The organism is Streptomyces sp. NPDC088794 (genome assembly GCF_044750545.1).
GTDB lineage: Bacteria > Actinomycetota > Actinomycetes > Streptomycetales > Streptomycetaceae > Streptomyces.
Genome location: NZ_JBIVKB010000009.1, coordinates 1 through 228433, shown reverse-complemented (window position 1 = coordinate 228433; position 228433 = coordinate 1). Strand labels below are relative to the sequence as shown.

Below are 228433 nucleotides of genomic sequence, written 5' to 3'. Positions count from 1 at the left end.
AGGCAGTTCCCGGGCCTCGGCCCCGAGGAGCTCGCCGACAAACTCGTCGCCGGCGCGGCGAGCGCCACGGCGACGGTCGGAGCCGGGATCGGCGCGGCGGCGATGCTGCCGGTGCCGCCCGCGATGCCGACCGAACTGGCGGCCGAGATCACCGGCGTGGCCGCGATCGAGCTGAAGCTCATCGCCGAGCTGTACGAGGTGTACGGCGTGCGCCCGCCCGGCAATCTCAAAGAGCGCACGACCACATATCTGAACTCGTGGTCCGGAGAGCGCGGGATCCAGGTGACCAAACCGTCGACGGTGACGTCGGCGCTGAACGGTCACATGAAGCGCGAGCTGCGCCAGCAGATCATGAAGCGCATGGTCCGCGATCTGCCGAACCTGATGCCCTTCATGGTGGGGGCCGCCGTCGGAGCGGTGATGAACCGCAAGGACACCAGAAAGCTCGCGGGGCGCATCCGCACCGACCTCCGCAAGGTCCAGGTGCCCTGGGACGCGCTGCCCGCGCTGCCGCCCCTGGAGGCTCCGGCCGAGCCGTTGGAGCTGGGGGACGGCCGCAAGGCGCTCGGGCCTTAGCGGGCCCCGCAGGCGCCTCCCCGAGCCCTGTACGGGGCAGCCCTACGCCACGGTCTCCCGGGCCGTCCGCAGAGCCTCGGCCAACCGCTCCGGCTCACGCGTCGACAGGTACAGGTACGGAGTCGGGTCCGCCGGGTCGGTGACCTCCACGCGCAGCGCCCCGGGGATGTACGAGCGCAGCAGCAGGAACGCGCGCGTGTCCGCCTTGTACGTGCGCCAGGCGCGGGCCTCCTCCGCGTCCAGGACCTCGGCCTCGCCCAGCGCCGCCACCGGGATCCGTGCCTCGCCCGCGATCAGCGAGTCGCCGACCACGCGGATGCGGACCGAGCCGTAGGCGCTCGCGCAGACCGCGGCCGCCGCCGTGCCGCCGACCAGACCGCCGAGCAACGGCAGCGTGCCGAACGGCAGCAGGATCAGGGCGAAGGAGACCCCGACCAGGAAGGAGATCAGCCACCAGGTGCGGGGGGCGGTGAGGCGTTCTTCGTAAGGGGCGGCGGAGAGCTGCATGGAGCCAAGCTTGGCACGGTGTCCTGATATGGCCGACGCGCGGGTAAGGTCTGCGGCTGTGAGTGGTACTTCCGCGGCTCTTCAGCCTCCCGCCTACGCGGTGAAACCTGTGCGGCACCCAGATGCTCCCGCACCCGGTGAGCTGCTCGGTTCGCACTACGAACAGTGTTTCGGGTGCGGCGGCGGACAGGCCCACGGGCTGCACCTGGCGGCGCGGGCCGGCGAGGGCGTCACCATCACCGCCGAGTTCACCGTGCAGCCCGCCCACCAGGGGGCGCCCGGGCTCGCGCACGGCGGGGTGCTGGCCACCGCGCTGGACGAGACGCTGGGCTCGCTGAACTGGCTGCTGCGGACGATCGCCGTGACCGGACGGCTGGAGACGGACTTCGTGCGGCCGGTCCCGGTGGGGACCGTGCTGTACCTGGAGGCCGAGGTGACGGCCGTGGCCCGGCGGAAGATCTACTCGACCGCCACCGGCCGGATCGGCGGCCCCGACGGGCCCGTCGCCGTCCGCGCCGACGCGCTCTTCGTCGAGGTGCTGGTCGACCACTTCATCGACAACGGCCGCCCGGAGGAGATCCGCGCCGCCATGAACGACCCGGACCAGGCCCGGCGTGCCCGTGCCTTCGAGGTGAACCCGTGACCCCCGTGAGCCGAGAACCCCTGAACGTGCTGATCCGCCGCGTCGACGCGGACGTACCGCTTCCGACGTACGCGCAACCCGGCGACGCCGGAGCGGATCTGCGGACGACCGAGAGCCGTGAACTCAAGCCCGGGGAACGGGCTGTTCTGCCCACGGGGGTGTCTATCGCCCTCCCGGACGGGTACGCGGCCTTCGTGCACCCCAGATCCGGCCTCGCCGCCCGCTGCGGTGTCGCCCTGGTGAATGCCCCGGGGACGGTTGATGCCGGGTACCGTGGGGAGATCAAGGTGATCGTGGTGAATCTCGACCCGCACGAGTCCGTGCGGTTCGAGCGCTTCGACCGGATCGCCCAACTGGTCGTCCAGCAGGTCGAGAAGGTCCGCTTCCAGGAGGTCGCGGAGCTTCCCGACTCGGCGCGGGCCGAGGGGGGCTTCGGGTCCACCGGTGGCCATGCCGCCGTGGGCGACGCGAGCGGCACAAGCGGTCAGGTCGCCCCGGGCGGCCTGGCGGGTGGGAATCGATACGCTTCGGTCGTATCCGACCGGGAAGGACAGTGACGTGTTCGGACGTCGCAAGAAGAGGGATGCCGCCGAGGACGCGGCCGGCGAGGCCGAGCAGGTCGTCGACAGTGTCGACACTGAGGCGGACGACGAAGAGGGCCGGCGCACGCGCGTGCGGCTCGAGCCGGAGCCGCGCCCCGATGGGCCCTGGGACGACACCGAGGTGAGCGATCCGGCCGAGGGCCGGGTCGACCTGGGCGGTCTGTTCGTGCCGGGTGTCGACGGCATGGAGCTGCGGGTCGAGGTCGCGGGCGACGCGATCGTCGCGGCCACCGTGGTGCTGCGCGACAGCGCCGTCCAGTTGCAGGCCTTCGCCGCACCCAAGCGCGAGGGCATCTGGGGCGAGGTGCGCGAGGAGATCGCCACCGGCATCACCCAGCAGGGTGGCATCGTCGACGAGGTCGAGGGCCCGCTGGGCTGGGAGCTGCGTGCCCAGGTTCCGGTGCAACTGCCGGACGGCACGGGTGGTTTCCAGGTCGTGCGGTTCATCGGCGTGGACGGACCCCGCTGGTTCCTGCGCGGGGTGATCTCCGGGCAGGGCGCGGTGCAGCCGCAGGCGGCCGGTCTGCTGGAGCAGATCTTCCGGGACACGGTCGTGGTCCGCGGCGAGGGCCCGATGGCGCCCCGCGACCCGATCGTCCTGAAGCTGCCCAACGACGCCCAGATGGTGCCCGAGGGCGTCCAGCAGCAGGAGGAGGGCTCGCGCTTCTCCGGCGGCATGGGCCAGCTCCAGCGCGGACCGGAGATCACCGAGGTCCGCTAGCCGGGACGCTCCGCGAGGAGACCGGTTCGAGAACCGAGCGAAGAGCCGCACCCTTCGGGGCGCGGCTCTTCGGCGTGCGTGACCTCTTGACGGCGTATTGGTCTGTACCTATGGTCTCCGCTCAACGCGTCCGTTCATAAAGGCGCTTCACGTTCACATAGGAGAACGGAAGACTCCCACATGCGCAGAACCGCCTTGATCACGACCGTTGCCGCCCTGCTGCTCGGTGCCCTCTCGGCTCCCGCCGCCCACTCCGCCCCCGCCACCTTCGTCCACCCCGGAGTCACCGTCTCCGCGGCCCAGCTGGAGTTCGCCCGCACCAAGGTCAACGCCGGCGCCCAGCCCTGGAAGGGCGCCTACGACCAGATGATGGCGAGCAAGTACGCCAGCCTGACCCGCACGCCCGCGCCCCGGGCGACCGTCGAGTGCGGCTCGTACTCCAACCCCAACTACGGCTGCACCGACGAGCGCGAGGACGCGATAGCCGCGTACACCGACGCGCTCGCCTGGTACATCACCAAGGACGCGCGCTACGCCCAGAAGGCGATCCAGCTCATGGACGCCTGGTCGGGCACGATCACCAGTCACACCAACAGCAACGCGCCCCTGCAGACCGGCTGGGCCGGCTCCTCCTGGCCCAAGGCCGCCGAGATCATCAAGTACACGTACACCGGCACCTGGGCCAACTCCGCCCGCTTCTCCACCATGCTGCGCAACGTCTACCTCCCCGTCGTCATCAAGGGCTCCAACTCCAACGGCAACTGGGAGCTGTCGATGATGGAGGCCGCCGTCGGCATCTCCGTCTTCCTGGAGGACAAGGCGTCCTACGACACCGCCATGGCGAAGTTCCGCACCCGCACCGCCGCCTACGTGTACCTCGCCTCCGACGGCTCGGTGCCCAAGACCGTGCCCAGCCAGAACCTGAACACCACCGCCAAGATCGTCTCCTACTGGCAGGGCCAGTCCACCTTCGTCACCGGGCTCACCCAGGAGACCTGCCGGGACTTCGTGCACACCGGATACGGCATCTCCGCGATCTCGCACGTCGCCGAGACCAGCCGCATCCAGGGCGCCGACCTCTACGGCACCGACGTCGGCGAACGGCTGCGCCAGGCACTCGGCTTCCAGTCCAAGTACCAGCTGGGCGAGGCCGCCCCGAGCTGGCTGTGCGGCGGCACCCTCACCCGGGGCCTCGGCCCGATCACCGAGGTCGGCTACAACGCCCTGCACAACCGCCTCGGCATCGCCATGGCCAACACCCAGACGCTGACCCAGAACCAGCGCCCGGCCGGCAGCAACAACCTCTTCGTGGCCTGGGAGACCCTCACCCACGGCGACAACCCGAACTGAACCGTTGAACGGCCGGGCGCCCGACCGCGATACTGGCGCCCGGTCTTCGGGGGAGACGAGACGGGGGAGTCGACATGAACAGCCAGGTGGTCACCGAGACCATGGTGCGGGTCGAGGACGTCCACAAGTCCTACGGCCACGGAGCCGCCGCCGTGCACGCGCTGCGCGGTGTCTCCTTCGAGGTCCCGCGCGGCGAACTCGTCGCCCTCAAGGGGCGCTCGGGATCCGGCAAGACCACCCTGCTCAACATCGTCGGCGGACTCGACCTGCCGGACCGGGGACGGGTCACCGTAGACGGCCTCGACCTCTCCGAACTCGGCGAGGACGGGCTGCTGGGGCTGCGCCGGGACCGTATCGGCTTCGTCTTCCAGTCCTTCGGGCTCGTCCCGATCCTGACCGCCGCCGAGAACGTCGGGGTGCCGATGCGGCTGCGCCGGGCGCCCGTGCGCGAGCGCGAGGAGCGCGTCGAACTGCTGCTGGCCCTGGTGGGCCTCGCCGACCACGCCAAGCAGCGGCCCGGCGAGCTCTCCGGCGGCCAGCAGCAGCGCGTCGCCATCGCCCGCGCCCTCGCCAACAGCCCCTCGCTGCTCGTCGCCGACGAGCCGACGGGCCAGCTGGACGTGGAGACCGGGCACGCCGTCATGGAGCTGCTGCGCGCCGTCGTGCACAGCGAGCGGGTCACCGCCCTGGTCGCCACCCACGACGCGACCCTGCTCGATCTGGCCGACCGGGTGCTGGAACTGGGCGACGGGGAGATCGTCGAGCACTGAGGCGGCACTCCTGAGCGCCCCGCGTCAGAGTTCCGTCAAAGAGCGCCGCTCGGCCCCTGGCCGCCCCTTTTGTCGCGATGGCCCGCCGTACTCTCGACGCTGCGCAGTCAGCGGTGAGCGGAAGACAATGGGGCCATGGGACGCGGCAAGCTTCGGATCTACCTCGGTGCGGCACCGGGCGTCGGCAAGACGTACGCGATGCTCTCCGAGGCGCACCGGCGGGTGGAGCGCGGTACCGACGTCGTCGTCGCCTTCGTGGAGCACCACGACCGGCCGCGCACCGAGGTGATGCTGCACGGCCTGGAGCAGGTGCCCCGCAAGGAGCTGGAGCACCGCGGGGCCGTCTTCTCCGAGATGGACGTCGACGCCGTGCTCGCCCGGCACCCCCAGGTCGCCCTGGTGGACGAACTCGCGCACACCAACATCCCCGGCTCGCGCAACACCAAGCGCTGGCAGGACGTCGAGGAACTGCTCGCCGCCGGCATCGACGTCGTCTCCACCGTGAACATCCAGCACCTGGAGTCGCTCGGCGACGTCGTCGAGTCGATCACCGGCGTACGACAGCGGGAGACCGTGCCGGACGAGATGGTGCGGCGGGCCGACCAGATCGAGCTGGTCGACATGTCGCCCCAGGCCCTGCGCCGCCGCATGGCACACGGCAACGTCTACAAGCCCGACAAGGTCGACGCGGCCCTGTCCAACTACTTCCGGCCCGGCAACCTCACCGCGCTGCGCGAACTGGCGCTGCTGTGGGTGGCCGACCGGGTCGACGAGTACCTGAAGCAGTACCGCAGCGAGCACCGGGTGTCGAAGATCTGGGGCTCGCGGGAGCGGATCGTGGTCGGCCTCACCGGCGGACCCGAGGGCCGCACCCTCATCCGGCGGGCCGCGCGGCTCGCCGAGAAGGGCGCGGGCGGCGAGGTGATGGCCGTCTACATAGCCAGCAGCGACGGCCTGACCGCGGCCTCGCCCAAGGAACTCGCCGTGCAGCGCACCCTCGTCGAGGACCTCGGCGGCACCTTCCACCACGTCGTCGGCGACGACATACCGGCCGCCCTGCTCGCCTTCGCGCGCGGGGTCAACGCCACCCAGATCGTGCTCGGCGTCTCCCGCCGCAAGACCTGGCAGTACGTCTTCGGACCGGGCGTCGGCGCCACCGTCGCCCGTGAGTCGGGACCCGACCTCGACGTCCACCTGATCACCCACGGCGAGGCCGGCAAGGGGCGCGGCCTCCCGGTGGCCCGCAGCGCGCGGCTCGGCCGGTCCCGGATCATCGCCGGCTGGATCGTCGGGGTGCTCGGGCCGGTGGTCCTGGCGCTGCTGCTCAACGCCGTCGACCTCGGTCTCGCCAACGACATGCTGCTGTTCCTGGCGCTGACCGTGGCGGCCGCCCTGCTCGGCGGGCTGCTGCCCTCGCTGGCCTCGGCCGCGGTGGGCTCGCTCCTGCTGAACTACTACTACACGCCGCCGCTGCACAGGTTCACCATCGCCGACCCCAAGAACATCGTCGCCATCGTGATCTTCGTCGGCGTCGGCATCTCGGTCGCCTCCGTCGTCGACCTCGCCGCCCGGCGCACCCACCAGGCGGCCCGGCTGCGCGCCGAGTCCGAGATCCTGTCGTTCCTCGCGGGCAACGTGCTGCGCGGCGAGACCGGCCTCGAAGACCTCCTGGAGCGGGTCCGCGAGACCTTCGGGATGGAGTCGGCGGCCCTGCTGGAGCGCACCGGCGAGCACGACCCGTGGACCTGCGCCGGCCGTGTGGGCACCGGCCCGCCCGTCGCCCGGCCCGACGAGGCGGACGTGGACGTGCCGGTCGGCGACCACATGGCGCTCGCCCTGACCGGCCGCGTGCTGCCCGCCGAGGACCGCCGGGTGCTGGCCGCGTTCGCCGCGCAGGCCGCCGTCGTCCTGGACCGCCGCCGCCTCCAGGAACAGGCCGACCGGGCCCGCGCCCTCGCCGAGGGCAACCGCATCCGCACGGCCCTGCTGGCCGCCGTCAGCCACGACCTGCGTACCCCGCTGGCCGGCATCAAGGCGGCCGTCTCCTCGCTGCGCTCCCACGACGTGGCCTGGTCGGAGGAGGACCAGGCAGAGCTCCTGGAGGGCATCGAGGAGGGCGCCGACCGCCTCGACCACCTCGTCGGCAACCTCCTGGACATGTCCCGCCTGCAGACCGGCACGGTCACCCCGCTGATCCGCGAGATCGACCTCGACGAAGTGGTGCCGATGGCGCTGGTCGGGGTCCCCGAGGGCAGCGTCGACCTGGACGTCCCGGAGACGCTGCCCATGGTCGCCGTCGACCCCGGGCTCCTGGAGCGGTCGGTGGCCAACCTGGTCGAGAACGCCGTCAAGTACAACCCGCACGGCAAGCAGGTCCTGGTGGCCGCCAGCGCCATCGCCGACCGGGTCGAGGTCCGGGTGGTCGACCGCGGGCCCGGTGTCCCCGACGACGCCAAGGACCGTATCTTCGAGCCCTTCCAGCGCTACGGTGACGCCCCGCGCGGGGCGGGCGTGGGCCTGGGGCTCGCGGTGGCGCGCGGCTTCGCCGAGGCCATGGGCGGCACCCTCAACGCCGAGGACACGCCCGGCGGCGGCCTCACCATGGTCCTCTCCCTGCGCGCGGCAGGATCGCCCCCGCAGGAGCTTCGACAGCAGGCACAACCCGAGAGGCAGGCCCAATGACCCGGGTGCTCGTGATCGACGACGAGCCGCAGATCGTGCGCGCCCTCGTGATCAACCTCAGGGCGCGCAAGTACGAGGTCGACGCGGCGCACGACGGCGCCACCGCCCTCCAGCTCGCCGCCGCCCGCCACCCCGACGTGGTCGTCCTGGACCTGGGCCTGCCCGACATGGACGGCGTCGAGGTGATCCGGGGCCTGCGCGGCTGGACCCGGGTGCCGATCCTCGTACTGTCCGCCCGGCACTCCTCCGACGAGAAGGTCCAGGTCCTGGACGCCGGCGCCGACGACTACGTCACCAAGCCCTTCGGCATGGACGAACTCCTCGCCCGGCTGCGGGCCGCCGTCCGCCGGGCCGAGCCGGTCGGGGTCGGCGAGGACGAGGTGACGGCGGTGGAGACCGAGGAGTTCACCGTCGACCTGGCCGCCAAGAAGGTCCACCGCGACGGCAGGGACGTACGGCTCACGCCCACCGAGTGGCATCTGCTGGAGGTGCTGGTCCGCAACACGGGCCGGCTGGTGAGCCAGCGGCAGCTGCTCCAGGAGGTGTGGGGTCCGTCGTACGGGACGGAGACCAACTACCTGCGCGTGTACATGGCCCAGCTGCGCCGGAAGCTGGAGGCGGACCCCTCGCATCCCAAGCACTTCATCACGGAGCCGGGGATGGGATATCGCTTCGAGAAGTGAGGCGAGGTGACGACAAGTGACCGGGGACGGGGTACCCGTTCGAACGCCGGGGTCCGCGGGTACGTACGTGTCAGTGCACCCCGGTACGCTTCAGATATGAGTGCTGTTCCTCGTTCCGAAAAGGCGGTGGGCCGCTTCCGGCGCATGCTCGACCGGCTCTCCTCGTCCCAGGAGGACCTGGAGTCGGAGGAGCTGCGTGAGGACGCGGAGACCGCGGGCTGCGTGCGGATCGGTGACTGCCACGACCGACAGATCGTCACGGTTACTGGTACCTTGCGCACGGTCACCCTGCGCCCGCGCGCGGGGGTCCCGGCCTTGGAGGCCGAACTGTTCGACGGCTCCGCCGCGCTGGACGTGGTGTGGCTCGGCAGGCGCTCCATCGTGGGGATAGAGCCGGGACGCAGACTGATCGCATCGGGCCGGATCTCGATGAGCCGAGGCCGCCGGGTGCTGTTCAATCCGAAATACGAACTGAGACCCCTCGGACGGGAGTAGCCGGTGACGTCGCTCGACAAGCCGACCGAAGACACTCAAGCCGACGATGCGCGGGCGGTGACCGAGGCCGCCCTGTTCGAGGCGTTCGGTGGAGTGCGGGGCATGGTCGAGACCGTCCTGCCCGGCCTGCTGTTCGTCACCATCTTCACGATCAACAAGGACCTGCACTGGTCGGCCATCGCCGCCCTCGCGGTCTCCCTGGCGCTCGTGGTGGTCCGGCTGGCCATGCGGGACACCGTCAAGCACGCCTTCAGCGGTGTCTTCGGCGTCGCCTTCGGTGTCGTCTTCGCGATGATGACCGGCAACGCCAAGGACTTCTACCTCCCCGGCATGCTCTACACGCTGGGTCTGGCGCTGGCGTACATCATCACGACCCTGTGCGGGGTCCCGCTGATCGGCCTCATCCTCGGCCCGGTCTTCAAGGAGAACCTCTCCTGGCGCACCCGCAACCCGGGCCGCAAGAAGGCCTACGCGAAGGCCAGTTGGGCCTGGGGCCTGATCCTCCTGGCCAAGTGCGCGGTCCTCTTCCCCCTCTACTGGTGGGCCAACACCGCGCAGCTGGGCTGGGTCCTGATCGCCCTCAAGATCCCGCCCTTCCTGCTCGCGGTCTGGCTGACCTGGGTCTTCCTCGCGAAGGCGCCCGCACCGATCGACGTCTTCGCCGAGATGGAGGCGGAGGAGCAGGCCGAGAAGGAACGGAAGGCGGCCCTGGCCGAGGAGCGCGCGGAACAGGGCGAGATCGCGGGCCGACACCGCCGCGAGGCGTAGTTCCCGGCACGCGAAGAAGCAGAGTTTCCGGTACGTGGATGAGGGGCCCTGGGAATCCCAGGGCCCCTCATCCACGTACCGGATCAAACGGAACCGTCGGCTAGCCCGCCGCGTCCTCCCGGCGGACCGACAGCAGGTCCTCCAGCTGCTCTTCCCTTGCCTGGGCCGCCACGAACAGGAGTTCGTCGCCGGCCTCCAGGGAGTCCTCGCGGGACGGAGTGAGGACCCGGGTGCCGCGGATGATGGTGACCAGGGACGTGTCCTCGGGCCACTCCACGTCGCCGACCTGGGTGCCGGCCAGGGCCGACTCCTCGGGGAGGGTCAGTTCGACGAGGTTGGCGTCGCCGTGGCTGAAGCGGAGCAGCCGGACCAGGTCGCCGACCGACACCGCCTCCTCGACCAGGGCCGACATCAGGCGCGGGGTGGAGACGGCGACGTCGACGCCCCAGGACTCGTTGAAGAGCCACTCGTTCTTCGGGTTGTTCACGCGGGCGACCACGCGCGGGACGCCGTACTCCGTCTTCGCGAGCAGGGAGACGACGAGGTTGACCTTGTCGTCGCCGGTCGCGGCGATCACGACGTTGCAGCGCTGGAGCGCGGCCTCGTCCAGGGACGTGATCTCGCAGGCGTCGGCGAGCAGCCACTCCGCCTGCGGGACGCGCTCGACCGAGATGGCGGTCGGCGCCTTGTCGATGAGCAGGATCTCGTGGCCGTTCTCCAGCAGTTCGCCCGCGATCGAGCGGCCCACGGCGCCGGCGCCGGCAATGGCGACCCTCATCAGTGACCGCTCTCCTCTTCGGGACCCTTGGCGAAGGACGCCTCGACCTTGTCGACCTCGTCGGTGCGCATCATCACGTGCACCAGGTCGCCCTCCTGCAGCACCGTCTGGGAGCTGGGCAGGACGGCCTCGCCGAGCCGGGTCAGGAACGCCACGCGGACGCCCGTCTCCTCCTGCAGCGTGCTGATCTTGTGGCCGACCCAGGCCGCGGAGGCGTGCACCTCGGCGAGCTGGACACCTCCGGTGGGGTCCCGCCACAGCGGCTCCGCGCCCGAGGGCAGCAGCCGGCGCAGCATCTGGTCGGCGGTCCAGCGGACCGTGGCCACGGTGGGGATGCCCAGGCGCTGGTAGACCTCGGCGCGACGGGGGTCGTAGATACGGGCCGCGACGTTCTCCACGCCGAACATCTCGCGGGCCACCCGGGCCGAGATGATGTTCGAGTTGTCGCCGCTGGAGACGGCGGCGAAGGCGCCGGCCTCCTCGATGCCGGCCTCGCGCAGGGTGTCCTGGTCGAAGCCGACTCCGGTGACCCGGCGGCCGCCGAATCCGGGACCGAGACGACGGAAGGCGGTGGGGTCCTGGTCGATCACGGCGACCGTGTGCCCCTGTTGCTCCAGGGTCTGGGCAAGAGCGGAACCCACTCTTCCGCAGCCCATGATGACGATGTGCACGACCGTCCTTCCGGTGTCCTAAAACTACTGCTCAGCCAAGGGTCTCAGACCGACGCCCAAGCTACACACGCGCGGTAGGACGTCGGCACCCCTGTGCACGGTTGCCGTTGCGCGTCCGGGAGATCAGCGACGGCTGATGCTGCGGACGCTGGCGAGCGTCAGGAGTCCGAGACCGACGAGAGTCACCGCGGCGCCGATCAACTCCGCTGTGGCGTGCATGGAACCTCCGGGGTGCGACGAGAGGGCGGCAACGGCCGGGGAATGGGGCGGTGTTAGTCATATAGACATGGGGAGCGGGCGAGCTGCGGAATCCGTCGCCGGACCGGCTCAGAGTTCACCCGGAGGGCAGATGTGGGGATGGGGGTCCCCCCGCTCGAGCGTGTCGAGAGTGGGGGAGGGTGGTTGTGCACCCGTTCGAACGCCTACGATGCTCAGTTGTGTCCAAACTGACCGACGTGCCCAAGCGGATTCTGATCGGGCGCGCACTGCGCAGTGACCGGCTGGGCGAAACGCTCCTGCCGAAGCGCATCGCCCTCCCCGTCTTCGCCTCCGACCCGCTCTCCTCCGTGGCCTACGCCCCCGGCGAGGTGCTGCTGGTCCTGTCCATCGCGGGTGTGTCGGCCTACCACTTCAGCCCCTGGATCGCCCTCGCGGTCGTCGTGCTGATGTTCACCGTGGTCGCCTCCTACCGGCAGAACGTGCACGCCTACCCCAGCGGCGGTGGCGACTACGAGGTGGCGACCACCAACCTGGGCCCCAAGGCCGGACTGACCGTCGCGAGCGCCCTGCTCGTCGACTACGTCCTCACCGTCGCCGTCTCGATCGCCTCCGGCATCGAGAACCTCGGCTCCGCCATCCCCTTCGTGGTCGAGCACAAGGTCGCCTGCGCGGTCGGCGTGATCGTGCTGCTGACCCTGATGAACCTGCGCGGGGTGAAGGAGTCCGGGAAGCTCTTCGCCATCCCGACGTACGTCTTCGTCGCGGGCGTCTTCATCATGATCGCGTGGGGCGCGTTCCGCGGCCTGGTGCTCGGCGACACCATGCGCGCGCCGACGGCCCACTACACGATCAAGGCCGAGCACCAGGGCCTGGCCGGATTCGCCCTCGTCTTCCTGCTGCTGCGCGCCTTCTCCTCCGGCTGCGCCGCGCTCACCGGCGTCGAGGCGATCTCCAACGGCGTACCGGCCTTCCGCAAGCCCAAGTCGAAGAACGCGGCGACCACGCTCCTCGCGATGGGCCTGCTCGCGGTCACCATGTTCTGCGGGATCATCGTCCTGGCCCTGACCACCAAGGTCCGGATGGCCGAGAACCCGGCCACCGACCTGCTCAGGAACGGCGCCGAGGTCGGCTCCGGCTATGTGCAGAACCCGGTCATCACCCAGGTCGCCGAGGCCGTCTTCGGCAAGGGCAGCTTCCTCTTCGTCATCCTCGCCGCGGCCACCGCGCTGGTCCTCTTCCTGGCCGCCAACACCGCCTACAACGGCTTCCCGGTGCTCGGCTCGATCCTCGCCCAGGACCGCTATCTGCCCCGCCAGCTGCACACCCGCGGCGACCGGCTCGCCTTCTCCAACGGCATCGTGCTGCTGGCCGGAACGGCGATGCTGCTCGTCGTCATCTACGGCGCCGACTCGACCCGGCTGATCCAGCTCTACATCGTCGGCGTGTTCGTCTCCTTCACGCTCAGCCAGACCGGCATGGTCCGGCACTGGAACCGTCACCTGGCCACCGAGAAGGACCCGGCCAAACGCCGCCACATGGTCCGCTCGCGCGCCATCAACACCTTCGGCGCCTTCTTCACCGGCCTGGTCCTGGTCGTCGTCCTCGGCACCAAGTTCACCCACGGCGCCTGGGTCGCCCTGCTCGGCATGGTCATCTTCTACGCGACGATGACGGCGATCCGTAAGCACTACGACCGGGTCTCCACGGAGATCGCGGCCCCCGAGGGCCCGAGCGACGACAGTGTGCGGCCCTCCCGCGTGCACTCCGTCGTCCTGATCTCCAAGATCCACCGCCCCACCCTGCGCGCTCTCGCCTACGCCAAGCTGATGCGCTCGGACACCCTGGAGGCGCTCAGCGTCAACGTCGACCCGGCCGAGACCAAGGCGCTGCGCGAGGAGTGGGAACGGCGCGGGATCGACGTACCGCTGAAGGTCCTCGACTCGCCCTACCGCGAGATCACGCGGCCGATCATCGAGTACGTGAAGGGGCTGCGGAAGGAGTCGCCGCGCGACGCGGTGTCCGTGATCATCCCCGAGTACGTGGTGGGCCACTGGTACGAGCATCTGCTGCACAACCAGAGCGCGCTGCGGCTCAAGGGCCGGCTGCTGTTCGTGCCGGGCATCATGGTGACGTCCGTGCCGTACCAGCTGCAGTCCTCGGAGGCGGCCCGCGACCGCGCCCGCAAGCGGCAGGACTGGAACGCGCCGGGTGCGGTGCGGCGGGGTCCGGCGCAGGTGCGGCCGAAGGAGCCGACGGGGTCGGGCACGGGCTCGGGGACGGGCGGCAAGGCCTGAGCGAGCCCTTGGCCTCGGGCGGCAAGGGCCGACGTTCGTTGGTCGGCGGCCGGACGGCACCCACGTAGACTGGTGGGCTGTTGTCCGGCCGTATTTTCTTTCGATGTTGTGGAGTCACCCCGCCATGCAGGCAGAACCGAAGAAGTCGCTGGTCGGGGAGGCGTACGAGGTCGAGGTCGGGCCCGTCGCGCACGGCGGGCACTGTATCGCCCGTACCTCCGAGGGCCAGGTGCTGTTCGTCCGGCACGCGCTGCCCGGCGAGCGGGTCGTGGCCCGGGTGACCGACGGCGAGGAGGGCGCCCGCTTCCTGCGCGCGGACGCGGTCGAGATCCTCTCGGCGTCCAAGGACCGCATCGAGGCGCCCTGCCCCTACGCCGGTCCCGGCCGCTGCGGCGGCTGCGACTGGCAGCACGCCAAGCCGGGGGCGCAGCGCCGGCTCAAGGGCGAGGTGATCGCCGAGCAACTCCAGCGGCTCGCGGGCCTCACCCCGGAGGAGGCCGGCTGGGACGGCACGGTGGTGCCGGCCGAGGGCGACAAGCTGCCGGCCGGGCAGGTGCCGCAGTGGCGCACGCGCGTGCAGTACGCGGTGGACGTGGACGGCAACGCCGGTCTGCGCCGGCACCGTTCGCACGAGGTCGAGCCGGTCGAGCACTGCATGATCGCGGCGCCGGGCGTCAGTGAACTCGGCATCGAGGAGCGGGACTGGGCCGGCATGGCGTCGGTCGACGCGATCGCGGCGACGGGCTCCCAGGACCGCATGGTGATCCTGGAGCCGAAACCGGGCGCGCGCCTGCCCCTGGTCGAGCTGGACCGCCCCGTCTCCGTCATGCGCGTCGAGGAGCACGACGGCGGCATCCACCGTGTCCACGGTCGCGGATTCGTGCGCGAGCGGGCCGACGGTCGTACGTACCGGGTCGGCAGCGGCGGTTTCTGGCAGGTCCACCCGATGGCCGCCGACACCCTCGTCAAGGCGGTCATGCAGGGCCTGATGCCGCGCAAGGGCGAGATGGCGCTCGACCTCTACTGCGGCGTCGGCCTCTTCGCCGGCGCCCTCGCGGATCGCCTCGGCGAGAAGGGCGCGGTCCTCGGCATCGAGTCCGGCAAGCGGGCGGTCGAGGACGCGCGGCACAACCTCGCGGGCTTCGAGCGCGTACGGATCGAACAGGGCAAGGTCGAGGCGGTCCTCCCGCGCACCGGCATCACCGAGGCCGACCTGATCGTCCTGGACCCGCCTCGGGCGGGGGCGGGGAAGCGGACGGTCGAGCACCTGGTGTCGCTGGGGGCGCGGCGGATCGCTTATGTGGCGTGCGACCCGGCTGCGCTGGCTCGGGACTTGGGGTATTTCCGGGACGGGGGGTACAAGGTGCGGACGCTGCGGGCGTTCGATCTGTTCCCGATGACCCATCACGTGGAGTGCGTGGCGATTCTGGAGCCGGTGGCCAAGTAGGCCTGATCGGTCCGGCGACGGTGCCCGTCTGGCCGGGAGCCGGACCGGCAAAGGCTCCTGACCTTGACGAAGGTCCGTACCGGTCGCGTCAAGTGATGGAGGGACAAGCCCCGTTGGGATCCGGCCCGCGGTCGGGTCCTGAACGGATCGGCGGTATCGCGCGCCCTCATCGACCAACTGCTGCGGATTCGGCTTCAGTTGTTGACGTCGGGCAAGGGTGGGGCTACAACCCGGGGAGAGCGCTCTCACATCTGCTGTTGCTCCTACCCCCGCACGCCGAACCGGCTTGAGGAGACTCCCCATGCAGACTTCCGCCGGCGTACCCGGCACACCCGGCAGACCTTCGGCCCGTGTCGTACGCCCCCGTACCGCTCTCGGACTCGTCGTCATCCTGATCGTCGCCTGTTTCGTCACCCTCACGTCCTCGCCTGCCCGGGCCGCCGAGCAGTTGCTGTCACAGGGCAAGCCCGCCACCGCGTCCTCGACCGAGAGCGGGGCCTTTCCCGCCAGTGCGGCCGTCGACGGGAACACCGGCACCCGGTGGTCCTCGGCCTTCGCCGATCCGCAGTGGGTGCGGGTGGACCTCGGGTCCGTGCAGCAACTGACCCGGGTCGCGCTGAACTGGGAGGCCGCCTACGGCACCGCCTACCAGATCCAGATCTCCAACGACGCCAACAGCTGGACCACCGTCTACTCCACCACCACCTCCACCGGCGGCAACCAGAGCATCAACATCTCCGGCAGCGGGCGCTATGTGCGGGTGAACGGCACCGCACGGGCCACCCAATGGGGCTACTCACTCTGGGAGTTCCAGGTTTATGGGCCCGGAAGTACTACCCCGCCGGACGCCTTCTGGGGGAGCACCACCGACATTCCCCCGGCCGCCAACGCCGTCGAGGTGAAGATCCTCAACCGGACCAACGGCAAGTACCCGGACAGCCAGGTGTACTGGAGCTTCAACGGGCAGACGCACTCCATCGCCGAGCAGCCCTACCTGGACATGCCGGCCAACTCCGCGGGCCGGATGTACTTCTATCTGGGTTCGCCCACCAGCTCGTACTACGACTTCATCGAGTTCACGGTCGGCAACAACGTCTTCAACGGCAACACCACCCGCGTCGACGCCTTCGGGCTCAAGCTCGCCATGCGCCTCCACAGCAAGGACGGTTACGACGTCGAGGTCGGCGAGAACCGGCAGACCTTCGCCGAGGATCGCGCCACCACATTCCAGCGGTTCACCGACGCCGTGCCTTCGCAGTTCAAGGTGCTGGCCCAGACCCAGGGTCCGTACCGGATCATCGCGCCCGGCAGCGACCCGAGTTTCCGTGCGGGTGGGGTCAACGCCAACTACTTCACGTCGTACGCCCAGTCGGTCGGCGTGAACGCGGCCACCTCCGACATCTTCGGGTGCGCCGCCTCGCTCGCCGCCAACCCGGACATGTGTGCCGCGCTCAATCGCCATGTGGCCACGCTGCCGGCCTCGCAGCAGTCCGACCCCGCGCAGTTCTACAAGGCCGCGCCCGCCAACTACTACGCCAAGTTCTGGCACGACAACGCCATCAACCAACTCGCCTACGGCTTCCCCTACGACGACGTGGCGGGTCAGTCCTCCTTCGTCTCCCACGCCAACCCGCAGTGGCTTCTGGTCGCCGTCGGTTGGTAGGCGGTCCGGGATTCCGACGAACAGCGCGAAACGGGGCCGCCCTTGTCAGGAAGGGCGGCCCCGCCTCATGCGGTGCTGGTCTGCGCTACTCGACGTTGATCGTGAAGGTGGACGTGGTGTTGCGGATGTCCTGGAAGTTGCCGCTCATCCGCAGGTTGCGGAAGGTGGCCGAGCCGACGGCGGGTCCCTGACCCGGTTCCGGCAGCTCGTTGGCCCAGATGCCCCAGCCGGACTTGGCGTCGAACGCGTCTCCGCTCTTCTTGGAGTTGGTGATGGAGATGTCGGTGAAGATCGTGTCCTTCACCGGGAACTGCGGCTGGCCGCCGACGTAGTTGGTCTGGAACATCACGCCTCCGTAGGTGGAGTCGTCGATGTCGACGTCGTTGACCCGGATGCCCTGGAAGACCTTGGAGGCCGAGAACGCCCAGATCGCGGGGAAGACCTGGGAGCCCCAGAAGTGGCCGCCCGTTCTGTCCAGGGAGACGTTCTCGATCGTCGTCGGATCGGTCCCGAAGCCGTTCATCGGGTAGCCGAAGTCCAGCGAGGAGATCGTGATGCCGGAGTAGACCAGGGTGTCGGCGACCCTGATGTTGCGGAAGGTGTTGTTGAAGCCGCCGTAGACGGCGATACCGGCCGCACGCCAGGTGAGCGTCGACGTCAGGTTCTCGTACAGGTTGTTCTTCTCGTCGGCGCCGCCCGCGTCGATCGCCGAGAAGAGCGCGAAGCTGTCGTCGCCCGTGGCCCTGGCGTCGTTGTTGACCACGTGGTTGTCCGTGGAGCCGTTCGTCATGTTGACGCCGTCGGCGAACGTGTCACGGATGCGGGAGTTCTTGATGGTCACGCTGTCGGTGTTGGCGCCCCAGTAGAGGCACACCATGTGCTCGACCCAGATGTCGTCGATGGTGATGTTGGCGACGTTGGAGAAGTCGAACACCTTGCCCGGACCGTCGATCCGGGACGTGTAGTTGCCGAAGTAGGAGAAGCCGGTGAACGAGGAGCCGTTCGCGGTCGCCTCGGCCCGGAAGCCGACGTCGGTGTTCTCCTGCGAGGAGGGCGCGTGGAAGCGGGTGAACCACGACCCGGCTCCCAGGACCTTGACCGCCTTGCCGTAGACCTGGAACTTGCTGGCGGTCTCGTAGTCACCGGCGGGTAGGTAGACGCCGATGAGCTTGCCCGTGGTGTCCATGCGGACCTTGTCGAGCGCGTTCTGCACGTCCTGGTGCGAGAAGCCGGCCGGGACCGTGTAGGCGGCCGGGTCCGGGTTCGGGACCGCCGTCGCCTGTTCGAGGTTGATGAAGTCGACCGCGTACGTGGAGGTGTTGGCCGCGTCCTTCTGGAGCCGGATCTTCGAGCCGGCGGGCACGGTCTTCCCGAGCTGGACGTTCGCCTCGTCGTAGATGTGGCGCGGGGCCCCGGAGCCGGGCGAGTTGCCGGGCGCGGTCTCGTTGCCGTACAGCCACGCGTACTTGGAGGTGAGGTCGATGGCCTTCAGGAACTGGCCGTCGACGTAGATGTTGAGTGTGGTGTCGGTGCCGTCGGGGATCTCGAAGCGGGTGACCAGGGTGTTGGTCGCCGCCCGGGTGGTCCACTCGACGTACTGACCGGTCGCGGAGAGGGTGACCGCCTTGCGGCCGCTGGCCTCGCCGGCGATGTCGCCGATCGTGCGGTTCGGTCCTACGACCTTGGCGCCGCCGCCGACCGTGCCGTCCTCGGCCTCGTACATGTCGTACGGCATGTCCGCGCCGCGGCCGACGAACAGGTTCTGCGTGGTGGTGTTGTTGGTGCGCTTGACCGGCAGTTCGTTGGCGTCGTCGGCGATGACCGTGGTGACGGTGAACTTGCCGTTGGCCGCCGTCCAGGAGCCGAGGGCGACCGGTGCGGTCGTCTGGCCCGACGCGATGGTGCCGTTGTAGGTGCCGGTGAGTGTCTTGACGGTGACGCCGTTCGCGTCCTTGACCGTCAGCGTGACGCCGTGGGCACCGGAGGCCGAGGCCACCGAACCCTGGTTCTTGATCGCCACGGTGAAGGAGACGTTGTCACCCGCCGAGGCGCTGGTCGGGGTCCAGGCGACCGGTGCGGCGACCAGGTCGGAGCTGGCGACCGGCTTGACGACGAGCGCGTCGGAGCGGGTGAAGACGTTGTTCGCCTCGTTCTGCTCGATGACCTTGTTCGTCGGGTCCACCTCGGCGCCGACCGGGTAACTGCCCGCGTCCCGGGTGCCGATGCTCGCGGTGACCGTCGCCGACGCGCCGGCCGCGAGAGCCGGGACGTTCGCCGTGGCCGCCTTCGTGCCGCCCAGCGTGAAGTTCAGGTCGGTGGCCTTGGCCGCCTTGCTGCCGCTGTTGGTGACCGTCGCCGTCAGGCTGATGGCGTCCGACTCGACAGGCGCCGCAGGGGAGTTGGTGATGCCGGTGACCCTGAGGTCCGGGTTGGCCGCCGGGGTGCCGATCACCTGGAACTCGGCGACCTGCGCGCCGGGGGCGCCGGTGTTGGAGGCGAACTTGAGCTGGATGTCGGCCGCGGCGCCGGAGACCGGGATGGTCACCGTGTTGCCGCTCGACGGGTTGAACGTGTAGTCCTTCGCCGCGGCGAGACTCGTGAACGCGGTCGCGTCCTGGTCGCGGCCGAGCACCTGGATGTTCTGGGTACGAGTGGACCAGGCGGCGTCCGGGTTGAGCTTGACGACGACCTGGCTGAGGTCGGCGTTGGCGCCCAGCTTGGTGGTGAGGGTGGCCGGGTAGGCGCCGCCCCCGCTCTCCCAATAGGTCGCGACCTGGCCGTCGTTGGCGTTCGCGGCGACATAGGTGAAGGTGTACGAGGAGGCCTCGATGGGCTTGCCCTGGGCGAGGTCGGAACCGGTGCCGTTACCGGCCCGGGTGACGCTGTTGCTCGCCACCGACACGTTCCCGGCCGCGTCCTTGGCCTTCACGGTGTAGACGACGGTGGCCGTCGGCGACGGGGTGTCGGTGTAGGTCAGGGCGGTGCCTGCCACGGAACCGACGACCGTGCCGTTGGCGTAGACGTCGTAGCCGGTGACCGCGACGTTGTCGCTCGACGCCTGCCAGGTGAGCTTCACGTCGTTGCCGGTCTGCGTGTAGGCGAGGTTGCCCGGCGCGGTGGGCGCCTGGGTGTCGCCGCCCGATCCCGTACGGGTGACGCTGTTGCTGTTGGCGGAGACGTTGCCCGCCGCGTCCTTGGCCCGCACGAAGTACGTGAGGGTGGTGCCGGCCGGCTGGGTGTCGGTGTACGTGAGGACGTTCCCGGCGACGCTCGCCCTCAACTGCCCGTTGGCGTAGACGTCGTAGCCGGTCACGGCCGTGTCGTCGGTCGCCGCGTTCCAGGTCAGCTTGATCTGCCCGGTGGCCGGCTCGGTGTAGGCCAGGCTCGTCGGCGCGGTGGGCGCCTGGGTGTCGCCGGTGGCCGGTCCGTAGACCTCCAGCTCGGACAACTGCCCTGCGGGCCAGCCGGTGTTGGCGGTGATCAGCACCCGGACGTACCGCGTGGTGGTGGTGTCCAGGGCGATGGTCGTCGACTGGTCGTTGGAGCTGTCGAAGGTGTACGCCTTCGAGGCCGTCAGGTCGGTGAAGTTCTGGTTGTCGGTCGAGCCCTGGACCTTGAGGGTCTGGCTGCGGCTCGGCCAGCCGCTGGGCAGCCGCAGGGTCACCTGGTTGATCTGGACCGACGAGCCGAGATCGACCTTGAGCCACTGCGGGAAGGCGTTGTTGGTGCTCTCCCAGTAGGTGGCGCGGTTGCCGTCACCGGCGTTGGCCGCGCCGTAGACGTCGGCGTGCCCGCTCTCGCTGAAGGGCTTGCCCTGGGCGAGGTTGGGGGTCGCGGCTGCGGCGGTCAGGACCTGAAGCTCCGCCAACTGGGCGGTGCCGGCGACCGAGTTGGCGCTGAAGTCGGCCCGTACGAACCGGGTGAGGGTCGCGGGGAAGGAGACCTTCACCGTGTTGCCGTTGCCGGGGCTGAAGACGTACTGCGCCGACGACTTGAGCGTCGCGAAGCTCTTTCCGTCGGCGCTCGCCTGGAGCGCCAGGGTCTGCTTGCGGGTCTGCCAGTCCTCGGGCAGCCGCAGCACGACCTGGCGGACGCGCTCGGTCTTCCCGAGGTCGGTCTGCACCCACTGGGCCGACTTCTTTCCGGCCTGCCAGTAGGTGTCGGTGTCGCCGTCGGTGATGTTGGTGGCCTTGTGCGCGCCGCGGGTGCTGCCCGCGGTGGTCTTGGCGTCCGCGGCGGCGTTGGGACCGCCGGCCGCGTGCGCGCCGACGGCGGGCAGGCCCAGCACCATGACGGCGGAGGCGAGCGCGGCGGTCGCTGCGCGCCGCCTTGTGGATCTCTGCTTGTGTCGAGTCATGCGGGGTCGCTTCCTGCGGAGGCTCGCGCGCCGGTGGGGGCGGCGAGGGCGGCTCATTCCTGGCGGAGTGGTGCAGAAAGGTGCAGGACGATCGGGGGGTGCGATGGGGGGTGGCTCAGGCGAGAATTTGCATTGTTTCATCGAAATATTGCAGAGCTGAGTGGATGGGTCTACAGCCCGAACAGCACAATTTTCACCAGAAGAACTCATCGCCCAGGTGTGGTGGGTGTGCAGGACCCGATCTGCGACGGGGGATCAGTAGGGAACTTGCGCTCCGCGGATGCAAGTGAACGCAAGAAGTGCAAATTCTTGCGCGATGTCTACGCCCGCACACTCCCCGGAAGCGGGGTCCGGGCGGGCCTGTCGGCCAGGACGTCGAGGATGTTGTCGACCGCCAGATCGACCATCGCGGCGCGGGTGGACTCGGTCGCCGAGCCGATGTGCGGGAGGGTGACGACGTACGGCTCCGCGACCAGCGGGGACAACTCCCGCCCCATCGGCTCGCGTTCGTGGACGTCGAGGCCCGCGGAGTGCAACCGGCCCTCGCGGACGGCGTGGAGCAGGGCGTCCTCGTCCACGACCCCGCCGCGGGAGGTGCTGACGAGGGTGGCGGTGGGCTTCATCACGGCCAGTTCACGGGCCGAGATCAGATGCCGGGTCTCCTCGGTGAGCGGCACGTGCAGCGACACGACATCGGACTCGGTCAGCAGCGTGGACAGGTCCACCGCGGTCGACAGGTCGTCGTCGGCGGCGTACGGGTCGTGGTGGAGTACGCGCATGCCGAAGCCGTGCGCCCGGCGGGCCACCGCGCGGCCGATCTGGCCGTAGCCGATCAGGCCGAGAGTGGCGCCGTGGATGTCATGGCCCAGGTAGTCGTGCATCCGGAACAGGTCCCAGGAGCCGTCCGCGAGGCTCGCGGACGCGGCGCCGAGCCGGCGGCGGGCGCTGAGGACCAGCGCGAAGGTGAGGTCGGCGGTGGTCTCGGCGAGCACGCCCGGGGTGTGGGTGACGACGATGCCCCGCTCGGCCGCCGCGGCCCGGTCGACGTTGTCGAAGCCCATGCTCGCCAGCGCGACGACCCGGAGCGAGGGGCCCGCCGCGTCCATCAGCGCGGCGTCCACGGGGTCGTTGCCGAGGGCCAGTACGCCGCTCACTCCGGGCGCGAGCGCGGCGAGGTCGCCGGGGCCGGGCTTTTCGGTGCCGGGCCAGGCCACCAGTTCCGCCGATTCGGACAGGCGGGCCAGGCCGTCGCCCGGCAGGTTTTCACGGGTGGTGAGGACGCGCCTTCTCATTTGCTTCTCCAGTGCCGAGCCATGCGTAACCGACCGGGTGAATTAATTCGATCGACGCTAGTCGGGGCGGTCACCGGAAACAAATAGCGGATTCTTCTGACGCTATCGGGGATCCTTATCCCCGGTCAGTTCGAGGAATCCTTGTCCTCGATCAGTTCGAGGAACAGGTCGTGCACGGCCAGTGCGGGCTCGGAGAGCGGCTGATTGTCGGACGTCACCAGCGACAGCTTGACCTGGATCACCGGCTCCACGATCCGCCGCACGGACAGCGAGCGGACATCCAGGATGGCGCGCGCCGCCGACCAGGGCAGGACCGTGGCCCCCAGGCCCGCGTCCACGGCGTTGACCAGGGTCAGCGCCGATTCGACCTCGCCGACCACGTTCAGCCGGAGGGACGCCTGCTGGAAGGCGGCGTCCACCACCTGCCGGATGGTGTGGATGCGGCTGGGCAGCAGCAGCGGCACGCTCGCGAGCTCCGCCAGCCGCACCTCGCCCTGTCCCGGCGGGGCCGTCTCGCCGGGCGCGCCGATCAGGAACAGGTCCTCCGTCCGTACGGGCTCGAACTGCACACCCCGCAGCGGCCCCGCCCCGTAGATGAACGCCATGTCCATCCGGCCCGTCATGATCGCCTCGCTGATCACGCCGCCGAAGTTCTCGTTGATGTGCAGCAGGATGTCCGGGTAGCGCTCGCGCACGCTCTTCAGGAGCGGCAGGGCGAGGGCCGCGCCCAGGCTGTACGGGGCGAGGCCGACCGACACGCTGCCGGCGGGGGCCCGGCCGGAGACCTCGACGGCGGCGTGGGCGAGGTCCACCTGCCGCAGGATCAGCTGCGCGTGCTGGTACAGCGCCCGGCCCGCCTCCGTCGGGGCGACCCCGCGCTTGCTCCGGATCAGCAGCTGTTGGCCGAACTGCGCCTCCAGCGCGGACAGTTGCTGGCTCAGCGCCGGCTGGGCGATGTGCAGGATGTCGGCCGCGCGCGTGATGCTCCCCGCGTCGATGATCTTGATGAAGGAGTAGAGACGCCTGGTGTCCATGCGCGGGGCCTTCCAGATGGAGCGAAGCCTCATCGTAGGGAGGGATCATCCCGAAGCACAGCCCCGCTGAGCGGAGGGTGTGAGGGGAGTCATAGCGGTTCGCGATAACGCCAGAACGAACGGATATTGGCGATCACGCGACGGGCGCAATAAGTTGAGCGGAACAAGTCGAGCGGAGCCTCCGCACCGGGCCGTTCCCCGTTCCCCGTTCACGGTTTCCGGTCTCACGAAGACGTGATGGTATCCGCTTCCCAGAATTCCGCTCCCCAGGATTCCCCTTTCTGGAACTCCCTTCCCGGCATTCCCTACCGGAGGACGTCATGACTCCCATGGTTGATCTCGTCGCCGATCTCGGCGAGGGATTCGGCGCGTACACGATGGGCGACGACGCGGCCCTTCTGGAGATGCTGACGTCCGCCAACGTGGCCTGCGGATTCCATGCCGGTGATCCGCGCATCATTGACGCCACCGTGCGGACGTGCGTGGCGAAGCAGGTGGCCGTGGGCGCGCACCCCAGCTTTCCCGACCTGGCCGGCTTCGGCCGCCGCGCGATGGACCTCACGCCGGAGGAGGTCCGCACGGACATGCTGTACCAGATCGGCGCCCTCCAGGCCTTCGCCGTCGCCCACGGCACCCGGGTGCGGCACATGGCCCCGCACGGCCGCCTCGGCAACCTGGTCGCCGTCCGCGCCGACTACGCCCGTGCGGTCGTGGACGCCGTGGCCGCCCTGGACGAGTCCATGGTCGTGCTGGCGCAGGACGGCGAACTGGCCGACGCGGCCCGCGCCCGCGGACTGCGCGTGGGCATCGTGGGCATCGCCGACCGCGCGTACCGCGCCGACGGGACGCTCGTGCCGCGCTCCGAGGCCGGAGCCGTGATCCACGACCCCGACGAGGTCGCCCGGCGCACCCTGCGGATGGTCGCCGAGGGCGTCATCCGCAGCGTCGACGGCACGGACGTCCAAGTCGCCTGCGACACCGTCCTGTTGCACGGGGACAGTCCCGGAGCGCTCGCACTGGCCGGCCGGATCCGCGGGCAACTCCTCGCCGCCGGGGTCGAGATCACCTCCCTCGACAAAGTCCTGACCGGCAAGGGAGCCTGACGTGACGGGTCTTGAGGTGAACGCCGGTGTCACGATCACCGACTGCGGCGACTCCGCGCTCGTGGCCAAGGCCGTGGGCCTGGACTCCGAAGCCGCCTGGCGACTGGTCCACGCCCTCGCCGACGCCCTGGACGCCGTCCGGCTCACCGGAGTCCACGACGTGGTGCCCACCTACGACGCCCTGCTCGTGGAGTTCGACTGCACGCACACCGACCACGCCACCGTACGGAGTGTCCTGGCGCACGAAGCTGCCCGCCTCGGACCGCATCCCGAGCCGACGACCCCGCCGCGGCGCTTCGTCGTCCCCGTCGTCTACGGCGGTGAGTACGGCCCCGATCTGCCCGAGGTGGCCGCCCGACTCGGCCTGACCGAGGGCGAGGTGGTCGATCTGCACTCCGGGTCCGACCTCACCGTCCGCTGCCTCGGCGCACCCGCCGGAGCCCCGATGACGGACGGCCCGCCCTTCCCGAAGCCGGTGCCGCGCCTCGCCTCGCCCCGCACCCGGGTCGACCCCGGCTCGGTCGCCGTCGCCGGCCGGCAGGCGGTCATCTGCCCGATGCCTTCCCCCGGCGGCTGGCCGCTCCTGGGCCGCACCCCGGTGCGCGTCCTGGACCCGCACAGCGACCCGATCACCGCGTACCGCCCCGGCGACACCTTCCGTTTCCGGCCCATCGAAGCCCAACAGTGGGACGCATACGCCGACTTGAGCCTCGCGGACCTGGTGGACGCGGCGGACACGGTGGGCGTGGCCGACCTGGTGGACGCGGCGGACCTGGCACCCGTGACAGACCTGGCGGTCCGCCATGGCTGACACCCTCACCATCCGCACCGCGGGCATCGTCACCGTGCAGGACCTGGGCCGCGTCGGCCGCTCCCGCTACGGGCTGCCCGCCAACGGGGCCGCCGACCAGCACTCGGCGCGCGTCGCCAACGTCCTGTGCGGCAACGACGAACGCGCCCCGCTGCTGGAGATCACGGCCCTCGACTTCGCGTGCGTGCCCTCCGCCGACATCCTCGTCGCCGTGACCGGCGCCCCCGCCGACGTCACGGTCGACGGCGGCGTACGGCCGCAGTGGGAACCCGTTCCCGTACGGGCCGGCGAGACCGTCAAGGTCAGCGGCATCCGGCAGGGACTGCGCGTCTACCTGGCCGTACTCGGCTCGTTCGAGGCGGACCGGTTGCAGGGCAGCTGCGCTCCCGACACCATCCTCGGCTTCGGGCCCGCCCTGAGCGCCGGAGACGAACTCGTCCTGCGCACCGCGTGCCCGCCCCTCGACCACCCGTTCTCCCGCATCCCCCTGTTCCGCCTGAAGGCACCCGTCCCCCCGTTCCCCGCCGGCTGGACCATCGACGTCACCGACGGCCCCGACCGGGCCGAGTTCGGCGACACCGGACAGCGCCTGTTCAACGGCCCGTTCACCGTCACCCCGCGCAGCAACCACATCGGCCTGCGCCTTCAGGGGGAGGTGCCCCGCCGTGTCACCAAGGGCGAGGTGCTCTCCCGCGGTGTCCCCATCGGCGCCGTCGAAGTACCCGCCGGGGACGAACTCCTCGTACTCCACCGCGGTCGCGGTGTCACGGCCGGCTACCCCGTCCTCGCCGTCGTCACCGCGACGGGCCTGTCCGCCCTGGGACAGGTCCGCCCAGGCCAGACCATCCGCTTCCGCCACCGCACCCTCGACCAGGCGGTCGCCGCCCACCGCGCCCAGCGCAACGCCGTCGACGCCCTGAGATCCAGGGTCCACACGGCTTTCGAGGCCCTGCGCATCCGCGCACCCGCGGGGGCCCGATCACGGGGCACTGGCTCAGCCGGCGCATGACGCCCCGCACCTCTTGAACACGGGCCCGCTGTGAAGGGGCGCGGGGAAACTGCGCGCCCGGCCCCCATCGACCCGCCCCAGACCCACGACCGCTCCCTCCCCACCCGCACACAGCCCACCCGCACACAAACCCACCTCCTCCCGCCAACCCGCAGGAAGCACCCCGCACGGAGCCGCAACACCCCTCATCCCACGCCTGCCGCTCAAGACAGGAGACGCCATGAGTACCGTGGCCGCTCAACCAGTCCCCAACACGGTCGATCCCAGAACCGCCCGCAAGGTCACCCTCGCCGGATGCGTCGGAATCTTCGCCGAGCTCTACGACAACGGCATCTTCGGCTTCATGGCCGGATCGCTCGCCGCGGTCTTCTTCCCCGGCTCGGACAACGCGATCCAGCTCGTCTTCCTCGGCTACGCCGTCTCCTTCTTCTTCCGCCCCCTCGGCGCCGTCATCTGCGGTCACCTCGGCGACCGCATCGGACGCCAGCGGATGCTGGTCTTCGTCATCATGCTGATCAGCATCGCCACCGCGGCCATCGGCATCCTGCCCACCTACGCGAGCATCGGCGTCGCCGCGCCCGCCCTGCTGATCCTGCTCCGCGTCGCCCAGGGCTTCTCCGTCGGCGGCGAGGCGTCCGGCGCCATGAGCTTCCTCGCCGAGCACGCCCCGGAGGGCAGGCGCGGCCTCTACACCAGCTACGCGCAGATCGCCTCGTTCCTCGCCCTGCTCACCGGCACCCTGGTGGCCGCCGCCATGACCAGCGGACTCGGCGACGACCGCATGCAGTCCTGGGGCTGGCGCATCCCGTTCCTGCTCGCCGTGCCGCTCGGCATCACCGGCATCTACATCCGCAAGCGCATCAGCGACACACCCAACTTCACCCGCCTCAAAGAAGAGGACGGGCTGTCCAAGAACCCCCTCAAGGAAGCGTTCAAGTCGCCCGAGCACCGCCGCGCCATGCTGCTCGCCCTGTTCATCCCCCTGATGAACGGCTCCGGTTACTACGTCCTGTTCAGCTACATGCCCACCTTCATGAGCAGCGAGCTGGGCTTCGGCAAGGTCCAGGGGCTGCTCGTCACCGCCTCCAGCCTGGTCGCGATCTGTATCGCCATCCCGTACATGGGCCGTCTCTCCGACCGCATCGGCCGCAAGAGGGTCATCGCCGGCGCCGCGATCGCCATGGCCGTCGTCGGCATCCCCTGTTACCTGCTGATCGGCACCGGCAACGTGGCCCTCGCCGTCATCGGCGCCTGTGTCATGGCCGTCGTGTTCGCCGGGCACACCGGAGTCATCCACATCCTGCTCGTCGAGCTCCTCCCGACCCGCGTGCGCTACTCCGCCTACGGCCTGGGCTACAACGTCTCCTCCGCCCTCTTCGGCGGCACCGCCCCGCTGCTCATGACCTACCTGATCGACCGCACGGGCAACGTCAACATGCCGGCCTTCTACGCCGTCATCACCGCACTCGGCACGCTCATCGCCGTCTCCCGAGTGACGGACCGGGCGCATCTGCCCCTGCGCGACGCCTGACGGCCCCGCGAACTCCCGGCACCCGCACGGCCCGCACACCCCCCACCCCGCACACCCCCCACCCCGCACAGCAAGGAGCCCTCAGCATGCCCATCTCCGACTACAGGACGGCCCTCGTCACCGGAGCGTCGACCGGCATCGGAGCCGTGGTCGTCGAACGCCTCGCCAAGCGCGGCCTCGAGGTCCACGCCGTGGCCCGCACCGCCGACCGGCTCAACACCCTTGCCGACGAGACCGGTTGCATCCCGCACGCCGTCGACATCACCGACACGGAGGCGCTCACCGCCGTCCTCGACGGCCTGGAGATCGACGTCCTCGTCAACAACGCGGGCGTCTCCCGGACCGGCAACATCCTGACCGCCGACGAGTTCGCCGTCGACGAGCAGGTCGCCGTCAACATCCAGTCCGTGCTGCACCTGGTACGGCTGCTCATGCCCGGCATGGTCGAGCGCGACCTCGGCCACATCGTCAACATCAGCTCCATCGCCGGTGTCTACAACTTCGGCGGCAACACGATCTACCACGCCACCAAGGCCGCCGTGCACACCCTCTCCCGCCAGCTGCGGGTCGACGGCTACGGCCGCCGGGTCCGCGTCAGCGAGATCTGCCCCGGCCGCGTGGAGACGGAGATCTTCGGCCGGCTGCTCGGCGACATGGAGGCCGCCCAGCGCGAGTTCTACGACGGCTACGAGTCCCTCAAGCCCGAGGACATCGCCGACGCCATCGAGTTCGCCGTCGACGCGCCCCGGCACGTCAACATCGGCCACATCGAGATCCTGCCCACCTTCCAGGTGCCGGGCGGCCTCAACTTCGAGCGCAGGGAGGGCTGATCACATGAAGACGGCACAGCGGCTGCACCGCATCAAGCCCTCCCCGAGTACGGCGGCGGCCCAGCGCGTCCGCGAGCTGAAGAGCCAGGGCCTCACCATCCTCGACCTCACCGTGGGCGAGCCCGACTTCGACACCCCCGACCACGTCAAGGCCGCCGCGATCAAGGCCATCGAGGCGGGCGAGACCAAGTACACGCCGGTGAACGGCACTTCGGCCCTGCGCGCCGCGATCGCCGGCAAACTCCGCGAGCGCCACGGACTCGACGTCACCGACGCGCACATCACCGTCGGCGGCGGAGCCAAGCAGGTCATCTTCCTCGCCCTGATGGCCACTCTGGACGAAGGGGACGAGGTCATCGTCCCCGCCCCGTACTGGGTGTCCTACCCGGACATGGTCCGCGCCAACGACGGCACGCCGGTCATCGTCGACTGCCCGGAGACGGACGGCTTCAAGCTGACGCCGGAGCGCCTGACGGCCGCGATCACCGGCCGCACGCGCTGGGTCGTCCTCAACACCCCCGGCAATCCCACCGGATCCGCCTACACCACCGCCGAACTGCACGCCCTCGCCCAGGTGTTGCTGGCCCACCCCCACGTCCGCGTCCTCACCGACGAGATCTACGACGAGATCTGGTACGGCGACGAGGACACCCCCTCCCTCGCGGCCGCCGAACCCCGCCTGGCCGACCGGGTGTTCCTCACCAACGGCGTCTCCAAGACGTACGCGATGACGGGCTGGCGCATCGGCTACGGGGTGGGTCCGGCGGACCTGGTGACCGCGATCAACACCCTCCAGTCCCAGACCTCCTCCTGCCCTTCCTCCATCAGCCAGGCCGCCGCTGCGGCCGCGCTCACGGGACCGCAGGACTTCGTACGGGACACCGTGCGCGTCTACCGCGAACGCCGCGACGCGACCGTGAAGCTCATCAACGATGTACCCCGGCTCAGCTGCACCGTCCCGGACGGAGGCTTCTACCTTCTGGTGAACTGCCGTGCGGCCATTGGGCTGTTGACACCGGAGGGCCGGCTGATCGAGGACGACGAGGACTTCGCCCGTCACCTGCTCGACAGCCGCCAGGTAGCGGTGATCCACGGAGCCGCGTACGGCGCGCCCGGCTACTTCCGTATCTCGTTCGCCACCTCCGCGGAGGTCCTCGCCGAAGCCTGCACCCGTATCGCGGCCGCCTGCGCGGCCCTCTCCGAAAGGTCCTCATGATCCGCGTCAGCACCAAGTTCGAGCGGCCGGAACCCTCCGTGGTCCGGCAACTGAGCGCCTTCTCCTCGGCCACCGTCCACGAGGCACAGGGCCGGCTCGGGGCGCTGGACTCGGCGATCAAGCCGGTCGACCATCGCATGTCCCTGTGCGGCCCCGCCTTCACCGTCCAGTGCGCGCCGCGCGACAACCTCATGCTCCAGACCGCCATCGCCTACGCCCGGCCCGGCGACGTCGTGGTCGTGTCCGCCGGCAACTACGAGGAGGCGGGCTCCTTCGGTGACGTCCTCGCCAACGCCTGCCAGTCCAAGGGCCTCGCCGGACTGATCACCGACACGGGCGTGCGGGACACCGAGGACCTGCGCGACCTGGGTTTCCCGGTCTTCTCCCGCAGCGTCTCCATCAAGGGCACGGTCAAGGAGACCGTCGGCCCGATGTGCGAGCCGGTCACCATCGGCGGCGTGCTCGTCCGCCCCGGCGACGTGATGCGGGCCGACGCCGACGGTGTAGTCGTCGTCCGCCAGGAGGACGCGGCCGAGGCGGTCGCCGCCTCGCAGCGGCGGGTCGACACGGAGGCGGAGTTCATCGCGGCGTACCGGGCGGGCCGCACGGTCGTCGAGATCTGCGGCCTCGAACCGCTGCTGGCGGCGAAAGGCCTGGTCATCGAGGAGTAGGGCGCCGCGAGGCCCTGGCCGGCGACCCCTCTCACACCGTCCGCCCCGCCCCTGTGCGTCCCGCGTAACCCCGGCCGACCGGCCCAGGAGACACCGGCGTAATGGGCATTTCGTACGGTCGCGGAAGCTCCACCCGCACGGGACGATCAGGAGAGGCAGGGGATGCCCGTGGCCGCGCCGCACTCGGGGAACGCCGGCACGAGGAAGGTGCGCACGGTCTGCTCGTACTGCGGAGTGGGCTGCGGCATGGTCCTCGACGTCGGCATGGGCCCGGACGGACGGCGTACGGTCCTGAAGGCGTCCGGCGACAAGGCGCACCCCGCGAACTTCGGCCGGCTGTGCACCAAGGGCGCGACCACCGCCGACATGCTGGCCGCGCCCGGCCGGCTGACCACCGCCCTGCGCCGGCCCGAGCGGGGCGCGCAGGAGGTGCCCGCCGCCCTGGCCCCGGCGATCACCGAGACGGCCCGACGGCTGCGCGCGATCATCGACGAGCACGGGCCCGACGCGGTCGCCTTCTACGTCTCCGGGCAGATGGGGCTCGAAGCCCAGTACCTGGCGAACAAGCTGGCCAAGGGGTTCGTGCGGACCAACCAGATCGAGTCGAACTCGCGGCTGTGCATGGCCAGCGCCGGCACCGGCTACAAGCTGTCCCTCGGGGCGGACGGGCCGCCCGGCTCGTACCAGGACCTCGACCGCGCCGACGTCTTCTTCGTCATCGGCTCGAACATGGCCGACTGCCACCCGATCCTCTTCCTGCGCATGATGGACCGGGTGAAGTCGGGCGGGGCGAAGCTGATCGTCGTCGACCCGCGCCGCACCACCACCGCCGAGAAGGCCGACCTGTTCCTCCAGGTCAAGCCGGGCACCGATCTGGCCCTGCTCAACGGACTGTTGCACCTCCTGTACGAGAACGGGCACACCGACCCCGACTTCATCGCCCGGTACACCGAGGGCTGGGACGCCATGCCCGCCTTCCTCGCCGACTACCCGCCCGCCGCCGTCGCCGAGATCACCGGCCTCGCCGAGGACGACCTGCGGGAGGCCGCCCGGCTGATCGGTGAGGCGGGGGAGTGGACCAGTTGCTGGACCATGGGCCTCAACCAGTCCACGCACGGCACCTGGAACACCAACGCCCTGGTCAACCTGCATCTCGCGACGGGCGCCATCTGCCGCCCCGGCAGCGGCCCCTTCTCCCTCACCGGTCAGCCCAACGCCATGGGTGGCCGGGAGATGGGGTACATGGGGCCGGGCCTGCCCGGCCAGCGGTCCGTGCTGGTCGACCAGGAGCGGGCGTTCATAGAGGAGTTGTGGGGGCTGCCGGCCGGCAGCGTCCGCGCCGACGGGGTCGGCAAGGGCACCGTCGAGATGTTCCGGAAGATGGCCGACGGCGAGATCAAGGCCTGCTGGATCATCTGCACCAACCCGGTCGCCTCCGTCGGCAACCGCAAGACGGTCATCGAGGGCCTGGAGGCGGCCGAGTTCGTCGTCACCCAGGACGCGTTCGCCGAGACCGAGACCAACGCGTACGCCGATGTCGTGCTGCCCGCCGCCCTGTGGACCGAGTCCGAGGGCGTCCTCATCAACAGCGAGCGCAACCTCACCCTCGCCGCCCCGGCCGCCGACCCGCCCGGCGAGGCGATGGCCGACTGGCGGATCATCGCGGCCGTCGCCCGGGAGATGGGCTACGAGGAGGCCTTCTCCTACGACAGTGCCGAAGACATCTTCGAGGAACTCAAGCGGGCCTGGAACCCGAAGACCGGCTGGGACCTGCGCGGAGTGACCTACGAACGGCTGCGCTCCACGCCCGTGCAGTGGCCGGCCCCGACCGAGGACGGACCCGACCGCAACCCGGTGCGGTACGTCAACGAGGACGGCTCGCTCACCTTCCCCACCGCGAGCGGCCGTGCCGTCTTCTTCGCCCGCCCGCACGTCCCGGCCGCCGAAATGCCCGACGACGACTACCCGTTCGTCCTCAACACCGGGCGCCTGCAACACCAGTGGCACACACTCACCAAGACCGCGAAGGTGCCCAAGCTGAACAGGCTCGACCCCGGGCCCTTCGTCGAACTGCATCCACAGGACGCCGCCCAACTCGGCGTAAGCGACGGCGACTCGGTGGAGGTGGCTTCCCGGCGCGGGCGTGCCGTGCTGCCCGCCGTGGTCACCGACCGCGTACAGCCGGGGAGTTGCTTCGCGCCCTTCCACTGGAACGACGTGTTCGGGGAGTACCTGAGCGTCAACGCGGTCACCAGTGACGCCGTCGATCCGCTGTCCTTCCAGCCCGAGTTGAAGGTCTGCGCGGTGTCGCTGACGAAGGTGTCGACGCCGGTGACGGTACGGATACCGGGGCCGGGCGTGGTGGGTTCGGGAACGGAGAGGTCGGGCACGGAGAGCTCGGATACGCAGAGGCTGGATACGGAGAAGCCCGGCGCGGCGATCGTGCCCTCCGGCGGACCCTTCGGTCTCGAACCCGGCCCGCCGCCCCAACTCACCGCCCTCGAACGGCAGTACCTCGTCGGCTTCCTGGCCGGCATCCCCTCCGGCGCCCCGGGCGTGCCCGTCCTCCCGCCCTCCGCGCCCTTCAGCGCCGAGCACGCCCTGTGGGTCAACGGCGTGCTGGCCGGCATGTACTCGCGGGCGACGCCGGGCACCGCCGACACCCTGCTGCCGGCGAGGTCGCCCGGCCGTGAGGTGGTGATCCTGTGGGCCTCGCAGACCGGCAACGCCGAGGAGTTCGCCGCCGCGATCGCCGAGCGGCTCAAGACGGACGGTCACGCGCCCTCCCTGCTCGGCATGGACGAGACCGACCCCGCCACCCTGCCGCCCGGCGCCGATCTGCTCCTCGTCACCAGCACGTTCGGCGACGGCGACGCCCCCGACAACGGCACCGGCTTCTGGGAGACCCTGGCCGCCCCCGACACCCCGCGCATGGAGGGCCGCCGCTACGCCGTCCTGGCCTTCGGTGACTCCTCCTACGACGATTTCTGCGGCCACGGCCGCCGCCTGGACCAACGCCTGCGGGAACTGGGCGCGTCGAGCCTGACGCCCCGCACGGACTGCGAGCCGGACTACGAGGACGCGGCGCACGCGTGGCTGGACGAGGTGCTCACGGCGCTCGCCGGAGCACCGGAACGGGAGCCCACGCCGACGGCCCCCGTGTCCACGACCCCCGTGCCGACGGCCCCCACCCCGACCGCGCCCGCAGGGGCACGTACACGAAAGCCCGTCCCCGTCACCGCCCGCCTCACCGGCAACCGCCTCCTCAGCCGCCCCGGTGCCGGCAAGGAGGTCCGCCGGTTCACCTTCGACACCCGTGACAGCGAGACCCCGCTCGTCTACGAGGCGGGCGACGCGCTCGGCGTCCGGCCGCTCAACTCCCGTGCCCTGGTGGGGGAGTGGCTGACCGTCACCGGTCTGGACGCGGCCGCGGCGGTCGACGTGAACGGCGTAGGAGAGGTCCCGCTCGGTGAGGCGCTGCTGCGGCACCTCGACATCACCCGGATCACCCCGGGACTGCTCCGCTTCCTGACCGAACGGGTCGGCGACCCGCGGGAGTTGAAGAAGCTTCAGCGCCCCGACAACAAGGACGGCCTGGCGAAGTGGTGTTGGGGCCGGCAGGCCGTCGACGTGGTCGCCGAGCACCCGGTCCGGGCCGGCGCCCAGGAGTGGACGGACGTCCTCGGGCGCCTCCAACCTCGCCTGTATTCCATATCGTCCAGCCCGCTGACCGACCCCCACCAGGTCTCCCTCACCGTCTCCGTCGTGCGCTACGAGAATCTGGCGGGCCGCCCGCGCCAGGGCGTCTGCTCCCCGTTCCTCGCCGACGCCGAACCGGACACCCCCGTACCGGTGCACGTCCAGCGCTCCCCGCACTTCCGCCCGCCCGTCGACCCCGCCACCCCGATGGTCATGATCGGCCCCGGCACCGGAGTCGCCCCCTTCGTCGGCTTCCTGGAGCAGCGCCGCGCCCTCGGCCACCGCGGCCCCAACTGGCTGTTCTTCGGCGAACAGCACCGGGCCACCGACTTCTACTACGAGGACGAGCTGACCGATCTCCTCGCCGACGGCACCCTCGACCGCCTCGACACCGCCTTCTCCCGCGACCAGCGCGCCAAGGTCTACGTCCAGGACCGCATGCGCGAACACGGCCCCCTCCTCTGGTCCCGCCTCCAGGAGGGCGCCCATCTCTACGTCTGCGGCGACGCCTCCCGCATGGCCAAGGACGTCGACCGGGCCCTGCGGGACATCGCCGCCCTGCACGGCGGTCTCGACGAGGCCGGGGCGGCGGCGTACGTGAAGCAGCTCGCGGCGGACAAGCGGTACGTCAGGGACGTGTACTGAGCGGCTCCGGCCGGAGGCGAGGAGCGGTTCCAGGGAGATGCGAGGAGCGGCCGGCTCCCGACAGAGGTGAGCGAGACGGCAGATGCGAGGGTGAATTCTTCTTTTGCCTCGCACAAGCTTGGCTGAATTGCTGTTCACATGCGCAGACGCGTTTGTCGAGCCCCGTCTCCCGGGTACCGTCTTGCGGGAGGTGGTGGCCCGTGAGCCAGTCCCTGATCCAGCCGGTCGCCGAGCTCGCCCTGACCGGGGACCTCGCCCGACCGGCCCGGCTGACCGTGCCGGACCTGCTCGGCTGGCCGCAGCACCGGGTCCGGGTGACCTTCGACTGCGCCACCAGCGGCCCCCAGCACCACCACTTCACGGGACCGCGGCTGTACGACGTCCTCACCGACGCCGGACCCGGCTTCGACCCCCGCCGCCGCAAGGACCGGCTGCGCTTCCTGATCGCCGTCACCGGCACCGACGGCCACCACGCGCTGCTGACCTGGGCCGAGATCGACCCCGACTTCGCGCACGCGCCCGTGCTGCTCGCGGCGAGCATCGACGACACCCCGCTCGACCTTGCGGGACCGCAACTCGTGCTGCCGCAGGACCGCTGCGGCGCCCGCTACATCAGCGGCATCAGCGCGATCCGTGTCGACGGGGGTTACCCGGGACCGTGAACCAGGACCGGTAACAGGGCACTCTGATCACATGCTGCTCCGCAGGCTCGAATACCTCGTCGCACTCGCCCGCGAACGCCACTTCGCGCGCGCCGCGGCCGCCTGCTACGTCTCCCAGCCGACCCTGTCCGCCGCGATCCGCCGCCTCGAACACGAACTGGACGTCCCGATCGTGCGCCGCGGCAGACGGTACGAGGGCCTCACCCCCGAGGGCGAGGTGGTCCTGGCATGGGCGCACCGCATCCTCGCCGAACGGGACGCCCTGCAACAGGAGTTGTCGGCCCTGCGCGACGGCCTCGCCGGCACCCTGCGGCTCGGTGTCGTGCCCACCGCGCTGCCCGCCGCCTCCCTGCTCACCACCCCGTTCTGCGACCGCCACCCGCGCGCCCGGGTCACCCTGGAGTCGCTGTCCTCCGTCGACATCACCCAAGGACTCACCGAGTTCGAGCTGGACGCGGCGATGACCTACCTCGACGACGACACCCTGCGGCACGTACGCCGCATCCCGCTCTACGAGGAGCGGTACGTCCTGCTCACCCCCGTCGGTGGCCCGTTCGCCGGAGTGGCCAAAGCCCGCTGGTCCCAGGCCGCCGCGCTGCCGCTGTGCCTGCTCAACCCCCGTATGCGCAACCGCCGCATCATGGACGAGTGCTTCGCCGCCGAGGGCGTCACGGCCACGCCCGCCATCGAGTCGGACAGCGTCGCCGGGCTCTACGCCCATCTGACCGGCGGCCGTTGGTCCAGCGTGATCTCGCACGCGTGGCTGTACATGTTCGGCGTCCCGGACGGCATGCGGGTCATCCCGCTGGAAGGGCCCGCGCACGGGCCGCGGGTCGGCCTGGTCGTCGCTCACAGCGAGCCCCAATCGGTGCTGGCCGAGGCGCTGTTGAAGGTCGCGCGGGAGGCGGGGGTGCGGGACGCGCTGGACGAACTGCTGCACACCTACCTGGGCAGCGCCGGGAGTTGATAGCCGTCGGCTATCCCGACATCACAAAGAACGCTTTGACCAGGGCGATCGTCCGCGAGCATCGTGAACAGCACCTTCCCGCAACGCCAGTTGAGGAGCCGCGACATGGCCAAGGTGCTCTGCGTGCTGTACGACGACCCCACCGACGGTTACCCGACCACGTACGCCCGCGACGACCTCCCCGCGATCGACCACTACCCCGGCGGCCAGACCACCCCGACCCCCGAGGCGGTCGACCTCACCCCGGGCCAGCTCCTCGGCAGCGTCTCCGGCGAACTCGGCCTGCGCGCCTTCCTGGAGAAGGCGGGCCACACCCTCGTCGTCACCTCCGACAAGGACGGCGCGGGCTCCGCCTTCGACCGTGAACTGGTCGACGCGGACGTCGTGATCTCGCAGCCCTTCTGGCCCGCGTACCTCACCCCGGAGCGCATCGCCGCCGCGAAGAACCTCAAGCTCGCCGTCACCGCCGGCATCGGCTCCGACCACGTCGACCTGGACGCCGCGATCGCGCACGGCGTGACGGTCGCCGAGGTGACGTACTGTAACAGCATCAGCGTCGCCGAGCACGTGGTGATGATGACCCTGTCGCTGGTGCGCAACTACCTGCCCTCGCACCAGGTCGTCCTCGACGGCGGCTGGAACATCGCGGACTGCGTGGAGCGTTCGTACGACCTCGAAGGCATGCAGGTCGGCACGGTCGCCGCCGGACGGATCGGGCTCGCGGTGCTGCGCCGGCTCGCGCCCTTCGACGTGAAGCTGCACTACACCGACCGGCACCGGCTGCCCGAGGACGTCGAGCGCGAGCTGGGTCTGACCTGGCACGAGAGCGCCGCCGCCATGGTGCCGCACTGCGACGTCGTCACCATCAACGCGCCGCTGCACCCCGAGACGGAGGGTCTGTTCGGCGACGAGCTGATCGGCTCGATGAAGCGGGGCGCCTATCTCATCAACACCGCGCGGGCGAAGATCGCCGACCGGGACGCCGTCGACCGGGCCCTGCGCAGCGGGCAGTTGGCGGGATACGCGGGTGACGTCTGGTACCCGCAGCCGGCCCCCGCCGACCACCCCTGGCGGACCATGCCGCACCACGGCATGACCCCGCACATCTCCGGTTCCTCCCTCTCCGCGCAGGCCCGTTATGCGGCCGGTACCCGGGAGATCCTGGAGTCCTTCTTCGCGGGGCGGCCCATCCGCGACGAGTATCTGATCGTGGAGGGCGGCCACTTGGCGGGCACGGGCGCCCACTCGTACTCCGTGTAGAGGGGTAGAGGGGGGCGGGAGGATGGGAGGGCCGGTGCCCGGCACCGGTCCTCCCACCCGCTCACTCAGCCCTTGCCGAGGAGCTTCTTCATCTCGGCGATCTCGGCGGTCTGGCCGGTGACGATGTCACCGGCCATGTCCTTGGCGGGACCGTAACCGCCCTTGCTCTTCTCGGTGTTGGCCATGGTCACAGCCCCCTGGTGGTGCTCGGTCATCATGGTCAGGAACATGGTGTCGAAGGCGGTACCGGACGCCTTCTTCAGCTCGGTCATGTCCTGGTCGGCCATCATCCCCGGCATCCTGGAGTGCTCCGAGTGGTTCATGCCGGGCTTCTCGCCCCAGGCCTTCAGCCAGCCGGACATCGTCCTGATCTCCGGGTCTTGAGCCTTCTCGATCCGCGAGGCCAGGCTCTTGACCTGGGCCGACGAAGCTCGGTCGGCGGCGAGCGAGGCCATCTCCAGGGCCTCCTGGTGATGCGGGATCATGCCCTGCGCGAAGGACACGTCCTGGGCGTTGTGGCTGCGGGCGCCGGTGCCCGTGCCGGTCGAGGACGCGGTGGCACCGTGGCCGCTGTCACCGTCCTCACTGCCGCAAGCGGCGAGGACGAGCGCGGTGGACACGGCGGCGGCCACCAGGGCGACGCGGCGGACGGGCGACGTACGCAGTGGTGACGTACGAATCCGGGACGTACGAACGGTGTTGCGCATGCGGGAACTCCTGCTGTGCGAAAGGGATCTGGCGTGTGAGGGCGTGCGCGAGCCCACCGCGTCGCCCCGACGACGGGGGCGCGGTGCTCGCAACGGCCTCTAGATCCGCAGGAGTTGGAGTTCGGCCAGGTCCGGTGGCGCACGGCCGCCGTCCGGCGCGGTGACGGCGTACGAGTGCGGCGATTCGGCCGGTACGGCGGCGGCCACCGGGTCGGGCACGAGCGCGGGCAGCGCGGGCCCGCCGCTCACCGCCCCGGACACGCAGGTGCGGTCGGCGTGGTGCATCTGCCCCGAGCCGCAGTCGTCGCCGGCACAGTCCCCGTGCGCGGCGGCCGCGACCGTCATGTGCCGGTCGGGGGAGTGCTCGTGCATATCGCCACCGGGAGCCAGCGCGTGCATGCCGAGGAGTCCGACCAGCAGCCCGAGCACGAGCAGCGCCCGCCACCGCACGGGGTGCGGCGGCGCGGTGCGTTGCTGTGCGCGGGCTGTCACGCGGCTCATGCTACGCACACCGTTCCGGCCCGCTCGCGGTCACCCTCGGCGACGGTCACTTCTGATCGGGGCTGTCGCTCTCCGCCGTCCAGACGATCCGCGGCGGCACCACGCGCGCGCAGAGCGGCCCGCCGCGGGCGTCCGTCAGCCCGAGCCGCCCGACCAGCAGCCCCTCGCGCACGGCGGCGTCGAGCACCTCGCCCGGCACTGCGTCCAGCATCAACTTGGCGCGGCGGAACATGGTGAAGGCGCCGGCCTCGTCGACCGACCCCCACGAGAGGTACACGAACCGGCCGCCGGGTCCGCCCTGCACATAGGGCCCCTTCACATCCGTACCGTCCCCGGAGACGACGGCGGTGCACTCCAGCGTCCACCTCGCGGACCCGGCGTCCCCGGGCGTGGCACCGAGCAGCTCGGCCGGACGGTTCCGGCGCTGCACGGCGACATGGATGTTCGAGTACGACGGGACGCCCTCGGCGGGTCCGCACGCGCGGCCCGGCAGGTCGACGGCGTCGATACGGATGCGCAGACCGGCCGTCATGCCGTCACCGCCTCGGTTCGTTGCCCTGTGGGACTCCAGTGTGCGGCTGTGGGCTTCGGTATCCGCGGGGCGGGGCCGCACCGGCGCGTGGCAGGATCAGGCGCCATGACGGCGTCTCCTACGGTACGCACGCTGCGCGCGGCGGTCTTCGCCGCGCTGTGCGTGCTGCTCGCCGCCGGCGGACACGCCCTGGCCACCGGTTCGGCACCGCCCGTGTGGGCGCAGGCCGTCGGATTCGCGCCGGTCTTCGGGGCCGCGTACCTGCTGGGCGGCCGGGAGCGCTCGCTGGCCGCCATCGGGGCCGCCACCCTCACCGCCCAGGGCGGACTGCACCTGACCTTCGACGCCGCCCGCGGCCACGGTTTGGGCTCTCTGCGCTCGATGACGTCCATGCAGGGCATGACCTCGATGCGGGGTATGTCGGGGATGCAGGGCATGGCGTCCGGGCACGGTATGCGGATGGCCGCGCACGTGCAGGTCCACAGCCACACCCATGCCCTGACCCCGCACGCCACCGCCGCCCACGTCACGGCCGCGGTCCTGCTCACCTGGTGGCTGCGGCGCGGCGAGGCCGCCCTGTGGTCGCTGCTGCGCCGGGCCGCCGCGCTGGTGCCGGGTCTCGCGGCGTGGTGGCAGGTGCGCGACGGCGCGCGGGACGTGCCGGCCGCACCGGACGCCGTGGCCCTCTGCGCGGTCCGGCCACGACCGCTCGGACAGCAACTCCTGCTGCGACACGCGGTGCAGCGGCGCGGGCCGCCGCTGGGGACTTCGTACGCGAACTGACCCCAACACACCTTTCCAGTACGGAGATCGGCCCACCCATGTCCTCAGTACGCGCCACCCTGCGCCGCGCCGGAATCGTCACCGGCCTCGCCGCCACCGCGATCATGACCGCCGCGGGCATCGCCTCCGCGCACGTCACCGTCCATCCCGAGAGCTACGCGAAGGGAGCCACGGACGGCGTTCTCACCTTCCGCGTGCCCAACGAGGAGGACACCGCGAGCACCACCAAGGTGCAGGTCTTCCTGCCCACCGACCACCCCGTCCTCGGCGTGCTCGTCTCCCCGCACGACGGCTGGACCGCCAAGGTCACCACCACCAAGCTCAAGACGCCGGTCAAGACCGACGACGGCACGATCACCGACGCGGTCTCCGCGGTCACCTGGACCGGCGGGAAGATCGGCGCCGGACAGTTCGAGGACTTCGACGTCGCCTTCGGCCAACTGCCCGACGACACCGACCAGTTGACCTTCAAGACCCTCCAGACGTACTCCGACGGCAAGACCGTCCGCTGGATCGAGGAGGCGCAGTCGGGCGACGAGGAGCCGGAGAACCCGGCGCCGGTCCTGAAGCTGACCGCCAAGGGCGCCGCGGAGGACGGCGATTCGGCGGCCGCGCCCTCCGCGTCGGCGACCACGCAGGCGTCCGCGTCCGACAGTTCGGGTACCTCCAGCAGTTCCGACGCCAGCGACTCCACCGCGCGCGGGCTCGGCATCGCCGGTCTCGTCGTGGGCGTACTGGGCCTGGCGGCGGCCGCGTTCGCCGTCGCGCGCGGTCGGTCGGCGGGGGCCGGCAAGGAGTAGGAACCCGGCCCCGGACCTGGCCGCTCCCGTCCTTGTGTCCCGGGTCACAGCCTGTGAGGTGAGTCTGGTCCCCTGTGCACTTCCGTACTCACCTCTACCGGCGACAACCCGGATGCAAGGATGAGGCGCATGAAGCCAGGGTGGTGTGCACGCACGACACGAGCCGCGGTGTTCGCGGCCGTGTGCGTGCTGCTCGCCGCCCTCGGCCACGTGCTGATGTCCGGCAGCGAGGTGCCCCTGTGGGCGCTCGCCGCCGGCGCGGCCGTGACCGGCGCCGCGGGGTGGTGCCTGGCGGGCCGTGAACGCGGGCTCCCGCTGATCGTGGCCGTCGTGGTCGCCGCCCAGACCCTGCTCCACTCGGCGTTCTCGCTGGCGCAGTCGGCGCACGTCGACGCGGGGCACGCCATGGACTCCATGGACATGGGCGGGATGCACATGTCCTCGACGGGCTCCATGGACATGGCCTCGATGGGCACGACGGCGTCCATGTCCGGGGGTTCGGGGAGCCCGACGGGTGTCGCGGACTCCATGGACATGGGCTTCTCCCTGCACGGCACCTCGTCCTCCCTCGGCATGCTCGCCGCCCACCTGCTGGCCGCGCTGCTGTGCGGTCTGTGGCTGTCGTACGGGGAACGCGCGGCCTTCCGCATCCTGCGGGCCGTCGCCGCGCGGCTGGCGGCCCCGCTCGAGCTGCTGCTCGCGCTGCCCGCCACCCCGGACCGCCCGCGGGTACGCCCGCGCCGCCGGCGCTCCGACCGGGCGCCGCGCCTGCTCCACCTCACCCACACGATCACCTCTCGGGGGCCGCCCACGGCCACGGCTGTCGTCCGATGACAGCCGGTTCCCGGGGCGGCCCCTGCGCACGCCCCGGTCACGGCCGTACGCGCGCGTCGACGCCGTAGGGCCGACCTCCCCTTGCACCGGACCGCCCGCGCCTGGGCCGTGTCCGCAAAGTCCCTCCCTCAGCGGGGGTTCCCCAGCCACGCGACGCCCGGCACGCACTCTCGCCGCACCGAGCGAAAGCCCGAGTACGCCCAGTACGAGGTCTTCCGCCCAGCACCCCCCAGCTTCCGTCCGGGGGACCCCGAGAGCACGCACCGGATGCCGCGCGGCCCGCCCTCCCGGCGGACGACGGGACTTTGCGGACACGACCTGACGCGCCCACGGTCCGGATCACGGATCCCGAGAAGGACCCCAGGTGATCACTCCTGCCCTGCCCGCGCCCCGCGCGGAAACCGACGTCAAGGCCGACGTCCTCGATGTCGCCGGCGCCCAATGCGACCCGGCCGACGTCCTCGACCCCTTCGACCCCTTCGACCCCTTCGACTCCCTCGACAGGTTCGACACCCTCGACGAGTCCATAACCGCGTGGGCCCTCGCCGCCCGGACCGGCGATCAGGTCGCCGTCGAGCGCTTCGTGCACGCCCTGCACCGCGACGTCCGGCGCTACGTCGCCCATCTGTGCGCCGATCCGCAGGCCGTGGACGACCTCGCGCAGGACACGTTCCTGCGGGCGCTCGGCAGCCTGCACCGGTTCGAGGGCCGCTCCTCGGCCCGCTCGTGGCTGCTGTCCATCGCCCGCCGCGCGGTGATCGACGGTTACCGGTACGCCGCGGCACGCCCCCGGCAGTGCGACGCGCCGGACTGGGAGCCGGCCGCCGAACGCGCTCAGCCGCGGGGTCTGCCGGGCTTCGACGACGGCGTGGTCCTGCTCGACCTGCTGTCCGCGCTGCCGGACGAGCGCCGGGAGGCCTTCATCCTCACCCAACTCCTCGGCCTGCCCTACGCGGAGGCCGCCGCGGTGAGCGACTGCCCAGTGGGGACCGTCCGTTCACGAGTGGCCAGGGCGCGCGCCACACTCGTGGACCAACTGACGGACGCGGACGCGGTGTTGATGGCGTGAGCCGGGTGCGGTGCCCGGTCTGTGGTGGCTGGGAGGGTTGGGCCATTCGCGGGCCGGGCGCGCGCTCACTGCGCGCAGGCTTGAGCGCGGCGTTCGCCGTGCGGCGGCCTGGGCAAGGGACGCGTTCGGGCCAACTGGTGGACGCGGAGTGGGTGTTGGTGGCCTGAGCCGGGTGCGGTGCCCGGTGCGCGGTGGCTGGGAGGGTGCGGCCATGCGCGGGCCGGGCGCGCGCTCACCGTGTGGCGGCTTGAGCGCGGCGTTCGCCGTGCGGCGGCCTGGGCAAGGGACGCGTTCGGGCCAACTGGTGGACGCGGAGTGGGTGTTGGTGGCCTGAGCCGAGCGCGGCGCCCGGTGGCTGAGAGGGTTGGGCCATTCGCGGGACGGGCGCGCGCTCACCGCGTGGCGGCTTGAGTGCGCGTCCGCTGTTCGGGTGCCTGAGGAAGGGGCGCGTTCGGGCCAACTGACGGGCGCGGGGCGGTGTTGATGGCGTGAGCCGGGTGCGGTGCCCGGTGTGCGGTGGCCTGCGCAAGGACCATGCTCGGGGCAACCGGTGGACGCGGAGTCGGTGTCCATGGCCCGGCCTGACCGCCGCACTCACCGTGTCGTGGCCCCAGCCGCTCGGTGGCCCGGGCGCGCGGAACGTGCCCTGCGGGACAACTGGTCACCGCGGGAGCCGTGTTGACCGCCTGACCCGAGCGACGGGCTCGCTGCGCGGTTGTCCGGCGCGGTGCCCATCGTCCGACGGCCACGCGGTGGCCCGAGCGCAACCCCACCACCCGGCGGGGCCCCGCTACTCCGCCGTCGGCGCCCCGCCGTCCGACCTCTCCGCGAGGTCGGGCAGCAGGCCGCACACCGCTTCCCGTTCGGCCGGTCCTACGAAGCGGGCGAGTGCCTTGCTGACGGTCTCGGTGAGGACGCCCGAGGCGCCCTCGAGGAGGTCGCGGCCCTTCTCGGTGAGGGCGACCTGGACGCCCCGCCGGTCGCCGGAGACCGACGTGCGGGTGACCAGGCCGGCGTGCTGGATGCAGGCGATCTGATAGGTGAGCCGGGTCTTCGGGCGGCCCAGGAGCTCCGCGATCTGCGTCATCCGCAACCCCGTCCTGGGCTGCTCGGCGAGCAGGCACAGGATCAGGAACTCGTCGTGGGAGACATCGAGCCGTTCCTTCACGACCGACCGCAGCTGCTGCTCCACCGCCCCCGTGGCCGCCAGCAGGACCATCCACGCCCGAAGCTCCGGGGGCAGCAGGCCCTCACCGCTCGCGGACGGGCATTGCGGCAGCTGGGCGGAGTGCTCCTCGGGGTCGGCCATGGCATCGAGTCTACCTGTTGTCCAATTTTGGACAGGCCTCGGCGCGGAGGGCGTCGCGGGGTTGTTCAGATTTGGATAATGGGCTAGCGTCACAGTCATCCAAATTTGAAGCAACCAAATTTGAACTACCCGGACTGGAGAACGATCATGACCGTCGCCGTGGAAACAGGCCTGTGGCAGCTCGACACCACCGCCTCCACCGTCGCCCTGCGGCACAAGACGATGTGGGGCATGGTCACCGTGAAGGGCACCCTCGACGCCGTCGAGGGCCAGGGCGAGGTGACCGCCGCCGGGTCGGCGACCGGCACCGTGACGCTGAGCGCGGCCTCCATCGACACCAAGAACCGCAAGCGTGACGAGCACCTGCGCGGCGCGGACTTCTTCGACGTCGAGAACCACCCCGAGATCACCTTCGCCGTCCGCACCGCGGAACTGCGTGCGGGCGAGACCGTCGAGGTCGCCGGTCAGCTGACCGTGCGCGGCATCAGCCGCCCGCAGTCCGTCACGGCGAAACTGACCGGCGCGAGCGCCGACGCGCTCACCCTGGACACGGAGTTCACCGTGGACCGCGCCGAATTCGGCCTGGGCTGGAACCAGATGGGCATGATCCGCGGCCTGACCACGGTCACCAGCACGCTCCGCTTCGTCCGCGCACAGGCCTGATGCTCGTCAACCACCCTTTGCCCGTACGAAACTGACGTCCCGTCGATCTCACTCGTGGGCCCGCGCGTCGGCACTCCGGTCCACCAGGTGCACGTACACGCTCGACAAGGTCTCCGGCCCCGCCGTGAACGCGCGCAGCCGTATCGGCGCACGCGGCTTGGTCGACAGCGCGAACTTCCCCGCGGCCGGTCTGATCTCGACCCGTTCGGTGCGGTGGGCGGGGATCGTGGCCGGGCCCGCCACCACGGACCAGTACGTGCTGGAGCCCTGACTCATGGTCAGCATGTAGTGCGGGGTGAGCGCGGTGCCGTCCCTGTTGGTGACCCGCAGGGTCAGCCGCGTCAGGACGTTCGCCCGGATCCCGTGCGCCGCCGCCCGGCCCACCGCCGCGACCCGCAGCTGCAACGGCGCCGAACCGCTCACCGCGAGAGCCGCGCTCAGCAGCGCCGGAGTGAGCGCCAGCACGGCCGCGGCACCCAGCGTCGTACGGCGGTGCGGACCGGACAGCAGGCGCGGGCGCGGCTGCCAGGCGCCTTCGAACTCCGCCGGTGGAGCGGTCACCGCCGCCGCGAGCCACAGCGGCGTCATCAGCAGGTAGTAGCCGTCCTGCGAGCGGGTCGCCAGATAGAAGGCGCACCAGGGCAGCACGGTCGCCGCGGGCCCGAGCCGGCGCATGAACAGCACCATCAGCACGAGCAGGCCCGCCGCGAGCAGCACGCTCGCGTGCCCGTACCAGTCGAGGCGGTCGCTGCCGTCGGTGAAGTAGAGCGAGATGTCCGCGAGGCCCTGGCCGTGCAGGGTCGCGCCCTGCGTCAGCGGCAGCGCGACGCCCCTGATCCAGGTGCCCGGTTCGCTCACGATGAAGTACGTGTTGATCAGCAGCCACACGGTGGCCGCGATGCCGGTGGTCCGCAGCACCAGCAGCCCCGCCACCCGGCCGCCCGACTCGCCCCGGCGCACCGCGTACACGCCCGCGAGCAGGAACGGCGCGAGGAACCACGGCAGTTGCTGCGCCGCGCACGCCGCGCCCAGACACGCGGCGCGGGCGATGTCGGCCGCGCCGAGCCGTCCGCCTTTGCCGATCCGGGGCCAGCGGACCACCACCGGGATCAGCAGGGCCAGCGCGGTGATCGCCGGGTAGCCGAGCCGGGCGTACATCGGCAGGAAGCCGAAGCCGAGGCAGGCCATCGTCGCCGCCGGGCGCCACGGCACGGGCAGCATCCGCCACAGCACGACCGTGCCGACGAGCAGCGCGCCCGTGCCCACCGCGGTCGCCGGAATGCCGCCGTGCCCCAGCCACAGCAGCGGCGCGGTCAGCAACGGGACCAGCGGGGGATAGCCGTACGTGAGGTCGTAGCCGCCGTTCATCGTCGGGGTGAGGGCGGCGCCGTGGCCGAAGAGCCAGGGCCAGGACTGTCCGTAGACGGGGTGCCCCGCGACCAGTGAGCGGGCGGCCTGGGTGGACAGCAAGGCCTCGTCGGAGCCGCCGTGGTTCATGAGCCAGGTGCACAGCGCGAGCGTGATCGCGGTCGCGAGGACGCACAGGTCCAGGCGCGCCAGCGAACGGGTCCGGCGGACCACCAGGGCCAGCACCCCGGAGACCAGGATCGAGACGTAACAGAGCGAGACCACCGCGGCCACGGGGAGGCGGTGGCTCGCGCCCTGGGTCCACACCGAGCGGGTGCCGATGAAGAGACTGACGTCGGCGAGCAGGGTCAGGACGCGGTGCCACTGCGCGGGGGAGTCCGGGACGGCGGACACCGCCGACCGGGTCCGCCGACCGGGTGCCACCAGCTGTGTGTCTGCCAAGTGCACGTCACGGGACGCTAGTCGCGCCCGGTGAGCGGGGCGTCGCCGGAGGTGAAGAGTCCGGTGTGAGGCCGGTAAGGCTTCGTCCGAGGCGCTCGTCCGGGGCCTTCGTTCGGTGCTTCCACGGGGTCGCGGACCGTGTCGCTGTTAGGCCGAACGGGTGACATGGCGTAAGAATGGCTGGTGCAGGAGTTGAGGACGAGTCAGTTCGGGGGGAGCCGGTGAACAGCCACGACGTCACCGATGCACAGTGGGAAGGGCTCGCCCAGGTCGTGCCACTGCGGGGCCGGGACGCCTGGCCGTCGGCCGTGGACCACCGTTCGCTGCCCGACGCGGAGACGGAGACCCGCCGTCGCTTCGTCGTCCTGCGGGTCAACATCTTCGCCGACGCCCGCGAGGTCGCCGAGACCCTCATGGCCGGCATCCCGGTCCTGCTCGACCTCAGCGGCGCGGAGACCGAGGTCGCCAAGCGCGTCCTCGACTTCAGCACCGGCGTCGTCTTCGGCCTCGCCGCCGGCATGCACCGCGTCGACCGCAACGTGTTCCTGCTGACACCCGCCGACACCGAGGTCACGGACCTGATCGAGGACGCGGGGGCGGCGGGCACCTGACCCCGCCCCCGGTGTTCGGTCCCTCGATCGTAGGAAGGTCGCCCGGGCGGAACGGTTCGCCTCCAGGCGGAGTCCTACGGTCCGGTCATGACCGTCCCTTCCGCGCGCCCCGAACCGGACGCAGCGCCTCCGCCCGCCGACCTCGCGAGCGACGCCGTGCCGTCGGCGCCCGCTTCGCCTGCTTCGCCCGCCTCGCCCGGCGACCGGGTGCACCACGTCCGCCCCTGCGTCACCGAACTCCGGCTCTCGGCGTTCGCCGGGCATCGGCAGGCCCGGCTCACCCTCGGGCCCGTCACGTTGTTCGCCGGGCCCAGCGGGGCCGGCAAGACGACGGCCCTGCGAGCGTACGAGGCGTTGGCGCGCCTCGGCGGGGGCGGTGCCGTCGGTGAGGTGTTCCCCGATGCCGCGGACTGCGTGCCCGAGCGGGCCCGGCCCGACGCGCAGCGGCGCCGGGGCTTCCGGATCGGCTGCACCGCCGACGGACCGGAGGGTCCGGTGCGGCTCGACGTCGCCGTGCAGGCCGAGCCCGAACTGCGCGTCGTGGGCGAGCGGTTGACGGCCGGCGGCCTCGTCCTGCTGGAGACCGCGCTGCGCGACCCGTCCCGTCCCTTCGTGCAGGCGGCCTGGCACACGGCGGGCTCGTCCCCGGTGACGCGGGCCCCGCTGCCCGACGACCGGCTCGGCACCGCGCTGCTGCCGTTACGCGTGGCCGGCAAGACCGACGGCCAGCGCCGCGTGCTCGCCGCCGCCGAGCAGATGGTGGTCGCCCTGCGCTCCGTCTTCGCCTGCGACCCGGACCCCGGCCGGATGCGGGCCCCCGTGCCGACCGGCTCCGGCCGGTTGCTCAGCGGCTGCGACAACCTCGCCGACGTCCTGTGGCGCACCCAGGCGGAGTGCGGCAGGCGGCACGCCCAGCTCGTCGCCGCGGTCCGCGGCGGCTGCGCCGGCGCCGTGACGGACGTACGCGCTGAACCCTTCGTCGACGGCACGGTCCGCGCGCTGCTCGACCGGGGCGACGGACACCGCACGGCCCTGCGCCGGCTCGGGGACGGCGAGTTGAGATACCTGGCCCTCGCCCTGGTCCTGCTGACCGGGCCCGGGGTGCTGGAGGTGGACGCGGCCGGCGAGGTGCCCGCGGCGATGCAGGCGCTCACCGTGCTCGCCGACGGCTTCGACCGCTGCCTGGACCCCGGCCAGCGGGGTGAACTGCTGCGGCTGGCCACGCGGATGGCCGCCCGCGGACACATCCGGTTCGTCGCCGCGGTGAGCGACGCGTCCTGGGCCGAGAAGACGGCGGGAGTCGCAGTGGTACACCTGGAGCCGTGACAGAACCACTCGACCCCGGGTCCCTCGACGTGCCGAAACTGCAGCGCAGGCTGGCCGACTTCGCCGCCGCCCGCGACTGGCGGCAGTACCACACCCCCAAGAACCTCGTCGCGGCCCTCAGTGTGGAGGCCTCCGAACTGGTCGAGATCTTCCAGTGGTTGACGCCGGAGGAGTCGACGCGGGTGATGGACGACCCCGGCACGGCGCACCGCGTCACCGACGAGGTCGCCGACGTCCTCGCGTATCTGCTCCAGCTGTGCGAGGTGCTCGGCGTCGATCCGCTGGCGGCGCTGGACGCGAAAATCGACCGCAACGAGTTCCGGTTCCCGGCCCCGTAAGGAGCCGTTCGATCCGTTTTCACTCTCCGCAGTCGACATCCCGCTCGAAATCGATTTGTTGTCCGCAGATTTCCGTCTTCCTCTGGCTTTTCGCCCCGCACGCGCTCACGCTGGGTAGTGAATGGCGGGGTTCGAGTGGACGTGCGGACAGCGCGTCGTGGCAGACGGGGACAGCGCATGGACGCGGTGCGGCTCATCGTGACGAGCAGACGTGCCCTGGCGGGATCCGGCGGTACGCCGGAGACCTTGACGGAGGTGTGGCAGGCGCAGGCCCTGGCCCAGGCGATAGGCAGTCGCCTCGCGGTCTACGGTCCGCCCGAACTGCGCGGCGAGGCACTGGGGTTGACCGAACTGGCGGGCCGGGGCTGCGGCGTCCTGGACGCGCCGCAGCTCGCCACGGAGGATTTACGAGCCGCCCAGCTCACCGAACTGGGCGACGCAGGACAGGCGCTGCGCTACCTCGGCGGCCTCCTCGGCGAGGTGGGCATCGCCCTCGTGGGCCTCGCCTGCGCCGCGGACGACGAGGGCACCTACTGGCAGTGCATGGAGGCCATCGACGCGGCGGACGAGTCCAGGGACCGGGTCCGGGAGATGCTGCGCAAACTCACGGACGCGGAGCAGCGGTTGACGGAGAAGGAGGCGGGTTAGCTTCTCGGGTGACCCGGTGTGAACCGGCCGGCAGGCGATCCGTTCAGCCGGTTTCGGGCTCCTCGCCCGTTCGGCCCGCCGACTGGAGGTCCGCGTCCAGTGCCGACAGGTCCGCGTTCAGCGCCGCCATGAGCTCCTCCATCTGCTGCAGCAACCCTTTGGGCTGGCCGGAGCTCCCGCCCTGCTGCGGCACGGATTCTTCGGACATGACGGCCTCCTAGGCCTGCCGGCCCCCGGGGAGGCCGATGCGGGTGACGCGCCGGTGACGACGACCGACCGGTGCGGGTGCCGGTCGGCCCGGCTCCGCTCCGGCCAACGATCACTGTCGGGCCGGGTCACTGGCACGAGCACCCCGCGTGCACGCCGTTGACGCAATTTCACCCGACCGGGGACGGCCGTGGCCAGGGGGACCGGTGGGGTTGACCGGCACCGGAGCGTGCAGGATGGAGGTATGGATCTTCGCATCTTCACAGAGCCCCAGCAGGGCGCCACCTACGACACGTTGCTCGCCGTGGCGAAGGCCACCGAGGACCTCGGCTTCGACGCGTTCTTCCGCTCGGACCACTACCTCCGCATGGGCTCGACGGACGGCCTCCCCGGCCCCACCGACGCCTGGATCACCCTCGCGGGACTGGCCCGCGAGACCAAGCGGATCCGCCTCGGCACGCTGATGACCGCCGGTACCTTCCGGCTGCCCGGCGTGCTCGCCATCCAGGTCGCCCAGGTCGACCAGATGTCCGGCGGACGCGTCGAACTCGGCCTGGGCGCGGGCTGGTTCGAGGAGGAGCACACGGCGTACGGCATCCCGTTCCCGAAGGAGAAGTTCGCCCGCCTGGAGGAGCAGCTGGCCATCGTCACCGGCCTGTGGGAGACGAAGCTCGGCGACACCTTCGACTTCCACGGCACGTACTACGACCTCAAGGACTCGCCCGCGCTGCCCAAACCCGCGCAGCAGAAGATCCCGGTCCTGATCGGCGGCCACGGCGCCGTCCGCACCCCGCGCCTGACCGCGCGCTACGCCGACGAGTTCAACATCCCCTTCGCCTCCGTCGAGGACAGCGAGCGCCAGTTCGGCCGGGTGAAGGCCGCCGCCGTCGAGGCCGGGCGGCCCGCGAACGACCTCACGTACTCCAACGCGCTGGTCGTCTGCGTCGGCAAGGACGACCAGGAGGTCGCCCGCCGCGCCGCCGCCATCGGCCGCGAGGTCGACGACCTCAGGACCAACGGCCTGGCCGGCTCCCCGGCCGAGGTCGTCGACCGGATCGGCAGGTTCGCCGAGATCGGCTCCCAGCGCGTCTACCTCCAGATCCTCGACCTCTCCGACCTCGACCACCTGGAGCTGATCTCCTCGCAGGTCCAGTCGCAGCTGTCGTAGCGACGATCCGGCGCGGCCTGGGACGGCGGCCTGGGGCGGCCGGAATAAACAAAGGCGCCGGTCGGTGCCGTGTGCCAAGGTGAGACGGTCGTCCTGACGGCCCCCAGGATCACCCCCTGGGGGCCGTCGCGCGTACGGCACCACACCAGTCCGTCGATCCGTCATCCACCCGGCCGGAGAGGCCCGCGCATGTTCCTGACCATCACCACCACCGGCACCCCCGAACGCCCCGCCACCGACCTCGGCTACCTGCTGCACAAGCATCCCGACAAGGCGCAGGCGTTCTCCACCTCCTACGGCACGGCGCACGTCCTCTACCCCGAGGCGGATGCCCAACGCTGCACGGCGGCGCTGCTGTTGGAGGTCGACGCGGTGGCGCTGGTGCGGCGGGGGAAGGGCAAGGGCCGCGGCGGCGCACCTGACGCGGCGCTCGCGCAGTACGTCAACGACCGCCCGTACGCGGCCTCCTCGCTGCTCGCGGTGGCGCTGAGCGCCGTCTTCTCCAGCGCGATGAAGGGCGCCTGTCAGGCGAAGCCCGAACTCCCTTCACAGGCACGCCCGTTGCGCGTCGAGGTGCCCGCGCTGCCCGCCCGCGGCGGCCCGGATCTCGTACGGCGGCTTTTCGAGCCGCTCGGCTGGACGGTCACCGTCGAACCGATCGCCCTGGACGCCGAGTTCCCGGAGTGGGGCGACTCGCGCTACGTACGGCTGCTCCTGGAGTCCGAGGCGCTGACCCTCGCCGCGGCCCTGCGCCACCTCTACGTGCTGCTGCCGGTGCTCGACGACGCCAAGCACTACTGGGTCGCGCCCGACGAGGTCGACAAGCTGCTGCGGGTCGGCGAGGGCTGGCTGCCGGAGCACCCCGAGCAGAAGCTGATCGTCGGCCGCTACCTCTCGCGCCGCTGGTCGCTGACGCGGGAGGCGATGGAGCGCCTGGAGCTGGTCCGGCTGGCCGAGGCCGACGACAGCGAGGTCGAGGACATCGACAACGCCGTCGAGGCGGAGACCGAGACGGAGCAGAAGCCGACCCCGCTCGCCGTGCAGCGCCGGGACGCGATCCTCGCCGCGCTGGGGGCGTCCGGCGCGGCCCGCGTGCTCGATCTCGGGTGCGGACAGGGCCAGTTGGTGCAGGCGCTGCTCAAGGACGTGCGGTTCACCGAGATCGTCGGCGTCGACGTGTCGATGCGCGCGCTCACCATCGCCTCCCGGCGGCTCAAGCTGGACCGCATGGGGGAGCGGCAGGCCTCGCGCGTCAAGCTCTTCCAGGGCTCGCTCGCGTACACCGACAACCGGCTCAAGGGGTACGACGCCGCCGTGCTCAGCGAGGTGATCGAGCACCTCGACCTGCCCCGGCTGCCGGCCCTGGAGTACGCGGTGTTCGGCGCGGCCCGCCCGCGCACGGTCCTGGTGACCACACCGAACGTCGAGTACAACGTGCGCTGGGAGACCCTCCCGGCCGGCCACGTCCGGCACGGCGACCACCGCTTCGAGTGGACCCGCGAGGAGTTCCGCGCCTGGGCGGCCGCGGTCGCCGAACGGCACGGCTACGGCGTGGAGTTCGTACCCGTCGGGCCGGACGACCCCGAGGTGGGCCCGCCCACCCAGATGGCCGTGTTCAAGGCCGAGAGCGCGAACGACAAGAACGCCAAGAGCGTGCAGAACGAAGAGAACGACAAGAGCGAGAAGGAGGCGAAGGCAGCATGAGCGAGTCAACCGAGACCCAGGTGTCCCAGAAGAGGGGGCGGGTCCTCCCCGTCACCGACCTCTCCCTCGTCGGTGCCTCCGGCTCCGGCAAGTCCACCTTCGCGCATCGGCACTTCAAGCCGACCGAGGTCATCTCCTCCGACTTCTGCCGCGGCCTGGTCTCCGACGACGAGAACGACCAGGGCGCGACCAAGGACGCCTTCGACGTCCTGCACTACATCGCGGGCAAGCGCCTGGCCGCGGGCCGCCGCACGGTCGTGGACAGCACTTCCCTGATGATTGGGCGTGTTCAAGCGTCAGGGGAGGCGTCAGTTGCACGACTGGTACGTGGTGTGGGTGCCCGATCCGGGGCACTGGGGATCGCTGCCGTCTGAGGGTGTCCTGGGGGTACAGGACCTGCCGGCCGAGGTTGCCCGGATCGGTCTGCGGCCGGGTGATCCGGTGTTCGTGGCACCGGACGGAACGGTGGACCGGGACCTGCTGGATTTCGTCCGGTCCGTCGAATTCCGGGATCTGGAGCGGGAAACCAAGCGGAATTACGCGACGGATATCCGGCCGTTGTTGACTTTCCTGTCCTCGCGCGGAGTTCTGTGGAGCCAGGCGACCAGACAGGACTTGGCGGACTACCGGCACTGGAGATGCCGGGCTCCGCAGAATCCGCGCCGGATCAGCGGGACGAAGTGGAACCGTGAGGCGGCCGCGTTCACCAAGCTGTTTCGGTGGGCGAAGGTGTCCCCGCTGCCGGTGGACATCGTGCGGCGCGGGGACCGGGCGGCGGACTCGGTGAGCTCGCGGGTGCTGTGGCTGACGCCGCGGACCTGGGGTTTGTGGTCGGACATCGGGCTCCGCGGCCACGGCCGTTCAGGAATGCCGGCGCCGGGGTGGGAGTCGCGGACGGAGTTGCGCAACACCAGCTTCGTGCAGTTGCTGCTCAGCTCTGGCCTGCGCCGGCAGGAGGGTGGTTCGCTGCTCACCTTCGAACTGCCCAGCCAGCGCTTGCGGTTCGGCCGCTACTGCCATGGCCGCGTCGCCGCGGCGGTCACCCGGTCGAAGCAGAGCCGGGTCTTCTACGTGTCGGTGGACGCGGTCGGCCAGGCCGAGGCATACGTCGAGTCGGAGCGCGCGTGGGCGGTGCAACGCGCCCACGCCGAAGGCCGCTACGAGCGGCTGCCCATGATGCGGCTGGTCACGAAGGTGACGCGGGGCCTGAGACCCAAGATCGAGTGGGTTGATGCGAACGGCGTCGCCGGTGAGCAAGAACTCAGCCGTCTGGGATGGCGTGAGCGGCAGGGGCTGTTCCTGGAGGGCCCGGACGGGCCGGAGCCGGCGTGGTTGTGGCTGACGGAGCAGGGCCTGCCGATGGCCCCGGACCGGTGGAACGGCGTGTTCAGGGCGGCGAACCTGCGCTGCGAGGAAGTCCTGCTCACCGTGGGAGAACGGGAGGTCGAGCGGGATTTCCGGCTGGCGGAGGTACGCGGCAAGAGCCCGTACGCCACGCCGCACGCCGCGCGTCATTCGATGGCCCTCTACATGCTGGTTTTGCTGAACCAGTTGGTGGAGACACGCTATGGGCTCTCGGCCGCGGACCGTCGGGACTTCGCGTTGCTGTTCGGCGATCCGTGGTGGCTGGTGAAGACCCTCCTCGGTCATGCGGACGTGGAGGTGACGAAACGGCACTACCTCGCGCCGGTCGCGCACCTGCAACTGGAGTCGATCCTGGCTGCGGCCGAACCCGTCGGTGAGGACGAACAGCAGGTCGAGGACCTGGAGGGTGTGTTCACCCGGCTCGCCCGGGAGTCGCAGGGCATCCAGGACATCGACGCTGTCCTTGAGGCGGCCCGGTGACCGGGCGGGGACGGCGAGCCGCCTTGCCGCTGGCCGATCACCGCACCGAGCCGCCGCTGGCTCCCGATGGGCTCGTGGTGGCGGTCGTCAACAAGGCCGGATACGAGATGCCGTTCGACTTCGCCGAGTTGCCGGTTGCCGAGCCGATGCAGCGGTCACTGGCCAGGGTCTTCGCGGCCCGGTCTGCGGGCTGGAACAGCCATGTGACCGCGCAGGCTTCCTGGATCACGGTGAAGGCGTTCGCGCGCTTCGTCTCCGAGCTGGAGCATCCCCCGGAAGACCTGGGGGATCTGACCACCGCCATGCTCAAGCGTTGGCGCGCGGCGCACATCGGCACCAACAGCGGGAAGAGTGTGCTGCGTCAGGTGAGGCCATTGCTGCGGGCGGATCCGAGGCTGGCCGGCGGGCCGGTGGGTGAGGAACTGGCTCGCCGCATTCCTAAGCAGGTGCCGGTCAAGCAGTCGTACGGAGAGGATGAGCGGGAGCGGGTGCTGCTGGCGGCACAGCGGCAGTTCCGAACCGCTCTGCTGCGGATCCGTGAGAACACACGCCTGTTGGAGAGCTGGCGGGCCGAGGACCTGACTGATGGCAGCCGGGAGGGGCGCCTCGGTGTAATTCTCGACCACCTTGCGCGGACCGGTTACGTCCCGCACACGGTCTCGCCGAGCGGAGCGGTGAACGTGAGAGAACGTCGACTTCTGGGCGGCACCGGCTCGGAGTGCACGTGGGGCAGGCTGTTTCTGTCTCGTTCCGAGCTCACGGCGCTGGCCGTGCTGTTGACCGGCCGGTTCGGCTGGAATCTGTCGGTCTATGACCGGTTGCCGGCCCCGACCACGGCCCCGTCGGCCGGAGGGACGGCCGCGGTGACCTACCAGATTCAGGTGGAGAAGCGCAGGCAAGGCGGAGGCTGGTGGTTTTCCACGGAGAACGCCACCGACTCCGGAGCCGACTCGGCTGGCAGGTTGATCACTCAGGCGCTGGAGGCCACCGCACACGGACGGACTCTTGCCGCCCGGCTGGAGCCCGGCACGGACTTTCTGATGGTCGCGCGCATGCACTATCCCAGCAAGCGACATCAGCACACGGAACGGCCCCGCCCAGTGGGCCCTCTGTCGTTCGGTATCGGAAACGGCGACGCACAGCACTGGGGGATCACGCATGGTCTGGGAGGGGCGCCGTTCCAGCGGACTCGCAGAACTGCGGTGACACGAGAGGGGCGTCCCCTTCAGCACGCGCAGGGTACTCACGAGAGCATCTACATGCTGCCAGATGAGCATGTTCAAAGGGCCTCGCGGAGCGTCTTCGAGGCCGGCGCCAAAGAGGCCCTCGCCCAGGCCCAGGCCGTGATGTTCGTCGGCGACATCGCCGACACCCCGGACCCGGGGCACGGACAGACCGTGGCCGCGGACTGCGCGGACGAGACGTCCAGCCCCTGGCCCGACGCGCAAGGCGGCTGCGGAGCGGACTTCATGCTCTGCCTGGCCTGCCCCAACGCCCGTGTCCATCCCGGCCATCACCCACGGCTCGCCCATCTGCACCGAGAGCTGAACAGTCTCCGCTCCGTCCTGCCCGACCGCTCGTGGCACGAGCGGTGGAGCGAACACGTGCTCCGTCTTGAGGACCTGCGCGACAAGGTCGGCCCGGTGGCCTGGAACGCGGCGCTCGCCCGCGTGAACGACGAGGACCGCACCCTGGTCCATCTTCTACTGAAGGGAGAGCTCGCCCCATGACCGCCGTCGGCACCGCTGCCGAGACCGATACGTACGTGCTCGCCATGCCCCGCCCGGACGGTCCCGTGGTGCTGCCTGAGTGGATCAGCCCCGGCAACACGCACCCGAACTCGCGTTACCAGGACGAGGTGTGGTCCATGGCGCCGCTCATCGACAATCCTGGCACCGGTCTGGTCAACCTCCACTGGAAGAACTGCCCGGGCCCCCTTCGGGACCAGGTGAAACTAGCCACCTGGACAATGATCAACGGCCAGTTGAGGCCCACCTACCTCCAGACCCGAGGCGTCCAGGCGCGATCTCGTTCGGGCGGCACCGACATGCTCGCCACCTGCCAGGAGTGGATGCGCCTCGCCCGCTGGCTGCACGAACGCCAGATCACCAGCCTGCACGCCTGCACCGACACACAGTGGCGAGCCTATGCAAGCGAGCGCATGGTCCGAGTGTCCCGTGACACCGCAGCGATCATCGCTGTCCGTTTGACGAACCTGTGGGCATTCGACCAGCTCAGCGCCCGCCCCACGGGTATCACCCGACCTCCATGGGAGACAGAGGGAGTCGACGACTTCCTGCCCCCAGCCATGACGGCCGCGGGCGGGGAGAACGCGACGGAGCCGTTGGACCCGCTTGTTCTCGGTCCGCTGTTGATCTGGGCCATCCGCTTCGTCGACGAGTTCGCCGACGACATCCTGGCGGCCTGGGCCGAGCGCCGCCGACTGATCGCCGTTGCCGCCGCCACGAAGGCCACGGCAGCCGGATGGGCTGGGCTTGAGGAGTGGTTGCTGCTCATGGCGCGGGCCGGTCACCCGCTGCCGGCGAGCTCTGGCAAACGCGAGATCCAGGTGGCCGCCACCTACATCGCCGCACTCACCGGCTCCAACCGCGGTCAGGTTTGGAGGTTCGTCAAGCAGCACGGGCTCGCGGAGATCGCCGCGTCGCGGCCAGGGCCCTGTCCGCTGCGGGTGCCGGTCACCGGGCAGATCAACGGCAAGCCATGGCGCGAGCATGTGGACTTCAACGAGGCCGCCGAACTGATGCGGAACCTGGGTACGGCCGCGACGATCATCCTGCTCTACCTGACCGGGATGCGTCCGCAGGAGGTGCAGGGACTGCGTTCCGGCTGCTGCCCCGACCCCGAACCAGGCGTTGACGGCGCCGGGGGACAGCACCTGATCCACAGCCACCACTACAAGACCGTCACAGACGACGACGGCAACCACATCTCCGCCGGTGAAGTACGCCAAGTGCCCTGGGTCGCGATCACGCCGGTGGTCCACGCCATCCGCGTGCTGGAGCGGATGGTTCCGGAAGGGGAACTCCTCCTCGGCACCGCCCACCACGAGTTCCACTCGCGCCACGGATATGGGGGCGCGCTGAAGAAGTCCACGCTGGCCTTGCGCATCGAAGCCTTCGTGACCTGGGTGAACCGCGAGGCCAGGGCGCAGGAGTTGTCCGACCAGGCCATCCCGAACGATCCCCACGGCGCGATCGGTCTGGGGCGGTTCAGAAGATCTCTTGCCTGGCACATTGCCCGACGTCCCGGAGGGTTGATCGCGCTCGCCATTCAGTACGGGCACATGCGGACCGTCCTCGATGCCCGCACCTCAAGTGGCTACGGCGCCCGCGGCCGCCGCGGCATCCACGCCATCCTCGACGTCGAAACCGCCCTCGCTTCCGCCGACACCGCAGCGCGGCTGCGTGACCGCGTTGCCGCTGGAGAGAAGGTCTCCGGGCCCGCAGCCCGCCGAGCCTTGACCGCCGCCGCCCATACCCCTCGCTTCGAGGGGCGTATTGTCCCCCGCACCTTCGCCAGGAAGGCCAGCACCTTTCTGGCCCGCGACGGCATCGTGCTCTATGACAACCCTGACGCGTTCCTGATCTGTGCCTTCAAGCACGACAACGCGCTCTGCGAGCCAGATCCCGGCGCGACCGCCCCACGGCAGTACGACTGCCGGCCCGGCTGCGGCAACACGGTCCGCACGGACACCCACGCCCGCCTTCTTCGTGAACGCGCCGACGAACTCGACCAGTTCGCCGCCCACACCCCCGGCCCGGTCAGCAGACGTCTGCGGGCCAACGCCCACCGGCTCCGCGAGACGGCCGCCACCCACGACAGCACCGCGCACCCCGCCGAGGCCCTCACATGAACCACCAGCACCAGAACGAGCGCGCCCGCATCCGCGAGGCCATGGACCGACTCCTGACCGGACAGGCCACCGCCTCCAACGGCAGCCTCACCGTCGTCGCCCTCGCCGCCGAGGCCGACGTCCACCGCATGGCCCTTCTCAAACGGCACGTCGACCTGAAGAACGAGTTTTACGAACGTGTCCGCACCGAATCCCGCCAAGTCCCGGAGACCGAGAAACGACTCCGGGAAACGGTCACCAAGCTGAAGAAGAACATTGCCAATCAGAGAGCCGAGATCGAGGAGCTCCGCCAACAGGTGATCAGACTCGCCCTCGCCAACGCTGTGCTCACTCACGAGGACGACAGGCAAGCAAGACACGCACCTGCACCGGACAATGTCCTTCCGTTCCGCCCGCCGAAGGCCTGAACAGTCCGGCTCCCTGGGCGGAGGTGTGCCCGCGTCGTGACTGTTATCTCGGGTGTCGAGCGGGCGACAGGCACGTTCGGCAAGTAGCCATTCCGGAACGTGCCTGACGGCGGCGCCCGGTGTGATGTCACTCCCGCCCGTCCCGGGCGGTGCCGACTTCGACGAGACAGTTCGCGTTCCGGATCATTCCAGGTCCCCCCACGCCCAGGGGGCAGCGACGCTCCCATCAGGTTCCCGACCGAACCGGAACCGCTCCCGGTAGTCACCGATCTCGATGAACTGATCGAAGCGCCCTGCAGCAGGAAGCCGCTCGGCCAGGGCGGTGACCTGTTCCTGCGCCTCGGCCCCCTGCAGCGCGTTCAGTAGCTGGGCCACGGCGGCCGGGTCGTCGAGGGAGGCGTGCGCGGCGACCCGCTCAATCAGGGCAGTGACCTGCTCGTCCGCCCCGGCCCACCCCAGCGCGTTCTGTAGCCAGGCCACGGTGTCCAGGTCGTTGCGGGAGACGTGCGCGGCGACCCGCTCGATCAGGGCAGCGACCTGCTCGTCCGCCCCGGCCCCCTGCAGCGCGTTCAGTAGCTGGGCGACGGCGTACGGGGGAGGGTCGAGGGAGGCGTGCGCGGCGGGGTCACGGGCCAGCAACACGGTGACCTGCTCGTCCGCCCCGGCCCCCCGCAGCGCGTTCAGTAGCCGGGCCACGGCGGCCGGGTCGTCGAGGGAGGCGTGCGCGGCGACCCGCTCGATCAGGGCAGTGACCTGCTCATCCGCCCCGGCCCACCCCAGCTCGGTCAGCAGCCAGGCCACGGCGGCCAGGTCGTCGAGGGAGGCGTGCGCGGCGGGATCACGGGCCAGCAACACGGTGACCTCGTCCGCCCCGGCCCCCCGCAGCTCGGTCAGTAGCCGGGCCACGGCGGCCGGCTCGTCGAGGGAGGCGTGCGCGGCGGCCCATTGGGCGGGGCGTGGGTCGGTGGCGTGCAGGGTGCGGAAGTGGTAGACGAGGAGGGATGCGGCGATGGGGTTGCCGTGGGTGGTGGCGTGTTTGTGGAGTTGGGTGGCGTCGCGGTACAGGCCGCGGTCCCGGGCGGCATCTCCGAGGGTGGCCAGGTCGGCGGGGTGGGCGCGGCTGGCGGCCGCGGTCCAGAAGCCGATGGGGGGGATCGTCTCGGCGCGGTGGTGGCGGCCGTGCTGGTCGAGGTAGTCGGCCAGCCGGTACAGCGGCCCCTGCCCGGCCCGGGTGCCATGCCCAGCAGCGGAGCCGGTGGGGGCACTGGTCCGGCGGTTGCGCTGGTTGCGAGGGGTGCCGGTCTTGACGGGGGTGAGGATGCCAGGGATGCCGTTGCAAGGTTTCGTGACGTAGTGAAGAGCCTGTTCAAGCCAGTTGTCACCGCTCTGGTTCCACTCGGCCTCGGTGAGGTAGCTGGGGGCGGCCTCCTTCAGCCATGTGAGAGGGATATGCGGGCCGGCGCCGAGACGGCGGGCGTCCATGGCCGCGTGGATGAGCGCCTTCGTGGCCGGTGGGGCGTCCTCGTAGCGGCTCATCAGGACTGGTACACCGGCCAGATACTGGGCGACCTGACCGTCCGCGGCGCGTGCGGCGGCCTCCGCGAGCCGGGGGTCAGCGTCGGCCGCTTCGGTCAGAGTGCCAAGGGCGGCGCCGGTGAAGGCATCCGGCACCCTGATCCTGCGGCCGTCCAGCAGCTCCCGGGCCTGGGCGTGCCGGTCCGTCTCGGTGCGGGTGGTCAGGGTGTCCCAGTGGTCCAGCCAGAGGGTGGCCAGCACCAGTACCGGGGCCCGCCGCGGGTCGCGCAGCAGGTCCCGCAGGCGCGCGGCGATCTGCTCCCCGAGTGGAGTGGGGAGCAGGTATTCCTGGGCCTCGTTCAGCCAGATCACCGTGTACGGGGCGACATCGGCGAGTTCAGCCAGGACGGCGTCGGGGCGGGTGGGGGCAATGGGATGCCACAGCCGCCAGGGCTCGTCCCGCTCGCGCAGCGGCTGGAGGGCTTCCCAGCAGGCGCGGGTCTTGCCAGTGGAGGATCCGCCCGCCAGCACCGCGATCCGGCTGGCCCCGGCGGCGGCCTGTGCCACCACCTCGGCCAGCCAGCGGTCGTGCTCGCGCGGCACATACGCCGGCAGCACCGGCAGACTGGCAACCGGAGAACCGATCGCACGGTGCACCTCCAGAGAAAACGGGTCGACCACCTTCGCCAGCGGCATGCCCGGCCGCATCCGCTCCAGCGCCGCCCGGCCCTGCCCGGCCTCGACCTCGGCACGTGTGCCGTCCGCACGCCGGCGGGCCTCGGCCTGGTAGGCGCGACGCCACTTCTGCACGTCCAGCACCGCGGCCGCCGCCGGATCACCGGCCAGCCCCGCACGCTCGGCCTGTGCCCGCACGGCCCGCACCATGTTCAACAGCTGATCGATCTGCTGGGGGAACCGGTCGGCGCGCAGCCAGTCCCCGATCGTGGTCGGGCTGACCCCGACGGCACCGGCCAGTACGCGGTCCGACGGCTGCTTCTGCAGACGCTCGTCGCGGAACGCGGCCAGCTCGGCGATCAGCTCGGCGTACTCCGGTTCCTGCGCTGCCGGTCCCGCCATCACGACGCCTTCCCCTCCCGCGCGGCCCGTGCGCGGGTGTCCACCCCGCCCCTGGACACCCTGGTGGACACACACCCCGGCCGTGCCGTGAACCCTAGCGCCCACCAGCCCGCTTCGCGGTGAGGTGTCCAATCCGTATCGGGACTCCTGTAGGACGGCCTCCTGGACAGTCAGCGTCGAACCCGTCCCGCACGGCCCGCCCCTGGGCCGTCACCACCACCACGGAGAGTTCACGCGATGAGCCCGCTGCAGATCCTGTCCCTGCTACTCGCTCTGTCCACCGCCCTCAACATCGCGATCACCGCAGCCCTGCTCGCCCGCCGGTCCGGCGCCGGCATCCCCCAGGCGATCCTCACCGGCGCGGGCACCGCAGCCACCGGCCTGGGCATCTACCTCGCCGCCGTCGCCGCCTACAAGTGATCACATCCGTACCGGCACCCCACGCACACGGACCAGCACTACCCGCCACTCCGCAACGGCGGCTCAGATCACGGCCTGTCAAAACTTCTGACAGCAACACCGGTTTCCTGGTCCATTCCTCCTCGGAGCCGTTCTCCGGCCCGTACCGGCCCTTTGCCTCGGGACTGATCGTCCCGTCACCTGATTACGGGACGCCCCCCGGTAGTTCGGAGAAGGCGTGTGAGGCATGTGCCCTCAATGCTCCGTGCCTGACTTATATCTACGGGTTCTTCAGGCACGTACGGCATCTTCGCGGTGGGAGCCTCCCCGATGCTGCCTGTCACCGTCGAGCCTGAACCGTTCCCGTCCGCAGGGCGTCCATACAGGCACCCTGACACCGTGGAGTCGCCGCACCATGAGCACAGCCGAACCGCCGCCTTGGCCGCACTGCGCACACGGTGCAGACCCTGCTGCCGACCCCGTTGGTTGCCGCGGCATCCACGTCCCCGGCCACACCGTATGCCTCGCCCACCTGGCCGACGACGACCGCGACTCCTACCTGGCCGTCCTGACTCCCGGCGCCGGCATCGACCATCGGGGCACCCACTTCACCGAATCTCTTCTCAATGCCCTCCTCAACGCTCTCCGCGGCCCTGAAGCCGGGCACCCCCGCGTCGGCCATGCCAAGTTCGAAATGGCCACCTTCGAGGGCGCTGCCTTGTTCGAGTCGGCGATCTTCGAGGACTGCGCCTTGTTCGAGTCGGCAATCTTCGAGGGCGACGCCTTGTTTGAGTCGGTGACCTTCAAGGGCGACCATGCCCTGTTCGACCAGGCGACTTTCAAGGGCGGCGCCAACTTCACATCGGCGACCTTCAAGAACCGAGCCGAGTTCAGCCAGGTGACCTTCGAGGACAGCGCCTTGTTCGGTGAGGCGACCTTCGAGGTGGGCAGCGCGAGGTTCGGCTCGGCGACCTTCGGTGAGGCGACCTTCGAGAGCCGCGCCGAGTTCGGCCTGACGACCTTCGAGGGCATCGCCCTGTTCGACTCTGCGACCTTCAAGGGCGACGCCGGATTCCTCATGGCGATCTTCGAAGATGTCGCCAGGTTCGGCTCGGCCAGCTTCCAGGGCGACGCCGTGTTCATCGATGTGACCTTCAAGGGCAAAACCTGGTTCGACTCGGCGACCTTCAAGGGCGACGCCTGTTTCGAGTCGGCGACCTTCGTAGCAGCTGACCAGCTCGGACCTTTGGCGTGTGCTGGACGGGTTGTGCTGTCCGGTGCGACGTTCGGTGGCCCGGTGACCCTCTCGCTCGCTGCGCGCCGTCTGGAGTGTCGTCGTACTCGCTGGTCATCGACAGCGGAGATCCGCCTGCGTTACGCCACGGTGGACTTCGCGCATGCGGTGTTCGAGTACCCCCTCACGATCGCCGCCGAGCCGGATCCGTTCGTGCTCACCAACGGCCGACAGCTCGCCGAAGATCCCTTTCCGATCCCCCGCGACCCCAGGGTGCGGGTGGCGTCGCTGCGTGGGGTGGACGCGGCCCATCTGGTCCTCTCAGACCTCGATCTGTCGGGGTGCCTGTTCGCCGGCACTGTGCACCTGGATCAACTCCGTCTGGAGGGGGCCTGCACTTTCGACATCGCCCCGCCCGCCGTGTGGTGGCGCTGGCCGCCCATGCCGTTCACCGAGCGCCGAGTCCTGGCCGAGGAACACCACTGGCGTGCCAGCCAGCCAGGAGCAGTGCGGGGCTGGAACGTGGCAGTCCTCGGCGCCGGACGCGCTGGCCCCTTGCAGATGGCTCCGGTGTACCGGGCTCTGCGCAAGGCTTTCGAGGACGGCAAGCATGAGCCGGGGGCTGCGGACTTCTATTACGGGGAGATGGAGATGCGCCGCCACGCCGACGACATCCCCCGCAGTGAACGGGGGCTGTTGACCGCGTACTGGGCGCTGTCCGGCTACGGACTGCGCGCATCCCGGGCCCTGGCGTGGCTCGGGGCGGCCATGCTCCTCACCATCGTCTTGCTGATGGTCTTCGGCCTCGCGAAGGACACCCCGAAGCAGACTGCGATCGGCACCGTCCCGACCGGCGGGGGCAAGGTCACCTTCGAGATCGACAAGGACGATCCGCAGAACCCCACCGGCAATCGGTTCACCGGCAAGCGCTTCGAAAAGGCTCTGAACGTCACCCTCAACTCGGTGGTGTTCCGCTCCTCCGGCCAGGACCTGACCACCGCCGGCACCTACATCGAGATGACCTCCCGCCTGACCGAACCCGTACTGTTGGGCCTCGCCGTCCTTGCCATCCGCAACCGCGTCAAACGCTGACGGCCCTGCCCCGGGCCGGCGAAGCCCTGTGAACGGTTCGACCGAACCGTTCCCGGCTGCGTGCCGTACTTGCCTGGAGCACGGATCATGCCTTTGAACTGCACAGAAGGCCTTCGACCCCTAGATAACGACAGCGGGCAGCTGGCACCCCACGCCGGGGACGGGTCCGTGCCGGCGTCACGCCAAGGTACGGCTGCTCAGCCAGCGGCCGCATCTGGTGCATCCGTCTGCTCCTGCGCTGGGTTTGGGAGCAACGCGAGCAGATCTGCGAAAACCCACTCGTCTACAAGGTCCGGGTAGGTGGCGATCCATTCAGTCGGCTGCGACGCGTGGGGTTCCTCCAGACCGTGGCACCACTGCGAGATCAGGTTGTCCCCTGCCGCCAGGTCGCCGACGGCGGTGCGCAGTTTGACGGTGTGCTGAAGGGTCGACTCCGGGCGGGCGTACCAGATGTAGCCGATCGAGGCGCCCTCGTGGGCGATGAAGTTTCGGGCTTCTCTGGCCTTGTGCAGGATGTCCATATCCATGGTCACGCCTATGGGGTGGTTGGCCAGGCTATGCAGGGTGCCGCCCAGCATCTGGTCCATGGGGGTTGAGGCGATCAGCTCGTCCAAAGTGAGGACGGGGTCCGCTTGGCCTGCGGTGACCATGTTGCCGACGCGCAGGACGTACTGGCATTTGTTCTCGTACGCGTTCGCCAGGTGGAGGGCACGCCCGACGGCCAGGAACAAGGCGTCCAGAAGTTCTGGGTGCGGTGGCGCAAAGCGACTCAATGACCAGCCCATGTCAGCGACTGTATCGCCTGCTGACGGTGCAGTGCTGCGACTTGTCGCGCTTCCTACTTGCCGCGAGCGAAGTCGATTTGAGACTGCACCTCGTAATCGACCTGGAGCACCGCATCCTTGATCTTCTCCTCCAGAGGCTCGAAGGAGTCCTGATTCGAAAATCCAACCTTCCCGCAGGTCACCCCGCGTCCGCTGATTGGAGGGACACTTGATAGCCGAGCATGTTGAGCTGGCTGACCAGACGTCGTGTCTGCCGCGTCCGGCCGGTTCGCTGGAGGAAGTAGTCCGCTCCGAGGTCGGTGTACTCGGCGTCGTTGGTGAGCATGTGCCAGATCGAGGCCAGGATCGTGTGGCCCACTGCGACCAGGGCGCGCTTCTTCCCGCGGCGGATCGCGATCCGTTTGTAGCGGGACGCGAGGTAGGTGTTCTTGCTGCGGGCTGCGGCCGTGGCGGCGAGGCCGAGCGCGCTCTTCAACCACGGGTCGCCGGGCCGGGACTTGCCGGAGGTGTGTTTGCCGGCGGACTCGTAGTTGCCCGGACACATCCCGGCCCACGAGGCCAGGTGGGCGGCCGAAGGGAAGCGGGTCATGTCCGCGCCGATCTCGGCCAGGATCATCTCCGCCGAGCGGGTGCTGACGCCGGGGATGGTGGCCAGCAGCTCGATCTGCCGCCGAAACGGGGCGAGTTGGCGGGTGATCTCCTCGCTGAGGCGGGCCTCGGTCGCCCTGACCGCGTCGATCCGGTCGAGCATGGTGCGCGCGAGGAAGGCATGGTGGTCGGTGAACTGGCCGGTCAACGCCTGGGCGAGGATCTGACGCTTGGTGCGCATGCTGGCGAGGGCCATCTCGGCGAGGATCGTCGGGTTGCGTTCCCCGGCGATCAGGGCCTCCAGCATCGCGCGGGCCGACTTGCCCAGCAGGTCCGAGACGACCGCGGACAGCTTGATCCCCGAGTCCTCCAGGAGCTTCTCCAGCCGCTGGGCCTCGCGGGTCCGTTCGCGGATGACCTCGGTGCGGTAGCGGGTCAGGTCCCGCAGCTGCCGGATGGCCGGCGGCGGCACGAACGAGGGCCGCACCAGGCCGTGTTCGACCATCTTGCAGATCCACTCGGAGTCGGCGACATCGGTCTTGCGGCCAGGCACGTTCTTCATGTGCCGGGCGTTGAGCAGCCAGCACTCGATGTCGTTCTCCAGCAGGTAGAACACGGGTTTCCAGTACGCCCCCGTGGCTTCCATGCCGACCACGGTGACCTGTTCGGCGAGCAGCCAGTCCCGCATCGCCAGCAGGTCTCGGGTCATGGTGGAAAACGTACGGATCTCCTTGCGGCGGCGTTTGCCAGGTCCCGGGACGCGGATGCAGACCTTCACGTCGGCCTTGCCGATGTCGATTCCGGCGCATCGTTCGTGGACCACGTCCATGCCCCGGCCCTCCCCTCGTGCGGTGTGCTGTTCAGCAGCAGCCGTCCGGCAGGGACCAAGCAGGCAGAAGAATCTGATTCACATGCTCGAAGCAACACTTCCGGGTGCCTGACGAAGGGTCCCCAGCGTCCTACTCAATGTCGGGCTCCGGTGGCGCCAAGACTCCGCGACGTCAGCCGGACGGCCGGAGCCAATTTTCTCCCCTTTGGGGTATCGCCGTCCGGAGATCGGATTACTCAATGGCTGCGTACTCGCTGACCAGGGCGTGCTTGTCGGCGATGGATTCCAAAGCGGCTATCCGGGTTCGCCACTGCTCCAGGTCTGACTTGGAGTACTGATACTTTCGTCCACGCACTTGTTCGAGCGTCGGGTTCGCGGCAAGGTTCGCCTGCACGAGCCGCAAGGCATCACCGCGCACGAGGGGCGGGCCGCCAAGGTTGTCCTCGATGAACTCCAGGCCGTCGACCATTTGGTCAAGCCGAGCATCAAGGTAGGCGGCGAGGGCGCTCCTCACCAGCGGGAGATCGAGCCCCACCTCTCGGCGTAGCTGTGCTGCGATCTTCTTCGGGAGGTCTGTCGCTTCACCGAAGCCCGGCCGCCTGCCTCCCGTGAAGCGACAGATCTCCTCACCGAGGTCGGACGGGTAGGTGATGATCATCTGCCTGTGCGACTCCAGTACTGTGCATGCGGAGTCGAGATAGATCAGGGTGGCCGGCCGGATGATCTCGGGCCTCAACTTGTCGCGGTGATACATCTCGTTGCGGTACTTGTGCAGCTTTTCCAGGACAGGGCCGAGTGCTTTGTCGAGCAAGTTGCGGCGGACCAGCAGACCGACTTTGGCGTCGAAGTTGCGGTCGATGTTCTTCAGGTCGGACTTGGATACGATCTTCGCCTTAATGGACGCGACCTCCTCCGCATCGACCGGAAATCCGTAGGACTCGTTCTGCTGGTAGGCCAACAGCAGTTTCTGAAGCATGCCTTGGTGCTGGAGTTCCGTCTGAACGGTTCGATGGAGGATTAGCTCCGTGACGCTGTCGATGAGTAGATAGGCCAACCTCAGGTTGGGCAGACGCCCCTTCTTGATCATCCCCTTGGCCTCTTCGAGCTGCACGACGATCAGCTCCAACCGCTCCATGTGGCCCCTCCGTCGAGTCAGCTGGTCTCCTGCTCCACATCATCTCTGGATGGTCGGCCGTGCACACCCGATATCTCGTTCGGCCCACGCGGTCCTGGCCCCTCCCCCCATCAGTGGTTCTGAACTTGAACAGAACGACTTGACAGGGAACGCGACCAGCGTGCAGCAGGACTCGCGCCGCCAACTGATCGACCTGGCCAGGCAGTACGACGTGCTGCCCATCGCCATCGTGCTGGACGTGCCGGAGGAGGTGTGCGCCGCGCGCAACGCGGGCCGCACCGACCGGGCCGACATGCCCCGCCGGGTCATCCAGCGGCACATCCGCGAACTGCGCCGCTCCGTACGCAGCTTGGAGCGCGAGGGCTTCCGCAAGGTGCACGTCCTGCGGGGTGTCGAGGACATCGAGGGCGCCACTGTCGTCACCGAGAAGCGCTTCAACGACCTGACCCACCTCACGGGCCCCTTCGACATCATCGGCGACATCCACGGCTGCGCCGCCGAACTGGAGTCGCTCCTTGCCAAGTTGGGCTACGCCGACGGCGCGCACCCGGAGGGCCGTACCGCCGTCTTCGTCGGCGATCTGGTCGACCGAGGCCCGGACTCGCCCGGCGTGCTGCGCCGAGTGATGTCCATGGTCGGCTCCGGCAACGCCCTGTGCGTACCCGGCAACCACGAGAACAAGTACGGCCGCCACCTCAAGGGCCGCAAGGTCCAGCACACCCACGGCCTCGCCGAGACCATCGAGCAGATGGCGGGGGAGAGCGAGGAATTCCACGCCCAGGTAAGGGAGTTCATCGACGGACTCGTCAGTCACTACGTCCTCGACGGCGGCAGGCTGGTCGTCTGCCACGCGGGCCTGCCCGAGAAGTACCACGGCCGCACCTCCGGCCGGGTCCGCTCGCACGCCCTCTACGGCGACACGACCGGCGAGACCGACGAGTTCGGGCTGCCCGTGCGCTACCCGTGGGCCGAGGACTACCGAGGCAGGGCGGCCGTCGTCTACGGCCACACCCCCGTCCCGGAGGCCACCTGGCTCAACAACACCATCTGCCTGGACACCGGCGCCGTCTTCGGCGGCAAGCTCACCGCGCTGCGCTGGCCGGAGCGGGAACTGGTCGACGTACCGGCCGAGCGGGTCTGGTACGAGCCGGCCCGTCCGCTGCGCACGGAGGCACCCGGCGGACACGACGGCCGCCCGCTCGACCTGGCGGACGTGCACGGCCGCCGGGCGGTGGAGACCCGGCACGCCGGCCGGGTCGCGGTCCGCGAGGAGAACGCGGCGGCGGCCCTGGAGGTCATGAGCCGCTTCGCGGTCGACCCGCGCCTGCTCCCGTACCTCCCGCCGACCATGGCACCGACCGCGACCACGCAGATCGAAGGCTTCCTGGAGCACCCGGCCGAGGCGTTCGCGCAGTTCGCGCAGGACGGGGTCGCGCGGGTCGTGTGCGAGGAGAAGCACATGGGCTCGCGAGCGGTGGCCCTGGTGTGCCGCGACGCGGAGGCGGCCGCGAAGCGCTTCGGCGTCGGGAGAGGTCCCACGGGCTCCCTCTACACCCGCACGGGCCGCCCCTTCTTCGACGACGGATCGGTGACGGAGGACATCCTGAACCGCCTCCGCACGGCCGCCGACGAGGCGGGCCTGTGGGCCGAACTCGACACGGACTGGCTCCTGTTGGACGCCGAACTGATGCCGTGGTCGCTGAAGGCGTCCGGTCTGCTGCGCTCGCAGTACGCGGCGGTCGGTGCCGCGTCGGGTGCGGTGTTCCCGGGCGCGCTCGCGGCACTGGAGGGTGCGGCGGCACGGGGAGTGGAGGTGACGGACCTCCTCTCCCGCCACCGCGAACGAGCCGCGGACGCGGCGGCGTTCACTGACGCATACCGCCGCTACTGCTGGCAGACGGACGGCCTGGACGGCGTACGCCTGGCGCCCTTCCAGCTCCTCGCGGTCCAGGGCCGCAGCCTCGCCGCGCTCCCGCACGACCAGCAACTGGCCCTGCTGGACCGCCTGGTGGAGCACGACGGCAGCGGCCTGCTCCAGACCACCCGCCGCCTCTATGTCGACACCGCCGACCCCGAGTCGGTCCGGGCCGGCGTCGACTGGTGGCTGGAGATGACCGGCCGCGGCGGCGAGGGCATGGTCGTCAAGCCCCTCGACGCGCTGACCCGTACCCCGGAGGGGCGCCTGGTCCAGCCCGGCATCAAGTGCCGGGGCCGCGAGTACCTCCGGATCATCTACGGTCCGGAGTACACCCGCCCCGACAACCTCACCCGCCTGCGCCGCCGCTTCCTCAACCACAAGCGCTCCCTGGCGATCCGCGAGTACGCCCTGGGCCTGGAGGCCCTGGACCGACTGGCGGAGGGGGAGCCGCTGTGGCGGGTGCACGAGGCGGTGTTCGGGGTGTTGGCTTTGGAGTCGGAGGCGGTGGACCCTCGGCTGTAGGCATCCGCCGACGGTGGGGAGGCAGCAGGCCGGCCTCCCCACCGGAATTACTGGTCCGCAGCCTCAAAGGCCCCTGGTTAACCGTGAGTTGCCATGCTATCTTCGCAGGTCGGTCCAGCAGGCATACCGACTCATGGGGGACAGTCGGTGGAGACAGGCGCGGGGCTCGGCGAGCCCGGGAGCGATTCCAGCCGTGCGCGGGGACTTGAGCTGCTCGCCCAGCTGACCGAAGCGCTGTGCGAACTGAGCTGTCTGGACGATCCGCAGACGCGCGTACAGTTCGGCAACCTCCTCGCGGAGCACCTGAACAAAGCGGTCGACGTGCGCGGTGTCAAACTGCGCGACGACGCGGCCCTCTTCGCTCGTTCCTCGTTGAGTGTGACGGGAGGGGAACGCGTACTGCTGTTGGTGGTGCGCGTATACGAAGGACCCATGGCCGCGGCCGAGTTGGAGCGGCTGTTCAGCCCTGTCGCCCGGCCGTCCGCCGACCAGGTGCTGTCCGGTCCGCTGTCCAAGTACGACGAGCGTGCCGCGCGCGGCCTGCTGGACGCCGCCAAGGGCGAGGTGCCGTCGGTGCGGCTGCGGGACGAACTCCTCGCCGAACTGGACGGCGTCGACCTGCCCATGGGTCTGTCGCCCGAACAACTCTTCACCTATGTCGTCGAGTTGAACGTCCAGCCGGACGGCCTGCCGCCCGCGGTCCTGCTCATGGAACAGGCGGCCCTGCTCGCCGCGACCCCTGATCACCGGACCGCGCTGGCCACCTGGGCCAAGGCCTGGGCCCAGCACGCGGACCTGTCCGAGGAGCTGGACTCGGGGCGGGTGTCCCGTCGGATGCTGGCCCGCCCGGAGCTGCTCCAGCCGCTGCGCAGCCGCTGAGCACCTCACCCCACCAACCGCAACCGCTCCCCACAAACCCCCACCCGCACCGTCTGCCCCCAGGTCAACTCCACCGCATCCCCCTCCATCCCGTCCCCGAACGCGATCAGCCGTTCCGACTCGACGGTGAGGGTGAGGCGGGACGTGGCCGAGAGGTGGCCGGCGACCCGGGAGGTGCCGGTGGCCGGGGAGGGCCAGGCCTCGCGGACGAACCACACCAGGTGGGGGTCGGTGGGGCGGGGGAGGGGCAGGTCGCTGCCCCGCTCCTGCCAGACCGAGCGGAGCCAGCCCGTCGAGCCGGTGCCCGTGCCCACCAGCACGCCGGAAGAAGCCTGGGCCTCGACGACACCCCCGTCGCCCTCCAGGCCCAGGCGGTATCTGGCCGTCTGATGTCCGACGGCTCCGACGTAGATCTCGTTGAGCGCGACCAACCGCTGGGTGTCGTCGGCGACGGCCTCGACCATGGTGAGTTCGTCCACGGCGGTGCCGGCCGCGTGGGCCGACGGGAGCAGGGCGGCGGCCGCCGACGGGCGGTGGCGGACCAGGACGCCCGGGTTGCGGCCGGGGTCCGTGTCGAAGCCCAACACCGGTTGTCCGGTGAGGTACTTGGCCACATTCGCCACCAGGCCGTCCTGGCCGACCACGACCACGACGTCCTCGGGGGCGAACAGGAACCGGTCCAAGTCGACCCGCTCCACCCGGGCCTGACGCCAGGTCAGCGGGATCGCCGAGGAGACCTCGGCCAGCGCCCGCCTCGTCGCGCGGTGCCGTTCGGCGATCTCCTCGATGTCCCGTCCCCGTGAGGCGAGGAAGAAGGCGGCCTGGCCGTGCGTGCCGTGATGGGCCACCAACTCCTCGTACTCCGTGGTGCGATGGACCAGGACGACCCGCGGTGCGAGACTCACGCCCGCTCTCCGGCACCGAGCCGCGCCAGCAGACCGGTCAGGACGTCCGGCGAGATCGTGACGCTGTCGATGTTCGGCAGGTTCTCCGCAAGACGCGTCCCCGTGAGCGCGTTCAGGGTCGCCACGTCCACGTCGCCGTGCACCCGCAGCCACGCCGCCTGGGCCTGCGCTCGCGCCTCGCCCACCTCGCGCGCGCTCTCCGCCTCCGCGCGGGCCAGCCGCACCGACCGGGCCGCCTCGGCGTCGGCCAGCTTCACCGTGCGCGTCGCCTCCGCCTCGGCGAGCTTGACCGAGCGCTCCGCCTCCGCCTCCGCGAGCTTCACCGACCGGGCCGCCTCCGCGCTCGCCCGTACCGCGTCCGCCGCCGCGTGCTCCTCCGCCTCGCGGCGGGCGTTGGTGCCGCGCTGGTCGACCAACTGCTCCTCGCGGCGGGCGAGTTCGATCTGGCTGGCCAGTTCGTTCTCGGCGATGGTGCGCTCCCGCTCGACGGCCACCGCCCGCCGCTCGTAGGTGGCCCGGTCGGCCTCCTGCTGGATCTGCTCCCGGGCTGGCGTACGCAGCGCCCGCTCCACCTCAGGCTCGGGGCGCAGCGCCACCACGCGCACCGCGACCACCTCGATACCGGTGGCGGGCAGGCGGGGCTCCGCCGCCAGTCCGGAGGCCACGCGCCCGCGCACCGACGCCACCCCGTCGACCAGCGCCGCCGACAGCGTCGTACGAGCCAGCACGTCGAGCGCGTGCTGCTGGGCCGTCTCCGTCATCAGCGTGCCCAGCTGCTCCAGCGGAGCGCCCCGCCACACCCCGGTGTCCGGGTCGATGGAGAAGTCGAGGCGGGCCGCGGCGAGCGCCGGGTCGCTGACCCGGTAGGTGACCGTCGCCTGCACCGCGACGTCCTGGAAGTCGGACGTACGGGCGTGGAAGGTCATCGCCAGCTCCCGGTCGTCGACCGGTACCTCGGAGAGCGCCGCGGTCAGCGCGCGGTACCAGAAGCTGAGCCCCGGCCCGTCGTGCAGCAGCTTTCCGTCCCGGTGGTGGCGGACGTGTGCCGTCGGCGCTCCGCGCAGATGGCGCCAGCCCAGGCGCCGGGTGATGTCGGCCATGTGTGTGCGACCCCCTCCGTGTTTCTCGTCATCGCGACGATAATCCGCGAAGCTGTTAATCGTCAAGGGGACGAGAACAAGGAATCGCGGAAACGGGCGAGTAGGGGGTGAAGTCGGTCATCGGTGGTCAGGATGGAGACATGGCATACCACGTCGACTCCGAAGCCGGGCGGCTGCGCCGCGTCATCCTGCACCGGCCGGATCTGGAGCTCAAAAGGCTCACCCCCAGCAACAAGGACGCCCTGCTCTTCGACGACCTGCTCTGGGTGCGCCGGGCGCGCGCCGAGCACGACGGCTTCGCGGACGTCCTGCGCGACCGAGGGGTCACCGTCCATCTCTTCGGCGACCTGCTCACCGAGGCCCTGGCGATCCCGGCGGCCAGAACGCTCGTCCTGGACCGGGTCTTCGACGAGAAGGAGTACGGGGTCCTGGCCACCGACCACCTCAGGGCCGCCTTCGAGAACCTGCCCTCGCCGGATCTCGCCGAGGTCCTGATCGGCGGGATGACCAAGCGCGAGTTCCTGGACGCGCACCCGGAGCCGACCTCCGTGCGCTTCCACGTGATGGACCTCGACGACTTCCTGCTCGGCCCGCTCCCCAACCACCTCTTCACCCGGGACACCTCCGCCTGGATCTACGACGGCGTCTCCATCAACGCCATGCGCTGGCCGGCCCGGCAGCGCGAGACGGTCCACTTCGAGGCGATCTACCGGCACCACCCGCTCTTCCGTGGGGAAACGTTCCGCGTCTGGTCCGAGGGGCAGGCCGACTACCCCTCCACCATCGAGGGCGGAGACGTCCTCGTCATCGGCAACGGAGCCGTCCTGATCGGCATGAGCGAGCGCACCACGCCCCAGGCCGTCGAGATGCTCGCGCACAAGCTGTTCGCCGCCGGCTCCGCGCAGACGATCGTCGCCCTGGACATGCCGAAGGCGCGCGCGTTCATGCACCTCGACACCGTGATGACGATGATCGACGGCGACACCTTCACCCAGTACGCGGGCCTCGGCATGCTCCGCTCGTACACGATCGAGCCGGGCGTCGGCGACAAGGAGCTGAAGGTCACCGACCACCCGCCGGAGCACATGCACCGCGCGATCGCCGCCGCCCTCGGCCTGAACGAGATCCGCGTGCTGACCGCCACCCAGGACGTGCACGCGGCCGAGCGCGAGCAGTGGGACGACGGCTGCAACGTCCTGGCCGTCGAGCCGGGCGTCGTCGTCGCCTACGAGCGCAACGCCACCACCAACACGCATCTGCGCAAGCAGGGCATCGAGGTCATCGAGATCCCGGGCAGCGAACTGGGCCGGGGCCGCGGTGGACCGCGCTGCATGAGCTGTCCGGTCGAACGTGAGGCCGTATAGCGGCCCTGTGACGCCCCTTACCTGCTGTATATAAATGCGAATCGTCGTATAGACTTCCAGGGTTCCTGTTCCCGCATTCCCTCGCACTCCTGGAGCGCCCCCATGGCGACAGTCCCGACCGCCCTCGCCGGCCGCCACTTCCTCAAGGAGCTCGACTTCACCGCGGCGGAGTTCGTCGGCCTGATCGAGCTGGCGGCGGAGCTGAAGGCGGCCAAGCGGGCCGGGACCGAGACGCGGCACCTGAGCGGCAAGAACATCGCGCTGATCTTCGAGAAGACCTCGACGCGCACCCGCTGCGCGTTCGAGGTCGCCGCCGCCGACCAGGGCGCCTCGACGACGTATCTCGACCCGTCGGGCTCGCAGATCGGGCACAAGGAGTCCGTGAAGGACACCGCACGGGTGCTGGGGCGGATGTACGACGGGATCGAGTACCGCGGGGACAGCCAGGCCAAGGTCGAGGAGCTGGGGGCGTACGCGGGCGTGCCCGTCTACAACGGGCTGACCGACGACTGGCACCCCACCCAGATGCTCGCCGATGTGCTCACGATGACGGAGCACACCACCAAGCCCCTGGCCGACGTTTCCTTCGCCTACCTCGGCGACGCCCGCTTCAACATGGGGAACTCGTACCTGATCACCGGCGCCCTGCTCGGCATGGACGTGCGGATCGTCGCCCCGAAGTCCTACTGGCCGGCCCAGGAGATCGTCGATCGCGCCCGCGAGCTGGCCGAGTCGAGCGGCGCCCGCGTGACTCTCACCGAATCCTTGACGGAGGGTGTCCAGGGGGCCGACTTCGTCGCCACCGACGTCTGGGTCTCGATGGGTGAGCCCAAGGAGGTCTGGGACGAGCGGATCACCGCTCTCGCCCCGTACGCCGTGACGATGGACGTCCTGCGGGCCACCGGCAACCCGGACGTCCGGTTCCTGCACTGCCTCCCGGCCTTCCACGACCTCGGCACCAAGGTCGGCCAGGAGATATACGAGACCCATGGCCTCGACTCGCTCGAAGTGACCGACGAGGTGTTCGAGTCGGCCTACTCGGTCGTCTTCGACGAGGCAGAGAACCGTTTGCACACGATCAAGGCCGTCCTGGTGGCGACCCTCGCCTGACCTGCGGTTTCGCTGTTACGCAGTCACCTTCAGGTCACGCGGAACGCCGCTGCGGCGGCACCACCGGCAGCCTGAACCAGACCGCCTTGCCCGACTCGGTCGGACGGTGTCCGCAGGACGAGCTGAGAGCGCGGATCAGGAGCAGTCCGCGCCCGTGTTCCTGCCACGGGTCGGGCTCCCCGCAGTCGGGCCGGGTCAGGTCCCCGGGCGGCGCCGGGTCCGGGTCGTGCACCTCGACCTGACACCCGGAGGGCATCAGCTCCACCACGAGTTCTATCGGGGAGTCGCCCGCGGTGTGCTCCACGGCGTTGGCGACCAGCTCGGCCGTGAGCAGCTCCGCGGTGTCACTGTCGGCCCCGTACTCCAGCTCGGTCAGCGCCGTGCGCACCAGCGCACGGGCGACGGGCACGGCCGCGGCGGAGTGCGGCAGCGCGATGCGCCAGGAGGCGGCCGAGGAGGAGGGGCGATCGTACAAGGCGGTTCCGTTCATGAGCAGGCTGTCCTGCTTTCAACCTTATGTATGGTACGGCGCCGCCCGGCAGAGTCGTCCGACGGGCACCGTACGGGACCTTCGACCCCGTACCGAGCGGCTTACCCAGTCCAACGCCCCGCCTCGCATGAGTGAGCCCGTTGTTACCGCGTTATTGACGAGCGGTGACAATGGCGCATCGCGAAGATTTGTATCGTCATCCTGACGACAGTCAGGAACAGACCCCGCCCCAGGGCCCTACAGACGACGGGTCCTACAGTTCCACCATGCCCGCCGTCAGCGTCGCCCCGTCCGCCGGGTCGATCACGAGGAACGCCCCGGTGCGCCGGGAGACCGCGTAGTCGTCGAGGGCCAGCGGCTCCGCCGTCCGCAGACCGATCCGCCCCAGATCGTTCGCGCCCAGCTCGCTCACCCCGCCCAGGTCCTTGACGATCGCCTTGACGGTCCTGGTCGTGTGCCGGACCAGCACCCGGTCGCCGACCCGCAACGGCCGATCGGCGAGATGGCAGACGGCTGCCCGGACCTCCTGCGTGAGCGCGGGGGCGCCGACGCCCGTCGTGAGCATGTCGCCGCGCGAGATGTCCAGCCGGTCGGCGAGACGCACCGCGATCGACTGCGGCGCGTACGCCACCTCCGCCTCGGCGCCGAGCACGTCGATGCCGGTGATCTCGGAGTTCGCGCCGGACGGGTGCACGGTGACCCGGTCGCCGACCCGCAGTGAGCCGGACGCCAACTGGCCGGCGTAGTAGCGGAGTTCGCCGTGCCGGATGACGTACTGCACCGGGAAACGGGCGGGCGCGTCGGCCGCCTCCGTGCCGACCGGGACGCTCTCCAGGAAGTCCAGCAGGGACGGACCCCGGTACCAGTCCATGTGCGCCGAACGCTCCACCACGTTGTCGCCGACCAGCGCCGAGACGGGGATCGGCGTGAAGTCGGGCAGGCCCAACTCGCCCGCGTGGCCCGCGAAGTCCTCGACGATCCGCCGGAAGTCCTTCTCCTCGTACCCGACCAGATCCATCTTGTTGACGGCCAGGACCACGTGCGGGACGCGCAGCAGGGCGGCCACGGCCGCGTGCCTACGGGTCTGTTCCACCACGCCGTTGCGCGCGTCGATCAGGACGACGGCCAGCTCGGCGGTGGAGGCGCCGGTGACCATGTTGCGGGTGTACTGCACGTGGCCGGGGGTGTCGGCGAGGATGAACCGCCGCGTGGGCGTGGCGAAGTAGCGGTAGGCGACGTCGATGGTGATGCCCTGTTCGCGCTCGGCGCGCAGGCCGTCGGTCAGCAGGGCGAGGTCGGGGCCTTCCTGGCCCCGGTTCAGGGAAGCCCGCTCGACGGCCTCCAGTTGGTCGGTGAGGATCGACTTGGAGTCGTGCAGCAGCCGTCCGACGAGCGTCGACTTGCCGTCGTCGACCGAACCCGCGGTGGCGAACCGAAGCGTGTCCACGGCCATGACTAGAAATACCCCTCGCGCTTGCGGTCTTCCATCGCGGCCTCGGACATCTTGTCGTCGGCCCGGGTCGCGCCGCGCTCGGTCAGCCGGGAGGCGGCGATCTCGGCGATCACCTTCTCGATGCCGTCGGCGTCGGAGTCGACGGCGCCGGTGCAGGACATGTCGCCGACCGTGCGGTAGCGGACCTGCCGTTTCTCCACGCTCTCCCCGGACTTGGGCCCGCCCCACGCGCCGGCGGTCAGCCACATGCCACCCCGGTCGAACACCTCGCGGTAGTGGGCGAAGTAGATGTCGGGCAGCTCGATCCGCTCACGGGCGATGTACTGCCAGACGTCCAGCTCGGTCCAGTTGGACAACGGGAACACGCGGACGTGCTCGCCGGGCGCGTGACGCCCGTTGTAGAGGTTCCACAGCTCGGGCCGCTGCCGGCGCGGGTCCCACTGGGAGAACTCGTCCCGCAGCGAGAACACCCGCTCCTTGGCGCGGGCCTTCTCCTCGTCCCGCCGCCCGCCGCCGAAGACCGCGTCGAACTTCTCGGCCTGGATCTTCTCCGTCAACGGCAGGGTCTGGAGCGGATTACGGGTCCCGTCCGGACGTTCGCGCAGCACGCCACGGTCGATGTAGTCCTGCACGGAGGCCACATGGAGTCGCAGCCCGTACCGCTCCACCGTGCGGTCCCGGTACTCAAGTACCTCCGGGAAGTTGTGGCCCGTGTCGACGTGCAGCAGGGAGAAGGGAATCGGCGCGGGCGCGAACGCCTTGAGCGCCAGGTGCAGCATGACGATGGAGTCCTTGCCGCCGGAGAAGAGGATCACCGGTCGCTCGAACTCGCCCGCCACCTCACGGAAGATGTGCACCGCCTCGGACTCCAGCGCGTCCAGATGGGAGAGGCTGAAGCCCGTCGCGGGCGGCGTCGCGCTCACACCAACCCCCGCTCCGCCAGCAGCGCGTGCACCGCGTCCGCCGACTCCTCGGGCGTCTGCACCTGCGTCGGCAGCACGAGGTCCGGGTCGAAGGGCGGCTCGTACGGGTCGTCGATCCCGGTCAGGCCGGTCAACTGCCCCGCCGCCTGGCGGGCGTAGAGGCCCTTCACGTCCCGTGCGCTGCACACCTCGATCGGAGTGGCGACATGCACCTCGATGTACGGCGTCGCGCTGGTCTGGTGCCGCTTGCGCACGGCCTCGCGGCTGTCGGCGTACGGGGCGATGACCGGGACGAGGGACAGGACGCCGTTGCGGGCCAGGACCTCCGAGACGAGGCCGATGCGCTGCACGTTGGTGTTGCGGTCCTCTCTGGAGAAGCCGAGTCCCGCGGAGAGGAAGCGGCGTATCTCGTCACCGTCCAGGACCTCCACGCGGTGCCCCTCGGCCTTCAGTCGATCCCCCAGATGGCGGGCGATCGTCGTCTTGCCCGCGCTCGGCAGCCCCGTCAGCCAGACCGTGGCTCCCTGAGTCCTTGGCGTGGTGGTCATGCGCAACAGTCCTCTTTCCTACCGGCGTGCGACGCGTGGAACGGTAGGTAAGAAGTCTGAGAGGAGGTGTTAAGGAGCCTGAGGTTTGGCTGAGTGACTCATGGGACGCCTCTCATGCGCCCGATGAGGAGGGGCCTGTCCGCATGCCCGTCATACGCCCGCGAAACCGGCCCCCGCGGCCCTGAGCCGCTCGTGCAGTCCCCGGAACACCGCCGCCGACCGTGCCCCCGGCCAGTCCTCGGGGAGCAGCCGGGCGGGCAGCCCGGGGTCGACGTAGGGGAGGTGGCGCCAGGAGTCCAGGGCGAGGAGGTAGTCGCGGTAGGCCTCCTCGGGCCGGGTGTCGGCGGCCGGGCGCTCCTGCCACTGCCGCAGCACGCGCGCGTGGCGGTCGAGGAACGCGTCGTGCTCCTTGGCGATGGCGGCCAGGTCCCACCAGCGGGCGACCGCCTCGACGGTGGGCGCGAAGCCCAGGTGCTCGCCGCGGAAGAGATCGACGTACGGGTCCAGTCGTAGTCGTACGAGGGTGTGCCGGGTCTCCTCGTACAGCCGGGCCGGGGCGATCCACACGCCCGGTGCGGCGCTGCCGAAGCCGAGGCCGGCCAGGCGGGAGCGCAGGACGTGCCGTTTCTGCCGCTCCGACTCCGGTACGGAGAACACGGCGAGGACCCAGCCCTCGTCCTCGTGCGGCACCTCCGCGTAGATGCGACGGTCGCCGTCGTCGAGCAACTGGCGTGCTTCGGCCGAGAGTTCGTACCCCGCGGTGCCCTGGGCCGCGCGGGCCGGCAGCAGCAGCCCGCGCCGTTTGAGACGGGACACCGAGGAGCGTACGGAGGGCGCGTCCACGCCGACCGCGGCGAGCAGCCGGATCAGTTCGGCGACGGGCACGGGGCCCGGCACGAAACGGCCGTACGCGCCGTAGAGCGTGACGATGAGAGACCGTGGGGCAGGCTGGTCGGACACGTTGATCATCTTAGGTCGTCGACATCACTGCTGGTCACCATCGGTGTCAACACCGGAGTGATCTTCGGCGTGATGTTCGGTTCGATCGTCGGCGCGCAGTCTGAACCGCTGGAGCTTGCCGGTGGCCGTGCGCGGCAGCGCGTCCAGGAAGACGATCTCGCGCGGGCATTTGTACGGCGCCAGCTCGGACTTGACGAAGGCGCGCAGGGCCTCGGCGTCCCGTTCGGCGCCCTCCTTGAGGACGGCGTAGGCCACCACCGCCTGACCACGGGCCTCGTCGGGCCGCCCCACGACCGCCGCCTCGACCACGTCCGGGTGACGCAGCAACGCGTCCTCGACCTCAGGTCCCGCGATGTTGTAGCCGGCCGAGATGATCATGTCGTCGGCGCGGGCGACGAAACGGAACCAGCCGTCGCTCTCGCGCACATAGGTGTCACCGGTGACGTTCCAGCCGCCGCGCACGTACACGCGCTGGCGCGGGTCGGCCAAGTACCGGCAGCCGACCGGCCCTTGCACGGCGAGCAGCCCAGGCTCCCCGTCGGGCACCGGAGTTCCGTCCGCGTCCTGCACGCGCGCGTGCCACCCCGGTACCGGTTTCCCGGTCGTGCCGGGCCTGATGTCCTCGTCGGCGGCGGAGATGAAGATGTGCAACAGCTCGGTGGCGCCTATGCCGTTGATGATCGGCAGCCCGGTCCGCTCCCGCCAGGCCTGCCAGGTGGCGGCGGGCAGGTTCTCCCCGGCGGAGACACAGCGACGCAGGGACGAGACGTCGTACGCGTCGACCTCGCCGAGCATCGCGCGGTAGGCGGTCGGCGCGGTGAACAGCACCGAGACCCGGTGGGCGGCGATCGCGGGCAACAGCTGCCTGGGGCCCGCCTGTTCGAGCAGCAGCGCACTCGCGCCGACGCGCATCGGGAAGATCACCAGACCGCCCAGGCCGAAGGTGAAACCGAGCGGCGGACTCCCCGCGAAGACATCGTCCCGCCGCGGCCGCAGCACATGCTTCGAGAAGGTGTCGGCTATGGCGAGCACGTCCCGGTGGAAGTGCATGCACCCCTTGGGCCGGCCCGTGGTGCCGGACGTGAACGCGATCATTGCGACGTCGTCGGCCGCGGTCCCGACCGCCGCATACGGGGTGTCGGGCGCCGGACGGTTCAGGAGGTCGCCGGGGGCGTCACCGCCGTACGTCGTGATGCGCAGCCCCGGTATCTCCGCCTTGGCGAGGTCGTCGACGGCCCGTATGTCGCACAGGGCGTGCCCTATGTCGGCGATCCCGCACATCGTGGCCAGCTCGTGCGGCCGCTGCTGCGCCAGCACCGTCACGGCGACCGCGCCCGCCTTCAGCACCGCCAGCCAGCAGGCCACGAGCCACGGTGTGGTCGGTCCGCGCAGCAGCACCCGGTTCCCGGGAACCACGCCGAGGTCGCCGGTCAGGACGTGCGCGAGCCGGTCGACGCGGGCGCGCAGTTCGCCGTACGTCCAGGAGGGTCCCGCGGGGGTGTGGAACGCGGGGCTTTCGGCGTCCGGGCCGGTCAGCAGCTCGGCGGCACAGTTCACCCGATCGGGGTACCTCAGCTCCGGCAGCTCGAAGCGCAGGTCCGGCCATTCCTCGCGCGGCGGGAGGTGGTCACGCGCGAAGGTGTCGACATGCGCCGAGTCGATCATGGCGGTACGCCCCCTTGCCTGGTGGGCGGGGTCCGGGCTCGCGCAACGAGCGTATCGCCTTGGTGACGACAGTCAACGGGGCGCGATACCGCCGGGGGCGGGGAGGTCGTACGTCCGCAGGGCGGAGGGGCGCGGGAGAAGCGGGAGGAGGGGTGCGGACGCAAGGGGGCCGGCGGTGTTCGCATTCTCGCTCGAACCGGCCGGGGCCGCTCGGTGGCGCCCGCTGGGGAGTCGTACGGGGGTGGGGTGGGCAGTGCTGTTACCGCGCCCGCGACCGCATCGGCGTGACTCAGGCCGCCATCGTCAGCGAAGCGACCCGGTGCGGCGCGACCGCGCGGCCGTCGGGGGTCAGTTCACCGGAGTCGTCGAACACGATCGCCCCGTCGCAGAGCAGGCTCCAGCCCTGCTCGGGGTGGGCGGCGACGACATGCGCGGCGGTGTTGTCGGAGGAAGAGCTCGAAGGCTGGTGGGAACACATGTCGCACCTCCAGGTCGGTGGGGTTGCGCCGGTCGGCGTCCCCATGGAAGAGACCATCCTCCCGCCGTGAACTCATCGGAACAGCGCATCGGGAAGCGTGACAACACGCGGACAACTCCCGGACGGTTCCACGACCGTCGGTGCGGACTCGCCACCGAAGGAGTGACGAGCGTGACCATCGGTGTGGACTCGCCACCGAAGGAGTGACGATCACGGCCGTGGGCCCGCGCGCCCGGTACCAGTGGAGGCCCCACACTCAGGAGGTTTCCCCGTGTCCCTGCGCCCCGCGATCCGCACCGCCGTCTGCGCCGCGCTGTTCCTGCTGGCCGCCGCCCCGGCCGCGCCCGCGTCCGCCGACCCCTTCGAGACCGTGACCGTCGACCCGACGGGGTCCATCGCCCCCGACGGCACCGTCACCCTCTCCGGCACCTACCGCTGTCTCGGCAACGGCAGCCCGGTCTTCGTCAGTTCCTCGGTCGCCCAGAGCTCCCCGAGCGTCCGCCACGGCATCGGCGGCACCCGCGCCGTGTGCGACGGCATCGAGCACCGCTGGCAGAACACCGGCAAGACCTCGTCCGACAGCCTCGAACCCGGTGCGGCGAACGTCGAGGCGACGCTGATGGAACTCAACGCCCAGGGCGGCCTGCCGCTGCCCCGCTTCCACGCGGCCCAGCGCGAGGACATCACGCTGACGGAGGGCTGACAGGGAGTTGACGGCCCTGGTGGGCGGTCGACCGTGCGGCTCCCGGTGGCGGAGGGCGGGTCCCTCGGCCGCCGGGGCTCGCGTACGACCCCTTGGCGAGGACAGAGACATGTGACATTGTACTGACGTGAGCAGCCCACTGACCTGCGACGTCGTAGTCATCGGGGCCGGCATGGTGGGCGCGGCCTGCGCTCTCCACGCGGCCCGGGCAGGCCTGCGGACCCTCCTCGTGGACCGCGGCCCCGTGGCCGGCGGCACCACCGGCTCCGGCGAGGGCAACCTGCTCGTCTCCGACAAGGAACCGGGCCCCGAACTCGACCTCGCCCTCCTGTCCCGACGTCTCTGGGCCGACCTCGCCGCCGAACCCGGACTGGGCGAAGCCGTGGAGTTCGAGCCGAAGGGCGGAGTCGTCGTCGCCTCCTCGCCCGAGGGCATGTCCGCACTGACCGACTTTGCCGCCGGACAGCGGGCGGCCGGAGTCGACGCGCAGGTCGTCGCCGCCGAGCAACTCACCGACCTGGAGCCGCACTTGGCCCCCGGGCTCGCAGGAGGCGTGCTCTACCCAGAGGACTGCCAGGTGATGCCGACCCTGGCCGCCGCCCATGTCGTACGAGCGGCCCGACGCGCCGGCGCCGACCTGCGCACCGGGACTGCCGTCACCGACATCCTGCGCGCGAAGGACGGCTCCGTGCGCGGAGTCCGGACCGCGCACGGTGACCTGCACGCCCCGGCCGTCATCAACGCGGCCGGCACCTGGGGCGGCGAGGTCGCCGCGCTGGCCGGAGTGCATCTGCCGGTGCTGCCGCGCCGCGGCTTCGTGCTGGTCACCGAGCCGCTGCCGCGCGGGGTGATCCGGCACAAGGTGTACGCCGCCGACTACGTGGCCGACGTCGCCAGCGGGGACGCGGGACTCCAGTCCTCGGCGGTCGTCGAAAGCACGGACGCGGGCCCGGTGTTGATCGGGGCCAGTCGCGAACGGGTGGGCTTCGACCGGACGTTCTCGCTCCCGGTCGTGCGCAGACTGGCCGCGCAGGCCACCGAGCTCTTCCCGATGCTCGGCAGGGCGCACGCGATGCGCGGCTATCTCGGCTTCCGGCCCTATCTGCCGGACCATCTGCCGGCCATCGGGCCCGACCCCCGGGTGCCGGGGCTCCACCACGCGTGCGGTCACGAGGGCGCGGGCATCGGACTCGCGGTCGGTACCGGGCACTTGATCGCCCAGACGCTGACCGACCGGACACCTGACCTCGACCTGACGCCGTTTCGCCCGGACCGTTTCGAGGAGGGGGAATGAGACGAAATCCAGGCGGAACCAAAGGTGTTGGCCGAGGTGAAGCCTCGCGCGGTACTCCGCTGGAGCTGGCCCGGGCCCACCCCGGACCGGCCTTCACCGTCACCGTCGACGGCCGTGAGATCGACGCCCTGCCTGGCCAGACCGTCGCCGCCGTGCTCTGGACGGCCGGCATCACCTCCTGGCGCGGAACCCGCGGGAGCGGCGCACCGCGCGGAGTCTTCTGCGGGATCGGCGTCTGCTTCGACTGCCTCGTCATCGTCAACGACCGCCCGAACCAACGGGCTTGCCTCGTCCCGGTCCACCCCGGCGACACGATCCGCACCCAGGAAGGCACCGGCCATGACGACCTCGCCCGGGACGACGGCGGCCATGACTAGCGCCGACCTCGCCGTGATCGGCTCGGGCCCCGCCGGGCTCGCCGCCGCGCTCACGGCCGCCGACCGGGGTGTACGGGTCACCCTCCTCGACGCGGGTGCGCAGGCGGGCGGGCAGTTCTACCGGCAGCCCGCGGCCGGGCTCCGCGCCCGCAGACCGCAGGCGCTGCATCACGCCTGGGGCACCTGGGAGGCGCTGCGGGACCGGTTGGCCACGCATGTGGCGGCGGGTCGGATCACGCACCTGGCGGACCGTCATGTCTGGTTCGTGGAGCGCGAGTTCAGGCCGGGTCGCGTCGGCGCCCACGCCCTGCTCGGCCCCGGCCAGCAGACCTCGGAGACGGTCGCCGCCGATGCCGTCCTCCTGGCCACCGGCGGCTACGAGAAGGTGCTGCCCTTCCCCGGCTGGACGCTTCCCGGAGTGGTCACCGCGGGCGGCGCCCAGGCCATGCTCAAGGGTGGGCTCGTCCTGCCGGGGCGCACGGTGGTCGTCGCGGGGACCGGCCCGCTGCTGATGCCGGTCGCGGCCGGGCTCGCCGCGGCGGGCGCCGAAGTCGTCGCGTACGTCGAGTCCGTACGCCCCGCCGGTTTCGTACGGCATGCGACCACCCTCGCCGCGCATCCGGGCAAGGTCGTCGAGGCGGCCGGGTACGCCTCCCAACTCCTGCGGCACAAAGTGCCGGTGATGGTCCGTCACACGGTCGTGGCGGCCCACGGCACCGATCGGGTCGAGGCCGTCACCGTCGCCGCGCTCGACTCCGCCGGCCGGGTCAGGCCCGGCACCGAGCGGCGGATCGACTGCGACACCTTGGCCGTCGGGCACGGCATGCTCGCGCACACCGACCTCGCGGAGTCCCTCGGCTGCGCGATCGATGACACCGGTGACCCGTTCGTGGTCACGGACGCCGAGCAGCGGACCGACGTCGACGGAGTCTGGGCGGCGGGTGAGGCCACCGGGATCGGGGGAGCGGTGCTGGCGCTCGCCGAGGGTGAGATCGCCGGGTACTCGATCGCCGCCCATATCAAGGGAGTTGAACCCCGGTCCGACGGCTGGGCGGCAGCCACCCGCACCCGGTCCCGGCTACGGCACTTCTCCGCCGCCCTCGCCACCGCCTACGCCCCGCCCGCCCACTGGGTGGACCAGGTCACCGACGACACCGTCGTCTGCCGCTGCGAGGAGGTCCCGGCGGGCGCGATCCGCACGGCCACCGCCGAACTCGGCGCCACCGACCTGCGTACCGTCAAACTCCTCACCCGCGCCGGAATGGGCTGGTGCCAGGGCCGGATCTGCGCGCCCGGAGTCGGCGGAGTCGCGGGCTGCTCGCCGGGACCGGCCAAGCGGCCCTTCGCCCGGCCGGTACCGCTGGAGGTGCTGGCCCGGGAACCGGAGGGGCCCTGAGCGGCGCCCATTGGCCGGCCAGGCCTCCCGATCACCCTCACCCAGGACATCCGTCAGCGAAACGTCACCCCCATCGGAAAGTTGAGGCTCCCATGACCGTCACGCCCCCTCACCCCGTCTGGCGCGGCGTCCTCGTCGCCACCGCGCTGCCGCTGCACGACGACCTGAGCGTCGACTTCGACGGGTTCGCGGACCACTGCCGATGGCTCGTCGAGAACGGCTGCGACGGGGTCGTCCCCAACGGCTCGCTCGGCGAGTACCAGGTGCTCACCGACGAGGAGCGCGCCCGGGTCGTCGAGACCGCCGTCGCGGCCATAGGCGGCGACAAGGTCATGCCGGGTGTCTCGGCCTACGGTTCCGCCGAGGCCGCCCGCTGGGCCCGGCAGGCGAAGGAGGCGGGGTGTGCCGCCGTCATGCTGCTGCCGCCCAACTCCTATCGGGCCGACGAGCGTTCGGTGCGCGCGCACTACGCCGCCGTCGCCGAGGTCGGCATCGACATCGTCGCCTACAACAACCCGCACGACACCAAGGTCGACCTCACCCCCGAACTCCTCGCCGAACTGCACGCGGCCGGGCTCATCAAGGGCGTGAAGGAGTTCTCGGGCGACCCTCGACGCATCTACCAGATCCAGGAACTCGCCCCCGAACTCGACGTGTTGATCGGCGCCGACGACGTCCTGCTGGAGCTGGCCGTGGCCGGCGCCAAGGGCTGGATCTCCGGCTACCCCAACGCCCTGCCGAAGTCGACGGTCGAGCTGTACCACGCGGCCGTCAAGGGCGACCTGGCCACCGCCGTACCCCTCTACCGCCACCTGCACGCGCTGCACCGCTGGGACTCCAAGGTGGAGTTCGTCCAGGCGATCAAGCTCTCCATGGACATCGTCGGGCGCCGCGGCGGTCCGGTCCGGCCGCCCCGGGTGCCGTTGCTGCCGGAGCAGGAGAAGGCCGTCCGCGAGGCCACCGAGAAGGTCGTCGCCCTCGGGCTCTCCTGACCCGTCCCGCGCCCCACCGAGGCCGCGCCACCGAGAGGAACTCCCATGCGCAGCAAGCTGGTTCTGCACGCCGTGGACTCGCACACCGAGGGCATGCCCACCCGCGTCGTCACCGGCGGTATCGGCACGATCCCCGGCGCCACGATGGACGAACGCCGGCTGTGGTTCCGCGAACACCGCGACGACGTACGGCACTTCCTCATGGACGAGCCCCGCGGGCACTCCGCGATGAGCGGGGCGATCCTCCAGCCGCCCACCCGCCCCGACTGCGACTACGGCGTCGTCTACATCGAGGTCTCCGGCTACCTCCCGATGTGCGGCCACGGCACGATCGGGGTGGCCACCGTCCTCGTCGAGACCGGCATGGTGCCGGTCGTCGAGCCGGTCACCACCGTCCGCCTGGACACCCCGGCCGGCCCGGTGGTCGCCGAAGTCGCCGTCGAGGACGGTGCCGCGAAGGCCGTCACCCTCCGCAACGTGCCCTCCTTCGTCGTCGGCCTGGACCGCAAGGCGACCCTCGCCGACGGCCGCACGGTGACCTACGACCTGGCCTTCGGCGGCAACTTCTACGCGATCCTGCCGCTCGACCAGTTCGCACTGCCCTTCACCCGCGACCGCAAGGACGACATCCTCGCCGCGGGACTCGCCCTGATGGACGCGATCAACTCCGAGGCCCCGCCCGTCCATCCGGAGAACCCGTCCATCAACGGCGTCCACCACGTCTACCTCGCCGCACCCGGCTCGACCGCCACGCACTCGCGGCACGCGATGGCCATCCACCCGGGCTGGTTCGACCGTTCCCCGTGCGGCACCGGCACCTCGGCCCGCATGGCCCAGCTGCACGCCCGCGGCGAACTCCCGCTGCACCAGGACTTCTTGAACGAGTCCTTCATCGGTACGTCCTTCACCGGCCGCCTCGTCGAGACCACCGAGGTCGCCGGCCGCCCAGCGGTCGTGCCCACCATCACCGGGCGGGCCTGGATCACCGGCACCGCGCAGTACCTTCTTGATCCGGCCGACCCGTTCCCGTCCGGCTTCGTCCTCTGACCCCGCTCCTCCTCCCGCAGCCGAGGAAAGGACCCCTCCCATGGCCAAGGCCGCCGCACGGTCCCGCCCCGCCCTGCCCCTCCTCGGCGGCTCCCGTCCCAGCTACCGCGAGAGCGTCGCCAACGCCCTGCGGGCCGCGCTCGTCGCCGGTGAACTGCGCCCCGGCGAGGTCCACTCCGCCCCCTCGCTCGCCGCCCGCTTCGGCGTCTCGGCCACCCCCGTGCGCGAGGCCATGCTCGACCTCGTCAAGGAGGGCCTGGTCGACACCGTGCCCAACAAGGGCTTCCGGGTCACCGCCGTCTCCGAGCAGCAGCTCGACGAGTACACCCACATCCGCTCGCTGATCGAGATCCCCACCACCACGGCGCTCGCCGCCACCGCCGACCCCGCCGCCCTCGAAGCGCTGCGCGCGGACGCCGAGGACATCGTCGGCGCGGCGGCCGACGGCGACCTCATCGCCTACGTCGAGGCCGACCGCCGCTTCCACCTGGGCCTGCTCGCGCTGGCCGGCAACCAGCACCTGGTCGAGGTCGTCGGCGACCTGCGCAAGCGGTCCCGCCTGTACGGCCTGACCGCGCTGGTCGAGCGGGGGCTGCTGACCTCCTCGGCCGAGGAGCACCTGGAGATCCTCGACGCGCTCCTCGCCCGGGACGAGGACCGGGTCCGTGCCGTCATGACCCGCCACCTCGGCCATGTGCGGGGCGACTGGGCCGCCCGCTGACGACTCCGACGCCGGCCGGTTCGCCGGGCGGCCGTGGACGGCGTGGCGCATCATGGGCACTGCACCCGCGGGGGAAAGTGGCGCGCTGCGCACCTGCGGGGAGATCGACGTCGCAGGGCCGCACCTGCGGCCATTTTCGTGCCATTGCCTGTGCATATGCGGTCATGGCGCGTGGTCGCTCGGGTACGGTCGTCCGGGAGGTGGTGGCCCGTGATCCAGGTCGTGGAGCACGCACAGGGCGAGGGGCCCTACGCCGTCGGCGCCGCGCTGGCGGCGGCCGGACTGCCGTACCGGATCTGCCGGACCTGGGCCGGGGAGCCGGTGCCCGACTCGGTCGAGGGGCTGGCGGGTCTGGTCGTGATGGGCGGGCCGATGGCGGCGTACGAGGACTTCCCGGGACGCTCCGCCGAACTGGCGCTGCTCGCCGCCGCGTTGGAGGCCGAGGTGCCGGTGCTCGGGGTGTGTCTGGGGGCGCAGCTGCTGGCCGTCGCCGCGGGCGGTACCGGCCGCCTCGGGTCGGGGACGCAGGTCGGCTGGAGCGACGTACGGACGGCGCCCGCCGCGGCCTCCGACCCGCTGTTCGCCGGCGTCCCCGAGCGGCTGCGGGTGCTGCACTGGCACGGCGACACCATGGACCTGCCGGCCGGGGCGACGCTGCTGGCCTCCTGCGAGCGGTATCCGGTGCAGGCGTTTCGGGTGGGCGGCTCGGCCTGGGGCATGCAGTTCCATCTGGAGGCGGACAAGGCGACGATCGACGCCTTCGTCGCGGCCTTCCCGGAGGAGGCGGCCACCGCCCCCGGGCTGCTGGAGTCCGCGCCCGCCGAACTGGCCGCCGTGGCCCCGCACCGGGACGGCGTGTTCGAGCGCTTCGCCGCGTTCGTGGCGGACCGCGCCGAACAGACCGCCACCCGGGCCTTCTTCACCCACCGGGCGGCCACCTGGGAGGAACGCTTCGCGGCCGACCAGCCCCGGTACACGGCCGCGGTCGAGCGGATGGGACTGCGCCCTGGACAGTCGGCCCTCGACGTCGGCTGCGGCACCGGCCGCGCCCTGCCCGCCCTCCGCGCACAGGTCGGTGACGCGGGCGTCGTCCTCGGCGCCGACCTCACGCCCGCGATGCTGACGGCGGCGCGGCGCGAAGGCCGCGCGGACCTCGCCCTGCTGCTGCTCGCCGACGCCACCCGGCTGCCGCTGGCGACCGCGACTCTGGACGGCGTCTTCAGCGCGGGCCTCGTCGACCACGTGCCCGACCCCGCGGCGGCGCTGCGCGAGTGGGCCAGGGTCACCGCGCCCGGCGGCGTCCTGCTGCTCTTCCACCCCTCCGGCCGCGCCGAACGCGCCGCCCGCCACGGCCGGCCCCTCGACCCCGCCGACCTGCTGGCCGAGGAGAACCTCCGCCCGGCCGTCCGCGCCGCCGACTGGGACCTGGTCCACTACGAGGACGCCACCCACCACTTCCTGGCCCGCGCGGTCCGCGTCCACCCCTGAGCGCGCGCGGACGGCGAAATCACATTGCCGGAAACGATCAGACGCCGTTACGTTCGGCCCATGGCGGACGACGAACCCACGCGCGCGGCGCGACTGCTGGACGCGCAGGCCAAGGCCGAACGACTCTTCGCGGAGATCGAGACACGGGGACTGGTGGCGCCCGGCGCGGGCGAGGGAGCGGTCAGCGACCGGATCCGCGACCTGGCGAACGACCTCTTCGGCACCACCCGCCACTGGCACAAGCGCATCGTCCGCTCCGGCCCCAACACCCTCAAGCCCTACCGGGAGAACCCGCCGGACCGGGTGATCGAGGCCGACGACATCGTGTTCGCCGACTTCGGCCCGATCTTCGAGGAGTACGAGGCCGACTTCGGCCGCACCTTCGTGCTCGGCGACGACCCGGTCAAGCGCCGCCTGCGCGACGACCTCCCCAAGGCCTTCGCGGCCGGCCGGGCCTTCTACGAGGCCGACCCCGACATCACCGGCGCCCGCCTCTACGCCGAGGTCGACCGCCTCGCCACCGAAGCCGGCTGGGAGCTGGGCGGCTGGCACGCCGGACACCTCGTCGGCGAGTTCCCGCACGAGACCATCGACGGCGCGGACACGGAGTCCTACATCACCCCCGCCAACGACACCCCGCTGCGCCGCACCGACAAGGCCGGCCGCGTCTGCCACTGGATCCTGGAGATCCACCTCATCGACCGCGAGCGAGGCTTCGGCGGCTTCTACGAGGAACTGCTCGACCTCTGATCAGCCGGGCCCGGGGGACGCGGAACCGGGGGACGACACCCGCACCGCCCGGCTCCCGCAGCGCGGGCAGACGGCCACCGCCAGCGGCGAGCTGAGGGGCTCGTCGTTCTCGTCGACGTACTCCTGGATGTCCGGACGGCCGGGATCGGTGAAGAACATGAGCTCGAAGGTCCGTTCCCAGGTGTGGCCGCAGTCGCCGCAGGTGAAGACGAACGTCTCGGTCACCGCGTCGGGCTCGGCTGTCATGGCGCAAGGCCATCATCCGACCGCGCCCCTCACCACCGTCCGGACCCGTCCGGGTGAGCGCCCGCCGATGGGGTGACGGCGGCGGTCCGCAGGCGCGCCGGGCCCGGGCGGCGGCCGTGCGTCGCGCAGGATCCGGACCATGGTGCCCGGACTGTGGACCAGGACGGTCGCGCTGCTGCTCGGCCGGCAGGGACGCTCGCTGCACTTCAAGGCTGCGGGCGGGGCGACCGCCGTCCTCGTGGTGGTGATGCTGGTCGGCTCGTACGTGGTCGTGGCCGCCGAGCGGGGTGCGCGCGGGGCGCAGATCACCTCGTACCCCAGGGCGTTGTGGTGGTCGATCGAGACGGCGACCACGGTCGGTTACGGGGACTTCTTCCCGGTGACCCCGTGGGGCCGCGTCATCGGCTCGGTGGTGATGGTCGTCGGGATCACCGCGTACGGGATGGTCACCGCGGCCCTCGCGACCTGGTTCGTGGGCCGGGACGACAAGCGCCGCCGTCACCTCGCGCGCGAGGCGGAGGACGCGGCGCGTGCGATGCGAGAGGAGGCGACCCGGGCCCTGCACGCGCGCTTCGACCGCCTTGAGCGGCTGCTGGAGGACCGGGGAGACCCGTAGGACGGCCGTGTGCGCGGACAGGGGGACACCCCGTAGGGCGGCCGTGCGCGAGGACAGGGGAACCCCGTAGAGCGGCCGTGTGTACGGCGCCGGGGGTACTGTCGCTCGTATGCGGAACGTGCCTGTCAACGCCCTCGGGGACTTCCTGCGGGCCGGCCGCTCCCGCCTGGAACCGGCCGATGTCGGGCTGCCGGTCGGTGGCGGCACCCGTCGGGTCAAGGGGCTGCGGCGGGAAGAGGTGGCCGTCCTCGCGGGGGTGAGCGCCGACTACTACATCCGGCTGGAACAGGGCCGCGAGACCAACCCCTCGCCGCAGGTCGTCGACGCGCTCGGCAGGGCGCTGCGCCTGGATACCGACGCGCGCGGTCACCTGTTCCGGCTGGCCGGCATCAATCCCCGCGCGCAGTCCGCCGGCCCGCGCGACCAGGTGCACCCCGATCTGCTGCGGCTGCTCGACGCCTTCCCGACGGCCGCGGCCTACGTCCTGGGCCCCGCGTTCGACATCCTCGCCACCAACGTCATCGCCGACGCCCTGCTGTCCCCCTTCGCGGGGGAGACCAGCATGCCGCGCATCCTGTTCACCCACCCGCTGGCCCAAGAGGTCTTTCCCGACCGGCAGTTGGTGACCTCGGCGACCGTGTACGCGCTGCGGCTGAACGCGGCCCGGTTCAGCGACACCCCCGAGATCGACGCCCTGGTCCGTGAACTGCTGGAGATCTCGGGGGAGTTCAGGACCCTGTGGAACGACCAGACGGTCCGGGCCCTCACCCGCGCCTACAAGGTGTTCGTCCACCCCGAGGTCGGCCGCGTCGAACTCACCTACCAGAGCTTCGACGTACGCGACGCCCCCGGCCAGGAGCTGCTCGTGGGCTCGGCGGAACCGGGAACCCGCAGCGCGGAGGCCCTGACGTACCTCGCGTCGATGGCGGCTCCGCGCCACTGAAGGGTCAGTTCTGGACCGTGGGGCGTACGACGATCTCGTTCACGTCGACGCCCGCGGGCTGGGCGATCGCGTAGCCGACGGCCTCGGCGACCGCCGCCGCGGGCAGCCCGATCAGCTCGGTGGCGGTGCGTGCCGCGCCCTGCGCCTCGGCGTCGCCACCCTTGTCGGTCAGCTCGGAACGTGTGAAACCGGGGCTGACGACGGTGACCCTGACGTCGGAGTTCTCCTGCCGCAGCCCCTCGGACAGGGCCCGCACCGCGTACTTGGTCGCGCAGTACACCGCGGCCGTCGGGTCAACCCGGTGGGCGGCGGTGGACGCGATGTTCACGACGTGCCCGGAACGCCGCTCCCGCATCGACGGCAGCACGGCCGCGATCCCGTACAGCACACCCCGCAGATTCACGTCGATCATCTGGTCCCACTCCTCCACACGCAGGGCGGCCAGCGGGGCGAGCGGCATCACCCCCGCGTTGTTGACCAGCACGTCGACGCGCCCGTGCCGAGCCAGCACGGCCTCGACGAAGGCACGGACGCCGGCCCGGTCGGTGACGTCCAACTCGGCGTGTTCGGCGCTGTGCCCGGCCTCCCTCAGCTCCTTGGTGAGCAGCGCGAGCCGGTCGGTGCGGCGGGCCCCGAGCACGACATGGTGACCGACCGCGGCGAGCCGACGGGCGGTCGCCGCGCCGATACCGCTGGACGCTCCCGTCACGATGACGATCTTGGGGGTGGTCGGGGTGGTCGGGGTGGCCGGGGTGGACGGGGTGGCCGGGGTGGAGGCGGTGTTCACGGGGGTCTCCTGGGGGATACGGGGAGCGGAACTGAGGGGGCGGGCGCGGAGTCGGCGACTGCGCTGAGGGGGTCGGGCTCGGAGGCGGCGACCGCTGACGATCCGCGTCCTCGCCCGACGATCCGAGTCTTCGCCCGCCCGCCTCGACGAGGAAGGCCGTACGGAGGTGGGTGCCGCGCACCCTCCCTCAGGCCCAGGCCCTCCCTCGGTCCCCCTCGGTCCGCACCTCGCGCCCATGGGCAATGGCTGTGCGCCGACGCACAAGCGGCACGGCCGGAGCCTTGGCGGAGTCGTCGGATCGGAACTGGTCGCCGCGTGGGGACGGCTCCACTAGAACTGCATCGCTATAGAAAACCATCGACCGAGTTGGCAACCGGAAGTCCTGCCGCTGATCGGTAGACGTCCAGCATCCGTGAAGATTTCACACTGGAATCAAATCTGGCCGCCATTTCGCCTGATGTTCGAGACAGCTTGGTGAGCAGTTCCCGGTCGGTGATGAGCGCTTCGATTTTCTGTACGAAAGTGTCTTCGTCGCCGTAGGCGCAATCTGACCCGAAAAGCTCTTCGTACGGCGAGATGTCGCGCAACAGGATCGGCAGCTCGACTGCTGCGGCTTCCAGGACGGCCATAGGGCAGTTCTCTTGTAGCGACGGCAAGAAAAACAGGTCCGCCGCAGCAAGTCGGCGAAGCACCTCGAAGCGGTTTATTGGCCCGGTGAAATGTGCATTGCTTGGCGCGTCTGCAACAAGTTGCCGCATCTCGGTTCGGCGATCGGCGAGCGGGCCGAAGATCATGCCTCCGATCCAACAGAAATCGGCTTGTGGCAACGCGCGGGCACATTCGATGAAAGTGGCAATACCTTTTCTCGGCTGTACCTGGCCGACTCCGACGATGAGGAACTGATCCGGCTTGATACCGAGCCGCTCACGATAATCATCCCGGAGACCACTCAGCTTGCGTACGGTGGCAACATCTATCGAGTTGGGAATGACGTGAATCGGCTTGTGCACCCCCATACTCTCAAGCTCGATCTTCACGCTCCGACTCACTGCCACAACTGCGTCGGCAGAATTATAGGATGCGCGTAGATGTCTCATGAATGCGGAGTGCCAGTACCGATCGCCACGAAGACTGCCACGCAGTGACCCCGCCGTCAGATGGGCGGTGATCACGCGAATCGGACCGGACCTCAGAAGACTCAAGGCGTACGGACCCACGGTGTGTGCGTGTTGAATATCGGCCCGCCGCAGGCTGTTCGTCAGGACATCGACCTCGGGCACATGGCGAAGCATGGCGACGTCTTCGACGTAGGCGGAGTGCACTCCGTGGCCGCCCACGGTGAATGCGGATTCCGACAGTACGTTTACTTTCATTTTCCGGGATGCGCCTTATTACGGGGGTGAGACAGGGCTTGTGTAGAGGGATCGGGCGCGCTTGTATGCCCGGTCGCTTGCCCTCCAATTCTCCAGTCCGGCCTGAATCAACATATAGGTAATAAGGCCGAGGCCGAGAATGTTGAAAGTGCTGAAATTTACGACGATGTTTCCCCAGTGCTTTCCGCTGGCGTATCTGTGAAATGTTTCAAGTCCGCTGAGGAAGGCCAGCGTTACGAATCCGAATCCATTGATCAATTGCATCAGAAAAACGCTTCGCCTATTTCGGTCCTCGTGTGAGTTGATTTGTGACTCGAGAAGCGCCTGCCTTCCCATTGTGTGGTTTATTTTAGACTCCAAGAACTTCTTGTACCCAGCCCGCTTTTCCACCTCGGTGTAGACCTGGATCAGGTAGCCGAAAGTCATGGCAAGTCCATAGGGTGCGAAAACCAGGACTAACCAGTTTTTTCCATGGTTGTGGTTGATTCCCCCGATGGTCAGAGCTCCGACGGCGATGATCCCTGAGAAGTTGACGAATCGATCGGCTGTCATCAGGAATTCACGCATCGCTTTTGTCAGATCTGCTACCTCGGCAAGCATGATCCGCAGATGTTGGTCGTCCAGAGATTCGCCGACGGTGGCATCCACCGCAAAACGGTCGGTTCCCGACTGTCCAAGCACAACTCTACGTGTCATGAGAATCCCTGAATCTAGTAGTCTTTGGGCCGCTCATTTGAAGAGCTTGATAGGTGGCGGCCACGTGGTCCGCGTACTGGATCGGGGTGTACTTTTCGGCAGCCAGCCGTGCGTTCGCTCCCAGGCGATGTCCGGTCTCTGGGGCGCGGATGATTTGGACCAACTCTGCACCGAACGCCGACTCCGACGTGGCGACACATCCGGTTACTCCATGCTGAACTGCGAGTTCTGGATCCAGAACAACGGCAGGGATTCCAGCCAGAGCCGCTTCGCCGATCACTAGGCCTTGAGTTTCGGACAAGGCAGGATGCGCCAAGACCGCGCAACGTTCGAGTGCATGCCCGACCAGCTCCCGTGGAAGAGGTCCGGAAAAGGCAACCGCGTGCGAAATGTGCAGCGAATCCGTAAGGCGTTGATAGTGGAGCCTGGCACGCCCACCGCCGATCACGTTCAGTCTTGCGTGCGGATGCGCGGGCAGGACATGGTGCGCCATCACCCGTAGCAGCGCCTCAAGGTTCTTTTCCTTCGAGAGTCGCCCCACAAAGCAAATAGCCGCATCTCCGCTGTGCAGCAGCTTGCGCAATGAATGCAGGTGAGTCTTCGACTTGGGGTCAAGTTCCTGAAGAGGGATGGGTGCGGTAGGAACAACGCGCATCAACCTTTTGGGCAGCAGATCCGCGATGTTTGAAGCCGCTTTGGTCGAAGGGGCGATGACGTAATCAAATAGCGTAAAGGTCTCGCGCAGCATCTGGCGATAGTGCTCAGTGGCCCTCTTCCGTGCCGCCAAAGCGATGACCGTACGCAGGAGCAACTTCACGGCATCGGCCGACATGCGCATGGGAACGCTCGCCAGATACATGATGGGGATGCAGAGATTCAGGATGGGATAGGCCTTGCGATAGGCCTCCAAGTCGGTGTGCCAGGTGAGGACGCATTTGATCCCGAGGTCTCGGCAGTGACTGGCCGCCAGTAGTCCGAGAGAGCCCAGAGTGTGTACATGGACAATATCGGGACTGAAATTCTTGATGATTCTCTTCACGGCGCCGATCGGCGGCCAGCTGAACCTGTAGTCCCCGTATCCGGTGAAAAAGGAGGCGACAAAGTAGGTCTTGTATGCGGCGGGCGGAATGGGTGCAGTCGGTCGTGGTGCGACCACGGCCACCTCATGCCCCAACTCGCACAATCCAGCAGCCAGGGAGATGACGGATGCGGCAATCCCGTCCCGATTCGGTGCAAAGTTGTCCGAGACAAGCAGAACGCGCATGCAATGCGACCCCCCTTCCGGCCCCCGATGCTACTGCCGAGAAGCGACATCGGTCCGGAGAAGGGCCAAATCCATCTATCCCGTGGCAGGTGCCGACCAAGTACCTGGTCTCAGCTCGACGCCGGCCAGTCCGCGTAGCGAATGCGGCGCAGGTCGAGAACCTCGCCCAGGGTGCTCCATTCGTCCTTGCCCAGGCGGGCCAGTGGGCGCATGCGGGTGACCTCGGGATGGCCGTCGGACAGGACGGTTTCGTCGATCGCGATGTGAACGACCCGGCCGAAGACCACAGTTGAGTCGCCCAGCCGGAGCGTGCTGTGCAGTTCGCACTCCAGCGCCACAGGGGAGCCGGCGACACGGGACGCCTTCACGCGGGCGCCGGGCTCGCGCGCCACTCCCACGGCGTCGAACTCGCTCACGCCGTGCGGGAAGTCCGTGGCTGTCCTGTTGACCTCCTCGACCAGCGATTCCGGGGCGAGGTTGACCACGAACTGCCCGGTGGCCTCGACATTGCGCAGGGAGTCCTTACGGCCGACCGAGGTGAACTGGACGATCGGCGGTGTGACCGACGAGACCGTGAAGAAGGAGTGCGGGGCCAGATTGTCGATGCCGTCCGCGGAGACGGTCGAGACCCAGGCGATGGGGCGCGGCAGGACGGACGCCGTGAGCAGCCGGTAGACGGCCGTCGGCTCAAGCCGGGACAGGTTGAATTCGGTGCGCATAGCAGGGGTGTATCAGATGCCCCCGAGGCTCCGGGACGCCGTTTCGGCGGTTGCGGTCGCAGAGCACGCCCACCCGAAAGCACTGTGCGCCGCCGTGAAAACGGCCCGCTAAGCTCTGCCGGGTGGTAGTGGCGGTGGAAGGGTACGAGTTCGGGCTGCTGGGGCCACTGAGGGGTCGCCATGGCGGGCGTGACCTGGATCCGGGCAGCCCGCTGCAGCGTGCGGTCCTCGTCCGGCTGCTGCTCGCGGAAGGCCGCCAGTGCGGGCTCGACCACCTCATCGACGCGCTGTGGGAGGAGCCGCCCACTAACGCGGTGCGCTCGCTCCAGACGTACGTCTACCGCATCCGCCTCTCGCTGGGCGAGGACCGTTCCCGACTGGAAACCACGTTGGGTGGCTACCGGCTCGACATCCCTGAACATGCCGTCGACGCCCTGCGTTTCGAGCAACTGGTCTGTGACGGCGAGGAGTTGGTGGCCGCGCGGCGGACCGGCCCCGCCCTGCGCGCGTTCGACGCCGCGCTGGCGCTGTGGTCGGGGGAGCCGCTGTCCGGCGTACCCGGCCCCTACGCCCAGCGGCAGCGCCGACGGTTCCTCGAACTGCGGCTGAACGCCCGGGTGGCACGGCTGGGGTGCGCCGACGAACTGGGTGAGCACGCCCGGGTGGCGACGGAACTGGTCTCGCTGATCGCCGACCATCCGCTGCGAGAGGACCTGTACGCGCTCCGCATGCGCGCGCTGTACCGGGCCGGCCGGCCGGCGGAGGCCCTCGCGGTGTACGCCGCGGCCCGCGAGACCATGGTGGCCGAACTCGGCATGGAACCGGGGCCGGAGCTGCGCGAGTTGCAGACCCGCGTCCTCAGCGGCGCCGAGCCCGAGCCTGTCGAGTCGCGTCCTGAAGGACCTCGGGCCGCTGAGGCCGCGCCGTCGATCGGTGCCGCGGGCTCGGACGCTGCCGGGACCGCCACCCATGTGACTACGTCGACCGTTGTCACGACGTCCGCCGGTGCCTCCGGCGACACCGCGGCGCGGTCCGACGGCGACCAGGGACAGCACATCGAATCGGCTGCCGACCGCTTGGCCGACCACTCGGCCGACCGGTCCGCGAGTACGCAGATCGACGAGGTCCCGACCGGCGTCCGTCCCCAGCAACTCCCCCCGGCGCCCGGCGACTTTGTAGGACGGGAGCGGCTGGGGGAGCGGCTCCGGCTCGCGTTGCGGCCCGGCGGGGAAGCGGTCTCGCTGGCCGTGCTCAGCGGTATCGGCGGCGTGGGGAAGACAGCGCTCGCGTTGCGCCTGGCCCACGGCATCCGCGGCGACTATCCGGACGGGCAGCTCTACGTCGACCTGCGGGGTGACGGTGGCCAACCCGCCGATCCCGCGGACGTGTTGGTCGACTTCCTCCTCGCGCTCGGCATGCCCGCCGCCCGGATCCCCGCGACGCCCAGCGCCCGCGCCGGCGCCTATCGGACCCTGACCGCCGACCGCCGGATTCTCGTGCTCCTGGACAACGCCTCCGACACCGCCCAGGTGACACCGCTGCTCCCGGGCACCCCCGGCAACGCCGCGCTGATCACGACCCGGCACCGGTCGCTCGTACCGCCGGGCGCGACGCGTTTCGAGGTGCCGGTGCCCGATCAGGCGGAGGCGGTGACCATGCTGGGCCGGTTCACCGGCGACGCGCAGATCGCCGCCGACCCGGAACTCGCGCTGGAACTGGTCGGCGCGTGCGGGCAGTTGCCGTTGGCGCTGCGCATCATCGGTGCCCGTGCGGCGGCTCGTCCCGGACGCGGGCTCGGTGCGCAGTTGCTGAGGCTGCGCGCCGAGGAGCACCAGCTCGACGAGTTGCGGGCCGGCGGGATGTCCGTGGAGGCCACCTTCCAGGTCGGCTACCGCGCCCTCGCCCCCGCGCAGGCCCGGGCGATGCGCGTGTGCGCGCTGCTCGACGCCGCCGACTTCCCGGTCGCGGTCGCGGCGGTCCTGCTCGACCAGCCGGCACCGGAGACCGAGGAGCAGCTGGAGCATCTGGTCGAGGCCGGTCTGCTCGAACCGCATTCGGCCGACCGTTACCGATTCCACGATCTGGTACGGGCGTTCGCCGCCCGGCGTGCCGCTCGCGAGGATCCCGTCGCGGAGCGCCAGGCGGCGCTGGTGCGGCTGGCGATGTTCCTGCATGCCACGCTGCTCCAGGCCATGAGCGCGACCGAACGGGCCGGATCGCTCAGCGTCCATCTCTTCTCCGTGCCCCTGACGGGACTGCGTTCGCCGACGCCGCCCAGGCGCGCACCTGGCTGCTGGCCGAACACACCCTGCTGGTCTCGGTGTTCTCCCGGGTGCTGCGCGACATCCCGGACGCCTCGCGGATCGTCGTCGCCGCGCTGTCGGTGATCGCGTCGAGCGGGCTCTTCGCCGGGCCCGCGCACCAGCGGGAGCTGGAACGTGTCACGGACCACGCGGTCGCGGCGGCCGACCTGGGCGACGACCCGGATCTGCCGTCCCAGACCCGGCACATCCGGGCCTGGCTCGCCTTCGTCCGCGGTGACCTGACGGCGGCGGAGACCGATCTGCGCGCGGGGATCGGGCGGTCCCGCGACGGGGACGACCCGTTGACGCTCCACATGTCCACCCGGCTGCTGTCGGTCGTGCTCGTGGACCAGGGGCGCAGTGCGGAGGCCGTCGAGTTCTTCGCCGAGTCGGAGGCCGTCGGCGGCGCGCCGGACGACCCGAACAGCCCGGCCTACTTCCTTGACGAGGTGGCCCGCCTGTTCACCGCACTGAGCTCGGACCGGGCCGAGGTGAACATCTCCGCGGCCGAGCATGTGTACGAGGTGAGCGACCGCCTGCGAAAGGCAGCGGCACAGCGCTGACCAGCGCTTTCACCCGCCGTCGATCAGACGTTGATCCGAGTTCGGCACGGTGGTCCGAGAACAGCTGAGCAAGGGCCAGGGAGCATCATGTCCGACGTCATCACCGAGAAGCCCGATGTGCACGACATGGTCGTGGTGCACCGCACGTTCCGGCGGTCGTGCGCCGAACTGCCGGATCTGGTGCGCGGGTTGCGGCCCGGCGACACCGCGCGGGCCGCGCTGGTCGTGGACGCGGTGCGGTTCCTGCTCATGGGTCTTGAGGCCCACCACGTGAGCGAGGACGAGTTCCTCTGGCCCCGGCTCGCGGCACGGGCCGCGGACCAGGCCGAGACGATCGCGCGCATGGAGGAACAGCACCACCGCCTCGACGAGTTGGTCACGCGGGTGACGGGCGCGCTGGACGGACTGGCGGCCGATCCCCGACAGCTCCTCTGCGCGCAGGTCGCGGACCAACTCGTCGACCTGGGCGCGGTGTTGACCTCCCACATGGACGAAGAGGAGCGCACCATCCTGCCGTTGGCCGCCGAGTGCCTGACCGTCGCCGCATGGGAGCGGCTCGGCGAGATCAGCCTGGCCCAGCTGGACAAGAAGCATCTGCTGCGTGCCTTCAGCGCGTTGATGGCGGTGGCGACTCCCGAGGAGCAACGGACGATCCTCACCAAGGCGCCCGTGCCCGCCCGCCTCCTGTGGCGCCTGACCGGCCGCCGCTCACACGCCCGCTGGGAGGCCCGCCTGTACGGGACCTGACCTACGCGCGCAGTCCCAACCGATCGACCACGTCCGCTACTTGAGCCCGGGCCTCGGCGCCGAGACCGCGCACCGGCAGCGGAAGGCTGCGTGGCGGGATGAGGCCGACGTGCTCGGCCGCCTCGGCGATCACGCGCAAGGAGCCGTGCCGGGCGAAGAGGTCCCACAGGGGTTGGAGCCGCTGCGCGGCCTGGCGGGCTCCGTCGGCGTCGCCGGACCGCGCGGCCCGGGTGATCGTCAGTGCCGGCTCCGGGAAGGTGCCGGCGATCACCGAGTACCAGGCGTCGCACCCGGCGTTGAGCCCGGTGGCCCCGTAGACGTCGCCGCTGACCCCCACGGTCACACGGTCGGGAAGGAGCCGGCGCAGCTCCTCGACACGCGCCCGGGCGGCTTCGGGGTCGGCGGGCACACCGGGGATCTTGATGGACGCCACGTGCGGCAGCTCGGTCACGCGTGCGTACAGCTCGTCGGTGAAGGTGAAGTGCGTGGTGCCCGGGTTGTCGTAGACGACCAGCGGGACCGAGAGGTTCGCCGTGACGTCCTCGAAGAGCCCGAACACCTCGTACTCGGTCAGCCGCTGGTACGACATCGGTGCGAGCAACACCCCGGCGACACCGGCGAGTTGGGCGTCCTCCGCCGCCTCCAGGGCGTGCCGGGTGCGCAACGCGCCGATGCCCGCGACGACCGGGGTCGAGCCGGCGTTCGCCACCGCGATCCGCAGCGCGCGGGCCCGTTCCTCGCGGCGCAGGTAGGCGTAGGACCCCGTGGAACCCAGAGCGCCGATCGAGTCGACGCCGGCGCCGGCGAGCCGGGCGACCAGCGCGGCGAACGAGTCCTCCTCGACGCCGTCCTCGGTGACCGGGGTGAGGGGAAAGGCACTCAGGCCGGTGAACATCGACTTCTCCTTAAAGGGAGTTGGCCCGCAGCCACGCGAGCACCTCGTCGGCGTGGTCGTTCGGCGGGAAGACGGGATAGAAGACGTGCTCGATCACGCCGTCGCGGACGACGAGCGTCAGCCGCTTGTAGAGCGTCAGCCCGTTGGTCTCGAAGAGGGGCAGGTCCAGCGCCCCGGCCAGGCTCCGCTCCGGGTCGGAGAGCATCTCGAAGGGCAGGTAGAGCCGCTCGACCACCTCACGCTGGTAGTCGGGTTCCTGGCTCGACAGGCCGAACACCCGGACCGCTCCGGCGGCCAGCAGTTCCTGGTAGTGGTCGCGGAAGCCGCACGCCTCGGGCGTACAGCCGCGCGCCCCGGGAATCGCGTCCCAGCCCTCGGGCAGGTCGGTGCCCGGCCGGCCGGTGAGCGGATACACGTACACCACCGTCCGCCCCTCACCGAGCGCGTCGAGCCGGACGAACGACCCGCCGCTGCTGCGCAGTTCCAGGGGCGGGACCGGCAGGCCGGGCAGGTGGGCGGCCGCGCCGTCGTCCTGGGGGACGGGCAGGTCGGCGGGCAGGCTCGTGTAGTCCATCAATGGCTCCTGACGTCCGTCGGCCGGTGCGGCACAGCTGTTGCGGTGGGCGGCCGTCAGCAAGTGCGCGACCAGCGTGGTCCGGCGGGCGGTGAGGCCCGCGATGCGTTGCGAGAGATCGTCGATCGCCTCCCGGTACCCGGCCAGCGAGGCGGGACAGTCGTCGCCGTGCTCATGGCCGACCGCCAGGCATTCCAGGAAGGGACGGGTGCGCTCCACGGGGATCCCGAGATCGCTCAGCGCCCGGATCTCCCGTACGAGCCGCAGGTCGTGCTCGTCGTAGTTCCGGTAGCCGTTGGGCAGCCGCTCAGGGGTCAGCAGCCCCAGCGCTTCGTAGTAGCGCACCGCTTTGGCCGTCACGCCCGCCCGGCCGGCCAGTTCACCGATCTGCATGTCTCTCACCTCGAAGAACGCTAAACCCTGCCCCCGGGGGCAAGGTCAAGCCGCTCCCGCCGGGCAGCACCGGCACCGGCCCGGCACACGGACGCCGCCGCACCCCACCCGATCCGCTGGACAGCAGGTCGGGTGGGGTGCGACGGCGGTCGCGGCGCACATCTCCGGGAAGATCGCATCTCCCGGAAGATCAGATGTCCTGGAAGGTCTAGATGTCCCGGAAGATCTCGATCTGCGCCCCGATGGAGTTCAGACGCTCGGCGAGGTCCTCGTACCCCCGGTTGATGACGTACACGTTGCGCAGCACGGACGTGCCGTCGGCCGCCATCATCGCCAGGAGGACGACCACGGCCGGGCGCAGGGCGGGCGGGCACATCATCTCGGCGGCCCGCCAGCGGGTCGGGCCCTCGACCAACACGCGGTGCGGGTCGAGGAGTTGGAGCCGGCCGCCGAGGCGGTTGAGGTCCGTGAGGTAGATCGCGCGGTTGTCGTAGACCCAGTCGTGGATGAGGGTCTTGCCCTGCGCGACCGCCGCGATGGCCGCGAAGAACGGCACGTTGTCGATGTTCAGGCCCGGGAACGGCATCGGGTGGATCTTGTCGATCGGCGCCTCCAGCTTGGAGGGCCGGACCGTGAGGTCCACCAGGCGCGTACGGCCGTTGTCCGCGAAGTACTCGGGCGTACGGTCGTGGTCGAGGCCCATCTCCTCCAGGACCGCGAGCTCGATCTCCAGGAACTCGATGGGGACGCGCCGGACCGTCAGCTCCGACTCCGTCACCACCGCCGCGGCCACCAGGCTCATCGCCTCGACCGGGTCCTCGGAGGGGGAGTAGTCGACGTCGACGTCGATGTTCGGTACGCCGTGCACGGTCAGGGTGGTGGTGCCGATGCCCTCGACCCGGACGCCGAGCGCCTCCAGGAAGAAGCACAGGTCCTGGACCATGTAGTTGGAGGACGCGTTGCGGATGACGGTGACACCGGAGTGCCGGGCGGCGGCCAGCAGCGCGTTCTCGGTGACCGTGTCCCCGCGCTCGGTCAGCACGATCGGGCGGTCGGGGCGCACGCTCCGGTCGACCTGCGCGTGGTACTGGTTCTCGGTCGCCGCGATGTCCAGGCCGAACCGGCGCAGCGCGATCATGTGCGGCTCGATGGTCCGCGTACCGAGGTCGCAGCCGCCGGCGTAGGGCAGCTTGAAGTGGTCCATGCGGTGCAGCAGCGGGCCCAGGAACATGATGATCGAGCGGGTGCGTACGGCCGCCTCGGCGTCGATCGCCGCCATGTTCAGCTCGGCCGGCGGCACGATCTCCAGGTCGACCCCGTCGTTGATCCACCGGGCGCGCACGCCGATCGAGCTGAGCACCTCGAGCAGGCGGTAGACCTCCTCGATCCGCGCCACCCGGCGCAGCACTGTGCGCCCCTGGTTGAGCAGGGAGGCGCACAGCAGTGCCACACACGCGTTCTTGCTGGTCTTGACGTCGATGGCGCCGGACAGACGACGACCACCGACGACTCGCAGATGCATCGGACCCGCATAGCCCAGCGAGACGATCTCACTCTCCAGCGCTTCACCGATTCGAGCGATCATCTCAAGGCTGATGTTTTGGTTACCGCGCTCGATGCGGTTGACCGCGCTCTGACTGGTGCCGAGCGCCTCCGCGAGCTGCGCCTGTGTCCAGCCACGGTGTTGCCGGGCGTCACGGATGAGCTTGCCGATGCGTACGAGGTAGTCGTCTGCCATGGGGTTGAGGCTATCTCGGATATGAGATGGCGCCTCCTGGGGGGTCCGTTCGGGTGACGGCCGGTCAGTCGTCCTTCTTGGTGCGCGTCTTGCGCCACCCGAAAGGTCCGGGCAAATCCATGGATGTCGTACGTCGTCCGGTCGTGCTGCGCGTGTGTCGCGGACCGTGCTTCCCGCCGGTGGTGATGGACATCGAGCGCTTGTTGATGTTCAACCGAAGCCAAGGAAGGATCCGGAAGCTCTTGCGGAACGTGAGCGGCATGCCCGCCCCCTTTCGTCCTGGAGCGGGTACCCCGAAGGTGCGCGGGTATGGCGGTCGGCACCCACCGGATGTCGGGCCGCGTGCCCCGTCAGCCGCAGCCCGCAAGGGAGTTGGCGTCGGGTCCGGCCACCGGTGTCAGGCCGTAGTAGACGCGCGGCGCGCCGTCGAGGGTGAGGGTGACGCGGCCGTGGGCGGGTGACAGCTGCCGGCTGCGGCCGACGGCGTCCAGCTCGCGTACGGCGGTGGCGGCGGTGGCCTTGAGGCGGGTCTTGGTCGGCCAGGGGTCCACCCAGACCTCGGGGGCGGGGAAGTGCCAGTCGGTGCGTGCGCCGGAGGTGTTCAGCAGGTAGCCGTCGGCCCGGTTCCACAGGACGACCGCCGGGCCGTCGGGTGTGTCGAACCACAGGCCGAAGGTCTTCGGGTCGGGGAAGGTCAGCCGGCCCCAGAAGACGGCCTCGTCGAGGACGCGGGCCGCGGTCGCGTACGCCAGCAGCGACGGCTGGGGGCTGAGGTCGCGGTTCACCAGCCCGTAGTGGTACTCGACGTTGTCCGGATCGGCGACCTGCGGCATGCCCAGCACGCTGTCGTGGAACTGGTACCAGCACACGCAGGAGACGCCCTCGGCCTTGGCCGGCGCCAGGGAGGGCAGCCCTGACCCGCTTCGCCGACTCCTACGGCGGCCCGATGTGGAACACGCAGCTCGCCGCCGCCACCATGACGGTCCTGCCGATGCTGATCGTCTTCGTCCTGGCCCAGCGCCACTTCATCGAGGGCCTGTCCCACTCCGGCCTCAAGTGAACGGTCAGGGTCTCTGTGGCTCCGAGACCGCCCCAGCCGGGCCACTGACGAAGTCCGCGTTCCTGGCTCGGCAGAGTACTGGCAGAGGTCGGACACGGCCCGGGCATGACCAGTCCGCCCCCATGTACTAGAGTTATCTCGACATCGAGATATCTGCACCAGGAGCACCGCAGCCGCACCCCATCGCCGACCCGGCGGTAAGGCTTGCCTAACTTAGCCTTACCTTAGCGGATCGGCCAAGTAGCCGTGGCGGCAGGATCGTGGTGAGTGAGTACGCGCACATCAATGAAGGAGACTGTCGTGTCGGCGAACAGCTTCGACGCCCGCAGCACGCTGCAGGTGGGCGACGAGTCGTACGAGATCTTCCGGCTGGACAAGGTGGAAGGCTCGGCTCGCCTTCCGTACAGCCTGAAGGTGCTGCTGGAGAACCTGCTCCGCACCGAGGACGGCGCGAACATCACCGCCGACCACATCCGTGCCCTCGGCGGCTGGGACTCGCAGGCCCAGCCCAGCCAGGAGATCCAGTTCACGCCGGCTCGCGTGATCATGCAGGACTTCACCGGCGTGCCCTGTGTCGTGGACCTCGCGACCATGCGTGAGGCCGTGAAGGAGCTGGGCGGTGACGCGGCGAAGATCAACCCGCTCGCCCCCGCCGAGCTGGTCATCGACCACTCCGTCATCGCCGACAAGTTCGGCACCCACGAGGCGTTCGCGCAGAACGTCGAGCTGGAGTACGGCCGTAACCGCGAGCGCTACCAGTTCCTGCGCTGGGGCCAGACCGCGTTCGACGAGTTCAAGGTCGTCCCGCCGGGCACCGGCATCGTCCACCAGGTGAACATCGAGCACCTGGCGCGCACGGTCATGGTCCGCAACGGCCAGGCGTACCCCGACACCCTCGTCGGCACCGACTCCCACACCACCATGGTCAACGGCCTCGGTGTGCTGGGCTGGGGCGTCGGCGGCATCGAGGCCGAGGCCGCGATGCTCGGCCAGCCGGTCTCGATGCTCATCCCGCGCGTCGTCGGCTTCAAGCTGACCGGCGAGCTGACCCCGGGCACCACCGCCACCGACCTCGTGCTGACCATCACTGAGATGCTGCGCAAGCACGGTGTCGTCGGCAAGTTCGTCGAGTTCTACGGTGAAGGCGTCGCCGCCACCTCGCTCGCCAACCGCGCCACCATCGGCAACATGTCGCCGGAGTTCGGCTCCACCGCCGCGATCTTCCCGATCGACGCCGAGACCATCAAGTACCTGAAGCTGACGGGCCGCGACGCCCAGCAGCTCGCGCTCGTCGAGGCGTACGCCAAGGAGCAGGGCCTCTGGCTCGACCCGGCCGCCGAGCCCGACTTCTCCGAGAAGCTGGAGCTCGACCTCGCCACGGTCGTCCCCTCGATCGCAGGCCCGAAGCGCCCGCAGGACCGCATCGTCCTCGCCAACGCCTCCGAGCAGTTCAAGAGCGACGTACGCAACTACGTCGCCGACGACGACGAGGCGGGCAAGGAGTCCTTCCCGGCCTCCGACTCCCCGGCCGCCAGCAACGGTGTGCCGAGCAACCCGGTCACCGTCACCGCCCCCGACGGCTCGACGTACGAGCTCGACCACGGCGCGGTGACGGTCGCGGCCATCACCTCCTGCACCAACACCTCGAACCCGTACGTCATGGTCGCCGCCGCGCTCGTCGCGAAGAAGGCCGTGGAGAAGGGCCTGACCCGCAAGCCGTGGGTCAAGACCACCCTCGCCCCGGGCTCCAAGGTCGTCACCGACTACTTCGACAAGGCGGGGCTCACCCCCTACCTCGACAAGGTCGGCTTCAACCTCGTCGGCTACGGCTGCACCACCTGCATCGGCAACTCCGGCCCGCTGCCGGAAGAGGTCTCCAAGGCCGTCAACGACCATGACCTGGCCGTCACTTCGGTGCTCTCCGGCAACCGCAACTTCGAGGGCCGGATCAACCCCGACGTCAAGATGAACTACCTGGCCTCCCCGCCGCTGGTCGTCGCGTACGCCCTCGCGGGCTCCATGAAGGTGGACATCACCCGCGACGCCCTGGGTACCGACCAGGACGGCAAGCCGGTCTTCCTCGAGGACATCTGGCCCTCCGAGGCCGAGGTCAACGACGTCGTGGCGAACGCCATCGGCGAGGACATGTTCAACAAGTCCTACGCCGACGTCTTCGCCGGTGACGCCCAGTGGCAGGCGCTGCCGATCCCGACCGGCAACACCTTCGAGTGGGACGCCGAGTCGACCTACGTCCGCAAGCCCCCCTACTTCGAGGGCATGACGATGGAGACCACCCCGGTCTCCGACATCGCCGGCGCGCGCGTGCTGGCCAAGCTCGGCGACTCGGTCACCACCGACCACATCTCGCCCGCCGGCGCCATCAAGGCCGACACTCCGGCCGGCAAGTACCTCACCGAGCACGGCATCGAGCGGCGTGACTTCAACTCCTACGGTTCCCGCCGAGGCAACCACGAGGTCATGATCCGCGGCACCTTCGCCAACATCCGCCTGCGCAACCAGGTCGCGCCGGGCACCGAGGGCGGCTTCACTCGTGACTTCACGCAGGCGGACGCCCCCGTCTCCTTCATCTACGACGCCTCGCGCAACTACATCGAGCAGGGCATCCCGCTGGTCATCCTGGCCGGCAAGGAGTACGGCTCCGGCTCGTCCCGCGACTGGGCCGCCAAGGGCACCGCGCTGCTCGGCGTCAAGGCCGTCATCGCCGAGTCCTACGAGCGGATCCACCGCTCGAACCTGATCGGCATGGGCGTCATCCCGCTGCAGTACCCGGCGGGCCAGTCCGCCGAGTCCCTCGGTCTGACCGGCGAGGAGGCCTTCTCCATCGCCGGTATCACCGAGCTGAACGACGGCACCACCCCGAGCACGGTCAAGGTCACCACCGACACCGGCGTGGAGTTCGACGCGGTCGTCCGCATCGACACCCCCGGCGAGGCCGACTACTACCGCAACGGCGGCATCCTGCAGTACGTGCTGCGCAACCTGATCCGCAACTAGCGGCTCCGGTACGGCGGTTGAGGGCCGCATCCCCGGCGACGGGGGTGCGGCCCTTCGCCGTTGTGCTACAGCCAGCCCCGCTGGGCCGCCCGCAGTCCGAGCTGGAAGCGGCTGGCCGCCCCGAGCCGTTCCTGGAGGTCGCTCACCCGCCGCCGCAGCGTGCGCAGACTGATCCCCAGATGACGGGCGACCGCCTCGTCCTTCAGGCCCGCCGCCAGCAGCCGCGTCAACGCCTGCTCGTCCTCGGAGAGTTCGGCGTTCCCGGCGGGCCGGCCGAGCGGAGTCGCCTGCTGCCAGGCCAGCTCGAAGAGCTTCTGCAGGGCTTCGGTCACCGCCGAGTGCCATACGACGACGGCGCAGTAGCCGCCCGCCGCCGACGAGGTCAGCGGGAGCAGGGCCCGACGCCCGTCGACCACCAGCAGTTTGAGCGGCACGGACGGCAACACCCGTGCCTGCTCGCCGAGTTCGACCATGTTCCAGGCGCGGGACAGGGCGTTCGGATCCTCCAGGGCGGTCGCCGCGTAGATGCCGCGCGAGACGATCCCGCGCTTGAGGAGATCGGCCTGAAGGTCCACCTGCGGTGCGGGCGGGGCGAGATAGGGCGGGGTGTCGAAGAGACACACCTCGTGCTCCGCGCGGGCGTACATCTCCTCCAGGCGGGCCGCGATGGCGCCCTCGCCGGAGGCGACCTCGATCAGCCGGGACGGCTCCTCGCGCAGCAGGCCCGCCTCGTACGCGGTCGCCATCTCCTCGGCGGTGGCGGCGACCAGTTCGGACTCCGTCTCGCGCCGCCGGATCAGCGCGCGGATCGCCACCCGCGGGTCGACCGCCCGTAACCCGCCCATGGAGTCCGGCGGTTGGAGCAGCCCCAGCGCGAGCAGCCGGTTGCAGGCCTCGCGCAGCCCGGCCGGGGTCGCCCCGCTCAGCAGCGCCCAGCCGACCGCGCCCGCGTCCGGCTGATGGAGGATCGACCGGTACACCAACTCGTCGGACGCGGAGACCCCCACCGCGGCCCAAGGGCTCGCGGCAGGGGTCCGTCGTGCATGATCTTGTGCCGTGTTCACCATGGCTCGCCACGGTAGGGGTTCTTTGTTAAGAATCCTTACCGTGGCTCGGCCCGTCCGCTCACTTCGGGATCACTTCGGGCTCGACCTCGGGCTCGACTTCGCGCTCACTTCAGGCCGAAGGCCCGCAGTACGGTCTGGTCGACCGCGTTGCCGTCCCGGTCGACGGCCCGCACGCGCAGCGACACGGACGCGGCGCCCTTCGCGGGCCTGAACCGTGCCTCACCCTTCTTGACGCTCACCGCCTTCCAGGACGCGCCGTCGTCGTAGGAGACCCAGGCCTTCAGACCGCTCGTCCGGACGCTCCCCGACTGGTTCGCGACCGGCAGTCCGACCGTCAACTCCCGCTTGGCGTCGGCCCGGTTGAGGAGGTCGAGGCCCTTCGGAGCGATGCCGACGGTGAGCAGGGGCAGGGCCGTCCCGGTGCCGGTGTGCGCCGAGGCGAAGGTCCACTCGGTGTGCGTGCTCGTGGAGTACTTCGCCCAGGCCGCCTTGCGCTGCACGTCCAGATCGAAGCGGTACGAGGCCTTCGCCGCCGGGACGTCGAAGACGCCGTACCCGCCCAGCGTCGAGTCGCCGACGAACTGCCCGTCCGCGTAGAGCCTGCCCTGCGCGGTGGTGTCGACGCCGTCGACATATCCGTAGTGGCCCGGCGTGGAGTCGCTCAACTCCGGTACCGAGAAGGTGAGTTCGTCACCGTCGCGCACGGAGAGGCCGTACTCCTCGCTGCTGCCCGGCCGGACGACCTGGCGCAGCCAGTTCTCGGTGGGCTCGGTGCCCGGCTCGGTGAAGGTGCGCAACGGACTCCACTGGCCGCGGCGCGCCTGCCAGTTCGGGTAGACGACATGCCAGGTGCGGGTGTCCGGGTCGACGTAGTAGTACTCGTCGCGTTCCGTGCCCAGCTGGGTGTCCACGCTGGTCTCGACGCCGAAGAGCTGCCAGGGGCGGAAGGTGTACAGGGTGTCCGCGCCCGTCTCGCCGGCCGTGGCGCCGTAGTAACGGGCTTTCCGCTTCACGGTGTTGGACTTGTCGAGGCGGTATTTCTGGTTCGCCGTGATGGTGCCGCTCTGTGCGGCGAGCAGGTTGTAGACGTAGGGACTGACCGGTGTGCCGCTCAGCTTCAGCGTGACCTTCTTGCCGGTCTTCAGCAGGGCGGCCAGCCTGGCGCCCTCCTCGCCGGTGGCGATCATCAGCGGGACGGTGGTCGCCCGGTCCACGGCCTCGATCCAGAAACCGGGCGTCTTGCGGTAGACGATGAGGTAACCCGCCCCGGCCTTGGTCGCGTTGTCCAGGGCGCTCTGTGCCCGCTCGGTGGCGACGACGCCGACCACCGCCACCTTGCCCTTGACGTCGAGCCCGGCGAAGTCGGCCGCGGTACCGCCGCCGGCGTCCACCGCCCGCACCGTGTGGTCACCGCTGATCTTCAACGGGAAGTCGTCGTACGTCTGGGAGTAGTAGAGCGAGGGCAGCGCGGTCTTCTCCGGGCCGGTGACGCTCGCCGTCAACTCCTTGGCGTACAGCCGGAACTTGGCGTAGAAGTTCAGGGTGCCCACGGTGACCGGCCGGGTCGGCGCCACATAGACGTGGTCGGTCCAGAAGCCCTGGCTGTAGGTGAGTCCCCAGGCGCTGCCCGGCCCCTCCCGGTGCCAACTGGTGCTGAAGCCCTGGAACTCGGAGTCCTCCTTCGTCCTCGGTCTGATCTCCACCGCCTTGCGGGCGTCGAGGACCACGGCGGTGTCGCCGTCGACCTTGATCTCCGGGTCGCCGACGACCGAGGTGCCCACCGCCAGACCGCCCGCGTCCCGGTCCGGGATCCAGGTCGCGATGGAGTAGGTGCCGGCCGGCACCTGCCAGGTCCAGCCGGTGCCGAGGAAGCCGTAGTCGTCGGGGTAGGCGCCGTTCAGCTCCTGGAGTGTGAAGAGCGAGGCCCCGGTCGACGGGTTGCCCTCGCGATCCACGAGCGAGACCTTGAGGTCGTACGTCTTCGGCGCCTTCTCGAAGCCGACGGCCGTGGTGACCTGGACGCCGCCGTCGGCGGTCGCCGTGACATGACCCGTGTACCGGCCCTCGGTCTCCCGCGCCGGGTCGACGCCGACGGAGACGGTCGTGCTGCCCCTCGCGGGCAGGGTCACCGAACCGGAGCTCAGAGCGAGGTAGGGCAGTGACGACGAGAGCTTCAACTCCACCGGACTGTCGGTGGTGTTGGTGTACGTGATGTCCTTGCCGACGACACCGTTGTCGCCGTCCTCGAACCTGCCGAAGCTCAGCGCCGAGGTCGCGAAGACGCCCTGCTCGACCGCACGTACGGCGTCGACCCGGCCGTCGCCCTGCTCGAACACGGAGTCGTCGGCGTTCGTCTTCGCGGTGCTGGCCAGCGCCTCCTTGATCTGCTCGCCGGTCCAGTCCGGATGGGCCTGCACCACCAACGCCGCCGCGCCCGCGACATGCGGGGTGGCCATCGAAGTGCCGCTCGCCGTCGTGTAGTTGTCGTCGACCGGCGTACCCATGGTGGTGCCGGCGGCGCGGGCCGCGGTGATGTTCACGCCCGGCGCGGTGATCTCCGGCTTGACCGCGGAGTCGCCGAGGCGCGGACCACGGCTGGAGAACGAGGCCAACTGGTCCGACTTGTCGACCGCGCCCACCGTCAGCGCCGAGTCGGCGATGCCCGGGGTGCCCAGGGTCTGCTCGCCCGGGCCCGCGTTTCCGGCCGCGATCACGAACAACGTGCCGGTGGACGCGGACAGTTGGTCGACGGTCTCACTGAGCACGTCGGAGGGACCGTACGCCGTGCCGCCCAAGGACATCGAGACGATCTTCGCGCCGGAGTGCGCCGCCCACTCCATGCCCGCGATGATCCAGGAGGCCTGACCGCTGCCCGTGTTGTCGAGCACCTTGCCGACCAGCAGCCGCGCGCCCGGCGCCACGCCCTTGTACCGGCCGCCCGAGGCCGCGCCCGAGCCGACGATCGTGGACGCCACATGGGTGCCGTGGCCGAAGCCGTCCTGGATCGTCTCGTCCGGTACGAAGCTCTCCGAGCCGGCGATCTTCCCGGTCAGGTCCGGGTGCCCGGTGTCCACGCCCGTGTCCAGGACCGCGACCTCGACGCCGGTGCCGTCGTAGCCCGCCTTCCACACCTCGGGCGCGCCGATCTGCGGCACGCTCACGTCGAGGGACGCCTGCACCTCGGCGTCCAGCCAGATCTTGTCGATGCCGTCACCGAGCCGCTTCGCGGCCTTCGCGGTGGGCGCCGTGCCGAGCGGCGGGGCGATGTCCGACCAGAAGGCCGGGGACTTCTTCGCGCTGAGCGCGGCGCCGTCGATCCCGGGCAGCGCCAGCGTCCGGCGCGTGCCCTCGGGGGTGTCGGTGCCCTTGCTGTACGTCGCGATGACCGGGGTGGAGCCCGTCCTCGCGTCCGTGTATCCCTGCTCGACCAGCTGGGTGACGTTGAACAGGGCCGGGTCGAGGCGGCCCGCCTTGATCAGCGGGACGGCGTCCGCCGGCAGGACACTGATCTCGCCGTTCTTCTCGCTGGACAGGAAGGTGGCGGCCTCGCGGCCCTTGCCGCGCCGTACGTCGACGGCGTTCTTGCCGTCCGGTCCGACGGTGAGGGTCACGGTGTCGCCGGTGATGAGGGTGACGGTCTGCGGTGGGGTGGTGCTCGGGCCCGTGCGGGACGCGGCGGGCGCGGCGGATGGGGTGGGTGCGGTGGGTGCGGTGGCCCGGGATCCGTGGGCGGGTGTGGTGACCTGGGATCCCAGGGCGGCTGTCGCGGGCGTGATCGCCCCCGCGAGCAGTCCGGCCGCTCCTGCCACGGCCCACAGGGCGTGGAGTCTTCGCATGGGTGGACGTCCTCCCCTGAACGCGGAACGCCTCCGCCCGGTAAGCGGAAGCCACGGATCACAGTGGGCGTCCGGCCGCGGGCCGCTCAAGGGAATCGAGTGGCCGGAGCGTGCCAATGCCCCCTTCGGCCAACGGAGTTGGCGCGAAACCGGCCAAGGGCGAGCGGTCACGAGCGGCCGCCCGCCCCGGTCCGCACCCCGGTCCACAACCGGACTCCGCAGGTCCGCCCACCTGTCGGCCGTCCGTTTTGCACGGCTGCGGCTCAGTCGGAACACAGCATTCCCTCAGCCAACCGGGACAGGATCAGGACATGGCTGGCATCTCCGGTACCCGAAGCGGACGGGTCCGCGTTCTCATCGTCGACGACGAACCCGCGCTCACCGAAGTGCTGTCCGTGGCCGTCACCGAGGCGGGCTGGCGGCCCTATCCGGCCGGCGACGGACAGAGCGCGCTCAGGATCGCCCGCGGCTGCGCCCCGCACGCCGTCGTGCTGGACGGGATGCTGCCCGACCTCGACGGCATCCAGGTGCTGCGCCGCCTGCGATACGAGAACCCGAAGCTGCCCGTGCTCATGCTCACCGCCCGCGACACCGTGGAGCACCGTCTCGACGGACTCGACAGCGGCGCCGACGACTACGTGACCAAGCCCTTCTCCCTGGAGGAGGTCGTGCTGCGGCTGCGCGGACTGCTGCGCCGGGCCGGCACCGAGCACAGCGCGGCCGACGACTCCGTACGCGTCCTCGGCGACCTCGTGCTGACCGGGGAGACCCGCGAGGTGCACCGCGCGGGACAGCAACTCCAGCTCACCGCAAAGGAGTTCGACCTGCTCCGCCTGTTGCTGAACCATCCCCGCCAGGTGCTGAGCAAGGCCCAGATCCTCGACCACGTGTGGAGCAGCTCCTTCGACGGCGGCGGCAACCTCGTCGAGGTCTACATCTCCAGCCTGCGCCGCAAGATCGACAAGGGCCGCGCGCCGATGATCCACACCGTGCGCGGCACGGGATACACCATCAGGCCCGTGGAGGAAGGGAGATGACCGCGCGACCGCGCGGGCGCACCCTGCGGACCCGTCTGCCTCTCTTCGGCGGACGCTCCCTGCGGACCCGTCTGCTCCTGTTCATCGGCGCGGTCCTCGTCGTCGTGTGCGCCGCGATGGCGGTCACCACCGTCTACGCCCAACGCGCCTATCTGCTCGGCAACTTGGACCAGCGCGTCAGCGACGCCGCCGACCGCAGCCTGGGCGGCGCCTCGCTCCACCCCGAGCTCGACCGGGACCTCACCTTCCTCCACGAGAGCGGCCACCCCGCCGGGATGCTCGCCGCCCGGCTCGACGACGACGGCGCCGTCCTCGCCGCCGCGGTCGTCAGCCAGGACGCCGCCCCGCAGGCGCTCGGCGACGACCAGCGCGCCGCCCTCGAAGGCCTCACGGCCGACGGCGCCGAGCACACCCGTACCGTGCCCGGCCTCGGCACCTACCGGCTCACCGTCCTGGACGACGACGGCGTCCGCGTCCTGGCCGGACTCCCGATGGGCGACGTACAGGACATGATCACCAAACTGATGGTGGTCGAGTCGGTCGTCGCCGCCGTCGGGCTCGGCGCCGCAGGGGTGGTCTGCGCGGTGGTCATACGACGTCAACTGCGGCCCCTGGGCCGGGTCGCCGCCACCGCCGTCGAGGTCTCCCGGGCCCCGCTGGACCGCGGCGAGGTCACCGGCCTCACCCGCGTCCCCGCCCGGGACACCGACCCCGGCAGCGAGGCAGGCCAGGTCGGCGCCGCGCTCAACCGGATGATCGAACACGTCGAGTCCTCGCTCGCCGAACGGCAGCGCGGCGAGGAGGAGATGCGGCGCAGCGAGGAGCGCATGCGGCGCTTCCTGGCCGACGCCAGCCATGAACTGCGGACTCCACTCGCCTCCATCGCGGGCTACGCGGAGCTGATGAACCGCGGCACCGACCGGATCGAGCCGGTGCTGGCCTGGCGCCGGGTGTCGGCGGAGTCGGCGCGGATGACCGGCCTGGTCGAGGATCTGCTCCTGCTCGCCCGGCTCGACGAGGGACGGCCCCTGCACACGGCCGAGGTCGACCTCGCGGCCGTCGTCGCCGAAGCGGTGTGGGACGCGCGGGCGGCGGGCGACGGCCACGACTGGCAGTTGTCGCTGCCCCTGGAGGCGCCCGCCCTGGTCGTCGGCGACGAGGCACGGCTGCACCAGGTGGTGGCCAACCTGCTGGCCAACGCGCGTGTGCACACGCCGGTGGGCACGGCGGTGGTGGCCGAGGTGGACGTGGTGGGGGAGCGCTGCGTGATCCGCGTACGGGACAACGGGCCGGGAATTCCGGCCGAGTTGCTGCCCAGGGCCTTCGAGCGCTTCACCCGCGCCGACTCGTCACGGGCCCGGGCGTCCGGGTCCGCGGGCGGCGCGGGACTCGGACTCGCCATCGCGGCGGCCATCGTGGGCGCGCACGGCGGCCGGATCGACGTGACCAGCGTGCCGGGCCGCACGGAGTTCACGATCGACCTCCCGGCGGACCGACTCCCGCCCGCCGAACCGCAGGTGCGCACCCGCCCGGCGCCGGTGCGGGAGAGCACCGTACGCCGGGCGGACGCCGTCGTCGAAGGTCGCGCCGGCGGAGTCCGTGCGGGACTGCCGGCCCGGACCGCTAGGGAGTGGTCGTGAAGGAGTCGAAGTCGGCCTCGCCGGTGGTGCCGGAGGCGTGCGAGGTCTGGGTGAGGCCGACGTCCTGGGTGGCCGCGGCGGTGGGGACGTCGATGGTGCCCACCAGGTTCCAGGTGGTGTTGTCGGTCGAGTAGTAGCCGCTGTACGAGGTGCCGGTGCGGACGAGCTTCAGCCACGAGGGGTAGGTGGCGGTACCGGTGGAGTCCTGCGAGTCCAGCTTTCCGTCGCCGTCGCTGTCCCAGTCGAGCAGATAGCCGTTGCCCGGGGTCGCGACCAGGGCCAAGTAGCCCGGGGACGCGTCGGGTTGGGTGATGTCGTTGCGGACCATGATCCCGGCCTTGGCCCAGACGTCCGTGTCGGACTGCGAGTCGAGCTTCACCGTGGTCACGGAACCGTCGCGTTCGGCGCCGGGCAGATAGATCGTGCCGTACTCGTTGGTGCCGTTGTAGAGGTCGGCGCCCTGCGCCCGGATGCCGAGTTGGGTGCCGGACCGGCTGAAGCTCGCCGTGGTGGAGGCGAACGTCTTGTACGGGGCCGTCACTTGGTGGTTGACGGTGATCGTGTCTCCGGCGGCGAGCCGGGTCTTCCCGTCCGACCGGAAGCGGTAACTCGCTCTCCCCTGGAAGTCGTTGGCGGCGAAGAGCTTCGAGGAGGGCGGGATGGACACGGAGTAGGTGGCCTTCAGAGCGTGACCGCCACGGACCGTCCGGGCCCGGGTCACGTCACGCGTGGTGATCTTCGTGCCGGCCGGCCCGGTGAGGGTCAGGGCGGCGTCGGTGATCGGCCGCGACCCGTTGTCGGACAGGACCGCGGTCACCGTACGCGTGGTGCTGTCGCTCGACGCGGGGGCCCAGTCGAGACCGAAGGAGACGTCCGGCGCCGCACCGGACACCGTGCGGTGGGTGCCGTGGACCCGGTACAGGACCACGCCGTGCGGCGGCACATTGGCGGCGATCCGGCCCGTGGACTCGGTCAGCCGCTTGCTCCACAGATCCCGCAGGGAGTAGTCGCGCGCCTTGGCCAGACCCAGCGCGGACGCGGTCGTGGCGACTTCCCGGGGCGCCGACCCGGTGTTGAACAGCCCGACGATCGCATCGCCGTCGGGCTCGGTCTTGGCGAACACCTGCGCGTTCGCGTCCGAGGAGATCCGCTTGGCGTCGATGCCGTCCTGGTCGACCGCGAGCACGTCGGTGTTCTTCAGCAGCGCGAGGTCGGCGGGGTCGAGATGGGTCAGGTCGGTGCCGAGGATGAGCGGGGAGGCGGCCAGCGACCACAGGCTCATCTGGGTCCTGCGTTCGTCCGGGGTGAGGCCGTTGTTCGCGCCGTTCCCGATCTCCAGCGAGTCGTAGTCGTTGTACCCGCCGGGACCGCCGTACCCGGCCCACTTGGCGACCTGGTCGAAGCGCGAGGCGATGGAGGCCCAGGTGGTCAGGGGGTAACTGCTGCCGTCCGGACCGCAGTAGCACTCGATGTCGCCGCCGGTGCGCCAGCCGTTGGAGAGCTTCTTCCAGAGGGCCGCGTTGTTGATGTCCAGGTTGTTGGACAGCTCCAGATGGATCGGCCGACCCGTCTTCCGCAGCGCGTCCGACCAGGCCTGGACGTCCTGTTGGTCGGGTGTGCCGACACCGTCGATCTTGAGGTAGTCGATGCCCCAGCCGGCGAACTGACCGGCCCACGAGTCCACGAACGTCTGCGCGCCGGGCTTGGTGTAGTCGATGCCCACCATGCCGCCGCAGTTGTAGTTGCTCTCCGTCGCCGTGGTGGCGATGTCCCGTGCGTGGTACGGCGTTCCCTTGATCCCGGTGTTCTTGGCGACCGCCTGCTGGGAGATGCCGGGCGTGACGTACAGGCCGAACTTCAGCCCCAGGGAGTGGACATAGTCGGCCACGACCTGGATGCCGTTCTCACCACCGCGCGGCGGGAACCTGACGGGGTCGGTGACCCAGCGGCCGTACTGGTCGACGTCCGGTCCCTGACTGCCCGGGCACTGGTACCAGAAGTCGTCGATGTTCGCGTAGACGAAACCATTCTTCGCGAGGCCGCTGGTCTTGAGCGCCTTGGCCTGCGCCTCGATGGTCCGTGCGGTCGGATCGCGGCGGACGAAGCTCCAACTGCTCCACCCCAGCACGGGTTTGAGCCCGACACCGTTGTCAGAGGCCTGCGCGGGCTGGCTGCCGGTCGCGGTGATTCCCGTGGTGAGCAGCAGCGCTCCCACGCAGGCGGCCAGTGCACCGCGGATGTGTCTTCCCATGAGCTGTTCCTCCGTCGCAACGCTCACTTGCCTCAGAAAGCGTCAAGAATCAACCCCCCGGACGCGACAAGTGAACATGACCGAACTCCAGTCACCACATAGCGCGCTTGGCCAAGAATGAGTCAAGTCTGTGGGGCCACTGTGGCGGGACCGCTCGGCGTTTACAGCCGCCCCACTTCGCGCTAGCTTCCCCATAGGTGGGGTGGGAGCGCTCCCATGTCGGCGGACCGGAACCCGCCGTCCAGTGGGCGTCGTCCACCCCACCCTCTCCGCACGGACGCATCCACCTGGCCGTACCCGAAGGAAACCGACTGTCATGATCCTGACAAGAATGGACACGGCGTCACGTCGATTAACCCTCTCCACCTGGACCCGCACCCGCATCCGCAGCCTCTCCACCCGTACCCGGGCCCTTCTCCTCGTCCTCGTCTCCGTCCTCGCCACCCTCCCGGCCCTCGCCCTGGTCATGGCGGCCGGCGGTCCGGCGCAGGCCCACGGCACCCCCATGAAGCCCGCCAGCCGTACGTTCCTGTGCTGGCAGGACGGTCTGACCGACACCGGGGAGATCAAGCCGGTCAATCCGGCGTGCAAGGCGGCCCAACAGGTCAGCGGCACCACGCCGTTCTACAACTGGTTCTCCGTGCTGCGCTCCGACGGTGCGGGGCGCACCCGCGGATTCGTGCCCGACGGTGAGCTGTGCAGCGGCGGCAACTCCAACTTCACCGGCTTCAACCTCCCGCGCGACGACTGGCCGTTGACCCATCTGACCTCCGGCGCGACCGTCGACTTCTCCTACAACGCCTGGGCCGCGCACCCGGGTTGGTTCTACGTCTACATCACCAAGGACGGCTTCGACCCGACGCGGACCCTCACCTGGAACGACATGGAGGCCACGCCCTTCCTCACCGTCGACCACCCGCCGCTCAACGGCACCCCGGGCACGGTCGAGGCCAACTACTCCTGGTCCGGGCAGCTTCCGGCGAACAAGTCGGGGCGGCACATCGTCTACATGGTGTGGCAGCGCTCGGACAGCGCGGAGACCTTCTACTCCTGCTCGGACGTCGTCTTCGACGGCGGCAACGGTGAGGTCACCGGCATCCACGACCCGGGCAACCCGACCGATCCGGTACCGGGTGAATGCGCGGCCACCCGTCGTACGACCGGGAGTTGGAACGGCGGCTACCAGTCCGAGGTGACCGTCACCAACACTGGAGACGTCCCGATGCTGGGCTGGATGGTCGACTGGACGCTGCCCGGCGGGCAGAAGGTCGAGAGCCTGTGGAACGGCAGTCCCACGTACACGGGACAGGACGTGATGGTCCACAACGCCGACTGGAACGGCTCGTTGAGTCCGGGACAGAGCACCACCTTCGGCTACGTCGTCTCCGGCGGCGGAGGTGACACGGCGACGACTCTGCCCTGTCAGGTCGGCTGAGGCGGCCGGGCCGGCACGAACAGCTCTGGGCGGACCCCGGTGGTGGTCGGTGTACCACCGGGGTCCGCGAGCCGACCGGTACCAATGGGGGAGCGATACCGGGCGGGGTGAGAGCCCCCTGTGCCCGACCTGACCGGGCACTGAGGGAGAAGGCCGAGAACGGGCATCGGGCTGAGAAGGGAAGCGGGTCGAGAAGGGGAAGCAGGCTGAGCAGGTGGCGCGGCTTGTGGCGACGCTGTAGGTGCGACAACGTTGTCTAGTGGTGTGTACATGACTGTACTCCTCCAACCGACAACGATGTCAAGACAGTTGCGGAAGTGGCCGTAAGTGGTCCGTACGGGTGGCTCGCACGTGGGCCGTCCGCTTCCCAGGCGCTCTTCCGTGGTACGGGTGGCGCACGTTACTGTCCCTGCGGCTTGTGCGACCTGTGGTGCGCGACCCGTCCGAAGGAGGAGGGGCCGCGTCATGCGTTTCCGTCCTACGTCCCTGCTGTTGGCCGCCGCCCTGGCGATCGGCGGAGCCACCCCTGCCCTCGCGGCAACCGCCGCGCCGCCCCAGCTCGTCGACGACCCGACCGCGTACGTCGATCCGCTCATCGGCACCACGAACGGCGGCAACGTCTTCCCCGGCGCCGTGGTGCCCTTCGGCATGCTCTCCTGGAGCCCGGAGAACACCAGAGGCAACGCCACCAGCACCGCCGCGCCGGGTGGTTACCAGTACGACGCCACCCGCATCCGCGGTTTCAGCCTCACCCACATGTCCGGCACCGGCTGTGCGGGCGGCAGCGGCGACATCCCGTTCTTCCCGTACGCCGGTGAGGTCACGTCCTCCCCGGCGAGCGACACCAAGGACGCCGTCTACGCCTCCGACTTCAGCCATGCCGACGAGACCGCCGAGCCCGGCCACTACAAGGTCGGCCTCGCCTCCGGGGTCACCGCCGACCTGACGGCGACCGCCCGCACGGGCTCGGCGCAGTTCACCTACCCCGCAGGCAAGGCGGCCTCGCTGCTGATCCGTACCGCCAACTCCGAGGTGGGCTCGACCGATTCGACGGTCACCATCGACCCCGAGACGCGCACGGTCTCCGGCTCGGTCACCTCCGGCGACTTCTGCGGGTACCTGGACCCGGAGGGCCAACGGGCCTACTACACGCTCTACTTCACGGCGAAGTTCGACCGTGACTTCAAGACCACCGGCACCTGGCAGGACGACAAGCTGACGCCGGGTTCGACCTCGGCGAGCGGCGGCACCGGCGGCTTCTCCAACGGCGGCCGTCCGGTCGCGGGCAAGGGCGCGGGCGGCTACGTCGAGTTCGAGCCGGGCGACGGGCCGGTCAACGCCAAGGTCGGCATCTCCTACGTCAGTCAGGCCGGCGCCACCGCCAACCTGGCCGAGGAGAACCCGCCGCGCCGCTCCTTCGACGCGGTGCAGAGGGCCGCCCAGCGCGCCTGGCGGGACCGCCTCGACGCGATCCGGGTCGGCGGCGGCACCGACGACGAGCGCACCACCTTCTACACCGCGCTCTACCACGCCCTCATCCACCCGAACGTGATCAGCGACGCCGACCGCAGATACCGTGGCAGCGACGGCGAGGTGCACCGGGTCTCCCGGGGCCACGAGGCCCAGTACGGCACCTTCTCCGGCTGGGACGTCTACCGCGACCAGGTGCAGCTGCTCACCCTGCTCAGTCCGCGCACCGGCTCGGACATCGCGCAGTCGCTGTACGAACTCGCCCAGCAGAACGGCGGGATCTGGGACCGCTGGCTGCACGGCGCGAGCGGCACGCACGTCATGAACGGCGACCCCTCGCCGACCGCCCTGGCCGGCATCCGCGCCTTCGGCGGCACGGACTTCGACCTGCGCGGCGCGCTGAACTCGCTGGTGAAGGCGGCGACCGTGCCGACCCCGCAGGACCTGTCCTCGTCGGGTAAGCCGGTCCTCTCGGTGGGCCAACGGCCCTCCCTCGACAAGTACTTGGACCTGCACTACATGCCCTCGGTCTCCAACGCCTGGGGCGGCGCGGCCGAGACGCTGGAGATGTCCACCGCCGACTTCTCGCTCTCCCAACTCGCCGCGGCGGCGGGGAAGAAGGACACGGCGGCCACCTTCGCCAAGCGCTCCCAGTGGTGGCAGAACAACTTCAACATCGCGGCCGACCCGACCGGCGGCTACATCGCCAACCGCAAGGCGGACGGCAGTTGGGTCACCGGCTTCACCCCGGCCACCGGCAACGGCTTCGTCGAGGGCACGGCGGCCCAGTACACCTGGATGGTCCAGCACAACCCGGCCGGGCTGTTCGCGGCCATGGGCGGCAAGGACGAGGCCCTCAAGCGCCTAGACACCTTCTTCCACGAGGACGACGGCAGCTGGGCGTTCACCGGCAGCGGCGGCGCCAAGTCCGAGCTGGACAACGAACCCTCGATCAACGTGCCCTACCTGTACGACTACGCGGGCGCGCCCTACAAGACGCAGGAGACCGTCCGCGCCGCGATGACCCAGCTGTGGTCCACCAAGACCAACGGCATCCCCGGCAACGACGACCTCGGCGCCATGTCGTCCTGGTACGTCTTCTCCGCGCTCGGCATGTACCCGCAGGTGCCCTCGCGTGCCGAACTCGTCCTGGCCTCACCGCTGTTCCCGCGCGTCGAGATCGACCGGCCGCAGGGCAACGACATCTCGATCCGCGCGACGGGTGCGGCGGCCGACGCGCCGTACATCCAGTCGCTCAAGGTCAACGGCCGCTCCAGTGACCGTTCTTGGCTCCCGGCGTCCTTCGTCCGGGACGGCGGCCGGCTCGACTACACCCTCTCCTCCACCCCGAACCGTGACTGGGGGACCTCCCAGGCCCCGCCGTCCTTCCGCGACGGTGAGCAGCCGTACCAGATCGGCGTCGGCCCGACCGCGGCGACGATCGCTCCCGGTGAGAGCGCCGAGGTGGACATCCGCGCGCTGGCCGTGAGCGGCGGCACCGGACCCGAGGTGCGCTTCAAGGTCGAGACCCCGGACGGGATCTCGGCAAGCCCGGCCGAGGGCACGGTGACCGACGGCTCGCAGAAGATCACCCTGTCCGCGGCGAAGGACGTCAAGCAGGGCTTCTTCGAGGCCAAGGTCACGGTGACCTCCGGCGACGACTCCTATGTGCAGCCGGTCGCCCTCACGGTGGCGGCCCCCGGCACCCTGCTCGCCGCCTACAACAACACCGGCGTCTCGGACGACGTGGGCGAGCACGACGAGGCCGACTACGACGGGGGCGGCTGGAGCTACTCCCGCCAGGCCCTCGCCGCCGCCGGTCTCACCGCGGGCGGACAGGGCACGGTCGACGGCCTGACCTTCACCTGGCCCAACTCGCCCGCCGCCCGTCCCGACAACGCCTACGCGGCCGGACAGACCGTCCAACTCGACCAGCCGGCAAACAAGTTGTCCTTCGTCGGCAGCGCGGTCAACGGCAACCAGCGGACCAGCGCCACGGTCACCTACACCGACGGCAGCACCGGCACGGTCGACCTGTCCTTCACCGACTGGACCGTCGGCGGAGGCGGCGGCACCGTCCAGTACGGCAACGTGGTCGTCGCCAAGGCCGCGTACCGCAACGTGGCCGGAGCGGACAAGGACCCGGTGGCGACGTACGTCTTCGCCACCAAGGCCTTCGCCGCACCGGACGGCAAGACGATCGCGAGCGTGCAGCTCCCGCAGAACACGGACCTGCACGTCTTCACCCTCGCGACCGGCTGACCGAGGAGTTCCCCGCGGGCGGCGCCGCCGGTCGACTCGACACACCGGGTCGACCGGCGGCGTACGCCCCGCTCCTTCAGCGCGAGGCACTGAACATGCCGACCTCGTACGAACCGCCCTTCTGGTGCACGATCACGGCGAGCCGGTTGGCCGCGTTGATCAGCGCGACCAGGCACACCAGCGCGGCGATCTGGTCGTCGTCGTAGTGCTTGCGCACCTGGTCCCAGGTCTCGTCGGAGACGCCCAGCTGGGCGTCCGCCATCCTGGTGCCCTCCTCGGCGAAGGCCAGCGCGGCCTGCTCGGCCTCGGTGAACACGGTGGACTCGCGCCACGCGGCCACCAGCATCAGCCGGACCGAGGTCTCGCCGGCCGCCGCCATCTCCTTGGTGTGGTAGTCGATGCACCAGCCGCAGCCGTTGATCTGGCTGGCCCGCAAGGACACCAGTTCCTGGGTCGACTTGGGCAGCGGCGACTGCTCGATCACCAGGCTCGTGTTGGCGAACCGCTTGGTGAACTTGGCGGCGATCTCGTTCTCGAACAGGTTGAATCGAGCTTCCATGATCTCGTCCTCACTCGGGGTGTGGCGCCGCGTTGCGCTGCGTCGGATGCACAAGAGATGCCGGCGCCCCGCTCCGTGTGACAGGACGGCCATGTGACGTACGCCACCGCGCTTGGGTGTCACAGCGCCGCGGTGGCCGGCGTCTTGTGCGCGTGACATCGTCGAGAACGAACAGGCGGGAGCAGTCGGTGACGAGCGAGAACAGCGAGACCGCGCAGAACACGGCCACCGAGGCGTTCGTCGCCCACCGGAACCTGTTGTTCACGGTCGCCTACGAGATGCTCGGCTCGGCCGCCGACGCCGAGGACGTCCTCCAGGAGACCTGGATGCGGTGGTCCGGCGTCGACCTGGACACGGTGCGCGACCAGCGCGCGTACCTGGTCCGGATCACCACCCGGCAGGCGCTGAGCCGGCTGCGTACGCTCGCCCGCCGCAAGGAGTCCTACGTCGGCTCCTGGCTGCCCGCGCCGCTGCTGACCGCCCCGGACGTGGCCGAGGACGTCGAGCTCGCCGACAGCGTCTCCATGGCGATGCTGCTGGTCCTGGAGACCCTCGCGCCCACCGAGCGGGCGGTGTTCGTGCTGCGCGAGGTGTTCGACCTCGACTACGACGAGATCGCCGAGGCCGTCGACAAGACCCCGGCCGCGGTCCGCCAGATCGCGCACCGGGCCCGGGCACACGTCGCCTCACGCAGGCCGCGCGGGGCCGTCTCCGCGACCGAGACCCGGCACGCGCTCGACGCCTTCCAACGGGCCGTCGACACCGGCGACTTGCAGAGCCTGCTCGACATCCTCGCCCCGGACGTCGTCTTCCTCGGCGACGGCGGCGGGGTCAAGCAGGCCGTCCTGAAGCCGGTCATGGGCGCCGACAAGGTGGGCCGGATGCTGACCGCCGGCCTGGGCCGGGTCACCGACGCGCAGTTGGGCCTGGCACAGGTCAACGGCTTCCCGGCGCTGATCTTCCGGTTCGACGGCGAGGTCGACACCGTGCTGGCGGTACGCATCGACGACGGCCTCGTCACCGGCCTCTACGCGGTCCGCAACCCCGAGAAGCTGTCGCACATGGGCCAGGAGACGGCCCTGAGCCGCTGAACGAAGGGAAACGAAGGGGGGACGCGTCACACTCGACACGTCCCCCCTCCGAGCCGTTCACAGGCCGCTGTGCGGCCCCGACTCACCCGCTCACGCGAGCAGTTCGACCTCCGAGACCGTGGCCTCCGCGTCGAACACCAGGCGGTACTTCCCGTACGTGCCCGGCGAGTTCACGCTGAACGCCCGAGTCTGCCGGTCCCAGGTGAAGGACTGGCCGGACCGCTTGTCGAGCGTCTTCCACGTGGTCCCGTCGTTCGAGCCCTGAAGGGTCCACCCGGTCGGCGCCTTGGTGTGGTCGGCGGACGAAGTGAGCGTGTACTGGAGCCCCTTCGTGTCGCCGGTGACCGGCAGGTCGACCGACGTCACCGTCGCGTTGGTCGCCGAGGTGTTGTCGAACAGCGCCCCGTCACCCTTCAGCACGTCCGCACGAGGCGTCGGCGCCTTGTCGTCCTGGGTGATCGACACGGGACCCGCGTTCTTGCCGGTGCCCCACGAGGACGGCTTCGGGCCCATGTCGAAGTTGAGCGTTCCGCCCTCCTCCAGCAGCGAGTGCGGGAGCGAAGTCGACGTCCAGTTGCGGCCGTTGACCTTCAGGCCCTGCACGTAGATGTTCTTGTCGCTGTTCTTCGGCGCCTTGACGACGAGGTCCTCGCCGTTCTCCAGGTGCACGGTGACCTTCTTGAACAGCGGGGAGCCGATGGCGTACTCGCCGCTGCCCATCACCAGCGGGTAGAAGCCCAGCGCGGAGAAGAGGTACCAGGCCGACTGCTCGCCGTTGTCCTCGTCGCCGTGGTAGCCCTGCCCGATCTCGCTGCCGGTGTAGAGGCGGGAGAGCACCTCGCGGACGTTCTTCTGCGCCTTGTAGGGCTCGCCCGCCGCGTCGTACATGTAGATGACGTGGTGGGCGACCTGGTTGGAGTGCCCGTACTGGCCAAGTCGCACGTCCCGCGCCTCGGTCATCTCGTGGATGACACCGCCGTAGGAACCGACGTTCTCGGGCGAGGCCGTCTCCGGGGTGGAGAAGTACTCGTCGAGCTTGTCGCCCAGCGCGCCGCGGCCGCCGTACAGATTGGCAAGGCCCCGGCTGTCCTGCGGGGCGGTGAAGGCGTAGCCCCAGCCGTCGGTCTCCGTGTAGTCGTAACCCCACACCTTGGGGTCGTACTTGGCGGAGTCGACGCGCCAGTTGCCCTTGGCGTCCTTGCCCTGGAAGAAGCCGGCCTTGGAGTCGTAGAGGTTCACGTAGTCCTGGGCGCGGTTGAGGAAGTACTCCGACTCCTCCTTGTAGCGCTTGTCCTTGGTCTTCTTGTAGAGGGCCTTGCCCATCTGCGCGATGCCGTAGTCGTTGACATAGCCCTCCATCGCCCAGGAGAAGCCCTCACCGGTGTCGGTGCTGGTGTAGCCGAGGAACGGCGAGGTCGCCATGCCCTTGCGGCCCACCCCGGAGGACGGCGGCACGACGGTCGCGTTCTTCACGGCCGCGTCGTAGGCCGACTTGGCGTCGAAGTCGACGCCCTTGACGTACGCGTCCGCGAAGGCCACGTCCGAGGAGGTGCCGGTCATCAGGTCCGCGTAGCCGGGGGAGGACCAGCGTGAGGTCCAGCCGCCGTCCTTGTACTGCTGCACGAACCCGTCGACCATCTCGCCCGCCTGAGAGGGCGTCAGGAAGGAGTACGCCGGCCAGGTGGTCCGATAGGTGTCCCAGAAGCCGTTGTTGACGTACACCTTGCCGTCCACGATCTTCGCGCCGGTGTGCGTCGGGGTGTCGGGCCCCGGCATCGGCGAGAACGGGGAGGCGTACTGGTACTTCGAACCGACCTTCTCGAAGCCGGAGTTGGGGTAGAGGTACAGCCGGTACATGCTGGAGTACAGCGTGGTCAGCTGGTCCGCCGTGGCGCCCTCGACCTCGACCTTGTCGAAGATCCTGTCCCAGGTGCGCTGGGCCTTCTTCTTGACCGAGTCGAAGGACGTGCCGTCCGGGATCTCCTGGCGGAGGTTGTCCTTGGCCTGGTCGATGCTGATCAGCGAGGTGGCGATGCGCAGCGTCACGGTGCGGTCGGCGCCGGCGTCGAACTTCAGGTACCCCTTGACCCCGCTGGACGAGCCGTCCTTGACGGGCTTGTCGAAGGTGCCGTAGACGAACAGCCGGGTCGCGCCGGTCGACAGGCCCGACTTGACGTCCGAGTAGCCGGTGAAGGTCCCGGTCGCCGGGTCGAGCGTGAGCCCGGCCTGGTCGGTGACGTTGTCGAAGAGCACGTTCGCGTCGTCACCGGGGAAGGTGAAGCGCATCGTCGCCGCGTGGTCGGTCGGCGTCAGCTCGGTCTTGAGACCGTTCTCGAACGTGACGCCGTAGTAGTACGGCCGCGCGATCTCGTTCTCGTGCCTGAACGCCAACTCCCGTGCCTCACGGCCGGTTTCCGGGGTGCCGGAGGCCGCCGAGGGCATCACCTGGAAGGTCTGCCGGTCGCCCATCCAGGGGCTCGGCTCATGGCTCGCGCTGAACGCCTGGATCGTCGGCAGGTTGTCGTCGTTGTTGGCCCGCGCGTAGTCGTACAGCCAGCTCAGCGAGGACGCGTTGGTCACCGGCGTCCAGAAGTTGAAGCCGTGCGGCACGGCGGTCGCGGGGAAGTTGTTGCCGCGCGAGAAGCCGCCGCTGGAGTTGGTGCCGCGGGTGGTGAGGGCGTAGTCCGACAGATGCGCCTTCGGCTTCTCCTTCGCCGCCCGGTCGATCTTCACGTCGTCCAGCCAGCCGCGGAACTTCGCCGGACCCTTCGCGGAGTCGTACGCCACCAGGATCCGGTCGACGGTCTTGCCGGCCGCGACCGACCCGATCCCCGAGACCACGTTGTTCCACTGGTTGACGTAGAGGATCTTCGCGGCGCCCTGCGCCTTCGGCGTCAGACCGAAGCCGTGCTGGTCGGTCGCGCCCAGGTCGCTCAGATAGGTGCCGTCGGTGAAGGCCAGGTCGACGGAGACGTTCGTGGCGTCGTAGTCGAGGTCGCCGTCCGCCATCGACGGGAAGATCCGGTACGACAGTTCGGTGTCCCGCCGCACGGACACGTTCACGTCGAAGACCTTGTTGTACGAGTACGCCTGGCCGTCGGCGGTGTGGCGTCCCGCGTACCGCAGGGCCCGCTTGCCGGTGAAGCCCGCTCCCGCCTTCGCGGTCGGCGAGCCCGCCGGGCCGCGGTCGACCAGCGTCAGCATGTCCTGCGGCACCGGGCCGCCGCTGCCGCCGGTGGAGAACTGGACGTCGGCGAGTTGCAGGATGTCGGAGGCGCCGTTGTTCTTGGTGATGTCGAGGCGGAAGTGCGCGTACTCGGCCGGCTCGGCGAGATCGTAGGTCTTGGTCTGGAAGCGCTCGGAGAAGGTCTCACCGGAGCGGGTGTCGACCGTCTTCCAGTCCTTGCCGTCCGTGGAGCCCTGGAGGGTCCAGTCCTTGGGGTCGCGCTCGTCGAAGTCGTTGGCGGAAGTAAGCGCGTACGTCACGATCTTGGCCGGCTTGTCGAGGTCGAACTCGACCCAGCCGGTGGGCTCGAAGGTCAGCCACTTGGTGCCGGCCTCGCCGTCGACGAGGTTCTCCTTCACCTCGCCGCCGCCGGTGTTCTCCGAGCTGGCCCGGACGTCCGTGACGTGGTCGGACACGTTGCCCGGGATGCCGGTGCTGTAGCCGCCGTCGACGCCCGAGGCCCGCTTGGTCCCGTCGGGCTTCGTGTCGACCGTGTTCAGCCAGTCCGGCGCCGGATCGCCCGCCTCGAAGGAGGACGAGAACTCCCGGTCGGCCGGCTTGGGCTTCGCAGAAAGCGCTGTCGCCGCTCCCTGGGAGCCCACCGCCAAAGCAAAAGCGGCCGTCAGTACGACGGCCGTTCCCCATCTGTGTCTCGTTCTGTACCGCACCATCTCCGGCACCCTCCCTGCGCGATCGGACAACGTTGTCACCTTCCAGGCGCAGAACCCAGTAGTGGGTCAAGTGGCCAGGGATGTCAAGGGTGTTGAGTGTGGCATTCGGGGCCTATGTCGCGGATTTTTCCGGCAAGGCGCCCACAGGGGGCTCATATTTCCGCGAGGTCTCAACTCGGATAAGACCAACGGCCAACCTTGCATTCGATCTTGCTCCGTTGGCGGGAAGTGGACTATACCTGTCGGCGATTCACCCGATGCGTTCGTCATGATCCGCACGGCATGATTCGTTACTCCTGCACGACCCTGCTTGACCTGACCGCGGTGCCGGGAGGATCCGGTTCACCGCCTGAGTCCTGGAGAAGGCGAGGACTTGAGCATGGGATCCACTTCCGCCGAGAACAGCGGTTCCGAGAACAACGACGCGGCGGGCGTCGGCCGCCGCGATCTGATCCGGCGGTCCGCCGCACTGGGTCTGATCGCCGTACCCACGATGAGCTTCCTGTCGGCGTGTGCCAGCGGCGGCGGGGACGACGACTCGGGAGACACCAACGACAGCCAGGGCAAGACGTCCAAGTCGAACCCGTTCGGGGTGAAGAAGGGGACCAAGCTCGACGTGGTCGTCTTCAAGGGCGGTTACGGCGACGACTACGCCAAGGCGTGGGAGGCCAGCTTCAAGACGAAGTGGGGCATCACCTCCACCCACACCGGCACCCAGGAGATCACCGGCAAGCTCCAGCCGCGCTTCAACGGCGGCACCCCGCCCGACATCGTCGACGACTCCGGCGCCCAGCAGATCAAGATCGACGTCCTCAACCGCAACGGCCAACTCCTCGACCTGGCCGTGGTCCTGGACGCCCCCTCGGTCGACGACCCGTCCAAGAAGGTGCGCGACACCGTCATCCCGGGCACGCTCGACCCGGGCCTCCAGGAGGGCAAGATCGTCGCCCTCAACTACATCTACACGGTGTGGGGCCTGTGGTACTCCGGCAAGCTCTTCAAGGAGAAGGGCTGGGAGGAGCCGAAGACCTGGGCGGACTTCATCGCCGTCTGTCAGGCGGCCAAGAAGGACGGCATCGGGGGCCTGGCCCACCAGGGCAAGTACCCGTACTACATCAACGTCGCCATCATGGACATGATCGCCAAGAAGGGCGGTCTGGACGCCATGAAGGCGATCGACAACCTCGAACCCAATGCCTTCGTGGGCTCCGAGGCGGCGCAGGCGGGTGTCGAGGCGATCTACGAGATCGTCGAGAAGGGCCTGTTGATGCCCGGCACCAACGGCCTGACCCACACCGAGTCGCAGACCCGGTGGAACCAGTACAAGGCCGCCTTCATCACCTGCGGTTCCTGGCTGGAGAACGAGCAGCTCAAGCAGACGCCCGCGGACTTCGACATGAAGTTCATGCCGATGCCCGTGCTGCCCGACAGCAAGCTCCCCTTCGAGGCGATCCGGGCCGGCTCCGGCGAGCCCTTCATCATCCCGAAGAAGGCGAGCAACCTGGCCGGCGCCAAGGAGTTCATGCGGCTGATGCTCTCCAAGGAGTGGTCGACGACGTTCGCCAAGGAGGCCAACTCGCTGACCATCCTCAAGGACGGCGTCGACCCGAGCGTCAAGCTGCGCCCGGGCACCCAGTCCACGGTCGACGCGTCCAAGGCGGCCGGTGACAACACCTTCCGCTTCCTCTACACCGAGTGGTACAGCGAGATGGGCACCGCCATCGAGGCCGCGTCCAACGAGCTGATGGCCAAGCGCATCCAGCCCAAGGAGTGGCTCAAGCGCTGCCAGGCCGCGGTCGACAAGCAGGCCAAGGACCCGGCCTCGAAGAAGAACCACCGCGACTAGCAGGAGCAGCACGTCGTCCGGCACCCGCGCCCTTCCAGGAGGGCGCGGGTGCCGACCGGAGCATCAGGGGCAGGAACGCCAATGCGCAAAGGGCAGTACAGGTTCGTCGCGGGATTTCTCTTCGCTCCCGTGGCGCTCTATCTGATCTTCGTCATCTGGCCGTACATCCAGACGTTCGGCTATTCGCTCACCGACTGGCAGGGCGAGTCGCAGACCTTCAATTTCGTCGGTCTCGACAACTACCAGGCGCTTTTCCAGGACGACATCTTCCTCAAGGCGATCTGGCACAACATCCTGTTCCTGGTGTTCATCCCGGTGATCACCATTCTGCTCGCCCTCTTCTTCGCCTTCATGCTGAACGCGGGCGGGCGTTCACGCGCCGGCGGAGTGCAGGGCGTCGCCGGATCCAAGTTCTATAAAATCGTCTACTTCTTCCCGCAGGTCCTCTCGCTCGCGATTCTCGCGGTGCTGTTCAACGCGATCTACCGCAGCGACGAAGGCGGCCTGCTCAACGGTGTCCTGACGAAAATCGGGCTGGTCGACTCACAGAATCCGGTGGAATGGCTCAACGAGCCCAACCTGGTGCTGTGGGCCCTGATGCTGGTCGTCGTCTGGCACGGCGTCGGCTTCTATCTGGTGCTGTTCTCGGCCGCCATGCAGTCCATCCCGCGGGACATCTACGAGGCCGCCCTGATCGACGGCGCGAACCGCTCCCAGTCCTTCTTCCGCATCACCCTGCCCCTGCTGTGGGACTCCGTACAGACCGCCTGGGTGTACCTGGGCATCGTGGCGATGGACATGTTCGTCCTGGTCTCCTCGATGACCGCGAACATGGGCGCGTACGGCGGCGGCCCCGACCACGACAGCGAGGTCATGGCCACCGTGATGATGCGCAACTTCCTCTACTACGGGAAGAGCGGCTACGCCTGCGCCATGGGCGTCGTGATGCTCCTCCTGACCCTGGTCCTGTCCGTGGTCACGCTGCGCGCCACCCGCCGCGACCGCATCGAGTACTGAGCGGAAGAGACGACGATGAGCGCACCTCTCAAGGAGACGACCCCCGCGGGCGGCTCGGTCCCGCCCCGGCCCGCGGTCGGAAAGACCCAGGCGGCGCCCGGCGACCGGCGCGGCGAGGGCACCGTACTGAACGCCTTCTCGCACGGCTTCCTCGCCCTGTGGGGCCTGCTGATCGTGCTGCCGCTGCTGTGGCTCGTGCTGAGCTCCTTCAAGACCGACGCCCAGATCGGCGGCTCCGCCTTCGGCTGGCCGCAGCACTGGTCCTTCGACGTCTTCTCGCGGGCCTGGGACAAGGGCATCGGCGACTACTTCATCAACACAGTCATCGTTCTGGCGTTCTCCGTGCCGCTGACGATGCTGCTCGGCTCGATGGCCGCGTACGTGCTGGCGCGCTACGAGTTCTGGGGCAACCGCCTGCTGTACTACTTCTTCGTCGCGGGCGCGATGTTCCCCGTGTTCCTCGCCCTGGTCCCGCTGTTCTTCATGGTCAAACGGCTGGACATGCTGAACACGTACCAGGGTCTGATCCTGGTCTACGTCGCCTACTCGATGCCGTTCACGGTCTTCTTCATGCACGCCTTCTTCCGGACCCTGCCGACGGCCGTGCACGAGGCCGCGGTCCTGGACGGGGCCTCGCACACGCGGACGTTCTTCCAGGTCATGCTGCCCATGGCGAAGCCGGGCCTGATCAGCGTCGGCATCTTCAACACGCTGGGTCAGTGGAACCAGTTCATCCTGCCGACGGTCCTGATGCAGCCGCAGAAGGGCGGCGATCCGGAGCGCTACGTCCTCACCCAGGGCCTCATCCAGCTCCAGCAGCAACAGGGGTACGCCTCCGACCTGCCCGTGCTCTTCGCGGGCGTCACGATCGCCATGATCCCGATGCTGGTGGTCTACCTGTCCTTCCAGCGCCAGGTGCAGGCCGGCCTGACCTCTGCGACGCTGAAGTAGCACTCCGCACCCGACCGTGCGCGCGCCGCTCCCGGGTCGGGGGCGGCGCGCTCATATGTGCGGGCGCGGACCCCGATCCGGTTCAACCTCTTGACGGGAGGCAACCCGAACGGCTCAGCTTAGAGTTCACTAGTTGGACATAGACGGGGCCTCATCGAAGCGGTCCCGTGCGCAGGAGGTCGTCGTGGAGACTCCGGGGTCGCAGTCGTCACTGCACCGAGCCAACCTGGAACGGGTGGTACGGGCCGTCCGGCTGGCCGGGTCGCTCACGCAGGCGGAGATCGCCAGGACCACGGGCCTGTCGGCCGCCACGGTCTCCAACATCGTCCGGGAGTTGAAGGACGGCGGAACCGTCGAGGTCACACCCACCTCGGCCGGCGGACGCAGAGCCCGCAGCGTGTCCCTGAGCGGGGACGCCGGCATCGTGATCGGCGTCGACTTCGGGCACACGCATTTGCGCGTCGCGGTCGGGAACCTCGCCCACCAGGTGCTGGCCGAGGAGTCCGAGCCGCTGGACGTGGACGCCTCCTCGACGCAGGGCTTCGACCGGGCGGAAGAGCTGGTCAACCGCCTGATCGCGGCGACCGGCGTGGACCGCTCCAAGATCGCCGGGATCGGCCTCGGCGTACCCGGACCGATCGACGTCGAGTCCGGCACGCTGGGCTCCACGGCGATCCTGCCGGGCTGGACCGGCACCAAGCCCGCCGAGGAGCTGCGGGGGCGGCTCGGCGTGCCCGTGCACGTGGACAACGACGCCAATCTGGGTGCACTGGGCGAACTGGTCTGGGGCAGCGGCAGAGGCGTGCGTGATCTTGCATACATCAAGGTCGCGAGCGGTGTCGGGGCCGGACTGGTGATAGACGGGAAGATCTACCGCGGGCCGGGTGGGACTGCGGGAGAAATCGGACATATTACACTCGATGAATCCGGTCCCGTCTGCCGCTGCGGGAACCGGGGATGTCTGGAGACGTTCACGGCGGCGCGCTATGTCCTTCCGTTGCTCCAGTCGAGCCACGGCACCGACCTGACCATGGAGGGCGTCGTGCGCCTGGCCAGGGACGGAGACCCGGGCTGTCGTCGGGTGATCGCCGACGTCGGCCGACACATCGGCAGTGGAGTCGCCAATCTCTGCAATCTGCTGAACCCGAGCCGAGTGGTCCTTGGCGGTGATCTCGCCGAGGCCGGTGAGCTGGTGCTCGGCCCGATCAGGGAGTCTGTCGGCCGCTACGCGATCCCCAGCGCGGCACGGCAACTGTCCGTTCTCCCGGGGGCACTTGGAGGCCGTGCGGAGGTGCTCGGAGCACTCGCTCTCGCGCTCAGCGAGATGGGTGATTCGACCCTTTTGGACGGCTCGCTCGCTGCGGCGGCACCTGCCTTCACTTAGAGAACGGATGGCACCGTTGCCAACCCGTTAAGGATTTACTTCTTGACGTCGCACGTGCGGCCGAGTTGACTTCCAGCCACCTCGGCCGCAACGACGCGGCCTCGTCAGGGAGGTTTCTGAAGTGAACACGCGTATGCGTCGTGCCGCCTTTGCCGTCGCCGCCAGTGCGATGGCGGTTTCCCTCGCCGCCTGTGGCAGTGCGAAGGAATCCGGTGACAAGGCCGAGTCCTCCGACTCCGCCAGCAGCAACAAGGGCGACAACATCAAGGTCGGTCTCCTTCTCCCCGAGAACCAGACCGCGCGTTACGAGAAGTTCGACCGCCCCTTGATCGAGAAGAAGGTCAAGGAGCTCACGAACAACAAGGGCACGGTCGTCTACGCGAACGCGAAGCAGGACGCCACCACCCAGAACCAGCAGGTCGACACCATGATCACCAACAAGGTGGACGTGCTGATCGTCGACGCGGTGGACTCCGCGGCCATCAAGAGCTCGGTCCAGAAGGCCAAGGACGCCGGTATCCCGGTCGTCGCCTACGACCGTCTGGCCGAGGGTCCGATCAGCGCCTACACCTCGTTCGACAACGAGACCGTCGGCAAGACCCAGGGTGAGGCCCTCCTCACGGCGCTCGGCTCCAAGGCCAAGTCCGGCAAGATCGTCATGATGAACGGCGCGGTCACCGACCCGAACGCCGCCCTGTTCAAGAAGGGTGCTCACTCCGTCCTCGACGGCAAGGTGAACATCGGCAAGGAGTACGACACCAAGGACTGGAAGCCGGAGAACGCCAACGCCAACATGGAGGCGGCGATCTCGGCCCTGGGCAAGAAGAACATCATCGGCGTCTACTCCGCCAACGACGGCATGGCCGGCGGTATCATCACCGCCCTCAAGGCCGCCGGTCTCAACGTCCCGGTCACCGGCCAGGACGCGGAGCTCGCGGGTGTCCAGCGCATCGTCGCCGGCACGCAGTACATGAGCGTCTACAAGCCCTACCCCGAAGAGGCCAACACGGTCGCCGAGCTGGCCGTCGCCATCGCGCAGGGCAAGGACCTCGCCTCGGTCGCGCCCGACAAGGTCGACAGCCCGTCGGACAAGGGCATCCCGTCCAAGATCATCGGCGTTGTCGCGCTGACCAAGGACAACATCAAGGACACCGTCATCAAGGACGGCATCTACACGGTGGGCGACATCTGCACCTCGGCGTACGCCGCGGACTGCAAGAAGATCGGTCTTGAGTAAGTAGCCGCAAGTCCCTTTCCAGGTAGGGGAATTCGTTCTTGAATTCCCCTACACGGCTCCCTCCAGGGGGAGACGGGGACCGCACCACCCGGACTCCTCCGGCGCCCCGCACCAACAGCCCCGCAAGCTAAGCGGGGCGCCGGACGGAACATTCCCCCCAAATTTTTCTGCACAACCTCCCGCCGGGTCAGGCGGCGAAGGAGATGGTTCACGTGTCCGCTACGCCCGTGCTGGCGTTGCGCGGGGTCTCGAAGCGATTCGGTGCCGTTCAGGCGCTCACCGATGTAGAGCTCGAGGTCCACGCCGGTGAGGTGGTCGCCCTGGTGGGCGACAACGGCGCCGGAAAGTCCACGCTGGTCAAGACGATCGCCGGCGTGCATCCCATCGATGAGGGCGTCATCGAATGGGAAGGCCATGCCGTACCGATCAACAGGCCGCACGACGCCCAGCACCTGGGCGTCGCGACGGTGTACCAGGACCTCGCGCTGTGCGACAACATCGACGTCGTCGGCAACCTCTACCTGGGCCGGGAGATCCGTAAGTTCACGATCCTGGACGAGGTCGAGATGGAGCGCCGCTCCCGCGAGCTCCTCGACACGCTGTCCATCCGCATCCCCAGCGTCCGCATCCCGATCGCCTCGCTCTCGGGTGGTCAGCGCCAGACCGTGGCGATCGCCCGCTCCATGCTCGGCGAGCCCAAGCTGGTCATCCTCGACGAGCCCACCGCCGCCCTCGGTGTCGAGCAGACCGCCCAGGTGCTCGACCTCGTCGAGCGGCTGCGTGAGCGCGGTCTCGCCGTCCTGCTCATCAGCCACAACATGGCCGATGTGAAGGCGGTCGCGGACAAGGTCGCCGTCCTGCGGCTGGGCCGCAACAACGGCGTCTTCGAGGTCAAGTCGACCTCGCAGGAAGAGATCATCTCCGCCATCACCGGTGCCACGGACAACGCCGTGACCCGTCGTGCGGCGCGCAGCACTGGGGAGATCAAGAAGTGAGCATCGACAAGACGTCCCCGTCTCCCGAGGACCACGTCGTGGAGAACCCCGAGGCGGCGGCCGGTGCGGCCACCGTCGTCGACCCCCGGCTGCTGGTGCGCGAACAGGGCTTCGCGGGCTACCTCACCGAGTTCAAGCGGAAGATGAAGGCCGGTGACCTGGGCGCGATCCCGGTCGTCATCGGTCTGGCGATCATCTGGATCATCTTCCAGAGCCTCAACTCCAACTTCCTGACCGCGGGCAACCTGTCCGACATCTCCGTCGCCATGGTCGGCACGGGCATGATCGCCGTCGGCATCGTGTTCGTCCTGCTGCTCGGCGAGATCGACCTGTCGGTCGGCTCGGTCTCCGGTGTCGCGGGTGCCGCCTACGCGGTGCTCACCGTCACGCACGGCATGGCCGCGTGGCTCGCGCTGGTGCTGGCCATCCTCACCGGCACGGTCGCCGGTGCGCTGCACGGCTTCTTCTTCGCGAAGATCGGTGTCCCGGCGTTCGCCGTCACCCTGGCCGGTCTGCTCTTCTGGAACGGCTTCATGCTCCAGATCCTGGGCGACAGCGGCACGATCAACCTGGACAGCGAGGGCCTGGTGGCCAAGCTGACCGGTTACTACTTCACCGACGTGGCCGCCTCCTACGGTCTGGCCATCGCCGTCGTGGTGCTGTTCTTCGTCACCTCCTTCCTCGGCAACCGGCGCCGCGAGGCCGCCGGCGTGCCGTCGAGGCCGGTGAGCGAGACCATCCTGCGCACGGTGCTGCTGGCGATCGTGGCGTTCGCCGTCGCGGCCGTCTACAACCAGTACAAGGGCCTGCCGCTGGCCGTCGTGATCTTCGTCGGTGTGCTGCTGCTCACGGACTTCGTGCTCCGCCGCACCACCTACGGCCGCAAGATCTTCGCCCTCGGCGGCAGCGTCGAGGCCTCCCGGCGTGCCGGTATCAACGTGGACATGATCCGGATCTCGGTCTTCGCGATCTCCGGCACGTTCGCCGCGATCGGCGGTCTGTTCATCGCCTCGAAGATCGCCTCCGCCAACCAGGGCGCCGGCGGCGGTGACCTCCTGATGAACGCGATCGCCGCGGCGGTCATCGGTGGTACGTCGCTGTTCGGTGGCCGTGGCCGCACCTGGAACGCCCTGCTGGGTGTCCTCGTGATCGTCTCGATCCAGTACGGCCTGGCCCTGGAGGGCATCGCCTCCCCGGTCCAGTACATGATCACCGGTGGCGTGCTGCTGGCGACCGTCGTCATCGACGCGGTCACCCGGAAGACGCAGAAGACGGCGGGACGCGCGTAACGGTCCCACCTGAGCACGACAATGCCCGGCACCCCGCAGGTGCCGGGCATTGTCGTGCCCCGAAGAAAACCGGTCGGGTCATAGGTAAAGGTGTTCTTGGGTACAGCCGATCGCGTGACGTACGACGCACAGCCCGGGCGCGGTCCGCAAAGACGGAACATTAGACTCGACAAGCCCGGCGACAGCTTTTACTGCAAGGAGGCACGGGTGCCGCTGCTGACCCGCATCACGGGACCGCGCGATCTGGACCGGCTCAGCCTGGAGCAGCTGGACCAGCTGGCCGAGGAGATCCGGACCTTCCTGGTCGACGCGGTCTCCAAGACCGGCGGCCACCTCGGCCCCAACCTCGGGGTGGTCGAGCTGACCCTCGCCCTGCACCGCGTCTTCGAGTCCCCGAAGGACCGGGTGCTGTGGGACACCGGGCACCAGTCCTACGTGCACAAGCTGCTCACCGGCCGCCAGGACTTCTCGAAGCTGAAGATGAAGGGCGGCCTCTCGGGCTACCCCTCGCAGGCCGAGTCCGAGCACGACGTCATCGAGAACAGCCACGCCTCCACCGTCCTCGGCTGGGCCGACGGCCTCGCGAAGGCCAACCAGATCCTCGAACGCGACGACCACGTGGTCGCCGTGATCGGTGACGGCGCCCTCACCGGCGGCATGGCCTGGGAGGCGCTGAACAACATCGCCGCCGCCAAGGACCGCCCCCTGGTGATCGTCGTCAACGACAACGAGCGGTCCTACGCACCGACCATCGGCGGCCTCGCGAACCACCTGGCGACCCTGCGGACCACCGACGGCTACGAGCGCTTCCTGGCCCGCGGCAAGGACCTCCTGGGGCGCACTCCGGTCGTCGGCAAGCCCCTCTACGAGACGCTGCACGGCGCGAAGAAGGGTCTGAAGGACTTCATCGCCCCGCAGGGCATGTTCGAGGACCTCGGCCTGAAGTACGTCGGCCCCATCGACGGCCACGACATCGAGGCCCTGGAGTCGGCGCTCGCCCGCGCCAAGCGCTTCGGCGGTCCGGTCATCGTGCACTGCCTCACCGAGAAGGGCCGCGGCTACCAGCCCGCCCTCCAGGACGAGGCCGACCGCTTCCACGGCATCGGCCCCATCCACCCCGACACCGGCCTGCCGATCAAGGCCTCCGGCGCCGACTGGACCTCCGTCTTCGGCGACGAGATGGTCGCGCTCGGCAAGGAGCGCGAGGACATCGTCGCGATCACCGCCGCGATGCTCCAGCCGGTCGGCCTGAAGAAGTTCGCGGACGCCTTCCCGGACCGGATCTACGACGTCGGCATCGCCGAGCAGCACGGCGCCGTCTCCGCGGCCGGCCTCGCCACCGGCGGGGTGCACCCCGTCTTCGCCGTCTACGCCACCTTCCTCAACCGCGCCTTCGACCAGGTCCTCATGGACGTGGCCCTGCACAAGTGCGGGGTCACCTTCGTCCTGGACCGGGCCGGCGTCACCGGCACCGACGGCGCCTCCCACAACGGCATGTGGGACATGTCGATCCTCCAGGTCGTCCCCGGCCTCCGGCTCGCCGCCCCGCGCGACGCCGACCAGGTCCGCGCCCAGCTGCGCGAGGCAGTCCAGGTCAAGGACGCGCCGACCGTGGTGCGCTTCTCCAAGGGCGCCGTCGGCCCTGCCGTGGCCGCCGTCGGACGCGTCGGCGGCATGGACGTCCTGCGCGAGCCCGGCACCGACACGCCCGACGTGCTCCTGGTCTCCGTGGGCGCCCTCGCCCCCATGTGCCTGGAGATCGCCGGTCTCCTCGACCAGCAGGGCATCTCCACCACCGTCGTCGACCCGCGTTGGGTCAAACCGGTGGACGAGGCCATGGCCCCGCTCGCCGAGCGGCACCGCGTGGTCGTCACCGTCGAGGACAACAGCCGTGTCGGCGGCGTCGGTTCGGCGATCGCGCAGGCCCTGCGCGACGGGGGCGTCGACGTCCCGCTGCGCGACTTCGGCATCCCGCCGCGCTTCCTCGACCACGCCTCCCGCGCCGAGGTGATGGCGGAGATCGGCCTCACCGCACCCGACATCGCCCGCCAGGTCACCGGGCTGGTCTCCAAGCTGGACGGGCGCTACGACACCGCGGCCAGCGAGGTCGAACCCGCACGGGACTGACGTACACCGAGATGGGCCACTTTCCCCACCGGCAAGGGTGGTGAAAGTGGCCCATCCGCGTGAATCCGCTCGCGCCGGGGCATACGGACTACGCCCCCTCTCGATCATGTCGAGGACGACACAGCGTGGGAGGTACGCCCGTGAGCAACGCCCTCTTCAGGACGAAGAACATCGAGCAGTCCATCAAGGACACCGAGGATCCCGAACACTCACTCAGAAAGTCCCTGTCGGCACTGGATCTGACGGTGTTCGGCGTCGGGGTCATCATCGGCACCGGCATCTTCGTCCTCACCGGCACGGCCGCCAAGAACACCGCGGGACCCGCCGTCTCCCTCTCCTTCGTCGTCGCCGGAGTGGTCTGCGGCCTCGCCGCCCTCTGTTACGCCGAATTCGCCTCGACGGTCCCGGTCGCGGGCTCGGCGTACACCTTCTCGTACGCCTCGCTCGGTGAGTTCCCCGCCTGGATCATCGGCTGGGACCTGGTCCTCGAACTGGCCCTGGGAACGGCGGTGGTGGCCGTCGGCTGGTCCGGCTACATCGCCTCGCTGCTGGACAACGCGGGCTGGCACCTGCCCGAGGCGCTCAGCGGCCGGGACGGCGCCTCCGGGTTCGGCTTCGACATCCTCGCCGCCGCCCTGGTGCTGCTGCTGACCGCCATCCTCGTGGTCGGCATGAAGCTCTCCGCGCGGGTCACCACCGTCGTCGTCGCCATCAAGGTGGCCGTCGTCCTCGTCGTCATCATCGCCGGCGCCTTCTTCGTCAAGAGCGGCAACTACGACCCGTTCATCCCCAAGGCGCAGGCCGTGGAGGCGGGCGGCAACCTTCAAGCACCGCTGATCCAGCTGATGTTCGGCTGGGCGCCCTCCGACTTCGGCGTCATGGGCATCTTCACCGCCGCGTCCGTCGTCTTCTTCGCCTTCATCGGCTTCGACGTCGTGGCCACCGCCGCCGAGGAGACCCGCAACCCGCAGCGGGACGTGCCGCGCGGCATCATCGGCTCCCTGATCATCTGCACCACGCTCTACGTCGCCGTGTCGATCGTGGTCACCGGCATGCAGAAGTACAGCTCGCTGTCGATCGACGCCCCGCTCGCCGACGCCTTCAAGGCCACCGGACACCCCTGGTTCGCGGGCCTGATCAGCTTCGGCGCGGCGGTGGGCCTGACGACCGTCTGCATGATCCTGCTCCTGGGCCAGTCCCGGGTGTTCTTCGCGATGAGCCGCGACGGGCTGCTGCCGCGGTTCTTCTCGCACACCCACCCGAGGTTCCGCACCCCGTACCGGCCGACCATCCTGCTCGGCGTGGTCATCGCGATCGTGGCCGGCTTCACCAGCCTCAGCGAACTGGCCGAACTGGTGAACATCGGCACGCTCTTCGCCTTCATCATCGTCGCGGTCAGCGTCATCATCCTGCGCCGGACCCGCCCCGACCTGGAGCGCTCCTTCCGCACCCCGCTGGTGCCGGCCCTGCCGATCGTCTCGGTGCTCGCCTCGCTGTGGCTGATGCTCAACCTGCCCGCCGAGACCTGGCTCCGCTTCGCCATCTGGATGGCCATCGGCTTCGTCGTGTACTTCTTCTACGGCCGCACCCACAGCGGCCTCGCCAAGGCGGGCGCCCCCGCCCCGGAGAGCGCCGGCAAGTAGCCCGTCACGTCGGCCGGACCGTGCGCGGACCCGTGACCCGCGCGCCCAACTCCGTGACCCTGCGCCGCAGTTCACGGTCCGCGGTCACGACCAGCACGGTGCGGTCACCGGCCCGCGCGACCAGGTCGACCATGTGGTCGTCACCGCTGCCCGGCGCCGACTCGACGCCGACGCCGGGCACGGACTCCACCCCGCGGGCCGAGCCCTCGACCACGAGGACGATCTCCACGGGACCGGTGTGGCCGGGGAGACCGTCGGCCGCGAGCCGGTCCCGCAGCCGTTCCGCGGCCCCCCCGCCGGTCCCGCCACCAGCCGTCGGGCACCGACCCGACGACGTTGGCGGCGTCGACGATCAGGAGCAGGGGAGCGTTCTCGTCCATACGGCCAGGTTCGCACGGCCGCCGCTCACCGGGGGACCGCCCTCATTGCGCCGGCTTCTCCTCGAAGCTCGCGAAGTACGCCGCGGCCATGTCCTCGTCCGCGTGCCCCTGCGCCGCCGCCCGCTCCATGCGCTCGGCGCTCGCGGCGGCCACGTCCAGGCGTACGCCGTGCTGCCGGCCGGCCTCGACGATCAGCCGGGCGTCCTTGCCGGCGGTGACGACCGCGAACTGGGCCGGGGTCAGCCGCTCCTCCAGGATCATCGCCGCCTTCGCCTTGAGATAGCCCATGTCGAGCGGGCCCCCGGCGATGAGGTCGAAGAAGTGCTGCGGGTCGACGTCGAGGGCCTGCGAGAGGGCCAGCACCTCACCGGTCGCCGCCGTGGCCGCGAGCACCCAGCTGTTGGCCACCAGCTTCAGCCGGGTGGCGGTGCCGGCCGCGCCGTCCTCGCCCGTCCACTGCGTACGCGCGCCTACCGCTTCGAAAACAGGCTCGACCAGCGCCCGTCCCTCGACCGGACCGGCCGCCAGCACGGTCAGCAGACCGGCCTCCGCGGGCTGCCGGGTGCCGAGCACGGGAGCGTCGTAGAAGACCAGTCCGTGCTCGTGGGCGAGCGCGGCCAGCTCGGCGACCCCGTCGAGTCCCGCGGTGGTCGACTGCACCCAGGCGACACCGGGGCGCAGCGCGGGAGCCGCCTCGCGGACGACGTCGAGGGTGCTGGGACCGTCGTAGAGCATGGTCAGGATCACATCGGCGCCCTCGACCGTCTCGGCGGGCGTGTCGGTGACCCGGACGCCGTCGGCGGTGAGCGGCTCGGCCTTGGCGCGGGTGCGGTTCCAGGCGCGGACGGTGTGTCCGGCGCGGGCGAGGTTGCGGGCCATCGCGGCCCCCATGATGCCCGTGCCCAGGACACCCACGGTGAGCTTGTCGGTCATGAGGTCGACTTCCTTCTCGTACGGCGTCTGCTGGGCACCAGCCTGCCTCCTCGGCGTTGCTCGCCCCCACCCGACCGGCCGTACGCGGGTGACCGGCCGGGGCCGGGCCGCGCGGAGCGGCGGGCGCCGCTTAGAGTGAACCGGTGAACGGCGACTGGTTCATACGCGGCCGCGACGGCCGGCTCAGTGTCTACCTGCCGACGGACGAGGCCCTCCTGTGCCGGGCGGAGCGCCTGCCGGGCGGCCCCTGGGCATCCGCGCAGAAGGTCGGCGGCGGCCAGAAGCTGACGGCGGTCCCCGCGGTCGGCCACGGCGCCAACGCCTATGCCCATCTGGTCTCCTGGCGGCCCACCGTCGCCGGCGAGGCGGGCCTGGTGCACTCCACCCACTACCGGCCCCGGCTCGCCGCCCTGGACTGGGTGCCGATCGGGCACCCGAACAAGAAGGGCGCCGTCACCGGTACGCCCGCCGTCGCGGTGGACGCCCAGGGCCGCGCCCATGTCTTCGTGCGCAACCGAGGGCTCGGGGTGAGCATGCTCGGCCAGAAGGAGAAGGGCGGCTGGGGTCCCTGGCGCGACCTCAAGGGGAGCAGGGTCGAGGAGGACCTGGCGGCGGTGACGGGGGAGTCGGGGCTCGTCGAGCTGTACGCGGCCGTCCCCGGCGGCATCGTGCACTGGCGGCAGGAGAAGGCGGGCGCGACACCCGTGCTGACGGAGGCCCTGGAGACCCCGGTGCGCCCGGGCAGCCTGTACGCCCTCGCCACCTCGCCCGAGAGCACCACGCTCTTCTACACCGACCAGTCGGGCGACCTGTGCGCCTGGCGCCCCGGCGGCAAGCCGGCCGCGCTGCTGTCCTCCGCCGGACCCGGCCGGGTCTGTGCCGTGCGCTGCGAACTGGACGGCCACGACTGCACGTTGATCGCCCAGCGCTCGACGAGCGGGCGGGTCGCCTTCGCCGCCTACCCGACCGAACTGGAGTCGGCGGGCGCCTGGTGGACCGAGTCGGGGCCCCAACTCCCCGCGGACGCCGAGGTGTCGCTCGCGGTGGACGAGGAGGACCGGGTGGTGGCGGCGACGCTGTCCCCGTCGACGGGACAGTTGCTGCTCACCCGCCGCAAGGACGAACCGGGCCTCGCGCTCGAGGCCTGGCGAGCGGTGTGAGCCCTTCCGCTTAGTGGCTCTCGGTAACAGGGGACACACAACGTGCGTCGAGGGTTGTACGAATACTGACGTGACAAGGCGCACTTTGAGCGGTGTAGTGAGTTTGTGAAGGCCTTGTTAGCCTTCCTTGAACTGAACTTGTTCGAAATGCGCGCGGGCGACCACATGGCGCCCGCGCTTGTCTGTGCCGTGCCAACGGGGTAGGGAATGATGTCGTGAGCAGATCCTCCACGGTGGATCTTGTTGTTGTAGGGCTCGGTTACGTGGGTCTTCCCCTGGCCCGCTCGGCCGCGGCGGCCGGACTGAGAGTCGTCGGCCTCGACCGCAACCGCACCGTCGTCGACGGCCTGAACGCCGGCCGCTCCCACGTGGACGACATCATGGACGCCGAGGTCGCCGCGATGCTCGGCCAGGGCTTCGAGGCCGTCGACCGTCCCGAGGTCATCGCCGAGTCCGCCGCCGTCGTGATCTGCGTGCCGACCCCGCTGACCGAGTACGGCTCACCGGACCTCGGCGCGGTCCACGCGGCCGTCGGGGACATCGCCGCCCACCTCGTGCCGGGCAGCAGGGCGGCTATCCGCAGCAACAGCAGTGGCAGAACGGCCCCGACGGGCAAGGCGAGTACGACTACGTCGATCCCGCCTGGCAGCACAACCAGGGCCAGGGGCAGGGCTGGTGAGACGGTGACATGAAGAAGGGGGCGACTCGGTCGCCCCCTTCTTCATGTCCGGCTCCTCTTCCCTACGTGTAGTACTCCATCGCCTCGGCGACCGTGACCACCGGAATGCCCCAGTCGGAGATCGCCTTCATCAGCGTCCCGAGACCCGTCCTGCTGATCTCCGTACTGGCGGCGGGAGCCGCGTCCACCACCCGGTGCAGACAGAGGATCAGCCAGTCGCCGCTGTTGGCGCACCGGTCGAGCCGCCCGCCCGCCGCCGTCAGGTTCGACAGCGCCGTACCGCCGATCCCCGAGCCGTCGTTGATGCCCGTCAGCGCCTTGAGCCGGTACGGCATCGCCGGGGCGAAGGACTCGATGGTCTCGGAGATGATCGAGCGGGCCGTGGTGAAGTGCCGGCCCGCGATCTGGTCGACCGGCACGCCGTCCTTGGTCTTCTCGAACGCTCCGTGCGGATAGGCGAAGTGCTCGCTGCTGAAGCCGTTGCCCACCATCCACTCGCGCAGGGTGCGCAGGTCGTCGTCCACCTGCTGTGCGGTCAACTGGCTGTAGCTCGCGGTGTGCGCGCTCGTCGCGTACGCGTGCCCGCCCATCTCCCAGCCCGAGAAGTTCTGCATGGACCGCATCTGATCGAGCGTCAGAAAGCTGCCGGTGCCGATCGCGTCGGCGATGTTGTAGACGGTGCCGGAGAAGCCGTACGTGTCCATCACGGGTCGGGCGAGGCCGTGGACGGACGTGTGCGAGTCGTCGAAGGTGATCGAGACGACGCCCTTGGGGAAGACGGACGCGGTGTCGGGGATCAGCTCGACGGTCTGGAGGTGGTACGTCACCGGGCCGCCCGCGTTGTCGTACACGGCGAACGACATGTCCGTGAAGCCCGTCGTGGTGGACGGCACCCCGGTGGAGGAGAGCGGGTACGTCCCGGCGGCGCTCGTGACGTCGGCCCACTGGAGGTGGACGGTCACCCACTCACCGGACTGGACGTAGTTCGTCGACGTCGTGGAGTGCGTGTGGAACTGCCACAGGAAGTAGTTCGCGAGCGAGCCGCTGCCCAGGTAGAAGGACAGCTTCGAGAGGTTCGTGACGTCGTCGACGCGGAACACGAGCCGAATCGCCTTACCGGTCAGGCTCGTTGACGTGCCGCCCAGCTTGCGGACGTAACTCTGCTTGCCCGCACCCGTGGTGGTCACCCGTACCGACTGGGTGCCGCGCACGAACAGCGAAGTGTCGTTCACGTCCGCGGAGGCGGTACCGGTGCCGGCACCGCTCCAGCCGTGCCCGGACTGGAACTGCTGGGACCAGGTGGCCCGCCGGTGTCTCGGGCGACGGCCCGAAGGCGCGTACGTCGGTGGGGTGTTGAGGTCCGCGAGACCGGCGGCGACCGCCGGGGTGCCGCTCACCAGGGTGCCGCCGGCCGTGACCAGACCCCCGGCCCCGGCCAGTCGCAGAGCGGACCGGCGGCTGAACCCGCGTGCTGTGCGGGCCTGTTCGTGACTCATCCGTACCCCCCAGGTCAGGACGTGGTGTTGAAGTAGTTCAGGCCGCTCTGGCTGTAGTCCTTGACCGCCGCGTCGACGTCGTCGAGGGACAGCGCGTCCTTGGCGTTGTAGTAGAGCCAGTCGACCTTCATGTCCCAGGCCCGCTCGCCGCTCTTGAACGGCAGGTCGATGAACCAGGTGTTGAAGTTCACCGACATGCCCGCGCGCGGGGCGTACTTGCCGCTGGTGGAGTAGATCTTCTTGCCGTCGACCCGGTAGGTCACCACATCGCCGTCCACCGTCATCACGACGGTGTGCCAGCCGGCCAGGCTCTTGAGCGTCGTGTTGTACACCCGGTCGTCGACGGTGTGCCAGGTGACGTTGTCGAGCTTGGGCCCGTACCGCCCCCAACCACCGTTCGGCATGTACTCGTTGTCGAGTTCGCTGTACGAGCTGCCCTTGCCGCCGATGGTGTAGAAGGTCTGGTTGACGTGGTCGCCGTTCTTGCCGGCCGTGGGGTCGTCGCTGAAGTGGATCCGGGCGGCGTACGTGCCCGCGCGGAACTCCCGTCCGGCCGTGCCGACGCTCGCCTGCTTCGTGCCCTTCTTGGTGCCGTCCGTGCTGGCCCGCAGATTGAGCACCTGTCCGTCGCCCAGCGCGTCCTTCGCGGACGGGAAGCTCACCCCGTCGGCCGACCACGTGTCGTCGATGCCGGGACCGCCGTCACTGGTGCGTACGAGCCAGCCGTGCTTGAAGAGCGCGGGGTCCTTGGGACCGGTGTAGTGGAAGTTGTCGAACAGGACGTCCTCGGGCAGCACCGGCGCCGCGTCGGCCGCGGCGGCCTTCGCCGACTTGTCGTCCCCGTCCGGCTTCTTCCCGTCCGGCTCCTCGCCCCAGGCGAGCACACCGCGCTTGTACGCGGTCACCGTCTTCGACTCCTCGTACGTGGCCTTCTCCGCGTCGAAGGACCGGTCGTCGGACTGCTTCAGCTTCTCGTGGTCGACGCGGTACAGCTGGACGTCGATGCCCTTGCTGTTGGCGCCCGGCTTCAGAGTGCCCGCCGCGTCCGTGAACCTGAGCTCCAGGTAGTGGTCGGCGGTCTCCGTCGGCTCGGTCAGCTCGGTCACGGTGCCCGCGATGTTCGAGCAGCCGACGGCCGCCTGGACGCAGTTGAAGGCGTACGAGCCGCCGTCCGCGGTGAAGTAGTAGCGCAGCGCCACGTCGCTCAGCGGCAGCGGCTTCTTCGACTCGTTGAAGATCTCGAGGGACGGCTCGGCCGCGGCGGCCGTCGCCGGCGTCGCGGTCCGGTACCGGACGGTGAGCTCGGGCGGGTCCGGGTTCGCCTTGCGCCAGATCGGATACAGCGCCGTGGCGCCCGCGGCCACGACGGCAACGAGAAGCAACAGCTTGACCTTGGGCCACACCCGACGTCGGGGTTGTTGGCGGCGGGTGGACGCCACGGAAAATCCTCCGCGAGAAAGAGGAGACGTTCCGATCCGGCTCTGATCAAGAACGTCTGGTGAATGTGAACATTTGATCTGTCTGTGTGCAGATCCTATCCACAGGCGCACGGCAAAAGGGGGCGGGCCGCATGGATCGACACCATGCGGCCCGCCCCCTGCGCGGGAGCGTGGTTACGCCGGGACGCTCGCCACGCCGGGAGCCAGGAACGGCTTGCCGTTCACGCGCTGCGAGACACCCTCACGGTCCAGGTACGGCGTGATGCCGCCCAGGTGGAAGGGCCAGCCGGCGCCCGTGATCAGGCAGAGGTCGATGTCCTGCGCCTCGGCGACGACACCCTCGTCGAGCATCAGCCCGATCTCCTGCGCCACCGCGTCCAGGACCCGGTCGCGCACCTGCTCCTCGGTCAGCACGGAGTCGCCCTGCTTCAGCAGCGCGGCGACCTCGGGGTCCAGCTCCGGCTTCCCGCTGTCGTAGACGTAGAAGCCGCGCTTGCCCGCCTTGACGACGGCGGCGAGGTTCGGGGAGACCGTGAAGCGCTCCGGGAAGGCCCGGTTGAGGGTCTCCGAGACGTGCAGGCCGATGGCCGGACCGACCAGCTCGAGGAGGACGAGCGGCGACATCGGTAGCCCGAGCGGCTCGACGGCCTTCTCGGCGACCGCGACCGGGGTGCCCTCGTCGATGACGTTCTGGATCTCGCCCATGAAGCGGGTGAGGATACGGTTGACGACGAACGCCGGGGCGTCCTTCACCAGGACCGCGGTCTTCTTCAGCTTCTTGGCGACGGCGAAGGCGGTGGCCAGCGAGGCGTCGTCCGTCTGCTCGCCGCGCACGATCTCCAACAGGGGCAGAATCGCGACCGGGTTGAAGAAGTGGAAGCCGACGACCCGCTCGGGGTTCTTCAGCTTCGACGCCATCTCGGAGACGGACAGCGAGGAGGTGTTGGTGGCGAGGATCGCGTGCGCCGGAGCGACCGCCTCGACCTCCGCGAACACCTGCTGCTTGACACCGATCTCCTCGAAGACGGCCTCGATGATGAAGTCGGCGTCGGAGAAGCCCTCGGCCTTGTCCAGCATACCGGTGACCAGGGCCTTGAGGCGGTTGGCCTTGTCCTGGTTGATACGGCCCTTGCCGAGCAGCTTCTCGATCTCGGCGTGGACGTAGCCCACACCCTTGTCGACGCGCTCCTGGTCGATGTCCGTGAGGACGACCGGTACTTCGAGGCGACGCAGGAAGAGCAGGGCGAGCTGCGAGGCCATCAGACCGGCGCCGACCACACCCACCTTGGTGACCGGACGCGCGAGCGACTTGTCCGGCGCACCCGCGGGACGCTTGCCGCGCTTCTGCACGAGGTTGAACGCGTAGATGCCGGCGCGCAGTTCGCCGCCCATGATCAGGTCGGCGAGCGCCACGTCCTCGGCGTCGAAGCCCTGCTGGAGGTCGCCGTTCTTGGCGGCCTCGATGATGTCGAGGGCGCGGTAGGCGGCCGGAGCGGCCCCGTGCACCTTGGAGTCCGCGACGAAGCGGCCCTTGGCGACGGCCTGGTCCCAGCCCTCACCGCGGTCGATCGCCGGACGCTCGACCTTGATCTCGCCCTTGAGGACGTTCGCCGTCCAGACCAGCGACTGCTCCAGGAAGTCGGCACCCTCGAAGAGCGCGTCGGCGATCCCGAGGTCGAAGACCTGCTGGCCCTTGAGCTGCTTGTTCTGGTTGAGGCTGTTCTCGATGATCACCGAGACGGCCTTGTCGGCGCCGATCAGGTTCGGCAGCAGCGTGCAGCCGCCCCAGCCCGGGACCAGACCGAGGAAGACCTCGGGCAGCGAGAAGGCCGCGATGTGCTTGGAGACCGTGCGGTACTCGCAGTGCAGACCGACCTCGACGCCGCCGCCCATGGCCGCGCCGTTGTAGTACGTGAAGGTCGGTACCGCGAGGGTCGCGATGCGCTTGAAGACCTCGTGGCCGCCCTTGCCGATGGCGAGCGCGTCGTCGTGGTTCTTGAGCAGCTCGACGCCCTTGAGGTCCGCGCCGACGGCGAAGACGAACGGCTTGCCGGTGATGCCGACACCGACGATGTCGCAGGCCGCGGCCTCCTTCTCGACCTGGTCGATCGCGGCGTTGAGGTTCGCCAGCGAGGCCGGGCCGAAGGTGGTCGGCTTGGTGTGGTCGAAGCCGTTGTCCAGCGTGATGAGCGCGAACCGCCCGGCGCCGTACGGCAGTTCGAGGTGGCGGACGTGCGCGGACGTCACTACCTCGTCGGGGAACAGCTCGGCCGCACCCTTCAGAAGCTCGGTGGTGGTGCTCACTTGTCCCCCTCGAAGTGCGGGTTCTCCCAGATGACGGTGGCGCCCATGCCGAAGCCGACGCACATCGTGGTCAGGCCGTAGCGGACGTTCGGCTGCTCCTCGAACTGGCGGGCCAGCTGGGTCATCAGCCGCACACCGGAGGCGGCCAGCGGGTGGCCGTAGGCGATGGCGCCGCCGTACTGGTTGACGCGCGCGTCGTCGTCCGCGATGCCGTAGTGGTCGAGGAAGGCCAGGACCTGGATCGCGAAGGCCTCGTTGATCTCGAAGAGGCCGATGTCACCGATGCCGAGACCGGCCTTGGCGAGGGCCTTCTCGGTGGCCGGGATCGGCCCGTAGCCCATGACCTCGGGCTCGACGCCGGCGAAGGCGTAGGAGACCAGGCGCATGCGCACCGGCAGGTTGTTCTCCCGCGCGAAGTCCTCGGACGCGAGGATCGAGGCGGTGGCACCGTCGTTCAGCCCGGCCGCGTTGCCGGCGGTGACCCGCCCGTGCACACGGAACGGCGTCTTGAGCCCGGCGAGGTTCTCCAGCGTGGTCCCTGGCCGCATGGGCTCGTCGGCGGTGACAAGCCCCCAACCGGTTTCGCCCACCTCGGAGTTGGTGTTCCGCACGGAGACCGGCACCAGGTCCTGCTGGATCTTGCCGTTGGCGTACGCCTTGGCGGCCTTCTCCTGCGAGCGCACGGCGTACTCGTCGGCGCGCAGCTTGGTGATGTGCGGGTAGCGGTCGTGCAGGTTCTCCGCCGTCATGCCCATGAACAGGGCGGACTCGTCGACCAGCTTCTCGCTGATGAGCCGCGGGTTGGGGTCGACGCCCTCGCCCATGGGGTGGCGCCCCATGTGCTCGACACCGCCGGCGATGACGGCGTCGTAGGCCCCGAAGGCGATCGAACCGGCGGTGGTGGTGACGGAGGTCAGCGCACCGGCACACATACGGTCGATCGAGTAGCCGGGCACCGACTGCGGCAGCCCGGCGAGAATCCCCGCGGTCCGCCCCAGGGTCAGCCCCTGGTCACCGATCTGCGTGGTCGCGGCGATGGCGACCTCGTCGATCTTCTTCGGGTCGAGTCCGGGGTTGCGGCGCAGCAGCTCCCGGATCGCCTTCACCACGAGGTCGTCGGCCCGGGTCTCGTGGTAGATGCCCTTCGGGCCCGCCTTGCCGAACGGGGTGCGGACGCCGTCGACGAACACGACGTCCCTGACGGTACGAGGCACGATTGGCTCTCCTCCAGGGTGCGGGTTGGCACTGCTGCGGCACGCATCCACTGAGCGCGCGCTCAGCCCCCATGCTACTTATGAGTAACGTAGCTGCCCACCCCTGACGCCCCGAGCGGCGAAGGTCACACCACGGCGCCCCCGAGGATCTTGGCGCAATCTAGACGTTCGCGGGGAAGCAGGAGGCGTTCAGGTGAGATGTCTTTAGGGGCGCGGGGAACTGCGCGAGCAACCCACGACTGCCCGCAGCCGCCCACAAGAGAACCCGCAACGGCGATTAGGCAGAAAGCGCAGCCACCAAAACCGGCGCCACCTGCTCAACCTGCCAGGGCCGAGCCCCGTACCCCGCCAGCGCACCACCCACGGACTCCACGTCCACAACCTTCGGCGGTTCCCAACAAACCCGCCGCACGGTGTCAGGCGTGATCAGGTTCTCCTGAGGCATGCCCAACTGCTCCGCCAACGCGGAAACAGCAGCCCGAGCCGCCGACAACCTGGCCGCGGCCGCCGGATCCTTGTCCGCCCAGGCACGCGGCGGCGGAGGCCCGGTCACCGGCTGCCCCGGCGCCGGCAACTCCACATCCGCCAAAGCCTTCGCACGATCCACCGCGGACTGCCACTGCTCCAGCTGCCGCCGCCCCATCCGATGCCCGAACCCGTTCAGCGCGGCGAGCGCATGCACGTTGACCGGTATCGCCAACGCCGCCTCGACGATCGCCGCGTCCCCGAGCACCTTCCCCGGCGAGACGTCCCGCCGCTGCGCGACCCGGTCCCGCGTCTCCCACAGCTCCCGCACCACGGCCAGCTGCCGACGCCGCCGCACCTTGTGCATCCCGGACGTCCGCCGCCAGGGATCCTTGCGTGGCTCGGCCGGCGGCGCGGACGCGATCGCGTCGAACTCCTGCCGGGCCCAGTCCAGCTTGCCCTGCCGGTCCAGTTCCTTCTCCAGCGCGTCCCGCAGGTCGACCAGCAGCTCCACGTCCAGCGCCGCGTAGCGCAGCCACGGCTCGGGCAGCGGCCGGGTCGACCAGTCGACGGCGGAGTGCCCCTTCTCGAGTACGAAGCCCAGGACGCCCTCGACCATCGCGCCGAGGCCGACCCGCGGGAACCCGGCGAGCCGTCCGGCCAGCTCGGTGTCGAACAGTCGCGTCGGCATCATGCCTATCTCGCGCAGACACGGCAGGTCCTGGGTGGCCGCGTGCAGCACCCACTCGACACCGTCGAGCGCCTGGCCGAGGCCGGAGAGGTCGGGACAGGCCACGGGATCGATCAGTGCGGTCCCCGCGCCCTCACGGCGCAGCTGGACCAGATACGCGCGCTGTCCGTAGCGGTAGCCGGACGCTCGCTCGGCGTCGACGGCGACGGGACCGGAGCCCGCGGCGAAGGCGGCGATCGTCCGGGCGAGGGCGTCCGGGTCGGCGATCACGGCCGGAATACCGTCGCGCGGCTCCAGCAGAGGGATCGGCGCCTCCGCAGCAGAAGATCCGCCGTCGTCCGGAGGAGCGCCTCCGGTGGTTCGCAGTGAAACGTCTGCTGCGGTCTCTTGGGCGTCGGTCACATGTCAAGGGTATCTGTGTATGGACAGCGCCTGCCGACGGAACGTTCCGTCGGCAGGCGCCTGAGGGTCGTAAACCAGTCAGCTCGGTGAAAGCTCCGATTCACGTCCGTGAATGTGAGGGGACGGGGGTCAGTGGATGATGCCGGTGCGCAGGGCCACCGCGACCATTCCGGCACGGTCGCCCGTGCCGAGCTTGCGGGCGATCCGGGCGAGGTGGCTCTTGACGGTCAGTGCGGACAGGCCCATGGAGACACCGATCGCCTTGTTCGACTGGCCTTCCGCGACCAGTCTCAGCACCTCGACCTCACGGCCGGAGAGCTCGCGGTAGCCGCCCGGGTGGCTCGGGGCACCCGGGGGGCGGCGGTGCATACGGGCGGCGGCGGAGCCGATGGGGGCGGCTCCGGGTCGGGTGGGGAGCCCGACGTTGGTGCGGGTGCCGGTGACGACGTAGCCCTTGACCCCTCCGGCGAGGGCGTTGCGGACGGCGCCGATGTCGTCGGCGGCGGACAGGGCCAGGCCGTTGGGCCAGCCCGCGGCACGGGTCTCGGACAGCAGAGTGAGGCCGGAGCCGTCGGGCAGGTGGACGTCGGCGACGCAGATGTCGCGGGGGTTGCCGATGCGGGGACGAGCCTCCGCGACGGACGAGGCCTCGATGACGTCGCGCACACCGAGCGCCCACAGGTGGCGGGTGACGGTGGAACGGACGCGGGGGTCGGCCACGACCACCATGGCGGTGGGCTTGTTCGGGCGGTAGGCGACCAGGCTTGCGGGCTGCTCGAGGAGAACGGACACCAGGCCTCCTGGGGTGCGGGACGGCTTTGAAGGTCACAGACGTCTTCGGCACCGAACGAGGAGTCCTTTAGAGAATGATCACGATCTAGTGAGTAACAATTAGTGCAATTCGGACGTGCGATCGATCATTCGGTGAATGAATCGGTTCGTTCGAGGGTTCACTCCTGACTGAAAGTGGCCGTATCGACAAAGAGACGGTCAATCGGCCACCACGAGTCGAACCCATCGGAACTACCTCGGACCCCTGCGGATCAGCGGGACTGCTGCGGCCCCCGGCGCTGCGGCAGCGTGACCACCGACGCGTCGCCCGGGCCGGCCGGCGGGAGACCCGCCACCTGTGCCAGCAGATCGCACCAGGAGGCCAGGTGCGCGGCCGTGTCCGGAACCCCGCCGAGGCCCTCACGGGGCGTCCAGGAGGCCCGGATCTCGATCTGCGAGGCGGCCGGCCGCTCGGAGAGGCCGCCGAAGTAGTGCGAGCTCGCGCGCGTGACCGTGCCGCTCGGCTCGCCGTACGACAGTCCGCGCGCCTGGAGCGCACCGGTCAGCCAGGACCAGCACACCTCCGGCAGCAGCGGATCGGCGGCCATCTCCGGCTCCAGCTCCGCGCGCACCAGCGTCACCAGCCGGAAGGCCCCGTGCCAGGCGTCGTGCCCGGCCGGGTCGTGCAGCAGCACCAGCCGGCCGTCGGCCAGGTCCTGGTCGCCGTCGACGACCGCGGCCTCCAGCGCGTACGCGAACGGAGCGAGCCGCTGTGGCGCGCGCGTCGGCTCGATCTCGACCTGCGGCCGCAGCCGACTGTTCCGCAGGGCCTGGACCGCTGCCTGGAAAGCCGGCGGAGCCCCACCGCTACCGTCCCGGTCACCCTCCTTGGTGTCGTCCATTCCGTCAGCGCCGTCCGACAGTCGTCCTTGAGCCGCAGCCATGCGGGAAGGTTAAGGGGAACGGAGGGCTCGTGCGGGACTAGACACCCCCTCTTGGGTCCACCGGGCCGCGCAAAACGCCCTGCGCGGCCGTGCGAGACTTGCCCCGTGAGCGCCAACGAGACCCCCGCGGGGCAGCCGCCGACAGCCACGTACGACTCCGCCTTCCTCAAGGCGTGCAGGCGTGAACCCGTGCCGCACACGCCCGTGTGGTTCATGCGGCAGGCCGGGCGCTCCCTGCCCGAGTACCGCAAGGTCCGCGAGGGCATCGCGATGCTGGACTCCTGCATGCGCCCCGACCTGGTCACCGAGATCACCCTCCAGCCGGTGCGCCGGCACGACGTGGACGCGGCGATCTACTTCAGCGACATCGTCGTCCCGCTCAAGGCCATCGGTGTCGACCTCGACATCAAGCCCGGCGTCGGCCCGGTCGTCGCGCACCCCATCCGCACCCGCGCCGACCTGGCGCAGCTGCGCGCGCTCGAGCCCGAGGACGTCTCCTACGTCACCGAGGCGATCGGCCTGCTGACGCGCGAGCTGGGCCCGACCCCGCTCATCGGTTTCGCCGGCGCGCCTTTCACCCTCGCGAGTTACCTCGTCGAGGGCGGTCCGTCTCGCACGTACGAGAACGCCAAGGCGATCATGTACGGCGACCCCGAGCTGTGGGCCGACCTCCTCGACCGGCTCGCGGACATCACGGCGGCCTTCCTCAAGGTGCAGATCGAGGCCGGCGCGAGCGCCGTCCAGCTCTTCGACTCCTGGGCCGGAGCGCTCGCCCCCGCCGACTACCGCCGCTCGGTGCTGCCCGCCTCCGCGAAGGTCTTCGACGCGGTCGCCGGGTACGGCGTCCCGCGCATCCACTTCGGCGTCGGCACCGGCGAGCTCCTCGGGCTGATGGGCGAGGCCGGCGCGGACGTCGTCGGCGTCGACTGGCGCGTCCCGCTCGACGAGGCCGTCCGGCGCGTCGGCCCCGGCAAGGCGCTCCAGGGCAACCTCGACCCGACCGTGCTGTTCGCCGGACCGCAGGCCGTCGAGACCAAGGCCCGCGAGGTACTGGACTCGGCCGCCGACCTGGAAGGCCACGTCTTCAACCTCGGCCACGGGGTCATGCCGACCACCGATCCGGACGCGCTGACCCGGCTCGTGGAGTACGTCCACACGCAGACCGCCCGCTGAGGACGCGTCACCAACTCTGCCGGGGCCGGGCCCGCCTGCCGAACAGCAGGCCGCGCGGTTCCGGCGGCGGGGGCGTGCCCGCCTTGAGCGGCCAGGCGAGGACCATGCCGACGAGGAACCCGACCACGTGCGCCGCGTACGCCACCGTCCCCGCGGTGGAGACGCCCTCGCCGGACGAGTAGATCGCCTGGAGCACGAACCAGAAGCCCAGCACCATCCAGGCCGGCAGCCGCAGCGGCAGGAAGATCAGGAAGGGCACCAGGACCCACACCCTGGCCTTCGGATACAGCACCAGATACGCGCCCAGGACACCGGCGATGGCCCCCGAGGCGCCGATCAGCGGGTCGCCGGAGTCGGCGTTGAGGAGCGCGAAGCCGTACGACGCCGCGTAGCCGCAGACGACGTAGAAGAGCGTGAAGCGGACGTGGCCCATGCGGTCCTCGACGTTGTTGCCGAAGATCAGCAGGAACAGCATGTTGCCCAGCAGGTGCAGCCAGCCGCCGTGCAGGAACATCGCGGTGAACACCGACAGCGGGGGCGACTTGTCGTAGTCCGGCGGGGCCACCAGACAGCCGGCGCCGTTGGCGCCCACTCCGACCTCGCCCGTGGGGACGAGCCTCGGCAGCTGATGGTGGATCAACTCCTGTGGCACGGCCGCGTAGTGGTCCAGGAACGCCTGAAGATGGCACAGCTGCGAGACGCTGCTGTCACCCGCCACGGAGCCGGCGAGGCCGGGCGTGTACAGGAAGACCAGGAAGTTCGCGGCGATCAGCGCGTACGTCACCCAGGGGGTGCGGCGCACCGGGTTCACGTCATGGACGGGGATGACCACAAGGGATAAGTGCCCGGGATGGGCCCCGCGAACCGGTGAACACCGGCACGCGTGCGTGCGTATGTGTCCTCAACTGCCCGCGGCACGGGGAAGGCGGGTCGCGGGGACGACGTGAGGAACAGGCGATGAACGACCGAGTTACTCCTCCGATGCAGGCCACGCCGGACGGCGAGGCAGAGATCTCCATGGTCATCCGGCTCCCTTGGGAAGACGTGGCCCGGCTGGGCCAGGAAGCGGGGCGGCTTGCTGCGCAGATGCAGCGGCCGGTCACGCTCGACGAGGCGGTGAGCAACCGGTTGCGGTCCACTCGGCCTGCGGCCACGCACGCGAAGCCCTCCGGGGAGCAGCCGGTTGCCATGCCGGCGGCGGCGTCGGTGTCCTCGTTGCCGCCGAGGCCTCCGGTGGATCAGGCGCGTCAGGCTATTGAGCGGATCAACGGGACTGCCTGAGGGACATCGCCGTGGGGGTGCTTGTGGATTGCCGGGTGACGGTGGTTGTGGGCTGGTCGCGCAGTTCCCCGCGCCCCCTAGGTTGACTGCTGTACGGCCCTTGTCGCTTTGCGGGCCGCTACTAGTATCGGGTCCCAGACTGGGCTGAACGGGGGTGCGTAGCCGAGGTCGAGAGCCGTCATCTGTTCTACCGTCATGCAGGCCGTGAGGGCTACCGCTGCGATGTCCACCCGCTTGCCCGCGCCCTCTCTGCCTACGATCTGGACGCCCAGGAGGCGGCCTGTTCGGCGTTCGGCGAGCATTTTCACTGTCATCAGTGAGGCGTCGGGGTAGTAGCCGGCCCGGCTGGTGGATTCGATGGTGACTGTCTCGTATTGGAGGCCCGCGCGGTGGGCGTCCTTTTCGCGAAGGCCGGTGCGGGCGATCTCCAGGTCGCAGACCTTGGAGACGGCCGTGCCCACGACACCGGGGAACGTGGCGTAGCCGCCGCCGATGTTGGTGCCGATGACCTGGCCGTGCTTGTTGGCGTGGGTGCCGAGGGCGATGTGGCGCTCCTGGCCGGAGACCAGGTCGAGAACCTCTACGCAGTCGCCGCCGGCCCAGATGTTCTCGTGTCCGCGGACCCGCATCGCGAGGTCGGTGAGCAGGCCCTGGTGGGCGCCGAGGGGGAGCCCGGCCGCTGCGGCGAGGGTGGTTTCCGGGCGTACGCCGATGCCGAGGACGACCACGTCCGCCGGGTACTCGGCGTCCTGTGTGGCCACCGCGCGGACCCGGCCGTCCTCGCCGGTGAGGACCTTGGTGACCTGGGTGTTGTTGACCATGGTGATGCCGAGGTCCTCCATGGCCTCGTGAACCAGGCGGCCCATGTCCGGGTCGAGCGTCGACATCGGCTCGCTGCCGCGGTTGACGACCGTCACCTCGTAGCCGCGGTTGATGAGCGCCTCGGCCATCTCCACACCGATGTAACCGGCGCCGACGACCACCGCGCGTCGCCCACGCGTGCGTGCCAGCGAGTCGAGGAGGGCCTGGCCGTCGTCGAGCGTCTGGACCCCGTGCACCCCCGGCGCGTCGGCGCCCGGCATGTCGGGGCGGACCGGGCGCGCGCCGGTCGCGATCACGAGTTTGTCGTACGACGTCCAGGACTCGGCGCCGGAATCGACGTCCCGTGCGCGTACGCGTCCGCCGGCCACGTCGATCTCCGTGACCTCGGTGCGCATGCGCAGATCGATGCCCCGCGCGCGGTGCTCCTCGGGCGTACGGGCGATCAGCTCCTCGGGAGCCGCGACGTCGCCGCCCACCCAGTACGGGATGCCGCACGCCGAGTAGGAGGTGAAGTGGCCGCGTTCGAACGCGACGATCTCCAGCTCGTCCGGACCCTTCAGGCGGCGGGCCTGCGACGCCGCGGACATTCCCGCGGCGTCGCCGCCGATCACTACCAGTCGTTCGCGCGCAGGGCTCGTGTCCATGTGAACACGCTACGGGCAGACGGCACTTCAGTCCTGTTCGTCGCCCTTCCTGGGAGCGGTGGTGTCAGGGACGGGCGGGGCCGCCGGCAGCGGGCCCAGCGCGGTCGTCAGGGGCGCGGTGGCCGGGCGGCGCGGCAGTCGGGGCCGGATCAGCCGCAGCCACGCGAGCACGAGCAGGGCCGCCACCGCGAGGAACGGCAGCACCGCGCCGAACGCCACCGCCAGCCAGCGCAGCATCGTCACGAACGCGTCCCAGCCGCCGGCCAGCGCGTCCATGAACCCGGTGTCGTCGTCCTTCGCGACCGCCTTCACGGGCGTCTCGGTCAGCGAGAGCGTGATGGTGGCCAGGCTCGTGCGGTCCTTCAGGGACGACTGCTGGGCCAGCAGCGCCTCCAGGTCCGCCTCCCGGGTGCTCAACTCGCCCTCCAGCTGCACCACATCGCTCAGCTTCGTGGCCTGGTCCATCAGCTCCCTCACCCGGGCCACGCTGACGCGCTGCGACTTGATGCGGCTCTCCACGTCGACGACCTGGTCGGTGACGTCCTGGGCCTTCGCGGTGCGCTCCAGGAGCTTGCCCGCGCCCTGGAGGTCGGCGAGGACCTCGTCGTACTTCTCGACCGGCACCCGCAGGGTCACGCGCGTGTGCTCCCGGCCCTCCTCGCCCCTGTTCGTGGTCTCGCTGCCGACATAGCCGCCCGCGTTCTCGGTGGTGGTGCGGGCCTCGTCGAGCGCCTTCGGTACGTCCTTGACCTGCACGGTCAGCGAGGCGGTACGGATGATGTGGCTCGCGGAGAGGTCGGGCGCGGCCGATGCCTTGCTGCCGCTCGCGTTCTTGTCGCCCGCGCTGTCCTGCTCGCCGCCAGGAGCCGCCTCGGCCGCCTGCGGGACGCTCTTCGCGTCGCCTCCGGCGTCACTGGCGGTGGTGTCGCCGCTGTCCGAGCCGCCGCAACCGGCCAGCGCGAGCGTCGCGGCGAGCAGGATCCCGGTCAGGGCGTGGACCGGCCGTACGGAATGTCGTGTGCGCATGAGGCGTACCCCCGAGTGTCATGACCGACTGATGCTCCTTCGACGCCGGGAGGGGCCAGGACGTTGGGGTGGATCGGTTCCGATGAGGTCACGGTCGGGACTCGTGCCGGACACCGGGCCCCGGCGGGAGTGTCAGTGGGGTCTGCGAGAGTGGAGGGCATGAGCGCAACGGGTAGGCGTGCGGGGCACGTCGTCGTCATCGGAGCCGGCATCGCGGGTCTCGCCGCGGCCCACCGGCTGCTGGAGCGCGGCGCGACGGTGACCGTGCTGGAGGCGTCGGACCGGGTCGGCGGCAAGCTGCTGCCGGGCGAGATCGCGGGCGCCCGCGTCGACTTCGGCGCCGAGTCCATGCTGGCCCGCAGACCGGAGGCCGTCGCCCTCGCACGCGAGGTCGGGCTGACGGACCGGCTCCGGGCACCGGCCACCGCGACCGCCTCGATCTGGACCCGCGGCGCTCTGCGCCCCATGCCCAAGGGCCACGTCATGGGCGTCCCCGGCACCGCCGCCGCCCTCTCCGGAGTGCTGTCCGACGAGGGCCTCGCGCGCATCGAGCGCGACGCGGACCTGCCGCGCACGGAGGTCGGGGACGACGTGGCGGTGGGGGAGTACGTGGCGGAGCGGCTGGGCCGCGAGGTCGTCGACCGCCTCGTGGAGCCCCTGCTCGGCGGGGTGTACGCGGGCGACGCGTACCGCATCTCGATGCGCTCGGCGGTCCCGCAGCTCTACCAGGCCGCGCTGACGCACGACTCGCTCACGGAGGCCGTCCGCGGGATCCAGGCCAGGGCCGCGGCGGCCCGGCAGACGGGCCCGGTCTTCATGGGCATCGAGGGCGGAGTGGGCCAACTGCCGCTCGCCGTCGCGGAGTCGGTGCGGGCGCGCGGGGGCGAGATCCTGACCGGGACGCCGGTGCGGGAGCTGCGCAGGATCGACGCGGGGGGCGCGGGCGCGGAGGGCGGCTCATCGGCCCTCGGCCACAGTGCTGACGCGGACGGTTCACCGGCCCGCGGCCGTGCCGGCCTCGCGGACGACTCACCGGCCGTCGGCCACGGTGACGAAGTGGCTCCGCCGCACGCGACCTGGCGGGTCGTGGCCGGGGACCGCGTGTGGGACGCGGACGCGGTGGTCGTGGCCGCCCCGGCCCCGGTCGCCGCCCAACTCCTGCGCGCCGAGGCACCGGAGGCCGCCGGGGAACTCGCGGCCGTGGAGTACGCCTCCATGGCCCTGGTCACCCTCGCCTACCGCCGTACCGACACCGCCCTCCCCGAAGGCAGCGGTTTCCTGGTGCCGCCGGTCGACGGGCGCACCATCAAGGCGTCGACGTTCGCCTCCCAGAAGTGGGGCTGGATCGCCGACGAGAACCCGGACGTGGTCGTGCTGCGCACGTCCGTCGGGCGGTACGGCGAGACGGCGGTCCTGGAGCGGGACGACGCCGGTCTGGTCGACGTCTCGCGGCACGACCTGCGCGAGGCCACCGGCCTCACCGCCACGCCCCTGGAGACCCGCGTCACCCGCTGGACCGACGGCCTGCCCCAGTACCCCGTCGGCCACCACACGCGCGTGGCACGCATCCGCGAGCACGTCGCCAAGCTCCCCGGCCTCGCGGTCTGCGGCGCGCAGTACGACGGCGTCGGCATCCCGGCCTGCGTCGCGAGCGCGTACGCCGCCGTGGACCAGCTGGGCGGCGACCTGAGCGCGGTGCGGGAGCTCACCGCCAACCCGGTGCAGAGCCTGCACGGCGGAGCGGGAGAATAGCCGCATGAGTGACGACGCCCCCACCACCGAGCCCGGCCGCATCCCGAACAAGGGCAAGCTGGCCAAGGACCTCAACGAGGTCATCCGCTACACACTGTGGTCGGTCTTCAAGCTGAAGGACGTGCTCCCCGACGACCGCGCCGGTTACGCCGACGAGGTCCAGGAGCTGTTCGACCAGCTCGCCGCCAAGGACGTGACGGTCCGCGGCACGTACGACGTGTCGGGCCTGCGTGCCGACGCCGACCTCATGATCTGGTGGCACGCCGAGACCGCCGACCAGCTCCAGGAGGCGTACAACCTCTTCCGCCGCACCAAGCTGGGCCGCGCCCTTGAACCGGTCTGGTCGAACATGGCGCTGCACCGCCCCGCCGAGTTCAACCGCTCGCACATCCCGGCCTTCCTGGCCGACGAGACGCCGCGCAACTACATCAGCGTGTACCCGTTCGTACGCTCCTACGACTGGTACCTGCTGCCCGACGAGGACCGCCGCCGCATGCTCGCCGACCACGGCAAGATGGCCCGCGGCTACCCGGACGTGCGCGCCAACACGGTGGCCTCGTTCTCGCTCGGCGACTACGAGTGGCTCCTGGCCTTCGAGGCCGACGAGCTGTACCGCATCGTCGACCTCATGCGCCACCTGCGCGCCTCCGAGGCCCGCCTGCACGTCCGCGAGGAGGTCCCGTTCTACACGGGCCGCCGCAAGGAGATCGGCGAGCTCATCGCCGGCCTGGCCTGATCAACGGGTGGGGTGGGCGGCCGACTTCTCCTTGGACTCGTCCCGGGCGCGGTCGTCCGCCGCGATCGGCCGGGGCGCCTTGTGCGGGGCGCAGGCGGCGTGCCGCACGGGGAGGCGGCCCTCCAGCAGATAGGCGTCCAGGTAGCCGTTGACGCAGCGGTTCGGGCCGCCCGCGATGCCGTGCGTGCCCGCGTCCCGCTCGGTCACCAGCACCGACCCGGACAGCCGCCGGTGCAGCTCCAGCGCACCGTCGTACGGCGTCGCCGCGTCCCGCTCCGCCGCCAGGATCAACGTCGACGGCAGCTCACCCGGCGCGGTCCGCACATCGACCACCTGCTGACGCGGCGCGGGCCAGTACGCACAGGGCAGGTTCATCCACACGTTGTCCCAGGTCTCGAAGGGCGCCACGCGCGCGAGGCGCGTGTTGTCCCGGTCCCAGACCTTGAAGTCCGTCGGCCAGGACGCGTCGTTGCACTCGACGGCCGTGTACACGGCGTTGGAGTTCTCCGACTCGGCCGCCGCCTCCGGGTGCGGTCCGGCCTGCTGGATCAGCGGCTTCGGGTCGCCCTTCAGATACGCCGACAGCGCCTGCGCGCGGTGCGGCCAGTAGTCGTCGTAGTACCCGGCCGTCAGGAACGCGCCCTGCAACTGGGCCGGCCCCACCTTGCCGCCGGCCGGCTCCGCCGCGAGCTGCGCGGCCGCCTTGTCGTAACTGCCCTGCACCGCCTCGGCCGTGGCCCCGAGCGCGTACACCTTGTCGTGCCCGGCCATCCACTCGCGGAAGTCCGCCCAGCGGCCCTCGAACGCGGCCGACTGGTCGAGGTTGTTGCGGTACCAGATCTGCTCCGGGTCCGGGTTCACCGCCGAGTCGAAGACCATCCGCCGCACGTGCGAGGGGAACAGCGTCGCGTACAGCGCCCCGAAGTACGTGCCGTACGACGCCCCCATGAACGTCAGCCGGTCCTCGCCCAGCGCCGCGCGCAGGACGTCCAGGTCACGGGCGTTGTTGAGGGAGGTGTAGTACCGGAGCGCGCTCCCTGTCCGCTTGGCGCACCCGCGCGCGTAGGCCTTCGCCTGCGCGATGCGTTCCTGCTTGTACGACTCCGAGGGGTGCGTCGGCGACTGCGAGGGTGCCTTGCCGAAGTGCTTGGGGTCCTGGCAGGACACCGGCGCGGAACGGCCGACCCCGCGCGGGGAGTAGCCGACCAGGTCGTACGCGGAGCCGATGCGCTTCCACTCCGGCAGCAGGCCGATGAGCGGGAAGTAGAACCCGTCGCCGCCGGGGCCGCCCGGGTTGTAGACCAGCGCGCCCTGGCGCGGCACCCGGCGCTTGCTGTTGCGCGGGTCCTTGTGGGTGGCCCGCACCCGGCTGACGGTCAGTCGGATCTGCTTGCCGCCGGGGCGCGCGTAGTCGAGCGGGACGGAGACCGTGCCGCACTGCATGCTGCCGGGCATGTCCTGCGCGTCTGAGCACTTCCCGAAGTCCACGCCGGCGGCCGCGGCGCGCGCGGCCGCCACGGCGGTGCCCCGCAGTTCGACCGCGCCCGGCCGATCGGGCAGACCGGTGGCGGGGGCGGTGGCGAGGGTGGTCAGCAGCAAGGATCCGGCGGCCGAGTAGAAGGCGGCTGCTCTCATGGCGTATCCCTTCGGTGCACGGCGGCGACAGAAGGGATGTTTCGTACGAGTTCGGGCCAAGGCAAGCACCGCCCGCGGGTGTCGGGCTCAATGCCCCCTATGCGCCCCCGGCGTGTGGTTCGCGCCACGACTGGTCGCGGTGCTCGAAGGCCTCGCGCAGGTCCGGTTCGCCGATCGCGCGGACCCCTCGGACGGCGACGGAGGTGAGGTACGTACGGTCGTCGCCGCCGGCGGAGCGCCGGGTCAAGGCGCCAAGGAGGCGCTGTCCGGCCGGGGAGGCCCAGCGGGAGTACGGGTGGACCTCGACGCGGGCGATCGCCAGGCAGCTCAGGGTCAGCGCCAGCGGCAGCGCGAACCAGAGGGCGACCAGGCCGCGCGGCATGTCCGGCGGGGCGGGCAGCAGCAGCGCCGCCGCGCCGAGGCCGAACACGACGAGCGCCGCGAACTGCACCTGGCGGATGCCCGCCGCGATGCCCCCGCGGCCGTCGGCGGGCACCGCGAGGCCCGCGCTGACCAGCCGGTCACCGAGGCTGCCCACGGCGTCCGCCGAGGCCGTCGCGGCGCGCACCGGGGCGATCCGGCTCTGCCCCTCCGGCCCGATGGCCCCTATCACCGAGCGCTCCATCTCGTCGCGCCCGCGCGGGTCGACGACCGTCGCCCAGCCGGTGCGGGCCAGCAGCAGCCGCTGCTGCCGGGCCATCGAGACCATGGTCAGATCGGCGACCCGCCCGGGGCCGCCGGACAGGAAGGCCGCCTCGTAGAGCGTCAGACCGCGCCCCCGGACGTCCGTGTCGGCATCCGCGTCCACGGCCGCCACGCGTACGGCGGCGAGACACAGCCGGGTACAGGCCGAGCCGGCGACGGCCCAGGCCAGCAGCAGGAGCAGGACCCAGAACATGCCGCGTTTCTATGCCAGGGGCCCGGGAAGCGCCATGCCCTGTTCACAATCCGGACGGAGTGTTGTCGGTATGTGACGTTCCGATTGGCGCGAAACGGTCGGTGGATCGGCTACGGCTACGGCTGCGCGGGCGGTGGGCTGGAGGCGGGCGGCGGGAGCGTGTACGAGGACGACGGCTGCGGCCGGAAGGTCGGGGACGCCGGCGCCGGATCGAGGGTCACCGGGGGCGTGCCGACGAGCGAGGGAGGAGGCGTGGCGGCCAGGTCCCGGGCCAGGGAGCCCCAGTCGACGTACCCGGTGGCTTCCAGCACCTCGATGTGGTCGAGCACGGTCGTGTTCGCGTCGTCGGCGAGCGTGCGCACCAGTGAGTTCTGGGTACTCGCGCGGACCTGGGCGACGACCGAGAACACCTTGCCGTGTGCCACCCGCAGGATGTTGGCGAACTTGCTGTCGTAGTCGACGCCCTGGGCCGCGCCGAGTGTCGCGAGCCACTGCTTCTGCTGGTCGTTGGGCTCGTTGGGCAGCGCGAGACCGAGCTTCGCGGCGACGTCGCGCACCCGCTGGTCCAAGAAGGTGTGCCCCTCGACGAGGTGCTGCCCTGCCGTCCGTACGGCCTGGGTCGTGCCCTTCTGCTCCGCCTCCTGCCCGGCGGGCAGCTCCCACAGGCCGGCCAGCCGCACCTTGGTGATGAACTCGCGGTCGAGCGCGGACAGCGGACCGTAACTGGTCGACACCGTCTGGGCGTTGAGGACGTTCGCGTCCGTGCCGACCCCCGACCGGTCGGCGTACGACCAGATCGGAAAGATCAACGCCAGGAGTGTCGCGGTCAGGCCCATGATGATGAGCCCGGTGCCACTGAAGATGCCCCGTCCTCTGACAGGGGGTCGCGGTCGCATGGCCCCTCCCGGTGCGGCACCGCACGGTTGTGTGCTCAGGGTGCGGATGTGTGCGGAAGTTGCAATGTTACCGCCCGGTCTGCACTCCGATGCCGCGTGGCCCGTCCCCTGCGGCCCCCGCTCAGCGGCGCAGCAGCACCCGCCGTGTCGCCCTGGCCAGCCGGACCCCGGGTCGCCGCGAGCGCGGCACCGGACCCGACCGCTCCAGCCACCACTCCCGCACCTCCTGTCGCGCTCCGGCCTCCTCGACCAGCCCGCCGAGCAGCAGATGCTCGGCGAAGTCCAGGGCGTCCCGCCGGTAGCCGCCGGTCATCGGGTGCCCGTGGGCGTACGCGAGGAAGTGGCCGCGATAGTCCGCGCCGAGGATCTCCGGCAGTTCGGGTGCGACCTTCGCCACCACATCGGCCCGCTTCCCGTCCAGGGCCCGCGCCTGCACAGCCAGCCGGACCCGGTCGAAGCCCTCGGGCACGGGCGTACCGGCGACGAGCGCGGAGAGCAGGGCGGCCTGCGCCAGGGCGAGGCGCTGGCGGGCGGCGGGGGTGACCTGGGTGGCGGGGTCCGTCGGGGTGGGGTCGGCCGGGTCGGCGGGGGTGGCTGGGACGTGTGCTGCGGGGTCGGTCGGGAGATGCGCTGCCGGGGCGGGGTCGGCCACGGCGACGGCCGGTGCTTGCGCGGCGCGCTCTTCCCGGTTTCCGCGCTCCGTACCGACGGCCTCCTGTCCGACGCGCGCAACCCCGTCAGCCTCCCGGCTGGCGGGGACCGGCTCGGCGGCCCCCTCGCCGCCGCGTGCGCTCACCGCCGCTTCCCGGATCTCGCGTGCCACGGCCTCCCGGAACCCGCGGTGCAGCGCCTCCTTGATCGACGACAACTCCCTTTCCAGCTCCGCCGGTTCGGGGAAGTTCTCGTCCCGCTCCAGCAGGACTCCCGGCGGTGAGACCCGGGAGGCGAGGTCGGTCAGGATGTCGAGGACCGGGCGCGGGACGGGGTGGGCGTGGCTGTCGTGCCAGACACCGTCCCGCTCGAAGCCGCCCGCGACATGGACGTAGGCGATGGCCTCCAGGGGAAGCTCGGCGAGCGCCTTGGCCGGGTCCTCGGCGCGGTTGACGTGGTTGGTGTGCAGGTTGGCCACGTCGATCAGGAGCCGTACGCCGGTCCGGTCGGCCAGCTCGTACAGGAACTGCCCCTCGGTCATCTCCTCGCCGGGCCAGGCGATCAGCGCGGCGATGTTCTCCACGGCGAGCGGCACCGGCAGCGCGTCCTGGGCGATACGGATGTTCTCGCACAGGACGTCGAGGGCGTCGCGGGTACGCGGGACGGGCAGCAGGTGTCCGGCCTCCAGCGCGGGGGTCGCGGTCAGCGGACCGCCCGCCCGGACGAACGCGATGTGCTCGGTGACCAGCGGCGATCCCAGTGCCTCGACCCGTTCGGCGAGCGCGGCGAGGCGGCCGGCGTCGGGCCGGTCGGCACCGCCGAGACCGAGGGAGACCCCGTGCGGGATCACGGTCACCCCGCGCTCGCGCAGCCGCCGCAGCGACTCGGGGAGGTGTCCGGGACACACGTTCTCGGCCACGGCCTCGACCCAGTCGATCCCCGGCATCCGCTCCACGACGTCCGCGATCTCCGGCCGCCACCCGATGCCCGTCCCCAGCCTCGTCACTCGCTCCATCGCCCGTCCCCTCCTCGGCTTCCTCCGCGTGTCCGTGCCGTCCCCGTCGACGTGGAGGGGGTATGGCCCCGGCCGTCGTGGCCGAACCGCCGCCCGCTCACCTTCAGAGCAACATTTGAGGTTCGGACGCCCTCCGGGACCACGGGGGCGCGACGCCATCCGGGCCCCCGGGATCACTGCGGGAAGATCTACGGGATCACTGGAGGACGCCCGCCGAGTCCACCGGGTCCGGGCGGCCGGTGTTGACGGTGCCGGGTGCGCCCGGCGACGGGCGGGACGTCGTGTCGATGTCGCCGCTGGCCCCGGCGGCCGGGGCCGAGGGCGCCACCTGACCGGGGACGGGCGCCGGCGGGCCGGTCGGGCTGGCGGTGGTGCCGGCCACCGCCTCGTTGGCGATGGCGTCGAAATCGACCTTGCCGGTCTTCTCCAGGATCGTGATGTGGTCGAGGACGGTCTGGTTGGCGTCCGAGGCGAGCTGGCGCACCAGGGTGTTGCGGGTGGTGTTCCGGATGGTGCCGATGGCCGGGAAGATCTTGCCGTGCGCGGACCGCAGCAGGTTCACGAACTTGTACTCGTACTCCGCGCCCTGCGCCGCGCTCATCTCCTGGAGCCATCCCTGCTGCTGCTCGTTGGGCACGTTCGGCAGCGCCACCCCGAGCTGGGCCGCCACGATCCGCACCCGTTTGTCCAGGTCGGTGTGGCCGACGATGAGATGGTCGCCCGCTTCCTTGATCGCCTGGCTGGGCGCCCGCTCGATCGCCTGCTGCCCGGCCGGCAGCTCCCACAGCCCGGCCAGCCGCACCCGCACGATCAGGTCACGGTCGGCCGCCGTCAGCGGACCCCACTGGGTGTTCACGGTGCTCGCCGCCACGTTCGCCTGTCCGGTGCCCATGCGGTCGGCGTACTGCCACATGGGGAACGCGACCGCGCCGAGGGTGGCGACGAGGGACGTGATGAAGATGGCTGTGCCGTTGATGCGCGGCAAGGGTGCCTCCCGGATGAGACCGACGGGTGCCAGGAGGTACGGGTGGGGTGGTCGCGATGTTCAAAGAAAGGGCAAAGATCTAAAAGGTCGGCAAAGAGGCCAGGTCAGGGTCTAGGGGGTGGCCAGGTCGGGAGGGTTCGAGAGTGAGGTCGGCGGCTCAGGACGACTTCGCGCCGACTCGTAGACCGTCCATCAGCAGCCCGATCAGCCGGTCCCCTTGGGCCCGCCAGTCCCCGGACGCGTCCAGTCGCAGCAGTCCGCTCATCGCCAGCACCACGTCGGCCGTCCTCAGGTCGGAGCGGATCGTCCCGGCGTCGACGCCCGCGGCGAGCAGGGTGCCGATGGTGTCGGAGATCCGGGCGTAGGACTCGGACGCCCAGGTCTCGCCGACGCCGATGGTCCGCAGCGCCTCGGACATGTGCTGCTTGGTGACCAGCAGGCTCGCCAGATGTCTCATCCACTCCTGCAACGCCCGGTCCGGGGGCAGGGTTTCGAGGAGTCGGTCCGCGGCCGAGCACAGTTGCTCCACCTCGTAGTCGTAGGTGGCCAGGACCAGGGACTCCCGGTTGGGGAAGTGCCGGTACAGCGTGGCGATGCCCACTCCGGCGGCCTTGGCGATGCTGCCCAGCGAGGCGTCCTTGCCCGCGTGGTTGAACTCCTCGATGGCCGCTGCCAGCAGCTTCTCGCGGTTGCGTACGGCGTGGGCGCGGACCGGCTGCGGCGGCCCCTGACGTTCCTGCATGTGTGCTCCCCGGGATCGGTGGCGCCGCCCGGCGGACGGCAAGGGCGACCCTGCTTGCTTACCGGAGGTTCCTCCGTTAACGTTGTTACTACCGGAGGGTCCTCCGGTATCTCCCTCACGATACAACCGAACGGAGACTTCCCGTGAACACGATTTCACTCGGCGACCTCACCACCTCCTCCCAGGGCCTCGGCTGCATGGGGATGAGCGAGGGGTACGGCCCGACCAGCTGGGACGACGCGATCGCCACCGTCCACCGTGCCCTCGACCTGGGCGTCACTCTCATCGACACCGCCGACGCCTACGCCTTCGGGCACAATGAGGTGCTCGTGGGCCGTGCCATCGCCGGCCGCCGTGACGAGGTCCAGCTGGCGACCAAGACCGGCATCGACCGCACGGGCAGCGACACCTGGGTCTTCCGCGGCGAGCCCGGCTACATCAAGCGCGCCTGCGACGCCTCCCTGATGCGGCTCGGCGTCGACCACATCGACCTCTTCTACCTGCACCGGGTCTCGCCGAACACCGAGATCGAGGAGTCGGTCGGCGCCATGGCGGAGCTGGTCAAGGAGGGGAAGATCCGGCACATCGGCCTCTCCGAGGTCAGCACCGAGCAGCTGCGGCGGGCGTACGCCGTGCACCCGATCACTGCGGTGCAGAGCGAGTACTCGATCTGGTCCCGTGACATCGAGGAGACGGTGGGGGAGGGTCTGCGCGAGCTGGGCGTGGGTCTGGTGGCGTACTCGCCGCTCGGCCGCGGCTTCCTGACCGGCACGGTGGACGTCTCGGCTCTGCCCGCGGGTGACGCCCGCAGGCGGCTGCCCCGCTTCCAGACCACGGAGAACGAGGTCGTCGCGGACGGAGTCCGCTCGCTGGCCGAACAGAAGGGCGTCACCGCGGCGCAGCTGGCCCTGGCCTGGGTGTCCTCGCGCAGCGAGCACTTCGGCGTCCCGGTCGTCCCGATCCCGGGCACCAAGCGCGTGAAGTGGCTGGAGCAGAACGTGGCCGCCGCGGACATCGAGCTGACGGCCGACGAGATCGCCACGCTGGACGGCCTGTCGGCCCACGTGGTGGGCGGTCGCTACTGACCGAGATGAGTGCCGTGCCCCGAGGACCGGCCCGAGGACCGGCTGGTGGGGCACGGCACTCGCGGTTGGTGGGGGAGCGGGCTTCTGGCCGGAGGGGAGCAGGCTCCCGGCCGGACCGGGCCGGGCCGGGCTGGGTCGGGTCGGGTCGGGTCGAGGCGGGTCGGTGACCGGCGGAGGCGCATCGGACTGGCCGTCCACTGATCCCGCTCGGCGATGCATCGGACTTGTCGTCTGCCGATCTCGCTCTGCGGCATATCGGGCCGGTCGTCGACTGATTCCGCTCGGCGGTGCATCGGGCCGGTCGTCTGCTGATTCCGCTCGGCCGGGCATCTGGCCGGTCGTCTTCTGGTCCTGCTCGGCGGAGCATCGGGCCGGTCGTCTGGTGACTCCGTTCGGCGGCGCGTTGGACTGGCCCTCTGCCGATCCCGCTCGGCGGCATATCGGGCCGGTCGGCCACTGAACCCCCCACCGGCACATCGGACCCGTCGGCTACTGGTCCCGCTCGGTCGTGTCGGTGGCCCGCAGGCGCTCGCGGAGGCCGCCGAGGATCAGGCCGAGTCCGAACTCGAAGCGGCCGTCGAAGTTGACGAACTCCTCGACGGGCGTGGCGAACAGTCGAGGGTAGGTCTGGCGCGCACCGGCGAAGTCGAGCTTCTCGACGGCGCCTTCGGTCCGGCCCTGCTCCTCCAGGGTCTCGCCCAGCACGTAGCAGACGACCGTGGACGTTGCCCAGAGCGCCGAGACCCCGGCGAAGCCCGCCTGTTGCATGACGCCGACGAGCCGATCCGCGAACGCCAGGCTGTGGCGCTGCGCCGCGTAGCTGCCGCCGACGATCCTCGCCCCCTCCCGCTGGGCCAGCAGGGCCTGCCTCAACTGCCGGGCGAGCAGGGTGACTTCGGCCTCCCAGTCACCCGCGCCGCTGTCCACCAGGGCTCCGGCGAGGATCGCCTCCGCCATCTCGTCAAGGAGCGTCTGCTTGTTGCTGAAGACCCGGTAGATGGCGGGCAGTTGCAGCTTGCTCGCGTCCGCGAGGCGCCTCATGGTGAGTGCTTCCAGCCCACCGGAGTCGACGATCTCCAGAGCGGCGGTCACCAGCGCCTGGGCGCGGGTCGCGGGCGGCGGGGGGCCGGTCCGCACGGCGGGGGAGTCTGAATCTTTGGAACCCTTGGACATGTTAACGATGTTATCGTCATTGTTCCGACGAGGCGACAACGGGCCGAGCATGTCAGCTCAGCGGACGCTCCGCACCCCGCCTTGCCTCGCGGGGCGTCAGGCCGAACTCCGCCCGAAACGCGGTGGAGAAGGCCGCGTGGCTGCCGAAACCGCAGGAGTGCGCGATCTGCGCGATCGAGTACGAGTCCCAGCTGGTGCCGGCCAGTCGGCCCCGGGCGAGGAGCAGCCGTTCACGGCGGATGAGGTCGCGCGGGGTGGTGTCGGCGGCCTGCAGCACCTGCTGGACATAGCGCGCCGACCAGCCGAGCGCCCGCGCGATGCCATGGACGTCGAGTCCGTCGTCGCCCGCGTGGCGACGGACGTACTGCCGGATCGAGGCCTCCACCGTGGCGCGCTGTCCGGCGGGGGCCGAGTCGGTGGCACCCTCCGCGGCCAGGCACACCAGGTCGACGAGCCGGTCGCAGGCGATGTCGAAGGTCGTCTCGGAGAGCGCCTCGCGCTCCTCCTGCAACGTGGCCACCAACTGGCGTATGACACGGCCCAGTCCGCGGTCGCCGCTCAGCATCCGCGGCTCGCGGGCCGCCGCCGGGCTGCGCAGGGTGATGCTGTCGCCCGGCACGATGAGGGCGATCGACAGGAAGTCGGCGTCGTGCGCGAAGGTCAACGGCCGGTCGATGTCGCACAGCACCATGGTGCCGGCCTGGATCTCGGCGGCCGCCTGCCCCTGCTCCACCCACGCGGTGCCGGCCAACGGAACGAGGAGTTCGTAGGTGCCCCGGGGGTCGGCCCGGATGTGCCGCGTGTCCCTGGAGACGACTTCCTCGCCGCCCGCGCACAGCGCCAGGCCATGGGCCCCCGACTGCTGCCGGTCCAGGCGTCCGGTCCACGGGGCGGTGCGATCCGGCACACTGATCCGGCTCGCGCCGTGCAGGTCGGTGAAGACCTCGTCCCACGCACCGACCGTGGCGATGTCGCCCGCGTCCGTCCAGAAGTACACACCTCAACTCTAGCCACGGGGCAGTCGGCCCGGCCGGGGAGAGACCTCGTGGCGGTCGGCGTCGGGGTGGGCCGGGCCGGCATGGAACCCTGTACGCGTGGTGGCGGCGCGGACGGCACCGCCCTTGTGGCCTTCCTCGTACCAGGAGTTCTGGCATGCCCGACGCCGACGGTGGCAGTGACCGGTTGATGACTCGCCTCATCGGACACACGCGGAGCTTCGACAAGCTCTTCGAGGAGTACTTCGACACCTTGGACGGCGTGCTCGACACACCGTCGTTCGGCAGCTTCACCCCCGAATGCCTGGGCCTGCTGCGGGAGTTGTCCCTGCGCGGCGGCAAGCGGATGCGGGTCGTGGTCCTTCACGAAGCGGCCGGACTGGTGACGGACGAACCCGCGCCGGGGTTGGCCGCCGCCGCCCTGAGCCTCGAACTGCTCCAGACCCACGGTCTGATCCACGACGACCTCATCGACGACAGCGCCACCCGGCGAGGCGGCCCGACCACCTACTACGCCTACCGCGAGAAGTTCCCCCACCACCCCCGCACGGCACTCGGTCTCACCGTGCTCGCGGGCGATCTTGCCCTGGCCCTGTCCCTGCGCGTGCTCCTCGACGCGAGGACGAGCCTTCCGGTGCGGCAGGCCATGATCGAGGTGCAGACCCGGGTCACGGCGGAGACCGTCATGGGTCAAGTCATCGACCTGGAACGGGACTTCACCGCCGAATCCCCGGACATCGACGTCATCCACGAGGTGGCCGACTACAAGTCCGCGCGCTACTCGCTGCTGGCGCCGCTGCAACTGGGACTGCTGGCCGCCGGTGGGCAACCGGGCCGCCACGACGGGGAGTTGCGGCGCTACGCGCGGCTCGTGGGGATCTGCGGGCAGATGCGGGACGACTTCCTGGACCTGTTCGGGGACGAGCAGGTCATCGGCAAGTCGACCGGGACCGACTTCCGTGACGGGAAGCGCAGTTACGCCGTGACCGCCCTGCTGGCGACCGTCGGCGGTCCGGAGCGCGCGATGGTGGAGTCGGCTCTCGGCGATCCCGCCTGTACCGCGGACACCATCACCACGGTCCGCGAGATCGCCGAGCGGCACGGGGTGGCGGACCGGATGCGGGCGGACATGCGCCGGCATGCGGAGGAAGCCGCCCTGGTGGCCACCGGGTGGCGGTCCCGGTGGCGCGCGGAGGCGGTCGACTTCTTCGAGCTGTTGCCGCACTGGGCGGTCGAGCGGTCCAAGTAGCCGTCGGGCCCGGACCGCCGGCGGATCGGCCGAGCCACCGTCGGGTCAGCCGGAACACCGTCGGGTCAGAGCGTCGCCACCACTTCGATCTCCACCAGGAAGCCGTCCTGGAAGAGGGTGGTGACACCAACGGCGGTGCTGGCAGGCGGTGTTGGGCAGCCTCTGCGCGCCGCGGTGAGCGCGGCGACCAGCTCGCCGGCCTGGTCGGTGGTGTAACCCGCCAGATAGACCGTCTCCTTGATGATCTTCTCGCGGGAGGAGCCGGCTGCCCGGAGCGCCGCCTCGACGTTGTCGTAGGCCTGCTCGAACTGTGCCACGAGGTCGTCGCCGCCCACGAGTCGGCCGTCCTTGTCCCAGGCGACCTGGCCCGAGGTGTAGACGAGTCCGAGGGCCGGCACGGTCACGGCATGGGAGAGGACACCCGGCAGCGGGGGCAGTTCAGGGGGATTGACAGCATGGACCGACATCTTCGTTCCTTTCCGGAACCACAGAGGTGTTGAACGGTGGCCGGAGTTACGCCGCCACCAGGTGCCGTGAGTAGTCGTCGAGCAGGAACGCGTTCGACCTGTTGACCTGGTTCCGCAGCAGAAGTTCCTTGCCGGGAACGTGACTTGCCAGGCGGACGACCCCGTTGCGGAACGCGATGCCGCGTGCGGTCCGCGGTGTCATAACCTTCCCCTGGTCGGGGGCCCACTGCTGGATCTCCCCGATCCACGGGCGCAGTTTCGCCTCGTACCGGGTGAGCGCCCCCGCGATGTCGTCGGGGGTGGCCGCCAGTTCACCCGCGAGCACATAGGCGCCCACCATGGCGATCGTGGTGCCGTGGCCCGACAGCGGCGAGGCGGAGTAGGCGGCGTCCCCCACCAGACCGACGCGTCCGGTGGACCACTTGGGCAGCCTGACCTGACTGCACGTGTCGAAGTAGAAGTCGGGGGCGGTGTCGATCTGCGACAGCAGGGCGGCCGCCTCCCAGGCCATGCCGGAGGCCCTGGCCTTGACGATGCGCTTCTGCGCGTCGACATCGCGCCAGTCGTAGGAGGGCCGACCCGCGCGGAAGCTGAAGAACGCCATCACCTTCGAGTTGTCGAGGATGGAGCGCATCCCGATGGTCCTGCCGGGTTCGCTGTAGGCGACGGTCCAGTCCTTGACGCCGATGTGGTTGCGGGCGGTCCAGAAGGAGACGTACGTGCCGAGGTGGTGGAGGTGGTCGGTCTCCGGGCCGAAGAGCATCTCGCGCAGTTCGGAGTGGAGTCCGTCGGCACCGATCACCACGTCGAACGACTCCGCGGGCGCGGACCTGAACTCGACGTGCACCTTCGCTCCGTCGTCATGGGCCGAGGTGATGCGGTCGTCGAACCGGTACTCGACCCGGTCCCGCGACTGCTCGTGGAGCACCTCGGACAGGGCGCCGCGCAGGATCTCGATCTCGGCGACCGGCCCGTCCCCGCCGAACTGATCGGCCCGCAGCGCCCCCTTGGTGCGCCCTTGGGCGTCGACGAAGGAGAGGCCGTAGTTGCTCTCCCGCGCGGCCCGTACCTCGGAGTCGGCCCCCATCCTGCGCAGGACCTCCCGGGAGACCCCGCGGAGATCGACGAGTTGGCCGCCGGCCCGCAGTTCGGGCCAGCGCTCCACGACCGTGACGTCCGCGCCGTACCTGGCCAGCCACAACGCGAGTGCGGGCCCCGCGATGCTCGCGCCGGAGATCAGAACCTTGAGTCGCCCCATCGGCTGCCTCACTTCGCTGAAGGTGCCGCCGTCGAGTCCGTTAACGGCGTTACCATCGACCGTAACGTTAACGGCGTTATCACGTCAACGGGCGGTGAACATCGACGTCGACGGCTCCCGGAACGCCCGACGGAATCTCGCCGCACCCGCCCGTCCCGCCCCCGTCCGCGCCCATGCTTGGGTGAGGTGTCGTGGACCATGGGGCGGACGGGCGCTGGAAGGGGTCGCATGATTCGGGAGGTTGCCGAGGTGGCACGCGTCGAGGACGCGGCGCTCACCCGGGCGGCTCAGGCGGGGGAGATCGCGGCACTGGGCCTGCTGCTGGAGCGGCATCGGGCGGGGATGCGTGCGGTGGCGCTGAGCATTCTCGGTCCGGGTGCGGACGCCGACGACGTGATGCAGGACGCGGCGCTCACGGCGTTGCGGCGGATCGGTGACGTACGTGATCCGGGTGCGGTGGGTGCCTGGCTCCGGATGATCGTGCGCAACGCCAGCCGCTCCCTGCTGCGGAACGCGGTCGCCACGCGGCCGGTCGATGACCTGCAACTCCCCTCGACGGCCGCCGGTCCCGAGCAGTGGCTCGAGCAGAACGCGATGCGGGACTGGGTCTGGGAGGCGCTGGAGGAGCTCTCACCGGTACTGCGCATGCCCGTGGTGCTACGGCACTTCACCACCGGTGTCACCGCGTACGAGCAGATAGCGAGGGCCTGCGGGGTGCCGGTCGGTACCGTGCGCAGCCGGCTCAGCCAGGGGCGGGCCAAGCTCGCGGCCGCCCTCGCCGCCACGGCCGACGCCCCGCACGCGAATGTCGAGGAGCGGGTCCGGGCCAGCCGCATCGAGGCGCGGGAGACCCTCGACGCCGCCGAGAGCGGGCACTTCGGCAAGCTGCTGACCGAACGCTGGTCTCCCGAGGTCGCGCTTCTGCGGGGGAACGACCGGGTCGGGGGCCGGGACGTCCTCGTACGCGCCATGGACAACGACATCGAGGACGGTGTGCGGCAGAGTCTCGTCCACGCCGTCGCCGGACGGTCGCTGTCCATCTGGGAGATGGACATCATCAACCCGGCCTTCGATCCGGAGCACTGCCCGCCCTCCGTGGCCTGGCTGATGACGCTGGACGACGCCGGTCGGGTCCACCGGTTGCGCCTCTTCCATCCCAGGCCGGTCCAGGTCCTCGAATCCCTTCCCGTCGTGGAATCTGTCATGTGACGCACGCCACGCCACAGGGGCGAACTTCACCCTGTGCGTCGCGTCCTGTCCGTGTCATCACCCTTTTCCTGACACGGAGTTCCCATGACCAACCCTCTTGTCGACCCCCTGGCGACCGGTACGCACACCGTCGACATCGACGGAGTGACGCAGCGCTATCACGTCCACGGAACCGGACCGGTCTGCGTCGCGCACTCCGGCGGACCCGGTATCGACTGGGAGTACCTGCGCATGCCCGCGCTGGAGCGGCACCTCACGATCGTCTACCTGGAGCCGGTCGGCACGGGCGGCTCGGGCCGCCTTCCCTCCCACCCGCACGGATACACCAGGGACCGCTACAGCCGGTCCCTGGAGGCGCTGATCGAGCACCTCGACGTGCCCAAGGTGCAGTTGCTGGGCCACTCCCACGGCGGCTTCGTCGTCCAGTACCACGCCCTGCGCCACCCCGAGCAGGTCGCCGGCGTGATCCTGTACGAGAGCGCGCCGCTCACCGGCCCCGAGCACTCCGCCGAAGCCATGCGGCTGGTCCAGGAGTTCGCCGCGGGCCACTCCGGCCAGCCCGAACTCCCCGCGATCCTGGCCGGGTTCGAGGCCCTCTCCGGTGCCGAGGACGACGAGCGGATCACCGAGGTGCTCAAGGCGCTGGTCCCGGTGTACTTCGCCGACTACTGGGGCCGTGAGAAGGAGTTCGCGCCCTTCCGTGCCGGCGTGAGCGCCGTGTACATCTCGGGTCAGGACGGGAACGGCCGGCCGATCGTCATCGACGACCGCGCGGAACTCGGGTCGCTCACCGTGCCGACCCTGGTCGTCGTCGGCCGGCACGACTTCATCTGCGGGATGAAGTGGGCCCAGGAGCTGTACGGGCTGATCCCCGCGTCGGAACTGCTGGTCCTGGAGAACAGCGGTCACTTCGGCCACGTCGAGGAGCCGGAGGAGTTCGCCGGGGCGATCGCGGGATTCGTCGCCGCCGTCTCGTAGCGCCTGGCCTCCCGCTTCGCAGGGAAACCCTGCTCAGCGCGGTCGTTCGAACCTGGACAGTGCCCGTACGGGCTGTTCAGGTTTGACGCGGCCACGGGCGGGCGGGAGCGGTGATAGTCTCCAAGTGGAGAGATGTTCTCCGCTTGTAGGGAGTCCCCATGGCAAGCCGCAGGACGTTCGGCGTGACCTCAGCGGGCCGGGTCGTCCGTCGTCGCCCCCGCCTCCGCGGCGGGCTCCGGGGCGTGTCCCGCGAGGAGTTGGTCGGCGGCCCAGCGGGCCCACTCCTGTTCCAGGACGCGTTGGCGGATGCCGTGCTCCAGGACCAGTCTGCCGCACACGTTCAGCATGTCCCGGTCCCAGTTCTCCGAGTCCCGCAGGGCCACCAGGGCGTCGTGCTCCTTGGCCGAGGTGTCCGCGTGGTCCAGCAGGCGCTGCACCGCCTCGTCGCGCGGCAGGAGCCCCAGGAAGAAGGTCTGCAGGAGCATCGGGTTCCGCTGCGGCCGGCTCTCCTGGACCTCGGTCAGCCAGCGCACCGTCTCCGCGTGTCCGTCGGGGGTGAGCGAGTACTGCTTACGCCCCCGGGGGCCCTCCTCGGTCACCTTGATCAGGCCTGTCGCGTCCAGCTTCGTCAGCTCGCCGTAGATCTGACTCTGCTTCGCGGGCCAGACGTACCCGAGAGAGGTGTTGAAGATCTTCAGCAGGTCGTAGCCGCTGCCGGGGCGGAAGACGAGGAGTCCCAAGAGGGCGTGACGAAGGCTCATGTTCACAACCCTAACCCCCGGCCCTCCAAAAGTGACAGGTCGAAAACTACCCCTGCGGATCCCGCCTACAGGTCCCACGGACTCCGGGTCGACTTCTGTTCAATATTCCGGTCTTGACATGTTGGATTCAGAGCTTCTAGCTTTCACCTGTCAAAGTTGGAATGTCGAGATGCGAGGTAACACGACGTGGGCGTTATGAGTTATCTGCGGGGTTTCACCCCATGGATCGCGGCAGGGGTCGTCTCCGCCTTCGACTGGCGCTGGGGCGCCGTGGCCGGCTTCGTCGTCGGCGTTCTCCTGCTGGTGCAGGACCGCAGCCGGGGCGTCGCGCTGGACGCGATGGTCCTGGAGATCAGCACGATCATCTACTTCGTCATCATCGGAGCGATCTCCTTCAGCTCGCCCGACTCATCGGTCCAGGACCACGGCGACGTCCTCTCCTTCGTCTGGCTGGCCCTGACGGCCTGGGGCAGCATGGCGGTCAAGAGCCCCTTCACGCTGGGCATCGCCCGTCGCCAGACGCCCGAGGAGTACTGGAACACCCCCGGCTTCCTCGCCGTGAACAACCGCATCACGGCCGCCTGGGGATCCGGCTTCACCTTCATCTTCGTCGTGCTGGCCATCGCCAACGCCACCGACGCCCCGGCCTGGGTCGGTATCACCGCGCACGTGGTCGGTCTGGTCGCCCCCGCGATGTTCACCGCGATCTACCCCCGTCGGGTCCAGGCCCGTCTCGAAGCCCTGATGGCAGCGAACGCAGCGAACGCCTGACCGCACTCCCGAAGGAACTTCCCGTGAGCACAGACACAACCCCTCCGCACCTCGCCGGAAACTTCGCCCCGGTGTCCGACGAGATCACGGTCACCGACCTGGCAGTGACCGGCTCCATCCCGCCGGAACTCACCGGCTGGTACCTGCGCAACGGCCCCAACCCGCACGAGGCGGACTCGGCCCACTGGTTCACCGGTGACGGCATGGTCCACGGAGTGCGTCTCGAAGGCGGCAGGGCCACCTCGTACCGCAACCGCTGGGTCCGCACCTCCACCCTGGAGTCGGGCGCCCTGGTCTACGGCCGGGACGGCGAGATGAACCTCGCCGCCGGCGTCGCCAACACCCACGTCGTACGGCACGCGGGCCGCACGCTCGCCCTCGTCGAGACGTCCTTCCCCTACGAGCTGAGCTGCGAGCCCGGACGCGAGCTGGACACCGTCGGGCCCTTCGACTTCGGCGGCCGGCTGCGCACCCCGATGACCGCCCACCCCAAGACCTGCCCGGTCACCGGCGAACTGCACTTCTACGGGTACGGCGGCCTGTCGGCGCCCTATCTGACCTACCACCGCGCCGACGCCAGTGGTGAGTTGACCGTCAGCCGGCCGGTCGACGTACCGGCGCACACGATGATGCACGACTTCTATCTGACCAGGAACCATGTCGTCTTCATGGACCTGCCGGCCGTGTTCAGCATCGAGCGCGCCATGGACCCCGACGGCGGCATGCCCTACGTCTGGTCCGACACCTACGGCGCCCGGCTAGGCGTGCTGCGCAGGGACGACCCGCACGGGGACATCCGCTGGTTCGACATCGAGCCCTGCTACGTCTTCCACACGCTCAACTCGTACGAGGAGAACGACGGTCGGCGGCTCGTCCTGCTGGGCATGCGCTACCCCCGCCTGGGTGACGGCGTGGCCGTGGCGGACCCGGCCCAGCTGTGGCGCTGGACCATCGACCTCACCACGGGCACGCTCACCGAGGAGCAACTGGACGACCACCCCGGCGAGTTCCCGCGCATCGACGACCGACTCCAGGGCCTGCACTCGGACTTCGGCCACGCCACGGCGGGCCCGGTACCGGAGCTCCAGCAGTACGACCCGGACGAGGCACGTGCCGCGATCCACCGGTACGACCTGCGCAAGTCCAGTGTCAGCAGCCACTACTTCGCCCCGGGACGCCTGCCGGGCGAGGCGGCCTTCGCCCCCGCCGACGATCAGCCCGGCGGACCCGGCTGGCTCATGACCTACGTCTACGACGCCTCGACCGACCGCAGCGACCTGGTGATCCTCGACGCCGACAACCTCACCCAGGAGCCGGTGGCCACCATCCACCTGCCCCGCCGGGTGCCCGCCGGCTTCCACGGCAGCTGGCTCGCGGACGCCTGACACGCAGCACACCCGACAACGGGGAGCCGTTCCTCTGAGCACTCGTGCTCAGAGGGCGGTGCTCACCAACTGCCCGCACGACCACGGTCGGTGAGCACCGCGAACTTCCCGGCGTCCTGACGCCATCACACAACCGACCAGGGACAGACGGGTGTTGGAGGGGTTCTCATGACTCGTGAGGTCGAGAAGATGCCACGCGTCGAGGACGCCACGTTGACCCGGGCGGCCCAGGCGGGCGAAGTCGCCGCGCTGGGCCTGTTGTTGGAGCGGCACCGGGCGGGGATGCGCGCGGTGGCGCTGAGCATTCTCGGGCCGGGGGCGGACGCCGACGACGTGATGCAGGACGCGGCGCTCACGGCGTTGCGGCGGATCGGTGACGTACGTGATCCGGGTGCCGTAGGCGCGTGGCTGCGGATGATCGTGCGCAACGCCAGCCGGTCGGTGCTGCGGGACTCGGTCGTCGTCCGGCCCGTGGACGACCTGCATCTGCCGTCGACGGACGTGGGCCCCGAGCAGTGGCTCGAGCGGAACGCCCTGCGGGACTGGGTGTGGGAGGCGCTGGAGGAACTCTCACCGGTGCTGCGCATGCCGTTGGTGCTGCGGCACTTCACCGCGGGGGTCAGCTCGTACGAGCAGATCGCGGACGCGTGCGGGGTGCCCGTGGGCACCGTGCGCAGCCGGCTCAGCCAGGGGCGGGCCAAGCTCGCCGCGGCCCTCGCCGCCACGGCCGACGCCCCGCACGGCAATGCCGAGGAGCGCGTCAGGGCCAGTCGCATCGAGGCCCGCGAGATGCTCGCCGCCGCCCGCGGCAGGGCACACCGGCCGGCCGCCGACCGCACACTCGTCTCCTGAGGCCGCCCCGCACCACTAGGTCATTTGGCTGAAGCCAGGGCGGACGGACCGGCCTAGCGTGGAGCTGTCTCGCAGGGTCTTCAAAGACAACAGGAGCCACCTCCATGACCACCGTGAAGAACGTCGTCCTCGTGCACGGCGGATTCGTCGACGGGTCCGGCTGGCAGCCGGTGCACCGTCTCCTCACCGGCGAGGGGTACCGGGTCGTCGTCGTACAGAACCCGACCCTCTCCCTCGAAGGCGATGTCGCGGTCACCCACCGGGCCCTCGACGCCCTGGACGGACCGGCCGTACTGGTGGGCCACTCCTACGGAGGCGCCGTGATCACCGAGGCCGGCCGGCACGAGAAGGTCGCCGCGCTCGCCTACATCGCCGCGTTCGCCCCGGCCAAGGGCGAGTCCGTCGGTTCGCTGGTCGCCGACCCGGCGCCCGGCGCGCCCGTGCCGCCGATCCTGCCGCCCCAGGACGGATTCCTGTTCCTGGACCGGGAGAAGTTCCCGGCCTCCTTCGCCGGCGACATCCCGCCCGCCGACGCCGCGTTCCTGGCCGACGCGCAGGTTCCCTGGGGCCTGGACGCCGTCGGCGGCGAGATCACCGAGCCCGCTTGGAGCACCAAGCCGAGCTGGTACCTCGTCGCCGCCGACGACAGGATGATCCCGCCGCCGGTGCAGCGGACCATGGCGGCGCGCGCGGGCGCCACCGTGAGCGAGACCCCCGGCAGCCACGCCGTCTACGTCTCCCACCCCGAGGCCGTCGCGGAACTGATCAAACAGGCCGCCCAGGGCTGACCCAGCGCCTTCGGACAGCATGCGTGGACCTTCGGTCTTCGGGTGACCCCCGACAGCCCGCCCTGCCGAGGCGGGCTGTTCGCGTTGCGGTCATCCCCCTTCGCGGTGGCGGGAGTTGACGTCGTCAGGGGTGGTCAAGGCCGGTGAGCGCGTCGCGCAGGCCGGCCCGCGAGGTGACGTTCAGCTTCGGGAAGACGCCCCGCAGATGCGCGGCCACGGTGCGGGGCGACAGGAAGAGCTGGGCGGCGATCTGCTTGTTGGTCAGCCCGGTGGCCGCCAGCTGTGCGATCTGCCGCTCCTGCGGGGTCAGCAGCGCGTACCGGTCGTCGCTGGGCACCGCGGTCCTGATCGGGATGCCGCTCGCCCGCAGCTCGTTCGCGGCCCGCGCACTCCACGGCTCGGCCCCGAGCCGCTGGAACGTGCTGAGCGCGACCGCCAGATGGACGCGCGCCGCGCCGCCCGCCTTCGCCCTGCGCAGCCGCTCGCCGTACGCCAGCCGGATCCGCGCCGAATCGAACGACCACCGTTCCGCGTCGGGGGCGTTGATGGCCCGCTCGAACAGGTCGTGGTCGATGACGTCGGGGTCGGCCATGGCTTCGGCGGCATCGGTCATCATGGCCAGCCGCGGCGATATGGCGGGGATGTCGGACTTCCGGACCGCCGCGACATGCCGGACGGCCTCGGCGTGCCGCCCGGTGCGCGCCGCGGCCTCCGTGAAGTCCAGGAAGAGCAACAGGGCGTGCGGCATGTGCGAGGGCAGCGTGCCGGGCGGGCCCACCGACCGCAACTGCCGGTAGGCGCCCTCGAAGTCGGCGCTGCCGAGCGCGGACAGGGCCCGGATGTGCGAGGCGTACACGTGCAGCGCGCCCAGCCCCCGGGGGTTCCCCCAGGACACGAGCCGGTCGGCGATGTCCTGCGCGGTGCGGCTGTCACCCCGCGCGGCCGCCAGCAGGCCCTGCAGAAAACGGCCCGACCACGACGACAGCCGGTAGTTGTACGTCGCACACCACCGCAGCCCCTCGCCGGTGAGGTCGGGCACGTCGTCCCACTGCCCGCCGGCGTAGGCGTCGTTGGCCAGGATGAAGAAGGCCTCGATCGCCATGGCGATGGCCCCGCCGCTCCGGCCGTCCTCGATGACCCGCCACAGGGCGCTGCGACAGCCGGGCACCCGGTCGACGTACGCCGCCGACTGGGCGGTGCGCACGATGCGCCGGGGATCGTTCTCCCGGTGCAGGTCGAAGACGAGTCCGTCGAGCGCGTCCAGCACGGACGACGCCCCATGGGCGGGATCACCGAAGGCACCGCGTACCACGGACAGCATGGGGTCGGGGGAGCAGTGCCGGAGCTCCGCCACCACGTTGTCGAAGGACTCCCACAGCTCCGGCCTGCCGCTGAAGAAGCAGACCAGGAGGAGGGTGTGCAGGGCCTCGCTCATGATGTTGGTGCAGGAGGTGTTGGACAGGGAGTGGTTGCGGATCGCGCCCACGAGCAGCTTGTGGGCCGTGTCCACATCGCCCTCCCCGTTGAGGAGATGGCTGGCTGCCGCTGCCGCCGCCGCGAGGGACTCGGTGCCCACGCCCGCGGGATCGACGAGCAGCGCGTTGTCCAGCAGCGCGCGGACGTTGCGCAGATCGCCGGTGATGTTGGCGCCGAGACAGGCCGCCTCGGCCAGCATCCGCGCCTTGGCCGTCGCCTCGCCGCTCAGCTCGGAGGCGCGCAGCAGGGTGGTGATGGCACCGACCGCGTCGCCGCGGCGCAGCGTCCCGTAGGCCACTTCGTACAGCAGGGACGCCACCTCGTCGTCCGGGCCGACGGAGGCCGCGGCCAGGTGGCGGGCTCGGCGCTCGGAACCTTCCGGGAACTCACCGGCCAGGGCCAGATGACCCCGCCGGCGCTCCGCGCTCGTCGACAGCTCCATGACCGCGGAACGGGTCAGCGGGTGCCGGAAGACGAGCCGGCCCGTCAGGGAGTCGACCTGCACCAGCCCCGCCTTCTCGGCCGGACCCAGCTCGGTCAGGGCGTCCGCGCTGCTCATGGCCCGCTCCAGGACATGCAGATCGCCCGAGGCGTCCAGCACCGCGAGCAGCAGCAACTCCCTTGTCGCGTCCGGGAGTCCGCCGACCCGCACGGAGAAGATCCCCTTGAGTCGTTCCGACAGCGGCAGTACGGCCGGCAGCGGTCCGCGCTCCGTCTGCTGCGCCTCGTTGAGCGTGCCGGGCAGTTCCAGCAGTGCCAGCGGATTGCCCGCGGCCTCCGCGACCAGCCGCTGCCGGACCCTGGCCGCCATGGCCGGGAACCGCTCCGCCACCAGCTCGTTCGCGGACTCCTCGTCCAGCGGCTGCACCTCGTGGGTGGGTATCCCGGTGCTGCTCAGGAAGGACTCGTCGCCGGTCCGGGAGGCCGCGAGCAGGGCCAGGGAGCTGGTCCGGATGTAGCGGGCGACGGTGCTCAGGACCACGGCACTGGGCCGGTCGAGCCAGGCCACGTCGTCGATGACCAGCGCGACGGGACCCCTCTTCGCGGCGGTCTGGGACAACAGGACGTGCACGGCGTTGGCGATCGCGAGCAGTTCGGTGGGCTGTTCCTCGGAGAGTCCGCGCACCGCCCGCAGTGTTTCCGCCTGCCGGGCCGGAAGAGCGGGAATTTCTCCCGTCAGCGGCTGAAGTATTTGATTCAGGGCGGAGAAACTGACGCTTTCCTCGAATTGCGAGCCCACTACGCGCAGAACTCGGAAACCCGCTTCCGAGGCCCGCCGCGCCGCGGCGTCGAGGAGGGCGCTCTTTCCCACTCCTGGCTCTCCGGTCAGCATCAGCGCGACGCCCCGGGTGGTGGCCGATCTGAAGAGTTCGTCGATGAGCTTCAGCTCAGCCGATCGTCCGACGAGGCGTCCGATCGAGCTCGTGCCGGAGTCGTCGGCCAGGTGCTCGGCGTCTTCCCTGCCTGGTGGTGCGGGGGATGACATGAAGCCTCCCATCGTGGTCGAGCCGAATCATCGACATGATGGGATTGCCGTCGAAAAGTTCGAACCAGATGGAGTGTCCTGCATCACATCGCCCAACACCCCTGCCGCCCTAGGTCATTTGGCCGTAGCTGTGCGGATGGCCGGTTCATAAAGTACGGGTGACCTAAAAGCTGGACCCGGTACTGGGGAACGGAGGCCGTCGTGGCCGCGGACATTTCCGTACGGAATGTAGTTCTTGTCCATGGCGGATTTGTGGACGGATCCGGCTGGCAGGGTGTCCACGAGCGTCTGGTGAAGGCCGGTTACCGCGTCGGCGTCGTACAGAATCCGACCCGGTCCCTGGCCGGCGATGTCGCCGCGACCCGACAGATCATCGCCGCGCAGGACGGCCCGGTGGTGCTGGTGGGGCACTCCTACGGTGGTGTCGTCATCACCGAAGCGGGGCTGGACCCCAAGGTCTCCGCGCTCGTCTACGTCGCGGCCTTCGCCCCGGACAAGGGCGAGTCCGTCGGCTCCCTGATCGCCGACCCGCCGGCGGGCGCGCCGATTCCGCCGATCCTTCCGCCGCGGGACGGCTACCTGTTCCTCGACCGGGACCGGTTCCATGCCTCCTTCGCCGGTGATCTGCCCGAGGCGCAGGCGCGGTTCATGGCCGATTCGCAGGTCCCGTGGGGGCTCGAAGCCCTCAACGGCGAGGTGGGCGAAGCCTCTTGGCGGACCAGGCCCAGCTGGTACCTGGTCGCGGCCGACGACCGGATGATCCCGCCGCCGGCCCAGCGGGCGATGGCCGCGCGCATCGGTGCCACGGTCGCCGAGGTGCCGGGCAGCCACTCCATCTACGTGTCGCAGCCCGACGCGGTCGTCGACCTCGTCGAGCAGGCGGCCACCACCGGCTGACACCTCGGCCGCCCCCGGACGCTCCGGCCCGCTGCAGACCCACCCCCCGGACTGCACGCGGGCCGGAGTTCTCTCATGAGGGCGTGGGATTCCCCGCGATGTCCCGCTTCATGGCGAGCAGATCCTCATTCGGTACGGCGCCGCCGAACCGCCGGTCGCGGGAGGCGAACTCGACGCAGGCCCGCCACAGATCACGACGGTCGAAATCCGGCCACAGGACGTCCTGGAAGACCAGCTCGGCGTACGCGCTCTGCCAGAGAAGGAAGTTGGAGGTGCGCTGCTCACCGCTGGGCCGCAGGAACAGGTCCACGTCCGGCATGTCCGGGTAGTACAGGTACTTCGCCAGGGTCTTCTCGTTGACCTTGGACGGGTCCAGGCGGCCGGCCTTTCCGGCGCCCTGTACTCACGGCGCTGACGCCCCAGGATCCCGCGTACGGCCACGACGTGCTCCTCAGATGATGTGGGCGGTCGATCGGGCCGCGGCCCGCTGGGCGTCGACGCGGTCGACGCGGACGGTCTCGCCGTCCACGACGACGGGCTCGCCCGCCACCCAGACGTCCTGGACCGCGCGGGAGCCGGCCGCCCACATCAGGTTGGAGACGAGGTGGGTGTCGGAGACGTCCAGGCCCGCGGCGAAGTGGGGCCCGTCCACGGCGACATGGACCAGGTCCGCCCAGTTGCCCGGGCGCAGGGTGCCGATGTCGGTCCTGCCGAGTGCCGCCGCTCCCACGGTCGTCGCCATGAGGAACGCGTCCTCGGCGGTGAGCGCCAGCGGGTCGGAGGTGGCGAGGCGCGTGAACATCATCGCGAGCCGGGCCTCCTCCCACAGGTCGAGGTCGTCGTTGCTCGCGGGTCCGTCGGTGCCGAGGCCGACCGGGACCGCTGCCGCGCGCAGTTCGCGCAGCCGGGCCGTACCGGAGGCGAGCTTGGCGTTCGAGCCGGGGCAGTGCGCGACGCCCGCGCCCGCCTGCGCCAGCAGGGAGATGTCGTCGTCGGAGAGGTGGACGGCATGGGCGGCCAGCAGTCGTCCGTCCAACAGCCCGGTCTCCTTGAGGAGTTGAGGTACGGATCCGTGACGCTCGCGCGTCGCGATGTCCTCGGCGAGCGTCTCGGCGGCATGGATGTGGACCAGCGCGCCGCGCTGGGCGGCCTCCTCGGCGACGACGCGCAGGGCCTCCGGCGGCAGGGTGTAGGTCGAGTGCGGCCCGTAGCAGAGCTCGATCCGGTCGCCCGGTCCGAAGCGGAGGCCGTCCGCGTCGATCCACTTGCCGATCGCGGCGACGTCGCCCCGCCAGTCCATGCCGGGCAGGTCGAAGACGGCGGGGGCGACCAGGACCCGGCTGCCGGCCGCCAGGGCCGCGTCGACGACCTGTTCGGCGTGCGCGTACATCTCGGCGCTCGTGGTCACGCCGAAGCGGAGCATCTCGACGCAGCCGAGCAGCATGCCGGCGCGGGCGTCCTCGGGCCGCATGCGTGCCTCGGCCGGCCAGATGGCGTCCTGCAGCCACTCCAGCAACGGCAGGTCGCCGCCGAGGCCCCGCAGCAGGGTCATCGGGGAGTGCGCGTGGGTGTTGACCAGTCCGGGCGTGAGGATTCCGGTCAGGCGGGTGCGGGGGACCTCGTCGGCGACCGGGGGAGCCGCGTCGGCCGTACCGCAGTACGTGATGCGGCCGTCCGGGCCGACGTCGAGGACCGCGTCGCGGATCACCGAGCAGGACGGGTCGGCGGGCAGGGCCACCGGGGCATGGAAACGTCGTGACGTCGACATGGGACGGGGTGGATCCAATCTGGTGCGGGGGGAGGGGGGAAGACGGGTGTCGCCGCACACAAGACGGTAGGCCCGCGCGGGAGTTCGCTCCGCACGGCGTGATCCCTCTCACAAAAGCACTGTGGCCGGTGACGACTGCTGTCGCCACCGACCACGGCCGGCCCCGTACGTGTCCTCAGTCGCGCAGGTCCTTGACGCGGCGCAGTTTGCCCACCGACCGCTCCAGGGTCTCCGGGTCGACGACGGCGACCTCGACACTCACGCCGATCGCGTCCTTGATGCCCCGCGTGATGTCCTTGACGGCGGCCTCGCGCTGCGCGGGCCGGCTGGTGGGACGTGCCTCCACGCGGACGGTCATGTGGTCCATCCGGCCGCGGCGGCTGAGCTGGATCTGGAAGTGCGGGGCGACCGCGGGCGTGCGCAGCACGATCTCCTCGACCTGGCTGGGGAAGACGTTCACACCGCGCAGGATGATCATGTCGTCGCTGCGGCCGGTGATCTTCTCGATCCGGCGGAAGCCGGGCCGGGCGGTGCCCGGCAGCAGCCGCGTCAGGTCCCGGGTGCGGTAACGGATGATCGGCAGCGCTTCCTTGGTGAGCGAGGTGAAGACCAGCTCGCCGCTCTCGCCGTCGGCCAGCACCTCGTCGGTGAGCGGATCCACCACCTCGGGGTAGAAGTGGTCCTCCCAGACGTGCAGTCCGTCCTTGGTCTCCACGCACTCCTGCGCGACACCCGGGCCGATCACCTCGGACAGCCCGTAGATGTCGACCGCGTGGATGTCCAGCCGCTCCTCGATCTCGCGGCGCATTTCTTCCGTCCAGGGCTCGGCGCCGAAGATGCCGACCTTGAGCGAGGTGGAGCGGGGGTCGACGCCCTGGCGCTCGAACTCGTCGAGGAGGGTGAGCATGTAGGAGGGCGTGACCATGATGATCTCGGGTTCGAAGTCCTGGATGATCTGGACCTGGCGCGCGGTCATGCCGCCCGAGGCGGGGATCACCGTGCAGCCGGCCCGTTCGGCGCCGTAGTGGGCGCCGAGTCCGCCGGTGAACAGGCCGTACCCGTACGAGACATGGACCTTGTGGCCGGGGCGGCCGCCCGCCGCGCGGATGGAGCGGGCCACCACGTCCGCCCACATCGAGAGGTCGTTCTCGGTGTACCCCACCACGGTCGGGCGGCCCGTGGTGCCGCTGGAGGCGTGCACGCGCCGCACCTGGTCCATGGGCACGGCGAACATGCCGAAGGGGTAGGTGTCCCGCAGGTCCGCCTTGGTGGTGAAGGGGAAGCGGGCGAGGTCCTCCAGGGACTTGCAGTCCTCCGGACTCACCCCGGCCGCGTCGAACTTCGCGCGGTACAGCTCGACATGGTCGTAGGCGTGCCGCAACGTCGTGCGCAGCCTGGTGAGTTGGAGCGCCCTGACCTCCTCGCGGGACATCCGCTCGGCGTCGTCGAGGAGTGCCTCGGGAAGCGGGTCCCCGCGGCGGGCTCCGACGGGCGCGATCGCCTCGCCGGTCTCCTCGCCGACTGCTTCACCGATCACTTCGCTGCTCATTGCGGCTCCTCATGTCGTGTGCTGCGGAGGGTGCGACTGCGCCCGCGGAACTCGGCGATCACTTCGTCACCACGCAGGACACTCACGTCGTAGATGCCGCTACGGCCGAACCGGATGCGCTCACGCGCGGTGGCCACCAGGACGTCGCCCTCGTGCGCGGGGGCGATGAAGTCGACGTCGGCGGCCGCGGCGACGGTCACGGGTCCGTGACTGTTGCAGGCGCAGGCGAAGGCCGAGTCCGCGAGGAGGAACAGGTAACCGCCGTGGGCGATCCCGTGTCCGTTGACCATGGCGGACGTCACGGTCATCCGCAGTACGGCGGTCCCTTCGCCGTACCGCACCAGCTCGATGCCGAGCTGCCTGGACGCCTGGTCCGCGGCGAACATCTGCTCCACGGGACCAGGTGTCGTGCCGGGTGCCTGGGTCGTCATTTCCACCACCTTGTGGACCGACCGAACATTCGGTTAGCGTGCGACACGGCCAAGTAATCCAGCAAGACCCCTGCATGTCAAGAGGCGGATCGCAGGCCGCGCAGACGCCCCCGTTCACCGATGCCGAGGAGTCCGCCCGATGTCCGACGTCTATCTCGTCGACGGGGCCCGTACCCCGCAGGGCCGCTACGGCGGTGCCCTGGCCTCCGTCCGCCCCGACGACCTCGCGGGCCTCGTCGTCGCCGAGGCCGTCCGCCGCGCCCGCGTCCCCGGCGGGGCCGTGGACGAGGTCATCCTGGGGGCCGCCAACCAGGCGGGCGAGGACAACCGTGATGTGGCGCGGATGGCGGTGCTGCTCGCCGGGCTGCCGCACACCGTGCCCGGCTACACCGTCAACCGCCTGTGCGCCTCGGGCCTCACCGCGGTGGCCTCGGCCGCGCAGGCGATCCGCGCCGGCGAGGCGGACCTGGTGGTCGCTGGGGGAGTGGAGTCCATGACCCGGGCGCCCTGGGTGATGGAGAAGCCCGGCACGCCCTGGGCCAAGCCGGGCCAGGTGCACGACACCGCACTGGGCTGGCGGTTCACCAACCCGCGCTTCACCGCCGCGGACCGGGCCGTGCCCGCCGGATCCGACCCGCTGACCACCAAGCTCACGCTGACCATGGGGGAGACCGCGGAAGAGGTCGCCGCCCTGGACGGCATCACCCGCGCCGAGTCCGACGCCTTCGCCCTGCGCAGCCACCAGCGGGCCGTGGCCGCCCGGGACGGGGGCCGCTTCGACCGCGAGATCGTGCCGGTCCCGGTGGGCGACGGCGAGGTGACCCGGGACGAGGGCCCGCGCCCCGCCACCACGCTGGAGAAGCTGGGTTCGCTGCGGACCGTCTTCCGTGAGGACGGCATCGTCACGGCGGGCTCGTCCTCACCGCTCTCCGACGGCGCCGCCGCACTGGTGGTCGCCAGTGCCGAGGCGGTGGACCGCTACGGGCTCACGCCCCGCGCGCGGATCATCGCCTCCGCGTCGGCCGGCGTCCAGCCCAACCTCATGGGCCTGGGTCCGGTGCCGGCCAGCGAGAAGGCCCTGGCCCGGGCCGGCTGGGAGGTCGGCGAGCTGGACGCCGTGGAGCTGAACGAGGCGTTCGCCACCCAGGCGTTGGCGGTCATGCGCCGGCTCAAGCTGGACGAGGACAAGGTCAACGCGGACGGCGGTGCCATCGCGCTCGGCCATCCGCTGGGCTGCTCCGGCGCCCGCATCCTGCTGACGCTGCTCGGCCGACTCGAGCGGGAGAACGGCCGCCGCGGCCTGGCCACGCTCTGCGTGGGCGTCGGCCAGGGCGTCGCCCTCCTGGTGGAGCGGGTATGACGGCCACGAACGATGGAGCGCGTGGGACGGCCACGAACGACGGAGCGCGTGTGACGGCCACGAGTGATGGAGCGGGTGGGACGGCCACGACCGAACTCCGGTCCTACGAGACCCTGTTGGTGGAGGAACGCGCCGACCGGGTCGTGGTCACCCTGCACCGCCCCGAGGCCCGCAACGCCATCAGCGGCCGCATGATCACCGAACTGCACCAGGTGTGCGAGCTGCTGGAACGCGACCCCAAGCTGCTCCTGCTGACCGGCCACGGCGGTGTCTTCGCGGGCGGCGCCGACATCGCCGAACTGCTGGAACGCGGCCGTGACCAGGCGCTCCAGGGCATCAACAGCCGCCTGTTCGAGCGCGTGCGGCGGCTGCCCATGCCGACCCTCGCCGCCGTCGAGGGCTGGGCCCTGGGCGGCGGTGCCGAACTCGCCTACGCCTGCGACCTGCGGATCGCCGGCCCCGATGCCGTGTTCGGCAACCCCGAGCCGGGCCTCGGCATCATCGCGGCGGCCGGTGCCTGCTGGCGCCTGCCCGAGCTGGTCGGCGAGTCGGTGGCCAAGCAGATCCTGCTCGCCGGGCGTCAACTAGACGCCCGGGAAGCACAGTTGACGGGCCTGGTCATGGACGTCGTACCGGCCGAGAAGCTGCTGGAGCAGGCGCACGCGCTGCTCGACCGCATGGCGCGCCAGTCGGCCGCGGCCCTGCGGCTGACCAAGCTCGTCGTCGACTCGCCCGGTGCCCACCCCGTCGCCGACGACCTGGCCCAGGCCGTGCTGTTCGAAGGCCAGGACAAGAAGGACCGGATGACCCGCTTTCTCGAACGAAGGAGCCGCGCATGACGAACGCACCGAAGACCGTCGGAGTCATCGGCGGCGGCCGTATGGGCGCGGGGATCGCCCAGTCCTTCGCCACCGCGGGATCGGTGGTGACCGTGGTGGAGAGCGGGGCGGAGGCCGCCGCGGCGGCCCTGGACCGGATCGGCGCCGGGCTCAGGAAGGCCGAGGACCGCGGTCGTCTCGACGAGCCGGCGGAGCAGGTGACCCGTCGCGTCACCGTCGTACCGGCCGTGGACGCGCTGTCCGCGGACACCGAACTGGTCGTGGAGGCCGTGCCCGAGGACGCGGCGCTCAAGGCCCGCGTGCTGAAGGCGGCCGAGGCAGCGGTCGGCGGTACGACCGTCCTCGCGACCAACACCAGCTCGCTGTCGGTCGCCGACCTCGCCGCCGTACTGGACCGGCCCGAGCGCTTCCTGGGCATGCACTTCTTCAACCCGGTGCCCGCCTCCGCGCTGGTCGAGATCGTGGTCGCCCCGGGCACCGCCGCGCACACCGTCGAGGCCGCGCTGGGGTGGACCGAGGCGCTGGGCAAGCAGGACGTCGTCGTCAAGGATTCCCCGGGCTTCGCCAGCAGCCGGCTCGGTCTCGCCCTCGGTCTGGAGGCGATCCGGATGGTCGAGGAGGGCGTCGCCGCGCCCGAGGCCATCGACGACGCGATGCGGCTCGGCTACAAGCACCCGATGGGACCGCTGCGGCTCACGGACCTCGTGGGGCTCGACGTGCGGCTCGCCATCGCGGAGTATCTGCACGCCACCCTGGGCGAGCGGTTCGCGCCGCCGCGGCTGCTGCGCGAGAAGGTGGCGCGCGGGGAACTCGGGCACAAGACGGGACAGGGCTTCTACACATGGTGAACGGCCGCACCCGGGAACCCGGGACCCAGAGCTTGCCAGCCCGTGGGGGGTGCACCGTATGATGAACCGAACGAATGGTCGGTAGGGGAAAGGTGGTAGAGATGGCCACGGCACACGCCGCCGCGTCGCCCGACGGCGACGCCGCGCGGGAGCTGGAGTCGCAGTTCGACGCGACGATCGCACGCGACCAGCGGATCGAGCCGCGTGACTGGATGCCGGAGGGCTACCGCAGGACGCTGGTCCGCCAGATCGCCCAGCACGCCCACTCCGAGATCATCGGCATGCAGCCCGAGGGCGAGTGGATCACCCGGGCGCCCTCGCTGCGCCGCAAGGCGATCCTGTTCGCGAAGGTCCAGGACGAGGCCGGCCACGGGCTGTACCTCTACTCGGCGGCGGAGACCCTCGGCATCGACCGGTCGGAGCTGACGCAGCGACTGCTCGAAGGGCGCCAGAAGTACTCCTCGATCTTCAACTACCCCACACCCACCTTCGCCGACGTCGGCGTCATCGGCTGGTTCGTCGACGGCGCGGCGATCTGCAACCAGGTTCCCCTGTGCCGCAGTTCGTACGGGCCCTACGCGCGCGCCATGGTGCGGGTCTGCAAGGAGGAGTCCTTCCACCAGCGCCAGGGCTACGAGTTGTTGCTGACGATGATGCGCGGCACCCGGGAGCAGCGCGAGATGGTGCAGGACGCGGTCGACCGCTGGTGGTGGCCCTCGCTGATGATGTTCGGCCCGCCCGACGACGACTCGCCCAACTCGGCCCAGTCGATGGCCTGGAAGATCAAGCGGCACAGCAACGACGAACTGCGCCGGCGCTTCGTCGACATGACCGTGCCGCAGGCCGCCAAGCTCGGCGTGACCCTGCCCGACCCCGAGCTGCGCTGGAACGAGGAGCGCGGCCACCACGACTTCGGCACCCCCGACTACTCCGAGCTCAAGCGGGTGATCAGCGGCGACGGCCCGTGCAACACCGAGCGGATGGAGCGGCGCCGGACCGCCCACGAGGACGGCGCCTGGGTGCGCGAGGCGGCAAGCGCCCACGCGGCCAAGCAGGCGGCCCGGGCCCGTCAGGAGGCGGCGGCATGAGCGACACGCAGAACCAGAAACAGGAGTGGCCGCTGTACGAGGTGTTCGTGCGCGGCAAGCGCGGACTCAACCACGTCCACGTCGGCTCGCTGCACGCGGCGGACGACCGGATGGCCCTCACCCACGCCCGCGACCTCTACACCCGGCGCAACGAAGGCGTCAGCATCTGGGTCGTGCGCTCGGAGCACATCTCCGCCTCCACGCGCGACGAGAAGGACCCCTTCTTCGCACCCAGCGCCGACAAGGTCTACCGGCACCCGACCTTCTACGACATCCCCGACGATGTCCCGCACATCTAGGGGCTGTCGTTTGGATCAGTCCGGCGTCGCGGGGTCTGGCACGCCCATCTGCGGCGTTGTCGTCACTCGCCATGGCTCCGCCATGACTCCCTCCTCCGCCTTGCAGCTGCACGCACCAGACCCCGCTCGGGTCGGCCAAGAGGTACCGCGTCTCACGGCCGGCCCGATCCAAACGACAGCCCCTAGGAGCCGGGCATGAGCCACGACCACGACGACCACGTCTACATGACCCTGGCCGAGGGGCACGACGACGGCGACGCCCGCTGGGCGTTCGGCACCGGCTTCGAGGACCCGCTGCACGGCGTGGACACCACCGTCCCCGAGGGCGTCGACGCCGTCGAACTGGCCGCCCTCTGCACGGCGTTGGGCGACGACGCCCTGGTCCTGGCCCAACGGCTGGCCGAATGGGTCACCCGGGCACCGGAGTTGGAGGAGGAGGTCGCGCTCGCCAACATCGGCCTCGACCTGCTCGGCCAGGCCCGGCTGCTGTACGCGCGCTGCGGCCAGGTGGACGGCACAGGCCGCGGCGAGGACGCCTACGCCTACTTCCGCGACGCCGACGAGTTCCGCAACGTACGCCTGGCCGAACTGCCCAACGGGGACTTCGCGTTCTCCGTCGTGCGGTTGCTGGTGCTCTCCAGCTGGCGCCTCGCCCACTTCGTCGAGCTGTCCGCCTCGCCCGACCCGGTGCTCGCGGCCGTAGCGGCCAAGGGCGTCAAGGAACTCACCTACCACCGGCAGTACGCCGCCGAGTGGACCGTGCGCCTGGGCGACGGCACCGCGGAGTCCCGCGCGCGCATGGTGGCGGCACTGGAGTCGCTGGCGCCGTACTGGCCGGAGCTGTTCGCCGCGCACGACGTACGCGATGCCGTACTGGGCGACCTCCGGCAGGTCCTCGACGCGGCCGGACTGCCCCTGCCGCAGGCCGAGTTGCTGCCCGGTGCCGGTCGGCAGGGGGAACACACCGACCATCTCGGGCCGCTCGTCACGGAGTTGCAGAGTGTCGCCCGCGCTCACCCGGAGGCGACATGGTGACCGTCCTGGACGACGTCCGCCGCGCCCGGCACCTCGCCGAACAGGTGCCGGACCCGGAGCTTCCGATGCTCACCCTGGCCGACCTGGGTGTCCTGCGTACCGTCACGATCGAGGACGACGGGACGGTCGTCGCGAGCCTCACGCCGACCTACTCGGGGTGCCCGGCCATGGCCGAGATGCGGGCGGGCGTCGACGCGCGGCTGCGCGCGGCCGGCTTCGACCGGGTCGAGATCCGTACGGTCCTGGACCCGCCGTGGACGAGCGACTGGATCACCGCCGCCGGGCGCCGCAAGCTCGCCGAGCACGGCATCGCCCCGCCGTCGCCGGCCCCGAGGCATGCGGCGGGCCCCGTCCCGCTGAACCTGTCGCCGACCCGGCGCACGATCCCCTGCCCGCGCTGCGGTTCGGTCGACACCGAGGAGACCTCCCGCTTCGCGGCCACCTCCTGCAAGGCGTTGTGGCGCTGCCGCAGCTGCCAGGAGCCGTTCGAGTACGTCAAGGAGATCTGATGGCAGAGGTGATGACACCGGCCGCCGGTGCCCCCGCGACGACCGTGCGTCGACGCCGGGCGGCGTTCCATCCGCTGCGGGTGGCCGCGGTGGAGCGCCTGTGCGAGGACGCGGCCGCTGTCAGCTTCGAGATCCCGGACGCGCTCGCGGACGAGTTCGCCTTCAGCCCCGGCCAGTCGCTGACCCTGCGCCGGGACATCGAGGGACGCGACGAAAGGCGCTCGTACTCGATCTGCTCGCCGGCCGGCGCACCGCCGCGCATCGGTGTCCGCGAGGTCCCCGGAGGTCTCTTCTCCTCCTGGCTCGTGCATGAGGTCGAAGCGGGCGACACCGTCGAGGTCATGGCCCCGGTCGGCGCCTTCACCCCCGACCTCACCGCCCCGGGCCACCATGTGCTCATCGCGGCCGGCTCGGGCATCACCCCCATGATGTCCATCGCCGAGTCGGTCCTGGCCGCCGACGACCGCTCCCAGGTCACGCTCTTCTACGGCAACCGCCGCACCGACACGGTGATGTTCGCCGACGAGCTGGCCGACCTGAAGGACGAGTACCACACCCGTTTCCAGCTCGCCCATGTCCTCTCCCGTGAACCCCGCGAGGCCGAGCTCCTCTCCGGCCGTCTCGACGGCGACCGCCTCGCCGCTCTCGTCGACGGCCTGGTCGACGTCAAGGGCGTCGACCACTGGTGGCTGTGCGGCCCGCACGGCATGGTCCTCGACGCCCAACAGGTCCTCGGCGCCCTGGAGGTGCCCGCCGAGCGGATCCACCAGGAGCTCTTCTACGCCGATGAGCCGCCGGCGCCCGTCCACCACGAGGAGAAGGTGCTCAGCGGCCCGGTCAGCGAGGTCACCGTCACCCTCGACGGCCGCTCCACCACCGCCGGACTGTCCCGCGAGAGCACGCTGCTCGACTCCGCCGCCCGCATCCGCCCGGACCTCCCGTTCGCCTGCAAGGGCGGGGTCTGCGGCACCTGCCGGGCCCGGATCACGGACGGCGAGGTGGACATGCGCCGCAACTACGCCCTCGAACCCGCCGAGGTGGACGCCGGCTATGTGCTGACGTGCCAGTCCTATCCGGTGTCCGAGAAGGTGACCGTCGACTACGACAGCTGAACGGGCCCGCTACTCCGGTTCCGGCGCGGGCGGCCTGACCAGACCCATGACTTCCTCCACCAGCTCGTTGCCCAGGCTGGGGGTGGTCAGGGGTGGGTTGTCGGGGCGTTGCCTGAGGCCGTTGAGGAGGACCTCGATGTAACGGCGCCAGATGTCCGGGCGCTTGCCCTGGGTGAACTGGCTGGCCTGACTCAGCATGTGCACCATGACGGGGATGTCGGAGGGATGGACCTCCTCGCGCAGCTGACCGCTCTCCTGAGCCCGGCGGATCAGACCCTCCAGAAAGGGGAGCATGCCGCCGCGCGCCGTCTCCAGGGGCGCGGAGCTGTGACTGCCCAGCATGATCACTTCGTGCAGGCCGCGGTTCTCGGCGAGGTCGGCCGTCATCAGCATGAGGAAGTCGACCAGGCCCTGCCAGGGGTCGGCCTGCGCGAGCGCGTCCTCGGCCGACTTCTGCCGGATGGCCAGGTCGTGCTCGAACAGGGCACGCACCAGTGCTTCCTTGGTGGGGAAACGGCGGTACACCGTGCCGACACCGACTCCCGCATGCCGGGCCACGTCGTCGAGCGTGACCCCGAGCCCGTGCCGGCCGAAGACCTCGCGCGCGGCGTGCAGAATGCGTTCCCGGTTCAGCGCGGCGTCCCGCCGCAAGGGGCGGCCGTCGTCCGGCGGCGTATCTCCCCGGGAACTTTCAGTCATAACCGTATGGTAACCCCGTTGATCACCTCTCTGATGATCACTCCCGCCCAGGTGCGCCGGTTATGATCGCCGGATCGCGGCGCGACGGCGCGCATCGACGAACCCCGCTGGTGCGAAGGCAGTTAATCCACGGAGTAGCGGTGACCGACCACCCAGCAGATGTGAGCGACTTCGAGCCGTTCGTGGACGAGTCGCGTCTGCGTCGTGATGTCGAGTTCCTCAGTGCGCATCCGCGAAGCCGGCGCCGGGCGCCGAACCTCATGACGCGTGCCGAGTCGTATGTGTCCGAGGAGTTGGCCTCGGCCGGCTGGCAGGTGGAGCGGCAGCTCTTCGATCTGCGGTGGCGGCTCGGTGCGACCGACCAACAGGGCCACCGGGCGCTCGCGTTGAAGCCGCGGCTGCACCGACGGCTCCAAGGGGCCAACCTCATCGCGTCGTTGCCCGGCGCCGACCACGCCGGCACCGTGCTGATCGGGGCGCACCTGGACAGCGTCGAGGGCAGCCCGGGCGCCGATGACAACGCGTCAGGAGTCGCCGCCGTACTGGAGATCGCCCGCCTGCTTGCCCGGCTGCCCGTCGCGCCCTCGGTGACTCTCGCGGTGTTCGACATGGAGGAGCTCGGCCTGATCGGGGCGCAGCATGCCGCGCGCCAACTCACCGCCCGGCAGCGGGTGTTGGGGATGATCTGCCTGGAATCGGTCGGCTACTTCGTGGATGGGCCCGACACCCAGCACCTCCCGGCCGGCTTCGCCACCGCCTTCCCCGAGGCCGCCGCGGCCACCAAGGCCCGTGACTCCCGGGGGGACTTCGCCCTCGTCGTCCATCGCAGGACCTCCGTCGCCGCCGCCCGGTCCTGGGAGCGTGCCGCCGCCGCGACCTCGGCCGCGCTGCCGAGCATCCTGCTGCGCGACCCGAGGCCCGACGGACTGCTGGGCATGCTCATCGGGTTGGTGGTCCCACCGGCCAACCACTTGGGCCGCAGTGACCACGCACCCTTCTGGAACCGACGTGTCCCCGCAGTCATGTTGACGGACACGGCCAACTTCCGGAACCCGAACTACCACCGGCCGACCGATGTGCCGGACACACTCGACTTCCGACGTCTGGCTGCCGTCACCGCGGCCACGGCCACCACCGCGGTGAACTGGATCTGACCATGTGCACCGGCAAACAGCCGGGCCGGCCGAGGATGCGGGACATGTGAGTCCTGTGACGGCCGAGGGGTCGAGGGAAGACGTTCAACGGTTGCCCTGGGCACGGTCTTTTGCGGGCAAAATTCCCTCCGTACAGCTCCCTTGACACCGGGTGCACGGCTCCCTTTACTTACCAATCACCAAACGACCAATCGTTCGGTCGGTTGGTCTTCAGCCGATGGGAAGGGCCCGGGCGCCACCGTGTCCCCGCCTTCCGTCGGTCAGTACTGGCGCTGCCGGTTCACCCATCCCGTGACCCTTCGCTTCGGCACGCATTCCTCTCCCCGAGCCCCGTTGAACAGCGTCTGCGGCACCGCTCACCCTGTCAGGAGACAAAAGTGACCATCGACCGAAATCTGTCCGAGGCGGTCAGGCCACAGCGGGTCCGTCCGCTGCGGGTGGCCACGGCCAGCTTCATCGGAACGGCCATCGAGTGGTACGACTACTTCATCTACGGCATGGCCGCGGCCATCGCGTTCGGGCCGCTGTTCTTCCCGACCGTCTCCCCGGCCGCAGGCACCCTGGCCTCGTTCGCCACCTACTCGGTCGGATTCGCGGCCCGCCCGATCGGCGGCATCGTCATGGGTCACTTCGGTGACCGGGTCGGCCGCAAGTCGATGCTGGTGATCTCCCTGCTCACCATGGGTCTCGCGACGGTGGGGATCGGCCTGCTGCCCACCTACGCCACCATCGGCGTCTGGGCGCCGGTCCTGCTGGTCACCCTGCGTTTCGTCCAGGGTCTGGGAGTCGGCGGCGAGTGGGGCGGCGCGGTCCTGATGGCCGTCGAACACGCCCCGGACCGCAAGAAGGCCTTCTACGGAAGCTTCCCGCAGATGGGTGTGCCGGGCGGGCTCATCATCGCCAACCTGGTCTTCCTCGGACTCACCACCAACCTCAGCAGCGACGCCTTCCTGTCCTGGGGCTGGCGCGTGCCGTTCCTGGCGAGCGCGGTCATGGTCATCGCCGGCCTGGTGATCCGGCTGACCGTCTCCGAGAGTCCCGACTTCGAGGCGGTCAAGCAGACCAGGTCCGAACAGCGCATGCCCCTGCTGGTCGTGGTGCGGGAGCACTGGCGCGAGGTGGGTCTGTCCGCCGGCGCCTTCATCGGGATCAACGCGGTCGGCTACATCTTCATGGCCTATCTGCTGGCCTACACGACCGCGGGACTCGGACTCGACCGCAACCTCATCCTGACCTTCACCCTCATCGCTTCGTTCGTGTGGCTGCTGGTCATCCCCTGGGCCTCGGCCTACTCGGACCGCAACGGCAAGCGCGGGGTGCTCATGGTCGGCTCCGTGGGCCTGGTCGGCTGCGCGGTCGTCCTGTTCCCGCTGGTCGACACCGCCGAATCGCCGTTGATCCTGCTCGCGCTGCTGGTGACAGCGGTGTTCATGGGCCTGGTCTACGGCCCGATAGCGGCGCTGTTCTCCGGACTCTTCAAGGCCGAGGTCCGCTACAGCGGGGCCTCGCTCGGCTATCAGCTGGGAGCCATCCTGGGCGGCGGCCTCGCCCCGACCGTCGCCACGGCCCTGTACGACAACTGGAAGTCGACCACGCCGATCACCGTCTATCTCACCGGGGTGACCCTGATCAGCCTCGCCTGCGTCTGGGTGCTCATGCGCAGGGAACGGGCCGACCTCACGTAGCGGCGCTCCGCGGGCCGGGGGACCGCAGCCCGTCGAGGACCAGCGTGACCACGGCATCGGCGAGCACCGGCACGGGCAGCTCCCCGTCCGGTCGGTACCACTCGATCAGGGAGTTGACCGTGCCGAAGATCAGCCTGCTCGCCAGATGCGGATCGATGTCCGCGCGGATGCCTCCGTCCCGCGCCGCCAGGACGACCAGTTCGGCGACGCGGTGGTCGAACTCGCGCCGGCGCTTCAGTGCCCGCTGTTCGGTGGCGCTGTTGCCGTGCACCCTCAACAGCAGCGTCACATAGGGCAGTTCGGCTGCCAGAACCCGCACGCTGCCGCGCACGATGTGTTCCAGTCGGGCGGTCGGTGCCAGCGCGGCGGCCGCGGGTTCGTCGAGGAGGGCGAAGAGGGCGTCCAGGGCCCGGCCCACGGCGAGTCCGAGCAACTCCTCCTTGCCGGAGACGTGGTGGTAGATGCTGGACTTGCTCAGCCCCAGCCGCCTGGCCAGCTCCTCCATGCCGGTGCCGTCGTAACCGCGTTCGTTGAACACCTCGACCGCGATGTCGAGGATCGATTCGCGGTCGTAGTTGGGTCTGCCGCGGCGACCCCGGTCCTGTGCTGACGCGTCGTTCACGAACCCATTGTGGCAAGGGGGCGGTCCAGGGCTTCCCGACAAGAAGAAGTGGAGATATATTCTCCAGATAGTGCGGGGCGAGGGGAGAGGTCCATGGCGGCATCCAGGGCGGCCGGTCCGCCGGCCCGCGCACTCGGAGCCCTGCACACCAAGGTCATGGGACTGCCCCCGGTCCGAACCCGGTACCGCGTCCGCACCGCGCTGCGCGTGCCGACCCGTGACGACGCCGAACTCCTCACCGATCACTACATGCCCGAGGGGGAGGCGCGCGGCACGGTACTGATCCGGTCGCCGTACGGCCGCGGTGTTCCGGTGAACTGGATGCAGGGCCGGATGCTGGCCGCCCGCGGCTACGACGTGCTGGTGCAGAGCGTCCGGGGCACCGCCGGATCGACGGGCACCCTGCGGCCCTTCGTCCAGGAGGCCGAGGACGCGCAGGACACCGTGGCCTGGCTGCGGACCCAGCGGTGGTTCGACGGACGGCTCGCGACGTTCGGCGGGTCCTACTCCGGCTGGGCGCAGTGGGCCCTGCTCCAGGATCCGCCGCCGGAACTGCGGGGCGCGGTCATCGCGGTGGGCCCGCACGACATACAGAAGGCGATCTACGGCACAGGTGCCCTCGCCCTCTCCGACTTCCTCACCTGGAGCGCGACGGTCGCGGCCCAGGGCGACGGCGGACTGCGGGGGCTGCGCGCCCAGTTGGCCGCGCGTCGGCAACTGGCCGCTGCCTGGGCGGAGTTGACCCCCGAGGCGGCTGCCGCGTCGGTGCTGGAGGGCGACGCGGCCGACTGGTTCGGCGAGTGGCTCGACCATCCCGACGCGGACGACCCGTTCTGGACCGACTACCGGGCCGACCCGGCACTGGACCACGTCGACGTACCGGTCCTGCTGGTCGGCGGCTGGCACGACGTCTTTCTCGACCAGACCGTCCACCAGTACCAGACGCTCCGCCGCCACAACCAGTCGGTCACCCTGACCATCGGCCCATGGACACACATGGACACCGCGGCGAAAGCGGCCCGGGTCATGGACCCGCAGCTGCTGCGCTGGCTCGACCGCCACCTGGCCGGCGACAGGACGGCTCCCGAAGCCCCCGTGCGGATCCACCACACCGGGGCCCGGACCTGGCTCGACCTGCCCGACTGGCCGCCGCCCGCGACCGAACGGGCGCTGTGGCCGCGCCGGGACGGCCGCCTGGGCACCCACCCGGACCAAGGAGTAGTGGGGTTCCGCTACGACCCGGCGGAGCCCACTCCCGCGGTGGGCGGCCGGCACATAGCCACCAAGTCGGCCACGGTCGACAACCAGAAACTCGAACAGCGCGCGGACGTCCTCACGTTCACCACCCACGTGCTCACCGACCCCGTCGACGTCATCGGCTCACCCACCGCGGAGTTGGAGCTGACCGTCGACCAGCCGCACGCCGACGTATTCGTCCGACCGTGCGACGTCGACCGGCGCGGTCACTCGCACATCATCACCGAACGCTTCGCCCGACTGCGCCGGGCCCCGCGCGAAGTCACCACGATCCGGCTGGAGTTGGGGGCCTGCGCCCACCGATTCGCCACCGGTCACCGAGTGAGGCTGCAGCTCAGCGCCGGCGCCTACCCACGCTTCGCCCGCAACCCCGGCACGGACACACCTGGGGGCTTCGCCGCTGTCACTTATCAGGTGGGTCTCGCCGGCTCGGTGCTCACTCTTCCTGTGCCGAAGGCGACACAGTGACCGTGCCGGATGCCTCGGGCGCGGTGTAGAAGACGGACGAACCCTGCTTCGTGCGCTGCACCTGACTCCTGGCGACCAACCCCTCAAGGGTCGTGCGCACCACGGTCGTCTTGATGGTCCGGTCCGGGTGTCGCTCACTGAGTGCGGTGGTGACCTCGGCCGCGGAACGCGGCTCACCCTCGGCCGTCAGGTACTCACGGATGATGCTGACCAGCGTGGGCTGAGCCGTCGCCGACGTCTCCGGGACCTTCTTCGCCGCGGCTTTACGGGCGGTCGTGCCGCCCTTCTTACGAGGCGCGGGCACGGTCGCCTTGGCGGCTGCGGGAGCCGAGCTGACGCCAAGTGCCGCTTGTACGTTGGTCAGTACCGCCTGATCCTGCTGCAACGTGGCCAACTGCTCCTGAAGAGCGGCGATGTCGGCACCGATGCGCTCCTGCTCCTTGAGGTTGTGCTCCAGATCCGCGGCCACCTGAGCGGCGTACTGCGATGTCAACCCGGAAACCCCAGGGGTGGTTTCGGACATAACGCTCACAACCCTTCCCGAATGTCGCCGCCTGTGAGGGCGACGGCAGTTACTGCCGCAAACCTGCCAGCTCGATACTACGGAACGAGTCGGCGAACTCACCTCATGAGACCTGCTTCGGCACCCTGCTCCTCGGTGCGGGGGAGGTCCTGCGGGAGCGGCAGGGCGAGGGCATCCAGGTCCGGACTGGCGATGCCGCCGAGGCGGCCCGCCTGCCGGGTCATCATCGACTCGGGCATCACGTGCTGGGAGCGACCGTCGCCCATTGGGTCAGTGTCCTGTGCCCCTTCGTGCGCCGGGCACACCGGAAGTGCCGACAGCCGCGACGCTCACGGTTGACTGGGCTCAAGTCGTTGCGTTCGCGCGCCCGGACGCACCCAATGCCAAGGTGAAGGGTGGGCACCCCTGATGGGCGAGAGTTCGGTGGCGGCCCTGCCCGGTACGTCGGGACTGTGCCGGCTGACCGTACGTGCCTCGGAGAAGTCACTCGACCTGCAACGCATCGGCGGCCCGCCCCTGGACCCCGAGGGAACCCTCCAGTCGCTCGAACTGCGCGACGGTGACGTGGTGTTGCTCCGCCCGGCGACCGAGACCCTGCCGCCGGTACGGTTCGACAACCCGGTGGACGGCGTCTCGGCGACCATCCGCGGACTGCCCAACTCCTGGTCGCCCATGGCCAGTCGGTGGGCCCTGCGCTCCGTCCTGACCGCGGTGCTGGTGGGCGTGCCGGCGCTGCTGGCGCTGTCCGACGGCGACCGCGACGGACGGGCCGCCGTGTGTGCCGGGGCGACACTGCTGCTCCTGGCCGGGGCGGGCGCCGCGGCCCGGGTGCTCGACGACCTGCCCGGCGCGACCCTACTGGGCCTGGCCACCGGCCCGTTCGCGGCACTGGCCGGCGCCCTGCCCACGAGCGCCAGGACCCCGGTCGGTTCCGAGTGTCTGCCCATGGACGCGATCGCCGGCCGGGCGACGACCAGCACCGCACCGGGCCGCACTTCACACTGAACCTGGTTGCTTGAAAGTCACCCAAAGCGCGCCAAAGGCAGACGCATACGCCGAAGCTCCACTCGGTGACGCAATCCTGGAGCATGCGGCCACCGCCTACCTGCAGTCGTGTTCACGCGTCGACGTCGCTCCCCCGGAAGGGCCGCCCGCGGCGGACGTGTCCGTCCTGCTGCTGAACACTCTCAACGAGGAGTGGATGAGGGTCCTGAGACAGGACGCGGCCCGCGCCGAGGGCCCACCCGTCCCGGTGGTCGTGATGGCGGACCGGATCACCGAGCGACAGCTCACGCTCGCCATCGAATACGGGCTCACCAGTTTCCTGTACCGAGGGCACTCGAACCTCGACCAACTGGTCGACGCGATCGTCAAGGCGAGCGCCGGCCGCAGCCATATGCCGGACGACCTGTTGGGGCATCTGATCGCGGAGCTGGGATATCAGCAGCGGCAGCAGACGCTGACGGATCCGGCGAAGAAGGGCGGACTCCTCGTGCGCGAGATCGAGGTACTCCGCATGCTGTCCGAAGGGCTCAACACGGTAGAGATCGCCGACAAGATGAGCTACTCGGAGCGGACCATAAAAGGGATCATCCATGACGCCGTGAAGAGGTTGAAGGTCAAGAACAGGACACAGGCCGTCGCGTACGCGATACGGGTCGGGATCTTCTGAGGTGCTTGGACCGACTCCGCCGAGCGTATGACCGTCGCCGTGCGGAAGCGAGTGCGCGCAGACCTTCGACGGGCTATGGCGTACGTCACACATGGGGCGTCGAACTTTGCGCCGGGGCTCGTGTCTTGGAGGCATGAAGACGGACACAGACCTCGCACCCCAGCTCGCCAACTGCCGTGACTACTGGCTGGGCTGGGGCTCCGCCGAACGCGTCGACGGTGAACTGACCTACTTCCGCAGCGGAATCCCGAACGGTCAGATCAACGGAGTGTTGAGCCTGCGCGACAGCGCCAAGGTGCGGAAGTCGATCACCTACGCCGCCGAGCGGCTGGCCGGCGTCCCCTGGATGTGGTGGGTGGGCCCGGACAGCGCCCCGGGTGTCGCGGCCGGCCTCGCCGAACACGGCGCGGTCCGGCTCGGTGCCACGCCCGTCATGACCGTCCGGACGGACCGGGTGACACCGGGCGTGTAGGTGTCCACGTAGGTGGCCCCGGCGCGCCGCGCCTGCCTCTTCAGCATGGCGTTGAGCGCCAGTTCGCCGTCCCGCATCCACGCGAAGTCACCCGCGGCGAACGGCGCCGTCGGGCTCGTGCAGGAGCCGCCGTCCGCGGGGAAGATGTCCGCGTAACCGACGACCACCACACGGGCGTGCGGGGCGCGCTTCTTGATGTCCCGCAGCACCTCGGCGACCTTCGGGGCGGTCGCGTTCACCGCGTCCTGGACCCCGTCGGTGCCCCCCTCGTTGTACTTGGCCTTGCAGGGCGCACCGGCCAGGTCGGTCGCCGACACTGTCGCGCAGGTCCCGATGATCGTGCTGAAGCCGATGTCGTTGCCCCCGATGGTCAGGGTGACCAGCTTCGTCGACCGGCCGAGCGCGTCGAACTGCGGCGGTGCCGTTCCCTGCGGAGCCGTCATCTCCGCGGTCGTCGCACTGGAGCAACTGACGTCGGTCAGCGTGGCCTTGAGCGAGGTGGCGACGAGCGACGGGTAGTTCTTGCTGGACCGCAGACAGTTGGCGTCGACCTGGTCGGGGATCGCGGGCCCGGAGGCCGCCGAGTCCCCGAGTGCGACGTACGCCAGGTCATGGGTCTTTCCGTGCAGGGGCGAGGCGCCGGCGGCTGGCGCCGTCGCGGCGACACAGGCCAGGGCCAGAACGCCGCTCGCGAGAGCGGATCCGCCGAGACTGCGCGTGCGTGGGGTATCCACGTGGTTCACCCTTCGGTGATGGGCGTTGCTATCGCACGCAGGACGCGGGGGGTGTGGCAAAAGTTCGACGCGGGGCCTGTGTTGACGATCACAGGCGGACTGTCGAGGTCACTTCCAGGTGGCCGGCCGGTGGACGTGATCCGGCAGGGCGCCGACGCGGTCGTACCCCTCGACCGCGACCGTCAGCCCGGGCGCGATCTCCGTGAAGCCCGCGTCGCGCACCAACGGCAGCCCGCTCGTGGTCAGTCGGGGCCAGCGGGCCGGGTCGGCGGTCCGTACGGCGAGCGGGAAACCGGCCGCGCGCCAGGCGTCCCGCTCCTTGTCCGACAGTTCCCACCAAGCGAGTTGGGCGCCGTGACCGGCCTGCGCCATCGTCTTCCCGGCGGTCATGTCGAGGTCCGGGTTCAGCCAGATCACGGGCTGTTCCGTCGGGTCGACCGCCAACGGCGGCTCGGGGTCGGCGAGTTCGGTGCCGGACACCTGGAGCTTGGCCAGGTCCTTGGGCCAGCCGTCCAGCGGCACCGGCGGGAAGACGCGCACCTCGGCCGACTCCCCGCTGACCGTGATCCCGGGCAGCGCCTCGGCCCGCCGCCACTCCGCGCCACGGGCGCGCCGTACGACCTTGCGGATCCGGGCGTCCTGCCAGTCCCGCACGGCCTGCGCCCACTCGCCCTCGCCGAGCGACCGCTCGTCACTGAGCATCACCAGCACGGCCCGCGCCGCGGTCTCCAGGGCGTCGGTACGAGCGGGCGGCGCGGCCTTCTCGATCCGCACGACGAGGGGCAGCACGAACTGCGGCGCCTCGTCACGGGAGGTGGGCTCGTTGCGGAAGGGGCTCGCGTCGGGGGAGGGACCGGCGTCGGGGGAGGTGGGATCAAGGCTCACGACAGCCAAGCCTAAGGCTGTCGCGGTCAGGACCCGATCAGCTGGGACACCTTCACGAACCGGAAGCCCCGCGCGCGCAGCTCCGGCACGATCGTCCGCACCGCCCGCTCGGTCGCCGGGGCCGCGCTCCGCGTGCAGTGCATGACGACGACCGACCCCGGCCGCACCCCGTCCAGCACCTGCCGGGCCACCGCGTCCGCGTCGGTGGCGAACGCGTCCCCGCTCACCACGTCCCACTGCACCGCGGTGACGCCGGTCGCGGAGAGCGTCCGCAGCGCCTGGTGGTCGTAACACCCGCCGGGGAAACGGAAGTACGGCATCGCGTCCGGCACCCCGGCCCGGCGGAACGCGGTGTACGCGCGCTCCACGTCCGCCCGCATCCGGTCCTCGGACACCGTCGGCAGGCCGTAGCAGTCGCCGGTGAAGGCGTAGTGGCTGTAGGAGTGGTTGGCGACCTCGAAGAGCGGGTCCCTGCCGATCGAGCGGGCCTGGACCGGGTACTGCTCGGCCCACCGCCCCGTCATGAACACGGTCGCCGGCACCTTCAGCGCCCGCAGCGTCGCGATGAGCCGCGGATTGTCGAATCGTTCGCCCGAGGCCGCCCGGGCCCCCTGGTCCGCGGTCATGTCGGCGTCGAAGGTGAGCGCGACGGTCTTCCCGTGGTCGCGCGAGCCGTTCTTGAAGACGGGCGTGAGCCCCGCGGGGCCGGGGGCGAGCGTGGGCGGCCAGGACGGGACGGCGGAGGTCGCGGAGGGGGCCGGCCGGGCGGCGGGAGGCGCCGCGGGGGCACCACAGGCGGTGAGCGCGGCGCCGAGCGCACAGGCGGTGGCGACTCTTCGTACTCGAATGATCACCGTAGGAAAATAACGGAGTAAAAGCGATTAATCGGTCACCCACGCGGGGTGATCCTTCAGCCGGAGCGCAGCAGGCGCTCCCGGGCCTTCTCGACGTCGAAGTCGCCCTTCGGGTACTGGGGGTCCAGCGCCTCGAGATGTTCCAGGAGCAGGCGACTGATCGCCCAGTTGCGGTACCACTTGCGGTCGGCGGGGATCAGATACCAGGGGGCGTCCGGCGGGGAGCAGCGTTCCAGGGCGATTTCGTACGCCTTCTGGTACGCGGGCCACAGCGCGCGCTCCTCGATGTCGCCGGGGTTGAACTTCCAGTGCTTGTCCGGGTTGTCCAGGCGTTCCAGCAGACGGCGCCGCTGCTGGTCGTAGGAGATGTGCAGGAAGCACTTGACGACGGTCACGCCGTCGTCGGTCAGGGACTTCTCGAAGCGGTTGATCTGTTCGTACCGGTTGGCGATCTCCTTGGACGGGGCGAGCTCGCGGACCCGGGCGATGAGGACGTCCTCATAGTGCGAGCGGTCGAAGATGCCGATCTCGCCGGGCTCGGGGAGTGCCCGTTTGATGCGCCAGAGGAAGTCGTGCCGGCGTTCCTCGGGCGTGGGCGCCTTGAAGGCCCTGATCCGGCAGCCGGACGGGTTGAACAGGCCGATGACGTGCTTGACCGTGCCGCCCTTGCCGCTGGTGTCCATGCCCTGGAGCACCAGCAGGATCCGTCGCCGGTCGCCCGCGGTGCTCGCCGCGAACAGGCGTTCTTGCAGGTCGGCGAGGTGGTCGGCCATGACGGAGGTGGCTTCGAGCCCCGCCTCCTTGTCCTGCGGACCGCCCGGGGTCGCCCGCGCGTCGAAGGCCGCCAGCTCGATCCGCTCACCGCCCGGCACCCGCAGCAACTCCCGCACGTCCGCCGCGTCGGCGCTCCAGATCCCGCTCTTCCTGTGCTTGCCGTCCTTGGCCATGAGCACCCCTTCCGGTCCGGTTCCTCGATCCTCCGGTGCAGGGGCGGGGCGCGCCAGTCCTGCTCCGGGGGCGCGGGTGCCCCCGGAGCAGGACAGGCGCTACGTGCTCACGCCGCCGTGACCTTCACCGGCTCGGTACCGGCCGCGCTGTGCCGCTCGGCCCAGTTCTCCAGGGCCGTACGGCAGGCGTGGTCGAGGTGGTGCAGCCCGGACAGGTCCAGCTCGACCGGCCGGTCCTGGGGGAGCGCCTCCAGGTCGTCGAGGATCTTCGGCAGCCGCAGGAAGGTCGCGTTGCCCGACAGATACGCCTGGACCGGTCCCGCGCCCTTGTCGACGACCTCCATCTTGAGGTGCGAGGCCTCCCACGCGGTCTTCGCGACCGCCAGCGCGAGCCCGATCAGCACGCCCTCGAACATGCTGACCGCGACGATCGACACGGCCGTGACGACCAGGATCAGCGCCTCACCGCGGTGCTCCCGCCACAGCGACACGATCTCGCGTACGGGGATCAGCTTGGCGCCCGAGTAGACGAGGATGCCGGCCAGGGCCGGGATCGGGATGTAGCCGAGGGCACCGGGCAGCAGCGCCGCGAACAGCAGCAGCCATACGCCGTGCAGCACCCGGGACGCCTTGGTCCGCGCGCCCGCCTGGACGTTCGCCGCGCTGCGCACGATCACCGCGGTCATGGGCAGCGCGCCCAGCATCCCGCAGAGCGCGTTGCCCGCGCCCTGCGCCACCAGCTCCTTGTCGTACTCGGTGCGCGGTCCGTCGTGCAGCCGGTCCACGGCCGCCGCGCTGAACAGCGACTCGGCGGACGCGATCAGCGTGAAGGCGACGACCGTACCCAACAGCCCGATGCCCGCCAGCTCACCGAAGCCGCTGAGCGAAGGCGGCTGGACGGAGTCCAGCAGGCCCTTCACCTCGACCATGGCGACCGGCAGCGAGAACACCGCGGCGACGAGCGTGGCCAGACCGACCGCGGCCAGCGGCCCGGGGACCGTACGCAGCCGCTTCGGCATCCGCTTCCACAGCACGAGTACGGCGATGGTGCCGGCGCCGAGGCCGAGCGAGGCCAGGGCGTCCGTGCGGCCGAGGGCGTCGAGGAGCGCACCGGGGAGCCGGGCTATCTTCTCCAGCCCCGAGACGGGGGCCTTCGCGTCGGCCATCGAGTACAGCTGCCCGGCGATCAGGACGAGCCCGATGCCGGCCAGCATGCCCTCGACGACCGAGACCGAGATGGCCCGGAAGTAGCGCCCCAGCTTCAGGACGCCCATGGCGATCTGGAGCACGCCGGTCGTGAGCACGATGACCCCGAGGGCCGGCAGTCCGAACTCCCGCACCGCCTCGAAGACGAGCACGGTCAGTCCGGCGGCGGGACCGGACACCTGGAGGCTGCTGCCCCGCATGAGTCCGGTGACGATCCCGCCCACGATGCCGGTGACCAGGCCCAGTTCGGCCGGGACACCGGAGGCGACTGCCACGCCCACGCAGAGCGGGAGCGCGACCAGGAAGACGACCAGGGAGGCGGCGAAGTCCTGCCGCAGATGAGGGAATTTCGCTGTCAGGGACATGGGCGCGCTCACAGTGCCGCGAAGGTGTCGGACTGCGGGTCGTGCGCCAGGACGGCGCCCGTGTGGACCTCGTAGTACCAGGCGTGCAACGACAGTTGACGGTCCTTCAGTTTCTTGTCGAGGTACGGGTAGGAGCGCAGGCGCAGCAGCTGCGTCAGGACGTGGCTCTGCACGCCCTCGGCGACGGCCGGGTCCTCGACCGCTCCCGAGGGGCGCGGGGCGGCGTGCGCGAGCCAGTCGCGTACGGCCGGTACGGCGGTCAGGTCGTCGCCGCGCACCAGGGCGCCGACGGCGCCGCAGTGCGAGTGTCCGCAGACGACGATGTCGCGGACGCCGAGCACCTCCACGGCGTACTCGATGGTGGCCGCCTCGCTGGTGGGGTGCTCGGAGGCGTACGGCGGAACGATGTTGCCTGCGGTGCGCAGTTCGAAGAGCTCGCCGGGGCGGGCGCCCGTGATCAGGGCCGGGACGACCCGGGAGTCGGAGCAGGTGATGAACAGCACCTGCGGAGACTGGCCTTCGGCGAGTTTGGCGAACTCCTCAGGGCGCTGTCCGAACGTGCGGGCGTTGTCGATGAGGGGCTGCATGATGTGATGACTCCTCCTGGCGCGCGGCGGCGCGTCGGTGTGGGGGCAGGACAGAGAAGTGTGCGGACGGACGCGTCGTCGGACGACGGTGTCGTTCGGACGGATTCAGCCGCAGACAGATGTGTGTGAGTGGGGGGACAGCTCTGCTGTCAGCAGCGGAAGACCTGAAGTGCCGCTGGGGAGTGGGCTGTCGAGGGTCTCGACGTGCGCGGCGTCCGGGGCGGGACCGGTGGGTGCTCGGCCGCCGGGTCCTGGACCAGCAGCGGGCGTTCGGGGTCTTCCGGTGTGACGTCGACCGCGCGGTGGCGGTCGCGGGTGCGCAGGGGACCGGTCGGGTCCCCCGGGTGATCGCAGTGCCGGAACGTGATCGTTTTGTCGCGAAGTGCCTTGCCGGAGAGGTTGATTCCGGGCTGAGCCTTGGCCTCGACCTGACGGACCGTGTGCGCGGATGCGAAGGAAGCGGTGGGCGCGAAGAACTGGAGGGCGAGCAGGACGGCGGCGAGGGCCGCGATGACGGTCCTGGTCGTCGTACCTCGGAACATGCGCCCCCCTCCGGACACTTCACGCCTCTTGTGCAGACCAAAGCCTGGTCAATGGCTGGTCAAGAAACACGGTAACCCTGCGAAGTCGTTTGCAGGGTTAACTTAACGTTTCGAGCTGAAGAGAGCCTGAAATGTGCGGGTGGCTTGGCGTGATCAAGTCGGTTTACACCGCCGCTAGCGGGTCTCGACCAGCGCCTTGCCGTCGCGGGCCAGCGCGGTGAGCCGGGAGATCGCCCGGAAGTACTTCTTGCGGTAACCGCCGTTCAGCATCTCCTCGCTGAACAGCTGGTCGAACGGCTGCCCCGAGGCCAGCACCGGGACCTCACGGTCGTAGAGCCGGTCCGCGAGCACGACGAGCCGCAGCGCCGTCGACTGGTCGGGGACGGCCTGGACGTCGGTCAGGCAGACCGCCCTGAGCCCGTCGGTCAGCGCGCCGTACCGGCTCGGGTGGACCTTGGCCAAGTGGGCGAGCAGCTGCGGGAAGTCGTCGAGCGAGGCGCCCTCGGTGGCGTACGCGGCCTTCGTCACCTGCTCGTCCGAGAACGGCGTCGGCGCCGCCGGCAGACCGCGGTGGCGGTAGTCCTCGCCGTCGATGCGCAGGGAGCGGAACCGAGCGGCCAGGCCCTGGATCTCGCGCAGGAAGTCGACCGAGGCGAAGCGGCCCTCGCCGAGCTTGCCGGGCAGGGTGTTGGAGGTGGCGGCGAGCGCGACGCCCGCGTCCACGAGCCGGCCGAGCAGGGTGGAGACGAGCACGGTGTCGCCGGGGTCGTCGAGCTCGAACTCGTCGATGCACAGCAGCCGGTGGCCGGAGAGGGTCTGCACGGTCTGCTGGAAGCCGAGGGCGCCGACCAGGTTGGTCAGCTCGACGAAGGTGCCGAACGCCTTGAGGGCCGGCTCGGCCGGGGTCGCGTGCCAGAGGGAGGCGAGCAGGTGGGTCTTGCCGACGCCGTAGCCGCCGTCCAGATAGACACCCCGGGGCCCGACCGGGGCCTTGGGCGCCTTGGCCTTCCCGAACCCGAGGAACCCGCGCTTGCCGCCCCCCACGGAGTGCGCCCCGCCGAGGCCGGCCGCGAACCCCTCCAGGACCCGTACGGCCTCGGTCTGGCTCGGTTGGTTCGGGTCCGGGATGTACGTGCTGAAGCGGACCGAGTCGAAGCGCGGCGGCGGCACCATCTCGGCGACCAGCCGCTCCGCGGGGACGTGCGGAGCGCGAGCGCACAGGGACAGCGGGGCCGGGTCGGCTATCGGGCGGAGACCGGGAGCGGCGGGGGAGGACGACACGGTTCACCATGGTAGGCGCCGTGCCACACTGCACGACATGCGACGCCTGTTCCCTGTGACGGACGAGACAACGACGAGGCCGGACAGTGGTGGGGCTTCGGGGGCCGACCCGGGCGAGCGTGAGTGGACCCTCGCGGAGCTCTCCGCCGCCTACGCCTATCCCGAGGCGCCTGCCGACGGCCCTCCCGTGCCCTACCTGCGGGGCAACATGGTGTCGACGCTCGACGGGGCCGCGCAGCACGGTGGCAAGTCGCAGGGGATCTCCAACGCGGCCGACATGCGGATCTTCGGCACGCTGCGCGGGCTCGCGGACGTCGTGGTGGTCGGTGCGGAAACGGTACGCCAGGAGGGTTACCGGCCCGCACGCGCGCGTGACGACTTCGCGGCGGCGCGGGCGGCGGCCGGACAGGGCCCTGCGCCCGCCATCGCGGTGGTCACCGCGAGCCTGGACCTCGACTTCTCCCTCCCGCTGTTCACCTCGCCCCTGATGCCGACGCTCGTCCTCACGGGCGCGTCGGCCGCCCCGGACCGGGTCGCCGCCGCGGAGAAGGCCGGCGCCCGCGTGGTGATCGCCGGCGACGGCGTCGGCGTCGACCCCGTCCGTGCCGTACGCGCGCTCGGCGAACTCGGTCACACGCGGCTGCTGACGGAGGGCGGTCCCCGGCTGCTGGGTCAGATGATCGCCGCCGGAGTCCTCGACGAGCTCTGTCTCACGCTGTCGCCGATGCTCACGGCAGGGGACGCCCAGCGCATCGCGGGCGGCCCGTCCGTCGCGGTTCCACAACGATTCGCACTGGTGTCCCTGCTGACCGAAGAGGGCTTCCTTTTCGGCCGCTACCAGCGCACTTGAAATTCGTTCAACGGTTTCGCCGGTCCCGAAATCAGCGGAATATACCGTTCCGCTTAGCGTTCGGCGGGCACACTGAATCTCGCAAGTCCCCGTGACACCACGGGGCAGGATGGTTTCCGCAGAAGGGGCGCCCGGTGTTCACAAGCGTATTGATGATCGAGAAAGCCCTGACGTCCGCCGACGTGGAGTTCGTCACCTCCCTGCACGGTGACGAGCAGGTCGCCTTCCATGTGCTGCTCCAGCCCCGCGGCGACCAGGCGGACCGCCTGCTGCGGGCCATCGACGACGTCGCGCTCGGCGAGCTGGACGAGGCCGCCCGGGAGAACGAGGTGCCCGAGGGTGAGGCCGCGAAGGACTTCGGCGAGCGGGCCCTGGAGGTGTCGCTGCAGGCGCTGCACGCGGCCGGCAGCGAGGCGGAGGGCCGGATCGTCGAGGACCACCCGCTGGACGCCCTCAGGGCCCTGGTGGAAGAGATCGGCGCGGACGAGGTGCTCGTGCTGACGGACCCGCACTACGTCGAGGAGTTCTTCCACCGGGACTGGGCGTCCAGGGCCCGGCACAAGGTCGGCGTACCGGTGCTGAAGCTGTTCTCGCACAGCAAGGCGTGACGGCGGCTCGGCGCCGGGCATGACGTGGACCTGACCTGGGGACGGCCTCGGGCCTGACGGGGCGGGGCTTGGGACGGGACAACGGGCGGACGTCACTGATTGTCAGCGGCACGGCATAGGCTTGGCCGCTGAACGTCAGCCTCAGCAGCACGCACAGGGAGACACGCATGGCACCCGGCCTTCCCACCGCCATGGACCGACCGCACTTCATCGGCATCGGCGGCGCCGGGATGTCCGGGATCGCGAAGGTCCTCGCGCAGCGCGGGGCCCAGGTGGCGGGCAGTGACGCGAAGGAGTCGGCTACCGCCGAGGCCCTACGCGCGCTGGGCGTGACGGTGCACATCGGGCACGCGCGCGAGCACCTCGCCGACGACGCGAGCAGCGTGGTCGTCTCCTCTGCGATCCGCAAGGACAACCCGGAGCTGGCCCGCGCGGCCGAGCTGGGCATCCCGGTGGTGCACCGCTCGGACGCACTGGCCGCCCTGATGGAGGGCCTGCGCCCGATCGCGGTCGCGGGCACGCACGGCAAGACGACGACGACGTCCATGCTGGCGGTGTCGCTGGGCGAGCTGGGCCTGAACCCGTCGTACGCGATCGGCGGCGACCTCGACGCCCCCGGCTCCAACGCGCTGCACGGCGAGGGCGAGATCTTCGTGGCCGAGGCGGACGAATCGGACCGCAGCTTCCACAAGTACGCCCCCGAGGTCGCGATCGTCCTGAACGTGGAGCTGGACCACCACGCCAACTACGCCTCGATCGACGAGATCTACGAGTCCTTCGAGACCTTCGCGGGCCGTATCGTCCCCGGCGGCACCCTGGTGATCTCCGCGGACCACGAGGGCGCGCGCGAGCTGACCCGACGGCTGGCGGGCGCGGTGCGGACGGTGACGTACGGAGAGGCACCGGACGCGGACGTACGCGTCCTGTCCGTCGTCCCCCAGGGCCTCAAGAGCGAGGTCACCGTCCTCCTGGACGGCGAGGAACTCACCTTCACGGTCTCCGTCCCCGGCCGCCACTACGCGCACAACGCGGTGGCGGCCCTCGCCGCGGGCGCCGCCCTCGGCATCCCGGCCGGCGGACTGGCCCCCGCGCTGGCCGCCTACACGGGCGTGAAGCGCCGCCTCCAGCTGAAGGGCGAGGCGGCCGGCGTCCAGGTCGTCGACTCCTACGCCCATCACCCGACGGAGATGACGGCGGACCTGGAGGCGATGCGGGCGGCGGTCGGTGAAGCCCGCATCCTCGTCGTCTTCCAGCCGCATCTCTTCTCCCGCACCCAGGAGCTCGGCAAGGAGATGGGCCAGTCCCTCTCCCTGGCCGACGCCTCGGTGGTCCTCGACATCTATCCCGCGCGCGAGGACCCGATCCCCGGCGTGACGAGCGAACTGATCATCGAGGCGGCCCGGGCGGCGGGCGCGGACGTGACGCCGGTCCACGACAAGGCGGACGTCCCGGAGGCCGTCGCGGGAATGGCGAAGCCCGGTGATCTCGTTCTCACCATGGGCGCGGGTGACGTGACGGACCTCGGCCCGCTGATCCTGGACCGTCTCGCGAAGTAAGGGGCTGAGCTTCATGTCGTACGACGTCGAAAAGCCGGACGAGGAATGGCGCGCGGAGCTGAACCCGGCGGAGTACGCGGTGCTGCGGCAGGCCGCCACGGAACCGGCGTTCACCGGTGAGTACACCGACTCCAAGACCAAGGGCGTCTACTCCTGTCGCGCCTGCGGCGCCGAACTCTTCACCTCCAACGAGAAGTTCGAGTCCCACTGCGGCTGGCCGTCGTTCTTCGACCCCAAGGACACCGACGCGGTGGAGCTGATCGAGGACCGCACGCACGGCATGGTCCGCACCGAGGTGCGCTGCGCGCGCTGCGGTTCGCACCTGGGGCACGTCTTCGAGGGCGAGGGGTACGCGACGCCGACCGATCAGCGGTACTGCATCAACAGCATCTCGCTGCGGCTGACGCCCGACGAGGGCTGAGAGGGCAGGCCTGTCGGCGGGCCTGGTCACTGAAGCGAGACGAGCACCGGTACGTCCCGTCCCGGGGTTCAGGGTGTCCATGGCCTTGCCGATCACGCACCCGAAGGCGCGGCCGGAGCCGGTTGCCTTCCTCGGCGTGGTGCCCGGGTCCACTGCCCAACTGCGGTAGCTGCCAGCTGTGTTCGGCCCTCAGGTCCAGCGGGACGGCGCCGTCGCCGCGACGTCCCGCAGTGATGCCGCCCCTCTGGTCGTGGTCGGCGACGCCCGCCTCTTCGTGACCGCTCTGCTGGTGCCCGATTCCTAGGCGGTCACCGCTTCCGCCGCATGGCACGGCCTGGCCGACGGGCCCGCCGAAGCGTCACGGCTTCGGCCGCCCGGTCCCGAGCACCACGACGATCTCGTCGCGGTGCTCGGGACCGCCCTCATGCCGCACGCGGCCGGCCGCTGTCCGGCACGCGCTGGGACGAGAAGTTCTGTTGTGCCCGTGTCAGGCGCCCAGTGCGAGCGTGCCCGCGCCTTGGCCGGGGCTGTCCTCCCAGCGGCGGATCCTGGCCGCGAGCCGCTTCAGGTGCGGGTGCGAGGGAGGTACGTCGATCTGGAAGTGGGACTCGTTCGGGCGGCGGAAGTCCCCTCCCCAGGCCACCACGTCCTGGCACTCCTTGAGAATGTCGCGGACGGCGGCCAGCTGGTGGGGGAAGAGGCCGCCCTTGGCGCCGTCCGGGTACCAGGTGGGGCGGATCGCGACCGCGGTCCCCGAGGCGTGGTTGGTCGCGTAGCCCTTCACAGTGCTGTCCACCGGGCGGAAACCGGTCACCTCGCCGTGGACGAGGGTGTCGATCTCGTAGTGGTAGCGGCGTATGACGTGGACGAGCACGGTGGCCGCCGCACCGATGCGCAGGGCCACGGAGACCGAACTGCCCGGCACCTGGCGGGTCCAGATGGCTCCCGAGGCGTCGGCCTGCGATTCCATCGGCCAGCCGTTGGCACTTGTGGGGAGGGCGCGCGGGCCTTCCTCGGCGGCCCGCGCGGAAGCGGAAGCGGACGCGGGGGAGGGAGCCACGAACGTCGCAAGGCCGGTCGCTGCCGTCAGGCCGAGTCCGGTGCGCAGTACACGACGGCGCGGCGGGTGCGGGGAGGAGAGGGTCATGCCGGTCCCGTCTGAGAGTGGGAGGTGCGATGGGCGGCGATCAGTGTCGTCACAGGCCACGCAGGGGCGCGTTGTACTTCTCGAACACCCGGTGCAGGCCGAGCATCGCGGTGCCGTAGTTCTGGGCTCGTCCCTCGGTGCCGTTGTAGCGGGCCAGCGTGAGCCGGGTGTGCTCCTCACCGGTGACCATGGAGGGCTGGGGAACGCCGATCTCGTCGGCTCCCTGGATCAGAACGGTGGGCACCGTACCGATGTTGTAGTTGTTGTCGTTGTGCAGTTGCTGCCAGACGTTCCACATGTCGTTGTCGTTGGCATCGTTCATGATGGTGCCGCTGATCAGGCCGGCCCGGATGCAGTGGTTGCGTCCGCGGATGGCGGTGGCGGCGAGGATCTGCGCGAGCCCGGTGCTGGAGTCGTTCTTCGTGCTGATTCCGGTCCCGTCGTAATGGTCGATGACCGCCTCGTCGCCGACGACATCCAGGGTGTTGTACATGCGCATCTCCCACAGCAGCGGGCTCTGGATGATGGCCTTGCGCATCCGGAAGGTGCGCGCGAGCTGGGTGACCAGCCCGTCGAAGCTCATCAGGATGTCGAACGCCTGCGTGGTCGACCGGTACGTGAGCACCTGGGCGCCCTCGCTCCCGCCCTCCTCCGGCACACCCAAGCTGTTGAGGAGATACGACTGGACGTCCGCGAGCAGCGAGTTCCGCCGGGACATGTCCATATTGACGTCCAGGTCAGCGGTGATCTGCTCGGGGTTGTAGGTGTTCTGGCCGGCGTCACGGCCGGACACGATGTTGTTGTCGATCTCGATGAGGCCGCTGCCCGCTCCCACCGAGATCGTGGAGATCTGGTCGAAGGCCCAGTCACCGGGCAGCGGATAGCCGAGATTCCCGGAGAACCCGGTGGACATGTCGCAGACGAAACTGGCCGAGGTGTATCCCGCGGCGGCGACGCGGCTGCATACGTTGCGGGGTCCGTAGATGCCCGCCAGGTACCCCTGGCCGTGCTCGTTGACGACGTCCCGGATCGCACGGAAGTGCGGAAGGATGTTGTCGGTGACCTCGTAGTCGAGAGCGTCGAAGTCGACCGCGAAGTAGATACGTGTGCCGGGCTTGAAGCCGTAGTGCTTCGCCCGCTCGATGGCGGCGAAAGCGTCGGCGACGCCCTGCTCGCGACGGAAGTACGCCGCCTCCCCGCCCCAGGTCTGGTAGATCGGGAAGCAGCTCAGACCGTAGGCCGCCATCCGGCCCAGCTCGCCGGACTTGATGTTCTTGTCGAGTGAGGAGTTGGGGACGTTGGACAGATAGCGGCCCACGATCTGGTAGCCCGCGTCCCTGAGCGCCGCCGCCCGCGCGTCGGTGACCTCGGTGACACAGTCGGCCGCGGTCCCCCTGCGGGTGGCGTCACCGGTGGACACCAGCAGCGAGGCCCAGGTCTGGAAGTCCCCTCGGCCGGTGACCGGGAGCTTCGCGAAGTTCTGGAAACTGCGCACCCGTGTCGCCAGGTCGGCGTCGAAGTGACTGTCGAAGAACACCCCGCCACGCTTGTTGAAGATCATGGCAGCGGTGAAGAGGCTCACCCACGTCCCCGACGAGCCCTCCGCGAGGGGGTTGTTCCTGATTCCCTGCTGGGTGCCGGGGCCGAAGACCCCGTTCGCCACGTCGTCACTCATGCCGATCTCGAACTGGATCGCGAACATCAGTGCCTTCTGCACATCCCGTGAGAAGTGACCGTCGCACGGCACGATGAAGAAGTTGCGGCGGCCGACATAGCGGCCGTTCATCCACTGCTGCACCACACGGGTCAGCTCGCTGCCGCCCTCGACGACGACGTAGGCGTCCATGGTGAGCAGCGCCTTGAACACCTTGGGCACGACACCGTCCGCGAAAGCGACGTCGACGCCCATGTTCTGCGTCAACTCGCGTACCGACGCGGCCACGGAGCCGTTGTAGGTGCCGTCGATGCCGCCACCGTCGTAACCCTTGCAGTACAGGGCGGACTGCAGCACCTTGAGGATCTTCTCGTGCTGGGTACCCGCGTTGATGACGGGATGGCGGGACTGGAGGGTGGCGAGCGTCGTCGGACCGAAGCTGTCGGACAGGGAGCCGATGCCCAACTCGTACTGGAGCGCCCGGGTCAGCGCGAACATGACGGGCCAACCGGTGCGGCCGTCCTCCTCGACCTTCGGGATTCCGGCCACGTTGTAGGAGTTGATGAACTTCTGTGCCTCGATGACCATCTGGTCGGCCACGCTGTGTCCTTTCACGGGCTCCTGCGCGGGTGCTCCGCCAGGCGCGGACGTCGGCTGCCACCGGGTGGTGCAGACGACGGGTGGGCGGCTCCGCCGCAGGTCGAGCGGGCGCGCGGTCTCCGGTGCGGGCGGGAACGGGACGGACGAGCCGGCAGGCTCAGCAGCCCGTCGAACCCGCCGTCATGGGCAGGGGACGGGCCGCACCCCCGCAGCCGGCCCGTCCCGCCGTTTCCCGTGACATCCGTCCCGACCCTGTCGCCCGGCACACCGGCAGTCGCTCGCGAACTGCTCTGTATCGGCCGGGACTTTGGGCGCCGCGTCAGCAGCCCGGGACGCCGTCGATCCAGTCGGTGGTGTTGTCGATGTAGTAGCTGGCCATGTAGCCGCGGTGGCCGCTCGGGGTGAGAACCCACACCCAGTACGGGTTGCCGCCGACGCTCTGAGCGCCCTCCTGCTGGCAGTACACCCACACCTGGGCCGGGTTGCTCACCGTGGTCTGCACGTCCGGGCAGTTGGCGGACGACGGGTACAGGTAGCACTGCTCCCCGCCGCCGGCACGGACATTGACACCGGAGGCCCATACGCCGTAGTAGCCCTCGCCATGACCGGTCGCGTGGGCGGCGCCCGCTGTGCCGACAACGAGGCCGGCGGTGGCGACGACGGTGGATGCCATGGCCACGGCGGCGGATTTCAGAGAACGGATCATGAGTGATTCCTTCTTGGGGAGTTGACGGTCGGTGCGGGTCGGGATGCCACACGAAGTCGGCACGCTCCGACAGCGGGAACCACGTGGGGAGAAACGAGAGCGCGCTCGACCCGCGATGGGGGTTGCCGGCCCGGAAGTCACTGTCCTAGGTGGTCCGGAACACGTGGTTCGGGCTGGACTGGGTGAGCCACCCGGACGTGTGCGCGTAGCCGGTGCCGTGCGAATGGCAGGTGCCGTCGGCGAAGGACCAGGTCCTGCCGCCGTCCGTGCTGATGTCCAGTCAGATCCAGCTACGCGGGTCCCGGCCGGAGCCGACGAGCGGGCCCCCGCCGTACTGACAGCCGTTGTAGTGGCCCGAGCGCACCTGGTCGGTGTTGATCGTCGCGACATCTGGCGCGCCAAGTGATCCCGCCACCGCTGCTGACCAGGCCGACCTCGGCAGTGGCCTGCGGCCCATGGAGCGACTCATGAGTTCCCCTCGTCTCAGAAGCAACGGCGTTGACCTACAACCGGCGACGTGGACAGACCCTAGCCAGACATCGGGCGCCGAAGTCCTGACACATGTCAGGGCAACTCTCAGCGCCTCGCTGCGGCCGACGTCCGACGAGCTGCATCAGCTGATCGCATAGCCTCTCCTGGCACGCACACGACAAGGGGAGGAACATGAGAGGCAGAACGGCCTGGGCCGCGGCCGGCGGGGCGGCGGTCCTGGTGCTGACGACGGCGACCGGGGCACACGCGGAGGGGCGGGGTGACGTCCGGGTGGTGAAGACCGTCGTCAACGGCGGCGGCAACGTCATCGTGGGCATCGCGAAGACGATCCGCTACCCGGTCGACATCACCGTCAAGGACAACTCGGGTGCGAAGGGACTCACGCACGTGAGCACCTTCAACAAATCGAGCGCCTACACCTTCGCGACCTGGAACGACGACTCGTCCTGCACGAAGAAGAGCGCGACGACATCGGTGTGCCGGGCCACGCTGACCATCGACCCCGCCTGGATCGCCGACAGCGACGACATCAACTCCAACACGGTCGCCGGTGTCTGGCAGGTCAACGCCACCGTCAAGGCGAACGACGGCGACTACTGGATCTCCGACGACATCGCCGACTACAAGGTCAAGCGGGCCGCCCAGCTCACCACGGTCATCGCACCCGAAAAGGCCGCCAAGAACGCCAAAGTGACCGTCACCGGCAAGCTCTCGCGGGCCAACTGGGAAGACCTGAAGTACCACGGGTACGCCGGGCAGCGGGTCAAGCTCCAGTTCAGGAAGAAGGGCGCCGCCCACTACAGCACGGTCAAGACTGTGACGACGGGCACCGTCGGGAAACTGACGACCAAGGTGACCGTCACCTCGGCGGGCAGCTGGCGCTGGTACTTCCCCGGCACGACGACCACCTCGCGGAAGGTGTCGGCCGGCGACACACTCAACCTGAAGTAGCGAGTTGCGAGTCGGCCCTGCGGTCTTCGCCGTCATACGCGACGATGCCGGCCCGTACGCACCGTACGGGCCGGCATCGACCGCTGACGTGGCCTCGGGGATGGGCACCGCCCACGCGGGTTCTCGCCTCCGCCTCGAACTCGCGCGGAACCGGACGCGGGACCACACACCAATCACCGGGTCGAACGCTCAGTCAGAGGGCCACGCCGCGCGCCTGCTCAGCCGCGGCCGTGCAGCCGTACCGGTAACTCCCGCCAGCCGAGCGTGATGAAGGAGGCCACCTGGCGCAGCTGGTCCGGGTCGGCCGCGAGGCTCATGTCGGGGAAACGCTCGAACAGGGTGGGGAGAACGGTCCGGGCCTCCATCCGCGCCAAGGGGGCGCCGATGCAGCGGTGAACGCCGATCCCGAATGCCATGTGGTCCTCGCCGTCGCGGGCCGCGTCGAACACGTGCGCGTCCGGGCTATGGCGGCCGGGGTCCCACCCGGCGGCGCCGTACGTCGTGATGATGGCGTCGCCGGCCGGGTGGTTGTGCTGACGGCTGACGGCTGACGGCTCCTGGGTCTGTTGGACCTATGGGGGGAGTGCTCCCGCCTCTGTGTCCCAGCAAGCCGTTCCCCTGTGCACGTTGTGCTCTTTCGCCGTTCTGATGCCGATCGGCCGAGGTCCGTCGAGTGCGGGGGAGGATCCTCAGCTCGCTCCGGGCCGCAGGAGTCGGGCCACCGCGGTGACGACGGCTTCCCGGTGCGACGAGACCCGGTTGGGGTCTCCGGGATCCCGACCGTCGGCGCGCAGCAGGCCGACCGGGGTCAGGTACCAGGCCTGCGCCACGGCGTAGATGAAGACCAGTACGTCGACGGCGGTCAGCGGGGCGCTGTCGGCGCTCGACACGGCCGTGGTCTTGGCGAGGTAGGTCTCCATCGGCTCGGCCGCGGACTGCGGCCGCTCCAGCTGGGCCCACATCGCCAGGCGCAGGGTGGTCGGCTCGCGACGGTGGTAGTCGAACAGGTCACCCGCCCACCCCGCCAGGTCGTCCGGTCGGGGCGGCACTGCCGCCGCCATGGAGGTGATCGCCTTGGTCAGTGCCGCTTCGAAGAGCTGGTCCTTACCTCCGTAGTAGGCGTAGATCATCCGAACGTTTGTCCCGGCCGCCTTCGCGATCCGCTCCACCCTGCCGCCTGCATGACCGTGCTCGGCGAACTCGGCGAGCGCTGCCTGCAGGATCCGGGCCTTTGTCGTCTGGGCATCGCGTGGCGGCATGGTTCTCAGTTCTCCAGAAGGTGCACGCCGCGTTTGACAGCGCATCGAGGTGCTCCTAGCCTAACGGTAAATAAGTAGTTACTTACTTACGGGTTGTGCCCTGGGCGGCGCGCGCCGCGCGCCGGGACTTCCGGACGGACCGAGACGCCGTGTGCGGTCGGCCCGTACGGGCACGGCCGTCCACCGACCGCGCCGCGCCCGTTGCGAGGGTCGGAAATGCCAGGCGATGAGGAGCAGAGCCATGACCGCAGACAGGACCGCACTGGTCACAGGGGCCAACCGAGGGCTGGGGCGCAGCACGGCCGGGGCGCTGGCCCGCCAGGGCATCAAAGTGGTGCTCACCTACCGAAGTGGGGCGGACGGGGCCGCCGAGACCCTTCGTCTGATCGAGGAGGAGGGCGGCGAGGCGGCAGCGCTGCGCCTGGACATCGCCGATGCCGGTTCCTTCCCGGCGTTCACCGAACAACTCATCACCGAACTGCGCAACCGGTGGGGCACCGACCGGCTGGACGTGCTGGTCAACAATGCGGGGATCGGCCTGTTCGACGCCTTGGAGAAGGTCACCCTCGAACAGTTCGACGACCTGGTCGGTACCAACTTCCGTGGCACCTTCTTCCTCATCCAGGCATTGGTGCCGCACATCCCCGACGGCGGCAGCATCGTCAACGTCTCCACTTCACTGACCCGCCATGTCAGCCCGGGCACCGCTGTCTACGCGGCCTCGAAGGCGGCCGTCGAGGCCCTCTCGCGCAGCCTCGCCGGTGAACTGGGCCCGCGCGGCATCCGCGTCAACACCGTCGCCCCCGGCCCGAGTGCCACCGACTTCAACGGCGGCGCTATGCGCGACGGCCCGGAGCTGCGTGGCTTCCTCGCTGCCCACACCGCGCTGGGCAGGGTGGGCGACGCCGACGAGATCGGTGACGCCATCGTCTCCCTTGTCTCGCCCGGCCTGCGCTGGGTCACCGCCGAGCGGATCGAGGTCTCGGGCGGCGCCCTGCTCTGACCCGTTGCAGACGCCTCCGGCCTCCGGGACACCACTGCGTGTCCCGGAGGCCGGAGGCACGTTCGAGGCCCCGCTCGCCGGCCCCTCACCGGCGGTCGGCGAGCACCCGGCGCTCCACGGACGGCGCAGCGGCGGTTCGGTCTTCCTGCCATCCGGCCGCTCTGATCCGGGACGATCGGCGTTCCCGCCAGTGCGGCAGCGGAGCGGTGCCGCCGAGCATCGTGACAGGTCAGTGGGGTCCTGTGCATGTTCATCGGCTGTTGATTCGCGGCCCCCAGTCTTGAGTCATCGGCCAGAGCGCACACCGCACGGGCCGACGGCATGGTGGACATGCCGACCGGAGCGGATCCGGGTCCCCGCACACATCGTGGCGGCCACGGGACACCGCACCGGTGGACGCAGCGGGGTCCGCCGCACCAGCGGACCCGGACCATGAAAGAGGACACGAGCCATGACGCAGACCATCCCGGATTCGACTACCAGCGCGTCGCGGGCGCCGACGGTGTGGAGCTGAATGTCGCCGTGGGCGGCTCCGGGAGCCCCATCGCGCTGCTGCACGGGTTCCCCGAGACCCACCTGATGTGGCGGCACGTGGCCGAGGACCTGGCCGCGGATCACACCGTCATCTGCCCCGACCTGCGCGGCTACGGCGACAGTGACAAGCCCGCCGAGACCGGCCCGGACGTCTACTCCAAGCGGACGATGGCTGAAGACGCCGTTGCCGTAGCCCGTGCGCTGGGTCACGAGCAGTTCGCACTCGTCGGGCACGACCGCGGCGCCCTGGTGGCCTTCCGGGCGGGCCTGGACCACCCGGACACCATCACCCACCTTGCGTGCCTGGATGTCCTGCCGACGTTGGACATGTGGGAGGCGCTGCACGGGGTGCAAGCGGCGGTGGGATTCCACCTGTACCTGATGGCGCAGCCGTCCGGCCTGCCCGAGCAGATGATCCAGAACAGCTCGGACGCGTTCTTCTCCTACTTCCTCGACGTCTGGGCCAACGACCCCCAGGCCGTGCCCCCGGCCGTCCGCCAGGTCTACCTCGACGCGTGCCGCAACGCCGTGCCGTCCATCGTCGCCGACTACCGCGCCTCCGCGGGCATCGACATAGACCACGACCGGGCTGACCGCGCCGCAGGACGCAAGATCACGATGCCGCTCTCCGTCCTGCAGGGCGGCCGACGGCGTCCTTCGCGCCTGACAACTCCCATGCCTTGCAGTCGTTGCGGTTGCCGGGCAGCGGCTGGCCGACGGCGACGACGAGCCGGCTGTCGGCGTCGATGACGACCTGATGGTTGGTCGAGTACCGGTAGTTCTTCGACTGCTCGGCCACCTGGTGGTCGCGGGGTGGGCACCAGCGTGCCGTCCACGATCAGCACCGTGTCCCGACGGAATCGTCTGCGGGGCTGGAACGCCGGCGATGGCCCGAGGCGGTCGATGATGCGGTCGGCCGCGGACTTCAAGATCCCGAACAGCGGAGCCAACTACCCCATCGTGAGGTTCGTCCGCCAATACGCGGCGACCAGCAGAACCCGGACCTCCAGAGGCAGGCTCCACGGCCGGCCCTTACGTACTGGATCCGCACCCTGCCGCCGCAACGCGGCTATCAGTTTGCCGAACTGACGTGGGCTCAGCCCGGAGAACGGGGCTGTCCAGGACGGCTTCGACGCCGTGATCACACCAGCCACGCGCGGATCATCCCAGGACAGTTAGGGTGCGCTTCGTTGAACCAAAGGACTGGAGACCGATGATGGAGCGCGAAGAAGCTCTGCAACTCGCGGTGGCGTTCCTGGCGCGCAGCCAGCGCGATGACGAGCCGCCCCTTGCCATCGACGCGGAGCTGGTCCGCGAGAGCAACGGACTCCTGATCGTGCCCTACAACTCCGTGCAGTACCTCGCCTCGCGTGACCCGAGACAACAGCTGCTGGACTGCTGGCCCATCCTCGTCGACCTTGATCGCGGAGACATACGCTTCGGGACCCTCGACGAGCGGCACCTATGGAAGAACCCAACCACCTGACGCGGCTGAGGCCGTCCACGACCGCACCGCGTCGGCCGACACCGTGCGGTGGTCGATCGCCTCCGCCCATCTGGCCCGGAGTGCTTGAAGGGGGTCGAAGGTGCACGGGCGCCCGGTCAGGGTGCTGTCGTCGTCTCAGCCAGTTTCTGGAACTCGCCCAGGTCATAGTTGGCGAGCGCGGAGTCCAGATTGGTGAGCGCGCCGAGGTGTTCGATGAACCCCTTCGGGTCGTACTCGATCTGCAAGGTGACTCGGCTGGTCGTGTCGCTGAGGCGGTGGAACGTGACCACCCCGGCGTGATCGACACCGTCCACGGTGTGCCAGGCGATCCGGTCCTCGGGGATCACCTCGGTGAGTTCCGCGACGAAGTTCTTTTCGGCGCCGGGGAGTTTCAGTTGCCAGGCGAAACGTTGTCCGTCGAGCCTGTCGACTCGACGTACGTGGCTCAGAAAGGTCGGCCACCTGGTGACGTCACTCCAGAGTGCCCATGCGACGGACACAGGGGCCTGAATATCGACAGTTTCGACTAGAGAGGCGGACACTTGACGACTCCTCACACAGGGGCTTCTTCCGGAAGGGCAGTGAATTCCTGCTACCCGGGATGAAACTGCACATGCGTCGTTGTTGAGTGTTGCCCGCGTGAGCCGGGGACTTCGGTCTTTCGGGTCCCCGGCTCACGCCTGGTCACCAGCAGATCTACCGCTGTGGTCTGCTCGCCTTTATCCGGGTCGCGATGAAAACGAAGGCGGTGTAGACCACGGCAAGTCCTATGCCGATCCACCCTTTTGTGTTGCCGCTCAGGACCATTGCGATGCCGACAAGTACCAGGATCACGGAGAGCGCGTAGGTCAGCAGGGCATTTCTGCGCATGGCGGTCTGAGAGCCGTAGGTCGCTCTACCGAATCTGCTCATGGTTGTCTCTTTTGGTGGTTCGGCGTCTCTCACGGGACGTCAGCTGACCGCTTTGCCGACGTCGTAGGCGGCAGTGGCGCGCACCGCCTGGCCGAGGACTTCTGACGCCCCGGCTGTGGTGACGGCGAAGAACCCGAGTGCGAACTGGCAGGCGGTTTCGGTGGCGAGTCCTGCTGCCGCGCCGCCGGCCATCGACAGCAGGTCGTCGGTGTCGCCGTGTACAGGTACGGGTTTTCTTCGTGGCAGGAGGTGTCGGGCTGGGTGAAGCGGCCGATGTAGGCGTCGTCGTAGCGGGCCCGCGGGTGGTAGAGGCCGATGGCGGCGGTGAGGCAGAAGCGTCATGCGCAGGCGCGGCTCCGCCACGTGCTCACCAGCGCGGACCGGCGTGCGCGGGCAGTGAGAAGCCTTCGCGGTGTCGAACGCCGGGGCGGCGATGTCCACTCCGAAGATCGGACGTACCCCGGCGCTCACCGTGGCGGGCGGAGGCCCGGAAGCGTCGTGGAGTGCGTGAGACTCTCCATCGCGTGATTCCGAGCTGCGGGTCGGGGTGGTCAGTCCGTGGCGAGCATGCCTGCGCGGAGTTTCGCGAGGGTGCGGGAGATGAGGCGGGAGACGTGCATCTGGGAGACGCCGAGGTGTTCGCCGATCTGGGCCTGGGTGAGTTCGTCGACGAACCGCATGTGGATGATGCGCCGTTCGCGATCGTCGAGTTCGGCGATCAGGGGGGCCAGGGCGTTGAAGTCCTCGACGAGTTCGAGGGCCTTGTCGTCGAGGCCGATGAAGTCGGCCAGCGCGGCTTCGCCGTCGTCGCTGGAGCCGATGGTGGCGTCGAGGGAGGCGGAGTTGTAGCCGTTGGAGGCGAGGCGCGCTTCGATGACCTCTTCCTCGCTGAGGCACATCAGCTGGGAGAGTTCCTTGGTGGTGGGCATACGGCCGAGTCGGCTGCGGAGCTCTTCGTTGGCTTTGGCGAGTTGGACGCGGGCTTCCTGGAGGCGGCGGGGGACGTGGACGGCCCAGGAGGTGTCGCGGAAGAAGCGCTTGATCTCGCCGGTGATGTAGGGGATGGCGAAGGAGGTGAACTCGACTTCGCGGGTGAGCTCGAACCGGTCGATGGCCTTGATCAGGCCGATCGTGCCGACCTGGACGATGTCCTCCATCTCGTCCTGGTCACGGCTGCGGAACCGCGAAGCCGCGTATCGGACGAGCGTGACGTTCATTTCGATGAGCGTGTTGCGCGCGTACTGGTACTCGGCCGTGCCCTCTTCGAGGACGCCGAGCTGGTCGAGGAACAGCCTGGTCAGCTGACGGGCGTCCTTGGGAGCGACCTGCGAAGGGTCCGCGATCTCCGGCAGCACCACGGTCTGTGCCTCTGCCGTCTTCGTCACCGTCATGTCAGGCCCCTCCGCGTGATCCAGGCTCCGTGTCGCCGGTTCCTTGTCCACCGACAGTGATCGACTTACCCGGGTTCGCAGAATGCATTCCAGGTGTTTTCAGAGCGGGTGTGTCGCTGCCGTCGGTGCAGAGTGGCGGGGCGCGGTGGGGCTGGGGGCGGGGATGCCTGGTGGTCGGGTGCGGGTCGGTGGTGATCCACGGAAGTGGGGGGGGGGGGGGGGTGTGCGGGCCCCCCCCCCACGGGGCGGGGTGGCGGGGCTACGTGGAGCCGGGGGGGGGTGTACAGCGCAGCCCACGCGGGGGTCGCGCCGCG

Annotated in this window: 199 protein-coding genes and 6 pseudogenes (1 of these 205 cut by a window edge); 113 read left to right on the top strand and 92 right to left on the bottom strand. The window is 70.1% G+C overall.

The window, feature by feature from the left end; genetic code table 11:
* A protein-coding gene (locus ACIP6U_RS25510; protein ID WP_401722000.1) for a hypothetical protein crosses the window boundary here: on the top strand, window positions 1–576 show its 3' portion. Its footprint begins 351 nt before the window's first position; the window shows 576 of its 927 coding nt (coding positions 352–927); its start codon lies beyond the left edge, outside the window; the stop codon is at window positions 574–576.
* A 42-nt stretch (window positions 577–618) separates the two neighbouring features.
* Here the strand turns inward: ACIP6U_RS25510 and ACIP6U_RS25505 are convergent, their stop codons facing one another.
* Window positions 619–1083 carry a DUF3093 domain-containing protein gene (locus tag ACIP6U_RS25505; RefSeq protein WP_401721997.1) on the bottom strand — a complete coding sequence of 155 codons (465 nt, stop codon included), beginning with the start codon at window positions 1081–1083 and terminating at the stop codon, window positions 619–621.
* Between the two features lie 58 nt (window positions 1084–1141).
* Here ACIP6U_RS25505 and ACIP6U_RS25500 point away from each other — a divergent pair, with 58 nt between their 5' ends.
* The 9 genes from ACIP6U_RS25500 (at window position 1142) to ACIP6U_RS25460 (ending at window position 9797) form a co-directional block, all read left to right on the top strand.
* Window positions 1142–1726 carry a PaaI family thioesterase gene (locus ACIP6U_RS25500; protein WP_401721995.1) on the top strand — a complete coding sequence of 195 codons (585 nt, stop codon included), beginning with the start codon at window positions 1142–1144 and terminating at the stop codon, window positions 1724–1726.
* 5 nt (window positions 1727–1731) lie between these two features.
* On the top strand, window positions 1732–2283 hold the full coding sequence (gene dut / locus ACIP6U_RS25495; RefSeq protein ID WP_401721992.1) for a dUTP diphosphatase: 552 nt from the start codon (window positions 1732–1734) through the stop codon (window positions 2281–2283).
* A 1-nt stretch (window position 2284) separates the two neighbouring features.
* A complete protein-coding gene (locus ACIP6U_RS25490) occupies window positions 2285–3049 on the top strand; it encodes a DUF3710 domain-containing protein (protein WP_123997189.1) in 765 nt (254 codons plus the stop codon).
* Between the two features lie 180 nt (window positions 3050–3229).
* The gene (locus ACIP6U_RS25485) at window positions 3230–4399 is read left to right on the top strand and encodes an alginate lyase family protein (protein ID WP_401721989.1); all 1170 of its coding nucleotides are present in this window, start codon (window positions 3230–3232) and stop codon (window positions 4397–4399) included.
* 74 nt (window positions 4400–4473) lie between these two features.
* Window positions 4474–5169: an ABC transporter ATP-binding protein gene (locus tag ACIP6U_RS25480; protein ID WP_401721986.1), complete on the top strand. Its 696-nt coding sequence runs from the start codon at window positions 4474–4476 to the stop codon at window positions 5167–5169.
* A 135-nt stretch (window positions 5170–5304) separates the two neighbouring features.
* Window positions 5305–7851: an ATP-binding protein gene (locus ACIP6U_RS25475; protein ID WP_401721983.1), complete on the top strand. Its 2547-nt coding sequence runs from the start codon at window positions 5305–5307 to the stop codon at window positions 7849–7851.
* Window positions 7848–8534: a response regulator gene (locus tag ACIP6U_RS25470; protein ID WP_401721980.1), complete on the top strand. Its 687-nt coding sequence runs from the start codon at window positions 7848–7850 to the stop codon at window positions 8532–8534. The genes ACIP6U_RS25475 and ACIP6U_RS25470 overlap by 4 nt, the downstream gene beginning before the upstream one ends.
* A gap of 96 nt (window positions 8535–8630) precedes the next feature.
* On the top strand, window positions 8631–9029 hold the full coding sequence (locus ACIP6U_RS25465; protein ID WP_401721977.1) for an OB-fold nucleic acid binding domain-containing protein: 399 nt from the start codon (window positions 8631–8633) through the stop codon (window positions 9027–9029).
* 3 nt (window positions 9030–9032) lie between these two features.
* Window positions 9033–9797 carry a DUF3159 domain-containing protein gene (locus ACIP6U_RS25460; RefSeq protein ID WP_401721975.1) on the top strand — a complete coding sequence of 255 codons (765 nt, stop codon included), beginning with the start codon at window positions 9033–9035 and terminating at the stop codon, window positions 9795–9797.
* Between the two features lie 100 nt (window positions 9798–9897).
* Here the strand turns inward: ACIP6U_RS25460 and ACIP6U_RS25455 are convergent, their stop codons facing one another.
* Together ACIP6U_RS25455 and ACIP6U_RS25450 are read right to left on the bottom strand one after the other, a co-directional pair.
* Entirely contained in the window at window positions 9898–10575 is a 678-nt protein-coding gene (locus ACIP6U_RS25455) for a potassium channel family protein (RefSeq protein WP_401721972.1), read from the bottom strand.
* Window positions 10575–11246, bottom strand: coding sequence for a TrkA family potassium uptake protein (locus ACIP6U_RS25450; RefSeq protein ID WP_123997181.1), 672 nt, complete (start codon window positions 11244–11246; stop codon window positions 10575–10577). Before ACIP6U_RS25450 ends, ACIP6U_RS25455 begins: the two co-directional genes overlap by 1 nt.
* Before the next feature lie 437 nt (window positions 11247–11683).
* On the opposite strand from ACIP6U_RS25450, the gene ACIP6U_RS25445 reads away from it, so the two are divergent.
* The 3 genes from ACIP6U_RS25445 (at window position 11684) to ACIP6U_RS25435 (ending at window position 16869) form a co-directional block, all read left to right on the top strand.
* On the top strand, window positions 11684–13759 hold the full coding sequence (locus tag ACIP6U_RS25445; protein WP_401721970.1) for an APC family permease: 2076 nt from the start codon (window positions 11684–11686) through the stop codon (window positions 13757–13759).
* Window positions 13760–13883: 124 nt separating this feature from the next.
* Complete coding sequence (locus tag ACIP6U_RS25440) at window positions 13884–15206, top strand: class I SAM-dependent RNA methyltransferase (protein WP_401721967.1); 1323 nt, start codon at window positions 13884–13886, stop codon at window positions 15204–15206.
* A gap of 301 nt (window positions 15207–15507) precedes the next feature.
* Window positions 15508–16869: a beta-1,3-glucanase family protein gene (locus ACIP6U_RS25435; protein WP_401721965.1), complete on the top strand. Its 1362-nt coding sequence runs from the start codon at window positions 15508–15510 to the stop codon at window positions 16867–16869.
* An 85-nt stretch (window positions 16870–16954) separates the two neighbouring features.
* On the opposite strand, the gene ACIP6U_RS25430 is transcribed toward ACIP6U_RS25435, so the two are convergent.
* The 3 genes from ACIP6U_RS25430 to nac form a co-directional block, all read right to left on the bottom strand.
* The gene (locus ACIP6U_RS25430) at window positions 16955–21226 is read right to left on the bottom strand and encodes a discoidin domain-containing protein (RefSeq protein WP_401721963.1); all 4272 of its coding nucleotides are present in this window, start codon (window positions 21224–21226) and stop codon (window positions 16955–16957) included.
* 320 nt (window positions 21227–21546) lie between these two features.
* Window positions 21547–22518, bottom strand: a complete 972-nt coding sequence (locus ACIP6U_RS25425; RefSeq protein WP_401721961.1) for a 2-hydroxyacid dehydrogenase — start codon at window positions 22516–22518, stop codon at window positions 21547–21549.
* Between the two features lie 125 nt (window positions 22519–22643).
* Complete coding sequence (gene nac, locus ACIP6U_RS25420; RefSeq protein ID WP_401721958.1) at window positions 22644–23552, bottom strand: nitrogen assimilation transcriptional regulator NAC; 909 nt, start codon at window positions 23550–23552, stop codon at window positions 22644–22646.
* A gap of 320 nt (window positions 23553–23872) precedes the next feature.
* On the opposite strand from nac, the gene ACIP6U_RS25415 reads away from it, so the two are divergent.
* The 11 genes from ACIP6U_RS25415 to ACIP6U_RS25365 all read left to right on the top strand — a co-directional run bounded on the left by ACIP6U_RS25415 (window position 23873) and on the right by ACIP6U_RS25365 (window position 37956).
* Entirely contained in the window at window positions 23873–24655 is a 783-nt protein-coding gene (locus ACIP6U_RS25415; RefSeq protein ID WP_401721956.1) for a LamB/YcsF family protein, read from the top strand.
* A gap of 1 nt (window position 24656) precedes the next feature.
* Complete coding sequence (locus ACIP6U_RS25410; RefSeq protein WP_401721953.1) at window positions 24657–25466, top strand: allophanate hydrolase subunit 1; 810 nt, start codon at window positions 24657–24659, stop codon at window positions 25464–25466.
* Window positions 25459–26475, top strand: a complete 1017-nt coding sequence (locus ACIP6U_RS25405) for a biotin-dependent carboxyltransferase family protein (RefSeq protein WP_401721949.1) — start codon at window positions 25459–25461, stop codon at window positions 26473–26475. The genes ACIP6U_RS25410 and ACIP6U_RS25405 overlap by 8 nt, the downstream gene beginning before the upstream one ends.
* Before the next feature lie 220 nt (window positions 26476–26695).
* Entirely contained in the window at window positions 26696–28006 is a 1311-nt protein-coding gene (locus tag ACIP6U_RS25400) for an MFS transporter (RefSeq protein ID WP_401721946.1), read from the top strand.
* A gap of 86 nt (window positions 28007–28092) precedes the next feature.
* Window positions 28093–28836: an SDR family oxidoreductase gene (locus ACIP6U_RS25395; RefSeq protein WP_401721943.1), complete on the top strand. Its 744-nt coding sequence runs from the start codon at window positions 28093–28095 to the stop codon at window positions 28834–28836.
* Between the two features lie 4 nt (window positions 28837–28840).
* The gene (locus ACIP6U_RS25390) at window positions 28841–30052 is read left to right on the top strand and encodes an aspartate transaminase (RefSeq protein ID WP_401721940.1); all 1212 of its coding nucleotides are present in this window, start codon (window positions 28841–28843) and stop codon (window positions 30050–30052) included.
* Window positions 30049–30723 carry a 4-carboxy-4-hydroxy-2-oxoadipate aldolase/oxaloacetate decarboxylase gene (locus ACIP6U_RS25385; RefSeq protein ID WP_401721937.1) on the top strand — a complete coding sequence of 225 codons (675 nt, stop codon included), beginning with the start codon at window positions 30049–30051 and terminating at the stop codon, window positions 30721–30723. The genes ACIP6U_RS25390 and ACIP6U_RS25385 overlap by 4 nt, the downstream gene beginning before the upstream one ends.
* Before the next feature lie 162 nt (window positions 30724–30885).
* Window positions 30886–35067, top strand: coding sequence for a molybdopterin-dependent oxidoreductase (locus ACIP6U_RS25380; RefSeq protein WP_401721934.1), 4182 nt, complete (start codon window positions 30886–30888; stop codon window positions 35065–35067).
* A gap of 200 nt (window positions 35068–35267) precedes the next feature.
* Window positions 35268–35729, top strand: a complete 462-nt coding sequence (locus tag ACIP6U_RS25375; RefSeq protein WP_401721932.1) for a molybdopterin-dependent oxidoreductase — start codon at window positions 35268–35270, stop codon at window positions 35727–35729.
* Between the two features lie 31 nt (window positions 35730–35760).
* Window positions 35761–36696 carry a LysR substrate-binding domain-containing protein gene (locus ACIP6U_RS25370; RefSeq protein WP_401721930.1) on the top strand — a complete coding sequence of 312 codons (936 nt, stop codon included), beginning with the start codon at window positions 35761–35763 and terminating at the stop codon, window positions 36694–36696.
* 105 nt (window positions 36697–36801) lie between these two features.
* The gene (locus ACIP6U_RS25365; RefSeq protein ID WP_401721927.1) at window positions 36802–37956 is read left to right on the top strand and encodes an NAD-dependent formate dehydrogenase; all 1155 of its coding nucleotides are present in this window, start codon (window positions 36802–36804) and stop codon (window positions 37954–37956) included.
* A gap of 65 nt (window positions 37957–38021) precedes the next feature.
* Here ACIP6U_RS25365 and ACIP6U_RS25360 read toward each other — a convergent pair whose 3' ends face one another.
* The 3 genes from ACIP6U_RS25360 to ACIP6U_RS25350 form a co-directional block, all read right to left on the bottom strand.
* Window positions 38022–38663, bottom strand: a complete 642-nt coding sequence (locus ACIP6U_RS25360; RefSeq protein WP_401721925.1) for a DUF305 domain-containing protein — start codon at window positions 38661–38663, stop codon at window positions 38022–38024.
* Window positions 38664–38762: 99 nt separating this feature from the next.
* A complete protein-coding gene (locus tag ACIP6U_RS25355; protein WP_401721922.1) occupies window positions 38763–39155 on the bottom strand; it encodes a DUF6153 family protein in 393 nt (130 codons plus the stop codon).
* A 55-nt stretch (window positions 39156–39210) separates the two neighbouring features.
* Window positions 39211–39696: a DUF5990 family protein gene (locus tag ACIP6U_RS25350; RefSeq protein ID WP_401721920.1), complete on the bottom strand. Its 486-nt coding sequence runs from the start codon at window positions 39694–39696 to the stop codon at window positions 39211–39213.
* Window positions 39697–39801: 105 nt separating this feature from the next.
* On the opposite strand from ACIP6U_RS25350, the gene ACIP6U_RS25345 reads away from it, so the two are divergent.
* The 4 genes from ACIP6U_RS25345 (at window position 39802) to ACIP6U_RS25330 (ending at window position 43182) form a co-directional block, all read left to right on the top strand.
* The gene (locus ACIP6U_RS25345; RefSeq protein ID WP_401721917.1) at window positions 39802–40479 is read left to right on the top strand and encodes a hypothetical protein; all 678 of its coding nucleotides are present in this window, start codon (window positions 39802–39804) and stop codon (window positions 40477–40479) included.
* 38 nt (window positions 40480–40517) lie between these two features.
* Window positions 40518–41279 (top strand): YcnI family protein, encoded by a 762-nt coding sequence (locus ACIP6U_RS25340; RefSeq protein WP_401721915.1) that lies wholly within the window; start codon window positions 40518–40520, stop codon window positions 41277–41279.
* A 129-nt stretch (window positions 41280–41408) separates the two neighbouring features.
* On the top strand, window positions 41409–42113 hold the full coding sequence (locus tag ACIP6U_RS25335; RefSeq protein ID WP_401721913.1) for a hypothetical protein: 705 nt from the start codon (window positions 41409–41411) through the stop codon (window positions 42111–42113).
* Between the two features lie 526 nt (window positions 42114–42639).
* The gene (locus tag ACIP6U_RS25330) at window positions 42640–43182 is read left to right on the top strand and encodes a sigma-70 family RNA polymerase sigma factor (RefSeq protein WP_401722355.1); all 543 of its coding nucleotides are present in this window, start codon (window positions 42640–42642) and stop codon (window positions 43180–43182) included.
* Window positions 43183–43972: 790 nt separating this feature from the next.
* On the opposite strand, the gene ACIP6U_RS25325 is transcribed toward ACIP6U_RS25330, so the two are convergent.
* A complete protein-coding gene (locus ACIP6U_RS25325; protein WP_401721909.1) occupies window positions 43973–44491 on the bottom strand; it encodes a MarR family winged helix-turn-helix transcriptional regulator in 519 nt (172 codons plus the stop codon).
* Window positions 44492–44638: 147 nt separating this feature from the next.
* Between ACIP6U_RS25325 and ACIP6U_RS25320 the strand changes: the two genes are divergently transcribed.
* Window positions 44639–45154: a YceI family protein gene (locus ACIP6U_RS25320; RefSeq protein ID WP_401721906.1), complete on the top strand. Its 516-nt coding sequence runs from the start codon at window positions 44639–44641 to the stop codon at window positions 45152–45154.
* Window positions 45155–45202: 48 nt separating this feature from the next.
* Here the strand turns inward: ACIP6U_RS25320 and ACIP6U_RS25315 are convergent, their stop codons facing one another.
* Window positions 45203–46969: a hypothetical protein gene (locus tag ACIP6U_RS25315; RefSeq protein ID WP_401721903.1), complete on the bottom strand. Its 1767-nt coding sequence runs from the start codon at window positions 46967–46969 to the stop codon at window positions 45203–45205.
* A 170-nt stretch (window positions 46970–47139) separates the two neighbouring features.
* Here ACIP6U_RS25315 and ACIP6U_RS25310 point away from each other — a divergent pair, with 170 nt between their 5' ends.
* From ACIP6U_RS25310 to ACIP6U_RS25295, 4 genes are all read left to right on the top strand, one after another.
* Window positions 47140–47574, top strand: a complete 435-nt coding sequence (locus ACIP6U_RS25310) for a cell division protein SepF (protein WP_401721900.1) — start codon at window positions 47140–47142, stop codon at window positions 47572–47574.
* Between the two features lie 87 nt (window positions 47575–47661).
* The gene (locus ACIP6U_RS25305) at window positions 47662–48900 is read left to right on the top strand and encodes an AAA family ATPase (RefSeq protein WP_401721897.1); all 1239 of its coding nucleotides are present in this window, start codon (window positions 47662–47664) and stop codon (window positions 48898–48900) included.
* Window positions 48897–49238, top strand: a complete 342-nt coding sequence (locus ACIP6U_RS25300) for a nucleotide pyrophosphohydrolase (protein ID WP_401721895.1) — start codon at window positions 48897–48899, stop codon at window positions 49236–49238. Before ACIP6U_RS25305 ends, ACIP6U_RS25300 begins: the two co-directional genes overlap by 4 nt.
* A gap of 177 nt (window positions 49239–49415) precedes the next feature.
* On the top strand, window positions 49416–49886 hold the full coding sequence (locus ACIP6U_RS25295) for a DUF6099 family protein (RefSeq protein ID WP_401721892.1): 471 nt from the start codon (window positions 49416–49418) through the stop codon (window positions 49884–49886).
* Between the two features lie 43 nt (window positions 49887–49929).
* Here the strand turns inward: ACIP6U_RS25295 and ACIP6U_RS25290 are convergent, their stop codons facing one another.
* The gene (locus ACIP6U_RS25290) at window positions 49930–50094 is read right to left on the bottom strand and encodes a hypothetical protein (protein ID WP_401721889.1); all 165 of its coding nucleotides are present in this window, start codon (window positions 50092–50094) and stop codon (window positions 49930–49932) included.
* A 243-nt stretch (window positions 50095–50337) separates the two neighbouring features.
* On the opposite strand from ACIP6U_RS25290, the gene ACIP6U_RS25285 reads away from it, so the two are divergent.
* From ACIP6U_RS25285 to ACIP6U_RS25255, 7 genes are all read left to right on the top strand, one after another.
* Window positions 50338–51261, top strand: coding sequence for an LLM class F420-dependent oxidoreductase (locus tag ACIP6U_RS25285; protein WP_401721886.1), 924 nt, complete (start codon window positions 50338–50340; stop codon window positions 51259–51261).
* A gap of 189 nt (window positions 51262–51450) precedes the next feature.
* Window positions 51451–52965, top strand: a complete 1515-nt coding sequence (locus tag ACIP6U_RS25280; protein ID WP_401721883.1) for a 3' terminal RNA ribose 2'-O-methyltransferase Hen1 — start codon at window positions 51451–51453, stop codon at window positions 52963–52965.
* Window positions 52962–53339: an AAA family ATPase gene (locus ACIP6U_RS25275; protein WP_401721880.1), complete on the top strand. Its 378-nt coding sequence runs from the start codon at window positions 52962–52964 to the stop codon at window positions 53337–53339. The genes ACIP6U_RS25280 and ACIP6U_RS25275 overlap by 4 nt, the downstream gene beginning before the upstream one ends.
* Window positions 53278–54810, top strand: a complete 1533-nt coding sequence (locus tag ACIP6U_RS25270) for a site-specific integrase (RefSeq protein ID WP_401721879.1) — start codon at window positions 53278–53280, stop codon at window positions 54808–54810. The genes ACIP6U_RS25275 and ACIP6U_RS25270 overlap by 62 nt, the downstream gene beginning before the upstream one ends.
* A 23-nt stretch (window positions 54811–54833) precedes the next feature.
* Entirely contained in the window at window positions 54834–56540 is a 1707-nt protein-coding gene (locus tag ACIP6U_RS25265) for a hypothetical protein (protein ID WP_401721876.1), read from the top strand.
* Window positions 56537–58684, top strand: coding sequence for an integrase (locus ACIP6U_RS25260; protein WP_401721873.1), 2148 nt, complete (start codon window positions 56537–56539; stop codon window positions 58682–58684). Before ACIP6U_RS25265 ends, ACIP6U_RS25260 begins: the two co-directional genes overlap by 4 nt.
* Entirely contained in the window at window positions 58681–59091 is a 411-nt protein-coding gene (locus tag ACIP6U_RS25255; protein ID WP_401721870.1) for a hypothetical protein, read from the top strand. The genes ACIP6U_RS25260 and ACIP6U_RS25255 overlap by 4 nt, the downstream gene beginning before the upstream one ends.
* A gap of 183 nt (window positions 59092–59274) precedes the next feature.
* Here ACIP6U_RS25255 and ACIP6U_RS25250 read toward each other — a convergent pair whose 3' ends face one another.
* Window positions 59275–61683 carry a hypothetical protein gene (locus tag ACIP6U_RS25250; protein ID WP_401721868.1) on the bottom strand — a complete coding sequence of 803 codons (2409 nt, stop codon included), beginning with the start codon at window positions 61681–61683 and terminating at the stop codon, window positions 59275–59277.
* A 237-nt stretch (window positions 61684–61920) separates the two neighbouring features.
* Between ACIP6U_RS25250 and ACIP6U_RS25245 the strand changes: the two genes are divergently transcribed.
* Together ACIP6U_RS25245 and ACIP6U_RS25240 are read left to right on the top strand one after the other, a co-directional pair.
* Window positions 61921–62103 (top strand): hypothetical protein, encoded by a 183-nt coding sequence (locus ACIP6U_RS25245; protein WP_401721866.1) that lies wholly within the window; start codon window positions 61921–61923, stop codon window positions 62101–62103.
* Between the two features lie 394 nt (window positions 62104–62497).
* On the top strand, window positions 62498–64408 hold the full coding sequence (locus ACIP6U_RS25240) for a pentapeptide repeat-containing protein (RefSeq protein WP_401721863.1): 1911 nt from the start codon (window positions 62498–62500) through the stop codon (window positions 64406–64408).
* Between the two features lie 197 nt (window positions 64409–64605).
* Here ACIP6U_RS25240 and ACIP6U_RS25235 read toward each other — a convergent pair whose 3' ends face one another.
* From ACIP6U_RS25235 to ACIP6U_RS25225, 3 genes are all read right to left on the bottom strand, one after another.
* Window positions 64606–65193: a hypothetical protein gene (locus tag ACIP6U_RS25235; protein WP_401721860.1), complete on the bottom strand. Its 588-nt coding sequence runs from the start codon at window positions 65191–65193 to the stop codon at window positions 64606–64608.
* Window positions 65194–65371: 178 nt separating this feature from the next.
* The gene (locus ACIP6U_RS25230; RefSeq protein ID WP_401721858.1) at window positions 65372–66610 is read right to left on the bottom strand and encodes an IS110 family transposase; all 1239 of its coding nucleotides are present in this window, start codon (window positions 66608–66610) and stop codon (window positions 65372–65374) included.
* 232 nt (window positions 66611–66842) lie between these two features.
* Window positions 66843–67745 carry a hypothetical protein gene (locus tag ACIP6U_RS25225; RefSeq protein ID WP_401721855.1) on the bottom strand — a complete coding sequence of 301 codons (903 nt, stop codon included), beginning with the start codon at window positions 67743–67745 and terminating at the stop codon, window positions 66843–66845.
* 94 nt (window positions 67746–67839) lie between these two features.
* Here ACIP6U_RS25225 and ACIP6U_RS25220 point away from each other — a divergent pair, with 94 nt between their 5' ends.
* Window positions 67840–70185 (top strand): polynucleotide kinase-phosphatase, encoded by a 2346-nt coding sequence (locus ACIP6U_RS25220; RefSeq protein WP_401722352.1) that lies wholly within the window; start codon window positions 67840–67842, stop codon window positions 70183–70185.
* A 147-nt stretch (window positions 70186–70332) separates the two neighbouring features.
* Window positions 70333–71064 carry a hypothetical protein gene (locus ACIP6U_RS25215; protein WP_401721853.1) on the top strand — a complete coding sequence of 244 codons (732 nt, stop codon included), beginning with the start codon at window positions 70333–70335 and terminating at the stop codon, window positions 71062–71064.
* A gap of 5 nt (window positions 71065–71069) precedes the next feature.
* Here the strand turns inward: ACIP6U_RS25215 and ACIP6U_RS25210 are convergent, their stop codons facing one another.
* Window positions 71070–71969: a hypothetical protein gene (locus ACIP6U_RS25210; protein ID WP_401721850.1), complete on the bottom strand. Its 900-nt coding sequence runs from the start codon at window positions 71967–71969 to the stop codon at window positions 71070–71072.
* Window positions 71966–73069, bottom strand: coding sequence for an SPFH domain-containing protein (locus tag ACIP6U_RS25205; protein ID WP_401721844.1), 1104 nt, complete (start codon window positions 73067–73069; stop codon window positions 71966–71968). Before ACIP6U_RS25205 ends, ACIP6U_RS25210 begins: the two co-directional genes overlap by 4 nt.
* Before the next feature lie 140 nt (window positions 73070–73209).
* Between ACIP6U_RS25205 and ACIP6U_RS25200 the strand changes: the two genes are divergently transcribed.
* Entirely contained in the window at window positions 73210–74433 is a 1224-nt protein-coding gene (locus ACIP6U_RS25200) for an arginine deiminase (RefSeq protein WP_401721841.1), read from the top strand.
* 102 nt (window positions 74434–74535) lie between these two features.
* Complete coding sequence (gene argF, locus ACIP6U_RS25195) at window positions 74536–75543, top strand: ornithine carbamoyltransferase (protein WP_401721839.1); 1008 nt, start codon at window positions 74536–74538, stop codon at window positions 75541–75543.
* A 34-nt stretch (window positions 75544–75577) separates the two neighbouring features.
* On the opposite strand, the gene ACIP6U_RS25190 is transcribed toward argF, so the two are convergent.
* From ACIP6U_RS25190 to ACIP6U_RS25160, 7 genes are all read right to left on the bottom strand, one after another.
* Window positions 75578–76033, bottom strand: coding sequence for an ATP-binding protein (locus ACIP6U_RS25190; protein WP_401721837.1), 456 nt, complete (start codon window positions 76031–76033; stop codon window positions 75578–75580).
* 253 nt (window positions 76034–76286) lie between these two features.
* On the bottom strand, window positions 76287–77486 hold the full coding sequence (locus ACIP6U_RS25185; protein ID WP_401721834.1) for a sulfate adenylyltransferase subunit 1: 1200 nt from the start codon (window positions 77484–77486) through the stop codon (window positions 76287–76289).
* A gap of 2 nt (window positions 77487–77488) precedes the next feature.
* Entirely contained in the window at window positions 77489–78409 is a 921-nt protein-coding gene (gene cysD / locus ACIP6U_RS25180) for a sulfate adenylyltransferase subunit CysD (protein WP_401721832.1), read from the bottom strand.
* Window positions 78406–78957 carry an adenylyl-sulfate kinase gene (cysC, locus tag ACIP6U_RS25175; protein WP_401721829.1) on the bottom strand — a complete coding sequence of 184 codons (552 nt, stop codon included), beginning with the start codon at window positions 78955–78957 and terminating at the stop codon, window positions 78406–78408. The genes cysD and cysC overlap by 4 nt, the downstream gene beginning before the upstream one ends.
* Before the next feature lie 150 nt (window positions 78958–79107).
* Window positions 79108–79926, bottom strand: coding sequence for a PaaX family transcriptional regulator C-terminal domain-containing protein (locus tag ACIP6U_RS25170; RefSeq protein WP_401721827.1), 819 nt, complete (start codon window positions 79924–79926; stop codon window positions 79108–79110).
* 15 nt (window positions 79927–79941) lie between these two features.
* Complete coding sequence (locus ACIP6U_RS25165; RefSeq protein WP_401721825.1) at window positions 79942–81582, bottom strand: AMP-binding protein; 1641 nt, start codon at window positions 81580–81582, stop codon at window positions 79942–79944.
* 289 nt (window positions 81583–81871) lie between these two features.
* The gene (locus ACIP6U_RS25160; protein WP_401721823.1) at window positions 81872–82060 is read right to left on the bottom strand and encodes a DUF5999 family protein; all 189 of its coding nucleotides are present in this window, start codon (window positions 82058–82060) and stop codon (window positions 81872–81874) included.
* Window positions 82061–82331: 271 nt separating this feature from the next.
* Between ACIP6U_RS25160 and ACIP6U_RS25155 the strand changes: the two genes are divergently transcribed.
* The 9 genes from ACIP6U_RS25155 (at window position 82332) to ACIP6U_RS25115 (ending at window position 90828) form a co-directional block, all read left to right on the top strand.
* On the top strand, window positions 82332–82763 hold the full coding sequence (locus ACIP6U_RS25155; protein ID WP_401721821.1) for a DUF6299 family protein: 432 nt from the start codon (window positions 82332–82334) through the stop codon (window positions 82761–82763).
* 127 nt (window positions 82764–82890) lie between these two features.
* Window positions 82891–84057 carry an NAD(P)/FAD-dependent oxidoreductase gene (locus ACIP6U_RS25150; RefSeq protein ID WP_401721819.1) on the top strand — a complete coding sequence of 389 codons (1167 nt, stop codon included), beginning with the start codon at window positions 82891–82893 and terminating at the stop codon, window positions 84055–84057.
* Window positions 84054–84434, top strand: a complete 381-nt coding sequence (locus ACIP6U_RS25145; RefSeq protein ID WP_401721817.1) for a (2Fe-2S)-binding protein — start codon at window positions 84054–84056, stop codon at window positions 84432–84434. Before ACIP6U_RS25150 ends, ACIP6U_RS25145 begins: the two co-directional genes overlap by 4 nt.
* Window positions 84427–85830 (top strand): FAD-dependent oxidoreductase, encoded by a 1404-nt coding sequence (locus ACIP6U_RS25140; protein ID WP_401721814.1) that lies wholly within the window; start codon window positions 84427–84429, stop codon window positions 85828–85830. The genes ACIP6U_RS25145 and ACIP6U_RS25140 overlap by 8 nt, the downstream gene beginning before the upstream one ends.
* Window positions 85831–85922: 92 nt before the next feature.
* Window positions 85923–86822: a dihydrodipicolinate synthase family protein gene (locus ACIP6U_RS25135; protein ID WP_401721812.1), complete on the top strand. Its 900-nt coding sequence runs from the start codon at window positions 85923–85925 to the stop codon at window positions 86820–86822.
* A gap of 45 nt (window positions 86823–86867) precedes the next feature.
* Window positions 86868–87869, top strand: a complete 1002-nt coding sequence (locus ACIP6U_RS25130) for a proline racemase family protein (RefSeq protein WP_401721810.1) — start codon at window positions 86868–86870, stop codon at window positions 87867–87869.
* Window positions 87870–87909: 40 nt separating this feature from the next.
* Complete coding sequence (locus tag ACIP6U_RS25125) at window positions 87910–88590, top strand: GntR family transcriptional regulator (RefSeq protein ID WP_401721807.1); 681 nt, start codon at window positions 87910–87912, stop codon at window positions 88588–88590.
* Window positions 88591–88800: 210 nt separating this feature from the next.
* Window positions 88801–90078, top strand: a complete 1278-nt coding sequence (locus ACIP6U_RS25120) for a methyltransferase domain-containing protein (RefSeq protein WP_401721805.1) — start codon at window positions 88801–88803, stop codon at window positions 90076–90078.
* Between the two features lie 60 nt (window positions 90079–90138).
* A complete protein-coding gene (locus ACIP6U_RS25115; protein ID WP_401721802.1) occupies window positions 90139–90828 on the top strand; it encodes a M24 family metallopeptidase in 690 nt (229 codons plus the stop codon).
* On the opposite strand, the gene ACIP6U_RS25110 is transcribed toward ACIP6U_RS25115, so the two are convergent.
* Window positions 90829–91074 carry a hypothetical protein gene (locus ACIP6U_RS25110; RefSeq protein ID WP_401721799.1) on the bottom strand — a complete coding sequence of 82 codons (246 nt, stop codon included), beginning with the start codon at window positions 91072–91074 and terminating at the stop codon, window positions 90829–90831.
* A gap of 139 nt (window positions 91075–91213) precedes the next feature.
* Between ACIP6U_RS25110 and ACIP6U_RS25105 the strand changes: the two genes are divergently transcribed.
* Both ACIP6U_RS25105 and ACIP6U_RS25100 read left to right on the top strand, forming a co-directional pair.
* Window positions 91214–91690 (top strand): potassium channel family protein, encoded by a 477-nt coding sequence (locus tag ACIP6U_RS25105; RefSeq protein ID WP_401721796.1) that lies wholly within the window; start codon window positions 91214–91216, stop codon window positions 91688–91690.
* A 109-nt stretch (window positions 91691–91799) separates the two neighbouring features.
* The gene (locus ACIP6U_RS25100) at window positions 91800–92633 is read left to right on the top strand and encodes a helix-turn-helix transcriptional regulator (RefSeq protein ID WP_401721793.1); all 834 of its coding nucleotides are present in this window, start codon (window positions 91800–91802) and stop codon (window positions 92631–92633) included.
* Between the two features lie 4 nt (window positions 92634–92637).
* Here the strand turns inward: ACIP6U_RS25100 and ACIP6U_RS25095 are convergent, their stop codons facing one another.
* The 5 genes from ACIP6U_RS25095 to ACIP6U_RS25075 form a co-directional block, all read right to left on the bottom strand.
* Complete coding sequence (locus tag ACIP6U_RS25095) at window positions 92638–93420, bottom strand: SDR family oxidoreductase (RefSeq protein WP_401721791.1); 783 nt, start codon at window positions 93418–93420, stop codon at window positions 92638–92640.
* Between the two features lie 344 nt (window positions 93421–93764).
* The gene (locus ACIP6U_RS25090) at window positions 93765–94712 is read right to left on the bottom strand and encodes a glycosyltransferase family 4 protein (RefSeq protein ID WP_401722350.1); all 948 of its coding nucleotides are present in this window, start codon (window positions 94710–94712) and stop codon (window positions 93765–93767) included.
* A 99-nt stretch (window positions 94713–94811) separates the two neighbouring features.
* Window positions 94812–95441 carry a hypothetical protein gene (locus tag ACIP6U_RS25085; RefSeq protein WP_401721788.1) on the bottom strand — a complete coding sequence of 210 codons (630 nt, stop codon included), beginning with the start codon at window positions 95439–95441 and terminating at the stop codon, window positions 94812–94814.
* A gap of 37 nt (window positions 95442–95478) precedes the next feature.
* Complete coding sequence (locus ACIP6U_RS25080) at window positions 95479–96753, bottom strand: glycosyltransferase (RefSeq protein ID WP_401721786.1); 1275 nt, start codon at window positions 96751–96753, stop codon at window positions 95479–95481.
* 110 nt (window positions 96754–96863) lie between these two features.
* On the bottom strand, window positions 96864–97472 hold the full coding sequence (locus ACIP6U_RS25075; protein ID WP_401721783.1) for a flavin reductase family protein: 609 nt from the start codon (window positions 97470–97472) through the stop codon (window positions 96864–96866).
* 134 nt (window positions 97473–97606) lie between these two features.
* On the opposite strand from ACIP6U_RS25075, the gene ACIP6U_RS25070 reads away from it, so the two are divergent.
* The 3 genes from ACIP6U_RS25070 to ACIP6U_RS25060 all read left to right on the top strand — a co-directional run bounded on the left by ACIP6U_RS25070 (window position 97607) and on the right by ACIP6U_RS25060 (window position 101085).
* Window positions 97607–99859 (top strand): BTAD domain-containing putative transcriptional regulator, encoded by a 2253-nt coding sequence (locus ACIP6U_RS25070; RefSeq protein WP_401721780.1) that lies wholly within the window; start codon window positions 97607–97609, stop codon window positions 99857–99859.
* A complete protein-coding gene (locus ACIP6U_RS25065; protein WP_401721777.1) occupies window positions 99793–100338 on the top strand; it encodes a hypothetical protein in 546 nt (181 codons plus the stop codon). Before ACIP6U_RS25070 ends, ACIP6U_RS25065 begins: the two co-directional genes overlap by 67 nt.
* Window positions 100339–100425: 87 nt before the next feature.
* Entirely contained in the window at window positions 100426–101085 is a 660-nt protein-coding gene (locus ACIP6U_RS25060; protein ID WP_401721774.1) for a hemerythrin domain-containing protein, read from the top strand.
* A 1-nt stretch (window position 101086) separates the two neighbouring features.
* Here the strand turns inward: ACIP6U_RS25060 and ACIP6U_RS25055 are convergent, their stop codons facing one another.
* The 5 genes from ACIP6U_RS25055 to ACIP6U_RS25035 form a co-directional block, all read right to left on the bottom strand.
* Window positions 101087–101980: a dihydrodipicolinate synthase family protein gene (locus ACIP6U_RS25055; RefSeq protein WP_401721771.1), complete on the bottom strand. Its 894-nt coding sequence runs from the start codon at window positions 101978–101980 to the stop codon at window positions 101087–101089.
* A gap of 10 nt (window positions 101981–101990) precedes the next feature.
* The gene (locus ACIP6U_RS25050) at window positions 101991–102947 is read right to left on the bottom strand and encodes a MerR family transcriptional regulator (RefSeq protein WP_401721768.1); all 957 of its coding nucleotides are present in this window, start codon (window positions 102945–102947) and stop codon (window positions 101991–101993) included.
* 208 nt (window positions 102948–103155) lie between these two features.
* Window positions 103156–104685 carry a helix-turn-helix domain-containing protein gene (locus ACIP6U_RS25045; protein WP_401721767.1) on the bottom strand — a complete coding sequence of 510 codons (1530 nt, stop codon included), beginning with the start codon at window positions 104683–104685 and terminating at the stop codon, window positions 103156–103158.
* Between the two features lie 64 nt (window positions 104686–104749).
* Window positions 104750–104947: a DUF4236 domain-containing protein gene (locus ACIP6U_RS25040; protein WP_401721764.1), complete on the bottom strand. Its 198-nt coding sequence runs from the start codon at window positions 104945–104947 to the stop codon at window positions 104750–104752.
* Between the two features lie 88 nt (window positions 104948–105035).
* The gene (locus tag ACIP6U_RS25035) at window positions 105036–105554 is read right to left on the bottom strand and encodes a hypothetical protein (RefSeq protein WP_401721761.1); all 519 of its coding nucleotides are present in this window, start codon (window positions 105552–105554) and stop codon (window positions 105036–105038) included.
* A 41-nt stretch (window positions 105555–105595) separates the two neighbouring features.
* On the opposite strand from ACIP6U_RS25035, the pseudogene ACIP6U_RS25030 reads away from it, so the two are divergent.
* Window positions 105596–105745: pseudogene (locus tag ACIP6U_RS25030) on the top strand (carbohydrate ABC transporter permease); the annotation flags it as partial.
* Window positions 105746–106045: 300 nt separating this feature from the next.
* The gene (gene acnA / locus ACIP6U_RS25025; protein WP_401721758.1) at window positions 106046–108760 is read left to right on the top strand and encodes an aconitate hydratase AcnA; all 2715 of its coding nucleotides are present in this window, start codon (window positions 106046–106048) and stop codon (window positions 108758–108760) included.
* A gap of 65 nt (window positions 108761–108825) precedes the next feature.
* Here acnA and ACIP6U_RS25020 read toward each other — a convergent pair whose 3' ends face one another.
* Both ACIP6U_RS25020 and ACIP6U_RS25015 read right to left on the bottom strand, forming a co-directional pair.
* The gene (locus ACIP6U_RS25020; RefSeq protein WP_401721756.1) at window positions 108826–109827 is read right to left on the bottom strand and encodes a LuxR C-terminal-related transcriptional regulator; all 1002 of its coding nucleotides are present in this window, start codon (window positions 109825–109827) and stop codon (window positions 108826–108828) included.
* Between the two features lie 104 nt (window positions 109828–109931).
* Window positions 109932–113663 (bottom strand): S8 family serine peptidase, encoded by a 3732-nt coding sequence (locus ACIP6U_RS25015; protein WP_401721753.1) that lies wholly within the window; start codon window positions 113661–113663, stop codon window positions 109932–109934.
* A 311-nt stretch (window positions 113664–113974) separates the two neighbouring features.
* Between ACIP6U_RS25015 and ACIP6U_RS25010 the strand changes: the two genes are divergently transcribed.
* Both ACIP6U_RS25010 and ACIP6U_RS25005 read left to right on the top strand, forming a co-directional pair.
* Entirely contained in the window at window positions 113975–114700 is a 726-nt protein-coding gene (locus tag ACIP6U_RS25010; RefSeq protein ID WP_401721750.1) for a response regulator transcription factor, read from the top strand.
* On the top strand, window positions 114697–116340 hold the full coding sequence (locus tag ACIP6U_RS25005; protein WP_401721747.1) for a sensor histidine kinase: 1644 nt from the start codon (window positions 114697–114699) through the stop codon (window positions 116338–116340). The genes ACIP6U_RS25010 and ACIP6U_RS25005 overlap by 4 nt, the downstream gene beginning before the upstream one ends.
* On the opposite strand, the gene ACIP6U_RS25000 is transcribed toward ACIP6U_RS25005, so the two are convergent.
* Window positions 116324–118591 (bottom strand): NEW3 domain-containing protein, encoded by a 2268-nt coding sequence (locus ACIP6U_RS25000; protein WP_401721744.1) that lies wholly within the window; start codon window positions 118589–118591, stop codon window positions 116324–116326. The two genes, ACIP6U_RS25005 and ACIP6U_RS25000, sit on opposite strands and share 17 nt — an antisense overlap.
* 331 nt (window positions 118592–118922) lie before the next feature.
* Between ACIP6U_RS25000 and ACIP6U_RS24995 the strand changes: the two genes are divergently transcribed.
* Entirely contained in the window at window positions 118923–120026 is a 1104-nt protein-coding gene (locus tag ACIP6U_RS24995) for a lytic polysaccharide monooxygenase (protein ID WP_401722348.1), read from the top strand.
* A 465-nt stretch (window positions 120027–120491) separates the two neighbouring features.
* Window positions 120492–123758 (top strand): GH92 family glycosyl hydrolase, encoded by a 3267-nt coding sequence (locus tag ACIP6U_RS24990; RefSeq protein WP_401721742.1) that lies wholly within the window; start codon window positions 120492–120494, stop codon window positions 123756–123758.
* A 76-nt stretch (window positions 123759–123834) separates the two neighbouring features.
* Here ACIP6U_RS24990 and ACIP6U_RS24985 read toward each other — a convergent pair whose 3' ends face one another.
* Window positions 123835–124317 carry a carboxymuconolactone decarboxylase family protein gene (locus ACIP6U_RS24985; protein ID WP_401721739.1) on the bottom strand — a complete coding sequence of 161 codons (483 nt, stop codon included), beginning with the start codon at window positions 124315–124317 and terminating at the stop codon, window positions 123835–123837.
* A gap of 188 nt (window positions 124318–124505) precedes the next feature.
* On the opposite strand from ACIP6U_RS24985, the gene ACIP6U_RS24980 reads away from it, so the two are divergent.
* Entirely contained in the window at window positions 124506–125408 is a 903-nt protein-coding gene (locus tag ACIP6U_RS24980; RefSeq protein ID WP_401721737.1) for an RNA polymerase sigma-70 factor, read from the top strand.
* Window positions 125409–125498: 90 nt separating this feature from the next.
* On the opposite strand, the gene ACIP6U_RS24975 is transcribed toward ACIP6U_RS24980, so the two are convergent.
* Window positions 125499–129305, bottom strand: coding sequence for a GH92 family glycosyl hydrolase (locus tag ACIP6U_RS24975; RefSeq protein WP_401721734.1), 3807 nt, complete (start codon window positions 129303–129305; stop codon window positions 125499–125501).
* A gap of 379 nt (window positions 129306–129684) precedes the next feature.
* Between ACIP6U_RS24975 and ngcE the strand changes: the two genes are divergently transcribed.
* From ngcE to ACIP6U_RS24930, 9 genes are all read left to right on the top strand, one after another.
* Window positions 129685–131151 carry an N-acetylglucosamine/diacetylchitobiose ABC transporter substrate-binding protein gene (ngcE, locus tag ACIP6U_RS24970; RefSeq protein ID WP_401721731.1) on the top strand — a complete coding sequence of 489 codons (1467 nt, stop codon included), beginning with the start codon at window positions 129685–129687 and terminating at the stop codon, window positions 131149–131151.
* Between the two features lie 81 nt (window positions 131152–131232).
* A complete protein-coding gene (locus ACIP6U_RS24965; protein WP_401721728.1) occupies window positions 131233–132168 on the top strand; it encodes a carbohydrate ABC transporter permease in 936 nt (311 codons plus the stop codon).
* 15 nt (window positions 132169–132183) lie between these two features.
* On the top strand, window positions 132184–133119 hold the full coding sequence (locus ACIP6U_RS24960) for a carbohydrate ABC transporter permease (RefSeq protein ID WP_401721725.1): 936 nt from the start codon (window positions 132184–132186) through the stop codon (window positions 133117–133119).
* Between the two features lie 184 nt (window positions 133120–133303).
* On the top strand, window positions 133304–134503 hold the full coding sequence (locus ACIP6U_RS24955; RefSeq protein ID WP_401721722.1) for an ROK family protein: 1200 nt from the start codon (window positions 133304–133306) through the stop codon (window positions 134501–134503).
* Between the two features lie 133 nt (window positions 134504–134636).
* Entirely contained in the window at window positions 134637–135740 is a 1104-nt protein-coding gene (locus ACIP6U_RS24950; RefSeq protein WP_401722345.1) for a sugar ABC transporter substrate-binding protein, read from the top strand.
* Between the two features lie 203 nt (window positions 135741–135943).
* On the top strand, window positions 135944–136735 hold the full coding sequence (locus tag ACIP6U_RS24945) for an ATP-binding cassette domain-containing protein (protein ID WP_401721720.1): 792 nt from the start codon (window positions 135944–135946) through the stop codon (window positions 136733–136735).
* Window positions 136732–138024, top strand: a complete 1293-nt coding sequence (locus tag ACIP6U_RS24940) for a sugar ABC transporter permease (RefSeq protein WP_401721717.1) — start codon at window positions 136732–136734, stop codon at window positions 138022–138024. The genes ACIP6U_RS24945 and ACIP6U_RS24940 overlap by 4 nt, the downstream gene beginning before the upstream one ends.
* A gap of 207 nt (window positions 138025–138231) precedes the next feature.
* Window positions 138232–140151, top strand: coding sequence for a 1-deoxy-D-xylulose-5-phosphate synthase (gene dxs / locus ACIP6U_RS24935; protein WP_401721716.1), 1920 nt, complete (start codon window positions 138232–138234; stop codon window positions 140149–140151).
* A gap of 140 nt (window positions 140152–140291) precedes the next feature.
* A complete protein-coding gene (locus tag ACIP6U_RS24930; RefSeq protein ID WP_401721713.1) occupies window positions 140292–141794 on the top strand; it encodes an amino acid permease in 1503 nt (500 codons plus the stop codon).
* 4 nt (window positions 141795–141798) lie between these two features.
* Here the strand turns inward: ACIP6U_RS24930 and ACIP6U_RS24925 are convergent.
* Both ACIP6U_RS24925 and ACIP6U_RS24920 read right to left on the bottom strand, forming a co-directional pair.
* Window positions 141799–142174, bottom strand: a pseudogene (locus ACIP6U_RS24925) (NTP pyrophosphohydrolase).
* A 42-nt stretch (window positions 142175–142216) separates the two neighbouring features.
* Window positions 142217–143125 (bottom strand): annotated as a pseudogene (locus tag ACIP6U_RS24920) (NAD(P)-dependent oxidoreductase); the annotation flags it as partial.
* A gap of 125 nt (window positions 143126–143250) precedes the next feature.
* Here ACIP6U_RS24920 and ACIP6U_RS24915 point away from each other — a divergent pair.
* Both ACIP6U_RS24915 and ACIP6U_RS24910 read left to right on the top strand, forming a co-directional pair.
* Entirely contained in the window at window positions 143251–144267 is a 1017-nt protein-coding gene (locus ACIP6U_RS24915; protein ID WP_401721711.1) for a hypothetical protein, read from the top strand.
* A gap of 215 nt (window positions 144268–144482) precedes the next feature.
* Window positions 144483–144959: an NAD(P)-binding domain-containing protein gene (locus ACIP6U_RS24910; RefSeq protein WP_401721708.1), complete on the top strand. Its 477-nt coding sequence runs from the start codon at window positions 144483–144485 to the stop codon at window positions 144957–144959.
* A 49-nt stretch (window positions 144960–145008) separates the two neighbouring features.
* Here the strand turns inward: ACIP6U_RS24910 and ACIP6U_RS24905 are convergent, their stop codons facing one another.
* The 7 genes from ACIP6U_RS24905 to ACIP6U_RS24875 form a co-directional block, all read right to left on the bottom strand.
* Window positions 145009–146442 (bottom strand): polysaccharide deacetylase family protein, encoded by a 1434-nt coding sequence (locus ACIP6U_RS24905; RefSeq protein WP_401721705.1) that lies wholly within the window; start codon window positions 146440–146442, stop codon window positions 145009–145011.
* Between the two features lie 14 nt (window positions 146443–146456).
* The gene (locus tag ACIP6U_RS24900; protein WP_401721703.1) at window positions 146457–147881 is read right to left on the bottom strand and encodes a cellulose binding domain-containing protein; all 1425 of its coding nucleotides are present in this window, start codon (window positions 147879–147881) and stop codon (window positions 146457–146459) included.
* Between the two features lie 174 nt (window positions 147882–148055).
* Window positions 148056–150185 carry a 3-hydroxyacyl-CoA dehydrogenase NAD-binding domain-containing protein gene (locus ACIP6U_RS24895; protein ID WP_401721700.1) on the bottom strand — a complete coding sequence of 710 codons (2130 nt, stop codon included), beginning with the start codon at window positions 150183–150185 and terminating at the stop codon, window positions 148056–148058.
* Complete coding sequence (locus ACIP6U_RS24890) at window positions 150182–151399, bottom strand: acetyl-CoA C-acyltransferase (protein ID WP_123997096.1); 1218 nt, start codon at window positions 151397–151399, stop codon at window positions 150182–150184. The genes ACIP6U_RS24895 and ACIP6U_RS24890 overlap by 4 nt, the downstream gene beginning before the upstream one ends.
* A 277-nt stretch (window positions 151400–151676) precedes the next feature.
* Window positions 151677–152957, bottom strand: coding sequence for an HRDC domain-containing protein (locus tag ACIP6U_RS24885; RefSeq protein WP_401721697.1), 1281 nt, complete (start codon window positions 152955–152957; stop codon window positions 151677–151679).
* Window positions 152958–153086: 129 nt separating this feature from the next.
* Complete coding sequence (locus tag ACIP6U_RS24880; protein ID WP_019073943.1) at window positions 153087–153749, bottom strand: response regulator transcription factor; 663 nt, start codon at window positions 153747–153749, stop codon at window positions 153087–153089.
* A 251-nt stretch (window positions 153750–154000) separates the two neighbouring features.
* A complete protein-coding gene (locus ACIP6U_RS24875; RefSeq protein ID WP_123997094.1) occupies window positions 154001–154672 on the bottom strand; it encodes a DUF3000 domain-containing protein in 672 nt (223 codons plus the stop codon).
* 105 nt (window positions 154673–154777) lie between these two features.
* Between ACIP6U_RS24875 and hemE the strand changes: the two genes are divergently transcribed.
* Window positions 154778–155845, top strand: coding sequence for a uroporphyrinogen decarboxylase (gene hemE, locus ACIP6U_RS24870; RefSeq protein WP_401721694.1), 1068 nt, complete (start codon window positions 154778–154780; stop codon window positions 155843–155845).
* A gap of 7 nt (window positions 155846–155852) precedes the next feature.
* Here the strand turns inward: hemE and ACIP6U_RS24865 are convergent, their stop codons facing one another.
* Window positions 155853–156677, bottom strand: coding sequence for a rhomboid family intramembrane serine protease (locus ACIP6U_RS24865; protein ID WP_401721692.1), 825 nt, complete (start codon window positions 156675–156677; stop codon window positions 155853–155855).
* A 125-nt stretch (window positions 156678–156802) separates the two neighbouring features.
* Here ACIP6U_RS24865 and ACIP6U_RS24860 point away from each other — a divergent pair, with 125 nt between their 5' ends.
* The gene (locus tag ACIP6U_RS24860; protein WP_401721689.1) at window positions 156803–157126 is read left to right on the top strand and encodes a hypothetical protein; all 324 of its coding nucleotides are present in this window, start codon (window positions 156803–156805) and stop codon (window positions 157124–157126) included.
* A 77-nt stretch (window positions 157127–157203) separates the two neighbouring features.
* Here ACIP6U_RS24860 and ACIP6U_RS24855 read toward each other — a convergent pair whose 3' ends face one another.
* Window positions 157204–158592, bottom strand: a complete 1389-nt coding sequence (locus ACIP6U_RS24855) for an FAD-dependent oxidoreductase (RefSeq protein ID WP_401721686.1) — start codon at window positions 158590–158592, stop codon at window positions 157204–157206.
* A 27-nt stretch (window positions 158593–158619) separates the two neighbouring features.
* Complete coding sequence (locus ACIP6U_RS24850; RefSeq protein ID WP_401721684.1) at window positions 158620–159618, bottom strand: DUF4349 domain-containing protein; 999 nt, start codon at window positions 159616–159618, stop codon at window positions 158620–158622.
* 159 nt (window positions 159619–159777) lie between these two features.
* Here ACIP6U_RS24850 and hemG point away from each other — a divergent pair, with 159 nt between their 5' ends.
* Together hemG and hemQ are read left to right on the top strand one after the other, a co-directional pair.
* Entirely contained in the window at window positions 159778–161370 is a 1593-nt protein-coding gene (gene hemG, locus ACIP6U_RS24845; RefSeq protein WP_401721681.1) for a protoporphyrinogen oxidase, read from the top strand.
* Window positions 161371–161374: 4 nt separating this feature from the next.
* On the top strand, window positions 161375–162106 hold the full coding sequence (gene hemQ, locus ACIP6U_RS24840; RefSeq protein WP_401721679.1) for a hydrogen peroxide-dependent heme synthase: 732 nt from the start codon (window positions 161375–161377) through the stop codon (window positions 162104–162106).
* Here the strand turns inward: hemQ and ACIP6U_RS24835 are convergent, their stop codons facing one another.
* The 6 genes from ACIP6U_RS24835 to ACIP6U_RS24810 form a co-directional block, all read right to left on the bottom strand.
* Window positions 162107–163741, bottom strand: a complete 1635-nt coding sequence (locus tag ACIP6U_RS24835; protein WP_401721677.1) for an alpha/beta hydrolase — start codon at window positions 163739–163741, stop codon at window positions 162107–162109. It lies immediately after the preceding gene.
* A gap of 97 nt (window positions 163742–163838) precedes the next feature.
* Window positions 163839–164639 carry a TIGR04222 domain-containing membrane protein gene (locus tag ACIP6U_RS24830; RefSeq protein WP_401721674.1) on the bottom strand — a complete coding sequence of 267 codons (801 nt, stop codon included), beginning with the start codon at window positions 164637–164639 and terminating at the stop codon, window positions 163839–163841.
* Between the two features lie 116 nt (window positions 164640–164755).
* Window positions 164756–165535, bottom strand: coding sequence for a DUF4142 domain-containing protein (locus tag ACIP6U_RS24825; protein WP_401721671.1), 780 nt, complete (start codon window positions 165533–165535; stop codon window positions 164756–164758).
* A gap of 121 nt (window positions 165536–165656) precedes the next feature.
* The gene (locus ACIP6U_RS24820; protein ID WP_401721669.1) at window positions 165657–167201 is read right to left on the bottom strand and encodes a DUF692 domain-containing protein; all 1545 of its coding nucleotides are present in this window, start codon (window positions 167199–167201) and stop codon (window positions 165657–165659) included.
* Window positions 167202–167397: 196 nt separating this feature from the next.
* Window positions 167398–168186 carry a DUF4142 domain-containing protein gene (locus tag ACIP6U_RS24815; RefSeq protein WP_401721666.1) on the bottom strand — a complete coding sequence of 263 codons (789 nt, stop codon included), beginning with the start codon at window positions 168184–168186 and terminating at the stop codon, window positions 167398–167400.
* A gap of 157 nt (window positions 168187–168343) precedes the next feature.
* On the bottom strand, window positions 168344–168928 hold the full coding sequence (locus ACIP6U_RS24810; RefSeq protein ID WP_401721663.1) for a TetR/AcrR family transcriptional regulator: 585 nt from the start codon (window positions 168926–168928) through the stop codon (window positions 168344–168346).
* A 197-nt stretch (window positions 168929–169125) separates the two neighbouring features.
* Here ACIP6U_RS24810 and ACIP6U_RS24805 point away from each other — a divergent pair, with 197 nt between their 5' ends.
* Window positions 169126–170013: an aldo/keto reductase gene (locus ACIP6U_RS24805; RefSeq protein WP_401722342.1), complete on the top strand. Its 888-nt coding sequence runs from the start codon at window positions 169126–169128 to the stop codon at window positions 170011–170013.
* Between the two features lie 489 nt (window positions 170014–170502).
* Here ACIP6U_RS24805 and ACIP6U_RS24800 read toward each other — a convergent pair whose 3' ends face one another.
* Window positions 170503–171150 (bottom strand): TetR/AcrR family transcriptional regulator C-terminal domain-containing protein, encoded by a 648-nt coding sequence (locus ACIP6U_RS24800; RefSeq protein WP_401721660.1) that lies wholly within the window; start codon window positions 171148–171150, stop codon window positions 170503–170505.
* An 88-nt stretch (window positions 171151–171238) separates the two neighbouring features.
* Window positions 171239–172183, bottom strand: coding sequence for an AraC family transcriptional regulator (locus tag ACIP6U_RS24795; protein WP_401721657.1), 945 nt, complete (start codon window positions 172181–172183; stop codon window positions 171239–171241).
* Between the two features lie 155 nt (window positions 172184–172338).
* On the opposite strand from ACIP6U_RS24795, the gene ACIP6U_RS24790 reads away from it, so the two are divergent.
* Window positions 172339–173430, top strand: a complete 1092-nt coding sequence (locus ACIP6U_RS24790) for a polyprenyl synthetase family protein (protein WP_401721654.1) — start codon at window positions 172339–172341, stop codon at window positions 173428–173430.
* A 65-nt stretch (window positions 173431–173495) separates the two neighbouring features.
* Here ACIP6U_RS24790 and ACIP6U_RS24785 read toward each other — a convergent pair whose 3' ends face one another.
* Together ACIP6U_RS24785 and ACIP6U_RS24780 are read right to left on the bottom strand one after the other, a co-directional pair.
* A complete protein-coding gene (locus ACIP6U_RS24785) occupies window positions 173496–173897 on the bottom strand; it encodes a RidA family protein (protein ID WP_401721651.1) in 402 nt (133 codons plus the stop codon).
* Between the two features lie 46 nt (window positions 173898–173943).
* Entirely contained in the window at window positions 173944–175155 is a 1212-nt protein-coding gene (locus tag ACIP6U_RS24780) for an FAD-dependent monooxygenase (protein WP_401721649.1), read from the bottom strand.
* A 228-nt stretch (window positions 175156–175383) separates the two neighbouring features.
* On the opposite strand from ACIP6U_RS24780, the gene ACIP6U_RS24775 reads away from it, so the two are divergent.
* Both ACIP6U_RS24775 and ACIP6U_RS24770 read left to right on the top strand, forming a co-directional pair.
* Window positions 175384–176364 carry an RNA polymerase sigma factor gene (locus ACIP6U_RS24775; RefSeq protein WP_401721646.1) on the top strand — a complete coding sequence of 327 codons (981 nt, stop codon included), beginning with the start codon at window positions 175384–175386 and terminating at the stop codon, window positions 176362–176364.
* 84 nt (window positions 176365–176448) lie between these two features.
* The gene (locus ACIP6U_RS24770; RefSeq protein WP_401721644.1) at window positions 176449–177342 is read left to right on the top strand and encodes an alpha/beta fold hydrolase; all 894 of its coding nucleotides are present in this window, start codon (window positions 176449–176451) and stop codon (window positions 177340–177342) included.
* Between the two features lie 188 nt (window positions 177343–177530).
* On the opposite strand, the gene ACIP6U_RS24765 is transcribed toward ACIP6U_RS24770, so the two are convergent.
* Window positions 177531–178103 carry a PadR family transcriptional regulator gene (locus tag ACIP6U_RS24765; protein ID WP_401721641.1) on the bottom strand — a complete coding sequence of 191 codons (573 nt, stop codon included), beginning with the start codon at window positions 178101–178103 and terminating at the stop codon, window positions 177531–177533.
* A 195-nt stretch (window positions 178104–178298) separates the two neighbouring features.
* Between ACIP6U_RS24765 and ACIP6U_RS24760 the strand changes: the two genes are divergently transcribed.
* From ACIP6U_RS24760 to ACIP6U_RS24745, 4 genes are all read left to right on the top strand, one after another.
* Window positions 178299–178874, top strand: coding sequence for a hypothetical protein (locus tag ACIP6U_RS24760; protein ID WP_401722339.1), 576 nt, complete (start codon window positions 178299–178301; stop codon window positions 178872–178874).
* Window positions 178875–178897: 23 nt separating this feature from the next.
* Window positions 178898–180259: a carotenoid oxygenase family protein gene (locus tag ACIP6U_RS24755; RefSeq protein WP_401721638.1), complete on the top strand. Its 1362-nt coding sequence runs from the start codon at window positions 178898–178900 to the stop codon at window positions 180257–180259.
* 168 nt (window positions 180260–180427) lie between these two features.
* Window positions 180428–181111 carry an RNA polymerase sigma factor gene (locus ACIP6U_RS24750; protein ID WP_401721635.1) on the top strand — a complete coding sequence of 228 codons (684 nt, stop codon included), beginning with the start codon at window positions 180428–180430 and terminating at the stop codon, window positions 181109–181111.
* Between the two features lie 104 nt (window positions 181112–181215).
* Entirely contained in the window at window positions 181216–181899 is a 684-nt protein-coding gene (locus ACIP6U_RS24745) for an alpha/beta fold hydrolase (RefSeq protein WP_401721633.1), read from the top strand.
* Between the two features lie 124 nt (window positions 181900–182023).
* Here the strand turns inward: ACIP6U_RS24745 and ACIP6U_RS24740 are convergent, their stop codons facing one another.
* Window positions 182024–184861 carry an ATP-binding protein gene (locus ACIP6U_RS24740; RefSeq protein WP_401721630.1) on the bottom strand — a complete coding sequence of 946 codons (2838 nt, stop codon included), beginning with the start codon at window positions 184859–184861 and terminating at the stop codon, window positions 182024–182026.
* Between the two features lie 201 nt (window positions 184862–185062).
* On the opposite strand from ACIP6U_RS24740, the gene ACIP6U_RS24735 reads away from it, so the two are divergent.
* Complete coding sequence (locus ACIP6U_RS24735) at window positions 185063–185758, top strand: alpha/beta fold hydrolase (RefSeq protein WP_401721628.1); 696 nt, start codon at window positions 185063–185065, stop codon at window positions 185756–185758.
* A gap of 73 nt (window positions 185759–185831) precedes the next feature.
* Here the strand turns inward: ACIP6U_RS24735 and ACIP6U_RS24730 are convergent.
* The 4 genes and pseudogenes from ACIP6U_RS24730 to paaI form a co-directional block, all read right to left on the bottom strand.
* Window positions 185832–186146 (bottom strand): annotated as a pseudogene (locus tag ACIP6U_RS24730) (undecaprenyl diphosphate synthase family protein); the annotation flags it as partial.
* Window positions 186147–186209: 63 nt separating this feature from the next.
* Entirely contained in the window at window positions 186210–187526 is a 1317-nt protein-coding gene (locus tag ACIP6U_RS24725; protein ID WP_401721626.1) for an amidohydrolase family protein, read from the bottom strand.
* A gap of 175 nt (window positions 187527–187701) precedes the next feature.
* The gene (gene paaK / locus ACIP6U_RS24720) at window positions 187702–189075 is read right to left on the bottom strand and encodes a phenylacetate--CoA ligase PaaK (protein ID WP_401721623.1); all 1374 of its coding nucleotides are present in this window, start codon (window positions 189073–189075) and stop codon (window positions 187702–187704) included.
* Window positions 189072–189506, bottom strand: coding sequence for a hydroxyphenylacetyl-CoA thioesterase PaaI (paaI, locus tag ACIP6U_RS24715; protein WP_401721620.1), 435 nt, complete (start codon window positions 189504–189506; stop codon window positions 189072–189074). The genes paaK and paaI overlap by 4 nt, the downstream gene beginning before the upstream one ends.
* Before the next feature lie 139 nt (window positions 189507–189645).
* On the opposite strand from paaI, the gene ACIP6U_RS24710 reads away from it, so the two are divergent.
* From ACIP6U_RS24710 to paaE, 8 genes are all read left to right on the top strand, one after another.
* Entirely contained in the window at window positions 189646–190866 is a 1221-nt protein-coding gene (locus tag ACIP6U_RS24710) for a thiolase family protein (RefSeq protein WP_401721617.1), read from the top strand.
* Window positions 190867–190916: 50 nt separating this feature from the next.
* Complete coding sequence (locus tag ACIP6U_RS24705) at window positions 190917–191705, top strand: enoyl-CoA hydratase/isomerase family protein (protein WP_401721614.1); 789 nt, start codon at window positions 190917–190919, stop codon at window positions 191703–191705.
* Window positions 191702–192553: a 3-hydroxyacyl-CoA dehydrogenase family protein gene (locus ACIP6U_RS24700; RefSeq protein ID WP_401721611.1), complete on the top strand. Its 852-nt coding sequence runs from the start codon at window positions 191702–191704 to the stop codon at window positions 192551–192553. The genes ACIP6U_RS24705 and ACIP6U_RS24700 overlap by 4 nt, the downstream gene beginning before the upstream one ends.
* 101 nt (window positions 192554–192654) lie before the next feature.
* Entirely contained in the window at window positions 192655–193641 is a 987-nt protein-coding gene (paaA, locus tag ACIP6U_RS24695; protein WP_401721608.1) for a 1,2-phenylacetyl-CoA epoxidase subunit PaaA, read from the top strand.
* The gene (paaB, locus tag ACIP6U_RS24690; protein ID WP_401721605.1) at window positions 193638–193940 is read left to right on the top strand and encodes a 1,2-phenylacetyl-CoA epoxidase subunit PaaB; all 303 of its coding nucleotides are present in this window, start codon (window positions 193638–193640) and stop codon (window positions 193938–193940) included. Before paaA ends, paaB begins: the two co-directional genes overlap by 4 nt.
* 195 nt (window positions 193941–194135) lie before the next feature.
* A complete protein-coding gene (gene paaC, locus ACIP6U_RS24685) occupies window positions 194136–194975 on the top strand; it encodes a 1,2-phenylacetyl-CoA epoxidase subunit PaaC (protein WP_401721602.1) in 840 nt (279 codons plus the stop codon).
* Window positions 194969–195484, top strand: a complete 516-nt coding sequence (paaD, locus tag ACIP6U_RS24680) for a 1,2-phenylacetyl-CoA epoxidase subunit PaaD (protein ID WP_401721599.1) — start codon at window positions 194969–194971, stop codon at window positions 195482–195484. The genes paaC and paaD overlap by 7 nt, the downstream gene beginning before the upstream one ends.
* Window positions 195485–195495: 11 nt before the next feature.
* The gene (paaE, locus tag ACIP6U_RS24675) at window positions 195496–196596 is read left to right on the top strand and encodes a 1,2-phenylacetyl-CoA epoxidase subunit PaaE (RefSeq protein ID WP_401722336.1); all 1101 of its coding nucleotides are present in this window, start codon (window positions 195496–195498) and stop codon (window positions 196594–196596) included.
* A 9-nt stretch (window positions 196597–196605) separates the two neighbouring features.
* Here paaE and ACIP6U_RS24670 read toward each other — a convergent pair whose 3' ends face one another.
* A complete protein-coding gene (locus tag ACIP6U_RS24670; RefSeq protein ID WP_401721596.1) occupies window positions 196606–197295 on the bottom strand; it encodes a TetR/AcrR family transcriptional regulator in 690 nt (229 codons plus the stop codon).
* A gap of 140 nt (window positions 197296–197435) precedes the next feature.
* Between ACIP6U_RS24670 and ACIP6U_RS24665 the strand changes: the two genes are divergently transcribed.
* Window positions 197436–198449, top strand: coding sequence for a M28 family peptidase (locus tag ACIP6U_RS24665; protein WP_401721594.1), 1014 nt, complete (start codon window positions 197436–197438; stop codon window positions 198447–198449).
* 377 nt (window positions 198450–198826) lie between these two features.
* Window positions 198827–200134 (top strand): MFS transporter, encoded by a 1308-nt coding sequence (locus tag ACIP6U_RS24660; protein WP_401721591.1) that lies wholly within the window; start codon window positions 198827–198829, stop codon window positions 200132–200134.
* Here ACIP6U_RS24660 and ACIP6U_RS24655 read toward each other — a convergent pair.
* Window positions 200127–200756: a TetR/AcrR family transcriptional regulator gene (locus ACIP6U_RS24655; RefSeq protein WP_401721588.1), complete on the bottom strand. Its 630-nt coding sequence runs from the start codon at window positions 200754–200756 to the stop codon at window positions 200127–200129. The two genes, ACIP6U_RS24660 and ACIP6U_RS24655, sit on opposite strands and share 8 nt — an antisense overlap.
* A 93-nt stretch (window positions 200757–200849) precedes the next feature.
* On the opposite strand from ACIP6U_RS24655, the gene ACIP6U_RS24650 reads away from it, so the two are divergent.
* Entirely contained in the window at window positions 200850–202481 is a 1632-nt protein-coding gene (locus tag ACIP6U_RS24650; RefSeq protein WP_401721586.1) for a CocE/NonD family hydrolase, read from the top strand.
* Here the strand turns inward: ACIP6U_RS24650 and ACIP6U_RS24645 are convergent.
* Both ACIP6U_RS24645 and ACIP6U_RS24640 read right to left on the bottom strand, forming a co-directional pair.
* Window positions 202450–202974, bottom strand: a complete 525-nt coding sequence (locus ACIP6U_RS24645; protein ID WP_401721583.1) for a hypothetical protein — start codon at window positions 202972–202974, stop codon at window positions 202450–202452. The genes ACIP6U_RS24650 and ACIP6U_RS24645 overlap by 32 nt on opposite strands.
* Window positions 202975–203102: 128 nt before the next feature.
* Window positions 203103–203270, bottom strand: coding sequence for a hypothetical protein (locus tag ACIP6U_RS24640; RefSeq protein WP_401721582.1), 168 nt, complete (start codon window positions 203268–203270; stop codon window positions 203103–203105).
* Window positions 203271–203412: 142 nt separating this feature from the next.
* On the opposite strand from ACIP6U_RS24640, the gene ACIP6U_RS24635 reads away from it, so the two are divergent.
* Together ACIP6U_RS24635 and ACIP6U_RS24630 are read left to right on the top strand one after the other, a co-directional pair.
* Window positions 203413–204009, top strand: a complete 597-nt coding sequence (locus tag ACIP6U_RS24635; protein WP_401721579.1) for a hypothetical protein — start codon at window positions 203413–203415, stop codon at window positions 204007–204009.
* Window positions 204010–204205: 196 nt separating this feature from the next.
* Entirely contained in the window at window positions 204206–204676 is a 471-nt protein-coding gene (locus ACIP6U_RS24630) for a LuxR C-terminal-related transcriptional regulator (RefSeq protein WP_401721577.1), read from the top strand.
* A gap of 312 nt (window positions 204677–204988) precedes the next feature.
* Here ACIP6U_RS24630 and ACIP6U_RS24625 read toward each other — a convergent pair whose 3' ends face one another.
* From ACIP6U_RS24625 to zapE, 8 genes are all read right to left on the bottom strand, one after another.
* Complete coding sequence (locus tag ACIP6U_RS24625; protein ID WP_401721575.1) at window positions 204989–205882, bottom strand: SGNH/GDSL hydrolase family protein; 894 nt, start codon at window positions 205880–205882, stop codon at window positions 204989–204991.
* 108 nt (window positions 205883–205990) lie between these two features.
* The gene (locus ACIP6U_RS24620) at window positions 205991–206767 is read right to left on the bottom strand and encodes a peptidyl-tRNA hydrolase (RefSeq protein WP_401721574.1); all 777 of its coding nucleotides are present in this window, start codon (window positions 206765–206767) and stop codon (window positions 205991–205993) included.
* Between the two features lie 26 nt (window positions 206768–206793).
* Window positions 206794–207621, bottom strand: coding sequence for a polysaccharide deacetylase family protein (locus ACIP6U_RS24615; RefSeq protein ID WP_401721571.1), 828 nt, complete (start codon window positions 207619–207621; stop codon window positions 206794–206796).
* Between the two features lie 56 nt (window positions 207622–207677).
* The gene (locus tag ACIP6U_RS24610) at window positions 207678–208568 is read right to left on the bottom strand and encodes a polyphosphate kinase 2 family protein (protein WP_401721568.1); all 891 of its coding nucleotides are present in this window, start codon (window positions 208566–208568) and stop codon (window positions 207678–207680) included.
* Window positions 208569–208675: 107 nt separating this feature from the next.
* Window positions 208676–210139, bottom strand: coding sequence for a SulP family inorganic anion transporter (locus tag ACIP6U_RS24605; protein ID WP_401721566.1), 1464 nt, complete (start codon window positions 210137–210139; stop codon window positions 208676–208678).
* An 8-nt stretch (window positions 210140–210147) separates the two neighbouring features.
* A complete protein-coding gene (locus ACIP6U_RS24600) occupies window positions 210148–210726 on the bottom strand; it encodes a carbonic anhydrase (RefSeq protein ID WP_401721563.1) in 579 nt (192 codons plus the stop codon).
* Window positions 210727–210875: 149 nt separating this feature from the next.
* Entirely contained in the window at window positions 210876–211268 is a 393-nt protein-coding gene (locus tag ACIP6U_RS24595) for a hypothetical protein (RefSeq protein WP_401721561.1), read from the bottom strand.
* A 174-nt stretch (window positions 211269–211442) separates the two neighbouring features.
* A complete protein-coding gene (zapE, locus tag ACIP6U_RS24590) occupies window positions 211443–212549 on the bottom strand; it encodes a cell division protein ZapE (protein WP_401721558.1) in 1107 nt (368 codons plus the stop codon).
* Between the two features lie 37 nt (window positions 212550–212586).
* Here zapE and ACIP6U_RS24585 point away from each other — a divergent pair, with 37 nt between their 5' ends.
* From ACIP6U_RS24585 to ACIP6U_RS24565, 5 genes are all read left to right on the top strand, one after another.
* A complete protein-coding gene (locus ACIP6U_RS24585; protein ID WP_401721555.1) occupies window positions 212587–213399 on the top strand; it encodes a pyrimidine reductase family protein in 813 nt (270 codons plus the stop codon).
* Window positions 213400–213533: 134 nt separating this feature from the next.
* The gene (locus ACIP6U_RS24580; RefSeq protein WP_123997036.1) at window positions 213534–214007 is read left to right on the top strand and encodes an indole-3-glycerol phosphate synthase; all 474 of its coding nucleotides are present in this window, start codon (window positions 213534–213536) and stop codon (window positions 214005–214007) included.
* Window positions 214008–214174: 167 nt separating this feature from the next.
* A complete protein-coding gene (gene murC / locus ACIP6U_RS24575) occupies window positions 214175–215563 on the top strand; it encodes a UDP-N-acetylmuramate--L-alanine ligase (protein WP_401721552.1) in 1389 nt (462 codons plus the stop codon).
* A gap of 13 nt (window positions 215564–215576) precedes the next feature.
* A complete protein-coding gene (msrB, locus tag ACIP6U_RS24570) occupies window positions 215577–215984 on the top strand; it encodes a peptide-methionine (R)-S-oxide reductase MsrB (RefSeq protein ID WP_401721549.1) in 408 nt (135 codons plus the stop codon).
* Between the two features lie 178 nt (window positions 215985–216162).
* Window positions 216163–216288 carry a hypothetical protein gene (locus tag ACIP6U_RS24565; protein ID WP_401721546.1) on the top strand — a complete coding sequence of 42 codons (126 nt, stop codon included), beginning with the start codon at window positions 216163–216165 and terminating at the stop codon, window positions 216286–216288.
* 183 nt (window positions 216289–216471) lie between these two features.
* Here the strand turns inward: ACIP6U_RS24565 and ACIP6U_RS24560 are convergent, their stop codons facing one another.
* The 4 genes from ACIP6U_RS24560 to ACIP6U_RS24545 form a co-directional block, all read right to left on the bottom strand.
* Window positions 216472–217131 (bottom strand): hypothetical protein, encoded by a 660-nt coding sequence (locus ACIP6U_RS24560; protein WP_401721544.1) that lies wholly within the window; start codon window positions 217129–217131, stop codon window positions 216472–216474.
* Between the two features lie 49 nt (window positions 217132–217180).
* On the bottom strand, window positions 217181–219385 hold the full coding sequence (locus ACIP6U_RS24555; protein ID WP_401721541.1) for a glycoside hydrolase domain-containing protein: 2205 nt from the start codon (window positions 219383–219385) through the stop codon (window positions 217181–217183).
* A 319-nt stretch (window positions 219386–219704) separates the two neighbouring features.
* Window positions 219705–220091 carry a hypothetical protein gene (locus ACIP6U_RS24550; RefSeq protein WP_401721538.1) on the bottom strand — a complete coding sequence of 129 codons (387 nt, stop codon included), beginning with the start codon at window positions 220089–220091 and terminating at the stop codon, window positions 219705–219707.
* A gap of 280 nt (window positions 220092–220371) precedes the next feature.
* On the bottom strand, window positions 220372–220560 hold the full coding sequence (locus tag ACIP6U_RS24545) for a hypothetical protein (RefSeq protein WP_401721537.1): 189 nt from the start codon (window positions 220558–220560) through the stop codon (window positions 220372–220374).
* Between the two features lie 194 nt (window positions 220561–220754).
* Here ACIP6U_RS24545 and ACIP6U_RS24540 point away from each other — a divergent pair, with 194 nt between their 5' ends.
* Entirely contained in the window at window positions 220755–221534 is a 780-nt protein-coding gene (locus ACIP6U_RS24540) for a hypothetical protein (RefSeq protein WP_401721534.1), read from the top strand.
* A 218-nt stretch (window positions 221535–221752) separates the two neighbouring features.
* On the opposite strand, the pseudogene ACIP6U_RS24535 reads toward ACIP6U_RS24540, so the two are convergent.
* Both ACIP6U_RS24535 and ACIP6U_RS24530 read right to left on the bottom strand, forming a co-directional pair.
* Window positions 221753–222058 (bottom strand): annotated as a pseudogene (locus tag ACIP6U_RS24535) (cytochrome P450); the annotation flags it as partial.
* A gap of 165 nt (window positions 222059–222223) precedes the next feature.
* Entirely contained in the window at window positions 222224–222793 is a 570-nt protein-coding gene (locus tag ACIP6U_RS24530; protein WP_401721531.1) for a TetR family transcriptional regulator, read from the bottom strand.
* 241 nt (window positions 222794–223034) lie between these two features.
* Here ACIP6U_RS24530 and ACIP6U_RS24525 point away from each other — a divergent pair, with 241 nt between their 5' ends.
* Together ACIP6U_RS24525 and ACIP6U_RS24520 are read left to right on the top strand one after the other, a co-directional pair.
* Window positions 223035–223796 carry an SDR family NAD(P)-dependent oxidoreductase gene (locus tag ACIP6U_RS24525; protein ID WP_401721529.1) on the top strand — a complete coding sequence of 254 codons (762 nt, stop codon included), beginning with the start codon at window positions 223035–223037 and terminating at the stop codon, window positions 223794–223796.
* Between the two features lie 432 nt (window positions 223797–224228).
* Window positions 224229–225080, top strand: a complete 852-nt coding sequence (locus tag ACIP6U_RS24520) for an alpha/beta fold hydrolase (RefSeq protein WP_401721527.1) — start codon at window positions 224229–224231, stop codon at window positions 225078–225080.
* Here the strand turns inward: ACIP6U_RS24520 and ACIP6U_RS24515 are convergent.
* A pseudogene (locus ACIP6U_RS24515) lies at window positions 224971–225484 on the bottom strand (transposase family protein); the annotation flags it as partial. The gene ACIP6U_RS24520 and the pseudogene ACIP6U_RS24515 overlap by 110 nt on opposite strands.
* A 59-nt stretch (window positions 225485–225543) precedes the next feature.
* On the opposite strand from ACIP6U_RS24515, the gene ACIP6U_RS24510 reads away from it, so the two are divergent.
* Window positions 225544–225816 (top strand): YrhB domain-containing protein, encoded by a 273-nt coding sequence (locus ACIP6U_RS24510; protein WP_401721525.1) that lies wholly within the window; start codon window positions 225544–225546, stop codon window positions 225814–225816.
* A 116-nt stretch (window positions 225817–225932) separates the two neighbouring features.
* On the opposite strand, the gene ACIP6U_RS24505 is transcribed toward ACIP6U_RS24510, so the two are convergent.
* From ACIP6U_RS24505 to ACIP6U_RS24490, 4 genes are all read right to left on the bottom strand, one after another.
* Window positions 225933–226358, bottom strand: coding sequence for an SRPBCC family protein (locus ACIP6U_RS24505; protein ID WP_401721523.1), 426 nt, complete (start codon window positions 226356–226358; stop codon window positions 225933–225935).
* Window positions 226359–226512: 154 nt separating this feature from the next.
* Window positions 226513–226728, bottom strand: a complete 216-nt coding sequence (locus tag ACIP6U_RS24500) for a hypothetical protein (RefSeq protein WP_401721521.1) — start codon at window positions 226726–226728, stop codon at window positions 226513–226515.
* A gap of 39 nt (window positions 226729–226767) precedes the next feature.
* Window positions 226768–226920, bottom strand: a complete 153-nt coding sequence (locus tag ACIP6U_RS24495) for a hypothetical protein (RefSeq protein ID WP_401721518.1) — start codon at window positions 226918–226920, stop codon at window positions 226768–226770.
* Window positions 226921–227279: 359 nt separating this feature from the next.
* Complete coding sequence (locus tag ACIP6U_RS24490) at window positions 227280–228119, bottom strand: RNA polymerase sigma factor SigF (RefSeq protein ID WP_401721516.1); 840 nt, start codon at window positions 228117–228119, stop codon at window positions 227280–227282.
* Window positions 228120–228433: the final 314 nt, after the last annotated feature.

What these genes read in the sequence shown, in the direction of transcription:
- ACIP6U_RS25130 (WP_401721810.1), top strand. Translation starts at nt 86,868, where the DNA reads ATGCGCAGCAAGCTGGTTCTGCACGCCGTGGACTCGCACACCGAGGGC.
- ACIP6U_RS24760 (WP_401722339.1), top strand. Translation starts at nt 178,299, where the DNA reads ATGAGTTATCTGCGGGGTTTCACCCCATGGATCGCGGCAGGGGTCGTC.
- ACIP6U_RS24985 (WP_401721739.1), bottom strand. Translation starts at nt 124,317, where the DNA reads ATGGAAGCTCGATTCAACCTGTTCGAGAACGAGATCGCCGCCAAGTTC.
- ACIP6U_RS24585 (WP_401721555.1), top strand. Translation starts at nt 212,587, where the DNA reads ATGCGACGCCTGTTCCCTGTGACGGACGAGACAACGACGAGGCCGGAC.
- ACIP6U_RS25170 (WP_401721827.1), bottom strand. Translation starts at nt 79,926, where the DNA reads ATGATCAACGTGTCCGACCAGCCTGCCCCACGGTCTCTCATCGTCACG.
- ACIP6U_RS24780 (WP_401721649.1), bottom strand. Translation starts at nt 175,155, where the DNA reads ATGGGGCGACTCAAGGTTCTGATCTCCGGCGCGAGCATCGCGGGGCCC.
- ACIP6U_RS25345 (WP_401721917.1), top strand. Translation starts at nt 39,802, where the DNA reads ATGACGGCGTCTCCTACGGTACGCACGCTGCGCGCGGCGGTCTTCGCC.
- ACIP6U_RS24750 (WP_401721635.1), top strand. Translation starts at nt 180,428, where the DNA reads ATGACTCGTGAGGTCGAGAAGATGCCACGCGTCGAGGACGCCACGTTG.
- ACIP6U_RS25190 (WP_401721837.1), bottom strand. Translation starts at nt 76,033, where the DNA reads ATGAACGGAACCGCCTTGTACGATCGCCCCTCCTCCTCGGCCGCCTCC.
- ACIP6U_RS25350 (WP_401721920.1), bottom strand. Translation starts at nt 39,696, where the DNA reads ATGACGGCCGGTCTGCGCATCCGTATCGACGCCGTCGACCTGCCGGGC.
- ACIP6U_RS25240 (WP_401721863.1), top strand. Translation starts at nt 62,498, where the DNA reads ATGAGCACAGCCGAACCGCCGCCTTGGCCGCACTGCGCACACGGTGCA.
- ACIP6U_RS25405 (WP_401721949.1), top strand. Translation starts at nt 25,459, where the DNA reads ATGGCTGACACCCTCACCATCCGCACCGCGGGCATCGTCACCGTGCAG.
- ACIP6U_RS24725 (WP_401721626.1), bottom strand. Translation starts at nt 187,526, where the DNA reads ATGTCGACGTCACGACGTTTCCATGCCCCGGTGGCCCTGCCCGCCGAC.
- ACIP6U_RS24945 (WP_401721720.1), top strand. Translation starts at nt 135,944, where the DNA reads ATGGTTCACGTGTCCGCTACGCCCGTGCTGGCGTTGCGCGGGGTCTCG.
- hemQ (WP_401721679.1), top strand. Translation starts at nt 161,375, where the DNA reads ATGAGTGACGACGCCCCCACCACCGAGCCCGGCCGCATCCCGAACAAG.
- ACIP6U_RS24860 (WP_401721689.1), top strand. Translation starts at nt 156,803, where the DNA reads ATGAACGACCGAGTTACTCCTCCGATGCAGGCCACGCCGGACGGCGAG.
- ACIP6U_RS24550 (WP_401721538.1), bottom strand. Translation starts at nt 220,091, where the DNA reads ATGATCCGTTCTCTGAAATCCGCCGCCGTGGCCATGGCATCCACCGTC.
- ACIP6U_RS25225 (WP_401721855.1), bottom strand. Translation starts at nt 67,745, where the DNA reads ATGGAGCGGTTGGAGCTGATCGTCGTGCAGCTCGAAGAGGCCAAGGGG.
- ACIP6U_RS25145 (WP_401721817.1), top strand. Translation starts at nt 84,054, where the DNA reads ATGAGACGAAATCCAGGCGGAACCAAAGGTGTTGGCCGAGGTGAAGCC.
- ACIP6U_RS25055 (WP_401721771.1), bottom strand. Translation starts at nt 101,980, where the DNA reads ATGTTCACCGGCCTGAGTGCCTTTCCCCTCACCCCGGTCACCGAGGAC.
- ACIP6U_RS24950 (WP_401722345.1), top strand. Translation starts at nt 134,637, where the DNA reads ATGCGTCGTGCCGCCTTTGCCGTCGCCGCCAGTGCGATGGCGGTTTCC.
- ACIP6U_RS24650 (WP_401721586.1), top strand. Translation starts at nt 200,850, where the DNA reads ATGGCGGCATCCAGGGCGGCCGGTCCGCCGGCCCGCGCACTCGGAGCC.
- ACIP6U_RS24765 (WP_401721641.1), bottom strand. Translation starts at nt 178,103, where the DNA reads ATGAGCCTTCGTCACGCCCTCTTGGGACTCCTCGTCTTCCGCCCCGGC.
- ACIP6U_RS25080 (WP_401721786.1), bottom strand. Translation starts at nt 96,753, where the DNA reads ATGCGCGTTCTGCTTGTCTCGGACAACTTTGCACCGAATCGGGACGGG.
- ACIP6U_RS25360 (WP_401721925.1), bottom strand. Translation starts at nt 38,663, where the DNA reads ATGCGCAACACCGTTCGTACGTCCCGGATTCGTACGTCACCACTGCGT.
- hemG (WP_401721681.1), top strand. Translation starts at nt 159,778, where the DNA reads ATGAGCGCAACGGGTAGGCGTGCGGGGCACGTCGTCGTCATCGGAGCC.
- ACIP6U_RS24540 (WP_401721534.1), top strand. Translation starts at nt 220,755, where the DNA reads ATGAGAGGCAGAACGGCCTGGGCCGCGGCCGGCGGGGCGGCGGTCCTG.
- ACIP6U_RS25100 (WP_401721793.1), top strand. Translation starts at nt 91,800, where the DNA reads ATGCGGAACGTGCCTGTCAACGCCCTCGGGGACTTCCTGCGGGCCGGC.
- nac (WP_401721958.1), bottom strand. Translation starts at nt 23,552, where the DNA reads ATGGACACCAGGCGTCTCTACTCCTTCATCAAGATCATCGACGCGGGG.
- ACIP6U_RS25465 (WP_401721977.1), top strand. Translation starts at nt 8,631, where the DNA reads ATGAGTGCTGTTCCTCGTTCCGAAAAGGCGGTGGGCCGCTTCCGGCGC.
- ACIP6U_RS25385 (WP_401721937.1), top strand. Translation starts at nt 30,049, where the DNA reads ATGATCCGCGTCAGCACCAAGTTCGAGCGGCCGGAACCCTCCGTGGTC.
- ACIP6U_RS24990 (WP_401721742.1), top strand. Translation starts at nt 120,492, where the DNA reads ATGCGTTTCCGTCCTACGTCCCTGCTGTTGGCCGCCGCCCTGGCGATC.
- ACIP6U_RS25415 (WP_401721956.1), top strand. Translation starts at nt 23,873, where the DNA reads ATGACTCCCATGGTTGATCTCGTCGCCGATCTCGGCGAGGGATTCGGC.
- ACIP6U_RS24975 (WP_401721734.1), bottom strand. Translation starts at nt 129,305, where the DNA reads ATGGTGCGGTACAGAACGAGACACAGATGGGGAACGGCCGTCGTACTG.
- ACIP6U_RS25060 (WP_401721774.1), top strand. Translation starts at nt 100,426, where the DNA reads ATGTCCGACGTCATCACCGAGAAGCCCGATGTGCACGACATGGTCGTG.
- ACIP6U_RS24805 (WP_401722342.1), top strand. Translation starts at nt 169,126, where the DNA reads ATGGGGATGAGCGAGGGGTACGGCCCGACCAGCTGGGACGACGCGATC.
- ACIP6U_RS25185 (WP_401721834.1), bottom strand. Translation starts at nt 77,486, where the DNA reads ATGGCCGTGGACACGCTTCGGTTCGCCACCGCGGGTTCGGTCGACGAC.
- ACIP6U_RS24595 (WP_401721561.1), bottom strand. Translation starts at nt 211,268, where the DNA reads ATGTTCCGAGGTACGACGACCAGGACCGTCATCGCGGCCCTCGCCGCC.
- ACIP6U_RS24635 (WP_401721579.1), top strand. Translation starts at nt 203,413, where the DNA reads ATGGGCGAGAGTTCGGTGGCGGCCCTGCCCGGTACGTCGGGACTGTGC.
- ACIP6U_RS25010 (WP_401721750.1), top strand. Translation starts at nt 113,975, where the DNA reads ATGGCTGGCATCTCCGGTACCCGAAGCGGACGGGTCCGCGTTCTCATC.
- ACIP6U_RS25105 (WP_401721796.1), top strand. Translation starts at nt 91,214, where the DNA reads ATGGTGCCCGGACTGTGGACCAGGACGGTCGCGCTGCTGCTCGGCCGG.
- ACIP6U_RS25470 (WP_401721980.1), top strand. Translation starts at nt 7,848, where the DNA reads ATGACCCGGGTGCTCGTGATCGACGACGAGCCGCAGATCGTGCGCGCC.
- ACIP6U_RS24740 (WP_401721630.1), bottom strand. Translation starts at nt 184,861, where the DNA reads ATGTCATCCCCCGCACCACCAGGCAGGGAAGACGCCGAGCACCTGGCC.
- ACIP6U_RS25285 (WP_401721886.1), top strand. Translation starts at nt 50,338, where the DNA reads ATGGATCTTCGCATCTTCACAGAGCCCCAGCAGGGCGCCACCTACGAC.
- paaE (WP_401722336.1), top strand. Translation starts at nt 195,496, where the DNA reads ATGACACCGGCCGCCGGTGCCCCCGCGACGACCGTGCGTCGACGCCGG.
- ACIP6U_RS25335 (WP_401721913.1), top strand. Translation starts at nt 41,409, where the DNA reads ATGAAGCCAGGGTGGTGTGCACGCACGACACGAGCCGCGGTGTTCGCG.
- ACIP6U_RS24820 (WP_401721669.1), bottom strand. Translation starts at nt 167,201, where the DNA reads ATGGAGCGAGTGACGAGGCTGGGGACGGGCATCGGGTGGCGGCCGGAG.
- paaC (WP_401721602.1), top strand. Translation starts at nt 194,136, where the DNA reads ATGAGCCACGACCACGACGACCACGTCTACATGACCCTGGCCGAGGGG.
- ACIP6U_RS24500 (WP_401721521.1), bottom strand. Translation starts at nt 226,728, where the DNA reads ATGAGCAGATTCGGTAGAGCGACCTACGGCTCTCAGACCGCCATGCGC.
- ACIP6U_RS25365 (WP_401721927.1), top strand. Translation starts at nt 36,802, where the DNA reads ATGGCCAAGGTGCTCTGCGTGCTGTACGACGACCCCACCGACGGTTAC.
- msrB (WP_401721549.1), top strand. Translation starts at nt 215,577, where the DNA reads ATGTCGTACGACGTCGAAAAGCCGGACGAGGAATGGCGCGCGGAGCTG.
- ACIP6U_RS25280 (WP_401721883.1), top strand. Translation starts at nt 51,451, where the DNA reads ATGTTCCTGACCATCACCACCACCGGCACCCCCGAACGCCCCGCCACC.
- ACIP6U_RS25370 (WP_401721930.1), top strand. Translation starts at nt 35,761, where the DNA reads ATGCTGCTCCGCAGGCTCGAATACCTCGTCGCACTCGCCCGCGAACGC.
- ACIP6U_RS25050 (WP_401721768.1), bottom strand. Translation starts at nt 102,947, where the DNA reads ATGCAGATCGGTGAACTGGCCGGCCGGGCGGGCGTGACGGCCAAAGCG.
- ACIP6U_RS25380 (WP_401721934.1), top strand. Translation starts at nt 30,886, where the DNA reads ATGCCCGTGGCCGCGCCGCACTCGGGGAACGCCGGCACGAGGAAGGTG.
- ACIP6U_RS25110 (WP_401721799.1), bottom strand. Translation starts at nt 91,074, where the DNA reads ATGACAGCCGAGCCCGACGCGGTGACCGAGACGTTCGTCTTCACCTGC.
- ACIP6U_RS25090 (WP_401722350.1), bottom strand. Translation starts at nt 94,712, where the DNA reads ATGCTTCGCCATGTGCCCGAGGTCGATGTCCTGACGAACAGCCTGCGG.
- ACIP6U_RS24545 (WP_401721537.1), bottom strand. Translation starts at nt 220,560, where the DNA reads ATGAGTCGCTCCATGGGCCGCAGGCCACTGCCGAGGTCGGCCTGGTCA.
- ACIP6U_RS25135 (WP_401721812.1), top strand. Translation starts at nt 85,923, where the DNA reads ATGACCGTCACGCCCCCTCACCCCGTCTGGCGCGGCGTCCTCGTCGCC.
- paaA (WP_401721608.1), top strand. Translation starts at nt 192,655, where the DNA reads ATGGCCACGGCACACGCCGCCGCGTCGCCCGACGGCGACGCCGCGCGG.
- ACIP6U_RS24600 (WP_401721563.1), bottom strand. Translation starts at nt 210,726, where the DNA reads ATGCAGCCCCTCATCGACAACGCCCGCACGTTCGGACAGCGCCCTGAG.
- ACIP6U_RS24810 (WP_401721663.1), bottom strand. Translation starts at nt 168,928, where the DNA reads ATGCAGGAACGTCAGGGGCCGCCGCAGCCGGTCCGCGCCCACGCCGTA.
- ACIP6U_RS25115 (WP_401721802.1), top strand. Translation starts at nt 90,139, where the DNA reads ATGGCGGACGACGAACCCACGCGCGCGGCGCGACTGCTGGACGCGCAG.
- ACIP6U_RS24875 (WP_123997094.1), bottom strand. Translation starts at nt 154,672, where the DNA reads ATGGCTGCGGCTCAAGGACGACTGTCGGACGGCGCTGACGGAATGGAC.
- paaD (WP_401721599.1), top strand. Translation starts at nt 194,969, where the DNA reads ATGGTGACCGTCCTGGACGACGTCCGCCGCGCCCGGCACCTCGCCGAA.
- ACIP6U_RS25305 (WP_401721897.1), top strand. Translation starts at nt 47,662, where the DNA reads ATGACCGTCCCTTCCGCGCGCCCCGAACCGGACGCAGCGCCTCCGCCC.
- ACIP6U_RS24610 (WP_401721568.1), bottom strand. Translation starts at nt 208,568, where the DNA reads ATGGCCAAGGACGGCAAGCACAGGAAGAGCGGGATCTGGAGCGCCGAC.
- ACIP6U_RS25485 (WP_401721989.1), top strand. Translation starts at nt 3,230, where the DNA reads ATGCGCAGAACCGCCTTGATCACGACCGTTGCCGCCCTGCTGCTCGGT.
- ACIP6U_RS25440 (WP_401721967.1), top strand. Translation starts at nt 13,884, where the DNA reads ATGCAGGCAGAACCGAAGAAGTCGCTGGTCGGGGAGGCGTACGAGGTC.
- paaK (WP_401721623.1), bottom strand. Translation starts at nt 189,075, where the DNA reads ATGAGCAGCGAAGTGATCGGTGAAGCAGTCGGCGAGGAGACCGGCGAG.
- ACIP6U_RS24960 (WP_401721725.1), top strand. Translation starts at nt 132,184, where the DNA reads ATGAGCGCACCTCTCAAGGAGACGACCCCCGCGGGCGGCTCGGTCCCG.
- ACIP6U_RS25275 (WP_401721880.1), top strand. Translation starts at nt 52,962, where the DNA reads ATGAGCGAGTCAACCGAGACCCAGGTGTCCCAGAAGAGGGGGCGGGTC.
- ACIP6U_RS24775 (WP_401721646.1), top strand. Translation starts at nt 175,384, where the DNA reads ATGATTCGGGAGGTTGCCGAGGTGGCACGCGTCGAGGACGCGGCGCTC.
- ACIP6U_RS24670 (WP_401721596.1), bottom strand. Translation starts at nt 197,295, where the DNA reads ATGACTGAAAGTTCCCGGGGAGATACGCCGCCGGACGACGGCCGCCCC.
- ACIP6U_RS25340 (WP_401721915.1), top strand. Translation starts at nt 40,518, where the DNA reads ATGTCCTCAGTACGCGCCACCCTGCGCCGCGCCGGAATCGTCACCGGC.
- ACIP6U_RS25295 (WP_401721892.1), top strand. Translation starts at nt 49,416, where the DNA reads ATGGACGCGGTGCGGCTCATCGTGACGAGCAGACGTGCCCTGGCGGGA.
- ACIP6U_RS25160 (WP_401721823.1), bottom strand. Translation starts at nt 82,060, where the DNA reads ATGTGTTCCCACCAGCCTTCGAGCTCTTCCTCCGACAACACCGCCGCG.
- ACIP6U_RS25260 (WP_401721873.1), top strand. Translation starts at nt 56,537, where the DNA reads ATGACCGCCGTCGGCACCGCTGCCGAGACCGATACGTACGTGCTCGCC.
- ACIP6U_RS24770 (WP_401721644.1), top strand. Translation starts at nt 176,449, where the DNA reads ATGACCAACCCTCTTGTCGACCCCCTGGCGACCGGTACGCACACCGTC.
- ACIP6U_RS24605 (WP_401721566.1), bottom strand. Translation starts at nt 210,139, where the DNA reads ATGTCCCTGACAGCGAAATTCCCTCATCTGCGGCAGGACTTCGCCGCC.
- ACIP6U_RS25205 (WP_401721844.1), bottom strand. Translation starts at nt 73,069, where the DNA reads ATGGCCGACATCACCCGGCGCCTGGGCTGGCGCCATCTGCGCGGAGCG.
- paaB (WP_401721605.1), top strand. Translation starts at nt 193,638, where the DNA reads ATGAGCGACACGCAGAACCAGAAACAGGAGTGGCCGCTGTACGAGGTG.
- argF (WP_401721839.1), top strand. Translation starts at nt 74,536, where the DNA reads ATGGCGACAGTCCCGACCGCCCTCGCCGGCCGCCACTTCCTCAAGGAG.
- ACIP6U_RS25075 (WP_401721783.1), bottom strand. Translation starts at nt 97,472, where the DNA reads ATGCGCACCGAATTCAACCTGTCCCGGCTTGAGCCGACGGCCGTCTAC.
- ACIP6U_RS25230 (WP_401721858.1), bottom strand. Translation starts at nt 66,610, where the DNA reads ATGGACGTGGTCCACGAACGATGCGCCGGAATCGACATCGGCAAGGCC.
- ACIP6U_RS25395 (WP_401721943.1), top strand. Translation starts at nt 28,093, where the DNA reads ATGCCCATCTCCGACTACAGGACGGCCCTCGTCACCGGAGCGTCGACC.
- ACIP6U_RS24510 (WP_401721525.1), top strand. Translation starts at nt 225,544, where the DNA reads ATGATGGAGCGCGAAGAAGCTCTGCAACTCGCGGTGGCGTTCCTGGCG.
- ACIP6U_RS25020 (WP_401721756.1), bottom strand. Translation starts at nt 109,827, where the DNA reads ATGGTGAACACGGCACAAGATCATGCACGACGGACCCCTGCCGCGAGC.
- ACIP6U_RS25015 (WP_401721753.1), bottom strand. Translation starts at nt 113,663, where the DNA reads ATGCGAAGACTCCACGCCCTGTGGGCCGTGGCAGGAGCGGCCGGACTG.
- ACIP6U_RS25435 (WP_401721965.1), top strand. Translation starts at nt 15,508, where the DNA reads ATGCAGACTTCCGCCGGCGTACCCGGCACACCCGGCAGACCTTCGGCC.
- ACIP6U_RS25290 (WP_401721889.1), bottom strand. Translation starts at nt 50,094, where the DNA reads ATGTCCGAAGAATCCGTGCCGCAGCAGGGCGGGAGCTCCGGCCAGCCC.
- ACIP6U_RS25320 (WP_401721906.1), top strand. Translation starts at nt 44,639, where the DNA reads ATGACCGTCGCCGTGGAAACAGGCCTGTGGCAGCTCGACACCACCGCC.
- ACIP6U_RS25005 (WP_401721747.1), top strand. Translation starts at nt 114,697, where the DNA reads ATGACCGCGCGACCGCGCGGGCGCACCCTGCGGACCCGTCTGCCTCTC.
- ACIP6U_RS24835 (WP_401721677.1), bottom strand. Translation starts at nt 163,741, where the DNA reads ATGAGAGCAGCCGCCTTCTACTCGGCCGCCGGATCCTTGCTGCTGACC.
- ACIP6U_RS25430 (WP_401721963.1), bottom strand. Translation starts at nt 21,226, where the DNA reads ATGACTCGACACAAGCAGAGATCCACAAGGCGGCGCGCAGCGACCGCC.
- ACIP6U_RS24490 (WP_401721516.1), bottom strand. Translation starts at nt 228,119, where the DNA reads ATGACGGTGACGAAGACGGCAGAGGCACAGACCGTGGTGCTGCCGGAG.
- ACIP6U_RS25140 (WP_401721814.1), top strand. Translation starts at nt 84,427, where the DNA reads ATGACTAGCGCCGACCTCGCCGTGATCGGCTCGGGCCCCGCCGGGCTC.
- ACIP6U_RS24560 (WP_401721544.1), bottom strand. Translation starts at nt 217,131, where the DNA reads ATGACCCTCTCCTCCCCGCACCCGCCGCGCCGTCGTGTACTGCGCACC.
- ACIP6U_RS24640 (WP_401721582.1), bottom strand. Translation starts at nt 203,270, where the DNA reads ATGGGCGACGGTCGCTCCCAGCACGTGATGCCCGAGTCGATGATGACC.
- ACIP6U_RS25040 (WP_401721764.1), bottom strand. Translation starts at nt 104,947, where the DNA reads ATGCCGCTCACGTTCCGCAAGAGCTTCCGGATCCTTCCTTGGCTTCGG.
- ACIP6U_RS25475 (WP_401721983.1), top strand. Translation starts at nt 5,305, where the DNA reads ATGGGACGCGGCAAGCTTCGGATCTACCTCGGTGCGGCACCGGGCGTC.
- ACIP6U_RS24905 (WP_401721705.1), bottom strand. Translation starts at nt 146,442, where the DNA reads ATGAGTCACGAACAGGCCCGCACAGCACGCGGGTTCAGCCGCCGGTCC.
- ACIP6U_RS25325 (WP_401721909.1), bottom strand. Translation starts at nt 44,491, where the DNA reads ATGGCCGACCCCGAGGAGCACTCCGCCCAGCTGCCGCAATGCCCGTCC.
- ACIP6U_RS25505 (WP_401721997.1), bottom strand. Translation starts at nt 1,083, where the DNA reads ATGCAGCTCTCCGCCGCCCCTTACGAAGAACGCCTCACCGCCCCCCGC.
- ACIP6U_RS25045 (WP_401721767.1), bottom strand. Translation starts at nt 104,685, where the DNA reads ATGGCAGACGACTACCTCGTACGCATCGGCAAGCTCATCCGTGACGCC.
- ACIP6U_RS24830 (WP_401721674.1), bottom strand. Translation starts at nt 164,639, where the DNA reads ATGTTCTGGGTCCTGCTCCTGCTGCTGGCCTGGGCCGTCGCCGGCTCG.
- ACIP6U_RS24520 (WP_401721527.1), top strand. Translation starts at nt 224,229, where the DNA reads ATGAAAGAGGACACGAGCCATGACGCAGACCATCCCGGATTCGACTAC.
- murC (WP_401721552.1), top strand. Translation starts at nt 214,175, where the DNA reads ATGGCACCCGGCCTTCCCACCGCCATGGACCGACCGCACTTCATCGGC.
- ACIP6U_RS24710 (WP_401721617.1), top strand. Translation starts at nt 189,646, where the DNA reads ATGTCCGACGTCTATCTCGTCGACGGGGCCCGTACCCCGCAGGGCCGC.
- ACIP6U_RS25480 (WP_401721986.1), top strand. Translation starts at nt 4,474, where the DNA reads ATGAACAGCCAGGTGGTCACCGAGACCATGGTGCGGGTCGAGGACGTC.
- ACIP6U_RS25165 (WP_401721825.1), bottom strand. Translation starts at nt 81,582, where the DNA reads ATGATCGACTCGGCGCATGTCGACACCTTCGCGCGTGACCACCTCCCG.
- ACIP6U_RS24785 (WP_401721651.1), bottom strand. Translation starts at nt 173,897, where the DNA reads ATGTCGGTCCATGCTGTCAATCCCCCTGAACTGCCCCCGCTGCCGGGT.
- ACIP6U_RS24965 (WP_401721728.1), top strand. Translation starts at nt 131,233, where the DNA reads ATGCGCAAAGGGCAGTACAGGTTCGTCGCGGGATTTCTCTTCGCTCCC.
- ACIP6U_RS25255 (WP_401721870.1), top strand. Translation starts at nt 58,681, where the DNA reads ATGAACCACCAGCACCAGAACGAGCGCGCCCGCATCCGCGAGGCCATG.
- ACIP6U_RS24525 (WP_401721529.1), top strand. Translation starts at nt 223,035, where the DNA reads ATGACCGCAGACAGGACCGCACTGGTCACAGGGGCCAACCGAGGGCTG.
- ACIP6U_RS25455 (WP_401721972.1), bottom strand. Translation starts at nt 10,575, where the DNA reads ATGAGGGTCGCCATTGCCGGCGCCGGCGCCGTGGGCCGCTCGATCGCG.
- cysC (WP_401721829.1), bottom strand. Translation starts at nt 78,957, where the DNA reads ATGACCACCACGCCAAGGACTCAGGGAGCCACGGTCTGGCTGACGGGG.
- ACIP6U_RS24850 (WP_401721684.1), bottom strand. Translation starts at nt 159,618, where the DNA reads ATGCGCACACGACATTCCGTACGGCCGGTCCACGCCCTGACCGGGATC.
- ACIP6U_RS24530 (WP_401721531.1), bottom strand. Translation starts at nt 222,793, where the DNA reads ATGCCGCCACGCGATGCCCAGACGACAAAGGCCCGGATCCTGCAGGCA.
- ACIP6U_RS24855 (WP_401721686.1), bottom strand. Translation starts at nt 158,592, where the DNA reads ATGGACACGAGCCCTGCGCGCGAACGACTGGTAGTGATCGGCGGCGAC.
- ACIP6U_RS25400 (WP_401721946.1), top strand. Translation starts at nt 26,696, where the DNA reads ATGAGTACCGTGGCCGCTCAACCAGTCCCCAACACGGTCGATCCCAGA.
- ACIP6U_RS24495 (WP_401721518.1), bottom strand. Translation starts at nt 226,920, where the DNA reads ATGGCCGGCGGCGCGGCAGCAGGACTCGCCACCGAAACCGCCTGCCAG.
- ngcE (WP_401721731.1), top strand. Translation starts at nt 129,685, where the DNA reads ATGGGATCCACTTCCGCCGAGAACAGCGGTTCCGAGAACAACGACGCG.
- paaI (WP_401721620.1), bottom strand. Translation starts at nt 189,506, where the DNA reads ATGACGACCCAGGCACCCGGCACGACACCTGGTCCCGTGGAGCAGATG.
- ACIP6U_RS25390 (WP_401721940.1), top strand. Translation starts at nt 28,841, where the DNA reads ATGAAGACGGCACAGCGGCTGCACCGCATCAAGCCCTCCCCGAGTACG.
- ACIP6U_RS25425 (WP_401721961.1), bottom strand. Translation starts at nt 22,518, where the DNA reads ATGAGAAGGCGCGTCCTCACCACCCGTGAAAACCTGCCGGGCGACGGC.
- ACIP6U_RS25200 (WP_401721841.1), top strand. Translation starts at nt 73,210, where the DNA reads ATGGCATACCACGTCGACTCCGAAGCCGGGCGGCTGCGCCGCGTCATC.
- ACIP6U_RS25235 (WP_401721860.1), bottom strand. Translation starts at nt 65,193, where the DNA reads ATGGGCTGGTCATTGAGTCGCTTTGCGCCACCGCACCCAGAACTTCTG.
- ACIP6U_RS25125 (WP_401721807.1), top strand. Translation starts at nt 87,910, where the DNA reads ATGGCCAAGGCCGCCGCACGGTCCCGCCCCGCCCTGCCCCTCCTCGGC.
- ACIP6U_RS25310 (WP_401721900.1), top strand. Translation starts at nt 47,140, where the DNA reads ATGGCTGGTGCAGGAGTTGAGGACGAGTCAGTTCGGGGGGAGCCGGTG.
- ACIP6U_RS24825 (WP_401721671.1), bottom strand. Translation starts at nt 165,535, where the DNA reads ATGCGACCGCGACCCCCTGTCAGAGGACGGGGCATCTTCAGTGGCACC.
- ACIP6U_RS24745 (WP_401721633.1), top strand. Translation starts at nt 181,216, where the DNA reads ATGACCACCGTGAAGAACGTCGTCCTCGTGCACGGCGGATTCGTCGAC.
- ACIP6U_RS25000 (WP_401721744.1), bottom strand. Translation starts at nt 118,591, where the DNA reads ATGGGAAGACACATCCGCGGTGCACTGGCCGCCTGCGTGGGAGCGCTG.
- ACIP6U_RS25245 (WP_401721866.1), top strand. Translation starts at nt 61,921, where the DNA reads ATGAGCCCGCTGCAGATCCTGTCCCTGCTACTCGCTCTGTCCACCGCC.
- ACIP6U_RS24995 (WP_401722348.1), top strand. Translation starts at nt 118,923, where the DNA reads ATGGACACGGCGTCACGTCGATTAACCCTCTCCACCTGGACCCGCACC.
- ACIP6U_RS24630 (WP_401721577.1), top strand. Translation starts at nt 204,206, where the DNA reads ATGAGGGTCCTGAGACAGGACGCGGCCCGCGCCGAGGGCCCACCCGTC.
- ACIP6U_RS25250 (WP_401721868.1), bottom strand. Translation starts at nt 61,683, where the DNA reads ATGGCGGGACCGGCAGCGCAGGAACCGGAGTACGCCGAGCTGATCGCC.
- ACIP6U_RS24790 (WP_401721654.1), top strand. Translation starts at nt 172,339, where the DNA reads ATGCCCGACGCCGACGGTGGCAGTGACCGGTTGATGACTCGCCTCATC.
- ACIP6U_RS24700 (WP_401721611.1), top strand. Translation starts at nt 191,702, where the DNA reads ATGACGAACGCACCGAAGACCGTCGGAGTCATCGGCGGCGGCCGTATG.